The sequence below is a fragment of the Enterobacter genomosp. S genome (assembly GCF_001631805.1).
Lineage (GTDB): Bacteria > Pseudomonadota > Gammaproteobacteria > Enterobacterales > Enterobacteriaceae > Enterobacter > Enterobacter quasihormaechei.
The window spans coordinates 112,602-276,670 of record NZ_LVVA01000023.1; the positions used below are offsets into that span (position 1 = coordinate 112,602).

A 164,069-nucleotide genomic window follows, 5' to 3' on the forward strand; every position below is an offset into this window, starting at 1 on the left:
CTGGGTGACGTGACGCTCTTTGCGAAGGATATGAAGCTGGGGCTGAGGGATGTTCAGGTCCAGGAGTCTGATAACGGCATTCGTCTGTCAAAAGAGATGCGAACGTTATTGAAGAGCATTAACGACAAGCAGTTCGACGATAAGATGCGCATTCCGGTCAGTGCGGGGTCCGCGTTCGAGCTGGATCAGAAAAAAATGCGCCTGTTGCTGAATCTGTCGCAGAGCGATTACGGGGTGAATATTCGCCCGCGTGAGGTGGACATTGATGCGCCGGAGTCTGACGACCTGAGCGGCACCTTTTCCTACAACCTCGGGGCGTATCACACCGAGAGCGGCTACGGCGACAGCTGGTCGTCGGGTTATCTGAACGCGAGAAACTGGATCTCAATGGGCGTTGATCATGTGCTGATCGACGGCTCTGGCTACGTCAACGAGAGCAGCAGCGACACCCAGATGAACGCGGTCATGTGGGAGCGCGACTATAAGGGTATGCGCTACGCCGCAGGCATGCTGAACGGCTGGGCAATGCAGTCTCTGGCGAGCGTCAGTGGCATTTCCGGCGGTGAAGTTTACGGCGTTTCCATGGGCAACCAGGCCAACTCGCGCAAGCGCGATAACACGCTCTCCCTGACGCCGGTGGTGGTCTATTTCCCGACGGCGGGCGAGGCCCGTATTCGTCGTGACGGGCAGCTTATCGGCATTCAGCGCTTTGACGTCGGTAACCATGAAATTGACACCAGCGGCCTGCCTTACGGGATCTACAGCATCGAAGTCGAAGTGGTAAGCGGAAGCCGCACCGTGTCGCGCAGCATGTACACCGTCAATAAGCCGTTCTCCAGCAACGTGTCGGAAACGCTGCGCTGGCAGATGTGGGGCGGGATGTATAGCCGCGATAAGTCCGTCGTCAATTATAAAAAATACGCGAAGCGCAAAAACGAGCAGGATGACACGTACTACTACGATTACGACACCAAACATAAAGACACCATGTCGCTGGTGGGGGCCTCGTTCAGCAAGCGCAGCGGGATGGTCGACTGGAATGCTTCCACCTACATGATGCGGGAACACATCGTCAGCGAGCTGTGGGCCTCCCTGAACCTGACGGGCTATTTCTCGGTGAATACCCAGACCATGGCGGCCTCCGACGGAACGTACCGCGCCAACTATGGCATGAATCTTAGCCTGCCGTGGCAGATTGGTTCGGTATGGTACTCCCATGAACAGCTCTCCAGCGGCAAGTTCCTGGACATCTATGAGAGCAAGGGCAACACCTGGGGCGCCTCGTTTAGCCTGCCGTCGTTCGGCCTGCCCTCGGCGGGCAACCTGAGCCTGATGCGCCAGGAGGACGACCTTTATCGCTATAAACGCTATCAGCTGGACTACTCGCAGGGATTGTACGCTGGCCGCTACGGCACGGCGCGCCTGCGCGTGGGGATGTCGCGCAACAAATACGACGGGTATTACGAAGAGAAAGATCGTTACGTGATGCTCGATTTCGCCATACCGCTCGGCAATACCGTGTCGGTTGGCGTTTCCCACAACCGCGATACCGGCACGGCATTGAACGTCAGCGCCAGCCGCCAGTTTGAGGGCGATTACCTGAAATCGGCCACCGCCAACGTGTCGAAAGCCTTCAACAGCCGCCAGGATCGCAGCGTAAGCGGCGGCGGCAGCGTGAACTTCGATACGCCGTGGAACAGCAATATCCTTAGCGTTCAGAGCGGCATGAGCAAAGGCTGGAACTCCACGCTGACCAGCGACGGGAGCGTGGGCTGGTCCAAAGAGGCCATCGCTGCCGGGAAAGGTACCGAAAGCGCAGGGGTAATTGTCAGCACCGGTCTCAAACCTGATGAAGCACTGACCCTGAAGCTTAACGGCCGGACGGAACGCATCAAAGGGGATAAAACATGGCTGTCGCTGCCGGCATACCAGGCTTATGACCTGGAGGTGATGAACAGTGAAACCGGTACGGAAAGCTACGAGATTGGCGCAAATGCGCGTCGCCATATCACCGTTTATCCGGGCAACACCGTGGTGATGAAGCCGCAGGTGAAGAAAATCGTCACCCTGTTTGGCCGTCTTGTGGATGCAAACGGCAATCCGATTGGCGCCACGCAGATCAAAAACCACGTCGGGCTGACCCGGACGGAAAACGACGGACGCTTCGTGATCGACGTTGATAAGAACAACCCTGTCCTGAGCATCGCCACGCCGGACGACAGCGTCTGCGAAGTGCGCCTGGACATTGAGTCTAATCGCGGTGCGCTGTGGCTCGGGGACATCTCCTGCGGAAAAGGCGATTACGTCTGGCAGGAAGCAAAAGGAACGCAGGAACGTGACGATGAAAAAGATATTCGCTCTTAATCTGTTATTGATAAGCGCCGCAGCGCAGGCGGATCAGCTGCCTTATTTCGCCATCAATAACCCGGACAGTAACGGGACGGGTAACAGTGCGGCGTTGTTTAGCCTCAACGCCAGCTCGGCCTCTTTTTTACATGGGTCGCGGGAATGGCCAAGCCTGAGTAACAAGGTGAATAACGGGATTGCCACCTATATTCCGGACAACGGCTTTAGCGGACCTCCGGGCAGCGCGCTAACCATCAATTTTAGCGTAACGGGCTCCAGCGCCTCGCCATTCTTCAAGGGTACCTCGTGTTCATCTAGCTGCGGTACAGTGGGCTACACTCCGACGACCAGCTATACCGATACGTCGATGGTGGTGAAGCCACCGATCATGGAACCTGCTACCGCCTATGGCCGCTGGGTCCTGGGCGATCCGTTCTTTGACTACTTGCTCAATGCGGCTCCAGGCAACGAGGTGACCATTACCTCTAAGCCGCAAAATTCCACGTCCAGCAAGACCAATACGCTGCATAAAGTGGGCACGCTGACCATGACCAACTCCAGAGCGCTGGATCTGGGGATTGATCCGATCACCGGCGAGGTCACGATTGTGGATGGTTCAACCGGGGATACCTGTACCAAATATACGCGTAATACGGTATCGGGCGTACTGTGCAACCTGCTGGAGTATACCTTCATCGGAGAAGACGTTACCGGTTACAGCCCTGGTCTGGCACTTACCGCATCGCGCATTAACAGTGTGCTTCAGTCGCACATGAATGGCGGAACGGGCCTTGCCGCGGAAATTACCTTCGATGAGAAAACCTGGTACAGCATCTCCGGCGGTATTTTGAGCGACACCCGCGTGCTGGCAAATACCTTTATCAGCGCGCCGCAAAAAAATGGCGGTAAAGCATATCTTAAGATCTTCATTCCTAAAGGGTTAATTCTGAGCGTAGCGCAGGCGGGGGATGGTAGTAATATCGGTAATATCGTCAGTATGTGCCTTTCACCTGCTAACAGCACGCTGGCGGCGGACTTCTGTTTCCAGCCTGGCAGCGGCCTGGTAATTAATCCTATCCAGCCAGGCCTTGCTATCGTGCCGGATAACCCAGACTACACCGTGGATTCGAACGGCCTTGGCGGCTCCGGAAAAGGGGTAATTGGCGAAGCGCCAATTGAAATTCCCTACACCATTACCTACAGCGGCGCGCAAAAGGATGCCGCAGTGGCAGTGACGGTGAAAGTTACCGGGCCTACCCAGAGTCTGAACGGCACAGACTATTGTGCCTTTAGCGGAAACGGCTTCACCGTGCCCATTCCCGGCAACGTATTGCTGGGTAAGAGTCAGACGCTGAAGGCCCATAACTGTAAAGGCGAGGTGCTCTCCATCCCGGCGCCTGCCACCCATGCGGAAGAGTGGGAGAAGATAAGCTCTGGAGTGACGGACATGTGGCTTTGGAAAACGCCGCTGGTATTGCAGTTTGTGATGAATAACCCGGTCTCGGAAACCACCTATGATGGTAATAGCTGGTTTGGTGAAGTTACTGCTCAGGGACGAATTGATGTCAGCGCTTCCTGGAATTAAACATGTTATGACTGGAAAATTCCTGGCTATTTTTGTAATAAATTGCTTCATTTCTACAGGCGCAAATGCTTTAATTATCGAAAGTCTGAATATAGATTTTTTGCCAGAAAAAGAAGTCGTTTTTCAGCCCATAAAAAATGATACAAGCGAACGTCAGAATTATACAGTTTCACTCATTCAGGTCGATGTACCAAAAGAGCGTGGGAAAGAGACTGAAATAAAAGATGGCGAAGTCATGTATTCGCCTAAACAATTAACGCTGGAGAGCGGTGAGCGGGCAGGCTTTAAGTTTTTTTATACCGGACCGCACGATAATAAAGAACGCTACTATCGCGTCAAATTCACCGAGACGCCGCTTCAGGCAAGGGCTGTAGTGAGCAAAGGCCAACGCATTCAGTCGGATGTAGTGGTTTCGCTTGAAGCTATACTAATAGTCCGCCCCTGGAATCGGCAATTTAGTTATACGTTTAATAACGGGGTGGTGAGTAATACCGGGAATACATATTTTAAATACGTATCCTCACAGGGGTGCAGTACCCAATATAATGACTCAAAATATCTTCCGCCGGGACAACGGCTGGAAATAGATGATTACGCACAGCCTGCAAGACGAATGATTATTTATGGGAATAAGATCATTCCACTTTCTAGCTGTTCGTAACAAGCGCTTTCCTTCATAAAAGGAAATTAACCTTCGGCACAAGCTGAAGATTTACTACTACAGGAGACTAAAAATGAAAGCGATTTCATTCGTAGAAGCGAAAGAAATTATCGGTGGTGCATTGAACCCAATCGATGGCCTGATTAAAGGCGCACAGCTGGGCTGGAACACGGGTGCAAGCGTTGGATTAGGTTCCATCGGTGGCATCGTTGGTGGTGTGCTGGGTGGTGCTATGGGCTTCGTGGGCGCGATTTTCGGCAGCTTTAACTAATTTATTTTTTCAAAGGAATAAACCATGCAAGTTATCGACATCAAAAAAGCACAGGCCATCGTTGGTGGTTGGGATCCTATTGCCTCTGCTATTCAGGGTGCAAGCGCGGGCTATAACGCGGGTAGCCAGATGTTAGGCGTTATTGGCGGTGCCATCGGCGGTGCGTTTGGCCTGGTTGGCGGTCTGATCGGCGGCTTCTTCAGCGCGTAAGTTGTTGACCTTTGTACTCATGGCCCGCATTGCCGGGCCATTTTTTTATTTCAGCCACGGATCACTATGTTTTCGCTCTTTCAGTATAAAAAACAGGGTAAGACCCCTGTTATTCGCCAGCATGAATTTACCGAATGTGGCCTGGCCTGCCTGGCGATGGTGTTGGGGCACTACGAACACCATGTTTCCGTCAGCCAGCTGCGCCGGGAGATTTCCGTTTCCGCCGATTCGGGAACCTCAATGGCGGAATTGTTGACCCTTGCCAGCGATAAAAATATGTCTGGCCGGGTGCTTAAAGGCGAAATCACTGAAATAGAAACGTCTGAGCTGCCGCTCATCGCCTTCTGGCGCGGTAACCATTTCGTGGTCATCGTGAAGATCGACAGCCGCAGCGTGACCGTCCACGATCCCGCCAGCGGCGTGCGTCGTTACCGCCTGAAAGAGGCGGAAAAACTGTTTTCCGGCTATGTGCTTGAGCTTAAGCCCACGCCGAGCTTCGAAAAGAAATCCCCGGATGAAAAGCTCACGCTTGGCCGGTTAGCCAATAAATCTCCGAGCCTGTTCCAGCGCCAGCTGCTGCTGTTTGTGCTCTGTATTTTTACCCTTATCACCATGCTGGCGAGCCCCACCTACGTGCAGCTGATAATGGATGAGGCCATTTCCCGCAGCGACAGCGATCTGGTGATCCTGCTTACCGCGATTTTCGCTATCGTCTTTATCTTTGAAGTCATCGGTAAATTCCTCAAGCAGCTGCTTGAGATCCTGATGCGCAACATTGCCTATGACGATCTAAGCCAGTCCGTGCGGCACTACATGCTGCGTACCCAGACCAGCTGGTTCCGCTCGCGCCCACCGGGCATCGTGCTGGCCATTGAAAAATCGCTCCATGCCTGCGCAGAGTTCATCAGCAATGGCTATGTACAAATTCTTTTTTCCAGCCTGATCGCCGTGACCAGCCTGCTGTTTATGCTGCTGTATAACGTCAAAATTGCGGTGCTGACGATGCTGCTGATGGGTGTGTTCTTCCTGATCCGCTTTTCGCTGATCGGCCCCTATCAACGCGCCGTGGATGACTCCATCGAGCGCACCGCTCAGTATGAATCTCTGCTGGTAGAGACGCAGAAAGGGATCATTACGCTCAAGGCGAACAATATGGAGCAGGCCCGGGACGCGGTGATGGACAAATCCCAGCGTGAACACATCGCCGGGCTGATGCGTAAAGAGCGGCTGCTGGCCCGTTTTGACGTGGCTTCGCTGCTGGTTATCAATGCCGAGCAGCTGCTGGTGGTCTGCTTTGGCGCGTGGCTGATTCTGGAAGGGCAGATGAGCATCGGGATGCTGTACGCCTACATCAGCTACAAGCGCTATTTTTCCGATGCCATGGTGCAGGTGGCGCAGAAGCTGCTCGACAAAAATGCCCTCAAGGGGCCGTTGGATCGCGTGGGCGATTTGCTGTATGCCCCCTCTGAAACCAGCCAGTTTGGGAAGCGGATTGTCACCTCGCCGGTCTGTCTGCAATTTGAGGATGTCTCATTTGCTTATCCAGGCCGGGAGGCCACGCTACAGCATATCAACATGACCCTGAAGCAGGGCGAAGAGGCGGTGATCGTTGGCCAGAGCGGGTCAGGGAAAACCACGCTGCTGCGTCTGATCTCCGGCATGCTGCTGGCATCGTCAGGCACGCTGCGGATCAATAAGATCCCCATTGAGGAGTGCGATCTCTCCTCGCTGCGCCAGCACATCCGCATCGTTCATGCGGACGATATTCTCTTCACCGGCTCGATACTGGACAATATCGCCTGCTTTGACAGCGCGCCGGATAAAGAGCAGGTCATCGCCGCGTGTCGGCTGGCGGAAGTGGACCACGTAGTCGCCCGTCTGCCGCACGGTTACGAAACGGAGATGCTGCCGGGGAACACCTTTTTCTCGGCCGGGGAGATGCAGCGTCTGGTCCTGGCGCGCGCCCTGTACAGCCAGCCTAAGCTACTGCTCTGCGACGAAGTGACGGCGAACCTGGATAAGACCACCGCCCAGAAGGTGCTGGCGAACCTGCGTAGCCTGGGGATTGGGCTGGTGTTTGTCACCCACTCGCCGGATGTGGTGGGCTGCCATGGTCGTCTCTATACCATGGAAAACGGAACCCTGCGGGAGAGTGCGCCATGATGTTTCTGCCGCGTCTCTATGCCCGACTCTGCGCGCGCCAGGCCGGACGCACCTTAATGGCAAACCGGATTGCGCAAAACTACAGCCAGTTTATGCCCTGCCCGGAGGCCGATGTGCCGGCTGATTTTCTGCATCAGAACGCCCATGAGCTGAGCGGGTTTAACTTCGTGGAGCAGATCTTCCCGCCCGCGCTGTGGGCGCGCAACGTTCGCTTCGATCTGCATGCGTACGTGGCGCAGTGGACGCAGGAGCAGGGGTTTTACAGTTCGCCTCGCACCCTGCTTCTGGGCATGCGCTGGGCGGGCTTTGGCCTGATTATGGATGCGTTGCTCGCCACCGCGCCAGATGATGTGCGCTTTCAGTTTATTACCCGTCACCCTGCGCTGCACAAGCTGATGGCCGCGCACGACGGACGGCGCGCCGGTTCATTTTTCGCCCCTCAGCGCCTGGTGACGGTGCTGCTGATGGATGAACGCCTGCCGGATGCGCCGCTGTTCCCAATTCAGGCAGGCGATCGCAAGGCGTGGTTAACGGACGTCTCCACGCGGTTTTTATCGCGCTATGGCTACAGCGTCCGAACGCTGCTGCCGGTCTGTTCGCTGCACGCGGCAGAGTTTGGGCTGGAGAGCCAGGCGTATGCGCCAGAGGATTACCGTCTGGCCGCCGCCGACACGCTGAACGCGCTGCGCAAAACCCCCACGCTCTGGAGTGGATGGGACGATCTTTCAGTGATTTATCATGGATGACATATCGTGAAATTAAAAAACCGAAGCCGACAGCGTCGGGCGCTAATCCCGCACCACTTCTCAAAAAGCTATCAAATCAACGCGCCGCGGCTGAAAACCGTGCTGACGCTGTTCATCGCCTTTTTTCTCTGCCTGCTGGTCTTTGCGATTGCTTTCAACTTTTCGGAAACCACGCTGGCACGCGGGGTGCTGATCCCGGCGCAGGGCGATGTGGAAGTGCGCGCCAGAGAGTCCGGAACCCTTGTTGATTTTGCCGTCCGGCCCGGCCAGTACGTGAAGGAAAACGATCCGCTGTTCACCGTGTCGCAGGACTATGGCGGCAAGCAGGGGTCGGTGGTGCAGTTTGACCGCCAGCAGATGGAAGCGGAGAAAAAGCGCAGCGAGCAGCGCATTCAGGCCATTGAGGATTCTATTGCGTCGTACCGCAAAAACCTGGCGCAGCAGCTGGCTCTTACCGACAAGCAGATAGCCGTTTCCCGCGATAAGGTAAAGAAGCTGCGCGCCCTGCTTAAAAACAGCACCGACACCTACGAGGCGTGGAAATCCGTCTCCGGGAAGGGCTATGTCTCCAAAGTGGATCTCGATAAAAGCCATAACGATGTGCTCAACGCCCAGCTCAACCTGACGCTGGAGGAGAGCACAATTCTTGAGCTTGAGGCGCGCAAAACCAGCCTGACCGACAGCACCCAGTCGCAAATTGACTCGCTGAGCGAAGAGCAGCTGTACGTGAAAAACCGCATCAGCGAAATCGATCGCAACCTGTCCAGCCGGGGAAGTTCCACCATGGCCATGCTCGCCCCTTCGGATGGCTACGTGGTGGCGATTAACTTCCCGCCTGGCCGGGCCATTACGCAAAACAGCGAGGTGGTGGTGGTGATCCGTAAAAATACCGCGGCGACGATGGAGGGGTATCTGTATGTGCCGGCAACGGGGGTGGGTCGCGTGGCGAAAGGCGATAAAGTTAAGCTGCGGTTCGACTCCTGGCCCGTGGACAAATACGGTTCTGTGGAGGCAACGCTGTCCGATTTCTATGAGGTCAATATTGATGCCCATTCGGCGCTGATCCCGCTACAGGAAGGGCAGAACTATTATCTGGCCAAGGTACGCGTCCCCTCCTGGTTTACCGACCCGGACAAGAAAAAGCGCATGCTGATGGGCGGGATGACGGTGAACGCCGATATCGTTATCGATCGTAAGCCGCTTATCAATCTGCTGATCGCCCCGCTGGAAAGGGTACGCAAGCGGTTTATCGATTGACCCGATTTCATCGATCTTCGCCCTTTAGCCCACATATTTAACGGCGTTCTGTGGCTATTCTCCTTCTCATACCAACCGGAGAATAGCCCATGAACATGACGCAAATTCGCAATGCCACCCAGCTTATAAGCAATGCCAGCAGTGTCTTTTTAGCGTGACCCTGTTTTTGATGTTTAATGCGTCCGTACCTGATGGGTTACAAGACGCATCTCTTCCGGTTAAGATATTCCACGTTACTTTCCAGAAGAAAAGGTAGTGGCATGAACAATATTGAAACGCAGTTACTTGAATCAGGTTTCACCGTAAAAGAGTTAGCGTATCTGAACCGAAACATTAGCCGTTATGGTTCATCCTTGCTCGAGGTCGTGCTTGAGTTAGGTAAGCGATTTATCATGGTTCTGTTTATCACTGCGGCTGTGGCTCTGATTTTCCTGGCACTTCTTTGTTTCGCTGAACATTACAATATTGTTTCCGGAGGCATTTCTCTTTTCATCGTATTGATTATTGTCTGGTTTTTTCAACCTCCGATCATTACTTACAAAGCCTGGCGCTACAGAAGGAATTACCTTAGTTCTGACCAGACGCATTAGAAATTAAATCAAAAGAGACTTTTGCAGAGACACCCCAGCCGACAATTTTCATAGTGAGTGCTGCGCGATTCATTCCGTCGACCTTGCGGTAAAAATCCAGTGGGAGATAGCGAAACAGACGCCATGATTCGGGTTTTCGGATGGCGCCAAATACCGTATAGACGCTTGCTGCCAGGCTTACGCTATTGAATACTCCCAGTGCGGATTCGCGTTTAAATCCCATAAACTGAGCAATATCCATGACGCCATCTGCCAGCATACCTTCGGAGTTTGGTTGATGCTGAAGCGTTCTGTTAATTTCTTTTGAAATGGCATTTGCACCATCCATAACCAGAATCGCTCCTGCAAGCGCACCCACTGGGTTCATTGTCATCATTGCACCAACACCTGCCACAATCTGTAACCCTGAAAGCACAACCTTAATCGACGAGATAACGTAACCGACGACTTTGTTATTTTCTTTAACCAGTTCAATCTGAGCAAAAATCTGAGCTGTACGGGAGCGAAGCATTCGGCTTTGATCAAGAAGACTTTCGTTCTCAGCCCGGATGTTTTTCAGGCATTCCATGCACTCCTCTTCACTTCTGGCCGCCCGGGTAGCGCTAAATTGTTGCATCACAAACTGCCGTATATCATCCATAAATTTAATCCGTGCGAGTCCGTCGCTAAGATGTTGCCCTCCGACAATATTCGCAGTATTGATAAGCTTCCGGGCTTCAAGATTTATCATTGTTTCAGCTCATGCACGGGTGTTCTGACCAGGGAAAAGTGCAATATCCATTTTAATTTTCTCATCTGATAACCAACGTTTAAAGATTATCCTGCCAGAAGAAACAGGCAACAATAAATTGGATAATCTATCGCGAGCAAAGAATTCGCCGAAGATATATACCGACGGAAATCATCGTCGTTGATGGCGACCTTGAGAGTGGTGACTGGATAAAACGAGTGCAAGAAACATAGACTTACCCCAGTCGTTCCATCCTCGTCTCCCCCTCCACCATCGACAGCTGATACAGCGAAAACGATCGGTGCTTCTCAATCAACTGCGCCAGCTCCGGCGAGTGGCTGGTGAGCCAGATCTGCGAGTAGCGGCTGGCCTCGGCAATCAGGCTCGCCAGGGCGGGCAGCATCTGCGGGTGCAGGCTGTTTTCCGGTTCGTTGAGGGCGATAAATGCTGGTGGGCGCGGGCTGAGCAATGCCACTGCCAGGCACAGAAAACGCAGCGTACCGTCGGAAAATTCAGCCGGTTCCAGCGGTCGGCTCAGGCCTTCGCGCTGCATCATCATGCGAAAGCGTCCGCCGGTGTTGTCGCTGTAAAACACGCAGCCGGGAAAGGCCTGGTCGAGAATGCGCATCAGCAGCAGCTCGTCGCCGATTTCGACAATGGTCTGAAACGCGGCGGCAAGGTTCGCGCCGTCGCTGGCCAGTACCGGAGAGCGGAAGCCCACCTGCGGCGCACGTATAGCCGAGCCGGACGAAACGGAAAATTCATGATAAAAGCGCCAGTTACGCAGGGACTCGCGCATCTGCGACACTTCGGGGTAGAGGTGCGGCTCGCCGAGCTGCCCGAACACCGACTCGTTCTCATACAGCGTACCGCTGTGGGTCACTTTTTCGTGATGCACGTTGTTCAGGAAGACCGCCTGATTCTTACGCTTCATCAGCTGTGACGACGGACGACGGTGCTGCCCGCTCAGCCAGATGGACTCCTCTTTGATCACCGGGTCGAGCTGAAACTGTGACGGGTAGGGCAGCTTTTCCACGAACCCGACCTGGAGCTCATATTCATACGTTTCCGTTTCTACCGCCAGGTTCATGCGTCGCAGCTGATCGCTCCGGGTTTTTCCCGCCCAGAACACCTTCAAAATGCCGCCCTCGTTCGCCAGCGCCTGGGAAAATTGCCCCTGCGCCGCGCTGTGCATCAGGTAAATCGCTTTATAAATATTGGATTTTCCGGTGCCGTTGGGGCCGAACACGATGTTGAGCTGCTCCAGCTCAAGCGACATATCGCGAATCGAGCGGTAGTTCTGAATATGCAGGTTTTTGATCATCGGGATACTCCGCTGTGCAATCTTAACCTGTACAGAATTACAGTATTTTGCGCTGAGCGCAAAAAAAAGACGACAGTGAGGGTGTCGTCTAAACGGGGTACAGCTTTGGGCCTCTGTGGGTCAATGGGGCCTTCGCTTCTTTCTCATCAGGTAACGGCCAGACGCAGACCCAAATCATCAGGATAGGGATCAAAGTAGTTTTGCGTCATCAGATACCGGTCGGGGTATTCAGCCAGGTAATGCTTCAGCAGCGTCAGCGGCGCGAGGATCGGCAGCAGGCCGTCACGGTAATGCAGGATCACATCACGCAGTTCTCCGCGCTGGCGGCTGTTCAGCTGGTTACGGAAATAGCCCTGAATGTGCATCAGCACGTTGGTGTGGTTCTTCCGCGAAGCGGGTTTTTTCAGGATCGTCATCAGCTTGTCGCGATACGCCACGAAAAACGCGTCCAGATCGTCCCACTCATGCAGTGATGCCACGAACGGGCCAATTTCACGGTAGCCCGCCTGATGGTGCGCCAGAAGCTGTAGCTTATAGCGGCTGTGGAAGTCGAGCAGGGCGCGGCGCGTCACGCCATTTTTACGCAATATGTTCAGTTCATGCAGGGCGAAAACGCGCTCTACAAAGTTTTCCCGCAGCACCGGATCGTGCAGGCGACCATCTTCTTCGACGGGCAGCCAGGGGAAAGTGTCAAGGAGGGCGGCGGTGAACAGCCCGACACCCTCCTTGCGGCCCCGGTTGCCGTTTTCATCATACAGCCGCACGCGCTCCATGCCGCAGCTTGGGGATTTTGCACAGACGATAAAGCCCGACAGATCGCCGATTTTCGGCAGATAATCCGCTGTGAATGCGGCCATCTTCTGCGTGACGTCATCATGCGGCGCTTTGCTAAAACGCATTTCTGTCTCGCCGCGGGTGGTCATCACCAGACGCAGCGCCGGACGAGGCGTTGGCAGGCCAATCGCCATTTCCGGGCATACCGGACGGAAAGTGACCCACTGAGCCAGTTCATCCATCACAAAGCCCATACGCTTATGCCCGCCGTCAAAGCGAACGGCGGAACCGGTCAAACATCCGCTAATACCCAGCACAGGTTTCGTTGTCATGGTGTGCACCTCCCGATCTCATATCTAAAAGTTACACAACAATGCAAGTTTGTCCAAGTATTGGCGAGATTATTTTTTAATCTGCTTTAAAATCAAAGGCAATCAGCTGCCCTTGTAGGTCGAGTAACCGTACTGGCTAAGCAGAAGCGGGATGTGCAGTTTTTCGTTGGTGCGGGTGACGGTGAACAGCACCGGCACTTCCGGGAAGAAGGATTCCAGCTTTTTACCGTGGAAGTAATCTGCGGTTTTGAAGGTCACTTTATACACGCCTGGCACCATGTCCTCATCCTGCGGATAGAGCGATTTGATGCGCCCGTCGTGGTCGGTTTTACCGCTGGCAATCTGGGTCCACTTGTTCTGCTCCTGCTTCTCCAGCGTGACGGTTACATCCGCAGGCGGCATACCGGTTTGCTGGTCCAGAACGTGCACGCTCAGGGTGCCTGCCGGGGCGCTGAACGCGGCAGGAGCGAAAGCCATAGAAGCCAGCATCATCAGAGGGAGTGTCTTTTTCATCGTGTTTTCCTGTTAAGTTGTCGTTGACAGGAAAACGTTAGCACTCGCTGCGCGAAAAAATATTCAACTTTTCGTGAAGATTGCCACAGCAGAAAATAATCAGAGGATAATGACCTCAAGGGAAACCTGCTGCTGCCACTGCGCAACCTGCTTTTTCCGTGCGGCGTTAAGCTTGCCGCTGGTGACCAAAAGCCATTTGCGGTCCGGGAAAATTTCCGGGGCCAGCGCGGCAGGGGGAACCGGCAGTATGTCGATGCGGTGGCCCTGGCCGGTGCGCGTTAAGGCTTCAAGCCAGATCTCACACGGGTCGTTCAGATACCAGCCGCTGATGAGAATGTTATCGCCCGGCGCTTTTTTATCGCCTTCAAGGCAAAACGAGGTGTAGGCGATGAGGATGCCGTCGAGGATCTCACGCAGGGTCATGGCGGCGGCTACGTTGGCCGACATCTGCCCGCGTAGCGGACGCAGCACGTTAGCCACCAGCTCTGGCCGCGGGTATTCGCGCCCGGCGTCGTAAACCATCTGACGCAGGGATTCGATTCTTCCCTCCTGCAATTTTTGCAGCATGGCCTGTTGCAGGGTTTGCCAGTTATTGGCGCGGCGCGGAGCAGGGCGTTCCAGCAGGGATTTTACCTGGCCGATGGGAACGCCTTTTTTTACCCAGTCGAGGATTTTCAGCGCCTGCTGAACGTCCTCATCGCTGTACAGGCGGTGGCCACCGTCCGTACGCTCGGGCTTGAGCAAGCCATAGCGTCGCTGCCATGCCCGGAGCGTGGTGGCGGTAATGCCGCTGAGTCTGGCGAATTCGCCGATGGAGTAAGCCATGTCTGCATCCGAAGAGGAGGAATAATCTCAATATACTACGAATATTTCCCGACGGGATGAAGCGCCGCATTGGTGCACTACACTTAACATCCAACCGCGTAAATGAAAGGAGCTCTCATGAGGCTATGGCCTGTTGTCACCGGTGTCGCCATTGCGCTGACGCTGGTTGCCTGTAAATCTCCCACGCCGCCGAAAGGCGTGCAGCCCATAACCGGCTTTGATGCCAGCCGCTATCTCGGCAAATGGTATGAAGTCGCCCGACTGGAAAACCGCTTCGAGCGCGGTCTGGAACAGGTTACCGCGACCTACGGCACGCGCAGCGACGGCGGGATCAGCGTGCTTAACCGCGGCTATGATCCGGTGAAGAACAAGTGGAATGAGAGCGAAGGTAAGGCGTACTTTACCGGCGAACCCACCACGGCCGCGCTGAAGGTGTCGTTCTTCGGCCCGTTCTACGGCGGCTATAACGTGATCAAGCTGGACGATAAGTACCAGTATGCGCTGGTCAGCGGTCCGAACCGCGACTACCTGTGGATTTTATCGCGCACGCCGACCATCCCGGATGCGGTAAAACAGGACTACCTGAACACCGCGCGCGGTCTGGGCTTCCGGGTCGATCAGCTGGTGTGGGTTAAGCACTGACCTACTGATACGAAAACGTAATGCTCGCCAGGGCGTTAGCCGAGCCGGGGACCAGCTCTCCGGTTCGGATGTACTGCGCCTGGAACGGCAGCGACAGCGTTTGTGCTGCGCTGGTGGTCTGGATGAAAAACTGTCCCGTCGTGCCTGCGGCCGAGCTGTCCGGCCCCATCATCAGCGGCCCGGTACCGTTATAGAAGAACTGTACGCCAATGCCGGAGGCCGTGGAGTCCCCGGTCAGCGTCACGACCGACGAGGTATTTGACGGCGTGGTCTGATCGGTCATCACGGCGTTAACCGCCACGTTCTCATCGCAGGTCAGGCTGACGTTAAACTCGCCCGTCGGCGAGGTGCTGCCTACGGTGGGCAGCGTGTGAACGTCAATGGTGCCCAGTTCGACGCTGGCGCTTTTCGTTCCCACCGTGCAACCGCTTGCCGTCACCGTGATGGTGGTCGGGTTGATGATCACCTGTGCGGTTTTTACTTCGTTGTTATAGGCCGTCAGGATCGCCGCGTTAATGGTTGGGGTCTGGTATACGCCGGATTTCAGCGGAACGCCGGTCTTGATAAACGTCACTTTTGCCGACCAGCCCAGTGCGGTGGCATACCCGCTTGTCCCCTCGGCCGGATAGCTCTGCGTAATGCCCGTCTGCATCGGGACATAGGTCGTCCCGTTATAATCTTTAAGCCCAAGAATGAAGCCGATGCCGGGCACGCCCGTTTCAAATACCATGTAACTGGCACCATCGAGGATCACCGTGATGCCGGTGGCCGTTACGCTGCTGCTCGGCTCCAGCGTACCTTTGGAGCAGGTAAATACCAGGCCGCACCAGAACACTTCCGATACGCTCGCGCTTGCACTCCATTCAGAGCCGATTGTCTTTCCGGGCACGATGGAATCTGCCGGGCCTGACCAGGACATGGGCGTGGGTGAAAGTGTGATATCCGATGTCCAGGAGAGGGCAAACGCCTGAGACGTCATGAATAACAGGGTTAAAAAAAGTAAACGCATTATTGATACTCCGTCGTCCAGGTCGCCACTGCCGAAACGTCTCCGGCATTGACCGGCGCACCCGTGGCGGCCAGTCGCGCATAGAAGGTCATTTTTACGCTGTCATCCCCCGCCGCACCGTAGGCTGTGGTCTGCGTGTCCAGCGGGATGAGCTCGCCGTCTTTATCCAGAATCTGCACCGCTACGCCGGTCGCGCCGCCGTCAGCAATTTTCAGAAGCTGCGGGTTTTCGTCATCCGGCGTGCCGCTGAAGCGGATTTTCACGCCAGCAAAGGTGGGACCGCACGCTTCCAGGGTGAGCGTGAAGGGCGTTTTAACAGGGCTGACCGCACCCGCCTCGCTAAATTGCTTCATGCCGACGGTTCCGAGCGGCACGTCTTGCTCTTTTGAATCTTCCGCGACAATGCAGGTATTGCCGATCACACTGCCGGTCACGGAAACCAGCACGTCATAGCCGCGCACGGGGACGGTGATGAACAGCAGCAGGATCAACGGGAGGAACCGGAGGGTTACTGACATAGGACCTCCTGGGAATAAAGCCCGGTGCGGGCGTGAAAATTCTGCGGGTTCAACGCATAGTGGATCGTGCAGCGCTGGGTGCTGTTGCGCCCCCATACGGCACGTAATGTTCCCTGCGCGGACAGGCCGGTCAGATACACGCTGCCGCCATCGCCGACGATACCGCTGGCGTTGTCATCCTCTGACGAGACCAGCGTGCCGAAGGGGAGCACGTCCCTGGCGTGACGCACGATAAACATCGCTTTTGCCCCCTGACGCGTGGTGAGGGTGGCGCGAACCAACGCCCCGTCGGTGGGTATTTTATTGGCGATGGCGTTCTCAAGCTCCACGTCATTGCCCACGGTGGTGACATCCAGCGCAACCTGATTGACGCGATACGGCGTGGCGTACGGGATCACCGCATAGCCCCGGCTGTCGGTTTTGATGCCCTTTTGGTTGAGCACAGCGACGTTGCTGGCGCCCGGGGCTTTCACCAGAATATTGGTGTTGCCGAGCGGTTGGCTCAGCGTCAGGCCATCCTCATGCAGCACCGCAGCGCCGCTCATTCCGTAGCTGAGATTGCGGGCGTCGCCGGAATAGCTGTAGCCCAGGTTGTAGTCTCCCCACGCGCCCTCGTATTGCAGCGCGGCATCGCCGCCGTAGTGCTGCTGCGCGCTGTAGCGCTGATTGACGCTATAGAAAAGATCTTCCTGTCCCGGCAGATAGCCGCTTATGCCCGTACTGGCGGTGGTGCCGGCGGGATCCGCATGGGTGGTGGTAAAACGAAGGCGGGTCGACAGCGCCGGGTTACCCAGCGGTACCGACAGGGATAACGCCAGGATGTTGTCTTTCTTGTTATCGTACAGGCTTGAGCTACGCTGGGCGCTGATGCCAAGCGACAGGTTACGAAACGTTGCGTTCCACGCGAACTGCAAGCTCTGCGTGGTTTTTGACGTATTCCAGTAGGTTTGTTGATCCCATGACAGCGACAGCGCCCCGTATTCGCCCATCGGCTGTGACAGCAGCAGCTGATTTTTTGCCTTACGCGACATATGCAGGTTGTAAACCGTGTCGTAGCGGGTGGTGACGGTGCCATCGTCTTTCACGGTCTGTTCTGGCGCTCCGCCCGTCATGCCTTTGTAAGTGGTATCGCTGAGGGTATAAAACCCTTCCGTTGAATAACGCAGCGAGAAGAAATTAACCCGCGTACCGGTATCGTTCAGCAGCTTGCTGTACCGCAGGCGCACTGAGTCACCGGTGTAGCGCTGATTATCGGCCAGCTGGCTCCGGGCATGGGTAAGGTCGAGGGAGTACGCGCCAAAGCGGCCGAGATTCTGCCCGATGCCGAAGGCCAGGCCGTTGTAGCGATCGGAAAACTGCGCCCCGCCATAAAACGTGAGGCCATATCGCCAGCCCAGGAACAGCTCGCCCTGCGCGAAGGAGGGTGACTGCTGATTGCCCGTCGGACGGTATTTCCCCGCCCCCAGGGCATATTTCATCTGGCCGTTACGCACCAAATTCGGCACGCTGGCAAAGGGCAGGGTGTATTGCGTCTGGCTGCCGTCGCTCTCCTGAATGGTGACCGCAAGATCGCCCCCTGAAGAGGTCGGATAGAGATCTTTCAGCACAAACGCGCCCGGCGGAACGGAGGTTTGATAGATGATGTTACCGTTCTGGCGAACCGTCACCGTGGCGTTGCTGCGCGCGATGCCACGCACTTCTGGCGCGTAACCGCTCAGGCTGGCGGGCAACATGTTGTCATCGGTCTTCAGGGCGATGCCACGCAGGCCAACGGCGTCAAACACCTGAGATGACGTGAACGTTTCACCGGCATAAGCCTGAGCACGCAGGGCGCGAATATCCCGCTGTAGCCAGGTCTGCACGTGGGTAAGCTCGTGACTCCCTTTAGTCCACGTGGTGAAGTCACGCAGCCGCCATGCGCCCAGGTTGGCGCCGCTGTTGAGGCTCACGAACAGCTGTTGTTCCCGCGTGCGCGTCTCGCCCCGATACGCATTATTCGCCCCATTGACCACATAGTTCAGCCACGCGGCAGTGATGCCGGATTCCCAGCTAGCCGGGCTGACGTACCCGCGCGGCAGAGTGCGCATCGCGCTTTGCGGTACGGTGAAGTTGAGGGTAAGCGTCCTCTGGTCAAAATCAAACCGGGTATCGGCGAACGACTGGGTTAAAAAAATGCAGCGCTGCGCAGGCGAAAGCTCACCTCCTTTTGCCTGACGGCTATCGATGCCAAGCGCGGCGAATTGCGCAGGCGTCAGGCACGGCAGGGCTTCACCGGAGATATTTTCAGCGGCGCGAAACGTGACGTTACCTGTGAACGCGAACTGGGTGTTGATGTACACGTTAAGGTTGTACTCGCCCGGCGGCAACGCGCTCCCGGCGTTGACCCAGGCGAGGTCGGCGCTGTTTGCCTGTTCGCCGTTAAGAAACGCAGGATTAAAGTGCAGCTCGCTTTCGGCAGCCACGGCTTGCCGAATCACCAGGGCGATCGCCGTGGCGCACAGGATTTTTATTTTCATGTGGTCACGCCTTACCGTTTTTATTATTGGGACAACGACGTGCGGGTGACGGGCGTCCAGGCCCCATAATCGTTGATAGTCTGGTAGCTCAGGCTGTTCGCCTGGCTGAAGGTGTCTGCCAGCGTCACGCTGGCTTTCGGCGGCACCATGACGGGCGACACCGGCCTGCCATCAATTTTCAGGTTAATGGTGGTGAGGAAATACGGCGTTGGGTTGGTCAGCGTGACTTTCCCCGCGCGGTATGCGCCAGCAAGGTTTTTCCATGCCTCTCCTGCGCCTTCCCGGATCGACTCAGGACGATAAAAGACCTTGATGCGGTTGGCTGAGGCAAATTGCAGTGAATTGCCGGAACCGTTTTTAACCTGCTGGGGGATGGCTTTCACTGTCATCCAGTACAGCGTTTCGCGATCGTCTGGCAGGGCGTTGCCGCTGAACATGATTTTCACCGCGCTTTCGCTGGCGGGCTTCATAACGTACAGCGGCGGCGTAATGACGAAGTCGTGTGTACGGCTCCCTTTCTCGTCTTCCATCCAGGACTGGATCAGGAAAGTGGCATCAGGATGGGTATTTCTTACCTGCATCATCGTCTGCGTCGTCGCGCCTGCGTAGACCAGCCGCGTTGCGCCCAACCCCACGCCGCCTGCATACACGGCGGATGAACATAACGTGCCAGCCAGACAAATCCATGTGTTTACGCGCATTGTGCATCTCCTGAAGCTAAGTCAGACCCGACCAACAGGCCGGGCCTGAAGATCACGAATAGGTCACGGTGTAGGTAGCGACCGCGCTGGCATCACCCGCCGTGGCGTTGCCCTGCGGTGAGTAATATTTCGCGCTGAAGTTGAGGGTGTTTTCCCCTTTACGCAGAGGGATCGCTGCTGCCGGTTCACCCAGCCTTACGACGTTGCCCTGTTCGTCATAAAGACGGATAGCGACATGCTGCGCCGAGCCGGCACCGCCGTTTACGCCCGCGGCCAGGCTATTCACATCGGTGCTGTCCGGCGTACCGGTGAAGGTGATAGCCACGGTCGTTGCGGCAATGGGGTTCTGTTCCGTGGAAGCGGAGGTATCGGCGATTTCGCAGTCCTCCAGCGTAATGGCGAAGGTTTTTGCGGTACTGGCTTCACTGCCTGCGGCAGCAAGCGTTGCGGTACGCACTTCACCCATGTCAACGTCAATATTGGCGCTGCCAGCGCTGATGGCGCAGGCGGAGGTCACCACTTTACCGCTGAAGTTGACCGTGCCGCCGCTGGTGGTGGCGGCCAGTGCTGAGCCCGCTGGCAGCAGGGCGGTAATGCTTAATGCCAGCAGAGAATTGCAAGTGAGACGTGCTTTCATTTCATAGTTCCTTGGTTTTTTATTACGAGATTTGCTCTGAAAGCGGCAGGTCTAACTGGTTAAAAAGACCAGCAAATCTGTCTTATTCCTGAGCCCGAGTTTTCTTATTGCTGAGCTTTTTAAGGCGCTCACGCGGCGATAAGAAAGTTTCTCCAGTTCTGCGATGTAACGTATATCCAGTCCGTTCCTGAGTTCCTTTAATACCCTCCTTTCTCCTGGCGTCAGCGATAACGCCGCTGGCTGCTTTTGGGGCCGATAATGGCTATCAACCATTTTTGCTAGCTTCATCCGCCACTGATAAACCGTGTTCTGTAGCGAGATATAGGCATCAATATCTTCCCGGACCCATAACAGACAATGGGCAGAGGTGGAGTACAGGCAGATAATCACCTCGGGATGTGCGGCCTTAATTTTTTTTAAATATTTCAGGGAGTCATACCCTGTATGATATTTCTCTGCGCCTGATATAAATAAGATGTCGATACGAATCGACGACAGCACCTTATCCAGCTCGTGATAACCTCCTTCTACGATATTGATCTGAAGGTCATCTCGAATGCTGCTTAATAACGTTTTAATGCCATTTCTTGCATAATGATCGCCGCCCATCAGTGCAACCGTAATATGCTGTGTTATTCGGGTTGTGTGCGTCATGTTATCCCCTCGATTTATAATAGTAATGAGGCGAATTATATACAGCGTTATCGCCAGTATTCTCGAAGCAATGACGTATTGCATAGTGTAGGCCTACTATACGCCGGCCAATAAAGAGGTAATCTGAATTAATCTAAAATTGTATTAATTACTAAGATCGAGACCGGTTACGAGTTCCCCTCTGATTGGTCTTATTGCGCTTCGCTTTCTGTAAATTATGATAACCGCAATTTTTCATGAAAATTTAGCTTTGATAAATGTTTTGTAAGGAGTTTGTCTTCTGGTGTCAGTGTGGGTGTGAAGTTGCTGACGGGGGATAACAATTTACGAGTGTTATCATCGATAAAAACTGATGAAAAGGTGGTTGGATAGTATACGAAAACGTGCAAAGTGATTGAAATTACTCATGTTAAGAAAAGTTAAGCCTTCAGGGTACTGAATATTTCGGACATGGATGTCCGTGGCGTACAATCTTTTTTTATGTAGGGATTCGTCAATGTCAAGAGGCGAGCAGTGCGCCAAAAGGAGAGGTTCTGAATATTGTGATGCTGCCGCTAGTCAGATAATTCTCGTGAGCGAAAATCACTTCATAAAAGATCATAACGGGAGAGGATGCTGATGCGGCGGCCTTGTAAGCCGTATTCTGCAAGGGTTAAGTACTTATGCAGGTTCAGTGAAGCTTAAGATAAGTAATATAAAATAGGATTTTTCGCCAATTGCTGAGATATACAGCATGCCGTTAATCAGTCACATTGATCCCGACGCGACTGTCATCACATACATGCGGTGACTCAGGTTCAACATATGTTAACCGGAGAATTCATACTGCCCCTATGCATAAGCATTACATAATAAATAATATCGTCGAATTTCATCCTGCGGCCAGCACGTTACGTGATATCAACAATCCTGACCGCGTGGTTGTGTTAAATTCGCCAGCAGGCCGATGCCTGTTGCTATTAATCGACAGAGCAGGGTCGATTGTCACTCAGCAAGAGTTCCTGGATATTGTCTGGCAAAGCCGTGGCATGCTTGTCTCCTCCAATACCTATTACCAGAACATCTCAATCCTGCGTAAAGGGCTCAAAAAGATTGGTTTTGAAACTGACCCTATCGTTACCATTCCCCGCATTGGGTTGACGCTGGCAAGCGATACGCAAATAACCGTCAGAGAGCCTTCGCCTGCCGCGGCTCAACCAGCAGATGAACAGTGCGTGGAGGCACCGGCGTTCGAGGAGGCGTCAATAACTCCCGCGCCAGCACCCCTGGTTGCTAAAACACACACGCGCTGGATGGCTGTGGTCATAGGGTTAATGCTCGTGCTGGCGGTGGCAGGCGTGACGGAGTATCTGAACGCCAGGGAAAATCGTTTTGTTGAGGACTACCGCTTCGCGGCATCCATCGGCGCCTGTCGCGTTTATCTTGCGAACGACATTCAGACCCACGCTGAGCGGGCCTCCGCGCTGACCTATGTGGAGCAATTTAAGGCTGAATGCGCGCAATACCCCTGGGTTTATATCAGCTGGTACGCTCTGCTGCCCCGTGCGTCGGTTATTCGCTGCGATCGGCCTATGAAAGAACCGAACCGCTGTATATCTGATTATTTCCTGAAGGATAGCTAGCATGACTCGTTTTCGGCAGATGCTGTATATCATCGCGACGGGCCTCGTCACGGCAGGCGTGCTGATGGGCTATTACCTGTGGCACCGATCTTACGTTCAGATTTTTTCATGCCAGGCTAATCTGGTACAGCACCATCCGGATGAGACGCTGACGGTCTGGCTGAATTACACCTTCGACGGGAAATTCGGCACCCTGAGCATGAATGGCCGGGCAAAGAGCGATCCGGGTAAAACCATCGACAGAAAAATTTCCTTCCGGGTGGAGCGAAAGGATGACCTGTATTTGCTGACGTCAGAAAAAAACATGACGTTCCCGGACGATAACGTTGAAGACCGCTGGCTGGAAAAATACGAGCCGCAATTTTTTGTGTATCCGGGAAAAAATATTTATATGCGTATCAATGAACAACATAATGGTAACTATATCTTTACGTTAGGAACATTACCGACATATGTGTGCCGGGGAACAAAAAAAGAATGATATAAACGAGAAAATCAGTATATTTTCCTCCCGTCTCATTTATGCTTTATTTAAAATATCAGGATTACCTTAGAAATAAAAAGTGCGACATATCATGTTGCGATAATGTAATTAATTTTAAATTTGGCAAGTAAATGAAAAGCGTATTTGACTCCCCCGATGGGGGGAAATCAGTACCGGAAAAGTGTGTGCATATAGGGTTGATATTATGGCCCCGTTATTCACTTCTTGCGGTATCTGGATTGCTGGAAGCGCTGCGTTATGCAGCGAAAGCGCAGGATAAATTAGCATTTAAAATCAGCCTGATAAGTGAGTTTCCTGATATCCCGATTATCAGTAATGCGGGAATAATCATGAGACCGGATTCTCCCCATGCCCCCCCGGAAAGTTTTAACTACCTTGCGGTTATCGGCGGCGAATTGCAGTATCTGGACTTAGGGTATCGGGGAGATAAAGCATATCTGGCGTATGCCCATCATGTCGGCGTTCCGCTTATCGGCATTGGCACCGGCAGTTTTGTCCTCGCGCAGGAAGGGTTGCTGAATGAACGAAGAGCCTCTATACATCCTTTCCACCTGGACGCGTTTCGGCAGGCTTTCCCGCTGGTTTATGCTGAGCAAGGGTATGACTTTATTGATGATGGCGATGTGCTGACCTGCCCGGGCGGCATTTCCACCCTGATGCTGGCAACTGAGCTTATCCGCGCCCATGCCGGGGATGATATCGCCAGCACCACCTGCCAGCGTTTGTCGCTCGTTCCGCATGAAATTGCTACCCCCCGCCCGGCGAATCTGGCGCTGATCCCCGACTGCCGGCTGCGTCGCGCCGTTATGCTGATAGAACAGTTCCTGACCCGGCCGCTCACAACCGCCGGGCTTGCGCGAGAAGTGGCACTGAGTGAACGCCAGCTTAACCGACTGTTCACCGCCGAGTTTGGTAAAACGACCCGCGAGTTTATCCGCAGCGCCAGGCTGCGCTATGCTTGCTGGCTGCTGAAGAACTCACAGCAAAGCGTGACGGATATAGCGCAGCGGATGGGGTTCAGCGACTGCGCGCATTTTATTCGTCATTTTCAGATGGAGTATGGCTGTACGCCTGGCGTGTGGCGCACGTCGCAGAGCTGATTTTTATTGCGTTGCCGCCCCGAAACTCTACTCAACAGGAATTTGAACATGAAAATAGATGCTGCACACCCCGCACAATTTGAACGCCTCGTCGCCGTCTGGGAGTCGTCCGTTCGCGCCACGCACCACTTTTTGCTGGAAAGCGATATCGCGGCGCTGCGTCCGCTATTGCTTAATGCCTATTTGCCTAATCTCACGGTTGTGGTTGCACGTGATGAAAATGGTGTTATTCACGGCTTTTTAGGCGTAGAGGAAAATCGTATTGAAATGCTGTTTGTGGATGATGCAAGCCGGGGGAAGGGCGTCGGGAAAATGCTGCTGCAATATGCCATCGCAAAATTTGGCGTAAATGAAGTGGATGTGAACGAGCAGAATCCGCAGGGCGTCGCGTTTTATCGCCATATGGGGTTTGAGCAGGTCGGGCGTTCGGAACGGGACGGACAGGGTAATCCGTTTCCGCTGCTGCATATGCGGTTGGGTGGGCTGGCTTAACTCCCTCTTCTTTAAAAGAGGAAGCCTGCAAGCTAGTTACTGGTTATTTGCCCGATAATTACGCCGCGCAATTTTTCGCCATCGAAGTAATAAGAGACGGTATTGCTCTGAACAAATCCATCCTGTACAGGTGTCTCCTGATAAAGCAGGATCTTTTTTCTGTTGCCGATTGCTTTTTTGCCGAACAATTCAACTAAATCCCCGTGAGTGGCATTTAACAATGGAACGCCAGTGACTGAGACACTGACTCGTTCCGTTATATTCTTACACTCTTTATGGATGCCATCCCTGGCTATGGCTAGCGCAGTTAACAGCCCTGCACCCATTTCGTTATCTGAAATGAACCAATAATTGGTGCCATCGTCGTCATGAAGGCAGATCCAGTGCGCGGAGCTGTCTTTCTCAACGGGTGCATTGGTAGTATCTGATAGCAGAGACATTTCCATTTGAATGTTTTTCTTGCCGATGGAAATGGTGGGATAGAGGGGCACTTTTGTGGGTTCTTCCGGCGTTGTTCCGTCATCCAGATAGTAACTGGCTGCGAATCCGGACATTTGGGCTGCTGATGCATTTTGAATCAGGAATAGCAATCCAGCCATAATTAACAGTACTTTCATTTTAGATGCCCTAATACGTAGCCCGATTATTCCATTCGTCAGTGTAGAGAATGTTCCCATCGCAATGCTTCCATGTAATCTTCTCGTAACGGAGTTGAATCTCTTCGAGATGCGTGCTCGTCAAGCCGGTGGGGTGCAACAGGGGTGATATAGAGGTGATCTTCACGTTCTCCATTATCATATTGAAATATTCACTCTCAATACCCTGGTCAAGAATTCGATACATTTTCAAAACTGCTTTTTGGAATGTTCTTCCTTCACACATAGCACGGTACAAAACAGGCGTTGCAGCATCAAACTCCTTGTGCAGGTTTAAGGGGGAATGAACTCTTGTGCCTGTCAAACGACCAGTATTCGAGTTCTCAGGGATCCATACTTGATGGTTAACTGAATGGATTTCAAACGATCCTAATCTCGCTGGCAGTAATGATGGACCAATTACGGGCGAACCGTTTTCATCAAACAACCATAGATGAGCGGGATTTGACATAATTTACTCGTGTTAGATAGTAGCTATCTTTTTTTACGTAAAAGGATATAGAGGCCAACAATCACTACCGTTGACCATATTGCATTCATTGCGATTTTTTCCGGTAGCCAAGTTACGGCAAATAATGAAAATAATATGACGAACAGAAGGGGGATTGCGCCTCTCAGGAAGAAAATAAACTGGCTTTTTAACCAGTCTTTAATAGCATTGATCATCCCTTTATCATCCTTGAAATCGCATATGCAATGTCACTGTCTGAAGCATAAGCTTGGTTAAGTATAGGGGATTTCATTATTATGGGCTCAATCAAGAAAAACATCATTTCAAGTTCTTCCTGATAAAGTAGATTATAGTAATAAGCATTATGGTTTTTTAGATGGTTGGCGCTTCTGGCTGCCTGCTCAACGATGCCATAAACTTTCAAACCAAGGACAGCATAAGTAGAAAACGATGTGATCTTTTCTTTCATCCAAATGTTGGTATGAACACTACTACAAATTGCTATAGTTGCCGAATATACGAAAGCCTGGCTGGACAGCATCGATGATGAGACTGATACGCCTAAATTCATAAGGTTTCGTTGTATGTTATGTATTCTTTTTTCACTCTTGTTGCTTAATAAGCTTTTAATATAAATATAAAGCATCTTGTAGACTATGTTTCTGTGTTTTATTAACTGGACGATGCCTGTCAAAAATCGTGAATCTTCTTTCCGTAATCGTAAACATACGTCCTGATAGTTATCAGTAAAGCACGAAAGCTGATAGCTTAATCGCGTTGCCCCATCATCTATATGGTGCGCTTGTTTTAATATTTCATCTTTTACGCCTGTTAAGGCGTGATCTAACTTTAGTGCCAATATTTTATGCGCATTCATTGATGTTATTAATGAGTCACTGTAATACATATTGCACCCTTTAATAGGAAACGTAAGCACAAGTTTCTATTAATATTGGCGTTCTGCTGTGATGCATATCGCAATAGTTTATCTTTAATGAAAAAGATAGAAATTTTAACCTTCACATTATATTTATTGTGAATAATGGTTGGCTATCAATTTAGTGGTTGTATGAGCGTGTGAGTGAGGGCGTTAGAACGGTTGTATGTTCATTCAGTAACCGTATGGCCACTAAAGGCGTAACTGGCTGCCATTAGCCGAGCGCAGCTGCGAGTATTGCGTTGAAATTGTAGTGATCTCTCACTGGAAATCATATGTCTTCTTTTCTGGCTAACTATCCGGATTCTCCGGATAGTTAGATACTGATCGTCTTCACATCTACATCGTCCAAAGCGCCTGGCTGATTGTATGCAAGCAACAGCCGCTAAGCCAGGTGGTTGGTATTTGATTTTGCAAGGTGCTTTCCAGGAAGCTGTGTTTGAATCGCTGCAAGTGCGTCTTCTATCTCAGTGGGCTTTGCCTTCGTCTTTTTTATAATCATCCAGCAACTCCTGCTCCTGCTTGTTATACGCCACCAGAACGATGCATCCTTTCATCACCTTTACGGTATCAAACCCCGCCGCGCGCAGCCACTTGCCGGAAAGAATGATTTTCGGCGTGGATTTGTCGTAAACATTCGGGCGGTATCCCACAATTAACGAATGCTCGGTTCCGGGTTGGTCGGTGTCTGGGGTAGAATGCGAATCAGCCATAATCAACTCCTTGATAGTTGGTGGAGTTAGACGCCCTTTCGTGCTCCAATACTGCCGGGCGTTGTTAGAATTCCTAATCCATGTGGTAGGTACCACGTGCAGATAAATTAACCGAAGTGGTACCTGCCATGTAAGAGATAAAGAAACCAAATTTTGACCGCACTAAGAGCACGATGAAGAACATTCGGTTTGAAGATGAGCTTTTAGAACAGATTGAAAAGGCTGCGGGCAAAGGGAATTTTAGTAAGTGGGTCAAAGAGGCTTGTAGGCTTAGGCTTTTGAGTAAGTAGCAATCAAACCTTTTTGCTAACGGTAAGGAATAATTAAATGATAAGTTTGAAATGCATAGTCCTAACTTATCATTTGTAAACATTATGAAATAAAAATTATTAATTTATTTTTAACCGAATCTACTTTTAAATTTTTGTGAACTAACTTTTCGTTGCATTTTACCATTGCAATTAGGACATAAATGTTGTTTCTCTCCATCTATTTTCCATGTGTAGTATTTTCTCTTGAAATAAGTATGGCAGATATCACATTGTCTTGGTTTTAAGATGGCTACAAGTATTGCTATTAAAATTACAGCACCTACAATCCATTCCATAACAGCTTCCCTTGAATATTATTTTAAAATAAAGGAAAGGATAACACTCACTACTAAAATCAATAAGTGATCATGTTCACATAAGGAACTTCTAGGTGGGATGATTTAATGTTGGACGTGTTTTTATTAAAAGAGTGGACGTTTTTGGCGGAAGATCACAGGAGTCGAACCTGCCCGGGAACGCTGGCGCCCCCAACTGGATTTGAAGTCCAGCCACCTCACCGGAGATGACGATCTTCCGCGCCTGCATTGCTACATGGAGGCGGGCGCATTATAGCTACTTTCAGGCATTTACCACATACCCCACACCACTTTTTTCACCGCTCTTTTGACCTCAACCCCTCTGTTTCAGCTAATTCTTAAGAAAATCCTCAGGTTAGCATTTTGTGCTCACCAACCTTTATCCCGATCACAAAAAACAAGAAACGTAATCTGCTAACCAGAAAACGCAATACCCGCTCCTGAAACAATGGTTTAAAAAACGGTAACCGGTCTCAGCGCCCCCTACAGCGTGAAGGATAAAAAGATGAGCGAAGTCCTGTCAGTAAAAGAGAAGATTGGCTACGGCATGGGAGACGCCGCCAGCCACATCATTTTTGATAACGTCATGCTTTATATGATGTTTTTCTACACCGATATTTTTGGTATTCCCGCCGGGTTTGTCGGCACCATGTTCCTGCTGGCGCGCGCGCTGGATGCGATCTCCGACCCGTGCATGGGGCTGATCGCCGACCGCACCCGCAGCCGCTGGGGCAAGTTCCGCCCGTGGATTTTGTTCGGCGCCATTCCGTTCGGTATCGTCTGCGTGCTGGCCTACACCACGCCGGACCTCAGCCTCAACGGCAAAATGGTTTACGCCGCTATCACCTACACGCTGCTGACCCTGCTTTATACCGTGGTCAACATCCCGTACTGCGCGCTGGGCGGGGTGATCACCAACGACCCGACGCAGCGTATCTCCCTTCAGTCCTGGCGCTTCGTGCTGGCGACGGCGGGCGGCATGCTTTCCACGGTGCTGATGATGCCGCTGGTGAACCTGATCGGCGGCGACGATAAGGCGTTCGGCTTTCAGGGCGGGATCGCCGTGCTGTCGGTGGTCGCGTTCCTGATGCTGGCGTTCTGCTTCTTCACCACCAAAGAGCGCATCCAGGTGCCGCCGAGCACCACCTCCATGCGGGAAGATCTGCGCGACATCTGGCAAAACGACCAGTGGCGCATCGTCGGCGTGCTCACCATCCTCAACATTCTCGCCGTCTGCGTGCGCGGCGGCGCGATGATGTACTACTGCACCTGGATAATGGGCTCGCCGGAGGTGTTTGTCGCGTTCCTCACCACCTACTGCGTCGGCAACCTGATTGGCTCCGCGCTGGCGAAACCGCTCACCGACTGGAAGTGCAAGGTCAGCATCTTCTGGTGGACCAACGCCGCGCTGGCGGTGGTCAGCGTGGCGATGTTCTTCGTGCCGATGCATGCCACCGTGCTGATGTTCGCCTTTATCTTTGTCATCGGCGTGCTGCACCAGCTGGTGACGCCAATTCAGTGGGTGATGATGTCCGATACCGTCGACTACGGCGAATGGACCAACGGCAAACGCCTGACCGGCATCAGCTTTGCGGGCACGCTGTTCGTGCTGAAGCTCGGCCTGGCGCTGGGCGGAGCGATGATCGGCTGGATGCTGGCAGGCGGCGGCTACGACGCGGCGGCCAAAACCCAGAACAGCGCCACCATCAGCATCATTGTCGGCCTGTTTACGCTGGCGCCGGCGATCTGCTACGTGCTGAGCGCCATCATCGCCAAACGCTACTACACGCTGAAAACCCCCTTCCTGACCAAAATCCTGCGCGAGCTGGCGCAGGGCGCGCGCCGCAATCAGCAGGAGTTTGAAAACCTGCCGGTCAGTAAAGAATTGCAGAACTAAGAGGACGAAAGCATGAAAATCAGTGATGGAAACTGGCTTATTCAACCGGGTCTGAACGTGACGTATCCGGTTCAGGTGTTCGACGTGGAGCAGCAGGGCAATGACCTGGTGGTGTATGTTGCGCCGCGCGACGTGCGTGAGCGCACCTGGCAGCTCGACACGTTGATGTTCACGGTGCGCCTGTTTGCTCCGCAGGAAGGGATTGTCGGGGTACGCATCGAGCACTTCCAGGGCGCGCTGAACAACGGCCCGCACTATTCGCTGAACGTTCTGAAAGACGTGAAGGTAGAGATTGAAAACAACGCCGACTTTGCCGAGCTGAAAAGCGGCAGCGTCAGCGTGCGCGTTACCAAAGGCGAGTTCTGGGCGCTGGATTTCCTGCGCAACGGCCAGCGCATTACCGGCAGCCAGCTGAAAAACAACGGCTACGTGCATGACAGCAACACCGACCGCAATTACGTGTTCGAGCGGCTGGATCTCGGCGTAGGGGAAACGGTCTACGGTCTGGGCGAGCGCTTTACCGCGCTGGTGCGCAACGGCCAGACGGTCGAAACCTGGAACCGCGATGGCGGCACCAGCACCGAGCAGTCCTACAAAAATATCCCGTTCTACCTGACCAACCGCGGCTACGGCGTGCTGGTGAATCACCCCGAGAACGTCTCGTTTGAAGTCGGCTCTGAAAAAGTCTCCAAAGTGCAGTTCAGCGTGGAAGGGGAGTATCTCGAGTACTTTGTGATCGACGGCCCGACGCCGAAAGAAGTGCTGAACCGCTATACGCAGTTCACCGGGCGTCCGGCGCTGCCACCTGCGTGGTCGTTCGGCCTGTGGCTGACCACGTCGTTCACCACCAACTACGACGAAGCGACGGTGAACAGCTTTATCGACGGCATGGCCGAGCGCGACCTGCCGCTGCACGTGTTCCACTTCGACTGCTTCTGGATGAAGGCCTTCCAGTGGTGCGACTTCGAGTGGGACCCGGTGACCTTCCCGGATCCGGAAGGGATGATCCGCCGCCTGAAAGAGAAAGGGCTGAAGGTCTGCGTGTGGATTAACCCGTATATCGGCCAGAAATCCCCGATTTTCCGCGAGCTGAAAGAGAAGGGCTATCTGCTCAAGCGTCCGGACGGCTCCCTGTGGCAGTGGGACAAATGGCAGCCGGGGCTGGCGATTTATGACTTCACCAATCCGGACGCGTGCCGGTGGTATGCCGACAAGCTTAAAGGCCTGGTGGATATCGGCGTCGACTGCTTCAAGACCGACTTCGGCGAGCGCATCCCGACGGACGTGCAGTGGTTCGACGGGTCCGATCCGCAGAAGATGCACAACCACTACGCCTACATCTATAACGAGCTGGTGTGGAACGTACTGAAAGAGACGGTGGGGGAAGAAGAGGCGGTGCTGTTTGCTCGCTCCGCGTCCGTCGGGGCGCAGCAGTTCCCGGTGCACTGGGGCGGCGACTGCTACGCCAACTATGAGTCGATGGCGGAAAGCCTGCGCGGCGGGCTGTCGATTGGCCTGTCCGGCTTCGGGTTCTGGAGCCACGATATCGGCGGGTTCGAAAACACCGCCCCGGCGCACGTCTACAAACGCTGGTGCGCGTTCGGGCTGTTCTCCAGCCACAGCCGCCTGCACGGCAGCAAATCCTACCGCGTGCCGTGGGCGTACGATGACGAGTCCTGCGACGTGGTGCGCCACTTCACGCAGCTGAAGTGCCAGCTGATGCCGTACCTGTACCGTCAGGCGGCGCTGGCCCGCGAGTTCGGCACGCCGATGCTGCGCGCGATGATGCTGGAGTTCCCGGACGATCCGGCGTGCGATTACCTCGACCGTCAGTACATGCTGGGGGATGCCCTGATGGTCGCTCCGGTGTTCTCCGAGGCGGGGGACGTGCAGTTCTACCTGCCGGAAGGCCGCTGGACGCACCTGTGGCACAACGACGAAATCCATGGCAGCCGCTGGCATAAGCAGCAGCACGATTTTATGAGCCTGCCAGTCTATGTGCACGACAACACCCTGCTGGCGCTGGGCAATAATAACCAGAAGCCGGACTACGCGTGGCACGAGGGGACAGCCTTCCAGCTCTTTAACCTGAGTGATGGCGCAACGGCGGTGAGCGAGGTGCCGGCCGCGGACGGCTCGGTGATGTTTACGCTGAAGGCGTCACGTCAGGGCGACATCGTCACCTTTACGGGCGCAGGCGAGGCGTGTAACTGGTCCGTCTGCTTGCGCAACGTGCAGAAGATCGGCGGCGTGAAGGGCGGCTCACACGCGGGCAGCGAGTGGGGCGTGGTGGTGAAAGCGGAGGAGGATGAGGTGGTGGTTCACTTCTGAGCCGTAAAATGTCCGGTGGCGCTTCGCTTACCGGACCTACGGTAATTATGCGCTCTGATGCCCTCACCCTGACCCTCTCCCACAGGGAGAGGGAACAAACATCAAAAACGGCAACAGGGTTGCCGGCTTGTTTATTGCACAGGCGTTGCAACTACGCCGCCGGTCATCGTCTGCTGCACCTGCTGTTTATCCATATTTACCGCGCTCAGCTTCCCATTCACCGTCGGCTTCAGTGGCGCATTCGCCTGCACGCTGCCGCTGGCGGTGAGCTGAATATTGCCGTCCCCCGCAATCGGCAGCGCTGGCCAGCCCCACTGCTGCAATACGTTGAGCGGTACGCCGCGCCCGTTCAGGCTCACGGTGGTTTGCCGCTGGGGCAGCTGTGACACGGTGGCGGTCGCTTCCAGGATCCCTTTCTCGGTAAAGGCGCTCAGGTCGGTAATATTTACCGTCGCGGCGTTGGCGTTCAGCGCCAGCGACGGGCGTCGCACGTCGACGCGGTTAAAGGTTGCTGCCGCGCCGTTCAGGGTTGCGTTACCGCCCCATATGCCCCATTTGCGATCTTTCGCCAGCCGCAGATTCGCGCCATAACCGTCAAGGGAGGTGATCTGCCACGGGAAGGCAGGATCGATGTCGATCACCAGGTTGCGGCTCAGGCCAAATTTTTTCAGCGTCACGCTGTTCAGCCATGTCGGGAGCGGATCCATCCACAGCGTTTTCCAGTTTTCCGGAAGCGTATATTCCAGCCCGGCAATAGCAACGTCATCCAGCACCAGCGCCTGACCCTCGCGCAGCCAGTTGCCGGAGGTGCGCACCATGCCCCCTTCCCAGCGGGAGGTGAACTGACGCAGTGCAATGCCTTGAGGCGAGAATTCCGTGTTCAGGATGGGATCAAACAGGTGCAGCGAGCCGTAAATAAACTCGCTGGCGTTCATGGATAACCGTCCCTCCTGGCTCTGCCAGTCACCTTTACTCAGGGTGAGGTTACGCAGGCTGAGATCGAGGTCGGTTACCGCCCAGTCAGGCCCCTGTAGACGGGCATCGGTCACGTCCAGCCGCCCAATCTGTAACGAAGGCAGGGTGACGATTGGGGCGAAGAAATCCAGCAGCGATTTGTCGCTCTGCATGCGGATCTCATTCAGACGCAGGGTATCAATCACCCAGCTACCGTCGGCGTTACGCTGGGCAGAGCCCGTCAGGGAGCCGCGCCCCATATCGGCGCCGAGGGTGTTAAGCACCACCTCATTGCCGTTCAGCTGCCCCTGAATCAGCACGTTATTCGCCGGTATGCCGTTGAGCGTGAGCGAGCCGGCGCTCATTTGAATGCGCGCGTTTTTCCCCAGCACGTTACCCGCCTCGGGCTGCCACGGGCTGACGCCGCCCGTGACCTTTTGCGCACTGAGATCCCACGCCGTGTTCGGGCTGTTAAAGGCCATGTTATTCAGTTGCAGACGGTCGGCCTGGAACGGCAGCGGCGCCGTCTGCGGCGATAAGTTCAGCGTGCCGTCGGACAGGGTGATGGCGTCCACGTGCAGCGGGTCGGTGATTTGGCGACTGCTTAAGCCGATATCCACCTTTTTAGCGACCAGCGTGGCCGGTTTGCCATCTCGCCCGAAGGTGACGTTTTCCAGAAGGATGTGAGAAGGGGATGAAAACCGGTGATCCATCAGGTCAAAGTTGAGCTCGTAATCGGTATTCACCGTGATCCAGCTGCTGACCTGCGATGCGCCCCAGCGGGTCTGGAGCAGAAAATAAAAGGCGAGCACTACGATGAGCAGGGCCACCAGAAGATAGATGAGCAGCTTTCCAATAAATTTCATGGTCTTCCTTCCCGCGAAACGTACATAAAGGAGTTATGCATGATTTATGCGCAATGCTCAAGGCGGGAATGGTGTAAAGAGGTGTCACGGCAGGCATTGACAGCCTGCCGTGAAGGGGGATCAGTTCTTTTCAGGCGGGAAAACGAGGTTCAGCACGATAGCGGTAATACCGCCCGCGGCGATGCCGGAAGAGAGCAGGTTTTTCACCCAGTCCGGAGCAAACTGCAAAATCATCGGCTGCTGGGAGACGCCCAGACCCACGGCGAGCGACAGCGCGATAATCATGATTGCGCGGCGGTTCAGCGGCTCGCGGGAGACGATACGCACGCCGGAGGCGGCAATGGTGCCAAACATGACCAGCGTCGCGCCGCCCAGTACCGGCTCAGGAATGTGCTGCACAAACCCGCTCACCGCCGGGAACAGCCCGAGGACAACCAGCATCAGCGCCACCACGAAGCCCACGTAGCGGCTGGCCACGCCGGTCAGCTGGATCACGCCGTTGTTCTGGCCAAAGCAGGAGTTCGGGAAGGTGTTGAATACCGCCGAGACAAACGAGTTCAGCCCGTTTGCCAGCACGCCGCCTTTGAGGCGTTTCATGTACAGCGGGCCAGAGACCGGCTGCTCGGAAACGTCGGAGGTGGCGGTGATATCGCCGATGGTTTCCAGCGAGGTGATCATAAAGACCAGCATCAGCGGCAGCAGCAGACTCCAGTCAATGCCCAGGCCGTAGTAGAGCGGCGTTGGCACGGTAATCAGCGCGCTGTTGGTCGGCGCGGTGTTTTCCGGCAGCATACCCAGCGCCCACGCCAGCAGGTAACCGGCCGCCATAGCGATCACCAGTGATGCAACGCGCAGGTACGGGTTACGCTGGCGGTTAAGCAGAATAATGATCGCCAGCACCACGCCTGCCAGCAGCAGGTTTTTCGGGGCGCCAAAGGTATGGTCACTCATTGCCGCGTAGCCGCCCCCGATGGAGGTCAGACCTACCTGAATCAGCGACAGGCCGATAATCATCACCACCACGCCGGAGACCAGCGGGGTGATCACCCGGCGCGCCAGGTGCAGAACGCGGGAGATAATCATCTCCGTGCAGCTTGCCAGCATCAGGGTGCCGAAAAGCGCCGCCATCATGGTCGGCACGTCCGCGCCGCCGGTTTTCAGCGCCGTACCGCCCATGATCAGCGGTGCCACAAAGTTAAAGCTGGTGCCCTGAATCGACAGCAAACCCGATCCCACCGGACCCCAGGCTTTAATTTGAATGATGGAGGCCACGCCGGAGGCGAACAGAGACATACTAATGATGTGCTGCGTATCCTGTGTCGGTAACCCCAGCGCCTGGCAAATCAGCAGCGCCGGCGTGATGACCGCCACGAACATCGCCAGCAGGTGCTGACAGGCGGCAAAGAGGGTTTGAGGCAGCGGGGGACGATCTTCAAGGCGGTAAATCAGTTCGCTGTTTTGCTTCTGCGCAATCGGTTGCGCATCAGAAGACTCCAGAGTGTTAACAGACATCGGCGGCAATCCCACGGTGGAAAAGCGGGCATTTTAGCTGACCACCTGGTAAAAGCAAACGATTGCCAGCAAAAAAAAGAGAGAAAATCTGCCGGTGTGAGCAGGTTTTCTACAACCCACAGGAAAAAAAAATTACACTTTTCGCGCCGGCGGCTCATGACGAGCATCACCCGGCCCAGGATAACGCCGCGGGTGTATGGAACACGCGCATAACAGGAGCCTTCTATGATTCATCTCGATACGTTGTCGACCCTTGTTGCCGCAACGCTGGTTCTTCTGCTTGGTCGCAAGCTGGTACACAGTGTTTCCTTTCTGAAAAAGTACACCATTCCTGAACCCGTCGCCGGTGGATTGCTGGTGGCGCTGGCCCTGCTGGTGCTGAAAAAAAGCATGGGCTGGGAAATCGATTTTGATATGTCCCTGAAAGATCCGCTGATGCTGGCCTTCTTTGCCACTATCGGCCTGAACGCCAACCTGGCAAGCCTGCGTTCGGGCGGCAAGGTGCTGGGCGTGTTTCTGATTGTCGTGGTGGGCCTGCTGCTGATGCAAAACGCCATCGGCATCGGTATGGCGTCGCTGCTGGGGCTGGATCCGCTGATGGGTCTGCTGGCGGGGTCGATTACCCTGTCAGGCGGCCACGGAACGGGCGCGGCGTGGAGCAAGCTGTTCATCGAACGCTATGGCTTTGAAAACGCAACGGAAGTGGCGATGGCCTGTGCGACCTTTGGTCTGGTGCTTGGCGGCCTGATTGGTGGGCCGGTGGCGCGCTATCTGGTGAAACACTCCACCACGCCGGAAGGCAGACCAGACGATGAAATGGTGCCGACCGCGTTTGAAAAACCGGACGTTGGCCGCAGCATCACCTCGCTGGTGATGATTGAAACCATCGCCATGATTGCCATCTGCCTCACCGTGGGCAAAATCGTTGCGCAATGGCTGGCAGGAACGGCGTTCGAATTGCCAACCTTTGTCTGCGTGCTGTTTATCGGGGTGATCCTGAGTAACGGTCTGGCGCAGATGGGCTTCTACCGCGTCTTTGAACGCGCGGTGTCCGTGCTCGGGAACGTCAGCCTGTCGCTGTTTCTGGCGATGGCGCTGATGAGCCTCAAGCTGTGGGAACTGGCCTCGCTGGCGCTGCCGATGGTGGCGATTCTGGCGGTTCAGGCCGTATTTATGGCGCTGTATGCCATCTTTGTCACCTGGCGCATGATGGGCAAAAACTACGATGCGGCGGTGCTGGCGGCAGGACACTGCGGGTTTGGACTGGGGGCAACGCCAACGGCCATCGCCAACATGCAGGCGATCACCGAACGGTTCGGCCCGTCGCACATGGCGTTTCTGGTGGTGCCGATGGTGGGCGCATTCTTCATTGATATCGTCAACGCGCTGGTCATTAAGCTCTACCTGATGCTGCCGATGTTTGGCTGACCGTCAGGCGTTGGAATACCGCTCGGTTTCCGGCATCCAGCGTTCAATCAACGCTGCCGCCTGTTCGGGGTAGCGTTCATGAATATGGCGCGCAAGGCGTTGTACTTCGGGGATCATGGCCTGATCGCGCAGCAAATCCGCCACTTTAAACTCGGCGTTACCCGTCTGACGCGTGCCCAGCAGTTCGCCCGGGCCGCGGATCTCCAGATCTTTTTGCGCAATGACGAAGCCGTCATTGCTGTCGCGTAAGACCTGCAACCGCATCTGCGCGGTTTTCGACAGCGGGGCTTTGTAGAGCAGTACGCAGTGAGAAGCGATCGCGCCACGGCCCACGCGGCCTCGCAGCTGGTGGAGCTGCGCAAGACCCAGGCGCTCCGGGTTCTCAATAATCATCAGGCTGGAGTTTGGCACGTCCACGCCCACTTCAATGACCGTCGTGGCGACCAACAAATGCAGCTCACCCTGCTTGAACGACTGCATCACCGCCTGCTTCTCGGCGGGCTTCATGCGCCCGTGCACCAGACCAACGTTCAGCTCCGGCAGGGCGAGCTTCAGCTCTTCCCACGTGGCTTCGGCGGCCTGGGCTTCCAGCAGCTCAGACTCTTCAATCAGGGTACAGACCCAGTAAGCCTGGCGGCCTTCCTGCGTGCAGGCGTTGCGCACACGGTCAATAATGTCGCTGCGGCGTGTGTCCGGAATGGCGACCGTGGTCACCGGCGTACGGCCCGGCGGCAGTTCGTCGATAGTGGAGGTATCCAGATCGGCATAGGCCGTCATCGCCAGGGTGCGCGGGATAGGCGTGGCGGTCATGATCAGCTGATGCGGATGGAAGCCCTGTTGCAGACCTTTTTCCCACAGCGCCAGACGCTGATGCACACCAAAGCGATGCTGTTCGTCGATAATGACCAGCGCCAGGCCGTTAAACTGCACCTGTTCCTGGAAAATAGCGTGCGTGCCGACAATCATCTGCACCTGCCCGCTCGCAATGGCTTCCTGCTGCGCAAGGCGCGCTTTGCCCTTCTGCTTCCCGGCCAGCCAGCCCACTTCGATGCCCAGCGGGGCGAACCAGTTACGGAAATTGGTGGCATGCTGTTCGGCCAGCAGTTCCGTCGGTGCCATCAGCGCCACCTGCTTGCCGTGGGCGATGGCGCGTAACGCGGCCAGCGCGGCGACCAGCGTTTTACCGGAACCGACATCGCCCTGCACCAGACGCATCATCGGCACATCAAGCGCCATATCGCGTTCGATCTCGGCAGTGACCCGCGCCTGTGCGCCGGTGGGTTTAAACGGGAGTGAGGCCAGCAGCTTATCTTTAAGTTCATCGCGCTGGCTTAATGGCTGCGCGTGGAAGCGCTGCGCACCTGCGCGCAGTGCCAGCATGCTCAGGTTATGAGCCAGTAATTCCTCAAGGATAAGACGCCGTTGAGCGGGGTGTTTACCGCTTTCTAAATCAATAAGCTGAAGCGTTGGCGGTGGACGGTGCAGGGTGCGCAACGCCTCCGGCAGGCTCATCATGCCCTGCGCCAGCTCCGGTGGCAGCAGCTCGTTAATGGCGCAGGTATCGAGCAGCTCAAGCGCCTGGTCGGTGAGCTTGCGCAGCGTTGCCTGCTTGATGCCCTCGGTGGTCGGATAGACCGGCGTGAGCGTCTCCTGTAGCTCAGGTGAGCTAAGATCGCCCTGCACGCGGTATTCCGGGTGGATCATCTCCGCGCCGTATTTGCCACGTTTCGCTTCGCCGTACGCGAGCACGCGTCGTCCCGTGGCAAGGCTGTTTTTCATCGCCGCGCTGAAGTTGAAAAAGCGCAGGGTAAGAATGCCGGTCCCGTCGCTGATCTGGCAGGTCATCATCCTGCGTCCGCCAAAGGTGATGTTGCAGTTCAGCACTTCCCCTTCAACGGTGGCATAGATGGCAGGCAGCAGATCGCCAATCTTATAAAGCTGGGTGCGGTCTTCATAACGCAGGGGGAGGTGGAGCAGGAGATCCTGCACGGTGTGCAGGCCAATTTTGGCCAGTTTACTGCTTTGTGCCGCGCCCACGCCCGTCAGGCTGTTGAGCGGTATGGCGTCCAGCAGGCGGCCTTTCATCTTTTACCCTGCGTACTGCATGGCGGACCACCACTCGGCATCGGCTTCAATTTCGCCCTGCGCGTTGACGTGGGGGTAAGGCAATTTCTTCTGCTTCGCAACGCGAGCCAGCACTGGATAGCCACCTTCAAACAGCAGGCGCTGCTGCTCATCTTCCGGCAGCATGCTGTTGCTGCGCTCGTACATTCCGGCGTTCTGACGCTGGCGCTGCGCTTCGTACAAAATCAGCGCAGAGGCGACCGACACGTTGAGCGACTGGACCATGCCGATCATCGGAATGATGATGTCCCGATCGGCCAGTTCCAGAGCTTCCTGCGTGATCCCCGTTTTCTCCTGGCCCATTAAAATACAGGTTGGACGGGTATAGTCGATCTCACGGAAATCCACGGCTTTAGCAGAGAGGTTGGTTGCCAGAACCTGCATACCGCGCCCTTTCAGGTGCGAGACCGCTTCACCAATGCTCTGGTGCGTTTTAACGGATACCCAGCTGTTGCTGCCTGCGGCGGTGGAGGCCATGGTACGCATACGCGCGCCCGGCCAGACGGCGTGTACTTCATGCACGCCGACGGCATCTGCGGTGCGAACGATAGCAGAGACGTTATGAGGTTTATGGACCTGCTCCATGCAGACCGTCAGATCAGGCTGACGCCTGGCGAGCATTTCGCAGATTCGCTCGTAACGTTTTGAATTCATAATGCTAGTTTCGGTTACGGGTGACTTTAATGACGTCCGGCATCACGCGGATCTTGCGCATAATATTTGCCAGATGCACGCGGTCACGGGCGGTCAGGCGAATAAAGGCGCTGTAAACGCGGCCATCTTTTTCTTCCGTATTCAGGCTCTGAATGTTGGACGAGGCCGTGTTGATCGCTGCCGTCAGGTTCGCCAGTGCACCCTGGTGGTTAAACATATCCACCTTGATTTCAGTAATAAATTCCTGCGCTGTCTCTTTATCCCACTCGACCGCCATGAACTTCTCAGGCTCTTTCTGGTAGCCACGGATGTTACGGCAGGATTCGTGGTGGATCACCAGCCCTTTACCTGGGCTGACGTGCGCAATAATCGGGTCGCCCGGGATGGGACGGCAGCATTTGGCGAAGGTGATGAGCACCCCGTCAGCGCCTTTGATCGGCAGGTGACCATGATTTTGTGCGTTAGCAGGAACGGCTGTCGTTTCGCCCTGTTGCAGGTTCTTCGCCACGACCACGCTCATGGCGTTGCCGAGGCCAATCTCAGCCAGCAGGTCATCCAGCGAGGCGAGCTTCATACGCTCCAGCTCATGCTGAATGTTCTCTGGCGGGATCTCAGCCAGCTTGCGGCTGCCACCCAGCGCGTGATTGAGCAGACGGCGTCCCAGGCTGACGGAATCGTCGCGCTTGAGGTTTTTCAGCAGCTGGCGGATTTTTGCGCGCGCTTTTGAGCTCACGACAAAGTTCAGCCAGGCGGCGTTAGGCCGTGCGCCCGGCGCGGTAATAATTTCGACCGTCTGGCCACTGGAGAGCGGCTGAGACAGCGGGTAAGGCTGTCTGTCGACGCGCGCGCCCACGCAGGCGTGCCCGATATCGGTATGCACGGCGTAGGCGAAGTCGACCGGCGTTGCGCCCGCAGGCAGTTCGACAATGCGGCCTTCTGGGGTGAAAACGTAAATCTCATCCGGGAAGAGATCGGATTTAACGCTCTCGATAAATTCGAACGAGCTACCCGCACTCTGCTGAAGCTCCAGCAGGCTCTGCATCCAGCGCTGGGCGCGGATTTGCGCGGTGGTGCTGCTTTCGCCACCGTGCTCTTTGTAAGCCCAGTGTGCGGCTACACCCATCTCTGCCATCTGGTCCATGTCTTCGGTACGAATTTGCACCTCAACAGGGACACCGTGCGGGCCAATCATCGAGGTGTGCAAAGATTGATATCCGTTCGCTTTCGGAATAGCGATGTAATCTTTCATGCGCCCCGGGCGCGGTTTATAGAGGCTGTGCATCTGCCCCAGCACGCGATAGCAGGTGTCTGAGTCATGGACAATCACGCGAAACGCGTAAATATCCATGATCGAGTGAAAACGCTGCTCTTTAAGCACCATTTTGCAGTAGATAGAGTACAAATGCTTTTCGCGACCGCTCACGCGGCACGGGATACCGGCTTCCTGCAAACGCCCTTCAATTTCAGAGAGGATCTTTTGAATCATCTCTTTACGGTTGCCGCGAGCGGCTTTCACCACCTCTTTAATCACGCGATAGCGGTTCGGGTACAATGCCTCAAAACCCAGCTCTTCCAGCTCGGTTTTAATGTGATGTATACCTAAACGGTGCGCCAGCGGACTGTAGATTTCGAGGGTTTCACGGGCGATGCGGCGACGTTTGTCCGGGCGAAGTGAACCCAGCGTGCGCATATTGTGGGTGCGGTCAGCAAGTTTGATGAGAATGACGCGGATATCTTGCACCATCGCCATGATCATCTTGCGAAAGTTTTCGGCTTGCGCCTCTTTCTTGTCGCGGAATTTCAGCTTATCAAGCTTAGAGACCCCTTCCACCAGCTCGGCAACGCTTTTGCCAAACAGCTGTTCCATATCCTGGTAGGTGGCAGGGGTATCTTCGATCACGTCATGCAGCAGGGCGGCCATCAGCGTTTCGTAGTCGAGTTTCATCTCGGCCAGAATACAGGCTACCGCTACCGGGTGCGTGATGTAAGGTTCACCGCTTGAACGTGTCTGGCCCTCGTGAGCGTCACGTGCAACGAGATACGCCTGCTGAAGACGCTTAATCTGGTCTTCAGGCAGGTAGGTTTGAATCAGTTGATTCAGGCTTTCAAACAGATACAAGGGCGACCCGCGGGTTTAATTAACGACGACCTTCAGCAATAGCGGTAACAGCTTGTAATTCAGCGGCTTCCTGCTCTTGCTGCTCCTGGCGCTCACGCACGTCGAGGATCTGGTTGTTGATCAGACCTTCTTCGATTTCGCGAAGTGCAATAACGGTGGTTTTATCGTTTTCTTCCGGTACCAGCGGATCTTTACCGCCTACCTGCATCTGACGAGCGCGACGCGCGGCGACCAGCACCAGGTCAAAACGGTTACCAATTTTCTCTACAGCGTCCTGAACAGTTACGCGTGCCATACTTAAAATGCTCCACAGGTGAAGAAATGACTGGGCATGATACTGAAAGTGGGTTCAGTCTGCCAACAGTTTGGTGATTAATGCGTCATGTCGCTGCTTCTGGCGGCTCATACGCAGACGTTCTGCGCGAAGGATAGTTTTGAGATCGCTCAGCGCGGCATCAAAATCATCATTCACAATAAGGTAATCATATTCCGCGTAATGGCTCATTTCTGCAACAGCCTGCGCCATACGCTTTGCGATAACTTCTTCGCTGTCCTGACCGCGGCCACGCAGGCGGCGATCCAGCTCATCTTTCGATGGCGGTAAAATAAAGATACTGCGCGAATCGGGCATTTTCTTGCGAATTTGCTGCGCGCCCTGCCAGTCGATATCCAGGAACACGTTCACGCCGGTCGCCAGAACCTGCTCAATGGTTTCACGCGAGGTGCCGTAGTAGTTACCGAAAACTTCTGCGTGTTCAAGAAACGCGTCTCTGCCAATCATCGCCCTGAATTCATCGTGATTCACAAAGAAATAGTGTTCACCGTGCACTTCACCCGGACGCGGTGCCCGCGTGGTGTGAGAAACAGAAACCTGCGTATCGTACAACGGTTGGGTTTTTAACAGTGCCTGAATAAGGCTGGATTTACCCGCGCCACTAGGGGCAGAAACAATATAAAGCGTGCCTTGAGCCATGAGAGTCTTTTGTATGTGTTAACGAAGAAGTCCTACATACGGGCTTATTATACACGTCGCCGCTGTGTGACGTAGCCTTTGTCACACTTTTTCCCCTGGATTATTGATTTTGCGTGCCGTTTTCAGGTTTTACCTGCGGCTTGCAGCAACAAAAAGAAATGCTGGATAACGCCTCGTAAAGCGTAACGTTGCCATTCGCGTCGTTTTCAATACCGGGTTATACCTCCTCCAACGCAAAGGAGGGGTAATAATGTGGCGATGGATAAGCGGGTTAGCGCTGTTGTGGTGTGGCACCGGGTTAGCGGTATGTCCGGTATGGTCGCAGGCAAAAGCAGAAGAGGAAATTGCAGCGCTGAGCGCGCAGATCAAACGCTGGGACGATGCTTACTGGAAGCAGGGAGTCAGTGACGTTGATGACGGGGTGTACGATCAGCTTAACGCGCGGTTGAATCAGTGGCAACACTGCTTTGGTCATGTTTCTTCCGAAGACAGACCGCCACCTCTGACAGGGAGTGTGACACACCCAGTTGCGCATACGGGCGTGCATAAGGTTGCCAGTAAAGCGGAGCTCAACCAGTGGATGCGAGTCCGGCAACATCTCTGGATGCAGCCCAAAGTGGATGGCGTGGCTGTGACGCTGGTATACCAGGGCGGGAAGCTTGCCCGGGCCATTAGCCGTGGCAATGGTGTGAAAGGTGAGGACTGGACGGCGCAGGTTCGATCAATCCCCTCTGTTCCGCAAAACCTGTCCGGCCCCCTGGCAAATAGCATCTTACAGGGCGAAATGTTCTGGATTCGTGAAAACCACATCCAGCGTCAGATGGGGGGGATGAACATGCGGGCAAAAGTGGCGGGCGCCATGATGCGACAAAACGATAGCGCACTTCTCAGGCAGCTCGGCGTGTTTATCTGGGCCTGGCCGGATGGACCGAAAGAGATGCAGGTATCTCTGGATGCGTTGTCAAAAGCCGGGTTCACCCTGACGGCGCGTTATACGCTGCCCGCCGCGTCTGTGAATGCGGTCGAAGCGCAGCGTTCAGCGTGGCATACAACAGCACTGCCCTTTGCTACGGACGGCATTGTGGTGCGTTCAGCGGATGAACCCGCAGGCGACGGTTGGTTACCCGGTGAAGGCCGTTGGGTTGTCGCATGGAAATATACGCCTGTCGCTCAGGTTGCTGAAGTGCGAGGGATACAGTTTGGCGTCGGGCGAACGGGTAAGGTGTCCGTTGTAGCCGAACTGGATCGAGTAAAGCTTGATGATAAACAGGTTCGGCGGGTGAGCCTGGGATCGGTCGCACGCTGGCAACGGCTGGATATTGTTCCCGGCGATCAGGTTTTGATAAGCCTTGCCGGACAAGGGATCCCCCGATTCGATCGAGTTGTCTGGCGGGGAGCGAACAGGAAAAAACCAGAACCTCCGGCCTTGCAGTACCACTCGCTGACCTGTTTTTATGCCTCACCAGCGTGTATGGAACAGTTCTTTTCCCGGCTTACGTGGCTTAGCTCGAAACAAGGGCTAGGGATCGAGGGGTTAGGCGAGGCGGGCTGGCGAACGCTTCATCAGACGCATCATCTCGAGCATATTTTTTCGTGGTTAACACTTACGCAGGCGCAGCTACAGTCCACGCCTGGCTTTTCCGCCGGGCGCGGGTTATCGCTCTGGCATCGTTTTAATATGGTGCGCAAACAACCTTTTATTCGCTGGGTCACAGCGATGGGGATCCCGCTGACAAGAGCCACGCTGAATGCGGTTGGGGCGACGTCGTGGCAGGCGCTGAATCAGCGGAGCGCCGCTGACTGGCAGGCTTTGCCGGGAACAGGTGAAGAGAAGGCGCAGCAGGTCGTTAACTGGCTGCATGCGCCTCCCGTTGATAGGCTGGCAAGGTGGCTGGCTGAGCAGCACATTAACGGGTTCTGACATTAATGCGCATTGTGTTTGTAATGAAAAACGGGCAAGCCAAGCTTCAGGCGCAATGCGAGCATGCGCGCGGTGAAACCAAACAGCAGCGTGGAGATAACCACTACATCGTGACTGGTGACATAGTGCTGCAAGGCAATATACAGCACTGCGGCGGCAAAGGAGATGCCGGCATATAGTTCCTTCTGGAAAACCAGCGGGATACGTTTACAGAACATATCGCGCAGCACCCCGCCAAACACGCCCGTGATTACCGCCGCAATGGTGGCGATAACCGGGCCTTCACCCATATCGAGAGCGATTTGTGCACCGATGATGGAAAAAACAATCAGGCCAAGCGCATCAAGCACCAGGAATAAGCGACGCAGATGAGGCATTACCGGAGCCACAATCGTGGTGAGTACGGCTGCCGTTGCCACGATAATGACGTACTCAGGGTTTTTGACCCAGCCGAGTGGATAATGGCCAAGCAGGATATCGCGTACGGACCCGCCGCCGAGCGCAGTGGCTGTGGCAATAATGATCACGCCGAAGGTGTCCATACGGCGACGTCCGGCAGCGAGCGCGCCGGTCATGGCTTCTGCGGTAATGCCAATGAGATAGAGAACGTGAAGCAGCATAAAACCTCCGGAATGAAGAGGGGGAGATTAACGATTTGTGCGGGAGATCACGACTGAGATTTTCTAAGGCGAGGTGGTTTTCCCTAAAGCAATTTATCAGCGCACGGCGAGCAGTCTTGATATAAGGCGGGAGAGAAAGAAAGTAAGGCTAAATAAGGATTAGAAAAAGTAATGGGTGGCGTGCGAGGCAGCACCACCCGGACAGGGATCACTCGATATTCTGGATCTGCTCGCGCATCTGCTCAATCAGGACCTTCAGTTCAATCGCTGAATTGGTCACCTCTGCATTGATAGACTTAGACGCCAGCGTGTTCGACTCGCGGTTGAACTCCTGCATCATAAAGTCGAGACGGCGGCCTACTGCTTCTTTCTTCTTCAGAATGTTGTAGGTCTCTTTAACGTGCGCTTCCAGACGATCCAGCTCTTCAGCCACGTCCACGCGCTGCGCCATCAGCACCAGCTCTTGTTCCAGACGGTTGTTTTCGAGCTGGACTTCCGCCTCTTCCAGTTTGGCGACAAGTCGCTCACGCTGCCATTGCAACACTTCTGGCATATGAGCGCGAACCTTAGCCACTTCGGCGCTCACGCCCTCGAGACGCTGTTCAATCATCGCTTTCAGCGCCTGGCCTTCGGTTTCGCGGGCAACGATAAAGTCATCCAGCGTGCCGTCGAGTGCCGCGAGGATTTCGGCGGTAATCGCGTCCAGATCCTGCTCGCCGGCGGCCATGACGCCAGGCCAGCGCAGTATATCAACCGGGTTGATCTCACCTTCGTCGCTTTGCATTTTGACCCAGTTCGCCGCATTAACGAGCTGTTTTGCCAGCTTTTCGTTAAGGATCAATTCACCCTGCGCGCTGGCATCGGGCTCAAAACGCAAATTACATTCCACTTTCCCGCGGGTCAGACGCGTACGGATACGCTCACGCACCACAGGTTCAAGACTGCGGAACTGTTCCGGCATACGGAAATATGTTTCCAGATAGCGCTGGTTTACCGAGCGCATTTCCCAGGTAGCGCTACCCCAGCTACCCTTGATTTCACGCCGGGCGTAGGCGGTCATACTGCGGATCATAGACATTCCCGTTTTTAAAGGAGAGATGGGGGGATTATAGCTTTCAGGGGCTTCTCAGGATAGGAATAAGCGTCCTTTATCCGTATAATGCGCAGCCACATTCGTTTCAAGCCGGAGAATCCATCATGCGTCCATCAGGCCGTAGCGCCAATCAGGTGCGTCCCGTCACCCTGACCCGTAACTATACAAAACACGCTGAAGGCTCCGTGCTGGTTGAGTTTGGTGACACTAAAGTACTGTGCACCGCCTCCATCGAAGAAGGCGTTCCGCGCTTCCTGAAAGGGCAGGGCCAGGGCTGGATCACCGCCGAGTACGGCATGTTGCCGCGTGCAACCCATACCCGTAATGCCCGTGAAGCGGCAAAAGGTAAGCAGGGCGGGCGTACTATGGAGATCCAGCGCCTGATCGCGCGTGCGCTCCGCGCCGCCGTTGACCTGAAAACCCTCGGCGAGTTCACCATCACCCTGGACTGCGACGTGATCCAGGCCGATGGCGGCACGCGTACTGCCTCCATTACCGGTGCCTGCGTGGCGCTGGCAGATGCGCTGAACAAACTGGTTGCCGCCGGTAAGCTGAAAACTAATCCGATGAAAGGGATGGTTGCCGCTGTCTCCGTCGGTATCGTTAACGGCGAAGCACTTTGCGATCTGGAATACGTTGAAGATTCTGCCGCAGAAACCGACATGAACGTGGTGATGACCGAAGATGGTCGCATCATTGAGGTGCAGGGGACGGCGGAAGGTGAGCCGTTCACCCATGAAGAGCTTCTCTCCCTGCTGGCGTTGGCCCGAGGGGGTATCGAATCCATTGTCACGACGCAGAAAGCGGCGTTAGAAAATTGATTTTAAAGGCGACCAATGAGTCGCCTTTTTTTTGCCTGTAAGACAGAAAAACCAAAGGAGCAAATCCATGAAATCGTATCAGCGCCAGTTTATTGAGTTTGCGCTTAACAAGCAGGTGCTTAAGTTTGGCGACTTCACGCTGAAATCGGGGCGTAAAAGCCCGTATTTCTTCAACGCCGGGCTGTTTAATACCGGGCGCGACCTGGCACTGTTAGGCCGTTTCTATGCCGAAGCGCTGGTGGATTCAGGGATTGATTTCGACCTGCTGTTTGGCCCCGCGTACAAGGGCATTCCAATTGCAACCACCACGGCGGTGGCATTGGCGGAGCACCATGACCGCGACGTGCCGTACTGCTTTAACCGTAAAGAGGCCAAAACCCACGGTGAAGGCGGCAATCTGGTAGGCAGTGCGTTGCAGGGCCGCGTGATGCTGGTCGATGACGTGATCACCGCAGGCACCGCGATTCGTGAATCAATGGAGATTATCCAGGCTAACGGTGCAACGCTTGCGGGCGTGCTGATTTCGCTCGATCGTCAGGAGCGCGGGCGCGGCGACATCTCTGCTATTCAGGAAGTGGAACGCGATTATGGCTGCAAGGTCACGTCGATTATTACCCTGAAAGACCTGATTACGTATCTGGAAGAGAAGCCTGAGATGGCGGACCATCTGGCAGCGGTAAAAACGTATCGCGAAGCGTTCGGGGTTTAATTGCGTTGCCCGGTGGCGCGACGCTTACCGGGCCTACCCGTTCGTAGGCCGGATAAGGCGAAGCCGCCATCCGGCGATGGCGTTACTGCAATTGTGCTGCTACTAACGGCCAGCGGGCGTCAAAATCGTCCGTTGGTCGGTATTTAAATTCGCTGCGCACAAACCGAGAGAGCATCCCCTCGCAAAATGCCAGGATTTGGCTTGCCAGCAGGGTCTCATCAGTATTATATCCCTCACCTTCCCGCATTTTTTTCTCGCGCAGAACCTGACGCAGTTGGGCTTCGATACGCTCAAAAAGCTGGTTTATACGGCCTTGCAGACGATCCTGTTCAAACATCAGCGCGTGGCCGGTCAGAATACGGGTCAGACCCGGGTTACGTTCACCAAAGCCCAGAATCAGCAGCACAATCAGACGCAGACGCGCGCTGGTGTCTTTTTCATCCTTCAGAATCAGGTTGATGCGCGTGATCAGGCTATCTTCAATAAACTCGATCAGGCTGTCGAACATCCGGGTTTTACTCGGAAAATGACGATACAGCGCCGCTTCTGACACGCCCACAGAGGCCGCCAGCTTTGCGGTGGTGATGCGTTGACTGCCGTCGCTGGATTCAAGCATCAGAGCCAGAGATTGAAGTATTTCTTCGCGACGATTCCTTTTCGCGGTTTGTTTTTCTGCCATGTTACAAAATACCCCTGAAAATAAGCACTTGTCAGGCTGGCAACCACACAGCGACCCGCAAACTGACGTTTGCGGTTTGTTATTGCATTATGGCGCTGTGAGATGCGTGTTTGTCGGGCGGTTATTTACGCCCGGAATGGCCGAAGCCGCCTTCGCCACGGTCGGTGGCGTCGAAGTCTGCCACCAGGTTAAATTCTGCCTGCACCACCGGTACAAACACCATCTGCGCGATACGCTCGCCCGGCTCAATGGTGAAGCTGTCCTGGCCACGGTTCCAGACGGATACCATCAGCTGACCCTGATAGTCAGAGTCGATCAGGCCGACCAGATTACCCAGCACGACGCCATGCTTATGGCCCAGGCCAGAGCGTGGCAGGATCACTGCTGCCAGTGACGGGTCAGCAATGTGAATCGCCAGTCCGGTCGGGATCAGGGTCGTTGCACCTGGCGCCAGTTCTACGGCGTCGTCGAGACAGGCGCGCAGGTCAAGACCGGCAGAGCCGGAGGTGGCATACGTTGGCAGCGGAAATTGCTCGCCAACGCGCGGGTCCAGAATCTTAACGTCGATTTTTTTCATCATAACGGGTAACGATCTCGTCCAGTAATTGTTGGCCCAGGAGTGCTTTGCGCTCAAGCGGTAAGACTTTATCTCCATCCTGCCAGAAAAGGTGCAATGCGTTGCTGTCGCTGTTAAATCCTTGCGTGGACAGCGATACGTCGTTCGCGCAAATTAAATCGAGGTTTTTGCGGGTACGTTTTTGCCGGGCATATTCTTCCACATTATTCGTTTCTGCGGCAAACCCAACAACGTAAGGACGATGAGTTTTCAATGCGGCGACACCGGCAACGATATCCGGGTTCTTCACCATTTTTATTGTTAATTCATCGCCTTGCTTTTTAATTTTGGCGTCAGCAATGGTTTCAGCACGGTAATCAGCGACGGCCGCACAGCCGATAAAAATATGCTGCTGTTGTGCATGCGCCTGTACGGCGGCGTTCATTTCCAGCGCGGTCGTCACATCAATACGCTGCACAAACGCCGGTGTGGTAAGCGACACCGGGCCGCTTACCAGCGTGACGTTCGCGCCGCGTTTGGCCGCCGCGGCGGCAATGGCGAAGCCCATTTTGCCGGAGCTGTGATTGGTGATGTAACGCACCGGATCCAGCGGCTCGCGCGTTGGGCCCGCGGTAATCATGATGTTGAGATGTTGCAGATCGTTGACAGGCGAGAAATGGGCGGCGGCTATATCAACAATCGTCAATGGGTCGAGCATACGGCCCGGCCCCACGTCGCCACAGGCCTGGCTGCCGCTATCCGGTCCCCAAATCAGCAGGCCGCGCGCGGCCAGCGTTTCCAGATTATGCTGGGTGGCGGCATTGCGGTACATCTGCTGGTTCATGGCGGGCACAACCGCAACGGGCGCAGGCGTGGCGAGGCAAATGGTCGAGACCAGATCGTTCGCCATACCGGCCGCCACGCGGGCAATTACATCTGCCGTGGCGGGGGCAAGGATAACCAGATCGGCCCATTTCCCCAGCTCAATGTGGCCCATTGCGGCTTCGGCCGCCGGGTCGAGAAGGCTGTCGGATACCGGGTATCCCGAGACGGCTTGCAGGCTTAGCGGGGTGATAAAGGCTTTGCCGCCTTCGGTGATCGCGACCCGTACGTCGGCCCCGCGCTCGCGCAAACGGCGCACCAGGTCTGGCGTTTTATAGGCAGCGATACCGCCGCTTACGCCAAGAACGATTTTTTTACCGGCCAGGCTCATCATGATTCTTTCCTGTTGGGTTTCACCAGAGAGCGGGCATTTTATCACAATCCCTAAAACGGGGTGATGATGTCCTTTATTCACTTTGCGAGGCGTTACGCAAGAACGAAACGTCAGCGTCGAGCCCCGAATTTGCCTGTGGCAGCATAATGGCAAACAGAAGGAGGCCGGGCATGGAAGAGACTGAACTGCTGCTACCGCGTGAAAAAATGCTGCGCCATGGCGTCACGTTGCTGAAAGACGACGAGCTGCTGGCGCTCTTTTTACGCACCGGCACGCAGGGAAAAACGGTATTTACGCTGGCGAAAGAGCTGATAGACCATTTTGGTTCACTGCATGGTTTGCTGACCGCCGAGCTGGAGGCGTTTACGCACGTGGAGGGCATCGGCGTGGCGAAATATGCCCAGCTGCGGGGCATTGCGGAGCTTGCCCGGCGATTTTACAACGTGCGTATGGAGGAAGAAGACCCGATCCTGACCCCGGACATGACCCGCGAATTTCTGCAAAGCCAGCTCTCCGGTCTGGAGCGGGAGATCTTTATGGTGATCTTTCTCGACAACAAAAACCGGGTACTGAAACATACCCGCCTTTTTTCGGGAACATTGAGCCATGTTGAGGTACATCCGCGTGAAATTGTGCGGGAAGCGATAAAAGTGAATGCAGCCGGCGTGATCCTCGCGCATAATCACCCCTCTGGCTGTGCAGAACCAAGCAGAGCTGACAAAGCCATTACCGAACGTATTATCAAATGCTGTCAATTCATGGACATTCGTGTGCTGGACCATCTGATAATTGGCCGCGGAGAGTACATTTCTTTTGCCGAACGTGGCTGGATTTAGGCCTTTTCTCGCGATCCATCGGGATCTTTGTCTGTTCGGGACTTGAGCACACCGCCGAGTCAGCGTATACTACGCCACCTTTGAGAATCTCGGGTTTGGCATTTGGGCCTGGCAATCGAGAGTTCAATAGAACTATGCGATGACCGGGCTGTAAAGCCTGACGAGGCGCCGATACCCCATACGAAGCTCGAGCTAATTTGATTTTTGGAGAATAGACATGTCCCGAGTCTGCCAAGTTACTGGCAAGCGTCCGGTGACCGGTAACAACCGTTCCCACGCACTGAACGCGACTAAACGCCGTTTCCTGCCGAACCTGCACTCTCACCGTTTCTGGGTTGAGAGCGAGAAGCGTTTTGTCACCCTGCGCGTATCTGCTAAAGGTATGCGTGTAATCGATAAGAAAGGCATCGATACAGTTCTGTCCGAACTGCGTGCCCGTGGCGAAAAGTACTAAGTACTTAAAGAGGAAATAAATCATGGCTAAAGGTATTCGCGAGAAAATCAAGCTGGTTTCTTCTGCTGGTACAGGTCACTTCTACACCACCACGAAGAACAAACGTACTAAGCCGGAAAAACTGGAACTGAAAAAATTCGATCCAGTTGTACGCCAGCACGTACTGTACAAAGAAGCTAAAATCAAATAATTTTAGTCTCCTTGTATTGAAAAACCCCGCATCTGCGGGGTTTTTTGCATTCTGCATCTCAACGGAGGAACCATGCCTGAATTACCAGAGGTAGAGACCAGCCGCCGCGGTATTGAGCCGCATCTGGTCGGCGCGACTATTCTTCATGCTGTCGTTCGCAACGGGCGTCTGCGCTGGCCGGTTTCCGATGAGATCCACGCGTTAAGCGATAAACCCGTCCTGAGCGTGCAGCGCCGCGCGAAATATCTGCTGCTGGAGCTGCCTGACGGCTGGATCATTATCCATCTGGGCATGTCGGGCAGTCTGCGCATCCTCACCGAAGAATTGCCTGCGGAAAAGCACGATCACGTTGACCTGGTGATGAGCAACGGCAAAGTGCTGCGTTATACCGACCCGCGTCGCTTTGGCGCATGGCTGTGGACCAAAGAGCTGGAAGGGCACAACGTGCTGGCGCATCTCGGGCCGGAGCCGCTCTCTGAGGCGTTTAACGCGGATTATCTCAAAGAGAAATGTGCGAAGAAGAAGACTCCGATTAAACCCTGGCTGATGGATAATAAGCTGGTGGTGGGAGTGGGGAATATCTATGCCAGCGAATCGCTGTTTGCCGCCGGGATCCATCCCGATCGGCTGGCCTCTTCGCTGTCGGCGCAGGAGTGCGAGCTGCTGGTCAGAGTGATTAAAGCGGTACTGCTGCGCTCAATTGAGCAGGGCGGGACGACGCTGAAGGATTTCCTGCAAAGCGACGGGAAGCCGGGCTATTTTGCGCAGGAGTTGCAGGTTTATGGCCGTAAGGGTGAGCCATGCAGGGCCTGCGGGACGCCGATTATTGCCACGAAACATGCCCAGCGGGCCACGTTCTACTGCCGTCAGTGCCAGAAGTAAGGTTACTTTAGCTTTTCCATCAACGCCTGGTGGACGTTAACCGGCAGGAAGTGGGTAACGTCCCCGTGATGGCGCGCCACCTCTTTCACCAGCGAAGACGAGATGAAGGACCACTCTTTGGAGGGCATCAGGAATACGCTCTCCAGCTCTGGCATCAGATGGCGGTTCATGTGCGCCAGCTGCATCTCGTATTCGAAGTCTGCTACCGCGCGAAGCCCGCGGATCAGGATATTGGCCTGCTGAGCACGGGCAAAGTTTGCCATTAAATCGCTGAACCCGACGACTTCAACATTCGACAGATGCGAAATCGCATCGGTGGCCAGCTGCACGCGTTCGTTCAGGTCGAACATCGGCTTTTTGCTCGGGCTGGCGGCGATGGCCAGAATCACCTTGTCGAACATACACGCCGCACGGGTGATGATATCAAGATGACCGTTAGTGATTGGATCGAAGGTACCCGGATAAATCGCTTTTGTGCTCATGGCTCACGTTTTCTCTGAGTAGCCGCGGTTCAGCGCCCACAGCTCGGTGTATTTGTTGAAAGTATACTGGGCATTGACCACCGCCAGTAACCAGCCCTGCTTACCATCCAGCACGCCGCCGCGCAGCAGCAGCGTTTTCAGAAACGCGCCAAGCGTGTGGGTGAAGATACCCGTCAGCGTGGCCTTCTTGCCGCGCTGGTGGCGTTCCTGCGCCCATGTGGTGGCATAGTTGAGCTGTTTACGCTGGAAGCTGGCGAAATCACGGCAGGTCAGATGAAGCAGATCGCCCGTCAGGGGGATCACCTGAGCGTTATCGCAGGCCAGCGACTCATGAACAAGGTTATCGTTGTACTGATAACCCTCGCGCGCATAGAGGCGCATCACGCGGTCGGGATACCATCCGCTGTGGCGCATAAAGCGGCCCAGGAAATAGTTACGGCGCGCGATACTGTAGACCGCGCCAGGTTGCGGCGCGGCAAGCACCCTTTGAATGGCCTGCCGGAGTTCCGGGGTGACGCGCTCGTCGGTGTCAATCATCAGCACATAATCGCCCGTGGCGAACCCCTGCGCGCGCTGGCGCTGAATGCCGTAGCCCTGCCAGTCGGTGTCGGTAAAGACTTTTGCGCCCGCAGCTCGGGCAACGTCCATCGTGTTGTCCGTACTTCCGGAGTCGAGAATGACGATTTCGTCAGCCCAGGCAACGGAGGCCAGGCAATCCGGAAGCAGGTCGGCGGCGTTTTTGGCGATCATCACGACCGACAGACGCGTTGACATCAGTGGCTCCGCTGCGGCAGATAAGGTTGCAGAAGTTGCAGCAGACGGGTCAGTGCGCCCTGGTTCTGATGCAGGACTTCAACGGCATGACGACCGTACCACAGGCGGTAATCTTCGTCAGTCAGAAGGGTAGAGACCTCTTTGACCACCGAATCCGCGTCGGTCACAGTGATTAAGCCATCGGCTTGCTGCAATTTAGCGCAGATATCTTTGAAGTTAAACGTGTGTGGCCCCATCAGCACAGGGATGGCGTGCGCCGCCGGCTCCAGCGGGTTATGACCACCGCGCTCTACCAGGCTGCCGCCGACAAAGGCGAGATCCGCAATGCCGTACAGCAGCATCAGTTCGCCCATCGTATCGCCAATCACCACCTGCGTGCTGCCTGAGGGAATTTCGCCGCTGCTGCGCAGGGTGAAGCTGAAACCGCCTTTTTGCACCATCTCGCGGGCATCTTTGAAACGCTCCGGATGGCGAGGAACCAGAATCAGCAATAAATCAGGGAATTTTTCCAGCAGCTGGCGGTGAGCCTGAAGAATAATCGCTTCTTCGCCGTCATGAGTGCTGGTGGCAATCCAGACCTGGCGACGCGGCGCCCACTGTCGACGCAGCGTGACCGCACGGGCGGCGAGTTCTGGCGTGACGGAAATATCGAACTTCAGGCTACCCGTGACAGCAAGCTGGTTGCGTTTCAGCCCGAGGGCGATAAAGCGCGCGGCATCTTCTTCGTTCTGCGCGGCAATCAGCGTGATTTTGCTGAGCAGGCGACGCATAAATTTACCCAGCTTGCCGTACCCTTTCGCCGAGCGTTCTGACAGACGCGCATTGGCGATAACCAAAGGGATTTTACGGGCATGCAGGGCGGAAATCATATTCGGCCACAGTTCGGTTTCCATGACGATCACCAGTTTAGGGCGAACGGTATTCAGGAAACGGTTCATGGCGCAGGGAAGATCGTACGGAAGATAGACGTGATGCACGTCTTTACCGAAAGCAGACATCACACGCTCTGAGCCGGTTGGCGTCATCGTGGTGACGGTGATGGGCAGCGACGGATAGCGGTGGCGCAGGGCACGCACCAGCGGAATGGCCGCCAGCGTTTCCCCGACTGACACGGAATGCAGCAGAATACCGTCCGGCGCCACTTTATTGCGGCAGTAGCCATAGCGTTCGGCCCAGCGTTTACGGTACGCAGGCGCTTTACGGCTACGGAGCAACAGTCGCAGCCACACCAGTGGCTGAATGATGTAGAGCAGGGCGGTATACAACAATTCCAAGCGATTATCCGTTTTTTTAGTTTCGGCCGGGAAATTCTAAGCATTTAAGCGTGCTAAAGCTATCTCTTATGCCAGATACCGTTTTAAACGGAAGTAGCGGCGGCCCAGGCGCCAGCGCAAACGCGGGCTTTTGGCACTCTTCCAGATAAGCTTCCAGATCCCGGTGTCGAAGAACTCTTTAATTATCATTGATTTCTTCGCCTCATCCTTCATGTTGTCGAAGGTATGAATAATTCCCAGGCCCTCTTTAGCAATTTGCCAGTGGCAGGCAGGGATATTTTTCACTTTATCCGGATAACGCTGGTTAATGGCATCAAGCATCTTCAGGATCTTCATGTAATGACGCGCGGAGCGAATTAGCGTGTCGTCATTATCCGGGGTGTGCGATACCGAGGCGGAGTGTATGTAGTAGTCGTAAAAGCGTTCGCTGGTGTACTGAACGCGTTCCGCGGCAAGCAGCACCTCGGTAGTCCACGGGATATCCTGATGGCGCAGGCCAGGCTCGAAGCGGAAACCGTTCTGACGAATAAAATCGTGGCGATAGATATTCAGCCAGGTCACATGCAGGAATTTACGTGAATCCAGCGCCTTTTTTAACCAGGCTGCGCCATTCATGACGCCCGTTGAGGCGAGCTTATCTTCAGGGAAGATTGGGCGAGACGGTTTTTTGTTATTTTCCCAAACGTAGTTGCCATTGCAGGTGGCGACGTCCAGGTTTTGCGTGACGGCCATATCCAGCAGACGCTGGTACATGCCGGGTTTAAAGACGTCATCAATATCCGGGAAAGAGAGATATTGGCCGGTCGCAACGGCCAGGCCGGTATTTCGCGCGATGGACACACCCTGATTAGGTTGTTCAATAACCTGCATCTGTGGCAGCGTTTCGCGCCATTTTTCGACAATCTGCATCGAGCGGTCAGTAGAGCCATCATTGACGATGATGACTTCCATACTGTCGATATGTTGATTGACAAGGCAGGTAAAGAACTGATCGAGAAAAGCTTCACCGTTATAAACGGCAACCACCACGCTTAATAAAGGCGCTGAATTTTGCATATGAAACCTGATTATTTTTGGTTGTCGACCAAAGCAATGTATTGCTGGCAAATGGCGTTGATACCGAACGATGCGATCGTTTCGCGATCAACAACCGGCGGAGAGGCATACAGTTCTGCCAGTGTTTTCGCCAGTGATTCGTCGGTTAACGCTGTCAGACCACGTGCCAGGGGGCCAGTAAGGATCTCAGCAGGGCCGCCAGGGCAGTTTGTACTCACCGGTGGGGTCTGACAGATAATGGACTCCACCAGTACATTACCAAAACCTTCGCAGTCGGAACTTAACACTAAAAGGCGAGCCCCTTTGATCCACGGATAGGGGTTGGTTTCGAACGGGCGGAAAATAATCTTATTTTCGATTCCAAGCTCAGCGGCTAACTGTTTGAGCTGGTCTATTTTGGCGTCAGAGCCTTTGCCCATTAACACCAGCGATGCGTCGATCTTGCTCAGCGCGAACGCGCGCAGAAGCCGGTCGTGTCGCTTGTGTTCATGAAAACGGCCAACGTGGATAATGTAATCCTGCCCCTGCATCTCAAAGGGCGCTTCTGCCAGACGCTGAATTTCAGGGATATCGAAGGGGTTATGGATAACCGCTTTGCGCCGCAGGGGGATAGCGAGTACTTCCGAGAGATCGTGCAGCACGGCGCCGGATACCGCCACAACATTGCGGTTTTCATAGGTATGGCGAATTTTATAATGCTTAAACCAGCGGGAAAGCCCACTGCGATGGCGTAAATAGGAGAAGGAGAACATCCCGTGTACGCAGAACCAGACCTTATCCCGATCCAGCGCGCGGCTGTGCGCCACGATACGGTCGGTTTTATGCAGATGCGAGAAGACAACGTCAAATTTACCGCTGCGTTCTGCCTGCTCAATGGCGCGATCCAGCAAACGGGCGCGACGCGGGATCTCGGTCAACTTCCGCCAGGGTTTTTTACAGGTATCCTGCACAACCTGAAAATCGATGCCTTCCGGAATGGCGTAGTCGCACACCTTCCGTAAGGAGAAAAGGGTAACCTGATGCCCCAGTTCTGTCAGTCCGCTGGAGAGGGTGAGAACCGTTTTTTCAGCTCCTCCACCGGGTAAACCATCAATAATCATTAGGATGCGCATTATTAATCCAGTAATTTTTGATAAAGCGAAATAAGCTGACTTGACAGTTTTTCAGGGGTTGCTTCTCTGACGCGTTCACGCGCCGCAAGCCCCATATTGTTATTTTTTGCCAGTGAAGGAATGGACACGACGGCCTCCTTCAATGTGCGGATATCAAGTGCATCACAGTAAAACCCGTTCTGGCCTTGCGCAATAAATTCTGATCCACCGCAACTCTCTGACGTAATGACGGGCAATCCGCAGGCCATTGCTTCAAGTATGACGTTAGGAAAAGGATCATACAGCGTCGGCAGCAGTAAACCATCAGAAAGCTGATAAAATGGCAGCGTCTCTTTTTGCATCCCCAGGAAACGGATTTGCCCCTCACAGCCTAATGAACGGGCGAGGTCGCGATAGCGGCTTTCAGCTTTATCCTGACCGACCACAATCAGCCACGCTGATGTTCCTGCTATCGCCCGAATAGCGCTTGCCAGACCCTTGCGTTCAAACCCTGAACCCACGAAGCAGAAAATGACGGCATCAGCGGGTAAGCCAAATTGCTTACGCAGTACAGCACGCTGACGCTCTTCTGCCGGAACGAAGCGGCTGGAATCTATTGAATTATAAATCACATGTATCTTTTTTGCGTCAATATCAAAGTCTTCGACGATTTCGCGTTTGATCATCTCCGCATTACAGATAACGGCTTTCAGCTCGGGCGCCTGATACATTTCACGCTCTGCGTGCATTACGTAGCGGTGATAGCGATCGTGCATAAGCAGCTTCGCGCGCCAGGCGGGAAGAATACGCGACCGCTGTAGCAGCCAGCGTCGATGCACGCCATCTCCGGCGCGGTAAATATCACAGCCCGGAATGCGTTCGTGGCTCTGCACAATATCAAACTGCTGTTGCTGCCAGAGCGCGCGCGCGGCATGTGCGAAGCCGCTTTCACGGCTGATGCGACCCCATTTCCGTGGATCGCAAATATGAATGTGCCAGTCGTCCTGCTTTTCACCCTGCCACTCGCGAGTGATGACGTTGAGCTCAAGATTTTGATTACTCAGCGCGGTGAGCGCCCTGGAGACAAAACGTTCCGCTCCCCCATCCGGACGATATTTTTGGCGCACGATGGCCAGACGATGAAGCTTCATTGCAGGTATCTCCTTGCGGCGGAGACGACGGCATCAACGGGTATGGCGTCGAGATAACGTTCCGTCGTTTTTGTATCAATGGCGTCAGGGTTGGGAAGCGGGCCGTAGTTACCTGCCCAGATGACCTCGCCGTTAACCTGCCATGGCGACCAGAACGTCAATTTTGACGGGCCAAACAGCGCCACGCAGGGCGTCTGAAGGGCGGCGGCCATGTGCATGGGTACGGAGTCAACGCCGATGAAGAGGTTCGCATGATCGATCAGCGCGGCCAGCTGGCGCAGGGTTAACTGTCCTGCCAGCGAAACAACACCCGTTTGCGGGGAGGCGGCAAGAATGCGATCGATCATCGCCAGCTCTTTTTTATCCGGACCTGCGGTAAGAACGATGGTGTGGCCGTCCTGCTGCAACGCGGCGATAGTTTGCGCCATTTTGCCTTCGTCCCAGCACTTAAAGAACCAGCGTGAAGTGGGTTGAATAACGATGAAGCCTTCTCCCACGCCATTTTGCGTCAGCTTTTGCTGAGCATGGTGCCAGTCATCCGCACTGTAAGCCATGGTGACGGTAGGGTTGGACGCTACCGGCAGCGCTGACAGTATGGAGAGATTTTGTTCAACGGTATGTAGCGACTGATGGCTGGCCACAGAGACCAGTTCACTGTGACAAAAACGCCAGAATGCATTATTGCGCTTGTTAAAGGCAAACCCGAGCCGAACCGGTGCGCCGGTGAAGCGGGTGGCAATCGCGCTGCGCCACTGATCGGCCAGATTAATCACCAGGTGATAATGCTGAGCGCGCAACGCACGAAGCAGCTGCCACTCTTTTTGCAGGTGCTTCAGTGTCCCCAGCTGCTTCCATTTACGATCGATACCGTAGATCGTACCGATTGCCGGATGCGCGGCGAGCATGTCTCGCGTCTCTTCATAGAGAAGCACGTCGATTTGGGCTTCAGGCCATTTTTGGCGTAATGAATTGATGACGGGGGTAGTGAGTAACATGTCACCATGATGGCGAAGTTTGATCAGTAAAATGCGCAAATCAGGCGTGTCAGGTAAGTTATTCATCATCATCTTATCGGCGTTGTACTATTGGCAATTCTAATAGACCTGGTAACGACTTGCACTCTTTCTCCATAATGTCGGGAATTTCCCCGGAAGGGTTTACTCCTGCTTTCGGGCGTGCGTAACATAGCGCTAACTATTTTGTCTTGCGGGCTCATTATGAAAAAACCAGCGTTTATCATCACGATCGATACCGAAGGGGATAATCTCTGGCAGAACCACCGGGTGATCAAAACGGAAAACGCGCGCTACCTGGCGCGGTTTCAGGCGCTTTGTGAACGTTTCGGCTTTAAGCCCGTCTGGCTGACCAACTACGAGATGGCAGTCGAACCGGTATTTATTGCGTTCGCTAAAGAGGTCATAGCCCGCGGCCAGGGTGAGGTGGGGATGCATCTCCATGCCTGGAACAGCCCTCCGGAGCACGATCTTACCGGTGATGACTGGCGCTGGCAGCCTTATCTGATTGAGTTTTCAGACGAGGTGATGCGTGAGAAAGTGGTATTTATGACCCGCTTACTGGAAGAGACCTTCCAGACAAAAATGCTCAGCCATCGCGCCGGGCGCTGGGCATTTGACAGCCGTTACGCCAGGCTGCTGATCGAGCTGGGTTATCAGGTAGATTGTTCCGTCACGCCGCGCGTGAACTGGCGAAATGCGAAAGGTGCCCCTCAGGGAAGTGGCGGAACGAATTACCAGCATTTTCCCGATCGCGCTTACTTTCTGGACGCAGACGATATTTCCCGTCCTGGAAACAGCCCGTTACTCGAAGTGCCGATGAGCATCCAGTATAAACACCCGGCATGGCTGAATTCCCTGAAGCAGGGTTATGATCGTCTTCGCGGTAAATACCGTTCTCCGTCAGTTAACTGGTTACGCCCGTCCGGCGAGAACGCGGCGGAGATGATTAAGGTTGCGCAGCAGTGCCTGTCTCAGGGGAATGACTACGTGGAGTTTATGCTTCATTCGTCGGAATTTATGCCTGGCGGCAGCCCGACGTTTAAAGATGAGGCGGCGATTGAAGATTTATATCAGGATTTGGAACAGCTCTTTACCTGGCTATCAGATAAAACGGTGGGAATGACGCTGGCAGAGTTTTACCAGTACAAAAAAGCATAATGCCCGCCAGGCGGGCATATTTGCTATTGCTGCTTTGTTTGCGAGAAAGGTGTACTCAACGCAAAGATAATCATAAAGAAGATGAGGGCTTCTGAGCTGAGCAGTATGACATCCGTCAGTCCATACAAAAGCAAAAGAAGCATTGACGTTAGCAGCAGCGCATTTCTGTTTCGCAGAGCATACGCAATCATTGAAACAAAGAAAAAGAGCATTACCGCCACGCCGGGGATCCCCTGCAAAGAGAACTTCTCAATGAATTCGTTGTGCAGGTGGACCTTAATGTATTCGAGCGCGCTGCCAAGGTGTGGATGTCCGTCTTTAATATACTGCTGCGTCCATGCTTCACGCTCTTCCAGCGATTGCCCTAACGGATGGGCAAGTCCATTCTGAATACCTACCGTCCACATGGAAAAACGAGCGCCGAGTGACGTGCGGTCAATACCCTGTTGATATCTCTGATATTCAAGCTGTGTTTGGGATATTTTAGGCGATATTAACGGCTTGTAGCTAACGATGATAATACCAGCCACAATACATAAAAAGATGAGGGTGGATTTAAGGTGAATACGCCTGAAGTGATAGAGCGTCAGCACTATCGCCAGGAGCAGATAAAGCCCCATTGCAGCGCGCGTGCCCGTGAGCAGTATGACGAAGTAAGAAAGTAAAATGGTTAAACCAGCAACAACGTAAAGCGTCACGTTCTTCTGTAGGTAAAGACTGTACACGAATGCCAGCGATAACACGGAATAAACATAAGCTGAAACGGTGGCTCGGTTAATCGCCATCTCGACGCGAGCCATCCCTTGCGTTGCCTGCCACAGGCCATATCCCGTTGCGAGTACAAACCCCGCAGCTGAGGCGTACAGGAAATATTTTTTAAAGGTCTCTTTATCGAGATAGGATTTAAAACGGTCAATATAGAATATCAGGACGCTCGCCAGGATTAATTTTTTACTTGAATCGAGATAATCGCTGTAAAGATTCATCCCCTGATTATGGTACTCATAGATGACATACCAGCTAAGGTTCAGTAATCCAATCAATAAAATCGGCAGCGCTATGGTAAAAGGACGCAGCGTAATTTTTTTATATTCGAACGCCAGGCCGATAATGCTGACGTAAATAGCAATATAGAAAAACTCTCTCTGTTTTCCTGAACTAACCAATGCCAACATCAAAGAGATGAGGCTCAAAATGAGTGTCAGCCGATACAGTCGTGGTCTTATTTTTTCCATAACGCCTCAATAACCCTTTTTTTGTAGCTAAAACGAACATCGGTGGAAAGGAAAAACGACAATGTATACATGGATTTTACGCGTTGCGTAACGAGCGCCAGGTGTTGGTCTGAGAGATATGTCCGATGGTTGCTGTAGATATCAAACCAGTGGCAATTGACGAGAGGCCTGTAGGAGGATGGAAATGTGTTTTCCATCTGTAGCGTACACTCGACCAGCGTAGATATTTTGCTGGCATCCAGAACGCTCGATAAACTGTCGCTGCGTTTAATATAATAATAGTGGCCCTGGCGCTGATAAGCTATTTTACTCGACTGCATTAGCATGCCGGGAAAAACAGCGAAATCCTCATAGCATTGCAGAGAGGGAATCGGATTGTTTTCATAAAGCTTACGATGAACAAACTGACCGATGAGATGCGCCTGAAAATCTTTGTGACGTAAGAAACGCGAGATTGCTTCATGCTGTGACAAGGAAATCGGGTTAAATCCCCGCCACTCTGCGCTTATTTTCCGGGGATCGCGAATCTCAAGCAAACGCGTCAGCAGCATGTCCGGGCGCTGTGCTTTCAGGAAGGTGATTGCGTCTCTCAGGCTACCCGGCTTTAAGCAATCGTCACTGTCGAGCATCGTAATGTACTCTCCCGATGCCAGCGCGACGGCACTGTTTCGGACCTGGCCTACGTTACGAAAGTTCACGGTCCGGGTTATGACCTGCGGAAATTTAGGCGACCACTCGTCAATTATTGCCTGCGTGGCATCCTCAGAACTGTCGTTAAAAATAATGATTTCTGTGTCCTGGACGGTTGCTGCCAGCAGGCTCGAAAGCGTGGCGGGCAGCGTATCTTCAGCATTATGCGCAGCAATGATGACGCTTAAAAAAGCCATAAAAATTAGTGTCCTTGAGCGTCGATAGCGCGATCCAGTGAGCGGGCTTTCGGCAAGCGTCGAATAAACTGCTGGAGTTCGTCTAAAGCGGGTTCAGTCACCGCGAAAAGCTCTTCCCTCTCCTGAGGGAAATAATAACGTGTTTCAAAGACATAAGAGCAAATGTTGTCGTCATTACCAATCAGCATCACGTTGCCAAGCGGACGTTGTTCATAGTGGCAGCAAGGCCCAAACAGCAGAACCACCGGCACGCCGACAGCGTCTGCAATGTAGACATTACCCGAATCAGACGCGATGTAGCAGTCCATTTTAGAAATGGCCCAGGGAAGCTCTTCGAGCGAAATTTTGCCAATCAGATTGATAAAATTCGGGATATCACCGTAAAGGCGGGTGATATCGTCCATCCACGACTGTTCGTTTGGCGCGCCGAAGACATAAAACTCGCAGGGTAAATCGGCGAGACGATCCACAATCCGCTTCCAGATAGCAGGCGGCACCGTTTTGGCTTTATTACCCGCCGCAATGCTGATGCCGATGCGGATAACGTCTGGTTTATCAAGAATGGCCGGGTAAGTCGTCGGTTTGAAGAGCGGCTTTGTGGCGTGCTTGGGAGAGTCCTGCCAGGTGAGTGAGCGATCGGCCAGTTTCAGGTAATTCGTCACCGAAAGCGTTTTTTTGCCATGCTCAACGATACCGTCGGCAGCGAGATAGAAAATTCCGTGATACCACCTGCGAGTGTAAATGCTTAAAAATTGTTTGTTTTTTGCATTGCAGACGGCGGCAAAAAAGAGGTTTACGCTGTTGGGCTGTAGCAGGTAGACGTTGTCGTAGCGGTTCATGATCCTGCAAGCGAAGCAGAGCTTACGCCACAGGCTGCGCTTATGCTGCTCAATAAAATAGATCTGCTCGATAGTCTCATCATGCTTCGCCAGCGCGCCAACGCTGCGACTGACCAACACATCGCTTTTTTGCAGATGTGCCAGAAGAGGTGTCGCATTAATAAAGTCACCGATTTTGGCTGTCTGAATGACAAGGTTTTTACCCGTGTCTTTCCGAAACAGCTTCCGGAGGAACTTCACCGGAAAGAGTAAAATCAGCAGAAATACATAACTCATGGGTTAAATATCCCTGTTGGAAAGCCGATGGCTGCCCTGTAAAAATGAAAAAATAGCATCTGCGCTAATATCCTTCGTTTGTTGCGTAGGGCTGACCATCTGATGCTGGTTTTTACCGTAACCCCCGATCAATCCCGGATCGGTCGGGCCGAAAATCGTGATATTAGGACGATCCAGTGCGGCGGTTAAATGGCTTAATCCTGTATCCACAGAAACGACGGCGTTAGCGCCCGCCAGCTGTGCGGCAACTTGCGCCAGCGTGAGTTTGGGCAACACCTCGACGTGGGAAAAGCCTGCTGCCAGACGCTCCGCGCGCTGCCGCTCATGTTCAGCACCCCACGGGAGTTTAATATGGATACCGCAAGGTTGCATTAGTTCAATCAGTCTTCGCCAGTGCGTTTCCGGCCAGTGCTTGTCGTCGCGCGTTGTGGCATGCAGGAAGACCAGATACGGCTCGCTATCCTTCTCCGTTTCGCGCAGAAAATGCTGTGCGATGGCGTAGTCACCCTGGGCGTCGGGTTTTGCATAGCCGAGACTCTTTGCGAACAGTTCGCGGGTGCGTTCCACGGCGTGCTGCTGCCTGGCAATATGGTGGCGACGGTTATAGAACAGGCTCGCCAGCGGTTCGCGGGCGGTTTGCCAGTCCATACCGTGCTTTACGCCGTGCGCCAGACGCGTGACCAGCGCCGCGCTTTTGACCAGCCCCTGCGCGTCAATGATGACGTCGTAACGCTGCGCCTGTACCGCTTCGCGAAAGGCTTTACGTTCGGCTCTAATCGGTGCGGAGAACCACGCTTTGCGCCAGCGGCGAATGGCCACCGGGATCACGCGGTCAACGGCTTCATGCCAGGTGGGGATTTGCGCGAAGCCTTCTTCCACCACCCAGTCAAAACGGATACCAGGGATGGCCCGCATCGCGTCCGTCAACGACGGCAGCGTATGCAGAACATCACCCATTGAGGAGGTTTTAACGATCAATACCCGCATCCGTTATCCTTCTTCGCTCAACAGCAGTTCGTTGAGTTCTTCGAGAACGCGCTGCGGCGTAATGTCGATCAGGCTCTGATGGTAACCTTCTGCCGCATCGCCTTTGCGGACTTTGTGATAGCCGGTAATGAGACGAATAACGCGCGCCTTGTGCGACAGCGGCGGCGTGAAGTCCGGGCTGCTCGGGCCATACAGCGCAACCAGCGGACGATCCAGCGCGGCGGCGACGTGCATTAAACCGGAGTCGTTCGTTACCACGGCTTTACAGGCGGCAATCAGGATAACCGCCTGCTCAAGCTGCGTTTCCCCGGCGAGGTTGCGGCACCAGGCCTGTTGCTCGGTGCTGAGCGTGGCGAGGATTTCATTGCCCGCCTCGTGATCTTTCGCCGAGCCAAACAGCACAATCTGATAACCCTCGTCAATCAGCTGTTTCGCCAGTTCTGCGTAGTGGTAGTGCGGCCAGCGTTTAGCCGGGCCAAATTCTGCGCCGGGGCAGAAGCCAATCATCGGGCGTTCAGAGGAAATGCCAAACGCGTTGCAGATGTGGGATTTCTCCCCGTCGTTAACCTGAAGCTGCGGCCACAGTAGCGGCTGCGGCAGATCTTTCGCGCTGCGCATGACGCCTTTGTCGTAGGCCAGCGCCACGTAGCGCTCCACCATCAGCGGCCAGGCTTCTTTATCCAGCACCCGGGCATCGTTCAGCAGGCCGTAGCGCATTTCGCCGCGCCAGCCGGTACGGTGCGGGATGCCTGCAAAGAAGGGCACAAGGGCGGATTTGAAGGAGTTAGGCAGCACGTATGCGCGATCGTAGCGCTTCTCGCGCAGGCTATGGCCGAGCTTGCGGCGCTCGCCGATTTCCAGCGCCCCGTGGCCGAGCGGCATCGCGATCGCCTCGTTCACTTCCGGCATACGCGACAACAGCGGACGGCACCATGCGGGTGCCATCACGTCGATTATCGCCTGGGGATAACGCGCCTTGAGCGTGCGATAGAGACTTTGCGACATCATCATGTCGCCCACCCATGACGGGCCGATCACCAGAATTCTCATACTTACGCGTCGCGGTTCAGCCAGGCCATATATTCCGTTACGCCTTCGGCAACGGTCTTGAACGGCTTGTCGTAGCCTGCGGCGCGCAGGTTGGTCAGGTCCGCCTGCGTGAACGCCTGGTAGCGGCCTTTCAGCTTATCCGGGAACGGAATGTACTCGATGCTGCCTTTCTTATGGTACGCCAGCGTGGCGTCAGCCACCGCCTGGAAGGATTCTGCGCGGCCCGTGCCCAGGTTGAAAATGCCGGAGACGCCGTTCTCCAGGAACCACAGGTTTACGGCTGCAACGTCGGCTACGTAGACGAAGTCACGCTTGAAGCCGTCGCTGCCTTCGAACAGTTTCGGGCTTTCACCGTTATTCAGCTGGGTGTTCAGGTGGAACGCCACGCTCGCCATGCTGCCCTTGTGCCCTTCGCGCGGCCCGTAAACGTTGAAGTAGCGGAAGCCGACAATCTGTGAGTTCGCTTCCGGCAGGATCTGGCGCACGTACTCGTCAAACAGGAACTTGGAGTAGCCGTAGACGTTCAGCGGCTGCTCGTATTCGCGGGATTCGATGAAGTCCGAGGTGCGCCCGCCGTAGGTTGCTGCTGAGGAGGCATACAGGAACGGAATTTCACGCTCCAGGCAGTAGTGCAGGATCTCTTTAGAGTACTGATAGTTGTTATCCATCATGTACTTGCCGTCCCACTCGGTGGTGGAAGAGCACGCACCTTCGTGGAAGATGGCTTCGATCTCGCCGAACTCTTCACCCGCCATAATCTGGATAAGGAAGTCTTCTTTATCCATGTAGTCAGCGATGTTCAGATCCACCAGGTTAACGAACTTGGTGCCGTCTTTCAGGTTGTCCACCACCAGAATGTCGGTGATGCCCTTATCATTGAGGGCCTTAATAATGTTGCTGCCGATAAAACCCGCGCCGCCGGTAACGATGATCATAACTGTAACCTTTGAAGTGTTGAGCCCGGGGACAATCCCGGACGCTAATAGTCATATCATATCATCACAATGCCCGGTCTTCAGCCATTCACCGATATGCAGCAGGGGTACACGTGATTTATGCTGCAAAAACGAGAAGAGATACGGCGTCATCTCGTCATGAACTATAGGTTTGGGTAATATGTGCCAAAATTTGCCGAGTCTGGAGAATTGCAATGCGTGGTGATTTTTACAAACAGTTAAACAGCGACCTCGACACCGCACGTGCGGAAGGGTTGTTCAAAGAAGAGCGTATTATCACGTCTGCCCAGCAGGCGGATATCATCGTTGCCGACGGCAGCCATGTGATCAACTTTTGCGCGAACAACTACTTAGGTCTTGCGAATCACCCTGAGCTGATTGCCGCCGCGAAAAACGGCATGGACACCCACGGCTTCGGCATGGCCTCCGTGCGCTTCATCTGCGGCACCCAGGACAGCCACAAGCAGCTTGAGCAAAAGCTGGCGAACTTCCTCGGAATGGAAGACGCGATTCTGTACTCCTCCTGCTTCGACGCCAACGGCGGTCTGTTTGAAACCCTGCTCGGCGCAGAAGATGCGATTATCTCCGACGCCCTGAACCACGCCTCTATCATCGACGGTGTTCGCCTGTGTAAAGCGAAGCGTTTCCGCTACGCCAACAACGACATGGTTGAGCTGGAAGCCCGCCTGAAAGAGGCCCGTGAAGCGGGGGCCCGCCACGTGCTGATCGCGACCGACGGCGTGTTCTCCATGGACGGCGTGATCGCCAACCTGAAGGGCGTGTGCGACCTGGCGGATAAATATGACGCGCTGGTGATGGTCGATGACTCCCACGCGGTCGGTTTTGTCGGCGAAAATGGCCGCGGCTCCCACGAGTACTGTGACGTGATGGGCCGCGTGGACATCATCACCGGTACGCTGGGCAAAGCGCTCGGCGGCGCGTCCGGCGGTTATACCGCTGCGCGTAAAGAGGTGGTTGAGTGGCTGCGCCAGCGCTCCCGCCCGTACCTGTTCTCCAACTCCCTGGCGCCGGCGATTGTGGCCGCCTCCATCAAAGTGCTGGAGATGGTGGAGTCCGGGGCTGAACTGCGCGACCGCCTGTGGGCAAACGCCCGTCTGTTCCGCGAAAAAATGAGCGCCGCAGGGTTCACCCTGGCCGGCGCTGACCACGCGATCATTCCGGTGATGCTGGGCGACGCAGTTGTGGCGCAGCAGTTTGCCCGCGAGCTTCAGAAAGAAGGGATTTACGTGACCGGGTTCTTCTTCCCGGTGGTACCAAAAGGTCAGGCGCGTATCCGCACCCAGATGTCTGCGGCGCATTCGCCTGAACAAATTGAGCGTGCGGTGGAAGCCTTTACCCGCATCGGCAAACAGCTGGGCGTAATTGCCTGAGGACGTGTGATGAAAGCGTTATCCAAACTGAAAGCGGAAGAAGGGATTTGGATGACCGACGTGCCGGAGCCGGAAGTCGGTCATAACGATCTGCTGATCAAAATTCGTAAAACCGCCATCTGCGGTACTGACGTTCACATCTACAACTGGGATCAGTGGTCGCAAAAAACCATTCCTGTCCCAATGGTTGTCGGTCACGAATATGTTGGTGAAGTGGTCGGCATCGGCCAGGAAGTAAAAGGTTTTAGCATTGGCGATCGCGTCTCTGGTGAAGGCCATATTACCTGCGGTCACTGCCGCAACTGCCGTGGTGGTCGCACCCACCTGTGCCGTAACACCGTCGGCGTGGGCGTAAACCGTCCGGGCTGCTTCGCGGAATATCTGGTGATCCCGGCGTTTAACGCCTTCAAAATCCCGGACAATATCTCTGACGATCTGGCCTCCATTTTCGACCCGTTCGGCAACGCGGTACACACCGCGCTCTCCTTCGACCTGGTCGGTGAAGACGTGCTGGTCTCCGGAGCCGGCCCAATCGGCATTATGGCGGCAGCCGTGGCGAAGCACGTGGGCGCGCGCAACGTGGTGATCACCGACGTGAACGAATACCGCCTGTCGCTGGCGCGCAAAATGGGCGTCACCCGCGCGGTGGATGTCTCGAAAGAGAGCCTGACCGACGTGATGGAAGAGTTGGGTATGACCGAAGGCTTTGACGTAGGCCTGGAGATGTCCGGCGCGCCGCCGGCGTTCCGCACCATGCTCGACACCATGAACCACGGTGGCCGTATCGCGATGCTGGGCATTCCGCCGTCAGATATGTCCATCGACTGGAACAAAGTCATCTTCAAGGGGCTGTTCATCAAGGGCATCTATGGCCGCGAGATGTTCGAAACCTGGTACAAGATGGCAGCGCTGATCCAGTCCGGCCTGGATCTGTCCCCGATTATCACTCACCGTTTCTCCATCGATGAGTTCCAGCAGGGCTTCGACGCGATGCGTTCCGGCCAGTCAGGGAAAGTGATCCTGAGCTGGGATAAGTAAACAAAAAGGGGCCTCAGGCCCCTTTTTTTACTGATTCTTTTTCTCTTCATCCGTCAGGTAGCGCACCTTGCGGGTGTAGTCCTGCCCTTTGAACAGCAGTTTGTTATCCGGCGATTCAAGATACTTCTGCCATTCGGAAAGCGGGAAACCCCCGTGCGCGCCAATCACCTCTTTCGGCACAACGGCTTCCTGACCGCCGATCTTCTTGGAGACCGGCCAGTTCATCCAGTCGCCCAGGTTAACCGTTTTTACATCCAGCATGTCCAGCAGCGCAGCGAGCGGCAGCTGATCGGTCGGCGGCTGCGTGTCGTCCATCAGCTCCCAGGTATCCTGGAACAGCGTCAGCCACAGCGGGCAGATGCGGCGCCAGGTCTTTTTGGTTGCGGCAAGAAACGCGCCGTTAACGTGATCGACCAGATACGGGCGCACCGTTTCTTTGTAATAGGCCGGCACTTTTTCTGCGGGGGCGCCGTCCAGCTTGGCAATCATTTTGCCCTGACGGAAGCTGGAGTAGATGTGCATATCGGCCATGTTGATCTCGGGCATCTTCAGCAGGTTGAGATCGGAGTCGATCATCAGCACCCCTTCACCGCGCGCCTGAAGCGGAGCGTTAAGCTTCACCAGACGGCTGAGGTAGATCTGCTTATAGCGATACCCCTCTTCACGTTTTGGCAGCGTGAGGGTCACAACGCGGGTTTTTGGCGGCAGCTCGCCGAAAGCGGATTCAGGCTGATCGCTGACGATAACAATCTCGCTGACGTCGGTGGCGTAACGCGCTGCAAAGGTCGCTGACAATAACGCCTCTTCGACGAAATCCGCGCCCGTACAGGGGATCACAATGGAATCAACCGCAACGAGATCGCGCGTGGCCGGAAGGGAAGCGTAAGGAATGTTATGACGCCCGGTAATGTGGCGGTAGCGAGCATTCAGGAATTTAAACATGTTCTTCTCGTTTGGTTATTGCGCGCCAAGAACGGCCTCGACACCGTTAACATAGCTTTCAATTGCATACGCGTTGCAGACATTCTGGTGCGCGGCTGCGGCGAGCCGGGCGCGCAGAGCAGGATCCTGCCAGATATTATCCAGATGTTGAGCAAGTTGCGACACATCGCTCCACGGAAACAGCAGCCCGGTCGACTCATGGTCGATCAATTCTGCCGTGCCGGTCACCTTTGAGCCAATCACTGGGATGTTCAGCAGCATTGCCTCCAGCACGACGCGGGGCAAACCTTCGCTCTTTGAAGCCAGAATAAACGCGTCAAAGGTGGCGAGATAGTCAAAAGGCGTATTCTGGAAACCGGTAAAAATGACGTGCTCAGCAATCCCCAGCGCGTCAGCCTGTGCCGTCAGCGCGCCGCGTTCAGCCCCTTCACCGACCAGCACCATCTTCCATTTTGCCTGCGGGTGCTTCTGGTTGAACTGGGCCAGCGCCTCCAGCGTATGGTGGTTGGCCTTCCGGGGGATTAACGATCCAATGCTGCCAAACACAAACGTGTCGTCATCAATGTTCAGACGCTGGCGCATGGCGCGTCGGTCAGGCAAGGGCTGGTGGATGTCGATGGCGTTGTTGACCGTGGTGCACAGCGCTGGCCGGACGCCATGCTGAAGAAGCACGCGTTCAACGCCGTGCGAGACGGCGATGATTTTTGTGGCGTGGGCATTCACCAACTTCACCAGCGGCGGGGTCAGCACCGGTTCAATCCGGCAGTGCTGGATTATCCGCGCATGCAGGTTCGCGCCCGCGAGATATCCTTCTTCGTTAGAGCCCGGCTGGTTGTTCATGTACAGCGTATCGAAACCGCCTTCCCTGAAAATCGTCTCGATCTTGCTGACGTTGGGCCGGATGCGCCAGAGCGTATCAATATGTCGGGTAAACGACTTGCGGGCGCTGCGCGAGAAAAACAGCAGGCCACGGCCCAGCTCTTTTGCAACCTTCGCCCAACCGGGCTGCTTTTGCTGCGGAATGACAATTAACGGGATGCCAATGCCGTTCAACACCTGGCCGATGGTTTGTCCTTCTGCCCGGCTGTAATCACTATAAAAACAACAGGTAATATCAAACTTCTCGCGGTTAATCCGCTTCAGAAGTTCGAGCATGCTGTTGGTACCTCCTCCCCACTCTTTACCGGTATCGAGGAGCAGAATTTTGTGTCGTTGCGGCATCTTTCTACCTTAATCGCCTGTCACTGGGTTGGGCTCGCTGCTGTTTTTTTCCCCCAGCCCTGCCACTGGTGCTGGAAGTACTGCACCAGCGTACTCTGGCTTACGCTTTCGCCAATTACCGTGAAGAAGCGGGTGGCATACACCGGTTCAGGCGGCTGCTTCAGCGTGCAGTTCTTCACGCCACGGAACGGGTTACGCGGCTGCGTTGCGGGCGGTTGCGCACTACCCGGGCGAGAGGTATCCACCTGAGGTTCGTTGAGCAGATCGCTCGGACGCACCAGCGTGATATCAGCGGGTAAGCTCGGTAACATTTGCTGCAAAACGCGAACGGTAGACGGATGCGGGTGCCCGATGGCAATCGCCGAACCGTTACGGCGCGCCAGCTGAACCGCGCGGTTGAACTGCACGCGGATATCCGCTTCGTTCTGGGAGTCGTCCAGGAAGACTTTGCGCTTGATGACCTTCACCCCCGTACCCTGAGCGGCACGCATCGCCTGGCTGTTGCCAATGGTCATGCTGTCGAGGAAATAGAGATTGTAACGCTCCAGCGCCTGCATCACCTTCAGCATACCGTACAGGCTGGAGGTCATCGCGCTGCCCATATGGTTATTCAGACCCACGGCATACGGCACTTTATTGTACGCATCGCGGATGATGCGATCGATCTCGTCGCTGCTCATGTCCGGGCGCAGGGTATCTTTTTCCAGCGGCTGCTTGCTGAGGGGAGCCATCGGCAGATGGATGAGGACCTGATGGCCGCCATTGTGTGCTTTGGTCGCCATTTCATGCGCGTGAGGCGCATTTGGCAGGACGGCAACAGAGATGGCTGACGGCATCGCCAGCACCTGATTTTCATAGTGTGGTCGATAACCGAAGTCATCAATCACAATCGCGAGTTTGCCTGCATAAACCGGTGCAGCCAGCGCCAGTGCGCTGACGACGGAAAAAACAATTCGACGAAATTGAAGCAAAACTTATCTTCCCAACCACGGCTGTGGATTGACCGCCTGACCCTGACGACGAATTTCGAAATAGAGTGACGGGCGGCCCTGACCGCCACTGCTGCCCACAAGGGCAATAGGTTGACCGGCGCGCACCTGAGTGCCGACGCTGACCAGCGCGCTCTGGTTGTAGCCGTAAAGACTCATGTCGCCTTTACCATGCTCGACCACCACCACGAGCCCGTAACCCTGTAGCCAGTCGGCCAGGATCACGCGACCATCGGCGATGGCTTTCACTTCGCTACCTTCAGACGCACCGATAACGATCCCTTTCCAACGTAGCTCACCCTGCAACTGTTCGCCATAGCGATGCAGGATCGTACCGCGAACGGGCCAGTAGGCCTGACCACGAGGGGAACCGAGGCCGCCGGTGCGCGACATCAGGGAACGTTCATTTTCAGTCGGCTTATAGGTGGTGCCTTTCCGGGAGGCTTCCTGCTGCTTATTGCGCACCGCCTGCGCTTCGCGGGCTTCTTTTTCGGCGCGCGCTTTGGCTGCGGCTTCTGCCCGGGCAATGCTGTTACGCAGTTTCGATTCGTTGGCGCGCATTTCGCTCAGCTGGCTTTGTCCTGCCTGGATAGAAGACTCCAGGCCGGCGAGCGTCTTCTTACGCTCATTGCGCGCCTGCTCAAGCTTCTCCTGCTGCGCCTGCTGATCGTAGAGTAGAGTTTGCTGCTGGCTCTGCTTCTCTTCCAGCTCGGCTTTTTGCGTGGTGACTTCTTCGCGCGTCTGTTTCAGCTGCGCAATGGTCTCCTGACGAGCCTGGTTGAGATAGCCGAAATAGGCCTGTAAACGCTGGCCGCGCTGGCTCTCTTCACCGCTGAGGATCAGCTGAAGGCCAGTGTGTTCACCCTGACGGAAAGCGGCATCAAGCTGTGCAGCCAGGTTGCGTTCCTGGGCGTCACGCTGGCGCTCCAGTTTCGCAATCGACGCGTTCATTTCATCGATTTGCTTATTGAGCTGGGCAAGGGTGTTTTGCGTTTCACGCAGCTTACGCGCAGCGGCGGAAATGGCCTCTTCCTGCTTTTTAAGCTGGGCAAGCAGGGCAGAACGCTGTTGCTGCTGCTGGCGTACCGCACGCTCTTTGGCGGCGATATCGGCCTGAATGGATTTGAGCTGGTCGCGGTCATCCGCGTGGGCGGATGCGGCGCACAGCAATACGCCAGCGCTGAGTGCGCTGGCGCAAAGCAGAGGTCTGACTGATAACCGAAGCGGCTTCACGACCCATGTGATTGAAAAAATCGCCTTTCCCCTCATGGGGAGCGATTATTCCACGATGAACAGCGGCTTGCCAGTCATCTCTTCAGGGATTTCCATACCCATCAGCGACAACATGGTTGGCGCGATGTCGGAAAGCTTGCCGCCTTCCACTGCTTTCACTGATTTATCACCCACATAAATCAGTGGAACAGGCAGGTTGGTATGGGCGGTATGCGCCTGACCGGTTGCCGGGTCACGCATCTGTTCTGCGTTACCGTGATCGGCGGTGATCAGCAGCTGGCCTCCCACGGATTCAACCGCTTTTGCGACCTGCTCTACGCAGTGGTCCAGCGCCTCAACCGCCTTAACGGCGGCTTCCATCACGCCGGTGTGACCTACCATGTCACCGTTCGGATAGTTACAGATGATGGTGTCGTAATTACCGCTTTCGATCGCGGCCACCAGTTTTTCGGTCAGCTCCGCAGAGCTCATTTCTGGCTGGAGATCGTAAGTCGCGACTTTCGGCGAGTTGATCAGAATGCGGTCTTCGCCTTTGAACGGCTCTTCTACGCCGCCGTTAAAGAAGAAGGTCACGTGCGCATACTTCTCCGTTTCGGAGATACGCAGCTGGGTTTTATCGTTTTTCGCCATCCACTCGCCGAAGGTATTTTCCAGCGACGCTGGCGGATACGCGCAGGGAGCCTTGATATCCGCTGCATACTCGGTCAGCTGGATGAAATCGAGCTTCGCCACTTTCTTACGGGCGAAACCGTCGAAATCACTGTTGACGAAAGCACGGGTGATTTCGCGCGCGCGGTCAGCGCGGAAGTTCATGAAGATCAGCGCATCGCCATCTTCCATGGCGGCATCGGCCTGGCCTTCAGCGCGGATCACGGTTGCTTTCACGAATTCGTCGTTTTCATCACGCGCGTAAGCCGCTTCCAGACCTTCCACGGCGGTCGCGAACTGGAACTCACCTTTTGCCAGGGTCAGCAGATCGTAGGCTTGCTCAACGCGGTCCCAGCGGTTATCGCGGTCCATCGCATAGTAGCGGCCAATGATGGACGCCACGCGGCCTTTGCCCAGTGCGGTAAATTTCTCTTCAAAGGCTTTCAGCGAGCCCTTAGCGCTGCGTGGCGGCGTATCGCGACCGTCCAGGAAGGCGTGCAGATAGATTTTTTCCGCACCGCGTTCAGCGGCCAGTTCAACCATCGCCATGATGTGATCTTCGTGGCTGTGAACGCCGCCCGCAGAGAGCAGGCCCATAATGTGAACGGCCTTGCCTGCGGCAACAGCTTTATCCACTGCTCCGGTGAGCGTTGGGTTGGCAAAGAATGTACGTTCTTTGATTTCAACGTCCAGGCGCGTCAGGTCCTGATAAACGATACGGCCTGCGCCCAGGTTCACGTGACCCACTTCTGAGTTGCCCATCTGACGATCCGGCAGGCCGACTTCCAGACCAGACGCGTCAATCAGGGTGTGGGGACGTTTTGCCCATAGCGCATCCATTACCGGGGTTTTGGCGTTGAAAATGGCGTTATCCTGCTGATCTTCACGGTAGCCATAGCCATCCAGAATCACCAGTACCATAGGTTTTTTAGAAACCGACATTGCGACAACCTCATGCTCAAGAGACAAAAAATTTGCGTAATTTTACTACAGCTGAATCGATAAAATAGCCGCAGAAGATCAAAGAAAGCGTGGAGGCAAGGCCGTTCTCGAGCCATTTTGAGGCTTTTTTTTCGTGGCATGCCGCAGAAAATAGATTAGCTTTATGTCGCTGGCTGTATTTGCCACAGCGCACAGGTATACTCCTGTCCTGGTTTTTTTAATCACTTAGTCGGGAGTTGTTACCCCCCATGCAAGAAATTATGCAATTCGTTAGCCGCCACCCGGTTCTGAGCATCGCGTGGATTGGCCTGCTGGTCGCTGTACTGTTCACCACATTTAAGGGACTGACGTCTAAAATTAAGGTGATCACCCGCGGTGAAGCGACACGTCTGATCAACAAAGAGGACGCCGTTGTGGTTGATCTGCGTCAGCGCGACGATTTCCGCAAGGGCCACATTGCAGGTGCTATCAACCTGCTGCCAGCGGAAATCAAAGCGAACAACATTGGTGAGCTGGAGAAGCATAAAGCCCAGCCGATTATCGTTGTTGACGGCACAGGCATGCAGGCGCAGGAATCTGCCAACGCACTGCATAAAGCAGGCTTTGAAAACGTAACGGTGCTGAAAGAAGGCATCTCCGGCTGGAGCGGGGAGAATCTTCCTTTAGTGCGCGGTAAATAAGGAGTTAAGTGATGGCCAATATTGAGATCTACACCAAAGCAACGTGCCCGTTCTGCCACCGAGCGAAAGCGCTGCTGTCCAGCAAAGGCGTAACGTTCAAGGAACTGCCGATCGATGGTGACGCGATTAAACGCGAAGAGATGATCCAACGCAGTGGTCGCACTACGGTTCCACAGATTTTTATTGATGCGCAGCACATTGGCGGCTGTGATGACTTGTATGCGCTCGACGCCCGCGGTGGACTCGATCCGCTGCTGAGCTAGAGACTTTAGGACAATTAAAAAGGGTTTTTCCATGTCAGAACAAAACAACACCGAGATGACTTTCCAGATCCAGCGCATCTACACCAAGGATGTCTCTTTCGAAGCGCCAAACGCGCCGCACGTTTTCCAGAAAGACTGGCAGCCAGAGGTTAAACTTGATCTGGATACCGCATCCACCCAGCTGGCGGATGACGTGTATGAAGTCGTACTGCGTGTCACCGTGACCGCCTCTCTGGGCGAAGAAACTGCATTCCTGTGCGAAGTACAGCAGGGCGGTATCTTCTCCATCGGCGGCATCGAAGGCAACCAGATGGCGCATTGCCTGGGTGCATACTGCCCGAATATCCTGTTCCCGTATGCGCGTGAATGCATCACCAGCCTGGTTTCTCGCGGTACATTCCCGCAACTGAACCTTGCGCCAGTCAACTTTGATGCGCTGTTCATGAACTATTTGCAGCAGCAGGCTGGCGAAGGTGCCGAACAACATCAGGATGCCTGATGAGCACTGTTAATGCGTCAATGACTGTGATCGGTGCCGGCTCTTACGGCACCGCTCTTGCCATCACGCTGGCAAGAAATGGTCACGACGTGGTCCTGTGGGGCCACGATCCAAAACATATCGCGACGTTGCAACACGACCGCTGCAACGTGGCGTTTCTCCCGGACGTTCCGTTCCCTGACTCTCTCTATCTGGAAAGCGACCTCGCGACCGCGCTGGCGGCCAGCCGCAATATTCTGATTGTGGTGCCGAGCCATGTGTTTGGCGAAGTCCTGCGTCAGATCAAGCCGCTGATGCGTGCGGATGCGCGTATTGTGTGGGCGACGAAGGGGCTGGAAGCCGAAACCGGACGTTTGTTGCAGGACGTTGCCCGCGAAGCGCTGGGAACGGCGATCCCGCTGGCGGTGATCTCCGGGCCGACGTTTGCCAAAGAGCTGGCTGCCGGCCTGCCGACGGCGATCTCGCTGGCGTCCACCGACCAGGCATTTTCCGACGATCTTCAGCAACTGCTGCACTGCGGCAAGAGCTTCCGCGTCTACAGCAACCCTGATTTTATCGGCGTACAGCTGGGCGGTGCGGTGAAGAACGTCATTGCTATCGGGGCCGGGATGTCTGACGGCATCGGTTTCGGTGCGAATGCGCGTACGGCGCTGATCACCCGTGGTCTGACCGAAATGTCCCGCCTGGGCGAAGCGCTGGGTGCCGATCCGGCCACCTTTATGGGGATGGCTGGGCTGGGCGACCTGGTGCTGACCTGCACCGACAACCAGTCGCGTAACCGCCGCTTTGGCATGATGCTCGGACAGGGCAGCGATGTAAAAAGCGCGCAGGAGAAGATTGGTCAGGTGGTTGAAGGCTATCGCAATACTAAAGAAGTCCGCGAATTGGCGCACCGTTTCGGTGTCGAAATGCCAATAACCGAGGAAATTTATCAGGTATTGTATTGCGGAAAAAATGCGCGCGAGGCAGCATTGACCCTATTGGGTCGTGCGCGCAAGGACGAGCGCAGCAGCAATTAGCCGGGAAATATCGTCACCTGAATGACCCAGCCAGCGCAGAACTGGCTGGTCATTAACTATCGTCTGGAGCAAGCAATGCCGTGTGAAGAACTGGATATCGTCTGGAATAATATTAAAGCCGAAGCCCGCGCTTTGGCCGACTGTGAGCCTATGCTGGCCAGTTTCTATCACGCGACGCTACTCAAGCACGAAAACCTCGGCAGCGCCCTGAGCTATATGCTCGCCAATAAGCTGGCTTCCTCCATCATGCCTGCAATCGCCATTCGTGAGGTGGTGGAAGAGGCCTACGCCGCTGACCCGGAAATGATCGCCTCTGCCGCCTGCGACATTCAGGCCGTACGCACGCGCGATCCGGCGGTGGATAAATACTCCACGCCGCTGCTGTATCTTAAAGGTTTTCACGCCTTACAGGCGTACCGCATCGGCCACTGGTTATGGAATGAGGGACGCCGCGCGCTGGCTATCTTCCTGCAAAACCAGGTTTCTGTGACCTTCCAGGTCGATATTCACCCGGCGGCGAAAATTGGCCGCGGGATCATGCTCGATCACGCCACCGGCATTGTTGTCGGTGAAACGGCGGTGATTGAAGATGATGTGTCGATTCTGCAATCCGTTACGCTGGGCGGTACCGGTAAAACCAGCGGCGATCGCCATCCGAAAATTCGTGAAGGTGTGATGATTGGCGCAGGCGCCAAAATCCTCGGCAATATTGAAGTTGGACGCGGCGCGAAGATTGGCGCGGGGTCAGTTGTACTCCAGCCCGTACCGCCGCATACCACCGCTGCTGGCGTCCCGGCGCGCATCGTCGGCAAGCCAGACAGCGATAAACCGTCGATGGATATGGATCAGCACTTCAACGGTATTCACCACACCTTTGAATACGGCGACGGCATTTAAACGCGGAATAGCCAGATAAAAAAGCCCGGTGAGTCAATGCACCGGGCTTTTGATTAGTTGCGGTATAACACTTTGATAATGTGATAGCCGAACTGCGTATGCAGTGGGCCGGTTGGCTCCAGCACCGGGCAGGAGAAAACCACTTTATCAAACGCCGGAACCATCTGGCCCTGGCGGAACTCGCCTAAGTCACCGCCGCGTTTGCCTGACGGGCAAATCGAGTGTTTCTTCGCCAGTTTGCCGAAATCGGCGCCGTTTTTAATCTGTTCGAGAAGATCCTGTGCCAGTTTCTCTTCTTTAACAAGGATATGCAGTGCTGCTGCTGTTTTTGCCATGATCGTGCCTTGAGTCAACGAGTTTACGATCGGTATACTACCACGCGTTTTTCCTCCTCTCCCCACTTTCATTGAGCGATCACTTATGCGTTTAAACCCCGGACAACAACAAGCTGTCGAATTCGTCACCGGACCCTGCCTGGTGCTGGCGGGAGCGGGATCCGGTAAAACACGCGTGATCACCAATAAAATTGCCCACTTAATTCGCGGTTGTGGCTACCAGGCGCGCCATATCGCGGCGGTCACTTTTACCAACAAAGCGGCGCGTGAGATGAAAGAGCGCGTCGGCCAGACCCTGGGCTGTAAAGAGGCGCGCGGGCTGATGATCTCCACTTTCCACACGCTGGGCCTGGATATCATCAAGCGTGAATACGCGGCGCTGGGCATGAAGTCCAACTTTTCGCTCTTCGATGACACCGACCAGGTGGCGCTGCTTAAAGAGCTGACGGAAGGGCTGATCGAAGATGACAAAGTGCTGTTGCAACAGCTGATCTCGACGATCTCGAACTGGAAAAACGATCTCATGACGCCGGCCCAGGCAGCGGCGAGCGCCCAGGGCGAGCGCGATCGTATCTTTGCCCACTGCTACGGTCTGTATGACGCGCATATGAAAGCCTGCAACGTACTTGATTTCGACGATCTGATCCTGCTGCCGACGCTGCTGCTTCAGCGGAATGAAGAGGTGCGCGAGCGCTGGCAGAACAAAATCCGCTACCTGCTGGTGGATGAATATCAGGATACCAACACCAGCCAGTACGAGCTGGTGAAGCTGCTGGTAGGACAGCGTGCGCGTTTCACCGTTGTTGGCGATGACGATCAGTCCATTTACTCCTGGCGCGGCGCACGTCCGCAAAACCTGGTGCTGCTGAGCAAAGACTTCCCGGCGTTGCAGGTGATCAAACTGGAGCAGAACTACCGTTCTTCCGGGCGCATCCTGAAGGCGGCGAACATCCTGATTGCCAATAACCCGCACGTCTTTGAGAAGCGCCTGTTCTCCGAGCTGGGTTACGGTACCGAACTGAAAGTGCTCAGCGCCAACAATGAAGAGCACGAAGCGGAGCGCGTAACGGGTGAGCTGATTGCCCATCACTTCGTCAACAAAACCGACTATAAAGACTACGCGATCCTCTATCGCGGTAACCACCAGTCGCGCGTTTTTGAAAAAATGCTGATGCAAAACCGCATTCCCTACAAAATCTCCGGTGGCACGTCGTTCTTTTCGCGTCCGGAAATCAAGGATCTGCTGGCCTACCTGCGCGTGCTGACCAACCCGGATGACGACAGCGCTTTCCTGCGCATCGTGAATACGCCGAAACGCGAAATTGGCTCTGCGACGCTGCAAAAGCTGGGCGAGTGGGCGATGACCCGCAACAAAAGCCTGTTCACCGCCAGCTTCGATATGGGGCTGAGTCAGACCCTGACCGGGCGCGGCTATGACGCCTTAACCCGCTTCACCCACTGGCTGGGTGAAGTGCAGCGTCTGGCCGAGCGCGAGCCGGTGGCGGCGGTACGCGATCTGATCCACGGCATTGATTACGAATCCTGGCTCTATGAAACCTCCGCCAGCCCAAAAGCGGCTGAGATGCGCATGAAAAACGTTAACCAGCTCTTCAGCTGGATGACCGAAATGCTTGAAGGTTCAGAGATAGACGAGCCCATGACCCTGACGCAGGTCGTCACCCGCTTCACGCTGCGCGATATGATGGAGCGCGGCGAAAGCGAAGAAGAGGCCGATCAGGTCCAGCTGATGACGCTTCACGCGTCCAAAGGGCTGGAGTTCCCGTATGTCTATCTGGTGGGGATGGAAGAGGGCTTACTGCCGCACCAGAGCAGCATTGATGAAGATAACGTCGACGAAGAGCGCCGTCTGGCCTACGTGGGGATCACCCGTGCGCAGAAGGAGCTGACGTTTACGCTGTGCAAAGAGCGCCGTCAGTACGGTGAGCTGGTGCGCCCGGAGCCGAGCCGTTTTCTGCTGGAGTTGCCTCAGGACGATCTTATCTGGGAGCAGCAACGTAAGGTCATTACCGCGGAAGAACGCATGCACAAAGGCCAGGCCAACGTGGCAAACATTCGCGCGATGCTGGCAAAAGCCAAAGAGAAGGGATAACGGTTTGTAGGCCGGGTAAGGCGAAGCCGCCGCCCGGCACGCTTCAAAGGGTCACTTCACCTCAAGCGCCCAGTGCACATAGCTCTGCCACTGGAACTCCTGTTCAACCAGTTCTGCGCCAAGCGGGTGATTTTCAAGCCAGTTTTTCGGCAATGTCAGCGTCAGTTTCTCATCGTCTGCCACCAGCGTAATGTCTGGCAGCAAATCATCACGACGGCGACTGGCAAACAGGATCGCCAGGCGCAGCAGACGACACAGATGCTCGGCCACGCGCGGCGGCACGGCGTTCTGCTGGTGAAGTGAAGAGAGATCGACGGCGTTGGTCTGGTTCAGCAGCAGGGTGGCCAGCAGCTTCTTCTGTGCGGGCGTATAGCCGGGTAAATCGAGATTTCGTACCAGCCAGGCCGCGTGAAGCGGTGCCTGCTTGTACTCTACGCTGAGACCAATTTCATGCAGCGCACAGGCGCTTAGCAACAGATCGCGGCTTAACGGTTCAATATCCCAGCTTTTTTTCACCTGATCGGCAAAAAGTGACGCCAGCTGACTCACTCTTTGCGCCTGGTCAGTATCAACAATAAAGCGTCGCTGAACGTTACGCAGCGTACGGCTACGGATGTCCTGATCGACCGACTGGTGCAGCATTCCGTAAACCAGACCTTCACGCAGCGCACCGCCTGCCAGCGTCATACACTGGATATTCAGCTCGGTGAAAATGGCGATCAGGATGGCGAGCCCGCTTGGGAAAACCAGCGCGCGTTCGAGCGTCAGCCCCTCAATTTCAAGCTCTTCCAGGCGTCCACACTGGATGGCGCGCTGTTTAAGCTGCTGGAGCTTGGCAAGGGTGATCCGCTCGTCCATGCCCTGCGCCATCATGATTTCCTGCAACGCCTGAACGGTGCCGGAAGCCCCGACGCAGACTTTCCAGCCGTGATAGCGCAGCTCATCCATGACCGGGCGCAGGACTTCACGCGCCGCGTTTTCCGCCACGTCGAAATTCTCTTTGGCAAGGTTTCGATCGGTAAAGTAGCGTTCCAGCCAGGTCACACAGCCCATCGACAGGCTAAAGAGCGAGGTCGCCTGTGCGCCTGTACCCGTGACCAGTTCGGTACTGGCGCCACCGATGTCTACCACCAGACGGCGATCGTCACCACCGGTCGTGTGCGCCACACCCTGATAAATCAGGCGCGCTTCTTCTTCACCGCTGATGACCTGCACCGGACAGCCCAGAATTTCCTGCGCTTTGGCAATGAAATCGCCAGCGTTAACCGCCAGACGAAGGGTCGCCGTGGCAACAACGCGAATTTGACTGAGCGGGATATCCTGCAAACGTTCTGCAAACAGACGCAGGCACTGCCAGCCACGTTCCATGGCTTCAGGGGAGAGGTGGTTGTCGCTGCTCAGGCCCGCCGCGAGGCGGACCTTGCGCTTAATGCGCGTCAGCGTTTGTATGCTTCCCGCCACCTCGCGCACAACCAGCATATGAAAGCTATTCGAACCGAGATCGATTGCCGCATAAAGCGAGGTGGAGCTGAGCATATTTTCTTAACCTGAACGACGACGGTTACGCGGTGCGCCGCCGGAACGACGCGGACCATTGCCGGGGCGTGGGCGGGTAAGGCGCTTAGGCGGCGGCAGTTCGCTTAACAGCGCGTCCGGATTGTATTTACTCTGTGGAATAGAGTGACCGATGTAGGTCTCAATGGCCGGAAGATTCAGCGCATACTCTTCACACGCCAGGCTGATGGAGTGACCGCTTGCGCCGGCACGACCAGTACGACCGATACGGTGTACATAGTCTTCACAGTCATCTGGCAGATCGTAGTTAAAGACGTGCGTCACGGCTGGAATGTGCAGGCCACGGGCCGCCACGTCGGTCGCGACCAGAATATCGAGATCGCCACGGGTAAACTCGTCCAGAATGCGCAGGCGTTTTTTCTGCGCCACGTCGCCGGTCAGCAGACCTACGCGATGCCCATCTGCCGCCAGGTGGCCCCAGATATCTTCGCAGCGATGTTTGGTGTTCGCGAAGATGATCGCGCGATCCGGCCATTCTTCTTCGATCAGCGTTTGCAGCAGGCGCATTTTCTCTTCATTAGAGGGATAGAAGAGCTCTTCTTTAATGCGGTGCCCGGTTTTCTGCTCCGGTTCCACTTCCACATACTCGGCGTTGTTCATCTGCTCGAAGGCGAGTTCACGCACGCGGTATGACAGGGTTGCGGAGAACAGCATGTTCAGACGCTGGTTTGCGGCAGGCATACGACGGAACAGCCAGCGGATATCTTTAATGAAGCCAAGATCGTACATGCGGTCTGCTTCATCAAGCACGACAACCTGGATTGCGCCGAGGTTGATATGGTTCTGTTTGGCGTAGTCGATAAGACGGCCGGTGGTCCCAATCAGGATATCCACGCCGCTTTCCAGCACTTTCAGCTGTTTATCGTAGCCGTCGCCGCCATAGGCCAGGCCAAGTTTCAGGCCGGTGGCTTGCGCCAGTGGCTCAGCGTCTGCGTGGATCTGTACCGCCAGTTCTCGCGTCGGGGCCATAATTAGCGCGCGCGGCTGGTTAACTTTGCGGTCTGCAATCGCTGGGTGAGAAAGTAAATAATGAAACGTTGACGTTAAAAACGCCATCGTTTTGCCAGTACCGGTTTGCGCCTGCCCTGCAACGTCGCGACCGGCCAGCGTCAGCGGCAGGGCGAGAGCCTGAATGGGCGTGCAGTTATGAAACCCTTTAGTTTCAAGGGCTTCGATCACCTTTGGGTGCAGGGCGAAGTCGGAAAACTTCTGTTCTGTTAAATGTGTTTTGCTCATAGTGTGGTAGAATATCAGCTTACTATTGCTTTACGAAAGCGTATCCGGTGAAATAAAGTCAACCTTTAGTTGGTTAATGCGACATCAACACGTCGTTGGTGGTGACAAAACCAACGTACCAGGCTTATTCCTGTGGAGTTATATATGAGCGATAAAATTATTCACCTGACTGACGACAGTTTTGACACGGACGTACTTAAAGCTGACGGGCTGATCCTCGTTGATTTCTGGGCTGAATGGTGTGGTCCTTGCAAAATGATCGCTCCGATTCTGGATGAAATCGCTGACGAATATCAGGGCAAACTGACCGTTGCCAAGCTGAACATCGACCAGAACCCGGGCACCGCGCCAAAATACGGTATCCGTGGCATTCCGACCCTGCTGCTGTTCAAAAACGGTGACGTGGCGGCGACCAAAGTGGGCGCACTGTCCAAAGGTCAACTGAAAGAGTTCCTGGACGCTAACCTGGCGTAAGGTTTCTCAGCTGAGCGTTCAGAGCGCCTAATTAATGGCGAGCTCTGGACGCCCGGCTTTAGTCGTGCTAAGTTAGCTATGACTACGTTTTAAACATATCTTGTTGTTTGAATCTTGTTTTACCCGATACTTCCCGTTGTTAATGTAAACAGTGCGTGAAGTTGCTAGATTCCGGGCTTGTCACTCAATCCGTCTTGTCGTTTCAGTTCTGCGTTCTTTCCCTGTGACCAGACAGCGAACAGACATGAGGTGATGGCCGCTAAACAGGCATGGATGACCCTGCCATACCATTCACAACATTAAGTTCGAGAATCACCCCGAGTTTAAGAACCCACACCATTATGAATCTTACCGAATTAAAGAATACGCCGGTTTCTGAGCTGATCACTCTCGGCGAAAATATGGGACTGGAAAACCAGGCTCGTATGCGCAAGCAGGACATCATTTTCGCCATCCTGAAGCAGCACGCTAAGAGTGGCGAAGATATCTTTGGCGACGGTGTGCTGGAGATACTGCAAGACGGATTTGGTTTCCTCCGCTCCGCAGACAGCTCCTACCTCGCCGGCCCTGACGACATCTACGTATCCCCTAGCCAAATCCGCCGTTTCAACCTCCGCACTGGTGACACCATTTCAGGTAAGATTCGTCCTCCTAAAGAGGGTGAACGCTACTTTGCGCTGTTGAAGGTTAACGAAGTTAACTACGACAAACCGGAAAACTCCCGCAATAAGATCCTGTTCGAGAACTTAACGCCGCTGCACGCGAACTCTCGCCTGCGCATGGAGCGTGGTAACGGGTCTACTGAAGACTTAACCGCTCGTGTGCTGGATCTGGCATCGCCAATTGGTCGTGGTCAGCGTGGTCTGATTGTGGCACCGCCAAAAGCCGGTAAAACCATGCTGCTGCAAAACATTGCGCAGAGCATTGCTTACAACCATCCAGACTGTGTGCTGATGGTGCTGCTGATTGACGAACGTCCGGAAGAAGTGACCGAGATGCAGCGTCTGGTGAAAGGTGAAGTGGTTGCGTCTACCTTCGACGAACCGGCTTCTCGCCACGTTCAGGTTGCGGAAATGGTTATCGAGAAGGCGAAACGCCTGGTTGAACACAAAAAAGACGTGATCATCCTGCTCGACTCCATTACCCGTCTGGCACGTGCCTACAACACCGTGGTGCCGGCTTCCGGTAAAGTACTGACCGGTGGTGTGGACGCCAACGCCCTGCACCGTCCGAAGCGTTTCTTCGGCGCGGCGCGTAACGTGGAAGAGGGCGGTAGCCTGACCATTATCGCGACGGCGCTGATCGATACCGGCTCCAAAATGGACGAAGTTATCTACGAAGAGTTTAAAGGTACAGGCAACATGGAACTGCACCTTTCTCGTAAGATCGCAGAGAAACGCGTCTTCCCGGCTATCGACTACAACCGTTCCGGTACCCGTAAAGAAGAGCTGCTTACCACTCAGGAAGAGCTCCAGAAAATGTGGATCCTGCGCAAAATCATCCATCCAATGGGCGAAATCGACGCAATGGAATTCCTCATTAACAAACTGGCGATGACCAAAACGAACGACGATTTCTTCGACATGATGAAACGCTCGTAACGCAAATAATCCCAGTAAACGCCACGTTTTTACGTGGCGTTTTTTATTTATGGACTATACGCTATTACCACACACTCCCAATTTTGACCTGTCGGTGCGACAATAAGAAGGTTTGCACAGTCAAAGAAATAATTGATTGAAAAACATACAAAGGGAGTTGTGAGAAGCCATCTTTAATCCTTCTGAGGCAGAGGCTTCATGGTTATACTTCCGGGACTAACATTTGTTGAGAGCAATCCATTGTGAATCTACTCACTGCAGTAACTGAGCTGATCAGTATTTTTTTATTCACAACCTGTTTTTTGTTCATTGCGCGCAAGGTAGCAAAAAGAATTGGGTTAGTGGACAAACCGAACTTCCGTAAACGTCATCAGGGGCTTATTCCGCTGGTGGGCGGCATTTCGGTATACGCAGGCATCTGTTTCACATTCGGGATCGCGGATTACTATATCCCCCATGCCGCACTCTACCTGGCGTGTGCCGGTGTGCTGGTACTGGTCGGCGCCCTAGATGACCGTTTTGATATCAGCGTGAAGTTTCGCGCGACGGTACAGGCGGCTATCGGCATCATTATGATGGTGGTGGGCGGTCTCTATCTCAGAAGTCTGGGCTATGTGTTCGGTCCCTGGGAGCTGGTGCTTGGGCCATTCGGCTTCTTCCTGACGCTGTTTGCCGTTTGGGCGGCCATCAACGCCTTTAACATGGTTGACGGCATAGACGGTCTGCTCGGTGGGCTGTCCTCTGTTTCATTTGGCGCTATCGGCATCATTTTATGGTTTGACGGCCAGTACAGCCTGTCAATGTGGTGTTTTGCCATGATAGCCGCCATCCTGCCTTATATCTGCCTGAACCTGGGTGTGTTGGGGCGTCGCTATAAAGTCTTTATGGGCGATGCGGGCAGTACCCTGATTGGCTTTACGGTGATCTGGGTCCTGCTGGAGACCACGCAGGGCAAAACTCACCCGATAAGCCCGGTAACGGCTCTGTGGATTATCGCTATCCCGCTGATGGACATGGTCGCCATTATGTACCGCCGTCTGCGTAAAGGGATGAGCCCGTTTTCTCCCGATCGCCAGCATATTCATCATCTGATTATGCGCGCTGGCTTCACGTCTCGTCAGGCATTTGTGCTGATTACGCTTGCGGCTGCTATTCTGGCTGCGATTGGCGTTGCCGCGGAATACGCACATTTCATTCCTGAATGGGTAATGTTGGTATTATTCTTGCTAGCATTTTTCATGTACGGTTACTGCATCAAGCGTGCATGGAAAGTGGCGCGTTTTATTAAACGCTTAAAACGCAGGATGCGTCGGAACAGTGGCAAAAACACAACATTAACTAAGTAAAACCGGGACTATGATGACTCAACCGTTGGCGGGAGCGAAATCAGTGGGCACTGAGAACGAGCTGGATATTCGTGGTTTGTTTCGAGTGTTATGGCAAGGCAAACTGTGGATTGTGGGTATTGCGTTGGGGTTCGCACTGTTAGCGCTCGCCTACACCTTATTTGCAAAACAAGAGTGGAGCGCCACGGCAATTACAGACCGACCAACGGTGAATATGCTTGGAGGCTACTACTCCCAACAGCAATTCCTGCGTAATCTTGATATCAAGGCCAATCTGGCGACCCCGGATCAGGCCTCGGTGATGGATGAATCCTACAAAGAGTTTGTGATGCAGCTGGCGTCGTGGGATACGCGTCGCGATTTCTGGTCCCAGACGGACTATTACAAGCAGCGCATGGTCGGGAACAGCAAAGCGGATGCCGCGCTGCTGGATGATTTAATTAATAACATTCAGTTTATGCCTGGCGATGTGCTCCGTAATGTTAGCGACAGCGTGAAGCTGATTGCGGAAACGGCGCCGGATGCCAATAACCTGCTGCGTCAGTACGTTGCTTTTGCCAGCCAGCGCGCGGCGAGCCATCTGAATGACGAGCTGAAAGGTGCCTGGGCGGCACGTACAATCCAGATGAAGGCACAGGTAAAACGTCAGGAAGAGGTCGCAAAGGCCATCTTCGCACGACGGGTGCATAATATTGAGCAGGCGCTGAAGATTGCTGAACAGCACAATATTTCCCGTAGTGAAACGGATGTTCCGGCTGACGAGCTCCCGGATTCAGAAATGTTCCTCCTGGGTCGCCCAATGCTTCAGGCACGTCTGGAAAATATCCAGGCCGTTGGCCCTGACTTTGACCTTGATTACGACCAAAACCGCGCCATGCTCAATACGCTCAACGTCGGTCCAACGCTGGACCCGCGTTTTCAGACCTATCGTTATTTGAGAACGCCTGAAGAGCCTGTAAAACGCGATAGTCCGCGTCGCGCCTTCCTGATGATCATGTGGGGGATTGTGGGCGCACTGACTGGCGCTGGCGTAGCGTTATCGCGTCGCCGCACAACCTAAGAACGCCGTCTACGATAAAGGCTGCGGCCTTCATCGTCTAATCGAAGAGAATCGATGTGAAAGTACTAACCGTATTTGGCACCAGGCCGGAGGCCATCAAGATGGCACCTCTGGTTCATGCGCTGGCCAGAGATCCTGACATTGAAGCGAAGGTGTGCGTAACTGCCCAGCACCGTGAGATGCTCGATCAGGTCTTAACCCTCTTTTCTATCGTCCCGGATTACGATCTCAATATAATGAAACCGGGACAGGGATTGACGGAAATTACCTGCCGTATTCTGCAAGAGTTAAAGCCTATCCTGGAGTCGTTCAGGCCTGATGTGGTCCTGGTGCATGGCGACACCACCACCACCGTGGCGACCAGCCTGGCCGCGTTTTATCAGCGTATCCCTGTGGGCCATGTCGAAGCGGGGCTGCGTACCGGCAATCTCTATTCTCCCTGGCCGGAAGAGGCCAACCGTACCCTCACCGGCCACCTGGCGATGTACCATTTTGCGCCTACCGAGAACTCACGTCAGAACCTGCTGCGAGAAAATATCAGCGACAGCAAAGTTTTCGTCACCGGCAATACGGTTATTGATGCGCTGATTTGGGTGCGTGACCGCGTACTGGCTAACGGCGAACTTCAGGCAGAACTCGCTGCGCGCTATCCGTTCCTGAATAACGGCAAGAAAACGATCCTGGTGACGGGCCACCGTCGCGAAAGTTTTGGCCGTGGCTTTGAGCAAATCTGCCACGCGCTGGCTGAAATTGCCGCGCAGAACGAGGATGTGCAGATTGTCTATCCGGTACACCTTAACCCTAACGTCAGCGAACCGGTCAACCGTATCCTCGGCCACGTGGAAAACGTGCTCCTGATTGAGCCGCAGGACTATATGCCGTTTGTCTGGCTGATGAACCACGCCTGGCTGATCCTGACCGATTCTGGCGGCATTCAGGAAGAAGCGCCTTCTCTTGGCAAGCCGGTACTGGTGATGCGCGAAACCACCGAACGTCCGGAAGCGGTAACTGCCGGGACCGTCCGTCTGGTCGGAACGGATCCGCGTCGTATTGTCGAAGAGGTCACGCGCTTACTGCATGACGATGAAGAGTATCAGGCAATGAGCCGCGCCCATAACCCGTACGGGGACGGGCAGGCTTGTGGCCGTATTTTGCACGCACTTAAACACAATCGGGTAACGCTATGAGTTTTACTACCATCTCTGTTGTTGGTCTTGGCTATATCGGACTGCCTACTGCGGCGGCCTTTGCCTCCCGTCAAAAGCAGGTTGTTGGCGTAGATATCAACGCGCACGCGGTGGAAACCATCAACCGTGGCGAAATTCATATCGTGGAGCCTGACCTCGATCGCGTGGTGAAAAAAGCGGTGGACGGCGGCTTCCTGCGAGCCAGCACGACGCCGGTAGAAGCCGACGCGTACCTGATTGCGGTACCAACCCCTTTTAAAGGCGATCATGAGCCAGACATGGTTTACGTCGAGGCGGCGGCAAAATCCATTGCGCCGGTGCTGAAGAAAGGGGCGCTGGTTATCCTTGAGTCCACTTCACCTGTTGGAGCCACCGAGCAGATGGCCCAGTGGCTGGCCGAGGCGCGCCCCGATCTCAGCTTCCCGCAGCAGGCGGGCGACCAGGCTGATATCAATATCGCTTACTGCCCTGAGCGCGTGCTGCCGGGCCAGGTAATGGTTGAGCTGATTAAAAATGACCGCGTGATTGGCGGCATGACCCCGGTCTGCTCCGCGCGCGCCAGCAAGTTATATAAGATTTTCCTTGAAGGCGAATGCGTGGTGACCAACTCCCGCACCGCCGAAATGTGCAAACTGACCGAAAACAGCTTCCGCGACGTCAACATCGCGTTTGCGAATGAACTGTCGTTGATTTGCGCCGATCAGGGGATTAACGTCTGGGAACTGATCCGCCTTGCCAACCGTCACCCGCGCGTGAACATTCTTCAGCCGGGGCCGGGCGTGGGCGGGCACTGTATCGCGGTCGATCCGTGGTTTATCGTGGCGCAAAACCCGCAACAGGCACGCCTGATTCGCACCGCGCGCGAAGTGAACGACCACAAACCGCACTGGGTGATTAACCAGGTGAAAGCCACGGTCGCGGATTGCCTGGCCGACAGCGGCAAACGCGCCAGTGAGCTTAAAATCGCCTGCTTTGGTCTGGCATTCAAACCGAATATTGACGATCTGCGCGAAAGCCCGGCGATGGAAATTGCCGGGATGATCGCTGACTGGCACAGCGGTGAAACGCTGGTGGTTGAGCCGAATATTCATGCGTTGCCGGCAAAGCTTGCCGGTCACTGCACCCTTACCGCACTGGATGACGCGCTGGCGACGGCGGATGTGCTGGTACTGCTGGTGGATCACAATGCGTTTAAAGCGGTCTCCGCTGATGCCGTACGTCAGCAGTATGTTGTTGATACTAAAGGCGTGTGGCGTTGAGTATCCTCAACGGCGTGCTGGAGCCCCTTGAGTGGGAAAGCACATTCTTTGCACGTCCCTCAGCGATAGTGCGTCTGCGCGAAAATGCCCCTGCGTTGCGGAAAGCCGACTTCGGCGCCTGGCCGCGCGTGCAGGCTAAGATCCCGGCAGACCGGGCCGATATGCTGGACGCGCTCCAGCAGCACGGATTCCGGCTGGTTGAGGGTGAGGTTGACCTCTCTATTACCGTGGCCCGCCACGACTCACCGGGCGCGGAAATTGCATCAGAGCAGGATATTCCTGCGCTGCGCAACATGGCGGCGCTGGCATTCGCTCAGAGCCGTTTCCGGGCACCCTGGTATGCGCCCGATGACAGCGGCCGCTTTTATGCCCAGTGGATTGAGAATGCGGTAAAGGGCACGTTTGACCACGTCTGTCTGGTGTTTCGTGCGTCGGAAGGTCCGATTGAAGGTTTTGTTTCGCTTCGCAGGCTCAACGAGCACGAGGCGCGCATCGGTTTATTAGCCGGACGCGGCATGGGCGAAAAACTCATGCAGGCAGCGCTGCACTGGGCGGAGCAACAGCAGGTATCAACGCTGCGGATCGCGACCCAGATGGGCAACACCGCTGCGCTTAAACGTTATATTGCGAGTGGTGCCAGCATCGACGCCACCGCCTACTGGTTATACAGGTGACAAGATGATTCCATTTAACGCGCCTCCCGTCGTGGGCACTGAACTTGATTATATGCAGTCTGCTATGGGCAGCGGCAAGCTCTGTGGCGACGGCGGGTTTACCCGTCGCTGCCAGCAGTGGATGGAGCAACGTTTCCACAGTGCCAAAGTTCTGCTGACGCCGTCCTGTACCGCATCGCTCGAGATGGCGGCGCTGCTGCTGGATATCCAGCCCGGCGATGAGGTGATCATGCCGAGCTACACCTTCGTCTCCACGGCGAACGCCTTTGTCCTGCGCGGGGCGAAAATCGTGTTTGTGGATATCCGCCCGGATACCATGAACATTGACGAAACGTTGATTGAAGCGGCGATCACCGACAAAACGCGGGCGATCGTGCCGGTTCACTATGCGGGCGTGGCCTGCGAAATGGACACCATCATGGCTATCGCCAAAAAGCATAACCTGTTTGTGGTGGAAGACGCCGCGCAGGGGGTGATGTCCACCTACAAAGGACGCGCGCTGGGTACCATCGGTCATATCGGCTGCTTTAGCTTCCACGAAACCAAAAACTACACCGCAGGTGGTGAGGGCGGCGCGACGCTGATTAACGATCGCGCTCTGGTAGAGCGTGCGGAAGTGATCCGTGAGAAAGGGACCAACCGCAGCCAGTTCTTCCGCGGCCAGGTGGATAAGTACACCTGGCGCGATATCGGCTCAAGCTACCTTATGGCGGATTTGCAGGCCGCCTACCTCTGGGCGCAGCTGGAAGCGGCAGAGCGAATCAATCTGCACCGCCTCTCCCTGTGGCAAACCTACTACGACGCGCTGGCGCCGCTGGCTAAGGCAGGGCGTATTGAGCTGCCGACCGTACCGGCCGACTGCGTCCACAACGCCCACATGTTCTACATCAAGCTGCGCGATAACGACGATCGCAGTAAGCTGATTGCCTGGCTGAAAGAAGCGGAAATTATGGCGGTATTCCACTATATTCCGCTGCACTCCAGCCCGGCGGGAGAAGCCTTCGGCGCGTTTGCCGGTGAAGACCGCTACACCACCAAAGAGAGCGAACGTCTGCTCCGTCTGCCCCTGTTCTACAACCTTGCGCCGGTGAACCAGCGGACGGTGATCAATTCGCTTCTGAGTTATTTCGCCTGATATGTCTCTGGCAAAAGCGTCGGTGTGGACGGCAGCGTCCACGCTTGTAAAAATTGGCGCCGGGTTGCTGGTCGTCAAGCTGCTGGCCGTCTCATTTGGTCCGTCAGGCGTTGGGCTGGCCGGGAATTTCCGCCAGCTGGTCACGGTGCTTGGCGTGCTGGCGGGGGCCGGGATATTCAACGGCGTCACCAAATACGTAGCGCAGCATCATGACGATGCCGGAAAGCTCCGCACGGTGGTGGGGACCTCATCTGCAATGGTGCTGGGCTTCTCTACGCTGCTGGCCGTCGTCTTTTTGCTGGCGGCGGCCCCCATCAGCCAGGGGCTATTCGGACATACGCACTATCAGGGGCTGGTACGCCTGGTGGCGCTGGTTCAGATGGGCATCGCCTGGGCGAACCTGCTGCTGGCGCTGATGAAAGGTTTCCGTGATGCCGCCGGGAATGCACTGGCGCTGATCTTCGGCAGCGTCATCGGCGTCATCGCCTACTACTTTTGCTACCGGCTGGGCGGCTATGAAGGCGCACTGCTGGGGCTGGCGCTGGTGCCTGCCCTGGTTGTCATCCCGGCGGCGTTTATGCTGATGCGCAGAGGCGATATCCCGCTGAGTTACCTGAAACCGCAGTGGGACAAGTTACTGGCAGGCCAGCTGGCGAAATTTACGCTGATGGCCCTCATCACTTCCGTCACCATTCCGGTAGCCTACGTGATGATGCGAAACCTGCTGGCGGCGCATTACAGCTGGGAAGAAGTGGGAATTTGGCAGGGCGTGAGCAGCATTTCCGATGCCTACCTCCAATTTATTACGGCTTCCTTTAGCGTCTATTTGCTGCCAACCTTATCGCGCCTGACGTCCAGGCAGGATATTACCCGCGAGATTTTTCGCTCCCTGCGTTTTGTGTTGCCGGCTGTTGCGGTCGCCAGCTTTACCGTCTGGTTGCTGCGTGACTTCGCCATCTGGCTACTGTTTTCGGCGAAGTTTACCGCCATGCGCGATCTGTTTGCCTGGCAGCTGGTCGGCGATGTGCTGAAAGTGGGGGCATACGTTTTCGGCTATCTGGTGATTGCGAAGGCCTCGCTGCGGCTGTATATCCTGGCAGAGATTAGCCAGTTTGCGCTGTTGACCGCATTTTCTCACTGGCTGATCCCAACCCACGGTGCGCTGGGGGCGGCTCAGGCCTATATGGCAACCTATATCGTTTATTTCGCTGCCTGTTGCGGCGTATTTTTACTTTGGCGTAAACGCGCATGACTGCACTGATACACATTCTGGGATCGGACATCCCGCATCATAACCAGACCGTTCTGAGGTTTTTCAACGATGAGCTGGCATCTGGCACGCCCGACGCGCGCGAGTTTATGGTTGTAGGAAAAGAGAATGGCCTGAGCGCGGCCTGTCCGGCACTGAACATGACTTTCTGGCCTGACAAAGCGGCCCTGACCAAAGCCGTTGTCGCGAAAGCCAAAGCGGATCGAAGCCAGCGTTTCTTCTTCCACGGACAGTTCAATACCGGCCTGTGGCTGGCGCTGTTGAGCGGCGGGATCAAACCCTCCCAGTTCAGCTGGCATATCTGGGGAGCGGATCTCTATGAAGTCTCCCACGGCTGGAAATTTCGCCTGTTCTACCCGCTGCGGCGTCTGGCGCAGGCGCGCGTGGGCTGCGTTTTTGCCACCCGCGGCGATCTCACCTATTTTGCTAAACAGCATCCGAAGGTTCGCGGCGAGCTGCTCTATTTCCCGACCCGCATGGATCCGGCGCTGAACTCAATGGCGAATGACGCGGTTCGTGAGGGCAAGCTGACCATCCTGGTGGGGAATTCCGGCGATAGCAGCAACGAGCATGTCGCGGCGCTCCGGGCAGTGCATGAGCAGTTTGGCGACACGGTGAACGTGGTGGTGCCGATGGGCTATCCCGCCAATAACGACGCCTACATTGACGAGGTCCGCCAGCAGGGGCTTACGCTGTTTAGCGCGGAAAATCTGCACATTCTCAGGGATAAGCTGGAATTTGATGACTATCTCGCGCTGCTGCGAAAATGCGATCTGGGCTATTTCATCTTTGCCCGTCAGCAGGGGATTGGCACGCTGTGTCTGCTGATTCAGGCGGGAGTACCGTGCGTGCTCAACCGTGAAAACCCGTTCTGGCAGGACATGGCGGAGCAGCACATTCCGGTGCTGTTTACCTCTGACACGCTTAATGTCGGGGTGGTACGGGAAGCGCAGCGCCAGCTCGCGCTGGTGGATAAAAATAGCATCGACTTTTTCAGCCCAAACTACCTCACGCCGTGGCACCGCGCGCTGCGTATTGCTTCAGGAGACAACGCATGAGCCAGTTGCAGTTTAGCGGCCTGCTGGTGGTCTGGCTGCTGAGCACGCTGTTTATCGCCACGCTCACCTGGTTTGAGTTCCGGCGCGTACGTTTTAACTTCAATGTATTCTTCTCGCTGCTGTTTTTGCTGACCTTTTTCTTTGGTTTTCCGCTGACCAGCATCCTCGTGTTCCGCTTTGATGTGGGCGTCGCTCCGCCGGAAATCTTGTTGGAGGCGCTGCTCTCTGCGACCTGCTTCTACGCGGTGTATTACGTCACCTATAAAACGCGCCTGCGCGCGGCGAAAGACACCGCGCCCCGTCGCCCACTGTTTACCATGAACCGGGTAGAAACCCATCTGACGTGGGTCATGCTGATGTCCATCGCCCTGGTCAGTGTGGCGATTTTCTTCATGCATAACGGTTTTTTACTGTTTAAGTTGCAGTCCTATAGCCAGATTTTTTCCGCCGAAGTCTCCGGCGTCGCGCTCAAGCGTTTCTTCTATTTCTTCATCCCGGCGATGCTGGTGGTCTTTTTCCTTCGCCAGGACAGCAAAGCCTGGCTGTTCTTCCTGGTCAGCACCGTCGCGTTTGGCATTCTGACCTACATGATCGTCGGCGGTACCCGCGCCAACATTATTATCGCCTTCGCGATTTTCCTGTTTATCGGCATTATTCGCGGCTGGATCTCCCTGTGGATGCTGGCGGCGGCAGGCGTCTTTGGCATTGTGGGGATGTTCTGGCTGGCGCTGAAGCGCTACGGGCTGAACGTAGCCGGTGACGAAGCGTTTTATACCTTCCTGTATCTGACGCGCGATACTTTCTCGCCGTGGGAAAACCTGGCATTGCTGCTGCAAAACTACGACAAGATCGAATTCCAGGGGCTGGCGCCGATTGTTCGCGATTTCTATGTCTTTATTCCGACGTGGCTGTGGCCTGACCGTCCCGGCATTGTCCTGAACACGGCGAACTACTTCACCTGGGAAGTGCTGAATAATCACTCTGGCCTGGCGATTTCCCCCACCCTGATTGGCTCGCTGGTGGTGATGGGCGGAACGTGGTTTATCCTGCCCGGCGCGATCGCGGTCGGACTGATAATAAAATGGTTCGACTGGCTGTACACATTGGGTAACGAAGAGACCAACCGCTACAAAGCCGCTGTTTTGCACAGTTTCTGTTTCGGTGCCATTTTCAATATGATCGTTCTGGCACGCGAGGGGCTGGATTCGTTCGTCTCGCGCGTGGTGTTCTTTATGGTTGTTTTCGGCGTCTGTCTGCTGCTGGCAAAACTCCTGTACTGGTTGTTTGACAGTGCAGGTCTTGTGCACAGACGTGAGCCACAGGGCAGCACAACGCTGTCGCAAGTCTGAGTAGGGATTATCATGACGGATAAAACTTCAGCCCCGCGTTATGCGCTGCGTGGGCTACAGCTAATTGGCTGGCGTGACATGCAGCACGCGCTGGATTTTCTGTTTGCGGACGGGCAGATGAAGTCGGGCACGCTGGTGGCCATCAACGCAGAAAAAATGCTGGCGGTTGAAGATAACGCGGAAGTGAAAAGCCTGATCGAAGCCGCGGAGTTTAAATACGCAGACGGCATTAGCGTAGTGCGTTCGATCCGGAAAAAGTTTCCTGACGCTAATGTGTCTCGCGTGGCGGGAGCCGATCTTTGGGAGCGTCTTATGGAGCGCGCAGGCGCTGAAGGCACGCCGGTATTTCTGATTGGCGGCAAGCCCGAGGTATTGGCACAGACCGAACGAAAGCTGCGTAGCCAGTGGAATGTTAACATCGTGGGCAGTCAGGATGGCTACTTCAGGCCAGAAGATCGCCAGGCGTTATATCAGCGCGTGCGCGACAGCGGGGCGAAAATTGTCACCGTTGCCATGGGGTCGCCGCGCCAGGAAATACTGATGCGCGATTGCCGTCTGGTCAGCCCGGATGCGCTCTATATGGGCGTTGGCGGCACCTACGACGTCTTTACCGGCCACGTTAAGCGTGCGCCGAAAGTCTGGCAAAACCTGGGGCTGGAGTGGCTGTACCGCCTGCTTTCCCAACCAACGCGCATCAAACGACAGATTCGCCTCCTGCGCTACCTCGCCTGGCACTACACCGGAAAAATGTAATTAAAATGCAGCGCGATCTACCGTTCGCGCTGCAATGCCCCCCGCAAAACTGCTGAGTTTATGTGCAATGCATTCATTTTTTTAATGCATTGTTTGCCATTTGCCAGAATTTAAGAAACCATTCGCTCCGTATTTCAGTACCCCTCAAAAATAATAACCGGCAACAAGTCGGGAAACAGCAAACACAACCGAGGAATTATGGCAGAGAAAAAACCGGAGCTTCAGCGTGGGCTGGAAGCTCGACATATTGAACTGATCGCGCTGGGCGGGACTATCGGCGTTGGCCTGTTTATGGGCTCGGCAAGCACGCTGAAGTGGGCGGGGCCTTCCGTCCTGCTGGCGTATATTATTGCCGGGCTGTTCGTCTTCTTCATCATGCGCTCAATGGGCGAAATGCTGTTCCTGGAGCCGGTGACGGGCTCTTTCGCCGTTTACGCCCACCGTTATATGAGCCCGTTCTTTGGCTATCTCACGGCCTGGTCGTACTGGTTTATGTGGATGGCCGTGGGGATTTCGGAGATCACCGCCATCGGGGTCTATGTGCAGTTTTGGTTCCCGGAGATGGCCCAGTGGATACCCGCGCTTATTGCCGTAGGGCTGGTGGCGCTGGCGAACCTTGCCGCCGTTCGTCTTTACGGCGAAATCGAGTTCTGGTTTGCGATGATCAAAGTCACCACCATTATCGTGATGATTGTCGTTGGCCTCGGGGTCATCTTCTTTGGCTTCGGTAACGGCGGGCACGCCATCGGTTTTGGTAACCTGACCGAGCACGGCGGCTTCTTTGCGGGCGGCTGGAAGGGCTTCCTGACGGCGCTCTGTATCGTGGTGGCATCCTATCAGGGCGTAGAGCTAATCGGGATCACCGCAGGTGAAGCGAAAAACCCGCAGGTGACGCTGCGTAGCGCGGTAGGCAAGGTGCTGTGGCGTATCCTGATCTTCTACGTGGGCGCCATCTTCGTTATCGTGACCATTTTTCCGTGGAACGAAATTGGCACGACCGGCAGCCCATTTGTCTTAACCTTTGCAAAGATTGGCATCACGGCGGCGGCCGCGATTATCAACTTTGTGGTGCTGACGGCGGCGCTTTCCGGCTGTAACAGTGGGATGTACAGCTGCGGACGCATGCTTTACGCGCTTTCGCAAAACAAACAGCTGCCGGCAGTGATGGGCAAAGTCTCCCGCGTGGGTGTCCCCGTGGCGGGCGTGGCGGTATCAATTGTCATTCTGCTGATCGGCTCTTGCCTGAACTACATCATCCCCAATCCGCAGCGCGTGTTCGTTTACGTCTACAGCGCCAGCGTGCTGCCGGGGATGGTGCCGTGGTTTGTGATTCTGATCAGCCAGCTGCGTTTTCGTCAGGCGCACAGGCAGGCGATTGCCAGCCATCCGTTCCGCTCCATTTTGTTCCCGTATGCAAACTATTTGACGATGGCGTTCCTGATTTGCGTATTAATTGGAATGTACTTTAATGAAGATACCCGCATGTCGCTGTTTGTCGGGATGATCTTCCTGGCCGCCGTGACGGCTGCCTATAAGCTTTTTGGCCTGGGTCGCCGCGGCTCCGCCCATAAAGTGGAGGAATAAGCGGCAAAATGTGCAAACCATAACCAAACGCGCATTTTTTTCAAAAAAGCACTAGACAGCGGGGACGGAGGTACGTAATATCCAGCCCCGCAACGGCGCTAAGCGCCCGTAGCTCAGCTGGATAGAGCGCTGCCCTCCGGAGGCAGAGGTCTCAGGTTCGAATCCTGTCGGGCGCGCCATTTTAGTCCCGGCGCTAGAGCTGCGGTGGTCTGAGAAGTAGTCAGAACCGCGTGAAAGAATACAGTGGTGGCTATAGCTCAGTTGGTAGAGCCCTGGATTGTGATTCCAGTTGTCGTGGGTTCGAATCCCATTAGCCACCCCATTATTGAAAGAGTTGTGAATTGCGAAGGTGGCGGAATTGGTAGACGCGCTAGCTTCAGGTGTTAGTGTTCTTACGGACGTGGGGGTTCAAGTCCCCCCCCTCGCACCACGACTTTTAATGAATTGAACTAAAAATTCAAAAAAGCAGTACATCGGCGAGTAGCGCAGCTTGGTAGCGCAACTGGTTTGGGACCAGTGGGTCGGAGGTTCGAATCCTCTCTCGCCGACCAATTTTGAACCCCGCTTAGGCGGGGTTTTTTGTTTTCTGCGTTTTTTCATCCTGTAGTCATCCCCCGACAACACCCTGCATCCTTGTCGCGATTCGGCGACACATAACTAATTGATATTAAATAAATTATTATTTTATCACTTTAACCGTCTCCTGCTGACGACAGATCATCGCCCTTAACGCGATGTTGTACGGCGTAAGGTGGTTCTTAACAGCATAATTTCCTTTTATCTTAAAATGTTGCGTGATGTAAAAGTTCTGTGTGTAAACCTGGCACAATACATGCAATAATACAGGGGTAGATGCTCATTCCATCTCTTATGCTCGCCTCAGGGCCTCATAAACTCAGGAATGACGCAGAGCCGTTTACGGTGCTTATCGTCCACTGACAGATGTCGCTTCGGCCTCATCAAACACCATGGACACAACGTTGAGTGAAGCACCACATATGTTGTCTTACAGACCTGTTTTAGCGCCTGCTTTTATAGCAGGCGTTTTTTTATGTCTAAAAAAAGGAGGCCATCTGGCCTCCTTGTGAATTACTGCTGCGTTCCGTTGTTCTGTAGCGTCAGCAGTAGTCCATCACGTCGCATGGCTGCGGCCTCTTCCGGCTTGTGCTGCTTGTCCAGCGAATCAGCAAGCCAGGCGTAGTCAAATGCGTCCGGGCGTTGCTTTAGCGCCGCGCGGAAGGCGAGGCTCGCCTCCTGCCACTCGCCGTGCTTCATCAGTGACTGGCCCAGCGTACTCCACAGCAGCGGACGATCGCCGACGGTTTTGATCTGCTGGCGCAATACTTTTTCGATCTGCTCAGGATTATTGGTCTTCAGGCGCGGGATCACCATTACCAGGCGGTCATCATACTGCCGCTTGAGACCGTCGAGGAGGATCTCCTGCGCGGTGTCATGGTCGTCACACTCAATCAGATGTTCGGCCATCGCCACCTGGAGAGGGACCTGCTGGCGCGTTTTACGGCTCTGGTTTTTCCACCAGGCCTTCAGTCCGTCGCTGCCAAGATCGGCACGCGCCTGATCCATCAGGCCAATCCACGCCAGACGCTGAAGTTCATCACGGTGTTCATCATCGCCCACGTCGGCTTTCGCCATGGAAGGGATAATGTCCAGCAGCGATCCCCACGCACCGGTCCGGATGTATGCCTGTTCAGCAAGTCGCAGCACTTCCGGATGACGAGGCGTAATTTCCAGCAGGCGGTCAACGCCGTGGCGTGCCGCATGGTTTTCATTCCGTGCCAGTTGCAGACGAACGCGGGTGATCTCAACCGGAATCGGATCCTTAGTAGACAGCTCAGAGGCGCGTTCAAGATGCTGATTGGCGCGGGCCTCATCGCCTCGCTGCTGTGCCGCCTCAGCGGCCAGCAGATAGTTCACGACCGGCTGTTCTGCATGGTCGGCATTTTTCGACATCAGCTTTTCAACCTGCTGATAATCGCCTTCAGCCAGCTTCAGCAGCGCCTGCTCGGTCTGCTTACGGGCGCGACGGCGTTTACGGCCAACGAACCAGCCGCGGGTATGCGCGCCGGTACGGAAAATACGACGCAGGATCCACTCCACGGCCAGCAGAACGACCACACCCAGGATCAGGATAATCACCAGTCCGGTCACGCTGGTTTCGATGTTGTAGTTATCGGTCTGGATCAGTACGTAACCCTGATGACCCGCGAGCATCGGCCCCAGCACAATCCCGGCGATCAGCAGGATGAAGAGTAAGAAGACTTTTAGCATCATTACTCTCCTTGCGGCGCGCGTTCAGGCGCTGGCGCTGCGGCAGGTGCTTCAGCCGGGCGCTCTGCCGGAACGCCTGGTTGGGCCAGCAGGTTACGCACGCGCGTCTGCATGATCTTCTCCAGAATCGGCTGGCTTTCCAGTTTGTCCGGCACGTTCATGGTGATGTTTTGCTGGCTCAGCTTGTCGATATCCTCAAGGAACGCGGTCGTGGTTGCGTCATTGGTATCGTAGTAAGCGCGGACCCAGGTGGATACGTTATCCAGAGCCTGTTTGTAGGTCTCTTCCTGATGACGCGGTACGGCCTGAGCAGCCACCAGCAGGCGGGAGCGAATGTTTTCGCGCAGATAGACGTCCTGGTTCGGTGCCAGCAGCGGCACGGCAGTTTCATCGCGGCGGCGAACGGTAATGAAGCTGTCCATAAAGTTCTGCCAGCTCTTTTGCAGGTTGATACGCCACTCGCTCAGGGAGCTGGACAGCTCGGTGCCGTCGGAATCCATTGGAGAGTCGTCGTCGTTGTTGTCGGCCAGCTGAAGGTTATCAATCTGGTTCGAAAGCTGATTCACCTTAAGAATGATACCGTCGTAATCGACCTGAGAAACCGCAGACAGGCTGGCGATATCTTCCGTAATGGCGCGGCGTGCGCCGATCAGGCTCGGATCGTTCATGTCGGCCAGGCTTGCGTCGGCGCTTTTCAGCAGCGCGGCGGCGGTGGTGACATCCTGATCGCTCCAGAGCTTACGTCCGGCCAGCTTCACCAGAAAATCGGCCTGTGAAAGCAGCCAGGTTTTGGCATCGGTCCCGGAAATCGTGGCGACTTTTTCCTGCACTTCGCTCAGCTGTTTGGTCAACGCTTCACGCTTGCTGTTCGCGTCGGCGAGGGCGGCAGCCTGCTGCTTAATCACGCCTTCCAGCTCGGCTTTTTGCGTCTCCTGCGCTTTTTGCAGGGCGGTGATTTGGTTAACCAGCGCGTCGTGGGTAGCCGTCTGGTTGGTGCCCTGTTTCTTCACCAGCCCGTAAAGTCCCACGCCTGCGGCCAGCGCAATCGCGATGGCAATCACGCTCAGCGTAAGGCTGGTTTTGTTGCTGCCGTTTTTCTTCTCAACGGTTTTGTCTGTCGTCTCTGGCTGTGACGTGGTGTCCACAGTCTCCCTGGTCTCTTCAACCACGGCGGAGGATTTTTCGTGTTCCGTCATTATGGCTTCCCATTTGAGAGTTATTGTAATGCGCGCAGCAGCGCATCGTTGTCGGCGTTATCAGCGATCCGAATATCCTGCCAGCCCAGTTCCCGGGCATGGTTCGCCAGACGCTCGCTGACGACCAGAAGCCGACAGCGGAGTAACCAGTTTTCGCGATACCAAAGCGGGATCAGCGACCAAAGCTGTTGTAACATTTCACCGCTGGTGACCACCAGCGTATTAATGCCGCGCGCGTGCCAGCGCATTGCTTCTTCCGCGCCATCGTAATGTTTCACACAGCGCTGATAGCACTCCACAAACGTCACGTCTGCACCGCGTTTCCGCAACGTTTCACCCAGCAGTTCGCGGCCACCGTTGCCGCGCAAAATGAGCGCACGCTTTCCGGCAATGGTTTGTAATTCAGGTAATTGTAGCAAGACTTCGCTGATTTCCCGATCTAACGGGTAACGAACGTCAATTCCGCTGGCGGTGTGTAAGGCCAGCGCGGTGGTGCGCCCGATGGCAAAATAGCGGGGTGTGCGGGGCCAGCTAACCCCCTGCTGTTGCAGCTGCGCATGGGCAAACTCAACGGCATGCTGCGACAGGGCAAAGAGCAGATCGCCTTCCTGCAAGGCACGCATCTGGTCAGCGAGCGTAGACAGCTCGCGACCGGGGGAGAATTCAATCAGCGGAAAACTCCAGGCCACCTGCCCCAGTGCGCGCAGACGGCTCACTAACTGCTCTCCTGCGGGAGAAGGGCGGGTGACAAGAATACTCATGCAGGGGGTTCTCCGTTATAGACCTCGGCCAGAATTTCACGCGCGCCGTTATTCAGCAGCTCTTCCGCCAGCGATACGCCAAGCGCTTCGGCATCCTGCGGCCTGCCGCGACGTTCACCGCGAACCATCTGCGAGCCATCCGGCGCGCCGACCAGCGCACGCAACCACAGTTCACCGTCGGTTAATTCAGCATAGCTGCCAATGGGCACCTGACAGCCGCCTTCGAGACGAGTATTCATCGCACGCTCGGCTTTTACGCGAATGGCGGTGTCGTCATGATTCAGCGGCGCGAGCAGGGCCTGGGTGCGCGCATCATCCAGACGGCATTCAATGCCGACTGCACCCTGACCGACGGCGGGCAGCGACAGCTCCGGCGGCAACGCCACGCGAATGCGTTCCTCCAGCCCCAGGCGTTTCAGGCCCGCAACCGCAAGAATAATGGCATCGTAGTCGCCGTTATCCAACTTGCTAAGGCGCGTGCCGACGTTACCGCGCAGCGAACGAATCACCAGATCCGGGCGACGCTCCGCCAGCTGACACTGGCGGCGTAAACTTGACGTGCCGACCACGCTGCCCTCTGGCAACGCGTCGAGCGACGCATAGCGGTTAGAGACAAACGCATCGCGCGGATCCTCGCGCTCGCAGATGGTCACCAGCCCCAGCTCTTCGGGGAACTCAACGGGCACGTCTTTCATCGAATGCACGGCGATATCGGCGCGGTTCTCAAGCAATGCCAGTTCCAGCTCTTTGACAAACAGGCCCTTGCCGCCCACTTTCGCCAGGGGCGTATCGAGGATTACGTCACCGCGCGTGACCATTGGCACCAGCTCAACGCGTAATCCGGTGTGGCAGGCTCCCAGGCGCTGCTTAACATAATGTGCCTGCCAGAGCGCAAGGGGACTTTGGCGTGTGGCAATTCTCAAAACATTGTCTAACATGCTTGTTACCGTCATTATCAATCGCTAACCATCCTAACATTGTTGACACTCGGATGGCAGTTTTACGGTTGATGAAGCGCGAGAGGGACAGGGCGGCGTACGCGTCAGCCAACGCCGTATTCAGGAATTTACACGTACAGAACGGTGCTACACTTGTATGTAGCGCATCTTTCTTTACGGTCAACCGGCAAGGTGTTAAATTGATCACGTTTTAGACCATTTTTTCGTCTGTACCACCAGAAAAGCAAAAGGCGAAAGAAGGGTAACGGTTATTTTTTGAAATACTGCGGGTCCGCTGCTTTTGTTTTGACTGGCGTGCGACACCCGGAAACATCAGGCGATACGTCTTGTACCTCTATATTGAGACTCTGAAACAGAGACTGGATGCCATCAATCAATTGCGCGTGGATCGCGCGCTTGCTGCCATGGGCCCTGCTTTCCAGCAGGTATACAGTCTACTGCCGACATTGTTGCACTATCACCATCCGCTAATGCCGGGTTACCTTGATGGTAACGTTCCCCAGGGCATTTGCCTCTTCACGCCTGATGAAACCCAACAGCATTACCTGACCGAACTCGAGCTTTACCGTGGTATGCCGCCGCAGGATTCGCCGAAAGGCGAGCTGCCGATTACCGGGGTTTACTCCATGGGCAGCACCTCATCGGTTGGGCAAAGCTGTTCTTCTGACCTGGATATCTGGGTCTGCCATCAGTCCTGGCTCGACAATGAAGAGCGCCAGCTGTTGCAGCGTAAATGCAGCCTGCTGGAGAGCTGGGCGGCGTCGCTCGGCGTGGAAGTGAGTTTCTTCCTGATTGATGAAAACCGTTTCCGCCATAACGAAAGCGGCAGTCTGGGTGGTGAAGACTGCGGCTCGACTCAGCACATTCTGCTGCTGGATGAGTTTTACCGTACCGCCGTTCGCCTGGCCGGGAAACGTATTCTGTGGAATATGGTGCCGTGCGATGAAGAAGAGAATTATGACGACTACGTCATGTCGCTTTACTCGCAGGGCGTTCTGACGCCAAACGAGTGGCTGGATCTGGGCGGCCTGAGCTCCCTGTCCGCCGAAGAGTACTTTGGCGCAAGCCTCTGGCAGCTCTATAAGAGCATTGATTCACCGTATAAAGCGGTGCTGAAAACCCTGCTGCTGGAAGCCTACTCCTGGGAATACCCTACGCCGCGTCTGCTGGCGAAAGACATTAAGCAGCGTCTGCACGACGGGGAGATCGTCTCCTACGGGCTTGATGCCTACTGCATGATGCTCGAACGCGTCACCGAATACCTGACGGCCATTGATGACACCACGCGTCTTGACCTGGTGCGTCGATGTTTCTATCTCAAAGTCTGTGAAAAACTGAGCCGTGAGCGCGCTTGCGTTGGCTGGCGTCGTGAAGTGGTCAGCCAGTTAGTCAAAGAGTGGGGATGGGACGAAGCGCGTCTCGCCATGCTCGACAACCGCGCCAACTGGAAGATCGATCAGGTGCGCGAGGCGCACAACGAACTGCTTGATGCGATGATGCAGAGCTACCGCAACCTGATCCGCTTTGCCCGCCGTAACAACCTTAGCGTTTCTGCCAGCCCACAGGATATCGGGGTGTTAACCCGTAAGCTATACGCCGCGTTTGAAGCGTTGCCGGGCAAGGTTACGCTGGTTAACCCACAGATTTCGCCTGACCTGTCTGAGCCGAATCTGACCTTTATCTACGTGCCGCCGGGCCGTGCAAACCGCACCGGGTGGTATCTGTACAACCGTGCGCCAAGCATGGATTCAATCATCAGCCATCAGCCGCTGGAATATAACCGCTACCTGAACAAGCTGGTGGCCTGGGCCTGGTTTAACGGCCTCCTCACCTCACGCACCCGGTTGTTTATCAAGGGCAACGAGGTAGTCGATTTAGCCAAGTTGCAGGAGATGGTGGCGGACGTCTCGCACCACTTCCCGCTGCGCCTGCCTGCGCCGACGCCAAAAGCGCTCTACAGCCCGTGTGAGATCCGCCATCTGGCGATCATCGTCAACCTGGAATACGACCCGACGGCGGCCTTCCGCAATCAGGTGGTCCACTTTGACTTCCGCAAGCTGGACGTCTTTAGCTTCGGCGAGCAGCAAAACTGCCTGGTGGGCAGCGTGGATCTGCTGTACCGCAACTCGTGGAACGAAGTGCGAACCCTGCACTTCAACGGCGAGCAGGCGATGATCGAAGCGCTGAAAACCATTCTCGGCAAGATGCACCAGGACGCCGCGCCGCCGGACAGCGTGGAAGTGTTCTGCTACAGCCAGCATCTGCGCGGCCTGATTCGTACCCGCGTGCAGCAGCTGGTGTCTGAGTGCATTGAACTGCGCCTCTCCAGCACCCGCCAGGAAACCGGGCGCTTTAAAGCGCTGCGCGTCTCCGGCCAGACCTGGGGCCTGTTCTTTGAGCGCCTGAACGTGTCGGTGCAGAAGCTGGAAAACGCCATTGAATTCTACGGCGCGATTTCGCACAACAAGCTGCATGGCCTGTCGGTTCAGGTGGAAACTAACCACGTTAAGCTGCCACAGGTGGTGGATGGCTTTGCCAGTGAAGGGATCATTCAGTTCTTCTTTGAAGAGTCGGGCGATAACGCCGGGTTTAATATCTACATTCTGGATGAAACCAACCGCGCCGAGGTGTATCACCACTGTGAAGGCAGTAAAGAGGAGCTGGTGCGCGACGTCAGCCGCTTCTATTCGTCCTCGCACGATCGCTTTACCTACGGCTCAAGCTTTATCAACTTCAACCTGCCGCAGTTCTACCAGATTGTGAACGTAGATGGCCGGGCGCAGGTGATCCCGTTCCGTACGCAGGCAATTACCCCTGCGGCGCCTGCGAATCAGGATACCGCACCGCTGTTGCAGCAGTATTTCTCCTGAGCCTTTTCGCCGGGCGGCGCTTACGCTTACCCGGCCTACGGTCCGAGCCGTTGTAGGCCCGGTAAGGCGCAGCCGCCACCGGGCAACAAAACTACCTGAAACTCACGTCCTCGCCCGCCTGCGCGGTTGCAGCCTGTTCCAGCAGATCCCAGAACGTTTCGCCGCTGCGATCGCATACCCACTCGTCACCTTTCAGGTCAAAGTGATAACCGCCCTGTTTAGCCGCCAGCCACACCTGGTGAAGCGGCTCCTGACGGTTAATAATAATTTTGCTGCCGTTTTCGAAGCTTAAGGTCAGGATCCCGCCGTTGATTTCACAATCGATATCGCTGTCGCCGTCCCAGTCGTCGATACGCTCTTCGATGGTCATCCACAGGGTATCGGCGAGGCGATGAAATTCACTGTCGTTCATGGTTTTATTCCTGTTTTTCGTGATGGCGGCAGTATAACGCTAAATAATTCCCGTTGCAGGAAAGCGGCAAACTCTTGCTTTTGTGTCTTCTCCTGCGATGATAGAAACAGATTTGAACTTACGGGCAACCTCTACATGAAAAACGTCTTTCGAACGCTTGCCGTTCTTGTCACTCTGTTTAGCCTGACCGGCTGTGGACTGAAGGGACCACTTTACTTCCCGCCAGAGGATAAAAACGCACCACCGCCGACAAAACCGGTGCAAAGTGGTATCGAGTCATCTACGCCGGATACCAACGATCGCGGCAATAACGGTGGCCCGACTCAGGTCAATCTCTGACGATTACGTTCTGTACCCGCGCAATGGAGCAAATGATGCAGTTCTCTAAAATGCATGGCCTTGGCAACGACTTTATGGTCGTCGACGCGGTAACGCAGAATGTCTTTTTCTCCCCGGAACTGATCCGTCGTCTGGCGGATCGACACGTGGGCGTGGGGTTTGACCAGCTGCTGGTGGTGGAGCCTCCTTACGATCCTGACCTGGACTTTCACTACCGCATTTTTAACGCCGACGGCAGCGAAGTGTCCCAGTGCGGCAATGGCGCGCGCTGTTTTGCCCGCTTTGTTCGGCTAAAAGGGCTCACCAACAAGCGCGATATCCGCGTCAGCACCGCCAACGGTCGGATGGTGCTCAGTGTCACCGACGACGAACTGGTGCGCGTGAACATGGGCGAGCCAAACTTCGAGCCCTCTGCCGTGCCGTTTCGCGCAAACAAAGCGGAAAAGACCTATATTATGCGCGCCGCCGAGCAGACAGTATTGTGCGGCGTTGTCTCAATGGGTAACCCGCACTGCGTGATTCAGGTGGATGATGTGCAAACCGCCGCGGTCGAAACGCTCGGCCCGGTACTGGAAAGCCACGAGCGCTTCCCGGAGCGGGCGAACATCGGTTTCATGCAGGTGGTGAAGCGTGAACATATTCGCCTGCGGGTTTACGAGCGCGGCGCGGGGGAAACCCAGGCCTGCGGAAGCGGTGCCTGTGCGGCGGTGGCCGTGGGTATCTCGCAGGGGTTACTGGCAGAAGAGGTTCGCGTGGAATTACCGGGCGGGCGTCTTGATATCGCCTGGAAAGGAGCGGGTCATCCACTGTACATGACTGGCCCGGCGACACATGTTTATGACGGGTTTATCCATCTATGAAGCAACCAGGGGAAGAACTGCGGGAACCCTTAACGGAGCTGGACGACAGCGCCGTTGTGGATTACCTGCTGCACAATCCTGAGTTTTTTATCCGCAATGCACGCGTCGTCGAACGGATGCGCGTGCCGCATCCGGTTCGCGAGACCGTGTCGCTGGTTGAATGGCACATGGCGCGCTCGCGCAATCACATCCATCAGCTCGAAGAGAACATGACGCTGCTGATGGAGCAGGCCAGCAATAACGAAAGCCTGTTCCACCGTCTTCTGCACCTCCAGGCGCGCCTGGCGTCTGCGCACAGTCTCGAAGAGTTTCTCAACCGTTTCCACCGCTGGGCGCGCGAGCTGGGGTTGGCAGGCGCAACGATTCGTCTGTTCCCTGACCGCTGGCGCATTGGCGCGCCGTCCGGGTTTACCCATCTGGCGCTTAGCCGTCAGGCGTTTGAGCCGCTGCGCATTCAGCGTCTGGGCCATGAGCACCACTATCTGGGGCCGCTTAACGGACCAGAGCTGCTGGTGGTGCTGCCGGAAGCCAAAGCTATTGGCTCGGTGGCGATGTCGCTGATGGGACGTGAGGGTGACCTGGGCGTGGTGTTATTTACCAGCCGCGATGCGCATCATTATGAGCAGGGGCAGGGCACGCAGCTGCTACAGGAAATCGCCCTGATGCTGCCTGAGCTGCTGGAGCGCTGGATTGAGCGCGTATGACGGACGCTCTGCTCGCCACTGACGTCTCGCGCTTTCTGCGCTACCTGGGCGTAGAGCGCCAGCTTAGCCCCATTACGCTGCTCAACTATCAGCGTCAGCTTGATGCCATCATGCAGATTGCCGATGAAATCGGCCTGAAAAGCTGGCAACAATGTGACGCCGCCACGGTACGCGGATTCGTCGTGCGTAGCCGTAAAAAAAACTTAAGCCCGGCGAGCCTGGCGCTCCGGCTCTCTGCCCTGCGCAGCTTTTTCGACTGGCTGGTTAGCCAGGGCAAGCTGAAAGCTAACCCGGCAAAAGGGATCGCCACGCCAAAAGCCCCACGGCATCTGCCGAAAAATATCGACGTCGACGACGTAAATCGCCTGCTGGATATCGATCTTAACGATCCGCTCGCCGTGCGCGACCGCGCGATGCTGGAGGTGATGTACGGTGCCGGGCTGCGTCTGTCCGAGCTGGTCAATCTCGATATAAAACATCTCGACCTGGAAACGGGCGAAGTGTGGGTGATGGGCAAGGGCAGCAAAGAGCGCCGCCTGCCGATTGGCCGCAACGCCGTCTCCTGGATTGAGCACTGGCTGGATCTGCGCGGGCTGTTTGGCGCCGAAGAAGATGCGCTGTTTTTGTCGAAGCTTGGCAAGCGGATCTCCGCGCGTAACGTGCAGAAACGCTTTGCGGAGTGGGGCATCAAGCAGGGGCTGAACAGCCACGTGCATCCGCACAAGCTGCGCCACTCCTTTGCGACGCACATGCTGGAATCAAGCGGCGACCTGCGCAGCGTGCAGGAGCTGCTCGGCCACGCGAATCTGTCGACCACCCAAATCTATACCCATTTAGACTTCCAACACCTTGCCTCGGTGTATGACGCGGCGCATCCACGCGCCAAACGGGGGAAATAATGCGTTTTTACCGCCCACTCGGCCAGATATCAGCCCTGACGTTTGACCTTGATGACACTCTTTACGATAACCGTCCGGTGATCCTGCGTACCGAGCAGGAGTCGCTGGCGTTTGTGCAGAACTACCATCCTGCGCTGAAAGCGATGCAGAACAAAGACTTCCAGCAGCTGCGTCAGTCCCTGCGGGAAACCGAACCGGAGATTTACCACGACGTGACCGAATGGCGTCGCCGGGCGGTTGAGCAGGCGATGCTCAACGCCGGCCTGAGCGCGCAGGATGCGGCCACGGGTGCCGAAGCGGCCATGGAAAACTTCGCCAAATGGCGCAGCCGCATCGATGTGCCGCAGGAGACGCACGACACGCTGGCGAAACTGGCCAGTAAGTGGCCGCTGGTGGCCATCACCAACGGCAACGCTCAGCCCGAGCTGTTCGGCTTAGGTGACTATTTTCAGTTCGTGCTGCGCGCGGGTCCGCACGGGCGCTCGAAGCCGTTTAACGATATGTATCACCTGGCGGCGGAAAAACTGGATTTGCCGCTCGGCGAAATCCTGCACGTGGGCGATGACCTGACCACGGACGTTGCCGGGGCGATCCGCTGCGGTATGCAGGCCTGCTGGATCAAGCCGGAAAACGCCGATCTGATGGCCACCCTGGACAGCCGTCTTCTGCCGCACGTGGAAATTTCACGGTTGGCATCCCTCACGACGCTGATATAATCATCAATTGTTCTGTATAAATTAACAGGGTTTTGGCGAATGGAAACATTTGCCTGCCCGACATGACGTGACGGTGCCAATGGACGTTTCTTACCTGCTCGACTGCCTTAATGATAAACAACGTGATGCGGTTGCCGCCTCGCGTACAAACCTGCTGGTACTGGCTGGAGCGGGCAGTGGTAAGACGCGCGTGCTGGTTCACCGTATCGCCTGGCTCCAGAGCGTGGAGAACTGCTCGCCGTATTCGATTATGGCCGTGACGTTTACCAACAAGGCGGCGGCAGAGATGCGCCACCGTATCGCACAGCTGATGGGCACCAGCCAGGGCGGCATGTGGGTTGGCACCTTCCACGGCCTGGCGCACCGTCTGCTGCGCGCGCACCATATGGACGCCAACCTGCCGCAGGATTTCCAGATCCTCGACAGCGAAGATCAGCTGCGCCTGCTGAAGCGCCTGATCAAGGCGATGAACCTCGACGAGAAGCAGTGGCCTCCGCGTCAGGCGATGTGGTACATCAACGGTCAGAAAGACGAAGGGCTGCGTCCGCACCATATCCAGAGCTTCGGCAACCCGGTCGAGCAAACCTGGCAGAACGTCTACAAGGCCTATCAGGAAGCGTGCGACCGCGCTGGCCTGGTGGATTTCGCCGAGCTGCTGCTGCGCGCCCACGAGCTGTGGCTCAACAAACCGCATATCCTGCAACACTACCGTGAACGCTTCACCAACATCCTGGTGGACGAATTCCAGGATACCAACAACATCCAGTACGCGTGGATCCGCCTGCTGGCCGGTGATACCGGCAAGGTGATGATCGTAGGCGATGACGACCAGTCTATCTACGGCTGGCGCGGCGCGCAGGTAGAGAACATCCAGCGTTTCCTCAACGATTTCCCCGGCGCGCAAACCATCCGTCTGGAGCAGAACTACCGCTCAACCAGCAATATTCTGAGCGCGGCCAACGCCCTGATTGAGAACAACAACGGGCGCCTGGGTAAAAAGCTGTGGACCGACGGCGTCGACGGCGAACCTATTTCGATTTACTGCGCCTTCAACGAACTCGACGAAGCGCGCTTCGTGGTGAACCGCATTAAAACCTGGCAGGACAACGGCGGCGCGCTGGAGCAGTGCGCCATTCTCTATCGCAGCAACGCTCAGTCGCGCGTGCTGGAAGAGGCGCTGTTGCAGGTGAGCATGCCGTACCGTATTTATGGCGGTATGCGCTTCTTCGAACGTCAGGAGATCAAAGATGCGCTCTCGTATCTGCGTCTGATCGCCAACCGCAACGACGACGCGGCGTTTGAGCGCGTGGTGAACACGCCGACGCGCGGCATCGGCGATCGCACGCTGGACGTGGTGCGCCAGGCCTCGCGCGATCGTCAGCTTACGTTGTGGCAGGCGTGCCGCGAGCTGTTGCAGGAAAAAGCCCTCGCCGGACGCGCCGCCAGCGCGTTGCAGCGCTTCCTGGAGTTAATTGACGCGCTGGCGCAGGAAACCGCCGACATGCCGCTGCACGTACAGACCGACCGGGTGATCAAAGATTCCGGCCTGCGCACCATGTACGAGCAGGAAAAAGGCGAAAAGGGGCAGACCCGTATAGAGAACTTAGAGGAACTGGTCACGGCAACGCGCCAGTTCAGCTACAACGAAGAAGACGAAGATCTGATGCCGTTGCAGGCATTTCTCTCCCACGCCGCGCTGGAGGCGGGGGAAGGGCAGGCCGATACCTGGCAGGATGCGGTTCAGCTGATGACCCTGCACTCCGCCAAAGGTCTGGAGTTCCCGCAGGTATTTATCGTCGGGATGGAAGAAGGCATGTTCCCGAGCCAGATGTCGCTGGATGAAGGCGGACGTCTGGAAGAAGAACGTCGTCTGGCCTACGTGGGCGTGACCCGTGCGATGCAGAAGCTGACCCTGACCTATGCGGAAACCCGCCGCCTGTATGGGAAAGAGGTGTATCACCGTCCGTCGCGCTTCATCGGCGAGCTGCCCGAAGAGTGTGTGGAAGAGGTGCGCCTGCGCGCCAGCATCAGCCGTCCGGTCAGCCATCAGCGTATGGGGTCGCCGATCTCTGAAACCGACACCGGGTACAAGCTGGGCCAGCGCGTGCGCCATGCTAAATTTGGCGAAGGCACCATCGTCAACCTGGAAGGCAGCGGCGAGCACAGCCGTTTGCAGGTGGCGTTTCAGGGGCAGGGGATCAAATGGCTGGTGGCAGCCTATGCCAGGCTGGAAAGTGTGTAACTACCAGAAAAATATCACTATTTTGTAATAATCTGCTAGCCTTATACGTTGAAGGTCAATTAATGCCCTTCAGCGTTCCGTTGCGTGTTGACGCCACAGTTATTGCTGGCGTAACATGCGCGCACGATTACGCTAAGAGGACATTCGCCTTGGACACACCCAGTAGATACTGGCTCAATTCCCTGTCATCCAGGAACAACTCCTAAGGCTATCTCCTCTTGCTGATGGCCTTAGTGGTTGTCAGCGACTGCATTTTTCCCGTCGCGCTGAGTCAGGCTGTTTAATGGTCTGAAACCCAATTTGTTTCTGTGTGCCCACCGAACTGTCCGATATTTTTTGCATTGGGAGTCCCGGTCATGTTGAGCGCATTTCAACTCGAAAATAACCGACTGACTCGGCTTGAAGCCGAAGAGTCACAGCCCCTCATTGATGCCGTATGGGTGGATCTGGTCGAGCCGGACGACGATGAACGCCTTCGCGTACAATCTGAACTGGGGCAAAGCCTGGCGACACGCCCGGAACTGGAAGACATCGAAGCGTCCGCCCGTTTTTTTGAAGACGAAGACGGCCTGCACATTCACTCTTTCTTCTTTTTTGAAGATGCCGAAGACCACGCGGGGAACTCTACCGTGGCGTTCACCATCCGCGATGGCCGCCTGTTCACCCTGCGCGAGCGCGAACTGCCGGCGTTTCGTCTCTACCGCATGCGCGCCCGCAGCCAGGCGATGATGGACGGAAACGCCTATGAGCTGCTGCTGGATCTGTTCGAAACCAAAATCGAACAGCTGGCGGATGAAATCGAAAACATCTACAGCGACCTGGAAAAGCTGAGCCGCGTGATCATGGAAGGCCATCAGGGCGATGAGTACGACGAAGCGTTGTCCACGCTGGCAGAGCTGGAAGATATCGGCTGGAAGGTGCGTTTGTGTCTGATGGATACCCAGCGCGCGCTGAACTTCCTGGTGCGCAAGGCGCGTCTGCCGGGCGGTCAGCTGGAGCAGGCGCGTGAGATTTTACGCGATATCGAATCCCTGCTGCCGCACAACGAATCCCTGTTCCAGAAGGTCAACTTCCTGATGCAGGCGGCGATGGGCTTTATCAACATCGAGCAGAACCGCATCATCAAGATCTTCTCGGTGGTCTCCGTGGTGTTCCTGCCGCCGACGCTGGTGGCGTCCAGCTACGGGATGAACTTTGAGTTTATGCCGGAGCTGAAGTGGAGCTTTGGTTACCCGGGGGCGATTATCTTTATGATCCTCGCCGGGCTGGCGCCGTATCTGTACTTTAAGCGGAAGAACTGGCTTTGAGAATTCGCCCGGTGGCGCTACGCTTTCCGGGCCTACAGATCTTGTAGGCCGGATAGGCGCAGCCGCCATCCGGTAATAAAGCACTACACCCCTCTGCGGGTCCTGCGCTGGGTATAAATCGCATCCGCAACAAAGATGGCCAGCGCTACCCAGATAAAGGCGAAGGTCACCATCTTATCCGCACCCGGCACTTCGCCGTAAAATACCACTGCCAGCAGGAACATCAGCGTCGGGCCAATGTACTGGAAGAAGCCCAGCGTGGAGAGGCGCAGACGCGTTGCCGCGCCGGTGAAGCACAGCAGGGGAATCGTCGTGACCACGCCTGCGGCCATCAGCATCAGGTTTAACGACCATGGGTTGCTGCCCATGTGACTGGTGGCGCTGTCAGCAATACCGAACAGATAGATTGCCGCGACCGGCAGCAGCCACAAGGTTTCAAACAGCATGCCCGTCTGCGCTTCCACCGCAATCTTCTTACGCACCAGGCCGTAGAAGGCAAAGCTGAACGCCAGGCCGAGGGCGATAATCGGCAGCGAGCCAAAGGTCCACAGCTGCACCAGCACGCCGCAGAAGGCCAGAATCACCGCCACCCACTGCATCCGACGGAAGCGCTCGCCGAGGAAAATCATCCCCAGCACGATGTTCACCAGCGGGTTAATGAAGTACCCCAGGCTCGCTTCAAGCATATGATGGTTATTCACAGCCCAGATGAACAGCAGCCAGTTGCCGCCGATCAGCACTGCGGAAAGCGCGAGCAGGAAGACCTTCTTCGGCGTTTTCAGCAGCGTTTTGACGCCTGACCACTGACGGCAGATGCTCATCAGCGCGATCATAAAGAAAAACGACCAGATGACGCGGTGGGTGAGGATTTCGTCCGCCGGGACATAGGCGATAAGCTTGAAGTACGCCGGCGCGATACCCCAAATAAAATAAGCGGCAAGAGCGAGTAAAACGCCCTGCCGCGTCTGTTTAGCATCCATCGGGAAAATCCGTTACAAAAAAGTGAATCAATTTTACCCGAATTTGCCGCCTCAACCCACCATATAAGTGGCGGTTGCGCTGGCGATATAAACCTGCTCTTCGTTATGCATCTCAACGCGGGCAACGGCAACTTTATTCCCGGCACGCAGCAGGCTGCTGGTGCAGGTAAAGCGGTTTCCGCGTCCTGGACGCAGGTAGTCGACGCGTAAATCGATGGTTCCCATGCGCGACAGGCGCTGGCGTAACTCATCTTCGTTGATGGTGTCGTGGCGCGTCAGCGTGCTGCCCACGCACACCAGACCGGCCGCCACGTCCAGCGCAGAGGCAATCACCCCGCCGTGCAAAATGCTTTGCGCCCAGTTGCCCACCATCATTGGCTGATTATTGAAGCTAAGCTGAGCAAAGTCTTTTTCGTATCGTTCCAGCTCAAGACCCAGTGCACGGTTAAACGGCATGTGGTACACGAAAATCTCGCCCACGAGTTTTAATGTTTCTTCGGCGGTTAGCGTGGCTGACATCAGACGTGGCATCCTTGTTGTTAATAAAATGTTGATTTTATGCTTCAGGATAAAGGAATGCCACTTTAAGAAACGAGGAATCGGAAGTTACCGCAGAAGTCTGTAGAATGCGCAGACAAAACTATTCATTAAATGTCACAATTTCAGGAGAACACCACCGATGCGGACGTATCTGGGTTGGTTACTGGCGGCGGTTGCGCTGCCCCTCACAGCATATGCGCAGGAAGCGACGATCAAAGAAGTGCATGATAAACCTGCGGTTCAGGGCAGTATCATCGCCAATATGCTTCAGGAGCACGACAATCCGTTCACGCTATACCCCTATGACACCAACTACGTGATCTACACCCAGACCAGCGATCTCAACAAAGAGGCGATAAGCTCCTATAACTGGTCTGATAATGCGCGTAAAGATGAGGTGAAGTTCCAGCTCAGCCTCGCTTTCCCGTTCTGGCGCGGCATCCTGGGGCCGAACTCGGTGCTTGGCGCGTCCTACACGCAGAAGTCATGGTGGCAGCTCTCCAACAGCGGCGAATCTTCACCGTTCCGCGAAACCAACTATGAGCCGCAGCTGTTCCTCGGTTTCGCCACCGATTATGAGTTTGCAGGCTGGACGCTGCGCGACGTAGAAGTGGGCTATAACCACGATTCCAACGGTCGTTCCGACCCAACCTCACGCAGCTGGAACCGCGTCTATACGCGTCTGATGGCGCAGAACGGCAATTTCATGGTGGAAGTGAAGCCGTGGTACGTGGTGGGCAGCACCGATGACAACCCGGATATCACCAAATACATGGGCTACTATCAGCTTAAGGTGGGCTATCAGCTGGGTGACGCGGTGCTGAGCGCCAAAGGTCAGTACAACTGGAACACCGGATACGGCGGCGCTGAGCTGGGCCTTAGCTACCCGGTGACGAAACACGTGCGTCTCTATACCCAGGTGTATAGCGGCTACGGCGAATCGCTGATCGACTACAACTTCAACCAGACCCGCGTTGGTGTGGGCGTCATGCTGAACGATATTTTCTAAGCTGCTCGAATGTTTTTGCGTTAAACGTTGAAGTTTCTCTCTCAGGCGCTGAAAATAGCGCCTGTTTCATTTCTGGCATATGGGGTTAACGTGGCGCAGGCGGAAGTATTGAATCAGGAATCGCTGGCTAAACAGGTTTTGCATGAAACCTTTGGCTACCAGCAGTTCCGTCCTGGCCAGGAAACCATCATTGAAACCGTGCTGGAAGGCCGCGATTGCCTGGTGGTGATGCCGACCGGCGGCGGTAAATCCCTCTGTTATCAGGTGCCCGCGCTGGTGCTTAACGGCCTGACGGTCGTGGTATCGCCCCTTATTTCCCTGATGAAAGACCAGGTCGATCAGCTGCTCGCCAACGGCGTGGCGGCGGCCTGCCTGAACTCGACGCAAACCCGCGAGCAGCAGCAAGAGGTGATGGCCGGGTGCCGCACCGGGCAGATCCGCCTGCTGTATATCGCGCCAGAGCGCCTGATGCTGGATAACTTCCTCGAAAACCTGGCGCACTGGAATCCGGTTCTGCTGGCGGTGGATGAAGCGCACTGTATCTCTCAGTGGGGACACGATTTCCGCCCGGAATATGCCGCCCTCGGCCAGCTGCGTCAGCGCTTCCCTGAACTGCCGTTTATGGCGCTTACCGCCACGGCGGACGACACCACGCGTCTGGACATTGTTCGCCTGCTGGGGCTGAACGACCCGTATATTCAGGTCAGCAGCTTCGACCGCCCCAACATCCGCTACATGCTGATGGAAAAATTCAAGCCGCTGGATCAGCTCCTGCGCTACGTTCAGGAGCAGCGCGGCAAGTCCGGCATCATCTACTGCAACAGCCGCGCGAAGGTGGAAGACACCGCCGCGCGTCTGCAAAACCGTGGCTTTAGCGCCGCCGCCTATCACGCCGGGCTGGAGAACCACATCCGCGCCGAGGTGCAGGAAAAATTCCAGCGCGACGACCTGCAAATCGTCGTCGCAACGGTGGCGTTCGGGATGGGCATCAACAAGCCGAACGTGCGCTTTGTTGTGCACTTCGACATTCCGCGCAATATCGAATCCTACTATCAGGAAACCGGCCGTGCCGGCCGTGACGGCCTGCCTGCGGAAGCGATGCTGTTTTACGATCCGGCCGATATGGCGTGGCTGCGCCGCTGTCTGGAAGAGAAGCCGCAGGGACAGCTCCAGGACATCGAGCGCCACAAGCTCAACGCGATGGGTGCCTTCGCTGAAGCGCAAACCTGCCGCCGTCTGGTGCTGCTCAACTACTTTGGTGAAGGGCGACAGGAGCCGTGCGGCAACTGCGATATCTGCCTGGATCCCCCGAAACAGTACGATGGCCTGATGGACGCGCGCAAAGCGCTCTCGACCATTTACCGCGTGAATCAACGCTTCGGGATGGGCTACGTGGTGGAAGTGCTGCGCGGTGCCAATAACCAGCGTATCCGCGACATGGGCCACGACAAGCTGCCGGTTTACGGCATCGGTAAAGACCAGAGCCACGAGCACTGGGTCAGCATTATTCGTCAGCTGATCCACCTCGGCTTTGCCACACAGAACATTGCCCAGCACTCCGCGCTACAGTTGACCGAAGCAGCGCGTCCGGTGCTGCGCGGCGAGGTGGAGCTCAAGCTCGCCGTGCCGCGCGTGGTCGCCCTCAAGCCGCGGGTGATGCAAAAATCCTACGGCGGCAACTACGACCGCAAGCTGTTCGCCAAGCTGCGCAAGCTGCGCAAGGCCATTGCGGATGAAGAGAACATCCCGCCATACGTGGTGTTCAACGACGCGACGCTGATTGAGATGGCCGAGCAGATGCCGCTCAGCGCCAGCGAAATGCTCAGCGTCAACGGCGTCGGCACGCGCAAGCTGGAGCGCTTTGGTAAAGAATTTATGGCGCTCATCCGCTCTCACGCCGATGGTGATGATGAGGAGTAGTCAGCCGGGCGAAAAAGTGCCAGGATGATGACTCACTGAATTATTTCCCCGCGAGCTAATTATGTTAATGCTATTTCTCACCGTGGCGTTAGTGCACATCGTTGCGCTGATGAGCCCTGGCCCTGACTTTTTCTTCGTGTCACAAACAGCCGTCAGCCGCTCCCGCAAAGAGGCGATGATGGGTGTGCTTGGTATTACCATGGGCGTTATGGTCTGGGCGGCGGTCGCGCTGCTCGGTCTGAACCTGATCCTGGCGAAGATGGCGTGGCTGCATAACATCATTATGGTTGGCGGCGGGCTGTACCTGTGCTGGATGGGCTACCAGATGTTGCGCGGGGCGCTGAAGAAAGAAGAGAAAAAGCCGGAAGAGCCAAAGGTTGAGCTGGCAACCGGTGGTCGTAGCTTTGTGAAAGGGCTCCTGACCAACCTGGCGAACCCGAAAGCGATTATCTATTTCGGCTCGGTGTTCTCGCTGTTTGTGGGTGACAGCGTCGGCGCAGGCGCGCGCTGGGGGATCTTCCTGCTGATCGTTGTTGAGACGTTCGCCTGGTTCACTATTGTTGCCAGCCTGTTCGCCTTACCGGCAATGCGTCGCGGCTACCAGCGCATCGCGAAGTGGATCGACGGCTTTGCCGGCGCGCTGTTCGCCGGCTTCGGCATTCATCTCATCATTTCTCGCTAAGCATGACGCGCTGACGCAAGCAGCGCGCCAACCAGCATAAACAGCGAACCAAAGACTTTGTTCAGGGCCTTCATCTGCTTAGGCCCTTTGATCCACGCCGCAATTCGCTGCGCCAGCGTCGCGTAACCAATCATCACAATGATATCGACAATAATGGTGGTCGCGCCGAGCACCACATACTGCATGACCTGAGGCTGATGCGGCACGATAAACTGCGGGAACAGGGCGGCGAGGAACACGATGCTTTTTGGGTTGGTCAGGTTAACGAACACCGCGCGCTTAAACAGATGGCCGCGCGTTTGCGTCCGTGAGAGCGTATTCAGGTCAATTGAGCCTGCCGCGCGCCACTGCTGAATGCCCAGCCAAATCAGATACGCCGCACCGGCCCACTTCAGCACTTCAAACGCCAGCACCGAACGGGAGAACAGCGTCCCCAGGCCAATCCCCACCAGCACAATGTGAATGCCAAGCCCGGTCTGTAAACCGGCAATCGACGCCGCCGCGCCGCGATAGCCGTGGTTGATGGAGGTGGTCATGGTATTGATGGCCCCGGAGCCGGGTGAAAGGCTGAGGATGATAGATGTCAGCAGGTAAGCGAACCACCACTCGAAGGTCATTAGAAACTCCCGGATCGTCTGTTTTTATGCCACAATACGCTATTGTTGAGTCATTTTGTGACCGATGACGAAAAAAACTATATTCCCTGGATTACGGGGGGTGGAAACCCAATGTTTCAGCAGAAAAAGGACTGGGAAACACGAGAAAACGCATTTGCGGCTTTCTCCATGGGGCCGCTGAGCGATTTCTGGCGCCAGCGAGAGGAAGATGAATTTACGGGCGTCGGAGGGATCCCGGTACGCTTCGTTCGTTTCCGTGATGAAAAAAACGACCGGGTGATTGTGGTTTGCCCCGGCCGTATCGAAAGTTACGTCAAATATGCCGAGCTGGCGTATGACCTGTTCCATCTGGGCTTCGACGTATTAATTATCGACCATCGCGGGCAGGGGCTTTCAGGCCGGTTGCTGCCGGATACCCATCGCGGCCACGTGGATAACTTCAGCGATTACGTCGACGATTTTGCCGCGTTCTGGGAGCAGGAAGTGCAGCCAGGCCCGTGGCGCAAGCGCTATATACTGGCGCACTCCATGGGCGGCGCCATTTCCACGCTGTTTTTGCAGCGCTACGATCACCAGTGCGATGCCATCGCGCTTACCGCGCCGATGTATGGCATTGTGATTCGCTTCCCTGACTGGATGGTACGCCATCTTCTCGACTGGGCTGAGGGCCATCAGCGTATTCGGGAAAATTATGCCATCGGGACAGGGCGCTGGCGGGCGCTGCCGTTTGCCATCAACGTGTTAACCCACAGTCGGCAGCGCTATCGCCGCAATCTGCGCTTCTATGCCGATGAGCCGCGCTTACGCGTCGGTGGCCCGACCTGGCACTGGGTGCGGGAAGGCATTCACGCCGGCGAGCAGGTGCTGGCGGGCGTGGGTGATGATGACACGCCGACGCTTCTGATACAGGCGGAAGAAGAGCGTGTGGTGGATAACCGCATGCACGATCGATACTGTGAACTGCGCGCCGCGGCGGGCCACCCGTGTGAAGGGGGCAAACCGCTTGTCATCAACGGCGCGTACCATGAGATCCTTTTCGAAAAGGACGCTATGCGCTCAGTCGCGCTCAACGCTATTGTTGAATTTTTCAACAGGCATAACTGATTACTGTTTTCACCAGAGGTTTAAATCCCTATGTACCAGGTTGTTGCATCTGATTTAGATGGCACGCTGCTTTCCCCCGACCACACCCTGTCGCCTTATGCGAAAGAGACCTTAAAACTCCTGACCGCCCGCGGCGTGAACTTTGTCTTCGCCACCGGCCGCCACCACGTGGACGTGGGGCAGATCCGCGATAATCTGGAAATCAAATCGTACATGATCACCTCCAACGGTGCTCGCGTACATGACACGGACGGCAACCTCATTTTCACCCATAACCTGGATCGTGACATCGCCGCAGATCTGTTCGGCGTGGTGCATAACAACCCGGATATCGTCACCAATGTTTACCGCGACGACGAATGGTTTATGAACCGTCATCGCCCGGACGAAATGCGCTTCTTCAAGGAAGCGGTATTCAACTACTCCCTGTATGAGCCGGGTTTGCTGGATCCGGAGGGGATCAGCAAAGTATTCTTTACCTGCGAAAGCCACGAAGCGCTGCTGCCGCTGGAGCAGGCGATCAACGCCCGCTGGGGCGACCGCGTCAACGTGAGCTTCTCCACGCTGACCTGTCTGGAAGTGATGGCGGGCGGCGTGTCCAAAGGTCACGCCCTGGAAGCGGTGGCAAAACGTCTGGGCTTTGAGCTGAAAGACTGCATCGCGTTCGGCGATGGCATGAACGATGCCGAGATGCTCTCCATGGCGGGCAAAGGCTGCATCATGCAGAACGCACACCAGCGCCTCAAAGACCTGCACCCGGAGCTGGAAGTGATCGGCACCAACGCCGATAACGCGGTGCCTAAGTATTTGCGCAAGCTGTTCCTTGAATAATCTTCATTTGATTATTTATTGCTCAGTTGTCAACTAAAGAGTTCGCTACAATGCCTGTCCTTCTTTCTGAGAGACAAGCATTGTGGCGCTACTCATTATCACCACTATCCTGTGGGCCTTCTCCTTTAGCCTGATTGGCGAATACCTTGCCGGATCGGTCGACAGCTACTTCTCGGTACTGATGCGCGTAGGGCTGGCGGCGCTGGTATTTCTGCCGTTCCTGCGCACCCGCGGGCAATCGCTGAAAACCCTTCTTCTGTACATGCTGGTGGGCGCGATGCAGCTCGGCATCATGTATCTGTTCAGCTTTCGGGCCTACGTCTACCTGTCCGTCTCCGAATTCTTGCTCTTTACCGTCCTGACGCCGCTCTATATCACGCTGATTTACGACCTGCTCAGCAAGCGCCGCCTGCGCTGGGGATATCTGCTGAGCGCCGCGCTGGCGGTGATTGGCGCGGCGATCATTCGCTACGACAAGGTGAGCGATCACTTCTGGACCGGGCTGATGTTCGTCCAGCTCGCCAATATCAGCTTCGCCATCGGGATGGTGGGCTACAAGCGCCTGATGGAAACCCGCCCGATGCCGCAGCATAACGCGTTTGCATGGTTCTATGTGGGCGCGGCGATTGTCGCTGTGGCGGCGTGGTTTCTGCTCGGCAATCCGCAAAGGCTGCCGACCACTACCGTGCAGTGGAGCGTTCTGGTCTGGCTGGGCGTGGTGGCGTCGGGGCTGGGGTACTTTATGTGGAACTACGGCGCTACGCAGGTAGACGCCGGAACGCTGGGGATCATGAACAACGTGCACGTCCCGGCGGGGCTGCTGGTAAACCTCGCCATCTGGCAGGAACAGCCGCACTGGCCGAGTTTCCTTATTGGGGGAACGGTGATCCTGGCTTCACTGTGGGTACATCGCCGCTGGGTCGCTCCGCGCTCCGCACAAACGGAAGATGGTCGCACGCGTGGTTCCGCGCTGAGCGAATAAACGCTTCCGTAATCGGCTGACGCTGCTCGCCGTCGCGCACGGCAGCGTACAGCCGGCTCCACAGTCCTTCACCCAGGGTTTTGGTGACCACCAGACCCTGGCGTTCAACCGTCTCGACCACCCAGTGCGGCAGCGCCGCGATCCCCATTCTGGCCGCCACCATCTGGATCAGCAGCAGGGTATTGTCCACGCTTTTCAGCTGAGGGCTGATGCCCGCGGGTTGCAGGAAATGGCGCCAGATATCCAGACGGCTGCGCTGTACCGGGTAAATCAGCAGCGTTTCGCTGGCAAGATCTTCCGGCGTAATGCGCGTTTTGGCGGCCAGCGGATGATCCGGAGCCAGCACCAGACGCACCTCAAAATCAAACATCGGCGAATAGTGCAGGCCGCTGCGCGGCAGAATGTCTGAGGTCATTACCAGATCCAGCTCACCCTGCTGAAGCGACGGCTGCGGATCAAACGTTACGCCGGATTTAAAGTCCATCTCCACCTGCGGCCACTTCTGGCGGAAGTTCTCAAGCGCGGGGGTCAGCCACTGAATACAGCTGTGACACTCAATGGCAATGCGCAGAGTGGTCTGCTGCGGCTCATTGCAGGACTGCAACGCGCTGGCAATCTGCGGCAGTACCTGGTTCGCCAGCTGAAGCAAAATTTCGCCCTGCGGCGTAAAGCGCAAGGGCTGGCTCTTACGCACAAAAAGACGAAAACCGAGGCGTTGTTCCAGATCGCTGAACTGGTGAGAAAGGGCAGACTGAGTCTGGTGCAGCGTGGCCGCTGCCGCCGCAAGAGAACCGCAGTTCCGCAACGCTTGTAGCGTTTTCAGGTGTTTTATCTCGATCATGAAAGTCCTTCACTTCGCCATGAACATTTTGCGCTTGAGGAATATACAGTACCTGCCAATTATAGAAGTGTAAACATCTGGACGTCTAAATAACGAATTTCTACAAGGGGTATGCCATGACAATCCGCTCTCACACTCTCGGTTTCCCTCGCGTTGGCCTGCGTCGCGAGCTGAAAAAAGCGCAAGAAAGCTACTGGGCGGGTAACGCCACCCGTGAAGAACTGCTGGCGGTGGGCCGCGAGCTGCGCGCCCGTCACTGGGATCAGCAAAAACAGGCGGGCGTTGACCTGCTGCCGGTGGGCGATTTCGCCTGGTACGACCATGTTCTGACCACCAGCCTGCTGCTTGGCAACGTGCCGGCTCGTCATCAGAACAGCGATGGATCGGTAGATATCGACACCCTGTTCCGCATCGGCCGTGGCCGTGCGCCAACGGGTGAGCCCGCGGCAGCGGCGGAAATGACCAAGTGGTTTAACACCAACTATCACTATATGGTGCCGGAGTTCGTTAAGGGCCAGCAGTTTGCACTGACCTGGACGCAGCTTCTGGATGAAGTGGACGAAGCGCTGGCGCTGGGCCATCAGGTGAAGCCCGTATTGCTGGGGCCGGTAACCTACCTGTGGCTGGGCAAAGTGAAAGGCGAACCGTTTGACCGCCTCAGCCTGCTGAACGATATTCTGCCGGTCTATAAGCAGGTGCTGATCGAGCTCGGCAAACGCGGCATCCAGTGGGTGCAAATCGACGAACCCGCGCTGGTGCTTGAGCTGCCGCAGGCGTGGCTGAATGCCTTTAAACCAGCGTATGACGCGCTCACCGGCCAGGTGAAGCTGCTGCTGACCACCTATTTCGAAGGCGTGACGCCGAACCTCGACACTATCGCCGCGCTGCCGGTTCAGGGTCTGCACGTGGACCTCGTTCACGGTAAAGACGACGTGGCGGAGCTGCATAAGCGTCTGCCTGCGGGCTGGCTGCTCTCCGCCGGTCTGGTCAACGGCCGTAACGTCTGGCGCGCCGATCTGACTGAGAAATACGCGCAAATTAAAGACATCGTCGGTAAACGCGAGCTGTGGGTGGCTTCGTCCTGTTCTCTGCTGCACAGTCCGATCGATCTGAGCGTGGAGACCCGTCTCGACCCTGAAGTGAAGAGCTGGTTTGCCTTCGCCCTGCAAAAATGTGAAGAGCTGGCGTTGCTGCGTGATGCGCTCAACGGCGGCGATACGGCGGCGATTGCCGACTGGAGCGCCCCAATCCAGGCGCGTCGTCACTCGGCTCGCGTGCACAACCCGGCGGTGGAAAAGCGTCTGGCGGCCATTACCGCCCGGGACAGCCAGCGCCAGAGCCCGTACGAGGTACGTGCTGAAGCCCAGCGCGCCCGCTTCAACCTGCCCGCGTGGCCGACCACGACCATCGGTTCATTCCCGCAGACTACCGAGATCCGCGGCCTGCGTCTGGACTTCAAAAAGGGCAATCTGGATGCGAATCATTACCGCACCGGCATTGCGGAACACATCAAGCAGGCGATTATCGAGCAGGAACGCCTCGGGCTGGACGTGCTGGTGCACGGTGAAGCCGAGCGTAACGACATGGTGGAATATTTTGGTGAGCACCTGGACGGCTTCGTCTTTACCCAGAACGGCTGGGTGCAGAGCTACGGCTCCCGCTGCGTGAAGCCGCCGGTAGTGATCGGTGACGTCAGCCGCCCGGCGGCGATTACCGTGGAGTGGGCGAAGTATGCCCAGTCTCTGACCGATAAACCGGTAAAAGGCATGCTGACCGGCCCGGTGACCATTCTCTGCTGGTCGTTCCCGCGCGAAGACGTGTCGCGCGAGACGATTGCCAAACAGATCGCGCTGGCGCTGCGTGATGAAGTGGCGGATCTGGAAGCGGCGGGGATTGGCATCATTCAGATAGACGAACCGGCGCTGCGTGAAGGTTTGCCGCTGCGTCGCAGCGACTGGGATGCGTACTTACAGTGGGGCGTGGAAGCCTTCCGCATTAACGCCGCCGTTGCGAAGGATGACACGCAGATCCATACCCACATGTGCTACTGCGAATTTAACGACATCATGGACTCCATCGCCGCCCTGGACGCCGACGTCATCACCATCGAGACCTCACGTTCAGACATGGAGCTGCTGGAGTCGTTTGAAGAGTTCGACTATCCGAACGAAATTGGGCCGGGCGTGTACGACATTCACTCCCCGAACGTGCCGAGCGTGGAGTGGATTGAAGCGCTGCTGAGGAAAGCCGCTCAGCGCATCCCGGCGGAACGCCTGTGGGTAAACCCGGACTGCGGCCTGAAAACCCGCGGCTGGCCGGAGACGCGCGCGGCGCTCGCCAACATGGTGAAAGCGGCGCAGAACTTACGTCAGGCTTGATGACGCGCAGGCCCGGTAAGGCGCAGCCGCCACCGGGCTTTTTTTATGCTTTTTTCCCGCCGTACTGGCTAAACCACGCCAGCATTCTCTGCCAGCCATCTTTCGCCGATTCCGCGTGATAGCTCGGACGATAATCGGCATTAAACGCGTGTCCGGCATCGGGATACACCACGATTTCGGCCTTCGCGTTTGCCGCCCGCAGCGCGTGGCGCATGGTCTCGACGGTATCAAGCGGAATGCCGGTATCCTGGCCGCCATACAGCCCTAACACCGGGGCATTGAGATCGGTAGCGATATCAACCGGATGCTTCGGCGAGTTCAGGGTCTTTTCACCCACCAGTTTGCCGTACCAGGCAACGGCGGCTTTCAACTGCGGGTTATGCGCGGCGTACAGCCAGCTAATGCGCCCGCCCCAGCAGAAGCCAGTCACCATCAGGCGGTGTGGGTCGCCGCCGTTGCGCGCCGCCCAGCTGGCAACGTGATCAAGATCGGCAAGCACCTGCGCGTCTGGCACCTTGCTGACCAGGTTGCTGAACAGCGTCGGGATGTCGCTGTAATCGTTCGGATCGCCCTGGCGGAAATAGAGCTCTGGCGCAACGGCCAGATAACCCTCCAGCGCCAGGCGGCGGCAGAGGTCTCGAATATGTTCATGAACGCCAAATATTTCCTGAACCACAATCACGATAGGCAGCGGGCCCTCGGCGGATTTTGGCCGCGCGTGGTACGCCGGCATGTTCTCTCCCTGAGAGGGAATCGACGTTTCGCCTGCGGTGATGGCCTCTTCAGGGGTTGAGACAATGGTTGAGGCATGCGGGGCAGCAGCAGGTGCAAAACCGGTTTTTTCAGTCATGGCATTCTCCGTACCAATGAATGGATTAGCGCAAAGATAAATATAGACACCAGGTTAACAACCCACAGTGCCTTATAGCGTCTATCTTTTGTGCAGCACCCGTCGATATAACTTGTTAATGTGATGTGAATCACTATTTGATGGAAATTAACTGCAATCATTTTCATTCATGGTGAGATGCATCACGAAATAATGCACATTGCTTCTGTAAAGTACCTTTTTACTTCTTCTGACTAACCGACCCACAGAGGAGTCACCTATGTCTAAGTCTGATGTTTTTCATCTCGGCCTCACTAAAAACGATTTACAAGGGGCTACGCTGGCTATCGTCCCTGGCGATCCTGAGCGTGTGGAAAAGATCGCCGCGCTGATGGATAAGCCGGTTAAGCTGGCAGCCCATCGCGAATTCACCACCTGGCGCGCAGAGCTGGACGGCAAAGCGGTGATCGTGTGCTCTACCGGTATCGGTGGTCCGTCTACCTCAATCGCCGTTGAAGAGCTGGCGCAGCTGGGCATTCGTACTTTCCTGCGTATCGGCACCACGGGCGCCATTCAGCCGCACATCAATGTGGGCGACGTGCTGGTCACGACGGCATCCGTGCGTCTGGACGGCGCAAGCCTGCACTTTGCACCGATGGAATTCCCGGCAGTGGCTGACTTCGAGTGCACCACCGCGCTGGTTGAAGCGGCGAAATCCGTTGGCGCAACCACTCACGTGGGCGTGACGGCCTCCTCCGACACCTTCTATCCGGGCCAGGAGCGTTACGACACCTTCTCTGGCCGCGTGGTGAGCCGTTTCAAAGGCTCAATGGAAGAGTGGCAGTCCATGGGCGTGATGAACTATGAAATGGAATCTGCAACGCTGCTGACCATGTGCGCAAGCCAGGGTCTGCGTGCCGGTATGGTGGCGGGCGTGATCGTCAACCGTACCCAGCAGGAGATCCCGAACGCCGAAACCATGAAGCAGACCGAAAGTCATGCGGTGAAAATTGTGGTTGAAGCGGCTCGCCGTCTCCTCTAATCCACTCTTCTGAGATAAAAGGCCGACGCGTTCGGCCTTTATTTTTTGCGTAGCGCCTCGCAGGAAAACCCTTTCAAACTGGACGTTTATACAGCACAATTCTATTTTGTGCGGGTTATACGTGGATGCAGGGGGGCATTGTGGATATCTCAATCCTGGTTTATGCGGTAGTGGCGCTGGCGAGCGTGGGGATTGGCTGGCTCATTTCCAGCTACCAGCACGCACAGCAGAAAGCCGAACAGCTGGCAGAGCGCGAAGAGATTGTGGCTGAACTCAGCGCGACAAAACAGCAGCTTGCGCTGAGCGACCACTGGCGCGAAGAGTGTGAACTGCTCAATAACGAACTGCGTAACCTGCGCGACATCAATACCTCGCTGGAGGCCGATCTCCGCGAAGTGACCACCCGCCTTGAATCCACCCAGCTGCACGCCGAAGACAAAATCCGCCAGATGATCAACAGCGAGCAGCGCCTCAGCGAGCAGTTCGAAAACCTCGCGAACCGTATCTTTGAGCACAGCAACCGCCGCGTGGATGAACAAAACCGCCAGAGCCTGAACAGCCTGCTGACGCCGCTGCGCGAACAGCTGGACGGTTTCCGCCGTCAGGTGCAGGACAGCTTTGGGCAGGAAGCGCGCGAGCGCCACACCCTGGCGCACGAGATCCGTAACCTCCAGCAGCTGAATGCGCAGATGGCGCAGGAGGCAATCAACCTGACGCGGGCGCTCAAAGGCGATAATAAAGCGCAGGGAAACTGGGGCGAAGTGGTCTTAACTCGCGTGCTGGAGGCCTCGGGCCTGCGCGAAGGGTATGAATATGAGACGCAGGTCAGTATTGAAAACGACGCGCGCTCGCGAATGCAGCCGGATGTGATTGTGCGTCTGCCTCAGGGCAAAGATGTGGTTATCGACGCCAAAATGACGCTCGTCGCCTATGAGCGCTACTTCAACGCTGAAGATGACTACACCCGAGAATCAGCGTTGCAGGAGCACATCGCCTCCGTGCGTAACCATATTCGTCTGCTGGGCAGGAAAGATTATCAGCAGCTGCCAGGGCTGCGATCGCTGGATTACGTACTGATGTTCATACCGGTCGAGCCTGCATTCCTGCTGGCGCTAGACAGACAGCCTGAGCTTATTACCGAAGCGCTGAAAAATAACATTATGCTGGTCAGCCCCACCACGCTGCTGGTGGCTTTGCGGACCATTGCCAACCTGTGGCGCTATGAGCACCAAAGTCGTAACGCGCAGCAGATTGCCGATCGCGCCAGCAAGCTGTACGACAAAATGCGGCTGTTCGTCGACGATATGTCCTCGGTGGGGCAAAGCCTGGATCGCGCCCAGGATAATTACCGCCAGGCGATGAAAAAACTCTCCTCCGGGCGCGGCAATTTGCTGGCACAGGCGGAGGCGTTCCGCAGCCTGGGCGTGGAGGTGAAACGCGAGATTAATCCGGAACTGGTGGAGCAGGCGACCGCTCAGGACGAAGAGTTCCGCCTGCGCGAAGGCGACGCTGAGCAAAATTCCCGCAATGAAGACAACGATTTAGCGGCGAGTTTATCGCCAGATGAGCAGCCGGCACGTTTCTTTCACGGTGGTTGAAACGTAGGGCAAATGCGCCCAATCTGTTACACTTCACGAACATTTGACTGATTAGCAGGCTCTGAGATGGTTGACGATTCACAAGACACAACGCACTTTGGCTTTCAGACTGTCGCCAAAGCGCAGAAAGCTGACATGGTGGCCCACGTATTTCATTCCGTGGCGGCGAAGTACGATGTGATGAATGATTTGATGTCATTCGGCATTCATCGCTTGTGGAAGCGCTTTACTATTGATTGCAGCGGCGTGCGCCGTGGACAAACGGTGCTGGATTTAGCCGGGGGCACGGGCGATCTGACCGCAAAATTCTCCCGTCTGGTAGGCGAAACGGGCCGCGTGGTGCTGGCGGATATCAACGACTCCATGCTGAAAATGGGCCGCGAAAAGCTGCGCAACATCGGCGTGGTGGGAAACGTGGAATATGTTCAGGCGAACGCCGAAGCGCTGCCTTTCCCGGACAATACGTTCGACTGCATCACCATCTCTTTCGGTCTGCGTAACGTGACCGATAAAGACAAGGCGCTGCGCTCCATGTACCGCGTGCTGAAGCCGGGCGGTCGTCTGCTGGTTCTCGAGTTCTCAAAACCCATTATCGACCCGCTGAGCAAAGCTTACGATGCCTATTCCTTCCACGTTCTGCCGCGCATTGGCGAGCTGGTGGCGAACGATGCCGAAAGTTACCGCTATCTGGCCGAATCCATCCGAATGCACCCGGATCAGGACACGCTGAAAGCGATGATGCAGGATGCGGAGTTTGAAAACGTGGAATACTTCAATTTGACGGCGGGTGTCGTCGCGCTGCATCGTGGTTACAAGTTCTGAGTGGAGGTTTCCCGTGCCCATTAAACCCTTAGTCACCGCTGGCATTGAGAATGTACTGAATGCCTTTCTGTATCGCGCACCGGCGCTGAAAACCGCACGTCAGCGGCTTAACGGGAAGGTACTGCGTATTGTATTAAAGGAGTTCTCGACGCCGCTTGTGCTGGTCTTCAGCGAACGCCAGCTTGACGTTCTGGGTGAATGGGAAGGCACGGCTGACTGCTCGGTGATTACGCACATGAGCGTACTGCCAAAACTGCGTGACCGTCAGCAGATGACGGCGCTTATTCGCAGCGGTGAGCTGGAGGTCGAAGGCGATATTCAGGTAGTACAGAACTTCGTTGCACTCAGCGATCAGGCCGAATTCGACCCGGCGGAACTTCTGGCACCCTATATCGGCGACATTGCGGCCGAAGGGATAAGCAAAACGCTGCGCACGGGCTCCGCTTTCCTGCGCAAAGGTCTGCTCCGTCAACAGCGCTATGCTGCCGAGGTGCTGACCGAAGAGTGGCGTATGGCGCCGGGGCCTTTAGAGGTCGCCTGGTTTGCTGAAGAGACCGCGGCAGTTGAGCGCGCAGTTGATGCGTTATCCAAACGGCTGGAAAAACTGGAGGGCAAATGACGCCTGGTGAAATTCGGCGCCTCTACTTTATCGTTCGCACCTTTTTGAGCTACGGGCTCGACGAGCTTATCCCCAGAATGCGTATCACCCTGCCGCTTCGGCTTTGGCGGCGCACGCTGTTCTGGATGCCGAATCGCCATAAGGATCAGGAGCTGGGCGCACGCCTGCGTCTTGCGTTGCAGGAGCTTGGTCCTGTCTGGATCAAGTTTGGGCAGATGCTCTCAACGCGTCGCGACCTTTTCCCGCCGCAGATTGCCGATCAGCTCGCGCTGTTGCAGGACCGCGTCGCCCCGTTTGACGGGGAGAGAGCAAAGCAACAAATCGAAGAGGCGATGGGTAATATTCCCATCGACACCTGGTTTGATGATTTCGACATCCAGCCTCTGGCCTCTGCGTCTATTGCGCAGGTTCACACCGCGCGCCTGAAGGAAAATGGCAAAGAGGTGGTCATTAAGGTGATTCGCCCGGATATCCTGCCGGTTATCAGAGCGGACATGAAGTTAATCTATCGTCTGGCCCGCTGGGTGCCGCGTCTGTTGCCGGATGGCCGCCGTTTGCGTCCGCTGGAAGTGGTGCGGGAATACGAAAAAACGCTGATTGATGAGCTTAACCTGCTGCGTGAATCGGCGAACGCCATTCAGCTGCGTCGTAACTTTGAAGACAGCCCGATGCTGTATGTTCCTGAAGTCTACTCTGACTATTGCAGCCAGAACATGATGGTGATGGAACGTATCTACGGCATTCCGGTCTCGGACGTGGCGGCGCTGGAAAAGCAGGGCACCAACATGAAGCTGCTGGCCGAGCGCGGCGTACAGGTCTTCTTCACGCAGGTTTTCCGCGATAGCTTCTTCCACGCAGACATGCATCCGGGCAATATTTTCGTCAGCTACGAGCACCCGGAAGATCCGAAATACATCGGCATCGACTGCGGAATTGTTGGCTCGCTGAATAAAGAGGACAAGCGTTATCTCGCCGAGAACTTTATCGCTTTCTTCAACCGCGACTACCGTAAGGTGGCCGAGCTGCACGTGGATTCAGGCTGGGTTCCGCCAGATACCAACGTGGAAGAGTTTGAATTTGCGATCCGCACCGTCTGCGAGCCGATTTTTGAAAAGCCGCTGTCGGAGATCTCCTTCGGTCACGTTTTACTGAACCTGTTCAACACCGCACGCCGTTTCAATATGGAAGTGCAGCCACAATTAGTTTTACTTCAGAAAACATTACTTTACGTTGAAGGCGTAGGCCGCCAGCTCTATCCTCAGTTAGACTTGTGGAAAACCGCCAAACCGTTCCTTGAGTCCTGGATTAAGGATCAGGTCGGTATTCCTGCGCTGGTTCGCTCGCTCAAAGAGAAAGGCCCGTTCTGGATTGAAAAAATGCCTGAAATTCCTGAACTGGTTTACGACAGTTTGCGTCAGAGCAAGAACCTTCAGCACAGCATGGATAAAATCGCGCACGAGCTCCAATCCAGTCGCGTGCGTCAGGGGCAGTCCCGCTATCTCTTCGGAATTGGCGCGACGCTGTTGATAAGCGGCACGTTGCTGTTGATCAATCGTCCGGACTGGGAAATGATGCCAGCCTGGATTATGGCTGCCGGCGTGGTTGTCTGGCTTGCTGGCTGGCGAAAAACGCGCTGAATTAGCGTCGCTATCGATGGATTGCATACGTATAATGCGATCTGACTAATTAATCATCTATCACTGGGGAACACGCATGGGTGGTATCAGTATCTGGCAGTTAGTGATCATTGCCGTCATCGTTGTGCTGCTGTTCGGCACGAAAAAACTGGGATCGATTGGTTCCGACCTGGGTGCGTCAATCAAAGGCTTCAAGAAAGCCATGAGCGATGATGAGAATAAGCAGGAAAAAACCGGTCAGGATGCTGATTTTACCGCTAAATCTATCGCCGATAAGCAGGACGAAGCCAAAAAGGAAGAGGCCAAACGTCACGATAAAGAGCAGGTGTAATTCGTGTTCGACATCGGTTTTGGTGAGTTACTGCTGGTCTTTGTGATTGGTCTGATCGTGCTGGGGCCGCAGCGTTTACCCGTTGCGGTGAAAACCGTCGTGGGCTGGGTGCGGGCGCTCCGCTCGCTGGCAACGACCGTGCAGAACGAGCTGGCGCAGGAATTAAAGCTTCAGGAATTTCAGGACAGCCTGAAAAAGGTTGAAAAGGCGAGCATGGACAACCTGACGCCGGAGCTGAAAGCGTCGATGGATGAGCTGCGCGAAGCGGCTGAATCCATGAAGCGCTCATACAGCATTAACGATCCTGAGAAGGCGAGCGATGAAGCAAACACCATCCATAATCCGGTGGTGAAGGGCAGCGAAGAGCAGCGCGAGGGTGTGACGCCTTCCAGCGCGGAGCATCAGGCCGCTTCGCCAGAGCAATCGCCGCAGGAGCCCGAAGTGAAAAAGCAGGTGCCGCCGGAAGAGCCCGTGGTCAAAACGGCTGAGGTAAAACCCGCCGCGCCTGTTTCCGAATCATCCCCCTCGTCGAGTGATAAAGCGTAAACATGGCAGTAGATGATACTCAACCGCTGATTGCGCACCTCATTGAGCTGCGTAAGCGCCTGTTAAACTGCATTATTGCGGTTTTCCTCATTTTTTTATGTCTGGTCTATTTCGCCAACGATATCTATCAGGTGGTTTCTGCGCCGCTGATTAAACAGATGCCGCTGGGCGCGACGATGATTGCAACGGACGTTGCTTCACCGTTCTTTACCCCTATCAAGCTGACCTTCTGGGTATCGTTGATTGCATCTGCACCGGTCATTTTGTATCAGGTTTGGGCGTTTGTGGCGCCCGCGCTGTACAGGCATGAACGTAAGCTGGTTATTCCGCTGCTGGTATCCAGCTCGCTGCTGTTTTACATCGGCATGGCGTTCGCCTACTTCGTTGTCTTCCCGCTGGCCTTTGGCTTCCTGACGCATACCGCACCGGAAGGGGTACAGGTTTCGACGGACATCGCCAGCTACCTCAGCTTCGTCATGGCGCTGTTTATGGCCTTTGGTGTCGCCTTCGAGGTGCCCGTAGCGATTGTCCTGCTCTGCTGGGTGGGCGTGACCACGCCTGACGATCTGCGTAAGAAGCGTCCTTATATCCTGGTGGGTGCGTTTGTCGTAGGTATGCTGCTGACGCCACCGGACGTCTTCTCGCAAACCTTACTGGCGATACCCATGTACTGCCTGTTTGAAGTCGGCGTGTTCTTCGCACGTTTCTACGTAGGAAAGGGACGTACCGGGGACGAAGAAGACGAGCCGTCTGAAGAGACCACCAAAGAATAAAACCAACCGCCCGTCAGGGCGGTTGTCATATGGGGATACGTATGTTTGATATCGGCCTTAACCTGACCAGTGCCCAGTTTGCAAAAGACCGCGATGAGGTGGTGGCGCGCGCCTTTGCCGCCGGCGTGAACGGACTGTTACTGACGGGAACGAACCTGCATGAGAGTGAGCAGGCACGGCAGCTGGCGCAACGCTATCAACACTGCTGGTCCACCGCCGGCGTGCATCCGCATGACAGCAGCCAGTGGACGGATGAAAGCGCTGAGGTGCTTCATCGCCTGGCACAAACGCCAGAAGTGGTTGCCATTGGCGAATGCGGGCTTGATTTCAACCGTAACTTCTCAACGCCTGAAGACCAGGAGAGGGCATTTACCGCCCAGCTCGCGCTGGCCGCAGAGCTGGGAATGCCGGTGTTTATGCACTGTCGCGATGCGCATGAACGTTTTCTGGCGCTGCTGGAACCCTGGCTGGAGAAGCTGCCTGGTGCGGTATTGCACTGCTTTACGGGCTCCCGTCAGGAGGCGCTGGATTGCCTGAAACGCGGGCTTTATTTGGGTATCACGGGCTGGGTTTGCGATGAGCGGCGTGGGCTGGAGTTGCGCGAGCTGTTGCCCGTTATCCCGGCCGATCGTTTGCTGCTGGAAACGGATGCGCCGTATCTGTTGCCCCGGGATATGCAGCCCAAACCGACATCACGACGTAATGAACCGGCTTATCTGGGGCACATTGCTGAACGAGTGGCGCACTGGCGCGGAGAAGATGCGCAGTGGCTGGCAGCGCAAACCGATGATAACGTGCGTCGTCTGTTCGGCGTGCAGTTCTAAACTTTGCGGAAATCGGTGTTTTTAACGCTCTGCAACACCTCTTTGTTCAGCAGGTTGAGCAGCAGCATGGAACGCGCTTCACCGTCCGGCTCAGAGAAGATGGCCTGTAACCCTTCAAAGGCACCTTCGGTAATCACCACGCTGTCTCCGGCGTACGGGGTTTCAGGGTCGGTAATATCGTCAGGCTGCTGATAGACAGAAAGCTGATGAATAACCGATGACGGTACTCTTGCCGGATGGGCGCCAAAACGCACAAAATGGCTGACGCCGCGGGTAGCGCTGATCGTCGTGGTGTGGATCACTTCGGGGTCGAACTCAACGAACAGATAGTTCGGGAACAGAGGCTCACTGACGGTCGTGCGTCTTCCACGCTGCATTTTTTCAAGCGTGATCACGGGCGTCAGGCAGTTAACAGACTGACGTTCAAGATGTTCCTGCGCGCGCTGAAGTTGCCCGCGTTTGCAATACAGTAAATACCAGGCCTGCATAATCACTCTTCCCATTGTTCGGGGCGCAAGCATACCAAAACCCTGGCGGGATCGCTAAGGTGATTATAATGGCGAAAAAGAGAGTAAGTCGTGGAAGTTCACGCTAATTTAACAAAATTACAGCATCACGCGGTCTTACGCCGTATAATGAAGCGCTTACAGAGAGGCCATGATTAACTGCATGAAATACCACGATCTACGCGACTTCCTGGCGCTGCTGGAAAAGCAGGGCGAACTCAAACGCATTACGCTTCCTGTTGATCCGTATCTGGAAATGACAGAGATCGCCGACCGTACCCTGCGCGCGGGCGGCCCGGCGTTGCTGTTTGAAAACCCAAAAGGCTATGCCATGCCGGTGCTGTGCAACCTGTTTGGCACACCTCGCCGCGTGGCGATGGGCATGGGACAGGAAGACGTCACGGCGCTGCGTGAAGTGGGCAAACTGCTGGCCTTTCTGAAAGAGCCGGAGCCGCCAAAAGGGTTCCGCGACCTGTTCGACAAGCTGCCGCAGTTTAAGCAGGTGCTGAACATGCCAACAAAGCGCCTGCGCGGTGCGCCGTGCCAGCAAAAAGTACTGGAAGGTGATGCGGTTGATCTGACCAAAATTCCGATCATGCAGTGCTGGCCTGAAGATGCCGCACCGCTGATCACCTGGGGCCTCACCGTGACGCGCGGGCCGCATAAAGAGCGTCAAAACCTCGGCATTTATCGTCAGCAGCTGATTGGCAAGAACAAGCTCATCATGCGCTGGTTGTCCCACCGCGGCGGCGCGCTGGATTTCCAGGAGTGGTGCGCGGCCCGTCCGGGCGAACGCTTCCCGGTATCCGTCGCGCTGGGTGCCGATCCGGCAACGATTCTGGGCGCAGTGACGCCCGTTCCGGATACGCTGTCTGAATATGCCTTTGCCGGGCTGCTGCGCGGCACCAAAACCGAAGTGGTGAAGTGCATCTCCAATGACCTGGAAGTGCCCGCCAGCGCGGAGATCGTGCTGGAAGGTTACATTGAACAGGGCGAGCTGGCACCCGAAGGGCCGTACGGCGATCACACCGGCTATTACAACGAAGTGGATAACTTCCCGGTATTCACCGTCACGCACATTACCCAGCGTGAAGATGCTATTTATCACTCCACCTACACCGGTCGTCCACCCGACGAACCGGCGGTGCTGGGAGTGGCGCTTAACGAAGTGTTTGTGCCGATCCTGCAAAAGCAGTTCCCGGAAATAGTGGATTTCTATCTGCCGCCGGAAGGGTGTTCATATCGCCTGGCGGTGGTGACGATGAAGAAGCAGTATGCCGGTCACGCTAAGCGCGTAATGATGGGCGTATGGTCCTTCTTGCGCCAGTTTATGTATACCAAGTTTGTGATTGTCTGCGATGATGACGTCAATGCCCGCGACTGGAATGACGTGATCTGGGCCATCACCACGCGTATGGATCCGGCGCGTGACACAGTGTTAGTGGAAAACACGCCGATTGATTATCTGGACTTTGCCTCGCCGGTTTCCGGCCTTGGCTCAAAAATGGGACTGGATGCCACGAACAAATGGCCTGGCGAAACCGACCGTGAATGGGGTCGCCCGATCGTAAAAGATCCTGCCGTGACCGCGCGAATTGACGCGATCTGGGAGGAGCTGGCCATAATGAGTAACGGTAAGGCAGAATAAGACCGTTTAGCCCTATAGACTTCCCGACAGAGAGAGCGAATGACAACCTTAAGCTGTAAAGTGACGTCGGTAGATGCTATTACCGACACCGTATATCGCGTCCGTTTGGTTCCTGAAGCGGCATTTTCATTTCGTGCCGGTCAGTACCTGATGGTCGTGATGGACGAGCGTGATAAGCGTCCTTTCTCTATGGCCTCAACGCCAGCAGAGCAGGAATTTATTGAGCTGCATATTGGTGCGTCTGAGCTTAACCTGTACGCGATGGCCGTGATGGACCGCATCCTGAAAGAGCGTGAAATCGTGGTCGATATTCCTCACGGTGAGGCCTGGCTGCGTGAAGACGAAGACCGTCCGCTGATCCTGATTGCCGGCGGTACGGGCTTCTCCTATGTCCGCTCTATTCTGTTAACGGCGCTGGCGCGTAATCCAAATCGCGATATCACCATCTACTGGGGCGGCCGTGAAGAGAAGCATCTTTACGATCTGTCTGAACTGGAAGCGCTGAGCGTCAATCATCCAAACCTGCGCATCGAGCCGGTTGTCGAGCAGCCGGAAGAGGGCTGGCGCGGGCGCAGCGGTACGGTGCTGACTGCGGTATTGCAGGATCACGGAACGCTGGCAGGGCACGATATCTACATCGCCGGTCGCTTCGAAATGGCGAAAATTGCCCGCGACCTCTTCTGCAACGAGCGTGACGCGCGGGAAGATCGTCTGTTCGGCGATGCGTTTGCGTTTATCTGATTGAGAGACCCGCTTCGGCGGGTTTTTTTTTCACGCTGACAATCGTGTTGGTGAAAATTTAACCTTGAAACGGGCGGCGCATTGCCGTTATTCTTGTCCCCGTTAACTTTCGCCCTCAGGAGCGCCCCCAAAAATGAACAAACACGACTGATGAATTTCGATCCTTGTTAAACGCACCGCGTCGGCAGGGGATGTTTTGATTTCATTCAGGAGTGCTTATGGCTCATTTTGCGCAGTCCCCCTCTTTTATTTTGCATCAGGTCACCTGTCAGTTTGCGACGGGCGATATCCTTTTTGGTCCTCTGTCTTTTTCTCTGGATGCGTCAGCGTGCGCGCTGGTTGGCCGCAACGGCAGCGGCAAAACGCGCCTGCTGCGGCTGCTGGCAGGTATTGATGAGCCCGCCAGCGGTCACATTGAGCGCTTTGCTACACACGCCTATGTGGCGCAGCAGCAGGATATTTCTGCGAATACCACGCTTGCCGAACTGCTTGGCTACGACGCGATCTTTGCGGCGCGCACGCGCATCGACAGCGGTCATTATGAACCCGACGATCTGGACACGCTCGACGGCCACTGGGATCTGGCTGAACGGCTGAGCCAGGCTTTTATCGCGGCCTCGCTTCCACCTTTTGACCCGAATAAACCCGCGGCAGAGCTGAGCGGCGGAGAGCGCATTCGTGCCTTGCTGTGCGGCGCATTCACCGCAGATGCTGATTACCTGTTGCTGGACGAACCGACCAACCACCTCGACAGGCAGGGCCGCATGTGGTTCTACGAGCAGTTCGCCCGGTATCAGGGCGGGGTGCTGGTGGCCTCTCACGATCGGGAATTGCTGGCGCAGGTGCCGCGTATACTTGAACTGAGTGCTTCGGGCTTGCGCAGCTACGGCGGGAATTATGCTGACTATCGAACCCAGCGTGATGCCGAGCAGCAGGCCGCCCGCGCCGCGCTGGAGCATGCTGCCACTGAGCGCAAACGTACCCGAGCCCGCATGCATAAAGAGCATGACGACAGCCAGCGGCGTTCAGCCAAAACGCTTCGCAAGGTCGACAGCCTTAACATTGCCTCGTTTGAGCGGGTCAAATACAAAGCGGCGGCGAAAGAGCGTATTGGTTCCTGGAAAAAACAGCATAGCGATCAAAATCATGCCCTGAACGCTGCGGTTAACCAGGCACGCGAGCGGGTTGAAGAGGATAACGCGGTGATGTTTACCCTGCCGGGCAGTCAAATTCCGGAAGGGAAACAGGTGCTGGTGCTGGAAGAACTGGTGCTTCCGCACGTGCCTGTCCCCCCGATCGGCTGGCGAATGGATGGCCCGATGCGTGTGGCGCTACGCGGGCCGAACGGCTGTGGAAAATCCACGCTGTTGAAAGTGATCCTGGGCGAAACCGCCCCTGTTATGGGAACCTGTAAGGTCTCCGTCAGGCATGCCTGTCTCGATCAGCATCTTTCCCGGCTGGATCTGTCTCAGTCGGTAATGACGCACCTCAGCCTTAGCAATACACCGCTCGAGGAGGGGGCGCTACGTACCCGTTTAGCGCAGCTTCAGCTGGGCGCGGAGAAAGTAACGCTGCCTCTGGCCGCGCTAAGCGGCGGCGAGCGCCTGAAGGCCGCGCTGGCCTGCACGCTGTGGCGTGAGGAGGCGACGCAGCTGTTGCTGCTGGATGAGCCGACCAATCACCTCGATCTGGCCTCCGTGCAGGCCATTGAAGCGGCCCTGGCCGATTTCCCCGGCGCGCTGCTGGTGGTGTCCCATGATGAAGCGTTTTTGGCAGGATTAAAGCTGACGCATGAGCTGGTGTGGGAAAAGTCGGGATGGCGATGTGAAAGGCTGTAAACACAAGCCCCCGCAAGGGCGGGGGCAAACAAACTTAATCAGGCTAACTGCTTGCGAAGGTCAGGGTTTGCCTGGATCAGGCGCATCAGCTTTAGCTCGGCTGGGGTAGGTTTTTCACGTTTTGACTCCCACTCCAGCACCATCGCTACGCTGACACCCATCGCTCTTGCGAATTCATCTGTTTTCAGGCCCGACCCTTTACGTAAACGCTCAAATTCACTAAAAGGATTGGACTTTTGATTCAGGGTAATCGTCGGCGGTACATCTTTAAAAATAATCTGTTCCAGGCTGCTCAGCAGCTCAAACTCAGGATCTTTTAATTCCATTGAGAACTCCTCATAAATCACACATCGGGATCATGAACATCAGAGAGCATGTTAAGAATAGTCCCTAAACCAAACACAGGATCGTCACGGCTGTGATTAATTGTGCGATCACGATCGCTTTACCCGTTTCAGCTATATGGATAGTTATGCTAATTACCTGATTAGTCATATGTAGGAATGAACAGGTATTTTTTTGTAAATAGTCAGTACAAAAACGGGAATACCCGTTTTGCATGAAAACTCTATCTTGCAAGGCTGACCTGGACTATCCTTGTCAGCGTTGGGCACGCGTGTGCCGGTGTGCGCTTTTTTGGGTGAAAGGAGTAATAAAATGGCGACAGGAAAGTCCTGCTCTCGCTGGTTTGCGCCTATTGCGGCGTTGTTGATGGTGGTTAGCCTGAGTGGGTGTTTCGATAAAGAAGGCGATCAGCGCAAAGCGTTTATCGATTTTCTACAGAATACAGTGATGCGTAGCGGCGAGCGTTTACCAACGCTGACTGCGGATCAGAAAAAACAGTTTGGTCCATTCGTGTCGGATTACGCCATTCTGTATGGCTATTCACAGCAGGTAAGCCAGGCGATGGATTCCGGTATCCGCCCGGTTGTGGATAGCGTGAACGCCATCCGCGTTCCACAGGATTATGTGACCCAGCGTGAACCGCTGCGCCAGTCCAACGGCGCGCTCGGGGTGCTGAGCCAGCAGCTGCAAAATGCCAAAATGCAGGCTGATGCCTCGCGTTCCGCGTTGAAGCAGGGCGAAGACCTGAAGCCGGTTTATGACCAGGTGTATGAGAAAGTGGTAACTAAACCGTCAAACGCCTTGCAGCCGTTGATCCCAGCAGCGCAGGTCTTTACTCAGCAGCTGGTTCAGGTGGGTGACTTTATCAGTGAGCAGGGGACGCAGGTGAGCTTCGTCTCTAACGGTATTCAGTTCCCGACCTCCCAGCAGGCGAGCCAGTACAATACGCTGATCGGGCCGCTCGCGTCCCAGCACCAGGCCTTTAGCCAGGCGTGGAGCGCAGCGGTCGCTGCAACGGAATAAGAAAAAATCCCCGCTTCTGGCGGGGTTTTTTTATGCTTAATGAAAATAACGCTTGTCATTCATCTACCACATCGGTATAACTATGTTCGTCGGTTTGTTACACAGACCTAAAGCAGTTTAGTAAAGCAGTCCAGATTGTTATCCATAGATACCCTTCGTAGTGACCCTTCCTTCATCGCTTAAAAATCTGTAACGCAATCCATCAAGCCGGAAGGCACAATATATTTGTTAATAAGGTAATTTCTATGTCTGCTAAAATGACTGGTCTGGTAAAATGGTTCAACGCTGATAAAGGTTTCGGCTTCATCACTCCTGACGATGGCTCTAAAGACGTGTTCGTACACTTCTCTGCTATCCAGAACGATGGCTACAAATCTCTGGATGAAGGTCAGAAAGTTTCCTTCACCATCGAAAGCGGCGCTAAAGGCCCAGCAGCTGGTAACGTTGTAAGCCTGTAAGCTTCCAACCCAGTAGCACAAAATTCAAAAACCCGCCTTCTGGCGGGTTTTTTCGTTTTTACTGTTGTATCTGTGGGTTAACGCAGTTCTTATCCACTTTACCGCTAAGCGCGGCAATCAGGTTATCCACTGCGGTCGCCGCCATGTTGTAACGTGTTTCGTGTGTCGCAGAGCCGATGTGAGGCAGGGCGACGACGTTGGGCATGGTCAGCAGCGGTGAATCCACCGGCAGCGGCTCCTGTTCAAACACGTCCAGCCCGGCGGCGTGGATCTCACCGTTTTGCAGTGCCTCAATCAGCGCCTTTTCATCTACCACCGGGCCGCGACCCGCGTTGATGAAAATGGCCGATTTCTTCATCTTTTCAAACGCCGTTTTGCCGATGAGATGACGCGTTTCATCCGTCAGCGGCAGGATCAGGCAGACAAAGTCGGCTTCCTGCAACAGCGTATCAAGCTCGCAGTAGCGGGCGTTGAAACGTTCTTCAGCTTCAGCGTGATGACGGCGTGCGTTATACAGAATGGGCATGCTGAAGCCGAAATGGGCGCGCTGTGCCAGCGCCAGGCCGATACGCCCCATCCCCACAATCCCCAGCGTTTTGCCATGTACGTCCACGCCGAACCAGTCCGGGCCAATGCTTTTCGTCCATTCGCCCGCTTTCACGCGCTCGGCCACTTCCACCACGCGACGGGCGGTGCTGAGCACCAGCGCCATCAGCGTGTCGGCGACGGTTTCCGTCAGGGCATGAGGCGTGTGCATCAGCAGAACGTTGCGCGCGTTAAGCGCATCCACGTCGAAATTATCGTATCCCACAGAAACGGTTGAGGTGGCACGAAGTTTCGGCATTTTCTCCAGCAGCGCTGCATCCACCTTTTCGCTTGAACCCAGCAGGCCTTCGGCGCTGGCAAACGCGTCGGCGTGCTGTGCCACGGTTTCCGGGCTGAGGTTCTTCACCCGGGTAACGGTAAAGTGTTCCTCCAGGCGTTTTTGCAGATCTTCAGGCAGTGCTTTGTACAAAATGACGGACGGCTTCATGCTAATCTCCGTTGATTTTAAAAGGGTTCAGGCGTGGCGTGCGCCGACGGGTAGCTGTTGATTATTAGCAGGCTTAACGATCAGAGTAAGCCATACCGAGGCAAAAAGCGCCACCCCCATAAAGATGTAAGAGGCCGACGGGCTGCCGGTTGCGCCGTTCAGATAGCCAACAAACCACGAGCCGAAGAATGAACCCAGCGCGCCCATACTGTTGATCAAGGCCATCGCGCCCCCTGCGACGTTACGCGGCAGCATTTCCGGAATGATGGCAAAGAACGGACCATACGGGGCATACATGGCTGCACCCGCAATCACCAGCAGGGTATACGAGGCCCAGAAGTGGTTCGCGCCCACGGCCCAGGAGCCAATGAAGGCAAAAGCAGCGATCAGCAGCAGCGGCCAGACGAACAGCTTACGGTTTTGCAGCTTGTCCGATGCCCAGGAGACGATAATCATTGCGATGGTCGCAGCCAGATAAGGCACCGATGACAGCCAGCCCACTTCCACCATGCCAAGGTTTTCACCGCCGCTGCGGATAATCGACGGCAGCCACAGCACAAAGCCGTACACGCCAATACTCCAGGTAAAATACTGCGCGCACAGCAGGATCACGTTGCGGGAGCGGAAGGCTTCACCGTAGTTACGCACCGCTTTCAGCCCCTGCTGCTCTTTATCCAGCTGTGCCTGAAGTGCAGCCTTTTCGTCCTCCGAAAGCCATTTCGCCTGGGCTGGCTTATCTTTCACCAGCACCCACCAGCAGAAGGCCCAGATGATGGCGGGAACCCCTTCGATGATGAACATCTCTCGCCAGCCGAAGGACTGGATCAGGTAGCCGGACACCACCGACATCCACAGCACCGTGACCGGGTTACCGAGTATCAGGAAAGTATTGGCACGTGAACGCTCAGATTTTGTGAACCAGTTGCTGATGTAAATCAGCATTGCCGGCATCACTGCCGCTTCCACCACGCCGAGAATAAAGCGAATGGCAGCCAGTGCAGGAATGTTATTCACCACGCCGGTGAGGGAGGCGCAGGCACCCCATAAGATCAGGCAGATGAAAATGAGCTTTCGCACGCTGCGGCGTTCAGCGTAAATCGCGCCGGGGATCTGAAAGAAGAAATAGCCCAGGAAGAAGAGGGCGCCCAGCAGGGAGGAAACCCCTTTGGTGATCCCGAGGTCTTCGTTGATCCCGGCGGCGGATGCAAAACTGAAGTTGGCACGATCAAGGTACGCCAGGCTGTACGTGATAAACACGATGGGCATGATGTACCACCAGCGTTTGACTGCATTGGTCGAACTGTTCATAGGCTTGCCTCTGTTGTTGAGGTTGTTACCGCCGTTGTCTGTAGGGTACACGGTGGCTTAATTATCTGGTGGGGATTGCTGCCCTCACCCTGGCCCTCTCCCACAGGGAGAGGGAATTCAGACGCCGAGCTCTGCTCGTGTCGGTAATCCTTCGCTATCGCCCTGCACCTGGATCGCCAGCGAACCAATTTTGTTGCCCCGCGCCACGGCCTGCGACAGCGGTTCGCCTTCCAGCAGGGCGCTAATGACCCCGACGGCAAACCCATCGCCCGCGCCCACGGTATCGACCACGTTGTCGACTTTTACCGCTGCGACAGCGCCTTGCTCACCGTCGGCGGTTTTAAACCATGCGCCGTCGGCACCGGTTTTCAGCACCACGGCTTTAACTCCCTTGTTGAGATAAAAATCCGCAATGCCTTCCGGCGTGGTCTCGCCAGTGAGGATCATTCCCTCTTTTACGCCCGGCAGTACCCAGTCCGCCTGAAACGCCAGTCGGTTGAGTTTCTCAACCATCTCCGCTTCGCTTTTCCACAGCACCGGACGAAGGTTCGGATCAAAGGAGATCGTTTTGCCCTGCGCTTTCATCGCCGATGCAGCGTGATCCAGTAAATCGTACGAACTGGCCGAAAGCGCTGCCGCCACGCCGCTCAGGTGCAGATGGCGCGCGGAGGAGAAATAAGGGGCATGATAATCCTCTACGGAGAGATGGCTTGCTGCTGAACCTTTGCGGAAATACTCAACAGTGGGATCGGTTCCATTTTCAACTTTCGATTTCAGCTGAAAGCCCGTCGGGAAGCGTCCGTCGAGCGTGACGCCTGCGGCATCAATGCCCTCTTTTTTTAGCGAGTCGAGAACGAAATGGCCAAAGCTGTCATTGCCCACGCGGCTCACCCAGCCGACATTCAGCCCCAGCCGTGCAAGGCCGGTAGCGACATTCAGCTCGGCGCCTGCCACGCGTTTGATAAAGTGCTCTACTGCGTTCAGCTCGCCCGTTTCGGTGGCGACAAACATCGCCATGGCCTCGCCGATAGTGATAACGTCCAGCGTCTTGTGCATGGTTTACTCCTCGCGTAGCAGGTTGACGTAATGGCGGGTGACGGCGGTGAGATCCGTCCCTTCGAGCGGAAATTCGATACCGCGCGGCGCGTCGGCAGGCAATTGATTAAGCAGATCCTGCCAGCGAGAATCGGTTTGATCCGGCGCGACGGCGCGGAACTGCGCCTTATGCGGCACCGCGGCTTTCACGTGAATATAGCTCACGGCGGGTGCCAGCTGACGCGCAGCCTCTTCCGGGGAGTCGCCGACCCACAGCCAGTTGCCCATATCGAACGTCAGCGTTACCGGAAGCGCCATCACCCGACAGGCGGCTTTGAAGCGCTGCATTGGGGCGAGCTGCCCGCAGTCGGTCTGGTCGTTTTCCACCACCAGCGTCATGCCGCTTTCATCCAGCAATGTCCGCAAATCTTCAAGGGGGTGTTTGTCGCTGAAATGACCCAGCGAGACCTTAAGCCATAGCGCGTTCAGGATGCTGGCTTCGTGGAGGTAGCGGGGGAGATCCGGGTTGAGCGTGCCGTCGGGCATAAACAGGGGGGCCGGGGCGGAGTAGCATGCCAGTAAACCCAGCAGCTCAATGGACTCGCCGAGCGCAGGCAGAGCCATTAACTCGTCGCTGCTGAAGAGCTCGCGGCGGATTTCAACGCCATCAGCCCCTGCGCCAGCAATAACGGGAAGCATCGCCCGTTGCCCGCCTGCCTGTCGCACCCGATCCGCGCCATACGCGGCGGTGACCACCATTATTTTCCTGCTCATTTCCTGACTCCAACGCGTAATCGATAGTATTACGCTAGATGGAACCGGTTCCAAAGAAAAGAATGGGATGTTGAATTTATGATCGCTGTCACGAAGGGGAAATTAGCGAGCGGTAGAGCCGCGAACGATCAGCTCGCCGGAAAAAACCTGCTCGCGTACGGCATCGCGGGTGCCTTCAATACGGCGAACCACCTGCTCAACCGCGGCATAGCCGATTTGCCAGGTGGGTTGTTTGAGGGTGGTAATGCCCACGCCTGCAAGTTCTGCCCACTCCAGTTCATCAAAGCCGAGTAAGCCGATGTCGCTGCCCCAGTGCAGGCCGATGCGTTGAAGCGAGCGGGCAACCTGTAGCGTGAGCGCCCCGTTCGCGGAGATCACCGCCTTACGCATTCCCCGATGGCGAGTATGGAACTGGCGCAGGGTGTTATCCAGCAGCCCGGCTTCGTGCAGGGGAATTTCGGCATTTTCGGCGATCGCGCCGGGATATCGCGCCAGTGTGGCGCGAAATGCAGCCAGGCGGTCACGACGGGTGTTAACCATACCAAGCGGTTCGCTCAGGAACAGAATGGCTTCGAAACCCTGTTCGATAAGGTGCTCGGTGGCGGTGGTGGCGGCCTGGGTGTTATCCAGCCCGACCACATCGCAGGCAAATTCCGGGATTTTGCGGTCAATAAGCACCATCGGGAGAGACGATTGTTGCAGACGATTTAGCCCCTCTTCGCGCATCCCGACGGCATTGACCACGATCCCTTCCACCTGGTAGCTACGCAGCAGATCGAGGTAATGCAGCTCCTGATCAACTTCGTTATTGGTGTTACAGACCAGCGGGGTAAAGCCTTTTTCCCGGCACGCCGCTTCGATGCCGCTGAGTACGTTAACGGAGTAGGGGTTAGTGATATCGGCGATGATAAGCCCAATCAGGCGGGTGCGACCACGCTTGAGGCCGCGCGCCATCAGGCTGGGACGGTAATCGAGATCGGCAATGGCCTGTTCGATCCGCGCCAGCAGCGCATCGGAAAGCAGGTGTTTCTCGCCGTTGAGGTAGCGCGAAATGCTGGTTTTACCGGTTTTGGCGGCTTTCGCCACGTCGCTGATGGTGGCCCGGGCTGGTTTGCTCATCGCTGATTTCCCTGAATTTAGTGAGAATACCTTAGCGGGAAAATCAACGATGGCAAGAGGTTCATGCCGGGGTGTGCGGTCTGTTGCCCTCACCCCGGCCCTCTCCCTCGTCGATTACTGAATCGGGCTCAACGTAATCTCTACGCGACGGTTTTGCGCTTTACCTTCCGCCGTGCTGTTGCTGGCGATAGGGTTGGCAGGGCCCATGCCGCTGGTGCGGATGCGGTTTGCTTCAACGCCCTGGGTTATCAGGGAGCTGGCCACGGAATCGGCACGCTGCTGAGACAGACGCATGTTCAGATCCCGGCTGCCGGTGCTGTCGGTGTAGCCAATCACGTTCACGGCAGTTTTACTGTACTCTTTCAGTACCGCGGCCACACCGGTGAGGGTGTTCGCGCCCGCAGGTTTCAGCGTCGCGCTGCTGCTGTCAAAGGTCACGTTGTTTGGCATGTTCAGGATGATATTGTCACCGCTGCGCGTCACGCTCACGCCCGTACCTTTCATTTTGTCACGCAGCTTCGCTTCCTGCACATCCATGTAATACCCTACGCCACCGCCCAGGGCTGCGCCTGCCGCTGCGCCAATCAGCGCGCCTTTGCCGCGATCTTTCTTGGAGGAGGAGAGCGCGCCAACGCCAGCGCCGACAAGGGAACCAATACCCGCGCCAATGCCGGATTTACCCGCTTCGCGTTCGCCGGTATAAGGGTTGGTTGTGCAGCCTGAAACAGCCAGTGCACCGCTTACCAGAGCGGCAATTACGAGTACGCGTTTTTTCATCTTATTTCCTTAATCCTTTTTATTCTTTGCCACGACGGACGTGGCAGTGGATTATGACGTCCGAATACGGAGAAAATTCAGTGTATAACTCTGAAATTTGTCACAAACGATAAACTGCCTCAACGAAAGGCCGTCATACCTGCACGCAACCAGGAGCGCACGCTTTGAGCACCTCAACAAAAACCATTCTGACCGCCGCCCACTGGGGGCCGATGCTGGTCGAAACCGATGGCGACACTGTGCTGTCGTCTCGCGGGGCTTTGCCTTCGCGCCATCTCAACTCTTTACAGACCGTCGTTCGCGATCAGGTACACAGCAAAACCCGCGTACGCTGGCCGATGGTGCGTAAAGGCTTTCTGGTGTCACCGGATAAACCGCAGGGTGTGCGCGGGCAGGATGAGTTCGTTCGCGTGAGCTGGGACGATGCGCTGGCGTTAATCCATACGCAGCATAAACGCATCCGCGACAGCTATGGCCCGTCGTCCGTATTTGCCGGCTCCTATGGCTGGCGCTCAAATGGCGTGCTGCATAAGGCCGCCACCCTGCTGCAACGCTACATGAGCCTGGCCGGGGGCTATACTGGCCATCTGGGTGATTACTCGACCGGCGCAGCGCAGGCGATCATGCCTTACGTCGTGGGCGGCAATGAGGTTTATCAGCAGCAGACCAGCTGGCCGCTGGTGCTGGAGCATACCGACGTGGTGGTGCTGTGGAGCGCCAACCCGCTCAATACCCTGAAAATTGCCTGGAATGCGTCCGACGAGCAGGGCGTTTCCTACTTCGACGCGCTGCGCAAAAGCGGCAAACGCATCATCTGTATCGATCCGATGCGCTCTGAAACCCTGGATTTCTTCGGCGACAGCGCCGAGTGGATCGCGCCCCATATGGGCACCGACGTGGCGATGATGCTGGGTATCACCCATACCCTTGTGGAGAACGGCTGGCACGATACGGATTTTCTTACGCGCTGTACAACGGGCTTCGATAAATTTGCCGACTACCTGACGGGCCAAACCGACGGTGTCGCCAAAACCGCAGAGTGGGCCGCTGCGGTTTGCGGCGTTGATGCCGTTAAAATCCGCGAACTGGCGGCGTTATTCCATAGCAACGTCACGATGCTGATGTCCGGCTGGGGAATGCAGCGCCAGCAGTTTGGCGAGCAAAAACACTGGATGCTGGTGACGCTCGCCGCGATGCTCGGGCAGATTGGCACACCCGGCGGCGGTTTTGGGCTTTCCTATCACTTTGCCAACGGCGGTAATCCAACGCGTAAAGCGGCGGTGCTGGCGTCCATGCAGGGCTCAGTGCAGGGTGGCGTGGACGCGGTGGATAAAATTCCCGTGGCGCGCATTGTTGAGGCCCTGGAGAACCCGGGCGGGTTTTATCAGCACAACGGCCAGGATCGCCATTTCCCGGATATTAAGTTTGTCTGGTGGGCGGGCGGGGCCAACTTCACCCATCACCAGGATACCAACCGCCTGATCCGCGCCTGGCAGAAGCCGGAGCTGGTGGTGATCTCGGAGTGCTTCTGGACCGCGTCAGCGAAACATGCCGACATCGTGTTGCCCGCCACGACCTCGTTCGAGCGTAACGATCTCACCATGACCGGGGATTACAGCAACCAGCACATGGTTCCGATGAAGCGCGTCGTGGCCCCCCGGGATGAAGCGCGTGATGATTTTGACGTCTTTGCTGACCTGAGTGAACTATGGGAAGCGGGCGGGCGCGAGCGTTTCACCGAGGGCAAAACGGATCTGCAATGGCTCGAAACGTTTTACCAGATAGCCAGCCAGCGCGGGGCTGCGCAGGGCGTGACGCTGCCGCCATTTGCTGAATTCTGGGAGGCGAATCAACTCTTCGAAATGCCGGAAAGCGAGCAGAACGCGCGGTTTGTGCGCTTTGCTGACTTCCGTCGCGACCCGGAAAATCACCCGCTTAAAACCGAGAGCGGGAAGATTGTGATCTACAGCGAACGCATCGCCAGCTTTGGCTATGCGGACTGCCCGCCGCACCCGGCATGGCTGGAGCCGGACGAATGGCATGGCAATGCGCAGCCGGGGCAGCTTCAGCTGCTGTCTGCCCATCCTGCCCATCGCCTGCACAGCCAGCTCAACTATTCGGCTCTGCGCGAGCAGTATGCGGTGGCTGGCCGCGAGCCGATCGCGCTGAATAGCGATGACGCAAAGGCGCGGGGAATTAACGACAGCGATCTCGTGCGCGTCTGGAACGCGCGCGGGCAGGTGCTGGCTGGCGCTGTGGTGAGCGACGGGATCCGCCCTGGCGTGTTCTGCATTCATCAGGGCGCATGGCCGGATCTGGCGCTGGACGAGGGCGGCATTTGTAAGAACGGTGCCGTAAACGTGCTGACCAAAGATCTCCCCAGCTCGAAGCTGGGGAATGGCTGCGCGGGGAATACGGCGCTGGCATGGGTGGAGAAATATGAGGGGCCGGCGCCTACCCTTACGGCGTTTGATCCGCCTGCCAGCTCATGATCCACGTCGGGTGTTGGGTATCATCTTGCCAGGCGCTGTCTTCAATGCGAAAACCCTGAGCATGATAGAAATTCACCGCCCGCACGTTTTTCTGATACACCTCCAGGGTTAAATACGGGTAGCGCTGCTGAACGTGGTTCAGCAGCGCACGCCCGATACCCCTTCCGATGAACGCCGGGGCGACAAACAACGCCCCCACAAACTGGGACTGCATGACGCTGATAAAGCCGCGCAGCGTGCCGTTCTCCTCCCAGACCCAGGTTTCTGCGGCGGGAAGGTATTCATCCCGCACCAGCGCTTCGTTCGCTTTCCAGTAGCCAGCGTCGATAAACGGATGCGCCTCGGTAGTGCTCTCAAGCCACAGTCTCAGGAGCTGAGCGGTATTCTCACTGTGCCATTTGCGGATCATGGTGGCCCTCCGGGTGGCAGATGCAGCCCGTAATATGGTCATTGACCAGCCCGCAGGCCTGCATAAAGGCGTAACAGATGGTGGTGCCCACAAACGTAAAGCCGCGTTTTTTCAGCGCTTTCGACAGGGCATCCGAGGCGGGGGTAGAGGTTGGGATCTCCGCAAGCGTGGCGGCCCGCGTCACCTTCGGCTCGTTATCCACAAACGACCAGACAAACGCTGAGAAGGGTTCACCGTTTTGCTCCATTGCCAGATAAGCGCGCGCGTTACCAATAATGGCCTGAATTTTACCGCGATGGCGGATGATACCGGGGTCCAGAACCAGCCTTTCCACGTCGTCGTCGGTCATGGCGGCCACCGCAGCCGGATCGAACCGGTGGAAGGCATTGCGGTAGTTCTCACGCTTTTTCAGAACGGTGATCCACGACAGTCCGGCCTGCTGGCCTTCAAGACAAATCATTTCAAACAGTTTTTTACCGTCGGTTTCCGGTACGCCCCATTCCTTGTCGTGATAATCGATATAAAGCTGATCCTGGCTTACCCAGCCGCAACGTTGCATAGGTCATCTCCCTTCCTGATACGGTAACGCAAAAATTTCAATCTGCCCGGCTTGACGTGTCTGCTAAAGAGACAATAGTTAATACAGGGCTATACGCCCTAATACCTCTTCGAACAATGACATATATCGCCGAACTCGGCTCTTTCTGGAGTCGCTTTGATGATGATAAAAAAAATCAGTGGTCGCCATGCTGCTTCTGGCCTGGTGGGTGTCTCAGCCTGCCTGCTTATAGGTAACACCGCTTTTGCGTGGCAACAGGAATATATCGTTTCAGATGCACAAAGTAATATGACGGAACGCTATACATGGGACGCCGATCACCAACCTCGTTATGAAGATATTCTCGCGGAGCGTATTAACCATTCGCAGACTGCTGCGGGCTTTGCCCTGAACGACCCCTCCGGTTCGGATGCGGAAACCGTTTTGAGCGTTGGCTGGAATTTTCCCGTGACGGGACATTTCACGACCGGGCCGGTCATGGCGTGGCGCTCTGATGGCACGCCTCCCACAACGGTGAATGCGTATGGTGATACAACCACCACGCAGACGCTTACCGACCCTCTCTGGCATGCCAGCGTGAACTCGCTGGGGTGGCGTGTGGATACCCAGTACGGAGATTTACACCCCTGGGCGAAGATCAGCTACAACCAGCAGTCGGAGGAAGAATATTTATATACCCTGGGCTTAAGCGCCAAATTTTAAGGGTGTTACTTTTTTAAACGCTGCGGTAACATATTTAATACAATAAAGGCGCGGGTTGTGGCGATAGTGATCACTCACCTTTAAATGTTTTCTTCACCGGCAAGGTCGTTCATTCCCACTTCCAGGCATTTCATTCCGTTTCTCCTGCATTTCATGCCGTTTTACCCCTGGCGTTTTGGGGTTTTGTTTATCGTGTCCTCAGCGAATTTCCTTAATTTATCTTGCAGGACACTGCCATGAACACATCAACCTATAACCGCACGCGCTGGCTGACGCTATTCGGCACCATCGTGACCCAGTTCGCACTGGGCTCGGTCTATACCTGGAGCCTGTTTAACAGCGCCCTGTCTGATAAGCTCGGCGCGCCGATAAGCCAGGTGGCATTCTCCTTCGGCCTGCTGAGTCTTGGATTAGCGATTTCCTCTTCCGTGGCGGGCAAACTTCAGGAGCGCTTCGGCGTGAAGCGCGTGACCATGGCCTCCGGGATCCTGCTGGGCGTGGGCTTCTTCCTGACGGCACACTCAAACAACCTGATGATGCTGTGGCTGAGTGCCGGGGTGCTGGTGGGGCTGGCGGACGGCGCAGGTTACCTGCTGACGCTGTCGAACTGCGTGAAGTGGTTCCCGGAGCGTAAAGGGCTTATCTCCGCGTTTGCCATTGGTTCATATGGCTTGGGCAGCCTGGGGTTCAAATTTATCGACTCCCATCTGCTGGCTTCGGTGGGACTTGAGAAAACCTTTATGATCTGGGGCGTGATTGTGCTGGTGATGATCCTCTTCGGCGCCACGCTGATGAAAGATGCCCCGCAGCAGGAAGTGAAAACCGTAAACGGCGTGGTGGAGAATGATTTCACCCTCGCACAGTCCATGCGTAAGCCGCAGTACTGGATGCTGGCGGTGATGTTCCTGACGGCCTGCATGAGCGGTCTGTATGTTATTGGCGTGGCGAAAGATATCGCGCAGGGGATGGTAAAACTGGATGCGGCGACGGCGGCGAACGCGGTAACGGTCATCTCCATCGCTAACCTCTCGGGTCGTCTGGTACTGGGTATCCTGTCTGACAAAATCGCCCGCATCCGCGTGATTACGCTGGGGCAGGTGATCTCCCTGGTGGGCATGGCGGCGCTGCTGTTTGCACCGCTGAACGAGGCGACCTTCTTTGCGGCGATTGCCTGCGTCGCCTTTAACTTCGGTGGCACCATTACCGTCTTCCCGTCGCTGGTGAGCGAGTTCTTTGGCCTGAACAATCTGGCGAAAAACTACGGCGTCATTTATCTCGGCTTCGGTATCGGCAGTATCTGCGGGTCGCTGATCGCCTCGCTGTTCGGTGGCTTCTACGTAACCTTCTGCGTGATATTTGCCTTGCTGATTATCTCGCTGGCGCTGTCCACCACAATTCGTCAGCCGCAGCGCGAGGCTTATAAAGAAGCGCATGCATGATTCGATGAAAAGGGGCCTCAGGGCCTCTTTTTTTATCTCTTTATCACTTCCGGACTTGTTATTTTGTAAAAATCTTCCTCGATCACACTCTCTGCTGCCACTTTTCTTTCCCGCTGTGGTCTACTTATCGCGCTTGTAGACGTTTCTGATAACGGTTTCGCTCGCACCTACTTACTCTGTCAGCTTTCTCACTGAGATTCGGCGGGTCTTTATACCCCTTCCCCCAGGGTTGTTTGCATGAAATATATTAGGTCTCTTACCCAGCAACGTTTGTGTCTGATGCTGGCTGTCTATATCGGTTTGTTTCTGAATGGCGCGGTACTGTTCAGACGCGTGGAAGGTTATTTCGAACACCTCACCGTAAGAAATGGAATTTTTGCCGTTATTGAAGTGTTTGGCTCTATCCTGGCAACCTTCTTCCTGTTACGCCTGCTCTCGCTTTTTGGCCGACGTACATGGCAAATTCTGGCCTCGCTGGTGGTGATTATCTCTGCCGCCGCAAGCTATTACATGACATTCATGAACGTGGTCATTGGCTACGGTATTGTCGCCTCGGTGATGACCACGGACATCGACCTCTCGAAAGAGGTGGTGGGCCAAGGGTTCATCATATGGACGATTTTGACCTGCCTGATCCCGCTCTTCTTTATCTGGAGCAATACCTGCCGCTATACCCTGTTACGCCAGCTGCGTACCCGGGGACAGCGCATCCGCAACGTCGCCGTCGTTCTGCTGGCAGGCCTGCTGGTGTGGGCGCCGATTCGCCTGATGGAAAAACAGCAGAAACGCATCGAAAAAGCGACGGGTGTGGATATGCCAAGCTATGGCGGCGTGGTGGCTAACTCGTATCTGCCGTCCAACTGGCTGTCCGCGTTAGGTCTTTACGCCTGGGCACAGGCGGACGAATCCAGCGATGTGAAATCGCTGATTAACCCGACCAAAAAGTTCACCTATCAGGCGCCGGCTGACGGGCTGGATGATACATACGTGGTCTTCGTTATCGGCGAAACGACGCGGTGGGATCATATGGGTATGCTCGGCTATGACCGCGATACCACGCCGAAACTGTCGCAGGAGAAGAATCTGGTGGCTTACCGCGGCTATTCCTGCGATACCGCCACGAAGCTCTCGTTGCGCTGTATGTTTGTGCGTGAAGGCGGGGCGAGCGATAACCCGCAGCGTACCCTTAAAGAGCAAAACGTGTTTGCGGTTCTGAAGCAGCTTGGATTTAGCTCCGATCTGTTCGCCATGCAAAGTGAAATGTGGTTCTACACCAACACCATGGCAGATAACATTGCCTATCGTGAGCAGATTGGCGCCGAGCCGCGTAACCGTGGAAAGAACGTTGATGACATGCTGCTGCTCTCCGAGATGGAACAGTCGCTGAAAAACCATCCGCAGGGTAAGCACCTTATCGTTCTGCATACCAAAGGATCACACTACAGCTATTATCAGCGTTACACGCGTGATTTCGCCAAATGGACCCCTGAGTGCGTCGGCATTAACAAAAACTGTAGCAAGCAGGAGCTGATTAATGCGTATGATAACTCGATTCTGTATGTGGATACCTTCCTCAGCCGGGTGATCGACCAGCTTCGCGATAAGAAAGCGATTGTGATTTACGCGGCCGATCACGGCGAATCCATCAACGAGAAAGAGCATTTGCACGGCACACCGCGCAAGCTGGCGCCGCCTGAGCAGTTCCGCGTGCCGATGATCATGTGGATGTCGGATAAGTATCTGGAAAACCCGGACAAAGCCAAAATGTTTGCCCATCTGAAGCAGCAGGCAGAGATCAAGGTGCCGCGCCGTCACGTTGAGCTCTACGACACCATTATGGGCTGTCTCGGCTACACCTCACCGAACGGTGGGATTAACGAAAACAACAACTGGTGTAAACTCCCTGATAACACCACAAAAGCCGCGCAGTAGCTGGTCTGGCGAGAATATCGCCAGTTGAATGGCTTTTTGAAAATAAGGGATTGACGAGGGGCGCACCTCAGCAGTAAGATGCGCTCCGCATTCGGCGAGTAGCGCAGCTTGGTAGCGCAACTGGTTTGGGACCAGTGGGTCGGAGGTTCGAATCCTCTCTCGCCGACCACATTCTAAAAAGGGCTAACCGCAAGGTTAGCCCTTTTTGCATTAACACGTTACCCCGCCCGAGTCGCCAAAATATCCCTTAGCCCTGCTTCCCCCTGCCTGCTTGCGGTTTTGTGACATAATCCATTGTATTTTTTTATATATAGTTTGATCTTTTTTCGCGTTGCTTATGGATAACCTCAGCATTTTTCGCTGTGCGTTTTAACGTTCGCGGTATTTAGTGCTCAGATAATCACCATTCCGTAAGAAAATTTACCCAATCTGAATAAAACTTAATCACTGAGTGTTGCGAAATATGAAGTTAATTGTGCTGCATCATGGCGAGTAGCATAAATTTCTCTGCTGAAAACTGGCATTCAGGGTTTTTTTAATCTTTGTTTGCGGTTTCTCACACTGCACGTAAATCCCCGCCACCTGTATTGACGTTTTCACATTCTGTTGACAGATTGTAGGGCACGAGGGGCATTTCAGGGAGGATCTGCGCTGCAACTCAAACGCTCTTCTGAAAGGATTCTCTATCCCTTTTAACGCCTTCGGGCATCACCGACCGGACCGGGTAAAAAATAAATAAAGGTCAGGCGGCGTAACACAACAAAGCAAAACATCACATTGGAGCACAATAATGAGTATTTCCTTGAAGAAGTCAGGGATGCTGAAGCTTGGTCTGAGCCTGGTGGCTATGACCGTTGCAGCAAGCGTACAGGCAAAAACCCTGGTTTACTGTTCTGAGGGCTCTCCGGAAGGCTTTAACCCACAGCTCTTTACCTCTGGTACGACTTACGACGCAAGCTCTGTACCGATCTATAACCGTCTGGTTGAATTTAAAACCGGCACCACGGAAGTCATTCCTGGCCTGGCTGAAAAGTGGGATATCAGCGAAGACGGTAAAACCTATACCTTCCACCTGCGCCAGGGCGTGAAGTGGCAGGACAGCAAAGAATTTAAACCTACGCGCGACCTTAACGCCGACGACGTGGTGTTCTCCTTCGACCGTCAGAAAAATGCCCAGAACCCGTACCATAAGGTCTCTGGCGGCAGCTATGAATACTTCGAAGGGATGGGCCTGCCGGACCTGATCGCTGAAGTGAAGAAAGTGGACGATAAAACCGTTCAGTTCGTGCTGACGCGTCCGGAAGCGCCATTCCTGGCTGACCTGGCCATGGACTTCGCCTCTATTCTCTCTAAAGAGTACGCGGACAACATGCTGAAAGCCGGCACCCCGGAAAAAGTGGATTTGAACCCAATCGGTACCGGCCCGTTCCAGCTGCTTCAGTACCAGAAAGATTCGCGTATTCTGTATAAAGCCTTCCCGGGTTACTGGGGCACCAAGCCGCAGATCGACCGTCTGGTCTTCTCCATCACGCCTGATGCATCCGTGCGTTATGCAAAATTGCAGAAAAACGAATGTCAGGTGATGCCGTATCCAAACCCGGCTGACATCGCGCGCATGAAGCAGGACAAAAACATCAACCTGATGGAGCAGGCGGGCCTGAACGTGGGTTATCTCTCCTTCAACACCGAGAAGAAACCGTTCGATGACGTGAAAGTGCGTCAGGCGCTGACCTACGCGGTGAACAAAGAAGCGATCATCAAAGCCGTTTACCAGGGCGCGGGCGTTGCAGCCAAGAACCTGATCCCACCAACCATGTGGGGCTATAACGACGACATCAAGGACTACACCTACGATCCTGAGAAAGCGAAAGCGCTGCTGAAAGAAGCGGGCCAGGATAAAGGCTTCACCGTGGAGCTGTGGGCGATGCCGGTACAGCGTCCTTACAACCCGAACGCACGCCGTATGGCGGAAATGGTTCAGGCTGACTGGGCGAAGATTGGCGTACAGGCCAAGATTGTGACCTACGAGTGGGGTGAGTACCTGAAGCGCGCCAAAGCGGGTGAGCACCAGGCGGTCATGATGGGCTGGACCGGTGACAACGGGGATCCGGACAACTTCTTCGCCACCCTGTTCAGCTGTGCGGCAGCGAAAGACGGTTCCAACTACTCTCGCTGGTGCTACAAGCCGTTTGAAGACCTGATCCAGCCGGCGCGTGCGACCGACGATCACAACAAACGTATTGAACTGTACAAGCAAGCGCAGGTTGTCATGCACGATCAGGCTCCGGCGCTGATTGTTGCTCACTCCACCGTGTACGAGCCAGTGCGTAAAGAAGTCAAAGGCTACGTGGTTGATCCACTGGGCAAACACCACTTCGAAAACGTGTCTGTTGAATAATAAGTAGGGTGTTCTCCCTCTCCCTTTGGGAGAGGGCAGGGGTGAGGGTCGTGCATGCATCCCCTCACCCTAACCCTCTCCCATGGGGAGAGGGAATTTACATTTGTGAGCAATACAGACGTCACGCCACTGAGCGTGCGTCATCAGAGAGAATCCGGGTTATGTTGCAGTTCATCCTCCGACGTCTGGGACTGGTTATCCCGACGTTTATCGGTATCACCCTTCTCACTTTTGCCTTCGTCCATATGATCCCGGGTGATCCGGTGATGATTATGGCGGGCGAGCGTGGTATCTCCCCTGAACGTCATGCGCAACTGCTGGCTGAACTCGGCCTTGATAAGCCGATGTGGCAGCAGTACCTCCACTATATCTGGGGCGTCTTGCACGGCGATTTAGGCATTTCACTGAAAAGCCGACTTCCGGTGTGGGACGAGTTCGTGCCGCGTTTCCAGGCGACGCTTGAACTGGGCATCTGCGCCATGATCTTTGCGACCGCGGTGGGGATTCCCGTTGGCGTACTGGCTGCCGTTAAGCGTGGCTCTATTTTCGACCACACCGCCGTTGGCCTGGCACTGACCGGCTATTCCATGCCTATCTTCTGGTGGGGCATGATGCTGATCATGCTGGTATCGGTGCAGTGGAACCTGACGCCGGTCTCCGGACGCGTCAGCGATATGGTCTTCCTTGACGACACCAACCCGTTAACCGGCTTCATGCTGATTGATACGGCGATCTGGGGCGAAGAGGGTAACTTCATTGATGCGGTTGCGCACATGATCCTGCCCGCAATGGTGCTGGGCACCATACCTCTGGCGGTGATCGTGCGTATGACCCGTTCTTCCATGCTGGAAGTGCTGGGCGAAGACTATATTCGTACTGCCCGCGCCAAAGGCCTGACCCGTATGCGCGTCATCATCATTCATGCCCTGCGTAACGCGATGCTGCCGGTGGTTACCGTTATCGGTTTGCAGGTGGGTACGCTACTGGCGGGGGCGATCCTGACCGAAACCATCTTCTCCTGGCCGGGCCTCGGACGCTGGCTGATTGACGCGCTGCAACGCCGTGATTATCCGGTGGTGCAGGGTGGTGTACTGCTGGTCGCGACGATGATTATCCTCGTCAACCTGCTGGTCGATTTGCTGTACGGCGTGGTGAACCCGCGTATTCGTCATAAGAAGTAAGGGGCCATCATGTCACAAGTTACTCAAAATAAAGCGGTCTCTGCGCCGGTGCCTATGACGCCAATGCAGGAGTTCTGGCACTACTTCAAGCGCAACAAAGGCGCGGTCGTCGGGCTGGTGTATGTGTCCATCATGATCCTGATTGCGGTGTTTGCGAACTTCCTCGCCCCGTATAACCCGGCGGATCAGTTCCGCGATGCGCTGCTCGTGCCGCCAGTCTGGCAGGACGGCGGCAGCGTTGCCCATCTGCTGGGCACCGATGACGTGGGCCGCGATGTGCTGTCGCGCCTGATGTATGGCGCGCGCCTGTCGCTGCTGGTTGGCTGCCTCGTGGTGGTGTTGTCGCTGATCATGGGCGTGGTGCTCGGCCTGGTGGCGGGCTACTTCGGCGGCATCGTTGACAACGTCATCATGCGTATCGTCGATATCATGCTGGCATTGCCTAGCCTGCTGCTGGCACTGGTGCTGGTGGCGGTCTTCGGCCCGTCGATAGGTAACGCCGCGCTTGCGCTGACGTTTGTTGCGCTACCGCACTACGTGCGTTTAACCCGTGCGGCGGTGCTGGTGGAAGTGAACCGCGATTACGTTACCGCGTCTCGCGTAGCGGGTGCCGGTGCGATGCGCCAGATGTTCATTAATATCTTCCCGAACTGCCTTGCGCCGCTGATCGTTCAGGCGTCGCTCGGTTTCTCTAACGCCATTCTCGATATGGCCGCTCTTGGCTTCCTTGGCATGGGTGCGCAGCCGCCAACACCGGAGTGGGGCACCATGCTCTCCGACGTGTTGCAGTTCGCGCAAAGCGCCTGGTGGGTCGTCACCTTCCCGGGTCTGGCGATTCTGCTGACGGTGCTGGCATTTAACCTGATGGGTGATGGTCTGCGTGATGCGCTTGATCCCAAACTGAAGCAGTAAGAGGCACGAGATGGCGTTATTAAATGTAGATAAATTATCCGTGCACTTCGGCGACGAAGGCACACCGTTTCGCGCCGTGGACCGCATTAGCTACAGCGTAAATCAGGGCGAAGTGGTTGGTATCGTTGGTGAGTCGGGCTCGGGGAAATCCGTCAGCTCGCTGGCGATCATGGGGCTGATTGATTATCCCGGCCGCGTGATGGCGGAAAGTCTGGCGTTCAACGGTCAGGATCTGAAGCGTATTTCCGAGAAACAGCGCCGCCAGTTGGTGGGCGCGGAAGTGGCAATGATCTTCCAGGACCCCATGACCAGCCTGAACCCGTGCTACACCGTCGGTTTCCAGATTATGGAAGCCATTAAGGTGCATCAGGGCGGCAATAAGAAAACCCGACGTCAGCGCGCTATCGATCTGCTGACACAGGTGGGTATTCCCGATCCGGCATCGCGTCTGGACGTTTACCCGCATCAGCTCTCCGGCGGGATGAGCCAGCGCGTGATGATCGCTATGGCTATCGCCTGTCGGCCAAAGCTGCTGATTGCGGATGAACCGACAACCGCGCTGGACGTGACCATCCAGGCGCAAATCATTGAGCTGCTGCTGGAGTTGCAGCAGAAAGAGAACATGGCGCTGGTGCTGATTACGCACGACCTGGCGCTGGTGGCGGAAGCGGCACACAAGATCATCGTGATGTATGCAGGCCAGGTGGTTGAGACCGGAAGTTCGCACGATATCTTCCGCGCGCCACGTCATCCGTATACGCAGGCACTGCTGCGCGCGCTGCCGGAGTTTGCTCAGGACAAAGCGCGTCTGGCGTCGCTGCCGGGCGTAGTTCCGGGCAAATACGACCGTCCGCAGGGTTGTCTGCTTAATCCGCGCTGCCCGTATGCCACGGACAAATGCCGCGTTGAGGAGCCAGAGCTGAATCTGCTGGCCGACGGTCGGCAGTCAAAATGCCACTACCCACTCGATGATGCCGGGAGGCCAACACTATGAGTACGCACCAGGCCACCACGCAACAGCCGCTGTTGCAGGCTATCGACCTGAAAAAACATTACCCGGTGAAGAAGGGGATTTTTGCCCCTGAACGCCTGGTGAAAGCGCTGGACGGCGTCTCCTTTAGCCTCGAACGCGGTAAAACGCTGGCGGTAGTAGGGGAGTCAGGCTGCGGAAAATCCACGCTGGGCCGTCTGCTGACGATGATTGAAACGCCCACCGGCGGTGAGCTTTACTATCAGGGCCAGGATCTGCTCAAGCACGATCCGCAGGCGCAGAAGCTGCGTCGTCAGAAAATCCAGATCGTGTTTCAGAACCCGTACGGCTCTCTGAACCCGCGAAAGAAAGTTGGGCAAATTCTGGAAGAGCCGCTGCTGATTAACAGCAGTCTGAGCAAAGAGCAGCGTCGTGAAAAAGCGCTGGCGATGATGGCGAAGGTGGGCCTTAAAACCGAGCATTACGATCGCTACCCACACATGTTCTCTGGCGGCCAGCGCCAGCGTATTGCCATCGCCCGCGGTCTGATGCTTGATCCGGACGTGGTGATTGCCGATGAGCCCGTCTCGGCGCTCGACGTGTCCGTACGCGCGCAGGTGCTTAACCTGATGATGGATTTGCAGCAGGATTTGGGGCTGTCGTACGTGTTCATCTCGCACGATCTGTCCGTGGTTGAGCACATTGCCGATGAGGTGATGGTGATGTACCTGGGGCGCTGCGTGGAGAAGGGGACGAAAGATCAGATCTTTACTAACCCGCGTCACCCGTACACCCAGGCGCTGCTGTCTGCGACGCCGCGGCTTAACCCGGATGACCGCCGTGAGCGAATCAAGCTGACCGGCGAGCTGCCAAGCCCGCTGAACCCGCCGCCGGGCTGCGCGTTCAACGCCCGCTGCCGTCGCCGCTTTGGTCCGTGCACGCAGTTGCAGCCACAGCTGAAGGATTATGGAGGACAGCTGGTGGCCTGCTTCGCAGTCGATCAGGATGAAAACGGCGAAAAGCCGCAGGCATAAAGAAAAAAACCGGCGATAAGCCGGTTTTTTTTCGTCTGAGGTCTACTTCCGTAGCCGAATCTGGTCGACAGCGTGTTTCTCGCTCTTGGTGAGGATCAGGCTTGCACGTTCGCGCGTCGGCAGGATGTTCTCTTTCAGGTTTACGTAGTTGATCTCATTCCATAGCCCTGTCGCCACGTTGATAGCTTCTTCTTCAGAGAGCTGGGCGTAGTTATGGAAGTAGGAGTCCGGGTCGGTGAACGCCCCTTCACGGAACTTCAGGAAGCGGTTGATATACCAGCGTTGCAGCAGATCTTCCGGCGCATCCACATAAATTGAGAAATCGACGAAGTCAGAGACAAACACGTGATGCGGATCGTGAGGATAATCCATCCCGCTTTGCAGAACATTTAACCCTTCCAGAATCAGGATGTCGGGCTGAACAACCGTTTTGTCGCCATCCGGGATACGGTCGTAAATCAGATGCGAGTAAACCGGTGCGGTGACGTTAGGCACGCCCGATTTTAAATCAGAGACAAACTTCACCAGGCGGTGCATATCATAAGAAAGCGGGAAGCCCTTCTTCTTCATCAGGCCGCGTTCTTTCAACACCTCATTGGGATGCAGGAAGCCATCGGTGGTGATCAGCTCCACGCTGCGGTGCTCCGGCCAGCGGCTCAGCAGCGCCTGTAGCACGCGCGCGGTGGTACTTTTACCCACTGCCACGCTGCCCGCAATACTGATGATATAAGGAATACGTTGACCGTTCGTGCCGAGGAACTGTTCCAGCACGGCCTGACGACGCAAATTGGAGCTGATATAGAAGTTAAGCAAGCGGGAGAGGGGGAGATAGATTTCTGCCACCTCTTCCAGGGAGAGATCTTCGTTTATCCCTTTTAGCCGTGCGATTTCACCTTCCGTCAGCGTCATAGGGACGGAGTCACGCAGGGCTGCCCACTGGCTACGGTTAAACTGAAGATAGGGCGTCATTAACGTTTGCTCTTTTTTGCTCATAAGCATGCTTCTGTGAACCATCACGAAACGGCGGGTGCGGGCTCATCACATAGTTAATTTTGGACAATGGGCAGGAGGTTAACACCAGATGAGAGGAATAATAAGAAAAAATATGGGAAAGCGATGCTTAACCGGATAGGTATCACTTGGGGCTCTAGCGTACCGAAATCAGCCGTTCATGTTGAATTTTTAACCGTGAGCGGATGAATTTACAGCGGTTAGCCCTGGTTTCGAATAAAATGTGAGCGAAAGAACGTTTTATGCAATTTTTTAGTTGCATGACTGCGCAGGTCTCCATAGAATGCGCGCTACTTGATGCCGACTTAGCTCAGTAGGTAGAGCAACTGACTTGTAATCAGTAGGTCACCAGTTCGATTCCGGTAGTCGGCACCATCAAGTCCGGTGGGGTTCCCGAGCGGCCAAAGGGAGCAGACTGTAAATCTGCCGTCACAGACTTCGAAGGTTCGAATCCTTCCCCCACCACCACTTTCTGGCAGCGTCAACGCCGCCGGAGCTGGTTGGAAAAATTGACCAGCTCGAACAGAAAAGAGAGAAATCTCTTTTTTTGTTACAGAAAGAACTGGGTAGCCGAGTTTCAGGATGCGGGCATCGTATAATGGCTATTACCTCAGCCTTCCAAGCTGATGATGCGGGTTCGATTCCCGCTGCCCGCTCCAATACGTGCTGATATGGCTCAGTTGGTAGAGCGCACCCTTGGTAAGGGTGAGGTCCCCAGTTCGACTCTGGGTATCAGCACCACTTCACTTCTCCCTCCCTTTCTCTCTGTTTCAATGTAAATGTATTCAACAGTTCAGGCATTTTCGCCTGGTTGATGTGGTGATATCACCGATTTATCCGTGTCTTAGAGGGACAATCGATGTCTAAAGAAAAGTTTGAACGTACAAAACCGCACGTTAACGTCGGTACTATCGGCCACGTTGACCATGGTAAAACAACGCTGACCGCTGCAATCACTACCGTACTGGCTAAAACCTACGGCGGTGCTGCTCGTGCTTTCGACCAGATCGATAACGCACCAGC

The 164,069-nt window shown here is 55.6% G+C and carries 156 protein-coding genes, 10 tRNA genes and 1 pseudogene (1 of these 167 only partly in view); 96 read left to right on the forward strand and 71 right to left on the reverse strand.

Translation table 11 applies throughout. The features are described 5' to 3' along the window. The 9 genes from A3466_RS20320 to A3466_RS20360 all read left to right on the forward strand — a co-directional run. A protein-coding gene (locus A3466_RS20320; RefSeq protein WP_063452100.1) for a CS1-pili formation C-terminal domain-containing protein crosses the window boundary here: on the forward strand, positions 1–2,364 show its 3' portion. 231 nt of this gene lie to the left of the window's left edge; only the last 2,364 of its 2,595 coding nucleotides appear in the window; the start codon falls outside the window, past its left edge; the stop codon is at positions 2,362–2,364. Next, positions 2,342–3,931, forward strand: a complete 1,590-nt coding sequence (locus tag A3466_RS20325; protein ID WP_063452101.1) for a hypothetical protein — start codon at positions 2,342–2,344, stop codon at positions 3,929–3,931. The genes A3466_RS20320 and A3466_RS20325 overlap by 23 nt, the downstream gene beginning before the upstream one ends. Then, positions 3,909–4,592: a hypothetical protein gene (locus A3466_RS20330; RefSeq protein WP_239005664.1), complete on the forward strand. Its 684-nt coding sequence runs from the start codon at positions 3,909–3,911 to the stop codon at positions 4,590–4,592. Before A3466_RS20325 ends, A3466_RS20330 begins: the two co-directional genes overlap by 23 nt. 73 nt (positions 4,593–4,665) lie before the next feature. Then, positions 4,666–4,863, forward strand: coding sequence for a hypothetical protein (locus A3466_RS20335; RefSeq protein WP_063452103.1), 198 nt, complete (start codon positions 4,666–4,668; stop codon positions 4,861–4,863). Between the two features lie 24 nt (positions 4,864–4,887). Next, positions 4,888–5,073 (forward strand): hypothetical protein, encoded by a 186-nt coding sequence (locus A3466_RS20340; protein WP_063452104.1) that lies wholly within the window; start codon positions 4,888–4,890, stop codon positions 5,071–5,073. A 66-nt stretch (positions 5,074–5,139) separates the two neighbouring features. Then, the gene (locus tag A3466_RS20345; protein ID WP_063452105.1) at positions 5,140–7,236 is read left to right on the forward strand and encodes a peptidase domain-containing ABC transporter; all 2,097 of its coding nucleotides are present in this window, start codon (positions 5,140–5,142) and stop codon (positions 7,234–7,236) included. Next, positions 7,233–7,982, forward strand: a complete 750-nt coding sequence (locus A3466_RS20350) for a hypothetical protein (RefSeq protein WP_063452106.1) — start codon at positions 7,233–7,235, stop codon at positions 7,980–7,982. Before A3466_RS20345 ends, A3466_RS20350 begins: the two co-directional genes overlap by 4 nt. Before the next feature lie 6 nt (positions 7,983–7,988). Beyond that, positions 7,989–9,239, forward strand: a complete 1,251-nt coding sequence (locus A3466_RS20355) for an HlyD family secretion protein (protein ID WP_023298992.1) — start codon at positions 7,989–7,991, stop codon at positions 9,237–9,239. Between the two features lie 260 nt (positions 9,240–9,499). Next, positions 9,500–9,829 (forward strand): hypothetical protein, encoded by a 330-nt coding sequence (locus A3466_RS20360; protein WP_063452107.1) that lies wholly within the window; start codon positions 9,500–9,502, stop codon positions 9,827–9,829. On the opposite strand, the gene A3466_RS20365 is transcribed toward A3466_RS20360, so the two are convergent. The 5 genes from A3466_RS20365 to A3466_RS20385 form a co-directional block, all read right to left on the reverse strand. Then, entirely contained in the window at positions 9,807–10,559 is a 753-nt protein-coding gene (locus A3466_RS20365) for a DUF4225 domain-containing protein (protein ID WP_165602769.1), read from the reverse strand. The genes A3466_RS20360 and A3466_RS20365 overlap by 23 nt on opposite strands. Before the next feature lie 235 nt (positions 10,560–10,794). Beyond that, a complete protein-coding gene (locus A3466_RS20370; RefSeq protein ID WP_046621824.1) occupies positions 10,795–11,883 on the reverse strand; it encodes an AAA family ATPase in 1,089 nt (362 codons plus the stop codon). 146 nt (positions 11,884–12,029) lie between these two features. Then, positions 12,030–12,989 carry a YbgA family protein gene (locus A3466_RS20375; protein ID WP_063452108.1) on the reverse strand — a complete coding sequence of 320 codons (960 nt, stop codon included), beginning with the start codon at positions 12,987–12,989 and terminating at the stop codon, positions 12,030–12,032. Positions 12,990–13,091: 102 nt separating this feature from the next. Further along, positions 13,092–13,502, reverse strand: coding sequence for a hydroxyisourate hydrolase (uraH, locus tag A3466_RS20380; protein ID WP_063452109.1), 411 nt, complete (start codon positions 13,500–13,502; stop codon positions 13,092–13,094). A 99-nt stretch (positions 13,503–13,601) separates the two neighbouring features. After that, a complete protein-coding gene (locus A3466_RS20385) occupies positions 13,602–14,327 on the reverse strand; it encodes a MerR family transcriptional regulator (protein WP_063452110.1) in 726 nt (241 codons plus the stop codon). A gap of 117 nt (positions 14,328–14,444) precedes the next feature. Here A3466_RS20385 and A3466_RS20390 point away from each other — a divergent pair, with 117 nt between their 5' ends. Continuing rightward, positions 14,445–14,969, forward strand: a complete 525-nt coding sequence (locus tag A3466_RS20390) for a lipocalin family protein (protein ID WP_063452111.1) — start codon at positions 14,445–14,447, stop codon at positions 14,967–14,969. Between the two features lies 1 nt (position 14,970). Here A3466_RS20390 and A3466_RS20395 read toward each other — a convergent pair whose 3' ends face one another. The 6 genes from A3466_RS20395 to A3466_RS20420 are packed head-to-tail and all read right to left on the reverse strand — an operon-like array spanning position 14,971 to position 21,004. Beyond that, positions 14,971–15,978: a fimbrial protein gene (locus tag A3466_RS20395; RefSeq protein ID WP_063452112.1), complete on the reverse strand. Its 1,008-nt coding sequence runs from the start codon at positions 15,976–15,978 to the stop codon at positions 14,971–14,973. Further along, positions 15,978–16,496, reverse strand: coding sequence for a fimbrial protein (locus A3466_RS20400; RefSeq protein ID WP_063452113.1), 519 nt, complete (start codon positions 16,494–16,496; stop codon positions 15,978–15,980). Before A3466_RS20400 ends, A3466_RS20395 begins: the two co-directional genes overlap by 1 nt. Next, the gene (locus tag A3466_RS20405) at positions 16,487–19,012 is read right to left on the reverse strand and encodes a fimbria/pilus outer membrane usher protein (RefSeq protein WP_063452114.1); all 2,526 of its coding nucleotides are present in this window, start codon (positions 19,010–19,012) and stop codon (positions 16,487–16,489) included. Before A3466_RS20405 ends, A3466_RS20400 begins: the two co-directional genes overlap by 10 nt. A 23-nt stretch (positions 19,013–19,035) precedes the next feature. Continuing rightward, positions 19,036–19,713 carry a fimbrial biogenesis chaperone gene (locus A3466_RS20410; protein WP_063452115.1) on the reverse strand — a complete coding sequence of 226 codons (678 nt, stop codon included), beginning with the start codon at positions 19,711–19,713 and terminating at the stop codon, positions 19,036–19,038. A 52-nt stretch (positions 19,714–19,765) separates the two neighbouring features. Next, positions 19,766–20,350 (reverse strand): fimbrial protein, encoded by a 585-nt coding sequence (locus tag A3466_RS20415; protein WP_063452116.1) that lies wholly within the window; start codon positions 20,348–20,350, stop codon positions 19,766–19,768. Between the two features lie 51 nt (positions 20,351–20,401). Then, positions 20,402–21,004: a helix-turn-helix transcriptional regulator gene (locus A3466_RS20420; protein WP_063452217.1), complete on the reverse strand. Its 603-nt coding sequence runs from the start codon at positions 21,002–21,004 to the stop codon at positions 20,402–20,404. Positions 21,005–21,837: 833 nt separating this feature from the next. On the opposite strand from A3466_RS20420, the gene A3466_RS20425 reads away from it, so the two are divergent. From A3466_RS20425 to A3466_RS20440, 4 genes are all read left to right on the forward strand, one after another. After that, the gene (locus tag A3466_RS20425) at positions 21,838–22,626 is read left to right on the forward strand and encodes a winged helix-turn-helix domain-containing protein (RefSeq protein WP_063452117.1); all 789 of its coding nucleotides are present in this window, start codon (positions 21,838–21,840) and stop codon (positions 22,624–22,626) included. A 1-nt stretch (position 22,627) separates the two neighbouring features. Next, positions 22,628–23,107: a hypothetical protein gene (locus A3466_RS20430; RefSeq protein ID WP_063452118.1), complete on the forward strand. Its 480-nt coding sequence runs from the start codon at positions 22,628–22,630 to the stop codon at positions 23,105–23,107. 353 nt (positions 23,108–23,460) lie between these two features. Further along, positions 23,461–24,231 (forward strand): GlxA family transcriptional regulator, encoded by a 771-nt coding sequence (locus A3466_RS20435; RefSeq protein ID WP_245167790.1) that lies wholly within the window; start codon positions 23,461–23,463, stop codon positions 24,229–24,231. Between the two features lie 48 nt (positions 24,232–24,279). Next, positions 24,280–24,723, forward strand: a complete 444-nt coding sequence (locus A3466_RS20440) for an acetyltransferase (RefSeq protein ID WP_063452120.1) — start codon at positions 24,280–24,282, stop codon at positions 24,721–24,723. Between the two features lie 32 nt (positions 24,724–24,755). Here the strand turns inward: A3466_RS20440 and A3466_RS20445 are convergent, their stop codons facing one another. From A3466_RS20445 to A3466_RS20465, 4 genes and pseudogenes are all read right to left on the reverse strand, one after another. After that, positions 24,756–25,340, reverse strand: a complete 585-nt coding sequence (locus A3466_RS20445) for a hypothetical protein (RefSeq protein ID WP_245167792.1) — start codon at positions 25,338–25,340, stop codon at positions 24,756–24,758. 10 nt (positions 25,341–25,350) lie between these two features. Next, the gene (locus tag A3466_RS20450; protein WP_063452121.1) at positions 25,351–25,830 is read right to left on the reverse strand and encodes an Hcp family type VI secretion system effector; all 480 of its coding nucleotides are present in this window, start codon (positions 25,828–25,830) and stop codon (positions 25,351–25,353) included. Between the two features lie 211 nt (positions 25,831–26,041). Then, positions 26,042–26,737: a hypothetical protein gene (locus tag A3466_RS20460; RefSeq protein ID WP_063452123.1), complete on the reverse strand. Its 696-nt coding sequence runs from the start codon at positions 26,735–26,737 to the stop codon at positions 26,042–26,044. A 415-nt stretch (positions 26,738–27,152) separates the two neighbouring features. Next, positions 27,153–27,480, reverse strand: a pseudogene (locus A3466_RS20465) (SymE family type I addiction module toxin). Between the two features lie 173 nt (positions 27,481–27,653). On the opposite strand from A3466_RS20465, the gene A3466_RS23265 reads away from it, so the two are divergent. Further along, positions 27,654–27,770, forward strand: coding sequence for a YlcI/YnfO family protein (locus A3466_RS23265; RefSeq protein WP_120286605.1), 117 nt, complete (start codon positions 27,654–27,656; stop codon positions 27,768–27,770). A gap of 110 nt (positions 27,771–27,880) precedes the next feature. Here the strand turns inward: A3466_RS23265 and A3466_RS22675 are convergent, their stop codons facing one another. Together A3466_RS22675 and A3466_RS20470 are read right to left on the reverse strand one after the other, a co-directional pair. After that, positions 27,881–28,087 (reverse strand): hypothetical protein, encoded by a 207-nt coding sequence (locus A3466_RS22675; RefSeq protein WP_071788007.1) that lies wholly within the window; start codon positions 28,085–28,087, stop codon positions 27,881–27,883. Between the two features lie 145 nt (positions 28,088–28,232). Next, positions 28,233–28,327 (reverse strand) — tRNA-Sec (locus tag A3466_RS20470). Positions 28,328–28,613: 286 nt separating this feature from the next. Here A3466_RS20470 and A3466_RS20475 point away from each other — a divergent pair. Further along, positions 28,614–30,005, forward strand: coding sequence for a glycoside-pentoside-hexuronide family transporter (locus A3466_RS20475; protein ID WP_063452124.1), 1,392 nt, complete (start codon positions 28,614–28,616; stop codon positions 30,003–30,005). Positions 30,006–30,017: 12 nt separating this feature from the next. Further along, the gene (gene yicI / locus A3466_RS20480; protein WP_063452125.1) at positions 30,018–32,336 is read left to right on the forward strand and encodes an alpha-xylosidase; all 2,319 of its coding nucleotides are present in this window, start codon (positions 30,018–30,020) and stop codon (positions 32,334–32,336) included. Positions 32,337–32,467: 131 nt separating this feature from the next. Here yicI and A3466_RS20485 read toward each other — a convergent pair whose 3' ends face one another. Together A3466_RS20485 and A3466_RS20490 are read right to left on the reverse strand one after the other, a co-directional pair. After that, on the reverse strand, positions 32,468–34,156 hold the full coding sequence (locus A3466_RS20485) for an AsmA family protein (protein ID WP_063452126.1): 1,689 nt from the start codon (positions 34,154–34,156) through the stop codon (positions 32,468–32,470). 120 nt (positions 34,157–34,276) lie between these two features. Continuing rightward, positions 34,277–35,668 (reverse strand): nucleobase:cation symporter-2 family protein, encoded by a 1,392-nt coding sequence (locus tag A3466_RS20490; RefSeq protein WP_063452127.1) that lies wholly within the window; start codon positions 35,666–35,668, stop codon positions 34,277–34,279. Positions 35,669–35,893: 225 nt separating this feature from the next. On the opposite strand from A3466_RS20490, the gene gltS reads away from it, so the two are divergent. Then, the gene (gltS, locus tag A3466_RS20495) at positions 35,894–37,096 is read left to right on the forward strand and encodes a sodium/glutamate symporter (protein WP_006812438.1); all 1,203 of its coding nucleotides are present in this window, start codon (positions 35,894–35,896) and stop codon (positions 37,094–37,096) included. 3 nt (positions 37,097–37,099) lie between these two features. Here gltS and recG read toward each other — a convergent pair whose 3' ends face one another. Genes recG through gmk form a run of 5 tightly spaced genes read right to left on the reverse strand, consistent with a single transcriptional unit; the run spans position 37,100 to position 42,966 of the window. After that, a complete protein-coding gene (gene recG, locus A3466_RS20500; protein ID WP_063452128.1) occupies positions 37,100–39,181 on the reverse strand; it encodes an ATP-dependent DNA helicase RecG in 2,082 nt (693 codons plus the stop codon). Positions 39,182–39,184: 3 nt separating this feature from the next. After that, the gene (gene trmH, locus A3466_RS23550) at positions 39,185–39,874 is read right to left on the reverse strand and encodes a tRNA (guanosine(18)-2'-O)-methyltransferase TrmH (RefSeq protein ID WP_063452129.1); all 690 of its coding nucleotides are present in this window, start codon (positions 39,872–39,874) and stop codon (positions 39,185–39,187) included. Between the two features lie 4 nt (positions 39,875–39,878). Continuing rightward, complete coding sequence (gene spoT, locus A3466_RS20510) at positions 39,879–41,993, reverse strand: bifunctional GTP diphosphokinase/guanosine-3',5'-bis pyrophosphate 3'-pyrophosphohydrolase (protein WP_063452130.1); 2,115 nt, start codon at positions 41,991–41,993, stop codon at positions 39,879–39,881. A gap of 19 nt (positions 41,994–42,012) precedes the next feature. Further along, positions 42,013–42,288, reverse strand: coding sequence for a DNA-directed RNA polymerase subunit omega (gene rpoZ / locus A3466_RS20515; protein WP_000135058.1), 276 nt, complete (start codon positions 42,286–42,288; stop codon positions 42,013–42,015). Between the two features lie 54 nt (positions 42,289–42,342). Next, the gene (gene gmk, locus A3466_RS20520; RefSeq protein WP_006177710.1) at positions 42,343–42,966 is read right to left on the reverse strand and encodes a guanylate kinase; all 624 of its coding nucleotides are present in this window, start codon (positions 42,964–42,966) and stop codon (positions 42,343–42,345) included. A 250-nt stretch (positions 42,967–43,216) separates the two neighbouring features. Here gmk and ligB point away from each other — a divergent pair, with 250 nt between their 5' ends. Further along, complete coding sequence (ligB, locus tag A3466_RS20525; protein WP_063452131.1) at positions 43,217–44,887, forward strand: NAD-dependent DNA ligase LigB; 1,671 nt, start codon at positions 43,217–43,219, stop codon at positions 44,885–44,887. 2 nt (positions 44,888–44,889) lie between these two features. Here the strand turns inward: ligB and A3466_RS20530 are convergent, their stop codons facing one another. Together A3466_RS20530 and A3466_RS20535 are read right to left on the reverse strand one after the other, a co-directional pair. Then, a complete protein-coding gene (locus A3466_RS20530; protein WP_063452132.1) occupies positions 44,890–45,507 on the reverse strand; it encodes a trimeric intracellular cation channel family protein in 618 nt (205 codons plus the stop codon). Positions 45,508–45,715: 208 nt separating this feature from the next. Continuing rightward, positions 45,716–46,579 carry a YicC/YloC family endoribonuclease gene (locus A3466_RS20535; RefSeq protein ID WP_003860907.1) on the reverse strand — a complete coding sequence of 288 codons (864 nt, stop codon included), beginning with the start codon at positions 46,577–46,579 and terminating at the stop codon, positions 45,716–45,718. A 125-nt stretch (positions 46,580–46,704) separates the two neighbouring features. Here A3466_RS20535 and rph point away from each other — a divergent pair, with 125 nt between their 5' ends. Both rph and pyrE read left to right on the forward strand, forming a co-directional pair. Continuing rightward, positions 46,705–47,421, forward strand: coding sequence for a ribonuclease PH (rph, locus tag A3466_RS20540; protein ID WP_006812424.1), 717 nt, complete (start codon positions 46,705–46,707; stop codon positions 47,419–47,421). Between the two features lie 67 nt (positions 47,422–47,488). Further along, the gene (pyrE, locus tag A3466_RS20545) at positions 47,489–48,130 is read left to right on the forward strand and encodes an orotate phosphoribosyltransferase (protein WP_063452133.1); all 642 of its coding nucleotides are present in this window, start codon (positions 47,489–47,491) and stop codon (positions 48,128–48,130) included. Between the two features lie 82 nt (positions 48,131–48,212). Here the strand turns inward: pyrE and slmA are convergent, their stop codons facing one another. The 3 genes from slmA to coaBC all read right to left on the reverse strand — a co-directional run bounded on the left by slmA (position 48,213) and on the right by coaBC (position 50,578). Further along, positions 48,213–48,809, reverse strand: a complete 597-nt coding sequence (slmA, locus tag A3466_RS20550) for a nucleoid occlusion factor SlmA (RefSeq protein WP_017383620.1) — start codon at positions 48,807–48,809, stop codon at positions 48,213–48,215. 121 nt (positions 48,810–48,930) lie between these two features. Continuing rightward, positions 48,931–49,389 (reverse strand): dUTP diphosphatase, encoded by a 459-nt coding sequence (gene dut / locus A3466_RS20555; RefSeq protein ID WP_015570042.1) that lies wholly within the window; start codon positions 49,387–49,389, stop codon positions 48,931–48,933. After that, the gene (gene coaBC, locus A3466_RS20560; RefSeq protein ID WP_120286608.1) at positions 49,367–50,578 is read right to left on the reverse strand and encodes a bifunctional phosphopantothenoylcysteine decarboxylase/phosphopantothenate--cysteine ligase CoaBC; all 1,212 of its coding nucleotides are present in this window, start codon (positions 50,576–50,578) and stop codon (positions 49,367–49,369) included. The genes dut and coaBC overlap by 23 nt, the downstream gene beginning before the upstream one ends. Positions 50,579–50,751: 173 nt before the next feature. Here coaBC and radC point away from each other — a divergent pair, with 173 nt between their 5' ends. The 4 genes from radC to mutM all read left to right on the forward strand — a co-directional run bounded on the left by radC (position 50,752) and on the right by mutM (position 52,943). Continuing rightward, positions 50,752–51,417: a RadC family protein gene (gene radC / locus A3466_RS20565; RefSeq protein ID WP_063452135.1), complete on the forward strand. Its 666-nt coding sequence runs from the start codon at positions 50,752–50,754 to the stop codon at positions 51,415–51,417. Between the two features lie 217 nt (positions 51,418–51,634). Then, entirely contained in the window at positions 51,635–51,871 is a 237-nt protein-coding gene (gene rpmB, locus A3466_RS20570; RefSeq protein ID WP_002436699.1) for a 50S ribosomal protein L28, read from the forward strand. Positions 51,872–51,893: 22 nt separating this feature from the next. Continuing rightward, positions 51,894–52,061 (forward strand): 50S ribosomal protein L33, encoded by a 168-nt coding sequence (rpmG, locus tag A3466_RS20575; protein ID WP_003024094.1) that lies wholly within the window; start codon positions 51,894–51,896, stop codon positions 52,059–52,061. Between the two features lie 72 nt (positions 52,062–52,133). Continuing rightward, positions 52,134–52,943 carry a bifunctional DNA-formamidopyrimidine glycosylase/DNA-(apurinic or apyrimidinic site) lyase gene (gene mutM, locus A3466_RS20580; RefSeq protein WP_003860879.1) on the forward strand — a complete coding sequence of 270 codons (810 nt, stop codon included), beginning with the start codon at positions 52,134–52,136 and terminating at the stop codon, positions 52,941–52,943. Positions 52,944–52,945: 2 nt separating this feature from the next. Here the strand turns inward: mutM and coaD are convergent, their stop codons facing one another. The 7 genes from coaD to rfaQ form a co-directional block, all read right to left on the reverse strand. Then, on the reverse strand, positions 52,946–53,425 hold the full coding sequence (coaD, locus tag A3466_RS20585) for a pantetheine-phosphate adenylyltransferase (RefSeq protein ID WP_063452136.1): 480 nt from the start codon (positions 53,423–53,425) through the stop codon (positions 52,946–52,948). Positions 53,426–53,428: 3 nt separating this feature from the next. Continuing rightward, entirely contained in the window at positions 53,429–54,199 is a 771-nt protein-coding gene (locus tag A3466_RS20590) for a glycosyltransferase family 2 protein (protein WP_063452137.1), read from the reverse strand. Further along, positions 54,199–55,473: a lipid IV(A) 3-deoxy-D-manno-octulosonic acid transferase gene (gene waaA, locus A3466_RS20595; RefSeq protein ID WP_003860874.1), complete on the reverse strand. Its 1,275-nt coding sequence runs from the start codon at positions 55,471–55,473 to the stop codon at positions 54,199–54,201. Before waaA ends, A3466_RS20590 begins: the two co-directional genes overlap by 1 nt. A gap of 66 nt (positions 55,474–55,539) precedes the next feature. Further along, positions 55,540–56,529 carry a glycosyltransferase gene (locus A3466_RS20600; RefSeq protein ID WP_063452138.1) on the reverse strand — a complete coding sequence of 330 codons (990 nt, stop codon included), beginning with the start codon at positions 56,527–56,529 and terminating at the stop codon, positions 55,540–55,542. Positions 56,530–56,540: 11 nt separating this feature from the next. Continuing rightward, complete coding sequence (locus A3466_RS20605; RefSeq protein ID WP_063452139.1) at positions 56,541–57,641, reverse strand: glycosyltransferase; 1,101 nt, start codon at positions 57,639–57,641, stop codon at positions 56,541–56,543. Positions 57,642–57,643: 2 nt separating this feature from the next. Further along, entirely contained in the window at positions 57,644–58,771 is a 1,128-nt protein-coding gene (locus A3466_RS20610; protein ID WP_063452140.1) for a glycosyltransferase family 4 protein, read from the reverse strand. Next, the gene (gene rfaQ, locus A3466_RS20615; RefSeq protein ID WP_063452141.1) at positions 58,768–59,838 is read right to left on the reverse strand and encodes a putative lipopolysaccharide heptosyltransferase III; all 1,071 of its coding nucleotides are present in this window, start codon (positions 59,836–59,838) and stop codon (positions 58,768–58,770) included. The genes A3466_RS20610 and rfaQ overlap by 4 nt, the downstream gene beginning before the upstream one ends. 150 nt (positions 59,839–59,988) lie before the next feature. Between rfaQ and A3466_RS20620 the strand changes: the two genes are divergently transcribed. Further along, complete coding sequence (locus A3466_RS20620) at positions 59,989–60,945, forward strand: polysaccharide deacetylase family protein (RefSeq protein ID WP_063452142.1); 957 nt, start codon at positions 59,989–59,991, stop codon at positions 60,943–60,945. Positions 60,946–60,968: 23 nt separating this feature from the next. On the opposite strand, the gene A3466_RS20625 is transcribed toward A3466_RS20620, so the two are convergent. The 6 genes from A3466_RS20625 to rfaD are packed head-to-tail and all read right to left on the reverse strand — an operon-like array spanning position 60,969 to position 67,154. Continuing rightward, positions 60,969–62,180, reverse strand: a complete 1,212-nt coding sequence (locus A3466_RS20625; protein ID WP_063452143.1) for an O-antigen ligase family protein — start codon at positions 62,178–62,180, stop codon at positions 60,969–60,971. Continuing rightward, entirely contained in the window at positions 62,168–63,067 is a 900-nt protein-coding gene (locus A3466_RS20630; RefSeq protein ID WP_063452144.1) for a glycosyltransferase family 2 protein, read from the reverse strand. The genes A3466_RS20625 and A3466_RS20630 overlap by 13 nt, the downstream gene beginning before the upstream one ends. A 5-nt stretch (positions 63,068–63,072) precedes the next feature. Then, a complete protein-coding gene (locus A3466_RS20635) occupies positions 63,073–64,182 on the reverse strand; it encodes a glycosyltransferase family 9 protein (RefSeq protein ID WP_063452145.1) in 1,110 nt (369 codons plus the stop codon). A 3-nt stretch (positions 64,183–64,185) separates the two neighbouring features. Then, positions 64,186–65,169, reverse strand: a complete 984-nt coding sequence (gene rfaC / locus A3466_RS20640) for a lipopolysaccharide heptosyltransferase RfaC (protein ID WP_063452146.1) — start codon at positions 65,167–65,169, stop codon at positions 64,186–64,188. 3 nt (positions 65,170–65,172) lie between these two features. Then, a complete protein-coding gene (gene rfaF, locus A3466_RS20645; RefSeq protein WP_063452147.1) occupies positions 65,173–66,219 on the reverse strand; it encodes an ADP-heptose--LPS heptosyltransferase RfaF in 1,047 nt (348 codons plus the stop codon). A 2-nt stretch (positions 66,220–66,221) separates the two neighbouring features. After that, the gene (gene rfaD / locus A3466_RS20650; protein WP_063452148.1) at positions 66,222–67,154 is read right to left on the reverse strand and encodes an ADP-glyceromanno-heptose 6-epimerase; all 933 of its coding nucleotides are present in this window, start codon (positions 67,152–67,154) and stop codon (positions 66,222–66,224) included. Between the two features lie 215 nt (positions 67,155–67,369). Between rfaD and kbl the strand changes: the two genes are divergently transcribed. Both kbl and tdh read left to right on the forward strand, forming a co-directional pair. Next, positions 67,370–68,566 carry a glycine C-acetyltransferase gene (kbl, locus tag A3466_RS20655; protein WP_063452149.1) on the forward strand — a complete coding sequence of 399 codons (1,197 nt, stop codon included), beginning with the start codon at positions 67,370–67,372 and terminating at the stop codon, positions 68,564–68,566. A gap of 9 nt (positions 68,567–68,575) precedes the next feature. Beyond that, a complete protein-coding gene (gene tdh / locus A3466_RS20660) occupies positions 68,576–69,604 on the forward strand; it encodes an L-threonine 3-dehydrogenase (RefSeq protein WP_006812404.1) in 1,029 nt (342 codons plus the stop codon). Positions 69,605–69,631: 27 nt separating this feature from the next. Here the strand turns inward: tdh and A3466_RS20665 are convergent, their stop codons facing one another. Genes A3466_RS20665 through gpmM form a run of 5 tightly spaced genes read right to left on the reverse strand, consistent with a single transcriptional unit; the run spans position 69,632 to position 75,579 of the window. Continuing rightward, on the reverse strand, positions 69,632–70,546 hold the full coding sequence (locus A3466_RS20665; RefSeq protein WP_063452150.1) for a hypothetical protein: 915 nt from the start codon (positions 70,544–70,546) through the stop codon (positions 69,632–69,634). 15 nt (positions 70,547–70,561) lie between these two features. Next, positions 70,562–71,767 carry a glycosyltransferase gene (locus tag A3466_RS20670; RefSeq protein ID WP_063452151.1) on the reverse strand — a complete coding sequence of 402 codons (1,206 nt, stop codon included), beginning with the start codon at positions 71,765–71,767 and terminating at the stop codon, positions 70,562–70,564. Positions 71,768–71,787: 20 nt separating this feature from the next. Next, a complete protein-coding gene (locus A3466_RS20675) occupies positions 71,788–72,738 on the reverse strand; it encodes a divergent polysaccharide deacetylase family protein (protein ID WP_063452152.1) in 951 nt (316 codons plus the stop codon). A gap of 3 nt (positions 72,739–72,741) precedes the next feature. After that, the gene (envC, locus tag A3466_RS20680; RefSeq protein WP_230373043.1) at positions 72,742–74,001 is read right to left on the reverse strand and encodes a murein hydrolase activator EnvC; all 1,260 of its coding nucleotides are present in this window, start codon (positions 73,999–74,001) and stop codon (positions 72,742–72,744) included. A gap of 33 nt (positions 74,002–74,034) precedes the next feature. Further along, positions 74,035–75,579, reverse strand: a complete 1,545-nt coding sequence (gene gpmM / locus A3466_RS20685) for a 2,3-bisphosphoglycerate-independent phosphoglycerate mutase (protein WP_063452153.1) — start codon at positions 75,577–75,579, stop codon at positions 74,035–74,037. 248 nt (positions 75,580–75,827) lie between these two features. On the opposite strand from gpmM, the gene A3466_RS20690 reads away from it, so the two are divergent. From A3466_RS20690 to cysE, 5 genes are all read left to right on the forward strand, one after another. After that, positions 75,828–76,259: a rhodanese-like domain-containing protein gene (locus tag A3466_RS20690; RefSeq protein WP_003860840.1), complete on the forward strand. Its 432-nt coding sequence runs from the start codon at positions 75,828–75,830 to the stop codon at positions 76,257–76,259. Positions 76,260–76,270: 11 nt separating this feature from the next. Beyond that, positions 76,271–76,522 carry a glutaredoxin 3 gene (grxC, locus tag A3466_RS20695; protein ID WP_003860837.1) on the forward strand — a complete coding sequence of 84 codons (252 nt, stop codon included), beginning with the start codon at positions 76,271–76,273 and terminating at the stop codon, positions 76,520–76,522. A gap of 31 nt (positions 76,523–76,553) precedes the next feature. Then, positions 76,554–77,021, forward strand: a complete 468-nt coding sequence (gene secB, locus A3466_RS20700; RefSeq protein WP_003860835.1) for a protein-export chaperone SecB — start codon at positions 76,554–76,556, stop codon at positions 77,019–77,021. Continuing rightward, complete coding sequence (gpsA, locus tag A3466_RS20705; protein WP_006812398.1) at positions 77,021–78,040, forward strand: NAD(P)H-dependent glycerol-3-phosphate dehydrogenase; 1,020 nt, start codon at positions 77,021–77,023, stop codon at positions 78,038–78,040. Before secB ends, gpsA begins: the two co-directional genes overlap by 1 nt. Before the next feature lie 75 nt (positions 78,041–78,115). Continuing rightward, a complete protein-coding gene (gene cysE / locus A3466_RS20710) occupies positions 78,116–78,937 on the forward strand; it encodes a serine O-acetyltransferase (RefSeq protein ID WP_008502718.1) in 822 nt (273 codons plus the stop codon). A gap of 53 nt (positions 78,938–78,990) precedes the next feature. On the opposite strand, the gene ppiC is transcribed toward cysE, so the two are convergent. Next, on the reverse strand, positions 78,991–79,272 hold the full coding sequence (gene ppiC / locus A3466_RS20715; protein WP_006812396.1) for a peptidylprolyl isomerase PpiC: 282 nt from the start codon (positions 79,270–79,272) through the stop codon (positions 78,991–78,993). 85 nt (positions 79,273–79,357) lie between these two features. Between ppiC and rep the strand changes: the two genes are divergently transcribed. Further along, positions 79,358–81,382 carry a DNA helicase Rep gene (rep, locus tag A3466_RS20720; RefSeq protein WP_063452154.1) on the forward strand — a complete coding sequence of 675 codons (2,025 nt, stop codon included), beginning with the start codon at positions 79,358–79,360 and terminating at the stop codon, positions 81,380–81,382. 51 nt (positions 81,383–81,433) lie between these two features. On the opposite strand, the gene gppA is transcribed toward rep, so the two are convergent. Beyond that, entirely contained in the window at positions 81,434–82,918 is a 1,485-nt protein-coding gene (gene gppA / locus A3466_RS20725; RefSeq protein WP_063452155.1) for a guanosine-5'-triphosphate,3'-diphosphate diphosphatase, read from the reverse strand. A 6-nt stretch (positions 82,919–82,924) separates the two neighbouring features. Beyond that, complete coding sequence (gene rhlB, locus A3466_RS20730) at positions 82,925–84,193, reverse strand: ATP-dependent RNA helicase RhlB (RefSeq protein ID WP_063452156.1); 1,269 nt, start codon at positions 84,191–84,193, stop codon at positions 82,925–82,927. 144 nt (positions 84,194–84,337) lie between these two features. Between rhlB and trxA the strand changes: the two genes are divergently transcribed. From trxA to A3466_RS20815, 17 genes are all read left to right on the forward strand, one after another. After that, positions 84,338–84,667: a thioredoxin TrxA gene (gene trxA, locus A3466_RS20735; protein WP_006812392.1), complete on the forward strand. Its 330-nt coding sequence runs from the start codon at positions 84,338–84,340 to the stop codon at positions 84,665–84,667. A gap of 341 nt (positions 84,668–85,008) precedes the next feature. Then, positions 85,009–86,268 (forward strand): transcription termination factor Rho, encoded by a 1,260-nt coding sequence (rho, locus tag A3466_RS20740; RefSeq protein WP_001054528.1) that lies wholly within the window; start codon positions 85,009–85,011, stop codon positions 86,266–86,268. A gap of 242 nt (positions 86,269–86,510) precedes the next feature. Continuing rightward, positions 86,511–87,614 (forward strand): UDP-N-acetylglucosamine--undecaprenyl-phosphate N-acetylglucosaminephosphotransferase, encoded by a 1,104-nt coding sequence (wecA, locus tag A3466_RS20745; RefSeq protein ID WP_001050933.1) that lies wholly within the window; start codon positions 86,511–86,513, stop codon positions 87,612–87,614. Positions 87,615–87,627: 13 nt separating this feature from the next. Further along, entirely contained in the window at positions 87,628–88,674 is a 1,047-nt protein-coding gene (gene wzzE, locus A3466_RS20750) for an ECA polysaccharide chain length modulation protein (protein WP_063452157.1), read from the forward strand. A gap of 56 nt (positions 88,675–88,730) precedes the next feature. After that, the gene (gene wecB / locus A3466_RS20755; RefSeq protein WP_063452158.1) at positions 88,731–89,861 is read left to right on the forward strand and encodes a non-hydrolyzing UDP-N-acetylglucosamine 2-epimerase; all 1,131 of its coding nucleotides are present in this window, start codon (positions 88,731–88,733) and stop codon (positions 89,859–89,861) included. Then, positions 89,858–91,120: a UDP-N-acetyl-D-mannosamine dehydrogenase gene (wecC, locus tag A3466_RS20760; RefSeq protein ID WP_063452159.1), complete on the forward strand. Its 1,263-nt coding sequence runs from the start codon at positions 89,858–89,860 to the stop codon at positions 91,118–91,120. The genes wecB and wecC overlap by 4 nt, the downstream gene beginning before the upstream one ends. Next, positions 91,117–91,794, forward strand: coding sequence for a dTDP-4-amino-4,6-dideoxy-D-galactose acyltransferase (rffC, locus tag A3466_RS20765; RefSeq protein ID WP_063452160.1), 678 nt, complete (start codon positions 91,117–91,119; stop codon positions 91,792–91,794). Before wecC ends, rffC begins: the two co-directional genes overlap by 4 nt. Positions 91,795–91,798: 4 nt before the next feature. Continuing rightward, on the forward strand, positions 91,799–92,929 hold the full coding sequence (rffA, locus tag A3466_RS20770) for a dTDP-4-amino-4,6-dideoxygalactose transaminase (RefSeq protein WP_063452161.1): 1,131 nt from the start codon (positions 91,799–91,801) through the stop codon (positions 92,927–92,929). A gap of 1 nt (position 92,930) precedes the next feature. Next, positions 92,931–94,181 carry a lipid III flippase WzxE gene (gene wzxE / locus A3466_RS20775; protein ID WP_063452162.1) on the forward strand — a complete coding sequence of 417 codons (1,251 nt, stop codon included), beginning with the start codon at positions 92,931–92,933 and terminating at the stop codon, positions 94,179–94,181. After that, positions 94,178–95,257 carry a TDP-N-acetylfucosamine:lipid II N-acetylfucosaminyltransferase gene (locus A3466_RS20780; RefSeq protein ID WP_063452163.1) on the forward strand — a complete coding sequence of 360 codons (1,080 nt, stop codon included), beginning with the start codon at positions 94,178–94,180 and terminating at the stop codon, positions 95,255–95,257. The genes wzxE and A3466_RS20780 overlap by 4 nt, the downstream gene beginning before the upstream one ends. Beyond that, a complete protein-coding gene (wzyE, locus tag A3466_RS20785) occupies positions 95,254–96,606 on the forward strand; it encodes an ECA oligosaccharide polymerase (RefSeq protein ID WP_063452164.1) in 1,353 nt (450 codons plus the stop codon). The genes A3466_RS20780 and wzyE overlap by 4 nt, the downstream gene beginning before the upstream one ends. Before the next feature lie 12 nt (positions 96,607–96,618). Next, positions 96,619–97,359, forward strand: a complete 741-nt coding sequence (gene wecG, locus A3466_RS20790) for a lipopolysaccharide N-acetylmannosaminouronosyltransferase (RefSeq protein WP_063452165.1) — start codon at positions 96,619–96,621, stop codon at positions 97,357–97,359. Between the two features lie 198 nt (positions 97,360–97,557). Continuing rightward, entirely contained in the window at positions 97,558–98,943 is a 1,386-nt protein-coding gene (gene thrP / locus A3466_RS20795) for a bifunctional threonine/serine APC transporter ThrP (RefSeq protein WP_063452166.1), read from the forward strand. 102 nt (positions 98,944–99,045) lie between these two features. After that, positions 99,046–99,122: transfer RNA gene (locus A3466_RS20800), tRNA-Arg, on the forward strand. Positions 99,123–99,189: 67 nt separating this feature from the next. Next, a tRNA-His gene (locus A3466_RS20805) sits at positions 99,190–99,265 on the forward strand. A gap of 21 nt (positions 99,266–99,286) precedes the next feature. Beyond that, positions 99,287–99,373: transfer RNA gene (locus tag A3466_RS20810), tRNA-Leu, on the forward strand. 44 nt (positions 99,374–99,417) lie between these two features. After that, a tRNA-Pro gene (locus A3466_RS20815) sits at positions 99,418–99,494 on the forward strand. Positions 99,495–100,032: 538 nt separating this feature from the next. Here the strand turns inward: A3466_RS20815 and hemY are convergent. The 4 genes from hemY to hemC are packed head-to-tail and all read right to left on the reverse strand — an operon-like array spanning position 100,033 to position 104,127. Continuing rightward, complete coding sequence (gene hemY / locus A3466_RS20820) at positions 100,033–101,232, reverse strand: protoheme IX biogenesis protein HemY (protein WP_063452167.1); 1,200 nt, start codon at positions 101,230–101,232, stop codon at positions 100,033–100,035. Between the two features lie 2 nt (positions 101,233–101,234). After that, the gene (gene hemX / locus A3466_RS20825; RefSeq protein WP_063452168.1) at positions 101,235–102,428 is read right to left on the reverse strand and encodes a uroporphyrinogen-III C-methyltransferase; all 1,194 of its coding nucleotides are present in this window, start codon (positions 102,426–102,428) and stop codon (positions 101,235–101,237) included. Positions 102,429–102,448: 20 nt separating this feature from the next. Next, entirely contained in the window at positions 102,449–103,189 is a 741-nt protein-coding gene (gene hemD, locus A3466_RS20830; RefSeq protein WP_063452169.1) for a uroporphyrinogen-III synthase, read from the reverse strand. Next, positions 103,186–104,127, reverse strand: coding sequence for a hydroxymethylbilane synthase (gene hemC / locus A3466_RS20835; protein ID WP_063452170.1), 942 nt, complete (start codon positions 104,125–104,127; stop codon positions 103,186–103,188). Before hemC ends, hemD begins: the two co-directional genes overlap by 4 nt. Positions 104,128–104,474: 347 nt before the next feature. Here hemC and cyaA point away from each other — a divergent pair, with 347 nt between their 5' ends. Continuing rightward, entirely contained in the window at positions 104,475–107,018 is a 2,544-nt protein-coding gene (cyaA, locus tag A3466_RS20840) for a class I adenylate cyclase (protein ID WP_063452171.1), read from the forward strand. 91 nt (positions 107,019–107,109) lie between these two features. On the opposite strand, the gene cyaY is transcribed toward cyaA, so the two are convergent. Continuing rightward, positions 107,110–107,430 (reverse strand): iron donor protein CyaY, encoded by a 321-nt coding sequence (cyaY, locus tag A3466_RS20845; RefSeq protein ID WP_003860816.1) that lies wholly within the window; start codon positions 107,428–107,430, stop codon positions 107,110–107,112. Positions 107,431–107,565: 135 nt separating this feature from the next. Between cyaY and lptM the strand changes: the two genes are divergently transcribed. The 8 genes from lptM (at position 107,566) to corA (ending at position 114,497) form a co-directional block, all read left to right on the forward strand. Beyond that, complete coding sequence (gene lptM, locus A3466_RS20850) at positions 107,566–107,769, forward strand: LPS translocon maturation chaperone LptM (protein ID WP_006812373.1); 204 nt, start codon at positions 107,566–107,568, stop codon at positions 107,767–107,769. A gap of 35 nt (positions 107,770–107,804) precedes the next feature. Next, complete coding sequence (dapF, locus tag A3466_RS20855) at positions 107,805–108,629, forward strand: diaminopimelate epimerase (RefSeq protein WP_022646661.1); 825 nt, start codon at positions 107,805–107,807, stop codon at positions 108,627–108,629. Next, complete coding sequence (locus A3466_RS20860) at positions 108,626–109,333, forward strand: DUF484 domain-containing protein (protein WP_063452172.1); 708 nt, start codon at positions 108,626–108,628, stop codon at positions 109,331–109,333. The genes dapF and A3466_RS20860 overlap by 4 nt, the downstream gene beginning before the upstream one ends. Next, entirely contained in the window at positions 109,330–110,232 is a 903-nt protein-coding gene (xerC, locus tag A3466_RS20865) for a tyrosine recombinase XerC (protein ID WP_063452173.1), read from the forward strand. Before A3466_RS20860 ends, xerC begins: the two co-directional genes overlap by 4 nt. After that, positions 110,232–110,948: a 5-amino-6-(5-phospho-D-ribitylamino)uracil phosphatase YigB gene (gene yigB, locus A3466_RS20870; protein ID WP_063452174.1), complete on the forward strand. Its 717-nt coding sequence runs from the start codon at positions 110,232–110,234 to the stop codon at positions 110,946–110,948. The genes xerC and yigB overlap by 1 nt, the downstream gene beginning before the upstream one ends. Positions 110,949–111,027: 79 nt before the next feature. Then, complete coding sequence (gene uvrD / locus A3466_RS20875) at positions 111,028–113,190, forward strand: DNA helicase II (RefSeq protein ID WP_063452175.1); 2,163 nt, start codon at positions 111,028–111,030, stop codon at positions 113,188–113,190. A 149-nt stretch (positions 113,191–113,339) separates the two neighbouring features. Next, positions 113,340–113,396, forward strand: a complete 57-nt coding sequence (ysgD, locus tag A3466_RS23755; RefSeq protein WP_212743980.1) for a YsgD/CorL family protein — start codon at positions 113,340–113,342, stop codon at positions 113,394–113,396. A 150-nt stretch (positions 113,397–113,546) separates the two neighbouring features. Then, the gene (corA, locus tag A3466_RS20880; protein ID WP_003860807.1) at positions 113,547–114,497 is read left to right on the forward strand and encodes a magnesium/cobalt transporter CorA; all 951 of its coding nucleotides are present in this window, start codon (positions 113,547–113,549) and stop codon (positions 114,495–114,497) included. Positions 114,498–114,580: 83 nt separating this feature from the next. Here corA and rarD read toward each other — a convergent pair whose 3' ends face one another. Beyond that, positions 114,581–115,477 carry an EamA family transporter RarD gene (rarD, locus tag A3466_RS20885; RefSeq protein WP_063452176.1) on the reverse strand — a complete coding sequence of 299 codons (897 nt, stop codon included), beginning with the start codon at positions 115,475–115,477 and terminating at the stop codon, positions 114,581–114,583. A gap of 51 nt (positions 115,478–115,528) precedes the next feature. Continuing rightward, complete coding sequence (yigI, locus tag A3466_RS20890; RefSeq protein ID WP_063452177.1) at positions 115,529–115,996, reverse strand: acyl-CoA thioesterase YigI; 468 nt, start codon at positions 115,994–115,996, stop codon at positions 115,529–115,531. Between the two features lie 160 nt (positions 115,997–116,156). Here yigI and pldA point away from each other — a divergent pair, with 160 nt between their 5' ends. The 3 genes from pldA to rhtC all read left to right on the forward strand — a co-directional run bounded on the left by pldA (position 116,157) and on the right by rhtC (position 119,628). Then, positions 116,157–117,026, forward strand: a complete 870-nt coding sequence (pldA, locus tag A3466_RS20895) for a phospholipase A (protein WP_063452178.1) — start codon at positions 116,157–116,159, stop codon at positions 117,024–117,026. Positions 117,027–117,116: 90 nt separating this feature from the next. Beyond that, the gene (gene recQ / locus A3466_RS20900) at positions 117,117–118,946 is read left to right on the forward strand and encodes an ATP-dependent DNA helicase RecQ (RefSeq protein ID WP_063452179.1); all 1,830 of its coding nucleotides are present in this window, start codon (positions 117,117–117,119) and stop codon (positions 118,944–118,946) included. Between the two features lie 61 nt (positions 118,947–119,007). After that, positions 119,008–119,628 carry a threonine export protein RhtC gene (gene rhtC / locus A3466_RS20905; RefSeq protein ID WP_010426287.1) on the forward strand — a complete coding sequence of 207 codons (621 nt, stop codon included), beginning with the start codon at positions 119,008–119,010 and terminating at the stop codon, positions 119,626–119,628. Here rhtC and rhtB read toward each other — a convergent pair. Continuing rightward, entirely contained in the window at positions 119,625–120,245 is a 621-nt protein-coding gene (gene rhtB / locus A3466_RS20910) for a homoserine/homoserine lactone efflux protein (RefSeq protein WP_028014786.1), read from the reverse strand. The two genes, rhtC and rhtB, sit on opposite strands and share 4 nt — an antisense overlap. A 111-nt stretch (positions 120,246–120,356) precedes the next feature. Between rhtB and pldB the strand changes: the two genes are divergently transcribed. The 3 genes from pldB (at position 120,357) to A3466_RS20925 (ending at position 123,162) form a co-directional block, all read left to right on the forward strand. Beyond that, positions 120,357–121,349: a lysophospholipase L2 gene (gene pldB / locus A3466_RS20915; RefSeq protein WP_063452180.1), complete on the forward strand. Its 993-nt coding sequence runs from the start codon at positions 120,357–120,359 to the stop codon at positions 121,347–121,349. A gap of 30 nt (positions 121,350–121,379) precedes the next feature. Beyond that, positions 121,380–122,180, forward strand: coding sequence for a sugar/pyridoxal phosphate phosphatase YigL (gene yigL, locus A3466_RS20920; RefSeq protein ID WP_063452181.1), 801 nt, complete (start codon positions 121,380–121,382; stop codon positions 122,178–122,180). A gap of 82 nt (positions 122,181–122,262) precedes the next feature. Next, entirely contained in the window at positions 122,263–123,162 is a 900-nt protein-coding gene (locus A3466_RS20925) for a carboxylate/amino acid/amine transporter (RefSeq protein WP_063452182.1), read from the forward strand. On the opposite strand, the gene metR is transcribed toward A3466_RS20925, so the two are convergent. Further along, complete coding sequence (gene metR / locus A3466_RS20930) at positions 123,050–124,003, reverse strand: HTH-type transcriptional regulator MetR (RefSeq protein ID WP_063452183.1); 954 nt, start codon at positions 124,001–124,003, stop codon at positions 123,050–123,052. The genes A3466_RS20925 and metR overlap by 113 nt on opposite strands. A gap of 116 nt (positions 124,004–124,119) precedes the next feature. Between metR and metE the strand changes: the two genes are divergently transcribed. Beyond that, positions 124,120–126,381 carry a 5-methyltetrahydropteroyltriglutamate--homocysteine S-methyltransferase gene (gene metE / locus A3466_RS20935; protein WP_063452184.1) on the forward strand — a complete coding sequence of 754 codons (2,262 nt, stop codon included), beginning with the start codon at positions 124,120–124,122 and terminating at the stop codon, positions 126,379–126,381. Positions 126,382–126,424: 43 nt separating this feature from the next. Here the strand turns inward: metE and A3466_RS20940 are convergent, their stop codons facing one another. Beyond that, entirely contained in the window at positions 126,425–127,231 is an 807-nt protein-coding gene (locus tag A3466_RS20940) for a dienelactone hydrolase family protein (protein WP_063452185.1), read from the reverse strand. A gap of 259 nt (positions 127,232–127,490) precedes the next feature. Here A3466_RS20940 and udp point away from each other — a divergent pair, with 259 nt between their 5' ends. The 9 genes from udp (at position 127,491) to tatD (ending at position 135,402) form a co-directional block, all read left to right on the forward strand. Next, positions 127,491–128,252, forward strand: coding sequence for a uridine phosphorylase (gene udp, locus A3466_RS20945; RefSeq protein WP_045417628.1), 762 nt, complete (start codon positions 127,491–127,493; stop codon positions 128,250–128,252). A gap of 140 nt (positions 128,253–128,392) precedes the next feature. Further along, a complete protein-coding gene (gene rmuC, locus A3466_RS20950; protein ID WP_063452186.1) occupies positions 128,393–129,850 on the forward strand; it encodes a DNA recombination protein RmuC in 1,458 nt (485 codons plus the stop codon). A 66-nt stretch (positions 129,851–129,916) separates the two neighbouring features. Further along, on the forward strand, positions 129,917–130,672 hold the full coding sequence (ubiE, locus tag A3466_RS20955) for a bifunctional demethylmenaquinone methyltransferase/2-methoxy-6-polyprenyl-1,4-benzoquinol methylase UbiE (protein ID WP_063452187.1): 756 nt from the start codon (positions 129,917–129,919) through the stop codon (positions 130,670–130,672). Between the two features lie 13 nt (positions 130,673–130,685). Beyond that, on the forward strand, positions 130,686–131,291 hold the full coding sequence (gene ubiJ, locus A3466_RS20960) for a ubiquinone biosynthesis protein UbiJ (protein WP_063452188.1): 606 nt from the start codon (positions 130,686–130,688) through the stop codon (positions 131,289–131,291). Further along, positions 131,288–132,928 (forward strand): ubiquinone biosynthesis regulatory protein kinase UbiB, encoded by a 1,641-nt coding sequence (gene ubiB, locus A3466_RS20965; protein ID WP_063452189.1) that lies wholly within the window; start codon positions 131,288–131,290, stop codon positions 132,926–132,928. The genes ubiJ and ubiB overlap by 4 nt, the downstream gene beginning before the upstream one ends. A gap of 76 nt (positions 132,929–133,004) precedes the next feature. Beyond that, positions 133,005–133,259, forward strand: a complete 255-nt coding sequence (gene tatA, locus A3466_RS20970; protein ID WP_063452190.1) for a Sec-independent protein translocase subunit TatA — start codon at positions 133,005–133,007, stop codon at positions 133,257–133,259. Positions 133,260–133,262: 3 nt separating this feature from the next. Next, the gene (gene tatB / locus A3466_RS20975; protein ID WP_003860783.1) at positions 133,263–133,805 is read left to right on the forward strand and encodes a Sec-independent protein translocase protein TatB; all 543 of its coding nucleotides are present in this window, start codon (positions 133,263–133,265) and stop codon (positions 133,803–133,805) included. A 2-nt stretch (positions 133,806–133,807) separates the two neighbouring features. After that, on the forward strand, positions 133,808–134,578 hold the full coding sequence (tatC, locus tag A3466_RS20980; RefSeq protein WP_063452191.1) for a Sec-independent protein translocase subunit TatC: 771 nt from the start codon (positions 133,808–133,810) through the stop codon (positions 134,576–134,578). A 41-nt stretch (positions 134,579–134,619) separates the two neighbouring features. Beyond that, positions 134,620–135,402, forward strand: a complete 783-nt coding sequence (tatD, locus tag A3466_RS20985; RefSeq protein ID WP_063452192.1) for a 3'-5' ssDNA/RNA exonuclease TatD — start codon at positions 134,620–134,622, stop codon at positions 135,400–135,402. On the opposite strand, the gene rfaH is transcribed toward tatD, so the two are convergent. Continuing rightward, complete coding sequence (gene rfaH / locus A3466_RS20990; protein WP_063452193.1) at positions 135,399–135,890, reverse strand: transcription/translation regulatory transformer protein RfaH; 492 nt, start codon at positions 135,888–135,890, stop codon at positions 135,399–135,401. The genes tatD and rfaH overlap by 4 nt on opposite strands. A gap of 169 nt (positions 135,891–136,059) precedes the next feature. Between rfaH and ubiD the strand changes: the two genes are divergently transcribed. The 3 genes from ubiD (at position 136,060) to A3466_RS21005 (ending at position 140,135) form a co-directional block, all read left to right on the forward strand. Next, the gene (gene ubiD, locus A3466_RS20995) at positions 136,060–137,556 is read left to right on the forward strand and encodes a 4-hydroxy-3-polyprenylbenzoate decarboxylase (RefSeq protein ID WP_063452194.1); all 1,497 of its coding nucleotides are present in this window, start codon (positions 136,060–136,062) and stop codon (positions 137,554–137,556) included. Between the two features lie 39 nt (positions 137,557–137,595). Then, the gene (fre, locus tag A3466_RS21000; protein ID WP_006812340.1) at positions 137,596–138,297 is read left to right on the forward strand and encodes an NAD(P)H-flavin reductase; all 702 of its coding nucleotides are present in this window, start codon (positions 137,596–137,598) and stop codon (positions 138,295–138,297) included. A 218-nt stretch (positions 138,298–138,515) separates the two neighbouring features. Then, positions 138,516–140,135: an ABC-F family ATP-binding cassette domain-containing protein gene (locus A3466_RS21005; protein ID WP_063452195.1), complete on the forward strand. Its 1,620-nt coding sequence runs from the start codon at positions 138,516–138,518 to the stop codon at positions 140,133–140,135. A gap of 38 nt (positions 140,136–140,173) precedes the next feature. Here A3466_RS21005 and A3466_RS21010 read toward each other — a convergent pair whose 3' ends face one another. Beyond that, positions 140,174–140,461, reverse strand: coding sequence for an HTH-type transcriptional regulator (locus A3466_RS21010; RefSeq protein ID WP_063452196.1), 288 nt, complete (start codon positions 140,459–140,461; stop codon positions 140,174–140,176). Between the two features lie 331 nt (positions 140,462–140,792). Here A3466_RS21010 and A3466_RS21020 point away from each other — a divergent pair, with 331 nt between their 5' ends. Together A3466_RS21020 and cspE are read left to right on the forward strand one after the other, a co-directional pair. Beyond that, positions 140,793–141,503 (forward strand): DUF3053 domain-containing protein, encoded by a 711-nt coding sequence (locus A3466_RS21020; RefSeq protein WP_063452198.1) that lies wholly within the window; start codon positions 140,793–140,795, stop codon positions 141,501–141,503. A gap of 245 nt (positions 141,504–141,748) precedes the next feature. After that, complete coding sequence (cspE, locus tag A3466_RS21025) at positions 141,749–141,961, forward strand: transcription antiterminator/RNA stability regulator CspE (RefSeq protein WP_003860775.1); 213 nt, start codon at positions 141,749–141,751, stop codon at positions 141,959–141,961. A gap of 58 nt (positions 141,962–142,019) precedes the next feature. On the opposite strand, the gene ghrB is transcribed toward cspE, so the two are convergent. The 6 genes from ghrB to A3466_RS21055 all read right to left on the reverse strand — a co-directional run bounded on the left by ghrB (position 142,020) and on the right by A3466_RS21055 (position 148,007). Further along, positions 142,020–142,994, reverse strand: a complete 975-nt coding sequence (ghrB, locus tag A3466_RS21030; RefSeq protein WP_063452199.1) for a glyoxylate/hydroxypyruvate reductase GhrB — start codon at positions 142,992–142,994, stop codon at positions 142,020–142,022. 27 nt (positions 142,995–143,021) lie between these two features. Continuing rightward, positions 143,022–144,302 (reverse strand): MFS transporter, encoded by a 1,281-nt coding sequence (locus A3466_RS21035; RefSeq protein WP_001089079.1) that lies wholly within the window; start codon positions 144,300–144,302, stop codon positions 143,022–143,024. Between the two features lie 117 nt (positions 144,303–144,419). Continuing rightward, complete coding sequence (locus A3466_RS21040; protein WP_063452200.1) at positions 144,420–145,358, reverse strand: sugar kinase; 939 nt, start codon at positions 145,356–145,358, stop codon at positions 144,420–144,422. A gap of 3 nt (positions 145,359–145,361) precedes the next feature. After that, a complete protein-coding gene (locus A3466_RS21045; RefSeq protein ID WP_063452201.1) occupies positions 145,362–146,111 on the reverse strand; it encodes a sugar phosphate isomerase/epimerase family protein in 750 nt (249 codons plus the stop codon). 102 nt (positions 146,112–146,213) lie between these two features. Continuing rightward, positions 146,214–147,230: a LacI family DNA-binding transcriptional regulator gene (locus A3466_RS21050; RefSeq protein WP_063452202.1), complete on the reverse strand. Its 1,017-nt coding sequence runs from the start codon at positions 147,228–147,230 to the stop codon at positions 146,214–146,216. 114 nt (positions 147,231–147,344) lie between these two features. Next, the gene (locus A3466_RS21055) at positions 147,345–148,007 is read right to left on the reverse strand and encodes an OmpA family lipoprotein (RefSeq protein ID WP_063452203.1); all 663 of its coding nucleotides are present in this window, start codon (positions 148,005–148,007) and stop codon (positions 147,345–147,347) included. A 164-nt stretch (positions 148,008–148,171) separates the two neighbouring features. Here A3466_RS21055 and A3466_RS21060 point away from each other — a divergent pair, with 164 nt between their 5' ends. Further along, complete coding sequence (locus A3466_RS21060; RefSeq protein WP_074161105.1) at positions 148,172–150,499, forward strand: molybdopterin guanine dinucleotide-containing S/N-oxide reductase; 2,328 nt, start codon at positions 148,172–148,174, stop codon at positions 150,497–150,499. Here A3466_RS21060 and A3466_RS21065 read toward each other — a convergent pair. Further along, on the reverse strand, positions 150,468–150,908 hold the full coding sequence (locus tag A3466_RS21065) for an N-acetyltransferase (RefSeq protein ID WP_063452204.1): 441 nt from the start codon (positions 150,906–150,908) through the stop codon (positions 150,468–150,470). The two genes, A3466_RS21060 and A3466_RS21065, sit on opposite strands and share 32 nt — an antisense overlap. Then, positions 150,886–151,467, reverse strand: a complete 582-nt coding sequence (gene tag / locus A3466_RS21070) for a DNA-3-methyladenine glycosylase I (RefSeq protein ID WP_063452205.1) — start codon at positions 151,465–151,467, stop codon at positions 150,886–150,888. The genes A3466_RS21065 and tag overlap by 23 nt, the downstream gene beginning before the upstream one ends. A 159-nt stretch (positions 151,468–151,626) precedes the next feature. Here tag and A3466_RS21075 point away from each other — a divergent pair, with 159 nt between their 5' ends. From A3466_RS21075 to dppF, 9 genes are all read left to right on the forward strand, one after another. Further along, entirely contained in the window at positions 151,627–152,169 is a 543-nt protein-coding gene (locus A3466_RS21075) for a hypothetical protein (protein ID WP_063452206.1), read from the forward strand. A 236-nt stretch (positions 152,170–152,405) separates the two neighbouring features. Further along, positions 152,406–153,608, forward strand: a complete 1,203-nt coding sequence (locus A3466_RS21080; RefSeq protein ID WP_063452207.1) for an L-lactate MFS transporter — start codon at positions 152,406–152,408, stop codon at positions 153,606–153,608. Between the two features lie 237 nt (positions 153,609–153,845). Continuing rightward, positions 153,846–155,540: a kdo(2)-lipid A phosphoethanolamine 7''-transferase gene (gene eptB / locus A3466_RS21085; RefSeq protein ID WP_063452208.1), complete on the forward strand. Its 1,695-nt coding sequence runs from the start codon at positions 153,846–153,848 to the stop codon at positions 155,538–155,540. 92 nt (positions 155,541–155,632) lie between these two features. Beyond that, positions 155,633–155,709: transfer RNA gene (locus tag A3466_RS21090), tRNA-Pro, on the forward strand. A 621-nt stretch (positions 155,710–156,330) separates the two neighbouring features. Further along, complete coding sequence (gene dppA, locus A3466_RS21095) at positions 156,331–157,938, forward strand: dipeptide ABC transporter periplasmic-binding protein DppA (protein ID WP_063452209.1); 1,608 nt, start codon at positions 156,331–156,333, stop codon at positions 157,936–157,938. Positions 157,939–158,099: 161 nt separating this feature from the next. After that, positions 158,100–159,119: a dipeptide ABC transporter permease DppB gene (gene dppB, locus A3466_RS21100; protein ID WP_022646696.1), complete on the forward strand. Its 1,020-nt coding sequence runs from the start codon at positions 158,100–158,102 to the stop codon at positions 159,117–159,119. 9 nt (positions 159,120–159,128) lie between these two features. Next, positions 159,129–160,031 carry a dipeptide ABC transporter permease DppC gene (gene dppC, locus A3466_RS21105; protein WP_063452210.1) on the forward strand — a complete coding sequence of 301 codons (903 nt, stop codon included), beginning with the start codon at positions 159,129–159,131 and terminating at the stop codon, positions 160,029–160,031. A gap of 10 nt (positions 160,032–160,041) precedes the next feature. Further along, positions 160,042–161,025: a dipeptide ABC transporter ATP-binding protein gene (gene dppD, locus A3466_RS21110; protein ID WP_063452211.1), complete on the forward strand. Its 984-nt coding sequence runs from the start codon at positions 160,042–160,044 to the stop codon at positions 161,023–161,025. Then, positions 161,022–162,035: a dipeptide ABC transporter ATP-binding subunit DppF gene (dppF, locus tag A3466_RS21115; RefSeq protein ID WP_063452212.1), complete on the forward strand. Its 1,014-nt coding sequence runs from the start codon at positions 161,022–161,024 to the stop codon at positions 162,033–162,035. The genes dppD and dppF overlap by 4 nt, the downstream gene beginning before the upstream one ends. A gap of 42 nt (positions 162,036–162,077) precedes the next feature. On the opposite strand, the gene coaA is transcribed toward dppF, so the two are convergent. After that, on the reverse strand, positions 162,078–163,028 hold the full coding sequence (gene coaA, locus A3466_RS21120; RefSeq protein WP_032622068.1) for a type I pantothenate kinase: 951 nt from the start codon (positions 163,026–163,028) through the stop codon (positions 162,078–162,080). A 317-nt stretch (positions 163,029–163,345) separates the two neighbouring features. Here coaA and A3466_RS21125 point away from each other — a divergent pair. The 5 genes from A3466_RS21125 to A3466_RS22680 all read left to right on the forward strand — a co-directional run. Beyond that, a tRNA-Thr gene (locus A3466_RS21125) sits at positions 163,346–163,421 on the forward strand. 8 nt (positions 163,422–163,429) lie between these two features. Continuing rightward, positions 163,430–163,514 (forward strand) — tRNA-Tyr (locus A3466_RS21130). Positions 163,515–163,630: 116 nt separating this feature from the next. After that, positions 163,631–163,705 (forward strand) — tRNA-Gly (locus A3466_RS21135). 6 nt (positions 163,706–163,711) lie between these two features. Further along, positions 163,712–163,787: transfer RNA gene (locus A3466_RS21140), tRNA-Thr, on the forward strand. Positions 163,788–163,905: 118 nt separating this feature from the next. Then, positions 163,906–164,069 (forward strand): GTP-binding protein (locus tag A3466_RS22680; RefSeq protein WP_074161107.1); only part of this gene is annotated, 164 nt, incomplete at its 3' end.

Excerpts from the sequence above, each read along its gene's own strand:
- A3466_RS20325 (WP_063452101.1), top strand. The coding sequence starts at position 2,342 with ATGAAAAAGATATTCGCTCTTAATCTGTTATTGATAAGCGCCGCAGCG.
- A3466_RS20330 (WP_239005664.1), top strand. The coding sequence starts at position 3,909 with ATGTCAGCGCTTCCTGGAATTAAACATGTTATGACTGGAAAATTCCTG.
- A3466_RS20335 (WP_063452103.1), top strand. The coding sequence starts at position 4,666 with ATGAAAGCGATTTCATTCGTAGAAGCGAAAGAAATTATCGGTGGTGCA.
- A3466_RS20340 (WP_063452104.1), top strand. The coding sequence starts at position 4,888 with ATGCAAGTTATCGACATCAAAAAAGCACAGGCCATCGTTGGTGGTTGG.
- A3466_RS20345 (WP_063452105.1), top strand. The coding sequence starts at position 5,140 with ATGTTTTCGCTCTTTCAGTATAAAAAACAGGGTAAGACCCCTGTTATT.
- A3466_RS20350 (WP_063452106.1), top strand. The coding sequence starts at position 7,233 with ATGATGTTTCTGCCGCGTCTCTATGCCCGACTCTGCGCGCGCCAGGCC.
- A3466_RS20360 (WP_063452107.1), top strand. The coding sequence starts at position 9,500 with ATGAACAATATTGAAACGCAGTTACTTGAATCAGGTTTCACCGTAAAA.
- A3466_RS20365 (WP_165602769.1), bottom strand. The coding sequence starts at position 10,559 with ATGATAAATCTTGAAGCCCGGAAGCTTATCAATACTGCGAATATTGTC.
- A3466_RS20370 (WP_046621824.1), bottom strand. The coding sequence starts at position 11,883 with ATGATCAAAAACCTGCATATTCAGAACTACCGCTCGATTCGCGATATG.
- A3466_RS20375 (WP_063452108.1), bottom strand. The coding sequence starts at position 12,989 with ATGACAACGAAACCTGTGCTGGGTATTAGCGGATGTTTGACCGGTTCC.
- uraH (WP_063452109.1), bottom strand. The coding sequence starts at position 13,502 with ATGAAAAAGACACTCCCTCTGATGATGCTGGCTTCTATGGCTTTCGCT.
- A3466_RS20385 (WP_063452110.1), bottom strand. The coding sequence starts at position 14,327 with ATGGCTTACTCCATCGGCGAATTCGCCAGACTCAGCGGCATTACCGCC.
- A3466_RS20390 (WP_063452111.1), top strand. The coding sequence starts at position 14,445 with ATGAGGCTATGGCCTGTTGTCACCGGTGTCGCCATTGCGCTGACGCTG.
- A3466_RS20395 (WP_063452112.1), bottom strand. The coding sequence starts at position 15,978 with ATGCGTTTACTTTTTTTAACCCTGTTATTCATGACGTCTCAGGCGTTT.
- A3466_RS20400 (WP_063452113.1), bottom strand. The coding sequence starts at position 16,496 with ATGTCAGTAACCCTCCGGTTCCTCCCGTTGATCCTGCTGCTGTTCATC.
- A3466_RS20405 (WP_063452114.1), bottom strand. The coding sequence starts at position 19,012 with ATGAAAATAAAAATCCTGTGCGCCACGGCGATCGCCCTGGTGATTCGG.
- A3466_RS20410 (WP_063452115.1), bottom strand. The coding sequence starts at position 19,713 with ATGCGCGTAAACACATGGATTTGTCTGGCTGGCACGTTATGTTCATCC.
- A3466_RS20415 (WP_063452116.1), bottom strand. The coding sequence starts at position 20,350 with ATGAAAGCACGTCTCACTTGCAATTCTCTGCTGGCATTAAGCATTACC.
- A3466_RS20420 (WP_063452217.1), bottom strand. The coding sequence starts at position 21,004 with ATGACGCACACAACCCGAATAACACAGCATATTACGGTTGCACTGATG.
- A3466_RS20425 (WP_063452117.1), top strand. The coding sequence starts at position 21,838 with ATGCATAAGCATTACATAATAAATAATATCGTCGAATTTCATCCTGCG.
- A3466_RS20430 (WP_063452118.1), top strand. The coding sequence starts at position 22,628 with ATGACTCGTTTTCGGCAGATGCTGTATATCATCGCGACGGGCCTCGTC.
- A3466_RS20435 (WP_245167790.1), top strand. The coding sequence starts at position 23,461 with ATGAGACCGGATTCTCCCCATGCCCCCCCGGAAAGTTTTAACTACCTT.
- A3466_RS20440 (WP_063452120.1), top strand. The coding sequence starts at position 24,280 with ATGAAAATAGATGCTGCACACCCCGCACAATTTGAACGCCTCGTCGCC.
- A3466_RS20445 (WP_245167792.1), bottom strand. The coding sequence starts at position 25,340 with ATGAAAGTACTGTTAATTATGGCTGGATTGCTATTCCTGATTCAAAAT.
- A3466_RS20450 (WP_063452121.1), bottom strand. The coding sequence starts at position 25,830 with ATGTCAAATCCCGCTCATCTATGGTTGTTTGATGAAAACGGTTCGCCC.
- A3466_RS20460 (WP_063452123.1), bottom strand. The coding sequence starts at position 26,737 with ATGTATTACAGTGACTCATTAATAACATCAATGAATGCGCATAAAATA.
- A3466_RS23265 (WP_120286605.1), top strand. The coding sequence starts at position 27,654 with ATGAAGAACATTCGGTTTGAAGATGAGCTTTTAGAACAGATTGAAAAG.
- A3466_RS22675 (WP_071788007.1), bottom strand. The coding sequence starts at position 28,087 with ATGGAATGGATTGTAGGTGCTGTAATTTTAATAGCAATACTTGTAGCC.
- A3466_RS20475 (WP_063452124.1), top strand. The coding sequence starts at position 28,614 with ATGAGCGAAGTCCTGTCAGTAAAAGAGAAGATTGGCTACGGCATGGGA.
- yicI (WP_063452125.1), top strand. The coding sequence starts at position 30,018 with ATGAAAATCAGTGATGGAAACTGGCTTATTCAACCGGGTCTGAACGTG.
- A3466_RS20485 (WP_063452126.1), bottom strand. The coding sequence starts at position 34,156 with ATGAAATTTATTGGAAAGCTGCTCATCTATCTTCTGGTGGCCCTGCTC.
- A3466_RS20490 (WP_063452127.1), bottom strand. The coding sequence starts at position 35,668 with ATGTCTGTTAACACTCTGGAGTCTTCTGATGCGCAACCGATTGCGCAG.
- gltS (WP_006812438.1), top strand. The coding sequence starts at position 35,894 with ATGATTCATCTCGATACGTTGTCGACCCTTGTTGCCGCAACGCTGGTT.
- recG (WP_063452128.1), bottom strand. The coding sequence starts at position 39,181 with ATGAAAGGCCGCCTGCTGGACGCCATACCGCTCAACAGCCTGACGGGC.
- trmH (WP_063452129.1), bottom strand. The coding sequence starts at position 39,874 with ATGAATTCAAAACGTTACGAGCGAATCTGCGAAATGCTCGCCAGGCGT.
- rpoZ (WP_000135058.1), bottom strand. The coding sequence starts at position 42,288 with ATGGCACGCGTAACTGTTCAGGACGCTGTAGAGAAAATTGGTAACCGT.
- gmk (WP_006177710.1), bottom strand. The coding sequence starts at position 42,966 with ATGGCTCAAGGCACGCTTTATATTGTTTCTGCCCCTAGTGGCGCGGGT.
- ligB (WP_063452131.1), top strand. The coding sequence starts at position 43,217 with ATGTGGCGATGGATAAGCGGGTTAGCGCTGTTGTGGTGTGGCACCGGG.
- A3466_RS20530 (WP_063452132.1), bottom strand. The coding sequence starts at position 45,507 with ATGCTGCTTCACGTTCTCTATCTCATTGGCATTACCGCAGAAGCCATG.
- A3466_RS20535 (WP_003860907.1), bottom strand. The coding sequence starts at position 46,579 with ATGATCCGCAGTATGACCGCCTACGCCCGGCGTGAAATCAAGGGTAGC.
- rph (WP_006812424.1), top strand. The coding sequence starts at position 46,705 with ATGCGTCCATCAGGCCGTAGCGCCAATCAGGTGCGTCCCGTCACCCTG.
- pyrE (WP_063452133.1), top strand. The coding sequence starts at position 47,489 with ATGAAATCGTATCAGCGCCAGTTTATTGAGTTTGCGCTTAACAAGCAG.
- slmA (WP_017383620.1), bottom strand. The coding sequence starts at position 48,809 with ATGGCAGAAAAACAAACCGCGAAAAGGAATCGTCGCGAAGAAATACTT.
- dut (WP_015570042.1), bottom strand. The coding sequence starts at position 49,389 with ATGATGAAAAAAATCGACGTTAAGATTCTGGACCCGCGCGTTGGCGAG.
- coaBC (WP_120286608.1), bottom strand. The coding sequence starts at position 50,578 with ATGAGCCTGGCCGGTAAAAAAATCGTTCTTGGCGTAAGCGGCGGTATC.
- radC (WP_063452135.1), top strand. The coding sequence starts at position 50,752 with ATGGAAGAGACTGAACTGCTGCTACCGCGTGAAAAAATGCTGCGCCAT.
- rpmB (WP_002436699.1), top strand. The coding sequence starts at position 51,635 with ATGTCCCGAGTCTGCCAAGTTACTGGCAAGCGTCCGGTGACCGGTAAC.
- rpmG (WP_003024094.1), top strand. The coding sequence starts at position 51,894 with ATGGCTAAAGGTATTCGCGAGAAAATCAAGCTGGTTTCTTCTGCTGGT.
- mutM (WP_003860879.1), top strand. The coding sequence starts at position 52,134 with ATGCCTGAATTACCAGAGGTAGAGACCAGCCGCCGCGGTATTGAGCCG.
- coaD (WP_063452136.1), bottom strand. The coding sequence starts at position 53,425 with ATGAGCACAAAAGCGATTTATCCGGGTACCTTCGATCCAATCACTAAC.
- A3466_RS20590 (WP_063452137.1), bottom strand. The coding sequence starts at position 54,199 with ATGTCAACGCGTCTGTCGGTCGTGATGATCGCCAAAAACGCCGCCGAC.
- A3466_RS20600 (WP_063452138.1), bottom strand. The coding sequence starts at position 56,529 with ATGCAAAATTCAGCGCCTTTATTAAGCGTGGTGGTTGCCGTTTATAAC.
- A3466_RS20605 (WP_063452139.1), bottom strand. The coding sequence starts at position 57,641 with ATGCGCATCCTAATGATTATTGATGGTTTACCCGGTGGAGGAGCTGAA.
- A3466_RS20610 (WP_063452140.1), bottom strand. The coding sequence starts at position 58,771 with ATGAAGCTTCATCGTCTGGCCATCGTGCGCCAAAAATATCGTCCGGAT.
- rfaQ (WP_063452141.1), bottom strand. The coding sequence starts at position 59,838 with ATGATGATGAATAACTTACCTGACACGCCTGATTTGCGCATTTTACTG.
- A3466_RS20620 (WP_063452142.1), top strand. The coding sequence starts at position 59,989 with ATGAAAAAACCAGCGTTTATCATCACGATCGATACCGAAGGGGATAAT.
- A3466_RS20625 (WP_063452143.1), bottom strand. The coding sequence starts at position 62,180 with ATGGAAAAAATAAGACCACGACTGTATCGGCTGACACTCATTTTGAGC.
- A3466_RS20630 (WP_063452144.1), bottom strand. The coding sequence starts at position 63,067 with ATGGCTTTTTTAAGCGTCATCATTGCTGCGCATAATGCTGAAGATACG.
- A3466_RS20635 (WP_063452145.1), bottom strand. The coding sequence starts at position 64,182 with ATGAGTTATGTATTTCTGCTGATTTTACTCTTTCCGGTGAAGTTCCTC.
- rfaC (WP_063452146.1), bottom strand. The coding sequence starts at position 65,169 with ATGCGGGTATTGATCGTTAAAACCTCCTCAATGGGTGATGTTCTGCAT.
- rfaF (WP_063452147.1), bottom strand. The coding sequence starts at position 66,219 with ATGAGAATTCTGGTGATCGGCCCGTCATGGGTGGGCGACATGATGATG.
- rfaD (WP_063452148.1), bottom strand. The coding sequence starts at position 67,154 with ATGATCATCGTTACCGGCGGCGCGGGTTTTATCGGCAGCAACATTATT.
- kbl (WP_063452149.1), top strand. The coding sequence starts at position 67,370 with ATGCGTGGTGATTTTTACAAACAGTTAAACAGCGACCTCGACACCGCA.
- tdh (WP_006812404.1), top strand. The coding sequence starts at position 68,576 with ATGAAAGCGTTATCCAAACTGAAAGCGGAAGAAGGGATTTGGATGACC.
- A3466_RS20665 (WP_063452150.1), bottom strand. The coding sequence starts at position 70,546 with ATGTTTAAATTCCTGAATGCTCGCTACCGCCACATTACCGGGCGTCAT.
- A3466_RS20670 (WP_063452151.1), bottom strand. The coding sequence starts at position 71,767 with ATGCCGCAACGACACAAAATTCTGCTCCTCGATACCGGTAAAGAGTGG.
- gpmM (WP_063452153.1), bottom strand. The coding sequence starts at position 75,579 with ATGTCGGTTTCTAAAAAACCTATGGTACTGGTGATTCTGGATGGCTAT.
- A3466_RS20690 (WP_003860840.1), top strand. The coding sequence starts at position 75,828 with ATGCAAGAAATTATGCAATTCGTTAGCCGCCACCCGGTTCTGAGCATC.
- grxC (WP_003860837.1), top strand. The coding sequence starts at position 76,271 with ATGGCCAATATTGAGATCTACACCAAAGCAACGTGCCCGTTCTGCCAC.
- secB (WP_003860835.1), top strand. The coding sequence starts at position 76,554 with ATGTCAGAACAAAACAACACCGAGATGACTTTCCAGATCCAGCGCATC.
- gpsA (WP_006812398.1), top strand. The coding sequence starts at position 77,021 with ATGAGCACTGTTAATGCGTCAATGACTGTGATCGGTGCCGGCTCTTAC.
- cysE (WP_008502718.1), top strand. The coding sequence starts at position 78,116 with ATGCCGTGTGAAGAACTGGATATCGTCTGGAATAATATTAAAGCCGAA.
- ppiC (WP_006812396.1), bottom strand. The coding sequence starts at position 79,272 with ATGGCAAAAACAGCAGCAGCACTGCATATCCTTGTTAAAGAAGAGAAA.
- rep (WP_063452154.1), top strand. The coding sequence starts at position 79,358 with ATGCGTTTAAACCCCGGACAACAACAAGCTGTCGAATTCGTCACCGGA.
- gppA (WP_063452155.1), bottom strand. The coding sequence starts at position 82,918 with ATGCTCAGCTCCACCTCGCTTTATGCGGCAATCGATCTCGGTTCGAAT.
- rhlB (WP_063452156.1), bottom strand. The coding sequence starts at position 84,193 with ATGAGCAAAACACATTTAACAGAACAGAAGTTTTCCGACTTCGCCCTG.
- trxA (WP_006812392.1), top strand. The coding sequence starts at position 84,338 with ATGAGCGATAAAATTATTCACCTGACTGACGACAGTTTTGACACGGAC.
- rho (WP_001054528.1), top strand. The coding sequence starts at position 85,009 with ATGAATCTTACCGAATTAAAGAATACGCCGGTTTCTGAGCTGATCACT.
- wzzE (WP_063452157.1), top strand. The coding sequence starts at position 87,628 with ATGACTCAACCGTTGGCGGGAGCGAAATCAGTGGGCACTGAGAACGAG.
- wecC (WP_063452159.1), top strand. The coding sequence starts at position 89,858 with ATGAGTTTTACTACCATCTCTGTTGTTGGTCTTGGCTATATCGGACTG.
- rffA (WP_063452161.1), top strand. The coding sequence starts at position 91,799 with ATGATTCCATTTAACGCGCCTCCCGTCGTGGGCACTGAACTTGATTAT.
- wzxE (WP_063452162.1), top strand. The coding sequence starts at position 92,931 with ATGTCTCTGGCAAAAGCGTCGGTGTGGACGGCAGCGTCCACGCTTGTA.
- A3466_RS20780 (WP_063452163.1), top strand. The coding sequence starts at position 94,178 with ATGACTGCACTGATACACATTCTGGGATCGGACATCCCGCATCATAAC.
- wzyE (WP_063452164.1), top strand. The coding sequence starts at position 95,254 with ATGAGCCAGTTGCAGTTTAGCGGCCTGCTGGTGGTCTGGCTGCTGAGC.
- wecG (WP_063452165.1), top strand. The coding sequence starts at position 96,619 with ATGACGGATAAAACTTCAGCCCCGCGTTATGCGCTGCGTGGGCTACAG.
- thrP (WP_063452166.1), top strand. The coding sequence starts at position 97,558 with ATGGCAGAGAAAAAACCGGAGCTTCAGCGTGGGCTGGAAGCTCGACAT.
- hemY (WP_063452167.1), bottom strand. The coding sequence starts at position 101,232 with ATGCTAAAAGTCTTCTTACTCTTCATCCTGCTGATCGCCGGGATTGTG.
- hemX (WP_063452168.1), bottom strand. The coding sequence starts at position 102,428 with ATGACGGAACACGAAAAATCCTCCGCCGTGGTTGAAGAGACCAGGGAG.
- hemD (WP_063452169.1), bottom strand. The coding sequence starts at position 103,189 with ATGAGTATTCTTGTCACCCGCCCTTCTCCCGCAGGAGAGCAGTTAGTG.
- hemC (WP_063452170.1), bottom strand. The coding sequence starts at position 104,127 with ATGTTAGACAATGTTTTGAGAATTGCCACACGCCAAAGTCCCCTTGCG.
- cyaY (WP_003860816.1), bottom strand. The coding sequence starts at position 107,430 with ATGAACGACAGTGAATTTCATCGCCTCGCCGATACCCTGTGGATGACC.
- lptM (WP_006812373.1), top strand. The coding sequence starts at position 107,566 with ATGAAAAACGTCTTTCGAACGCTTGCCGTTCTTGTCACTCTGTTTAGC.
- dapF (WP_022646661.1), top strand. The coding sequence starts at position 107,805 with ATGCAGTTCTCTAAAATGCATGGCCTTGGCAACGACTTTATGGTCGTC.
- A3466_RS20860 (WP_063452172.1), top strand. The coding sequence starts at position 108,626 with ATGAAGCAACCAGGGGAAGAACTGCGGGAACCCTTAACGGAGCTGGAC.
- xerC (WP_063452173.1), top strand. The coding sequence starts at position 109,330 with ATGACGGACGCTCTGCTCGCCACTGACGTCTCGCGCTTTCTGCGCTAC.
- yigB (WP_063452174.1), top strand. The coding sequence starts at position 110,232 with ATGCGTTTTTACCGCCCACTCGGCCAGATATCAGCCCTGACGTTTGAC.
- uvrD (WP_063452175.1), top strand. The coding sequence starts at position 111,028 with ATGGACGTTTCTTACCTGCTCGACTGCCTTAATGATAAACAACGTGAT.
- corA (WP_003860807.1), top strand. The coding sequence starts at position 113,547 with ATGTTGAGCGCATTTCAACTCGAAAATAACCGACTGACTCGGCTTGAA.
- rarD (WP_063452176.1), bottom strand. The coding sequence starts at position 115,477 with ATGGATGCTAAACAGACGCGGCAGGGCGTTTTACTCGCTCTTGCCGCT.
- yigI (WP_063452177.1), bottom strand. The coding sequence starts at position 115,996 with ATGTCAGCCACGCTAACCGCCGAAGAAACATTAAAACTCGTGGGCGAG.
- pldA (WP_063452178.1), top strand. The coding sequence starts at position 116,157 with ATGCGGACGTATCTGGGTTGGTTACTGGCGGCGGTTGCGCTGCCCCTC.
- rhtC (WP_010426287.1), top strand. The coding sequence starts at position 119,008 with ATGTTAATGCTATTTCTCACCGTGGCGTTAGTGCACATCGTTGCGCTG.
- rhtB (WP_028014786.1), bottom strand. The coding sequence starts at position 120,245 with ATGACCTTCGAGTGGTGGTTCGCTTACCTGCTGACATCTATCATCCTC.
- pldB (WP_063452180.1), top strand. The coding sequence starts at position 120,357 with ATGTTTCAGCAGAAAAAGGACTGGGAAACACGAGAAAACGCATTTGCG.
- yigL (WP_063452181.1), top strand. The coding sequence starts at position 121,380 with ATGTACCAGGTTGTTGCATCTGATTTAGATGGCACGCTGCTTTCCCCC.
- metR (WP_063452183.1), bottom strand. The coding sequence starts at position 124,003 with ATGATCGAGATAAAACACCTGAAAACGCTACAAGCGTTGCGGAACTGC.
- metE (WP_063452184.1), top strand. The coding sequence starts at position 124,120 with ATGACAATCCGCTCTCACACTCTCGGTTTCCCTCGCGTTGGCCTGCGT.
- A3466_RS20940 (WP_063452185.1), bottom strand. The coding sequence starts at position 127,231 with ATGACTGAAAAAACCGGTTTTGCACCTGCTGCTGCCCCGCATGCCTCA.
- udp (WP_045417628.1), top strand. The coding sequence starts at position 127,491 with ATGTCTAAGTCTGATGTTTTTCATCTCGGCCTCACTAAAAACGATTTA.
- ubiE (WP_063452187.1), top strand. The coding sequence starts at position 129,917 with ATGGTTGACGATTCACAAGACACAACGCACTTTGGCTTTCAGACTGTC.
- ubiB (WP_063452189.1), top strand. The coding sequence starts at position 131,288 with ATGACGCCTGGTGAAATTCGGCGCCTCTACTTTATCGTTCGCACCTTT.
- tatA (WP_063452190.1), top strand. The coding sequence starts at position 133,005 with ATGGGTGGTATCAGTATCTGGCAGTTAGTGATCATTGCCGTCATCGTT.
- tatC (WP_063452191.1), top strand. The coding sequence starts at position 133,808 with ATGGCAGTAGATGATACTCAACCGCTGATTGCGCACCTCATTGAGCTG.
- tatD (WP_063452192.1), top strand. The coding sequence starts at position 134,620 with ATGTTTGATATCGGCCTTAACCTGACCAGTGCCCAGTTTGCAAAAGAC.
- rfaH (WP_063452193.1), bottom strand. The coding sequence starts at position 135,890 with ATGCAGGCCTGGTATTTACTGTATTGCAAACGCGGGCAACTTCAGCGC.
- ubiD (WP_063452194.1), top strand. The coding sequence starts at position 136,060 with ATGATTAACTGCATGAAATACCACGATCTACGCGACTTCCTGGCGCTG.
- fre (WP_006812340.1), top strand. The coding sequence starts at position 137,596 with ATGACAACCTTAAGCTGTAAAGTGACGTCGGTAGATGCTATTACCGAC.
- A3466_RS21005 (WP_063452195.1), top strand. The coding sequence starts at position 138,516 with ATGGCTCATTTTGCGCAGTCCCCCTCTTTTATTTTGCATCAGGTCACC.
- A3466_RS21010 (WP_063452196.1), bottom strand. The coding sequence starts at position 140,461 with ATGGAATTAAAAGATCCTGAGTTTGAGCTGCTGAGCAGCCTGGAACAG.
- A3466_RS21020 (WP_063452198.1), top strand. The coding sequence starts at position 140,793 with ATGGCGACAGGAAAGTCCTGCTCTCGCTGGTTTGCGCCTATTGCGGCG.
- cspE (WP_003860775.1), top strand. The coding sequence starts at position 141,749 with ATGTCTGCTAAAATGACTGGTCTGGTAAAATGGTTCAACGCTGATAAA.
- ghrB (WP_063452199.1), bottom strand. The coding sequence starts at position 142,994 with ATGAAGCCGTCCGTCATTTTGTACAAAGCACTGCCTGAAGATCTGCAA.
- A3466_RS21035 (WP_001089079.1), bottom strand. The coding sequence starts at position 144,302 with ATGAACAGTTCGACCAATGCAGTCAAACGCTGGTGGTACATCATGCCC.
- A3466_RS21040 (WP_063452200.1), bottom strand. The coding sequence starts at position 145,358 with ATGCACAAGACGCTGGACGTTATCACTATCGGCGAGGCCATGGCGATG.
- A3466_RS21045 (WP_063452201.1), bottom strand. The coding sequence starts at position 146,111 with ATGAGCAGGAAAATAATGGTGGTCACCGCCGCGTATGGCGCGGATCGG.
- A3466_RS21050 (WP_063452202.1), bottom strand. The coding sequence starts at position 147,230 with ATGAGCAAACCAGCCCGGGCCACCATCAGCGACGTGGCGAAAGCCGCC.
- A3466_RS21055 (WP_063452203.1), bottom strand. The coding sequence starts at position 148,007 with ATGAAAAAACGCGTACTCGTAATTGCCGCTCTGGTAAGCGGTGCACTG.
- A3466_RS21065 (WP_063452204.1), bottom strand. The coding sequence starts at position 150,908 with ATGATCCGCAAATGGCACAGTGAGAATACCGCTCAGCTCCTGAGACTG.
- tag (WP_063452205.1), bottom strand. The coding sequence starts at position 151,467 with ATGCAACGTTGCGGCTGGGTAAGCCAGGATCAGCTTTATATCGATTAT.
- A3466_RS21075 (WP_063452206.1), top strand. The coding sequence starts at position 151,627 with ATGATGATAAAAAAAATCAGTGGTCGCCATGCTGCTTCTGGCCTGGTG.
- A3466_RS21080 (WP_063452207.1), top strand. The coding sequence starts at position 152,406 with ATGAACACATCAACCTATAACCGCACGCGCTGGCTGACGCTATTCGGC.
- eptB (WP_063452208.1), top strand. The coding sequence starts at position 153,846 with ATGAAATATATTAGGTCTCTTACCCAGCAACGTTTGTGTCTGATGCTG.
- dppA (WP_063452209.1), top strand. The coding sequence starts at position 156,331 with ATGAGTATTTCCTTGAAGAAGTCAGGGATGCTGAAGCTTGGTCTGAGC.
- dppB (WP_022646696.1), top strand. The coding sequence starts at position 158,100 with ATGTTGCAGTTCATCCTCCGACGTCTGGGACTGGTTATCCCGACGTTT.
- dppC (WP_063452210.1), top strand. The coding sequence starts at position 159,129 with ATGTCACAAGTTACTCAAAATAAAGCGGTCTCTGCGCCGGTGCCTATG.
- dppD (WP_063452211.1), top strand. The coding sequence starts at position 160,042 with ATGGCGTTATTAAATGTAGATAAATTATCCGTGCACTTCGGCGACGAA.
- dppF (WP_063452212.1), top strand. The coding sequence starts at position 161,022 with ATGAGTACGCACCAGGCCACCACGCAACAGCCGCTGTTGCAGGCTATC.
- coaA (WP_032622068.1), bottom strand. The coding sequence starts at position 163,028 with ATGAGCAAAAAAGAGCAAACGTTAATGACGCCCTATCTTCAGTTTAAC.